Here is a 230,686-nt window from a genome sequence, read left to right as displayed (position 1 = left end):
AAGCGGGCTGGCTTCTACACCGGCGGTCCAGACTACGGTTGAAGACGGGATGTGCTCGCCATTTTTCAGGGTAACGCCGTCAGCATCAATGGCTTCGATTTCACTGTTCAGACGCCATTCCACACCCAGCGATTTGCTCGCCTCTTCAATGGTATTGCGCAGCGCTTCGCTGTAGCGACCACCGATAACCGCACTGCGTTCAACTACGATAACTTTAGTCTCTGTATCTTCTCCGAAACGCGCACGAAGACGGGCAGGGAGTTCGGTTGCCAGTTCAATACCGGTAAACCCGCCGCCACACACGACAACGGTGTTACGTGCCGCTGTTGACGGGCGAGCCACCAGGGAATCGAGGTGTTTTTCGAACACCTGGGCAGATTCTAACTGGTCGATATCAAATGCATAGTCGGCAAGCCCGGCAATGGCTGGGCGGCGGGTCTGGCTGCCCGTGGCCAGTACCAGTTTATCGTAGGCGGCAGACGATGTAGTGCCGTTCGCATCACGGTAAAAGACCGTTTTTTCTTTAGCATCAATGCGTTCTGCGCTGCCGGCGATAAACGCAATACCCAGTTCTGCAAACAAATCGTTCAGCGGTGCAACCAGCGTGGACACCTTCTCTTCATAAAAGCGCGGGCGAACGCGCAGCTCAGGGACGGGTGCCAGCACGGTGATCTTCAGGTCATGACCTTTTGCCAGGTCGGCCAGGCGCGCTGCACTTACCGCTGCCCACATACCGGAAAAACCACTGCCCACAATTAAAATTTGCTTCTTCATATTCGATCCTTTTGATCGTCAGGCTGTATGTCTGACATAACTGCAACTATACTTGTCGTAGTTAACTGCGACAACTTTTTTCTGAGTTAAAATTAAAAGTTGCCTGAAATCAGTTTGTTAAAGCAAAAAGGTAGGGAGAGGTGTTTTTCCTTCGAGGAACATCGCTATAATGACCAGGATTATTGACTTCGGAGTTAACCATGGCTTTTTACAGTTCCGGTGTGGAATATGGCATTCACAGCCTGATGTGTATGGTGGATGCGAAAGGCAACGAACGTGAGATGAGCGTCAGAGAGATGGCGGCCTTACAGGGCGTGCCATACGATTATCTGGGCAAAATTTTCACCCGGTTGTCCCGCGCGGGTCTGGTGATCAGTACCGAAGGCAAGGGCGGCGGATTCAAACTGGCTCGCCCGGCGGAGCTGATCACGGTGCTGGATGTGGCTCACGCCATCGACGGTGAAAAGAACATGTTTGAGTGCCGGGAAGTGCGCCAGCGTCTTGCTGTTTTCGACGAAACCCCGCCCGCCTGGGTGTGCGATGGGCCATGTGGTGTCCGTTCAGTGATGGACAGTGCGCAGCAGAGAATGGAAGAGGAACTTTCGCGCCACACGATCCTCGATCTGACCCGCAAGATGTTCCGTAAAGCGCCGGATACGTTTCAGATTGAAGTGCAGGAGTGGATTGCTGACAGGCGCAGTACGAACTGACGCCTTCACGCCAGCCCTCTCCCCAACGAGGAGAGGGAAGGATAGAGATTACGAACGTAAATCAATCACCATACGGCCACGGATTTGACCCTGTTCCATCTCTTTGAAGATAGCGTTGATATCTTCCAGCGGACGCATTGTTACTTTCGGAACAACTTTACCTTCGGCGGCAAACTGGAACGCCTCCAGCAGATCCTGACGCGTACCGACAAGTGACCCCACAACCTGAATACCGTCCAGCACCAGACGTGGAATGTCCAGGCTCATGGCTTCCGGCGGCAGGCCGACGGCGACCACGCGGCCACCTGCGCGAACCGCATCCACCGCGGAGTTAAACGCCGCTTTTGCTACTGCGGTAACTACTGCGGCATGTGCGCCACCGGTTTTAGCCTGGATAACCTTTGCGGCATCTTCGCTTCGGGAGTTCACGGTCAAATCAGCACCCATACTGGCCGCTAATTTCAGCTGTTCGTCATTAACGTCAATGGCAATAACTTTGGCATTGAACACGTTTTTGGCGTATTGCAGTGCAAGATTACCCAGTCCGCCGAGACCGTAAATCGCAATCCACTGGCCTGGTTTGATATAAGAGATTTTCACCGCTTTATAAGTGGTAACCCCGGCACAGGTAATACTGCTGGCGGCGGCAGAGTCGAGACCATCCGGGACTTTTACCGCGTAATCGGCGGTCACGATGCACTCCTGCGCCATGCCGCCGTCTACGGAATAACCGGCGTTTTTAACATCACGGCACAGGGTTTCATTACCGGTATTACAGTATTCACAATGTCCGCAGCCTTCGAAGAACCACGCCACGCTTGTCCGATCGCCAACCTTAAGTGAGGTGACGCCCGGCCCAATCTCTTTCACGATGCCAATCCCTTCATGGCCCAGGATAACCCCGGTCTTATCCCCGAAGTCACCGTTCTTAACATGCAGATCGGTGTGGCAAACGCCACAGCATTCCATCGTTAACAGCGCTTCGCCATGTTGCAGCGGACGCAGGGTTTTTTCAGCGATATTCACCTGATGATCGTGGGTGACAACAGCAGCCTTCATATGTTTCTCCTTATTCATTATGAGATTCTGCATAGCAGGTACAGCGTATATGAGAATACGTCTTACTCCTTAAGGATTAGAGTTTTGTCGTTGTTATGCAAGGCCGCAGCAACATAATGTCATCATTTTATTCAGTTTTTGTTCATTAATGCGGCGAAATGGCATCAACCCCCTCAATATAGGGGGCGGTAAAAAACTGACAAAAAACTGTCATGGCTCTGACATGATCCAAACGTAACGTGTTGTCTTCCTAATAACCGAAGAGTTAAAAGACAATGCATCTGGTGAAAAAACTTATCGCAATCAGCGTTTTCCTGTCCGCTTCCGTTCAGGCACAAAACATCCTCGAATTCCCTCAGCCGGAGAACAACCCGGAAGAGTTCTATGCCGTTACGGAAATCCCGGCAGGCGGCATTATCAAATATGAAACCGACGCCAAAACAGGTTTTATCGTTGCTGATCGTTTCCAGTCCATGCCTGTGGCTTATCCGGCTAACTATGGTTCCCTGACACAATCTCTGGCTGGTGACGGTGATCCGCTGGACGTGATTTTCTATACCCGTGCGCCAATGGCACCGGGTACGCTCATCAAACTGCGTGCGATTGGCGTGCTGAAGATGGTGGATGGCGGTGAGAAGGACGATAAAATCGTGGCTGTTCCTGCGAGTAAAATCGACCCAACTTACGACGATATCAAAGAACTGAAAGACCTGCCGAAAATTGAAGTGCAGCGTCTGGAGTCATTCTTCCGCGTCTACAAACAGCTGCCGGAAGGGCGCAAAAAAGTTGAGCTGAGCGGCTTTAACGATGCGGCGACCGCGAAGCAGGAAATTAAACAGGCATGGGATGCCTGGAAAGAGAAAAAACCACAGTAATACTCTGGCCCGGCGGGGTTAACCGCCGGGCGCAGATTTACAGCTGTGCTTCCAGCTCCTCTATTTCTTTACGCCATTGTGCCTGCAACTGCGGCTTTTGATGCTTCGGCTTGCGCGCTAAGTCCTCTGCAAGCAGTGTCTCCAGCGCCACCAGTCTTTCCAGCACATCGTCATACGGCGACGGTGTTTTGTCTCGTGGTAGCGCGGTATCGACCGATTGCGTCAGCCCCGAACTTTCACGCAGACGCTCGAACACGGCGTCGGCATCGTGCCATTCGCTGAGCTTACCGTCTTCAATCAGCCAGAAACGATTGCAGCTCTGAGCGATCAGCTGTCGGTCGTGGCTAACCAGCAGTACACCGCCCTCAAACTGTTGCAGGGTATCGGCTAGCGCCTCTTTGCCTTCCATGTCCAGGTGGTTGGTTGGTTCATCCAGCATCAGAAGGCTGTAACGTGCGAGCGTCAGCCCGACAAACAGCAGGCGAGAGCGCTCGCCGCCGCTGAGGGTGCTGACCAACTGCCCATGACGCGCCCACGGGAAGCCAGCACTAATCAGCGCCATTTTGCGATCCTGCGGGTTAGGCGCAAAGGGTTCCAGCGCGTCCAGCAGAGGGGCATCGTCCGGTAACTGGTGTAGCGTCTGGTCGTAATAACCCGGCGCAACACGTGGGTGGAGTTTCAGCGTGTCCGTTGATTGCTCAGCACTACATTGCTGCCAGATAAGCTTCATCAGGGACGACTTACCACAGCCGTTACGCCCGATAATGGCAACCCGATCATCACTTTTCAGCCGCGCGATGTCCACCGTGAACAAAGCAGGTAAACCCGGCGCCGGAGGCACGTCGAGATTATCCATCTCCAGCAAACGATCGGCCCGTAGCGCATCGCCCCGCAGGGTTAACGTCCACTGGCTGCCGGCAGTGACTTCCGTCTGGCTCTCTTTGAGCCGTTCGACCTGTTTTTCCATCTGCTTGGCTTTGCGGGCGAGATCTTCGTTGTCATAAACCTTGCCCCAGGTCGCCAGCCGTTTCGCACTGGCTGCGACGCGATCGATCTCTTTTTGCTCAGCCTTGTGGCGCAGGGCATCGCTTTCATCCTTCGCGACCAGCGCTTTGCGTGCCGCAGTACAGGGGAGCGCAAAGTAGTGCAGCGTTTTGTCGCGCAGGATCCAACTGCCGTTGGTGACGGCATCCAGTAATTGCCTGTCATGTGATACCAGCACAAAGCTACCGGTCCAGTTTTGTAAAAACTGCTCCAGCCAGAGCATTGTCGGCAGATCAAGGTGGTTACTGGGTTCATCCAGCAGCAGTAGGTCCGGCTCGCTGATCAACGCCCGCGCCAGCAACAGGCGGGTATGTTGCCCGCCGCTGAGGGTGGCAGATTGCAGGGCGGTGTCCTGCGGCGAAAATCCCATGCTGGCCAGCAGCGTTTCCGCTTTCCAGCGCAGGCTGTCACGTTCAGCCGCGGGCAACTGCGCCAGTACGGCATCGAGCATGGTTAGCGGGAAAATTGCTTCCGGCAGATGTTGTTCTACACGTGCCATCATGCAGTGCCCGGCCAGTGCGACCGTGCCCGCCGCGGGGGAGTCTGTGCCGTCCAGTACCTTCAGCAGCGTACTTTTACCGCAGCCGTTATCGCCCAGCAGGCCAATGCGGTCGCCTTTTTTCAGCGTAAAGGAGAGTGAGTCGAAGAGCGTGCCAAACGCCGTATCAACACGTAAAGATTGTGCAGTGAGTAAAGTGCTCATTTGTTGCTTACCCAAGAGTTACAGGCATGTTTATGCCTCGTCAAACATCGCTGACGATAACTCAGTAAGCCCGAGAGAAGGGATTTCAGGGATTGGTGTCTTCGCTCAAGCCGAAGTTATCGCAGCACGATATCGATAACGCTTGAGCTGGTACGATTACCAAATGTATGTGAAAAATGGAAAATTTCACAGTACAGCATAATTGGCCTCCTTATATATTCAGTGGGTTAATGGTTGTTGGAAGTATAATCGAATGCTGCACTATTGCACATTAAGTTTTTTGTCATTATGCCGATACCATTCCATATGAAAACAAAAGGAGATTGAGTGAATGGCATATTTTTACGCCTATCATAGTGCATCGAATACCACCGATTTTGATTACACAAAGGGGTATGGTGTTAGTGCGGAAAGTGAGAAAAAGCTGACTCATGTGAATACAGGCGACTTTGTCTTTGTCATCCAGAATGTGCATAAATCCGTGGGTTACCAGCTATGCGGTCTTTACCGTATTGAAAGCATCGATTTTGAGCAGGATCACGTCTATCCCCATCGTGTGCAGTTGAGCGATGTTTCTGAACTGAATGATTTTATTACCCTTAACCGTCACGAACTGAGCAAAGTGCTGCCTCCTGCGGGTAAAGAAGGTCACTGGGATCGTTTTATGAACCACTTTGCACAGACAGGGCGGACATTTCAGAAGCCTCTGGATGCGTCGGTTATTGCCATCCTTAAGGAACAACTTAACCTGCAAGGTGTGGACAATGAAGATATTCCAGGTAGCGATGAAATAGACTTTTACGACAAAGTCAGCCGGGCATTAAAACTTAAATCTGCGGAAAGAAAAAAACGCCTGAAAAATGCATCTGTTCACCCAACGAAAAAACAGGTTTCCGTCTGGCGTTACGATCGTAATCCCGATGTGGTGGCCGAAGTACTTCTCAGGGCTAAAAATAATTGCGAATGTTGTCATACGCTGGCGCCATTTCAGCGCACGAAGGATGGGGGTTATTATTTAGAAGTTCATCACATTATTCCGCTATCAGAAAATGGGGAAGACAGCGTAGAGAATGCCATTGCCCTTTGCCCGAACTGTCATCGGCAGGAGCATTACGGTGAACAGCGGATAGATAAAAATTGGCGACCCGTCAAAAAATAAGTGGGCCAGCGGCCCACTTACCGTTTTAAATCGAGGTACGGCGATAACTCCGGTATTCCGGCATCCAGAAGTTATCGTCGATGGCTTGTTGCAGCGCATCGGCAGAGGTTTTGATTGCCACGCCTTGCTGCTGCGCCATTTTTCCCACCGCAAAGGCGATAGCGCGGGACACCTTGTGAATGTCTTTCAGCTCTGGCAACACCAGGCCTTCCCCGTTATTGACCAGTGGCGAGTGCTTCGCCAGGGTTTCACTGGCAGACATCAGCATTTCGTCGGTAATGCGCGATGCACCGGAAGCAATAACCCCCAGACCAATTCCCGGGAAGATATAGGAGTTGTTGCACTGGGCGATTGGGTAGGTTTTATCCTTCCACACGACCGGATCAAACGGGCTGCCGGTGGCAACCAGCGCATTGCCTTCGGTCCAGGCGATGATGTCCTGCGGGGTTGCTTCCACACGCGAGGTCGGGTTAGACAGTGGCATCACGATAGGGCGCTCGCAGTGTTTGTGCATCTCACGAATAATCTCTTCGGTGAAGAGACCGGTTTGCCCGGAAACGCCGATCAGAATATCCGGCTTCACGTTGCGCACCACATCCAGCAGGGACAACACTTCGTTATCGGTATCCCAGTTTTTCAGGTTATCGCGTTTTTGTACCAGCTTAGTCTGGAACGGCAGCAGATTTGGCATCGCGTCGGTCAGCAGGCCAAAACGGTCAACCATAAAGACACGGGAGCGCGCCAGCTCTTCGCTTAAGCCTTCACGCTGGGTTTGGGCGATGATCTGTTCGGCAATACCGCAACCCGCAGAGCCTGCACCCAGGAAGACGATTTTCTGATAACTCAGCTGGCTACCTGCCGCACGGCTGGCGGCGATCAGCGTGCCAACGGTCACTGCCGCAGTACCCTGAATATCGTCATTGAAAGAGCAGATCTCATCGCGATAGCGATTCAGCAGCGGCATGGCGTTTTTCTGCGCAAAATCTTCAAATTGCAGCAGCACATCTGGCCAGCGGTGCTTCACGGCCTGGATGAAGTCATCGACAAACTGATAGTACTCGTCGTCAGTGATACGCGGATGACGCCAGCCCATATACAGCGGGTCGTTCAGCAACTGCTGATTGTTGGTCCCCACATCCAGCACCACCGGAAGGGTATACGCCGGGCTGATACCACCACACGCGGTGTACAACGACAGCTTACCGATAGGAATGCCCATCCCGCCGATGCCCTGGTCACCCAGGCCCAGAATACGTTCGCCATCGGTCACCACGATCACTTTGATGTTGTGGTTTGGCACGTTTTGCAGAATGTCATCCATGTTGTGACGGTTCTGATAAGAGATAAATACGCCGCGGGAACGACGGTAGATCTCAGAGAAACGTTCACACGCCGCACCCACCGTTGGGGTGTAGATAACCGGCATCATCTCTTCGAGATGGTTTTGCACCAGACGATAGAACAGGGTTTCGTTAGTATCCTGGATGTTACGCAGATAGATGTGCTTATCGATTTCGGTTTTGAAGCCCTGATACTGGATCCAGGCACGTTCCGCTTGTTCCTCGATAGTTTCAACCACTTCTGGTAACAGGCCGAGCAAGTTGAAGCTGCTGCGCTCTTCCATGCTGAAGGCGCTGCCTTTGTTAAGCAGGGGGAATTCAAGCAGAACGGGTCCGGCATAGGGGATATATAGGGAACGATGTTTTTTCAGTTTGTTGTCCATGTCACTCACTCTTTTTTGAAGATCCGTCCCTGACACTGCGGTTGTCATCTTTCTGGCCTGTGCTGCGGGTTTCGGTCGGGCAGTATTATAGAGGAGCTGAATGTTAATTACCGCAACCGAGAAACAAAAACACCATCGGTTTTGCCGATGGTGTTGTGCGTCATAAGCGGGAACTTACTTCTCAGCGTGGCGTTTTCTGCCCGTTGCATGAGCGATAACCGTTTCATGGTTATCTTCGATTACCACTTTTTTGTGGTTAGAAATCTTGTAGTTCAGTCCCAGAATATGGCGTGCCTTACGGTTCGATTTCATGCGTACTCCTCAATCCTGTTGATAGTTTTAAGGACAACTCCGCGTATGCGGAAGAAATGTAACCCCTTAGGTTGCCAATCCAGCTTAGCAGATTTTCACATTACCACTTCATTTCGCCAGTATTCACTTTGGCGCTCAGTTCCAGGGAACTGGCTTCGGCCAGGTTTGGCCACTGGGTTTTCATGGCATTAATCACGCCTGCGGAATCTTTATGTTGCGCCAGTGCGTCTTCAAACTGCGCCAGATACTGACGGGTAAAGGTAATGGCCTCGCTTCCGGCTGGCGGTGTGCCAAGATAATGCCCGGGGATCACGCGCTCAGGTTTATGTGCTGCCATGCTGTCCAGCGTCTGTTGCCACTGCTGGCGGCTCTCTTTGCTCTGGGTATCGGCGGTCCAGACGTGAATTCCCCATGAAACCCCGGTGCCGCCCAGGATGGTTTTTGCTGACGGGATCCACACATATGTGGCATAGCTGTCGGGCTGCTCAATATCGATTTTTTCACCATCAACCATAAAGGTTGTCGAGGCGATAACCTGCGGGACCACCAGCGTGGTTGGCGCGCCGTCTTTCATCTGCGGGCCCCAGAAGGCGAGCTTGGCATCTTTGGTGGCCTTAATGTGATCAACCACTTTTTGCGTTGCCACGACCTTCGCGTCAGGGAAGGCTTTCACCAGCGGTTGCAGGCCAAAATAGAAATCCGGGTCGCCGGAGGTGATTACAATCTTATTGAGCGTCTTGCCACTGCGACGAATTTTTTCGACCAGCTGCTCGCCGTCTTTCACGCTGAACTGGGCATCAAACAGCACCGCTTCAGTTGGCCCGGACACCAGCGTGGACGACACGGCAAAAATGCCTTTTTCCTGCGGGTTGTAGCTATCAATGGTTAATGGTGCGGCGAAAACAGCCGGAGTAAAAAGGGTGCACAGTACTGCAAGGCGGGTGAGCTTCATCATCATGTCTCTGTTATTCAGGAAAGTCTCTATTGTATGGATTTCTGCATTTGCCAGAATTCCTGAAACAAGACATGCTTAGTTTCATAAATCGAGCAGATGGAGCACAACATGGATCGCGTTATTGCCGCCCAGGTCTATAACCGGATATGCGAACTAGGAAGCCTGAGCGCCGCCTCGCGCTCGCTTGGGATCTCACGCCCGATGGTCAGCCGTTATCTGGAACAGATGGAAAAGTGGGCCGGAACACGGCTGGTAAACCGTTCCACGCGCAGACTGACGCTGACGGCGGCGGGGGAAAAAGTGCTGCTGAAAACGCGCTCACTCTCGCAAATTTCCCAGGAAATAGAAGATCAGTCCGCCAAAGACTTGCCTTCAGGCACCTTGCGGGTGGCCTGCGCGCATTTTACCGCAATGCATATGATTGCCCCTGTGTTGCCTGAACTGTTATCACGCTACCCACAGCTGCGTGTCGAGCTGGATGTGAATAACCACCCTGTGAGCCTGGTCGGTGAGCGTATTGATGTGGCGATTCGTATTACCGATAACCCGGAGCCCGGGATGATTGCCCGGCGTCTGGGGGAGTGTCGCTCGGTACTTTGCGCTTCGCCGCAGTATCTGGCCGCGCGGGGCACACCGCAGTGTCTGGAAGACCTGGCGCAGCATAACTGCCTGCATTACAGCTTCTTTGCCGGGCAGTCCTGGCATTTTGTCACCGGTGAAGGTGAACAGGTGAGCGTGGCGGTCAGCGGGAATCTCAGCGCCAGTATCTCGTCGTTTTTGATGGAGTCGGCGATTCAGAATGGTGGGATCGCCATGCTTCCGGAACGAGAAGCCCAGGTCGCGCTGGCTGCGGGGCGGTTAGTGCCAGTGCTCACGTCATTCACGCCAAAGTCGCTCGCTATTTACGGTATTTATCAGTCACGTGAGTATCAGCCTGCGGCATTGCGGGTGTTCCTTGATGAACTTGCGCGTAACCTGCGTTAATTCATGAGCTACGCTCATTAGCCTATGCCACTTTTATCCATAGTCAGCGCGCCGGGGGTGCAGTAGCGTTGTACGGCTCCTTCTGCGCATTACCATGAAATGAGGTAACGAGATGAAAGTACTAGGTTATGCAGCAAAAACACCAACCGCGCCACTGGCTCCCTTCACCTTTGACCGCCGCGAGCCGCGTCCTGACGATGTTGTTATCGAGATCCTGTACTGCGGCGTTTGTCACTCCGATTTACATCAGGCCCGTAATGACTGGGGATTCAGCGAATATCCTATCGTTCCGGGCCATGAAGTGATTGGTCGGGTTGTCTCAGCAGGTGACAGCGTCACAAAATTTAAGGCGGGCGATCTGGCCGGTATTGGTTGCATGGTCGATTCCTGCCGTGAATGTAATCCGTGTCAACAGGGGCTTGAGCAGTATTGCGAAGAGGGCAATGTTCAAACCTATAACGGCCACGACCGCCACGATCATCAGCCCACCTACGGCGGTTATTCTCAGACGATTATCGCCAGTGAAGCCTTTGTACTGCACATTCCGCAAGGTATCGATCTGAAAGGCGCGGCACCGTTACTCTGTGCCGGGATCACCACCTGGTCGCCGCTGCGCCACTGGAATATTGGTAAGGGCAGTAAAGTCGCCGTTGTTGGTTTGGGCGGGCTGGGGCATATGGCCATTAAGCTGGCGCATGGTCTGGGCGCAGAGGTTACGCTCTTTACCCGTTCACCCGGGAAAGAAGCGGATGCTCGCCGACTTGGGGCTGATCATATCGTCTACTCAACGGATGCCGATCAGATGCAGTCGGTGGCGAATCAGTTCGACCTGATTATCGATACCGTGCCGTACGTTCACGATATTAATCCTTATATGTCGACCTTAACGCTCGATGGCACCCTGGTGTTTGTCGGCTTCCTTGGCGATAACCCGCCGGTAAGCACCTTGCCGCTGATCCTGGGGCGCAAGTCAGTGGCGGGTTCGTGCATTGGCGGTATTGCCGAAACCCAGGAGATGCTCGATTTCTGCGGAGAACACGGAATTACCGCCGATGTGGAAGTGATCAAAATGGATGAGATCAACGATGCTTTCGAAAGAATGCTGAAGAGTGATGTGAAGTACCGTTTTGTCATCGACATGAGCAGCTTAAGCGCCAACGCGAAGTGAGAATAATCCGTGTTCGGCATTGAGAAAAATGCGTTGTCTATACTTAACCCTTTGTAAGGCAATAGGAGAGCAACAATGACGATTCACAAACACGGTTCGGCACACTGGTCTGGCGATATTAAACGCGGAAAAGGGACGGTTTCTACAGAGAGTGGCGTTCTTAACCAACAACCTTATGGTTTCAACACCCGTTTCGAAGGCGCAAAGGGTACCAACCCGGAAGAGCTGATAGGTGCAGCGCACGCGGCCTGTTTTTCTATGGCGCTGTCGTTGATGCTGGGCGAAGCAGGCTACACCGCAGATTCCATCGATACCACCGCGGATGTGTCGCTGGATAAAACAGACAGTGGTTTTGCAATAAGCAAAATTGCGCTGCAAAGTCAGGTCACGGTGCCAGGCATTGATCCGCAGCAGTTCGACGGCATTATCCAGAAAGCCAAAGCGGGTTGCCCGGTGTCACAGGTACTGAAAGCAGACATCTCGCTGGATTATAAGCTTAACTAAGCCAGAGCCGGGGCCGCCCCGGCTATCCCTTTAACCCCGCCGGAAATACCTCACCAAGCCAGCTAATAAATACGCGTAAACGATGCGTCAGGTGTCTGTTTTGCGGATAGACCACATGAAATGGATAGGCTGCCGGGCGCCATGCCTGAAGGATCTCAACCATCGAGCCGTCTTTCAGGTGCGTTTTAACGGAATAAGCAAAGGTCTGGATGATGCCCAATCCGGCGACTGACGCCGCGAGGTGGGCGTTGCTTTCATTCACTCCCAGATAGTGTGGGGCGCTGATTTCCCGCGTTTCGCCGTTTTCGCGAAATCGGAACGGGAAGGGTCTGCCGGTTGCGGGGGATAAATAACTGATCAGCCTGTGGCCATTACGCAGCTCTTCTGGATATGCCGGGATACCGTATTTTTTCAGATAATCCGGTGTGGTACAGGTGACCATCTCAGCATCACCAATATGACGTGCGATAAGGCTGGAGTCATTGAGCGGGCCGCCACGGATCACGCAGTCCACATTGCCGCTAATCAAATCGACAGGGCGATCCGCCACGCCCAGATCAATGCGGATATCCGGGTAGCGCTGCATAAAATCGGGCAGCAGGGGGATCAGAACATCCCGGGCAGTTGAGCCTCCGACGTCAATACGCAAATGTCCCTTAGGTGTGCTGCGGGTTACGCGAAACGAGGTATCAATATCTTCGATATCAATCAGCACACGCAGGGCTTTTTCGTAATATTCCTCGCCTTCAGGTGTGCTCACCACCCGGCGCGTAGTGCGGTGCAGCAAACGCACTTCAAGATGGGTTTCAAGCGACTTCACCAGCTTGCTCAGGGTTGCAATGGGCATGTTCAGTGAATCTGCCGCCTGGGTAAAGCTCCCGGTTTCCACCACGCGGGTAAACGCGCGCATCGCCATTAACTGATCCACTCTGCAATCCCCCTGATTATTTCTGTGTGTGAATAGTCATTTTCATTTTTGCTGGTTTTTCACTAATCACGCAAGCGCTAAAGTGATTTCAACGCAAGCGAAAGCCCCTTCAACCGTTTTTGCTGGCATCTACTCCACATAACAGAAGGTGAATCACATGAATCAGAATCTCTCAGGTAAAATTGCACTGGTCACTGGCGGTAGCACAGGTATTGGTCTTGCCACCGCGCAGGAACTGGCCGCGCAGGGCGCAAAAGTCTATATCACCGGCCGCCGTCAGGCAGAGCTGGATGCGGCGACCGCTGAAATTGGTGCCGCAGCAGTGGGTATCCGTGCCGACGTTTCAAAATTGTCTGACCTCGACCAGGTGTATGCGCAGATTGCCAAAGAGGCTGGCCGCCTTGATATCCTGTTCGCCAATGCTGGTGGCGGTGACATGCTGCCGTTAGGTGCCATCACGGAAGAGCAGTTCGACAGAATATTTGGCACGAACGTGCGTGGCGTGCTGTTTACCGTGCAAAAAGCGCTGCCGCTGCTTTCAACCGGCTCGTCCATCATTCTGACAGGCTCTACGGTGTCGATTAAAGGTACGGCGAACTTCAGCGTCTACAGCGCCAGTAAAGCGGCCGTGCGTAACTTTGCCCGCTCGTGGGCGCTGGATCTGCAAGGCCGAGGGATCCGCGTCAATGTGGTGAGCCCTGGCCCAATCAAAACGCCTGGCCTTGGTGATTTAGTCCCGGAAGAACACCGCCAGGGATTGTATGATGCACTGGCCGCGCAGGTGCCACTGGGTCGCTTAGGCGCGCCTGGGGAAGTGGGTAAAGCGGTGGCGTTTTTGGCCTCTGATGCTGCAAGCTTTATCAATGCCACCGAGCTGTTTGTCGACGGTGGCATGGCCCAGATTTAAGGCTGATAAAGCACCGTTAAATCGCCGCCCATGCGGCGATTTTTTTGTGGGCGGCTGGCATCGCGCAGTGAAGTGGTGACACTGTCACATTTCACTAAGGTGCAGTAAGGCACAAGCCAGTCCGTATTGCGGTTATCATGCTGCAAAACCCAGTTTGCCAGGCGTTGCAGGGCGTATTGGTTTTCCGGGAAAAGGTCAACACCGTTAGCCTTCGCAAAGCTTGCGATCATAACCAGCGGTTGCAGGGCGTAATTGTGGTACGCCGCCGCCCGCTCGCGGCGTTTACGTTCGTTGGGCAAGGTGCCATCCGCTTCAATCTGCCTGGCGGCAATGCGGTACTCTTTTACCGACCAGTTAAATAAATCCTGTCTGTTTAACGCCACCGATGCAGCCATCACCGACCATGCGGCCCAGTAGCTGTGGTTATTGGTTTTGGTCAGCGGCAGCCCGTCCCAGTCCTGTACAACCTTGTCGGCCAGCAAGGCTAACCAGCGTTCAATATCTGCATTCTCTTTTAAGGGAGAACCGGGCATAAATTTCAGTTCAACCCAGCCTGTGGCCAGAGTTGCCAGCGCCCATTTACGCATCGACCGCCCGGTATGGTTGGTGTGGGCAGAGGTCAGGGCGTTGGCGTCAGCCCACTGTGTAAAGCCGCTCAGGATACAGTCCCGCGTTTTCGTATCACCGGTGTATTTATAGCGCCAGATCATCTGTGAAATGCCGCGTTCAAAATCGGTTATCGGTTTGGTTTCGTCACGAAAGGCTTTTTCAGCGTCAGGATTGAGCGTTGCACGGGCGCTGTCAGAACCTTCGTATTTGCTGCGAAACACCAGATCTGCGGTATAAGGCGCAGGCAGCGTGACACAACTTCCGTGCCCGGTGTGGAGTAACGGTTTGGCAAAACCCGGCGGCGGCACAAGCTGTGCCGCACAGGCATAAACGGGTAAACAGGCAAGGAAAAGAAGAATTCGCATCAGGTGACTTTACGCCAGCAGCGTACCGCGCGTCCATCAGCAGCGGGTTGCAGCGACTGCGGCGCCTGGCAACCCTCGGTCGCCAGTGGGCAGCGATCGCGAAAATAACATCCTGTGGGAAGATGCCGGTTACCTGGCAGATCCGTTTTTCGCAGTGCGAGACTGTCATCCAGCGGTTCGCCCGTTCTGGGGACGGAATCGAGCAACAGCTGGGTATACGGGTGGCGCGGCTGGCTCAGCACCTGCCGGGCAGGGCCTAACTCGACAATTTGCCCCAGATACATCACCGCTACCCGGCCGCTCATATGGCGCACGACTGATACGTTATGCGAAATCAACACATAGGTGAGATTGCGCTGCTGTTGCAGCTTGACCAGCAAATTCAGGATCTGCGCCTGGACGGAAATATCCAGCGCGCTGGTGGGTTCATCCAGCACGATGATATCGGGATCGGATGAGAGCGCACGGGCAATGGCGATGCGCTGGCGCTGCCCACCGGAAAAAGCGTGCGGCAGCCTGTCGAGATATTCCGCACGAATACCCACCTGTTGGGCCAGGTTTTCGGCAAGCTGGCGGCGTTCGCGCTCGCTGCTGCGTTTTTGTACCCACACGGGCTCGGTAATAATCCGCCAGACGGGCAGACGCGGGTCGAGAGACGAGAGCGGATCCTGAAACACCATCTGCATCCCGCCTGTGCTGTTTGTCCGGTGACAATCGCCGGTACTCGGTCTGAGCATCCCCATCAGCAGCTGTGCCAGGGTGCTTTTCCCGCAGCCGGACTCCCCGACAATGCCCAGCGTTTCGCCCCTGTGAATTTGCAGATCCATCCCGTTGAGGGCGTGAACCTGCTCCGTTACGCGGCCCAACCAGTTTTTTCGGGCCGGGAAATTCACATGTACATGGGCCAGTTCGAGCAAAATGTCAGACATGGCGTTCCTCCAGTTGCGGATACCAGCACGCCGCCAGCTGGCCCTGCGCGCCATTTGGCGTTAAACGTGGCGTGTCGGTGCATTTTGCCCCTGCGGCAAAACATCGTTCACGGAAAGCACAGCCCTGGGGTAAACGGGTCAGATTCGGCACCGTGCCGGGAATGGCAGGCAGCATGTCGCGCGGCTCACCATTTTCCGGCGCACACTGCAACAGACCAATGGAATACGGATGAACCGGGTGGTGGATAATCGTCTGGGTGGTTCCGCTCTCAATGACGCTGCCGGCGTACATCACATACAGACGATCGCAGAGCTGCGATACCACCGCCATATCATGGCTGATAAACAGCACCGACGTGCCGCTGGCGCGGGCTTTGTGTTTAAGCAACCGCAGCACCTGCAATTGCACGGTGACATCCAGCGCGGTGGTGGGTTCATCGGCAATGATCAGCTCCGGCTCGCAGGAAAAGGCAAGGGCGATCATCACCCGCTGGCGCATCCCACCGGAAAGCTCAAACGGGTAACGATCCATCACTTCGCCCGCATCCGGGATTTGCATCTCTTCCAGCAACGAAATGGCTTTCTTCTGCGCGTCTCGTCGCGAAAGGGGCTGGTGCTGGCGGATAACCTCCACCATCTGCTTGCCAATGCGCCGTGTGGGGTTGAGCGCCGTCATCGGCTCCTGGAATATCATCGCCACTTTTGCCCCGCGCCACTGGCGAAGCTGCTTTTCTGAGGCATTCAGCACATCTTCACCAAGCAGTTTCACCTGCCCGTGATGAACGTGATAGCTCCCCTCCGGCAACAGTCGCATGGCCAGCATCGCCGTCACCGATTTCCCGGAACCGGACTCGCCCACCACGCCGACAATTTCGCCGCGTTTGATCTCAAGCGACACATGGTTTAACGCGTGGACTTCACCGCGAAACACCGGGAAGCTGAGGTGTAAATCATCAATGGATAAAACCGATTCGCTCATCACTGTTTCCCTCCTGATTTCGGGTCAAGCAGATCGCGGATACCGTCGCCAAACAGGTTGAAGCCCACGGCGGTGATCAGAATGGCCGCTCCGGGAAACGCGCAGTACCACCACTGGTCGAGGACGTAGTTACGGCCTACAGCCACCATCGCCCCCCATTCCGCCGTGGGTTGCTGAGCACCTAAACCAATGAACCCCAGCGTGGCCGCCATCAGGATCGCGCTGCCGATATCCAGCGAGGCCTGGACTATCAGCGGCGGCAGGGCATTTCGTAGGATATGCCAGCTGATCAGGTGCCAGCGTGATGCACCAAACGTCCGCGCCGCCTGCACATAAGTAAACTGGCGTACCACCAGCGTCTGCCCGCGCGCCAGACGCACGTAAAACGGAATACGCACAATCGCAATCGCCAGCATGGCATTAAACAGGCTGGGGCCAAGTGCCGCCGCCAGCGCCATGGTCAGAACAAGGGAAGGGATCGACAGCATGATATCCATCACCCGCATGATGATGGCGTCTCCTCGTCCACCGAGCACCCCGGATAAACAGCCCAGCAGCGAACCAATCCCGCCGGCAATTAGCACCACGGCAAGCCCGGCAGTGATTGACTGCTGGCTACCCACCAGCACGCGACTGAACAGGTCGCGGCCCACTTCGTCGGTGCCAAACCAGTGCTGCGCCGAGGGCGCCTGTAACCGTGCGGTCAGATCCAGGGCATTTGGATCGTGAGGCACAATCCATGGCGAGGTCAGCATTAACGCCAGCATCAGGAACATAATCATGCCGCCAATCATCGTCAGCGGGCTTTTACGCAGTAACCAGAACATTTTTGCCCAGTCGATGCGCGGTTTGTTGCTTTTAACGGGGACGGGCGTTTCCTGGGTCAACATCATTCGGCACCTCCGCGCCCGATGCGGGGATCAATCCACAGGTAGAGCAGATCGACCACCAGATTCACGAAAACGTAAGCCAGCGACACCACGACGGCAAAGCCCATCACGGCGGGGAAATCGAGCGCCTGGATAGAGGTCACTACCCATGCGCCCATCCCAGGCCAGGCAAAGACGGTTTCAGTTAACACTGCGCCGTAGAGCAGGTCGCCAAGAGCCAGACCAAGCACGGTAATGGACGGGATCATCGCGTTGGGTAAGGCGTAACGTAAAACGATGTACCAGCCCGGCAAGCCGCTGGCGCGGGCGGTACGAATGTAATCCTCGCTCAGCTGTTCCAGCATCGCGGAGCGCACCTGGCGCGCCACTATGCCCAGATGCACGAATGCCAGGGTCAGCGAGGGTAAAATCAGGTGTTGCAGGGCGTTAAAAAATACCTCGCCGTTGCCTTCGAGCAGTGCGTCCAGCAGATAAAACCCGGTAACGTGTGTGGGCGGGTCGAGCCAGTCGTCCAGCCTGCCGCCACCAGGCAGAATTTGCAGATGCCCGTAAAACAGCACGATCACCCCAAGCCCGAGCCAGAATGCCGGGGTGGAGATCCCGGTCATCGCCATCAGGCGCACCAGATGGTCGAGCCAGCGGTTACGGTAAACCGCCGATAAAATCCCCAGCGGCACACCGATAACCAGCGCCAGCAGCAGGGAGCAGAACGCCAGCTCAAGGGTGGCCGGGAAGAAGGCTTTTAAATCTTCCGCGACCGGGCGACCGGTGCGGATAGAGGTGCCTAAATCACCGTGAACAAGGGCATCCACATAGCGGCCGAACTGAATATAGAGCGGTTGATCCAGCCCCAACTGCTGGCGAATGCCCTGCACAATTTCGTCGCTGGCGCGATCACCGGCCAGCAGGCGAGCCGGATCGCCGGGGATCAGGTGCGAAATGATAAAAGTGATAATACAGACACCCGCCACTACCAGGAGTAATCCCCAGCAGCGCTGGCGCACAATGCTCCAGAACGTCATACGCGTCTCCCCGGCCCGGACCGTTACTTGCTCATGGTGTCGATGTTGAATACCTGCTCAAGCATCGGGTTAAAGGTGAAGCCTTTCACCTCTTTGTTCATCGCCAGCTGGTAGTTTTTCTGGAACAGGTACACATATGCGGCCTCGTCGATCACAATCTTCTGCGCCTGCTGGTAATCTTTGGTGCGTTCTGCCTGGTCGGTGGTTTTCAGTGCCGCCTGCAACAAGGTATCGACCTCTTTGTTCTCATAGAACGAGCGGTTACCTGGCAGCCCTTTTTTGTCCGACTCAAACCAGTAGTTCATGAACATGTACGGATCGGCGAAGTCGGGGCTCCAGTTACCGATAGCAATGTCATAATCACCTTTTCCGACGCGGTCACGCATGGTGGCGTTAGCCAGTTTTTCCAGTTTGACGTTGATCCCGAGCTTACCGAGGCTTGCCTGAGTGGACAGGGCGATAGGCTCCCAGTTCGGATCGTTATCGGAATAGAGGAAGGTCAGGCTGGTGGGTTTGTCTTTAACCTTCTCCAGCGCGTCTTTGGCTTTGGCCTCATCAAAGCTATACTGCATGGCGGTTGCGTCAAAGCCCCACATGCCGTCCGGGATTGGGCCGCGCATCTGCTTACCATTCCCGCTGAGAATGCCTTTCACCATGCCCTGATAATCCGTCGCCCAGGAGACCGCACGGCGCAGATCCACCTGGTTCAGCGGCGCTTTGCTGTTATTGAGATACAGATAGGTCACGCGCAGTGAAGGGTATTCCGCCACCGCCACTTTGCCTTCCTGCTTCAGGGCGGAAAGCTGATCTACCGGCAGGGAATCGGCAATATCCAGATCGCCGCGAGAGAGTTGCAGGCGACGCGATGCGCTCTCACCGATAATCTTCACCGAGACGCGCTTATAGTGCGGCTTATTTCCCGGCCAGTGGGGGTTCGGCACCAGCACCAGCTGCTGACCTTTCTGCCAGCTTTTCAGCATAAACGGCCCGGAACCTGCGGTGTTTTGTGCCAGGAAGCCGCGCGCGTCATCGGCGGCGTTGGCTTTCAGTACGGCAGGGTTAATGATCGAGGCCCCGTCGTTCGCCAGGGTATACAGGAATGGCGCAAACGGCTGGCTTAAGGTGAATTTCACGGTGTGTTCATCCACCACATCCACTTTTAAGTCTTTCGGGAAGGCTTCAGACGGCCCCTGGCTTAACTTCAGCAGACGCTCAAAGGAGAGTTTGACCGCCTCGGCGGTGACTGGTGTACCGTCTGAAAATTTTGCGTTGTCCGTCAGGGTGAAGGTCCACTCTTTCTGGTCGTCGGAGGCTTTCCAGCCAGTTGACAGATCGCCTTCAACCTCGGTGGTTCCGGGTTTGTATTTCACCAGACGCTGATACGATGGATAGGTCACGGTCCAGTCGTTGTTATCAATAGTGACCGCAGGATCAAGCGTTTGTGGATCGGCAGCTTTACCGATCACCAGCATATCTTTTGGCACCGCCGCCAGCACTGCGGGGGCGCTCATTGCCAGCGTGGCGGCAATCAAAGTCGTCAGAATCGTTGTTTTCATGGCAAAGCTCCAGATTTAAAGGGATGTGTGCGTCAACGGAAAACAGTCAAAACGATCGTCAAGAAGCGGGTAGCTGGCGGCGTTCGGTAGCTCGAAGTGCCACCATTCGCTGCTGATCCCCACAAAGCCGCCGCCAAACATAATGGCGTTGAGCAGCAGGCGGTTACGCTGTGCCTGCGGCGGCACAGAAGGGTGATAGGGGTGCGAGCGGTCGTGCATTTCGTCAAACCCGGCCCCCATATCCAGTATGTTGTCGTGCTCGTCCATGAGGGTGACGTCGATAGCGGTGCCGCGGCTATGGTTAGAGCCAATGGCCACGTCGACCACGTATTCCGGGTTCGGGCAGGCATCCCAGAGTTGCGCCTGCGCCTGCTGTGGCCGGTAGGCGTCGTACACCACCAGTTTCAGCCCGGCCAGCGTGGCGATGCTGATGGCCTTTGCCAGCGCGGTGGTGGCATCGGGATGCAGCAGGCACAAGGCTTCCCGATAGATAGGGTGGCCGGTAATGTTGTCGGCCGTCGCGTATTTGAGATCGATATGCAGCGTGGGGAAGGTTTTCGCCACATCAACCAGTTGACACTCTTCGGGCATAGCTCCGCTCCTTTAGCGTTCGAATTGACCAAACTCTTGTTGTAATTGTCGGTTTACTGCCAGACGTTCCGGGAGCGCCTCACCCAGCGCTTCCACCACGCCCGACAGCAGCAGGTTGAACAGACAGCTCACCGGCGCCAGCGAATCCCAGAAATGACCGGTATCGGTTTTCACCTGGAGCAGGTCGACAGGGTAATCCCGCGCCCACGGGCACCAGATGTCGGTGATAAGCGCCATGGGAATGTTCTTTTCGCTCGCCACGCGGCAATACTGACGCGCGATGGCCGAGTAGGCGCGGGTATCGGTCAGCACGATATAGGGATGCGTAAACCCGGAATTCAGCGACTCAACCCAGCTGCCGGATAACCCTTCCGAATAGCTGACGCGCGGGCGCAGATATTCCAGATGGCTGAAGAAGGCGTTAGCTATCCCGCGTGTAGACTGGATCCCCAGCACGAATACCGCATCGGCATGGGTTAAACGGTGAACGACCTGTTTAAAGGTTTCACTTTGCGCCAGCTGATAAACCTGGGTAATGGCGTCCACTTCAAGCGATAACGAATGTTGAACCCGGTCAGAAAGCGGGCGCTGCTGTTGCCAGGAGTCGAGACGGTCATTCATTCCCCATGGCTGATAAGGATCGCGCAGACTTTTTTTGGCGTCTTCCAGATTGCGATAGCCGAGCTTACGCAAGAAGCGGCCCACGGTGATCCCGCTGGTCCCTGTGGCAAGGGCAACGCTTTCCGCTGTTTCGAACGGGATTTGCGCGCCATGCGCCAGCATCCAGCTCGCCACGCGTTTTTCACTCGGCGTGAGCTGGCTGAAGGTCGCTTCAATGCGGCTCATCATCTCTGGTTTTGTTGTCATGCCGCCTCGCTGTTAACAGGCTGTCAAACGCCGGGTTGTTGTTACCTGATTAACAATGCACGGCGCGTGCCATGTCCGCATGTCGCGGTTTTCCGCCTGCGCTGCAAAGGTAATGCAATATTTGTTTAACTAATGATCCACATTTGTGCAGCGTAGTTCACTTTTGGTGCAGTGAGCGGATAGCCGGGTATGATTTTGGTGAATACGTCAGTGCCTTCACATTTTTGTTAAGATAAAAGGTATCGTGAACAGGAAAGGGATATCGGCATGGCTAACCTGCCGTGGCGCATCAGTATGCGTCTGATGGTACTTGCAAAGAAAATTGCGCTTGTGATCGGCGTGGTGCTGATTGTACTGCTCGCGATCCGCATTTATGCCTCGCAAAAAGGGCCGGCACTGCATGTATGGCATACCTGGACCGCAGATGAGATGTCGGTCGCAGAGATTGACCGCGCCAGCTTTGCGCAATACCTCACCCGGGAAAACGCCATTTTTAGTGACCTGCGCAGTCAGGTGACGGACAAAACCGAGGTGAGCGAACGTACGCCGCTTAACCGTTTTTATCGTCACAGCCTGGTGTGGCCCGATCAGTTTTCGCCTGACGCTAACCGTTCGTTTGTTCTGATGCCCGCCGGGAAGCCGCGCGGGGCGGTAGTGCTGCTGCATGGGCTGACGGATTCGCCGTATAGCGTCCGGCATCTTGCGGTTGATTATCAGCAGCGGGGATTTGTGGCGGTTGCCCCACGCCTGCCCGGGCACGGAACGGCACCGGGCTCACTCACCGATGTCGACTGGGAAACCTGGCTTGCCGTGACACGGCTTGCGGTGAGAGAAGCGACACGTCTGGCGGGTGATAACGTGCCGCTGCATCTGGTGGGCTATTCCAACGGCGGGGCGCTGGCCATGAAATATGCGCTCGATAGCCTGGATTCCCCGCAGCTTCGCAAACCGCAGCAACTGGTATTACTTTCCCCGATGATTGGCGTCACAGCGTTTGCGCGTTTTGCCGGGTTTGCCGGTTTACCCGCGATGCTCCCGGCATTTGCAAAAGCAGCATGGCTGAATATCGCCCCGGAGTATAACCCCTATAAATACAATTCGTTCCCGGTTAACGCCGCACGTCAGTCCTGGTTACTGACCCAGGCGCTGCAACAACAGCTCAGCCGCGATGCAAGAGAAAACAGGCTAGCCGCGTTACCGCCCGTTATGGCATTTCAGTCAGTGATGGATTCAACGGTAAGTACCCGGGCTGTGGTCACCGAGTTGTTCGACCAGCTCCCAGAAAACGGCAGCGAGCTGGTGATGTTTGATATCAATCAGGCCGCTATTTTCCGCCCGCTGTTCAGGGCATCGTCATGGACGGCTGTCTCTGAGCTGCTGCCCGCTGCCGTTAGGCGTTACAGTGTCACCGTTATTACCAACGCCAACGCCCATACGTTCGACACCATCGCCAGAACCACGCCTGCCGGGAGTATTGAGACACAGGTTATCCCCTTGAACACGCCGTATCCGCAGGATGTGTATTCGCTGTCGCATATCGCGGTGCCATTCCCGCCCGATGACTCGCTGTATGGCAGCCGTCCGAAGGTGAAAAATCAGTATGGTGTCAGTCTGGGAACCGTTTCGCTGTGGGGTGAGACATCAGTACTGAGCGTTGGTAAAGATACGCTGATGCGTGTCACATCGAATCCTTTTTATGACTATATGCAGGAGCGGATCGACAGGCGTATTGGTGGGGGAGAGACAAAGTAACCCGGACTTAGTAGGTGACGAAATAAGCAACAATTTAATTAATTTAACTTATGTTTAACCAGGAAAATCTTAAAACAATTTATAGAAGCAATATAATTAGTCGGCATTGAGAAAGTATGCTAAACAAGAGGTTACAGACGTAAAAATTACATCGGGAACAGTTTCTGTGCTTACTACACTCATTTATCGAAGCCAGTTAAATTCATCCTGTAAATCTATTCAGCTTAGCGCTCTGGTCAAGAAAGCCAGACATCGCAATGCGTTGCTGAACATCACCGGGATTTTGCTGTTCAACGGACATGACATTCTGCAAATTCTGGAAGGCGCTGAAGAGAACGTCGTTAAGCTGTTTCATCGGATCCGTGACGATAAACGACACAATGATGTGGTTGAGCTGATGCGGGACTACGGCCCGCGCAGACGCTTCGAAAATGTCGGTATGTTGCTTTTTGACCTGCGTATTGAATCCCCCAGTGCCGTGCTGGAATCGGTCCTGCATTACAGCAAACTGGAAAGTTATCTGGCATCTGATGATCGGGTGTTTAAATTTATCCAGTCGTTTATTACCCGGAAAAAAACCTCGCATTCAGGCGCTGCGTTAACTGCCGATAAATGGACGCTGGCAAAAGAAAAAACCCGTTTTAGCGAAAGTGTAGGCGTGCCGATAGCGAATCAGTTTTGCCAGTTTGCGTTGCAACCCATTGTCGAACCCGGCGAAGGTAAAATCTCCTCACTTGAAGCCCTGATCCGCAGCAATGACGGCGGTAGCCCCGAGCATTTCTTCAGGGCTCTCGATCAGGATAAAGTCTATGAAGTGGACCTTCAGACCAAGGCGTATGCGTTCGCGCTGGCCGAAAAAATTGGCATTGGTGGCCATAAAATCGCGGTTAACCTTCTGCCTATGTCGCTGGTGAATGTCCCTGGTGCGGTGGAGTTTTTGGTGGATCAAATCAAGCTTCACGGACTCCAGCCCGAGCAGGTGGTTATCGAGGTCACGGAAAATGAGATGATCTCCGGCTTTAATCAGTTTAACAGTGCCATTAAACAGCTGCGTGCCGAAGGTATTGGCCTGGCAATTGATGATTTTGGCTCCGGCTATGCCGGGCTTTCTCTGTTGACCCGGTTCCAGCCGGACAAGATCAAGATTGACCGGGAGATCGTCAGCAATATTCATTTAAGCGGGCCGAAACAGGCGATTGTAAAATCGATTGTCAGTTGCTGTACCGACATGGAAATTTCGCTGGTGGCGGAAGGGATTGAGAAGATAGAAGAGTGGTGCTGGCTTGAGTCAGCCGGTATCCGTCGTTTCCAGGGATTCTTGTTTGCGCGACCACAGCTTAATGGTGTCGGCGATATTCACTGGCCGCGGGTTGCCTGCTAATTTCTTAGCTAACAAACAGATTAATTTCGGTCACTAAAATAAATGCTTTTTCCGCACGAAATTATCACTAAATAATTGATATTAAACAGAGTGGCGATGTGGTGACTTTAGTTAATAATGCAATAATTTTAATTAAATAATGTTATGAAAAAGCCGATAACCATAGGTAATCTCTATCCCTAAGGTATCTGTCCATGTCGTTGAAAAAATCGTCCCTCATAATCCTGTTCTCCTTGCTGTTTTTCTTTGTTGCCAGCACGTTCACCAGCGTCGGGCTCATCATTAAAAGTAATAACTCGCTGGATGATGTGAACAAAGAAATCCAGGTCGTGTTATCCATTATTGACCCCATCAACCATAGCCGTACGTTGCGCGTAAGGGTTATGGAGTACGTGAAAATGGTGGAAGCAGGGGATTCAGCCGATCAGGCTGAGAAGCTGTCCTCTGTTAAAGCGGCGCTGGAAAAAGCCGATAGCGCCTTTGCCGCCTTTATGGCTGCACCGCGTCTGCAAGATGAAGCCCCGCTGGTCAGCGCGTATCAGGATGCCTGGCAAAACTATCGTAATCAGGGGCTGGAGCCGCTGATTAACGCCGCACAAGCGCATGATGTGCCGAAATTCAATGCACTCATCACTGCGGTTTCTCAGCTCGACCGTAAATACGAAATTGTGCTCGATCAGGTGCTGTCGGTTCACCAGAAATACGCCAAAAACCTGAACGAAGATGCGCGCAGCAATTTTGTTTCGGGTCTATGGCTTATCGCCACGTTTGCTATTCTGTTTGTGGCGGTAATTATTGCGGTCAGCCTGCTGATGAAACGCGTTATTTTTGCCCCAGTAAACCTGGCCCGCGAGCACTGTAGCCAGATTGCCGCCGGGGAGCTGACTCAGCCTGTGCCGGTGAAAGCCAACTCCAGCAATGAGATCGACAACCTGATGGGCTCGATGGAGCAGATGCGTCTCGCGCTGCTTGATACCATCTCTCAGGTTCGCGATGCCAGCCATACGGTAACCCATGCCGCGCAGGAAATTGCCTCCGGGAATATCGACCTGGCTTCACGTACCGAACAGCAAGCTTCCGCCCTGACCCAGACCGCTGCCAGCATGGAAGAGCTGAGCGCGACCGTGGCCAATAACACTGAAAACGTCAATCAGGCAGGCAAGCTGGTGCAGGACGCGGTGAAAAACGCCCATACCGGCGAAGCCGTCACGCGTGAAGTTATCGAAACGATGAACACCATCGCGGCCAATTCAAAACGTATTGAAGATATTACCAGCGTCATTAACAGCATCGCTTTCCAGACCAACATCCTGGCGCTGAATGCGGCGGTTGAAGCGGCGCGCGCCGGAACGCAGGGGCGTGGATTTGCGGTTGTCGCCAGTGAAGTCCGTACGCTTGCCCAGAAGAGCGCGGTTGCCGCGAAGGATATCGAAAGCTTGATTGCCCAGTCAGTTGCCAGCGTCAAAAATGGCGCAGAGCTGGTGAACCGCTCAGGTGAAGTGATCGACTCGATTATCACGTCGGTGAATAAAGTGAATACGCTGATGGAGCAGATCTCCGTGGCTTCTGAAGAGCAGAGCCGGGGTATTGGCCAGGTGGGCCAGGCCGTGACCGAGATGGATGGCGTCACGCAGCAAAACGCCGCGCTGGTACAGGAATCCGCCGCCGCGGCGGCGTCTCTGGAAGAACAAGCGCAACATCTGTCACACAGCATTTCAAGCTTTAGCCTGCCTGCGCGGGCGTAACTCTCCTGTCGGGGGGAGCAATCCCCCTGAACACACCCTCAGATATTTTTTCCATTTTTTTAGCAATATTCTTCTCGCTGATTCGTCTACCTCATCACAAGCCATAATCAGTTACTGTAATGAGGTAAAAACAATGAGAGATTTTGATATGCACACAAGAGGCCACGGGCGCGGTTTTGGTCGTCATCGTATGGGCAAAGCCCTGGTGATTGGCGCGGTGCTGTTTGTGGTGCTTGGCCTGCTGGTGATGTCCCTGTGGAACGCGCTTCTGCCAGCCATTCTGGGTGTTAAAACCATTGGATTCTGGCAGGCGCTGGGATTACTGGTTCTGTGCCGTATTCTGTTTGGTGGCCTTGGTTTTCGCCCGGGGATGTTTGGTGCGCATCGCCGGATGCACGAGCGCTGGATGAAAATGACGCCTGAGCAGCGTGAAGCCTTTATCCAGCAACGTCGCGACGGTTTTGGCCGCCACGGCCACTGCGGCTGGCGCGGGCATCGTGAAGACAAACGAGATGACAGCGCGGCAAAAGCGCCGGAAGCCGAGTGAGTGAGATGAAAACCGGGATGGCAGGCGAATCAATGCTGGTGTCGGCGCTCAATGCCTGTCGTGCCCGATTGAAAGCCTTTATTCGCGGGCGAAGTACCGTACGTGATGATGCCGACGATATTGTGCAGGAAGTGACTTACCAGCTGATGAACGTTGAACAGCCGGTCGAGAACGTCGCCGCATGGATGTTTCGTGCGGCGCGCAATGAAATGACCGACAGGGCGCGCAAGAAACGGGAATTACCACTTTCCGGCTATTTCACGGCCGATGACGACGGGGATTTCGCCGAAGATGAGATTGCAGAAACGCTCTTTGGCGTGCCGAATACACCGGAAGAGGAGTACCTAAAAATGCTGCTGTGGGAAGAACTTGGGCAGGCATTGTCTGAACTGCCGCCGCTTCAGCGAGAAGTATTCGAAAAAACGGAGCTTCAGGGCTATAGCATGAAAGCGCTAGCGGAGGAGTCGGGGGTCAGCGTACAGACGCTTTTATCCCGCAAACATAAAGCCATGCAGTATCTGCGTACCCGGCTGCGGGATATTTATGATGCCCTGACTGGGGAGTGAATGCGTCAGAGAAAATGGATCGTTATTTCGTTATTTACGGCGTTCAGACGTTAAGGTTTCGTTAATTAATAGGCGCAATACTGACAAGGTTAATCCCTGACAGAATGGCTGAATGATGAACGAACAATTACGCAATGCACTTCCGCACCAGGACACGCCTTTTTTCCGGGTGCTACATATTATTGTGGCCATATTGGTTTTGTTCCAGATAGTGAATTCAAACCTAACCGAAAGCGAGGCGCTGAGCGGTTTTTCACTGACCGGTATCGTCACATGGTTCCATGTTATATCCGGTCTGGCGCTGATTGTTCTTGGTATCATTATGCTGGGCTGGATGCTGAAGCAGCGAGGGTTTCGTTACTATTTCGCCTGGCTGGCCCTTGATTTTAAAGGAGTAATTGAAGACGTTAAGGTGCTTTTTTTATTCCGTCTTCCTGAAGCTCATGCTGGCGGGATTGCGGCCTTAATTCAGGGGCTTGGCGTGCTGGCACTGCTGGGCGTTGCCCTATGTGGTGGACTCTGGTTTGCACTTAATTCCTTTTACGGGCCGTCATCAGCGCTGGCAGAAAGCGTGCTGCATTTTCATAAATTCCTGACGGTATTTATTGAGACTTATTTCTGGGCGCACGGTGCGATGGGGCTGATTCATATATTTCTCACTGTTCGCAGCCAAAGGAAAAATTCTGTTACCGGGTAAAGCGTCTATGTTGATTATACTTATTCAATCATTTTCAACTATCCGCAGTGCACTTTGCCTGAATACAGGAAACCAGAAATATGCATCCTGAACGACACAGTATCGAAAGCGTTGGATGGCTAAGGGCTGCTGTTCTGGGGGCCAATGACGGCATTGTGTCGACGGCGAGTCTGGTTCTGGGCGTCGCGTCGGCAAATACGGCCCCCTCCGGGGTTTTACTGGCCGGGGTAGCAGGCCTGGTTGCAGGCGCGATGTCGATGGCCACCGGGGAATATGTTTCAGTGTCATCGCAGTCAGACACAGAGGACGCAGCACTCGCGCAGGAAAGAAGGGAGCTGGAAACTGATTATCACGGAGAAGTGCAGGAGCTGACCGCACTGTATATACAACGTGGTCTGGAGCCAGGGCTCGCCCGCCAGGTTGCGGAGCAGCTCATGGTAAAAGATGCGCTGGATGCTCATGCCCGGGAAGAGCTCGGGCTGACCGGGACAAATGCCGCCCAACCGCTTCAGGCCGCGCTCTTTTCAGCACTGAGTTTTTCCGCCGGTGCGGTGCTGCCGGTAATTGTGGCATGGCTTGCTCCGGCAAAGCTGGTTTATTTGTCTATTATTCTTTCCACCCTTTTTTCACTGGCAGCACTTGGCTATATTTCTTCGATTGTCAGTAAAGCGTCTCCCGTCAAACCCATCATCCGTATTACCTTCTGGAGCGCCATGGCAATGGCGGTATCGATAGGCATTGGTCATTTCGCCGGGCAGGCGCTGCTATAAAATTTCTTTCAATTTCAACCTCACACTTCCATTATGGTGGGTTGATTCCGTCGCACTTTTACGGAACAGTACGCGCTGGATAACCCTAAGCTAAAGGGGTCTACGGCGGCCCCCGATAAAGCCGGAGATGAGAATGAAGAAATTACTGTTACTTTCAGTGCTGGCGATTTCCGGGCTGGCACACGCAACAGATGCCGTTCCTGACGTGGTGAAGAACTTCAGTGAGCAGCAAGGTATTAAAATCATTAATAAAATAGATGCACCTGGCGGGGCACCCGGCTGGCTGGGGCAATATCAGGACATGGGCGTCACGCTTTTTTTAACGCCGGACGGTAAGCATGTGATCTCTGGTTATCTTTATGATGATAAAGGAAAAAATCTGAGTGAAGAATACTTCCAGAAGGAAATCTACATTCCGCTGGGCAAAGAGATGTGGAAAACGCTCAACGCGGCGCATCCGCTGAAAGAGGGCGCCGATACCGCCCCGCGTAAGGTGTTCGTCTTTGCCGATCCGTTCTGTCCGTATTGCAAGGCGTTCTGGTCCGAGGCTCAGCCCTGGGTGAAAGCGGGCAAGGTCCAGCTGAATACACTGCTGGTGGCGTTTCTCAATCCGAACAGTGGGCGTAATGCCTCCGCCATTCTCAATGCGGAAGATCCTGTCAGCGCCTGGCGGGACTATGAGCTTTCCGGAGGTAAAACGCTGCCGAAAACACAAGGCGATACCTCGCACGCGACCTTTAATATCCTGCAACAGCATCAGAAGCTTATGGACTCGCTGGGGGCCAATGCCACGCCAGCCATTTATTATCTGAATGCAAAAAATGAGCTTCAGCAAGTGGTCGGGATGCCAGACGAAAAACAACTGCTGGAGATGTTTGGGCCGAAACCCCAGTAACCCAACTGCCGGTCTTGTTTTTTAGATATTTGGTGAGTGCAGGTAAACAGGCAGAAACCCCCGGTTTCTGCCTGATGGATTAACTTCCCCAGCGGGTTCTGAGGTAGCTGACCGCGTCCTGGGTCTGAGGCTGGTTGAGATAATCCTCCCTGAAGAGGATCGTACCGCTGACGTTAGGCAAAGACTCGTTCAAATCGAGCTGTTTTTTCAGCTCCGGTACACCGCCATTCACCGTCCAGTCCGGCTCATTTCTGGATGGTTCGCCCACTTTATAGAATGCGATACCGATGTACAGACGCGTATGGGTAGGTTTGACGACCTCAGCCCACCATTTCGTCAGCACATCATAGCGTGCCGCGCTGCGGGAGAACGGCCAGTAAATCTGTGGCGCGATGTAATCCAGCAAACCTTGCTGCACCCAAAGACGGGTGTCAGCGTAAGACTCATCATAAGCGGCGGCCCCACGGGTGTCTGAACCCGCCGGATCGAACGAACGGTTACGCCACACCCCGGCAGGGCTAACGCCAAACGCGACATCAGGTTTCTGCTGTTTGATGGCTTTAGACACCTGCGCAATCAACTGCTGCGTATTGTGTCTGCGCCAGTCTGCTTTGGAAGCAAAACCCTGGCCATATTGCCGGAAGGTCTGGCTGTCATTCAGCGCGGAACCCGGTGTTTCGGTGTAGAAATAGTCATCGAATTGCACGCCGTCTATCGCGTAGTTTGCGACAACTTCAGCCACCACCGCAGTTATCCAGTCGCGCACCGCCGGGATGCCCGGGTCGAGCACAAAGCGATCGCCGGCCGTCCGGATCCAGTCAGGATGCAGCACAAACACGCTCGCGGGGCTTTGTGATGACGTTCTGTTGAGTGCAGCGATGGTAGACGGTTTGGTGTTGGTTGAAACCCGGTACGGGTTAAACCAGGCGTGGACTTTCATTCCGCGTTTATGCGCTTCATCAAGCATAAATTGCAGCGGATCGTAACCGGGGTATTCGCCAATATTACCGGTCATCATATCGGACCAGGGGAGGATTTTAGATGCCCAAAGCGCAGTGCTGTCAGGTTTAACCTGGAAAAACACCGTGTTGATACCGAGGCTTTTCAGCTTATCCAGCTTGTCTTTGAGCGCCTGCTTTTGCATATCAATGCGTCGGTCTGCGCTGCTGACATTTACCGATGCCACCGGCGGCCAGTCCAGACGTGAAACGGTGGCCAGCCAGATGCCGCGCATCGGCTCGTTTGCCTGCTGACCCGGTTTACTCACCGGAGGAAGGGGAGTCACGAGCGATTTTGGTGGTTTTGAGGAGCAACTAACAAGTAAAAGTGCGCAGCCAATAAGCGCACCAATCCGTTTTACGTGTAGCGACATTTACGTTTTAGCTCTTAGTAATCCGACTATTTGCCCAAGGGTTAAAGGCGAGAACATCCGGTTCTTCGGTGGCATCATCACTGAGAGAATCGAGATACAGGGCTTCAACTTCTGCGCGCGCCCAGGGCGTTCTGCGCAGAAATTTTAAACTCGATTTGACACTTGGATCGTTTTTAAAACAGTTGATGTTGATGATTTTGCTCAACTCATTCCAGCCGTAGCGGGCAACCAGTGCATTGACTTGCATTTCTAGCGTTACGCCATGCAAAGGGTCTTTAGAGGTGTGTGCAGTCATGTTGTCTCATATATACGGGTAGGGATGAACGATAAAAGGTTACAAGAAAGCTGGGAAAGCGGCAATGAAATGGCGTATTAAATATAAGCGCTCTCAGCGATGAGAAAGTTTTTGTTGGTCACTCATGGTTGTGAATCACCAGAACCGCATCTTATGGAGTAAGAATGAAAATCGGAGCTGTTCAGATAGCAAAAACGGTAGGGTATGGCTCAGGAGTTGTACAGTACGGTTGGTAATATTTCATTTAACATAATATACATTATGCGCACTGGCATGAGGTCAGGAAGAATCCAGTGTTTATCCGACCTGATATCAGTCATCGTCATTTACCGTGGTTTAGATTACAAGGCCCTGATTGCTTCATGCTTTTGTGTTATCGAAACCTGAACAAAAAAGAAAATACTCAAAGGTATTGTCCTTTCACGCTTATCAGCTTGCCGAGGTATCTCTATGTTCAATCCTCAGGAAGATAATATTGCTGTATTCATGACAACCTTACGGGTACGCAAACCGTTTGATTTTGGCAACCATCTTGATCCCTACATTGTGGTGATTGCGACGGATAAAAAAGACAACGCAATCCGGATGAATGCCAGCCATTTCGCTTTCCCCGGTGCCAAAGTCTACCAACAGATAATTACTCCTGATAACGCCTTGCTGCTTTACGGCCCTGAAAACCCAGGGGAATTTCTCGCTATGAGCATCATGCTACTGGACTCCGATGCGGATATTCAGGATGCCGGAAAGCAGCTTGAAGAAGTCATCAACACCAGTGCAACTGCCGCCAACGTCGTAGCCCGACTCACCGCTAACCCAACCGCCATGGTGGCGACTGCGCTGGCGGAAGAAGTCCTTCGAGGCATTGCTAACATTATGCAGCAAAATAAAGACGACCCAATTATGTTTGTGCATGACAGTTGGCTACAAGGTCTGACACCGCCATACGGGATTAATCAGTATAAATTACATGCCAGTGACAGTGCCGAAATCAGCCTGCGCGTTTCCCCGATCATGAAGCAATCTCAGCAAAATGTGGTGACTATTGCGCATATTGAGGTGGATAAATGAACGAAATAACATTAGTTAGCGGTGTACACATCCCTCGACAGCATTCCTCAGGCCTGAAGATAGGCGCAAACCTGCCTGTATTTTCAGGCAGGTTGCTGGTTCAGCCCCCTGCACTTTTACTGAGCCGGCTGTGCAGCCTGAGCACGTTTTTGGATATCGAGGTCGCGACCTTTTGCGAAAAGTCCGTGGGTAAAGACTTCATCACTGCATCCAGTGCCTGCGGCACATGGTTGATAAATTCCTGCATAATCTCGGTCATCTGGTTTTCAGGAAACCTGACGGCCCTGGCTGTTGCCATAAAGTGTCTCGGATAGATCTTGTCGATATCGTTTTTACGGCCTTTTGAGGCATTCAGGCTCATGGCCAGTTTCAGATCGCTGATGTGGATCCCGGCACCGCCCAGCACAGGAAACGCTGAAATGATGTCGTAGAACGGGGTCAGTCGATAGCTTCCGCCAGGCTGGATGAATATTGAGAAGTTCTTGGCATGTCCATCGGTTGCGCCTGTTATCCACTGAAATAGCTGGAATTTCATGAAATTATAACGATCGGTAAGCGCTTCGCTGGAACCCAGTAAAAATGCCATGATATGTGGAATACCGGGGCCGCCATCAGACTCATACTTCACGGACGAAGGAAGCCCAAAAGTCTGGCACATATCTTCCTGCGGTAAGCGCAATAAAACAGATCGGCTTGCGTTCCATCGGCGGTCAAAACGCTCGACGGCAAGTGCCCGCACCCTGCCCGCTCTGATGATTTCCGCATTCGGCACGTCAATTCCCAGCGCTCTGGCCAGCTGCAAACAGAAGTATTCATTATCCACACTATCGCTCAAATCCAGCGTGGCATTGGGCTGTTTTATCTCGCCAATCGGCAGCTTGATGATATGGGTGGTGGGTGTGATACCTTTCGGAATACACCAGTCGTCACCGGCTTTAAGGAGTGCCGTTTTTTCCTGAGCGCCAGCAACGGAAATGCGGAAATCATTTTCCTCATTGATCATCCCCAGCGGAATGTCTGACTGATAAGCCGTGAGCACCTTCTCGAGCTTCTCTTCGCTCAGTGTCTCCCACGTCATTTCCGGTGTCGTGCTGTTTTCATTAGCGGGTAATAACGTCACCGCGCCGACGCTGTCACGCCCTACCTCTGCCAGTAAATCAAAGGGTTGCCTGGAACGTGCATGGTAGCGCTTAACAATACGATCCCTGACCGCCGGGCTATCCGGCAGCAAGTTGTCGAAGAAATTGAACACCGCATCGGAGGTAATTTCGCCATATTGTAGCGGAAGCGATAACGACAATGGCCGGGCATACCGGTTCAGTAGCCATTCATTGGCGTATTTAAACGTATGTGCCCCGTTGGTCAGTTTTGTCAGTTCGCCGACCCGTTCGTTATTCATCCACGTCACTAATTTTGGCATTACCAGTCCAGGCCCTGTTGGATGTTATTGTCTGACCCCGACGCCGCATCGTCTTTTTCATACAACGCCATAGTCATTCCAAGGGATTGCAAGATCCTGAAGAACGTTGTCAGCGTGGTGTTATCCGGGTTGTTTTCAAAATTCGAGATGGTGGCCTGCTTAATGCCGATTCTTTTGGCCAGGTCGCTTTGCGTCCAGTTATTTTTCTGACGCACCAGTCTCATGGTATTCGCCAGCTGGACAGGACTATAAATCATTGGTGGTTTCATCTGTTCACGCCCGTGGTTTATCCCCTTGAAGGGATATTGCCAGTATTATCCCTTGCAAGGGATATTGTCAATATTTTATCCCCTTCAAGGGATAGCACGGTTTTTATCCCTTATCGGGGATAAAACAACCCGCTCTTCTCACTTTGCCGTTTGATACAATCAAAGAGGTCGTGGTTATCGTTCATAAGTGTCGTTAACATCCTGCGTGGTGTCTGTGGCCGTTACCTGCACATCATGTAAAACCAGGCCATTCACTCCGGATATTTTGCCGAACTCACTGGCGTCTATCACAACGGATGCCAGCGTTAACGCCGAGACTGGACGGTCGGGATAGCCCTCAATAAAGAAGGCGCGGGAAAACACGCTACTTTCTGAGCGGCGCGCAGAGATATTCTCCAGTGTCAGATTGCTGACGTGAGTCAGGCCAGCCTCCCCCTGAACATCGTCCGCCAGTTTGCGCCAGTGGTCGGGTTTATCCGTAAGATCCCCTCGCTCGCCATAACTGTATTGTGCAAACCAGTTCAGCTGGATCATCACCGGGAAACGCACATCCACGAGTTGCAAATGGCGAACCTTGATATCGCGAATAAAGCCGCCGCGGTTACGGGCAGACTTAATGCGAAACCCCACGCCCGTGCCATTAAAGCGATTATGTTCAATCAACACCCGTTCAATCCCGCCAGAGGTTTCACTGCCAAGGGTAATACCGGAACCACTGTTCAGCGTACAGTCACGAATGACAATATCCCGTGCGCTGCGGGCTTTTGACGCCGCCTCCTGTCCCCGGCCCGCTTTGATACAAATATTGTCGTCATTACAGGAGACGACACAGCGCTCCACCCGTACCTTTTCGCAGGAATCGATATCAATACCGTCGGTGCTTGGACCTGCAGAATTACTAATCTGAACGCTGTCGAGCGTAATATGCCGTGAATAGCAGAGATGCACATTCCAGAAGCCCGACTCGCGGCTGGTGAAGTCACGCAGCGCGATGCGCTCGCTTTCATACACCAGAATATTGCGCGGTCGCTGGCAGTCATAATCCACCACCCAGCGCAGGCCTCTGGCGCTGTAATCGCCCAACATGCCACTGCGCTCGTCATCTCCCCAGAAGCGTTGCCACCAGACAAGCCCCTGCCCGTCGATGGTGCCGCCGCCGGTGATACTGACATCATGGCAATCAAAAATATTGATAATCGCCGCCGGCCAGCGCATATCAATGCCCGCCACTCTGGTATCAATCAGCGGATAGTCATCCAGACTCTGACTACCAAGAAGCTGGGCGCCAGCCTCCAGGCGTAGGGTCATCCCACTTTTCAGGAAAAGGGATCCGGTAAGGAAACGGCCTGCCGGGATCACCAGAGTATCATTATGGCCCGTCTCGGCAATTGCCCGCTGAATGGCGGCCGTTGATACCTGTCGCCCGCTGGGATCTGCCCCAAAATCACACACATTACGTTCCGTCATGTTCTTTCCTGATTCGGATAAAAATCATGAGTATACGTAGCCGCCACAGGCATAACCTTTTTGTCACCGACACCCCACGGTGAAAGCTGGCAAAAATACGGAAATGATTTCAAAGAAAGGAACGGTGAACACGAGGCCCGGTCAGAAAGCGAGTTCAGGCACCAGAGCATCTTTACTGTGCATACACGCCTTCCATGCTCGCCCCGGGTCGCCGTTATCTAAAATTGTGGATGTTCTGTATTCAACAACGCGTACCCGCTGGGTGGTGAATTCCTCATCCGGCGGAAGAGCATATTTCACTGTCGTCCAGCGACTGTGGGTTGATTTCCCCTTAGCCACCAGGTCGATCGTTTTCTCTTTGACCTCTTCCGAACACTGATGCGCAGCCGTATCAACCCGCTGGTATTTCTTTTCCTGGGGGGAGAGATACCCCTGAGACGAGCAACTCACCACGGCAAAACAAGCCAGGGTTGCTACACACATCTTCTGAAACATGGTCTGTTCCTTAAGCGTAAAATCTGCTCACCGTTTTTGGCAGTTTCCACCTAAGCGTAGTCACGCTATCCTGAATTTTCATGTCCATAGCGGAGCATATTATGCCAACACTGCATCTTCTTTGCGGGAAAATCGCCAGTGGAAAATCCACGCTGGCCGCGAGCCTGAGCGAAACGCCTGGTACGGTGGTGATAAGTGAGGACACCTGGCTTGCGGCGCTTTATGCCGACCAGATGACAAGCGTGGCAGACTATGTCCGTTGCGCGGGGAAATTACGCCTGGCACTCACTCCGCATCTTGTGGCGTTACTGAAGGCGGAAGTCTCAGTGGTGCTCGATTTCCCGGCAAACACGGTGGCTAACCGCCAGTGGATGATGACGGTTATCCGTGAATCCGGGGCTCCACATCAGCTGCATTTTCTGGATGTGGCAGACGATATCTGTAAAGCGCGGCTGCGCGCCAGAAATGCCTCTGGCGAGCATGATTTTGCGGCCACCGATGAGCAATTCGACCTGATCACCCGTTACTTTGTCGCCCCGGAAGAACAGGAAGGATTCAACATCATTCGTTATCAGGATTAGCCGTCGTAATCACGGAAACGCCCTTTTCCCTGACTGCCTTCATCCAGGCCTTATCGGTGTCGCTTTCCACCACGACGGTGTTGATAAGCGACAGGTCGCCAATCACAAAAGACGATGCGGTATTAATTTTCTCGGGCGAAGCCAGAACGATGGTTTCTGCCGCTCTGCCGGAAAATGCACGTTTGATGCACGCTTCTTCATAATCGCCCGTCGTCAGGCCAGCTTCCGGGTGAATACCGGTGACGCCCATAAAGAACAGATCGGCATGAATGTTACCAATGCCCTCAATGGCTGCGGCACCCACGGTAACAATCGAGTGCTTATACAGGCGCCCGCCAATCAGAATAACCTCAATACATGGATGATCGACCAGACCCAGCGCAATTCCCGGGCTATGTGTCACCACGGTAATGCGCAGATCCTGCGGTAAAAAAGTCAGCAGTTCCGCGGTGGTTGTTCCGCCATCCACAATCACCACTTGCCCCGACGAAATCAACTGTGCCCCTTTTCGGGCGACACTCTTTTTAGAGTCAATTTTCAGTGTCTTACGTTCAGCAAACGGCGCAATCGCGGTGGAAGATGGCAATGCACCACCGTGAACACGTTGCAGGCGCCCTTCTGCGGCCAGCTCGCGCAGGTCGCGGCGGATGGTATCTTCGGATACATCAAAATGGAGGCTCAGTTCCCTTGAGAGAACCTGTCCCTCCGCACCGAGTTTTTCAAGGATCAATTGCTTTCGCTGGCTGGTTAGCATCGTCTTTTTCCTGATGTTGCACGTTTTATCTTGAAAATGCGCGTTTATGCTGATTATGATAACAGCTCAACGCGAGGAGATACAATCGTGCAGACCAAACATGCAGAAATACGCATTATCGAAACAAAAACGTTGTCCGATAACTGGTACATCCTGAAAAAATACACATTTGACCTGCAACGCCACGACGGTGAATGGCAAAGACAGCAGCGCGAAGTCTATGACCGGGGAAATGGCGCCACGATCCTGCTCTACAACCGCGATAAAAAAACGGTGATCCTGACCCGCCAGTTCCGCTTCCCGGTGTTTATCAACGGACATAATGGCTATCTGATTGAATCTGCGGCAGGGCTTCTGGACAACATGGATCCTGAAAGCAGAATCAAAGCCGAAGCAGAGGAAGAGACCGGCTTTCGTGTATCCAGCGTGCAGAAGATTTTCGAGGCGTACATGAGCCCGGGCTCAGTTACTGAAAAACTCTATTTCTATCTTGCTGAGTATCAGCCCCGCGACCGGGCAAGTGCTGGTGGCGGTATAAAGGCAGAAGGTGAAGATATCGAAGTGCTGGAGCTGACGCTTGAAGAGGCGTTACACGGAATCGAAACCGGGCTTATCGTCGATGGTAAAACCATTATGCTGCTCTACCACATTGCCCTGAAAGGCATTTTATAACATCGCGATCGACAGATACCTGCCGCCGCGCAGGTATCTGCCTATGCTATTCTTGCTGAAGAATAAAACAGGAGATGCACAAATGGCCGACTGGAACCCTTCGCTTTATCTGCAATACGGAGCAGAACGCACACGCCCCGCCGCTGAGCTGCTCGCCAGAGTCCCCCTTGACGATGTCACGGCAATCGTTGATCTCGGTTGCGGGCCGGGCAATAGCACGGCGCTGTTAAAACAACGCTGGCCCACGGCCGACATTACCGGCGTGGATAATTCGCCAGCAATGCTGGAAGAAGCACGTAATGCGCTGCCAGAGTGTCATTTTGTTGAATCCGATATCCGCCAATACAAACCCGGTCATCCACTTAACCTGATTTACGCCAATGCCTCTTTGCAGTGGATCCCTGACCATTACACACTGTTACCGCATCTTGTTTCGCTACTGCGTTTAAACGGTGTCCTGGCGATTCAGATGCCTGACAACTGGCTTGAGCCGACGCACGTCTCGATGCGCGAAGTGGCGTACGAACAAGGTTACCCTGACCGTGGCCGTGAACCCTTACCGGGTGTACATGCGTATTACGATATTTTGAGCGATGCCGGGTGTGAGGTGGATATCTGGCGTACAACCTACTTTCACAAAATGAGTTCGCACCAGGCGATTATTGACTGGGTGAGCGCCACCGGGTTGCGTCCGTGGTTGCAGGAGTTAAACGAGAGTGAGCAGAAGAATTTCCTGAAGCGTTACCATCAGCTGCTGGAAGAGCAGTATCCGCTCCAGGAGAACGGGCAGATACTGCTGGCTTTTCCGCGACTGTTTATTGTCGCTAAACGTGTGCCCTGAGGCGTTTATCAGAACTGATAAACGACGCCTACAGCAACAACATCGTCGGTGTTGATCCCGGCTTCACGGGTAAATTTATCTTCATCGACGAGGTTAACCATATAATCAACAAATACATTAATGTTTTTGTTGAAGTTATACGTTGCACCGAAATCAACATATTTGATCAGATCTTCGTCACCATAAGTATTTCCTGTGGCTGCTTTGCCCAGGTTTTTACCTTTCAGGACGTCATACGCCACAAATGGTTGCAGACCGAAATCAAATTGATAACCCGCGTAAAATTCCATGATTTGCGATTTATTCGCATAACCATAGGCGCTATCGCTGGAATGCGAACCAAAGCGTGATGCGTTATATGCCTGGGTAAACATAGCGGCCAGATAGATATTATTGGCATCATATTTAATTGCACCGGAATAAGCTTCCGCGCGTTTACCCTGCCCCATAATACCGCTGGTGTTATTTTGCTCGTTAGAGCGGTCAGCACTCATCATGGAACCGGCAATGCTGAAACCAGCGCCGATATCATAAGTAATAGATGCGCCAAAACCATCACCATTCTGACGTAACACGTCGCGCACGCCAGGTTCGCCGCCACCGTCATTTTTACCCTGATATTGCAGAGCAAAATCCAGACCATCTACGGCACCGAAGAAATCGGTATTACGGTAGGTCAGCAGGCCGTTGGCACGGCTAAACATGAACTGGTCTGAGCCATAGGTCATGCCATCGAACTCAGGCTGCATGTCGGTATAACCAAGAGAATCGTACAGCACGCCCTTGTTACGGCCGTAATCGATGGAGCCGTAATCTTTCACCTTCAGGCCAGCAAACGCGTAACGAGTACGTGGGTTGTTGCTTTCTGATTCTGCACCGTTAGCATTAATATGCATCTGCCACTGGCCATAGCCGGTGATTTGATCGTTAACCTGGGTTTCACCACGGAAACCAAGACGCATGTAGGTCTGGTCGCCATTCCAGTCGCTGCTGTCATTATCGGAGAAATAATGTTCGGCAGAAACTAAACCATACAGATCCAGTTTATTACCGTCTTTATTATAAATTTCGGCTGCGTGTGCGGTTGTCGCGAGCAGCGCTGCGCCAATCAGCACGCTCAGTTGATTAATTTTCATTTTATATACCCTGTCATATGCCACTTATTATATTTGTTGCAACGCCAAAAGCAGTTGCAGGGCAATATAGTTACCATCGTTGTAAATCTATGTAAAACGATTAAATCATTAGCGCACAAATCGCCAAGAATGAATAAAATAAAACCAATATTTAAAAAGCACATATTGTTAAGGCGTGTCGCTTTAAAAAAAGATATTAAGACGACACGCCATCACTTTATGTTCTGGCTTCTTTCAGCAGTTGCTGAATCACCTGTTCTTGCTTGTCATAATTTCCTTCGCCAAATGAGGTATAACGGAGCTGGCCTTTGGCATCGAAATAGTAATGTGCCGGCCAGTACTGGTTCCCAAATGCGTTCCAGATCTGGTAGTTGTTGTCCGCCACAACGCGGTACGGGAGCTGCCATTTATTCACCGCATCTTTCACCGAGGAGAGCGGTTTCTCCCAGGGATATTCCGGCGTGTGTACCCCAATAACCACCAGGCCCTGAGACTGGTATTTGTTCGCCCAGTCACGGACATATGGCAGCGTATGCTGGCAATTGATGCAATCCCACGTCCAGAAATCGATCAGTACCACCTTCCCTTTTAAGGATTCAGGGGTGACCGGGGCGCCATTTATCCAGCCAGTGCCGCCATTCAACGAAGGCAGGTCGCTACGCGGTGTCTCCTGCACTACAGGCTGTAATTTCGGTTGCGCGGTTGCAGGTTTAGTCAGGTTCAGCAGCGAATTTTCCAGGCTGTCGGCAAGGCCATTCGCCCCTTTTAATGTCGTAGTAAGCCCTGTGGCATTGAACACAACTGTCGCCAGCATCACAACGCCCGCCCCCTGGCGTAACCGTGCCATCAGCGCCGATTTTGCTCTCAGTGGCGCCATCAGCGTGCGACCTCCGGCTGCCAGCAGAGACAGCATCAGAGCGCACCCACCGCCGTACGCAATCAGCAGCGCGCCGGTCGTAATGGACGAATGTCCGGCGATATTAATGCTGAATATCGCGCCCAGAATCGGCCCGGCGCAGGGCGACCAAAGCAGGCCAACCGCAAGCCCGGCCAGAAATGCAGACAACATTCCGCGTGTCCGCGTGCTGCGGTTATTCAGGGCATTCCCTGCGCTGACCGCGGGCCCGGCAATACGCTGGGCGAACTGCGGGAAGATTAACGCCAAAGCCGCAATCGCCAGAACCAACAGCGCGACCCAGCGCCCAACCAGGGTGGCGTTCACAATCCACTCGCTGGCTACCGTCACCAGCATGGCAACCAGAGTGAACATCACGATCATACCGGTAAATAGCGCAAGAAGATGGCGACGTTGTCCCTGAAACCCGGCAAACAGCAGCGGGATCACGGGAAGCGTACATGGGCTGAGCAGGCTTATCATGCCGCCCAGAAAAGCGATAATCAGAAACATAATGACCTCACAGGATAGATTATCTGCGACGTTGCAGTGAGGACATTTCAGCGTGTTGATGTGTTCGGACGATGTGCAAAACAACGCGTTTTGTGAGGCTCTGTATCCCGCTCCCTGTTTGATACAAAGCCGTACAATTAACTGCGGGGTAAAGTGATAACAACGTCCAGCCCGCCTTCCGTGCAGTTGTTCAGTTGCAGTGCGCCATTAAGCTGGGCGGTTAGCTGCGCGGCAATAGCCAGCCCTAATCCGGTGCCGCCGGTATCGCGATTGCGCGACGTTTCGACCCGGTAAAAGGGCTGCAATACGGCTTCCAGCTCGGCTTCAGGAATACCGGGCCCGTTATCACTGATATGAATGACAATATGTTCAGGTTCACGGTCATTAAGGGTAATAACTGCACGATCGCCAAACTTAAGCGCATTATCCAGCAAGTTAGTCATCACACGACGCAAGGCCTGCGGTCGTGTCGTCAGCGGCAGGCGTGTGTCTGTTGCCTGGAACTGCACGTTTTTACCGATATCCTGGTAGTCGCACACGATGCTGTTAATCCAGGCGTTCAGCTCCAGTTTTAACGAGGTTTCTTCCAGAGGTTCTGATGACCGGGCATAGGCAATACCTTCCCGTACCAGGCGCGACATATTATCTAAATCATTTAATAATTTATCACGCAGTTCAGGTTGGTCCGCCATTTCAACGCGCAGCTTCATTCGGGTGATTGGCGTCTGGAGGTCGTGTGAAATCGAGGCCAGAATTTGCGTGCGCTCGCGCAGATAAGCCTGAATACGGGATTGCATGGCATTAAAGGCGTGCGCCGCCCGGTGAACTTCAACCGGCCCCTGCTCCGTCATCGGGGTGTTGGCCGAAGGATCGAGCGTATCAACCGCCCGGGTGAACAGCGAAAATGGCCGCACCACCTGGCGTACCGCAATCCATGAGCACAATGCAACAAGCAGCAGTTGCAGAACCAGCACCACCGGCAGCCAGCTGGCAACCGGTGGCATTCGCGGGATCAGGTCGATCGTGAGCGGTGCGCCGTCGTGCAGTTGCAGATGAGCCTGAATATGCGAAACCGGCCCGGGAACGGCCGTGAAGCGCAGCGGGTATTGGGCAGCAAGCGTATCCGTTAATGTGCGGATCGCATCCTGAGAGCGTTTATCCTGCGGGGCTGCACCTGCCTCTCCCTCACCCAGGATATAACGATAATTGCCGCGTTCGAGCCGGGGCAGCCAGGCCGCGCGTTCGTTCGCCGGCAGCCGGTCGAGGATCGCCACGCTGGTCGCCACATCGTATTCCAGGTTGCCGAGCATCACGGTGCGGGCACTGCGCATTCGCTCATACATAACCAGCGTCAGACTGAGCGAGTTGGCCAGCAAAAGCCCCGCCAGGACAATGATCAACAGACGCGCAAGTAACGAACGCGGCCAGAGTCTCATTCATTGGCCTCTTTGATGGTGACCGGCATCGTAAAGACGTAACCTTCGCTGCGTACGGTTTTGATGTAGGCCGGAGTCCGGGCGTCTTCGTTAAGACGCTGTCGCACACGGCTGACCAGAAGATCGATTGAGCGTTCAAACAGCTCGGCATCGCGTCCCTGGGTCAGATTCAACAGTTGATCCCGCGTCAGCACGCGCTGGGGGTGGTCAAGGAACACGCGTAATAGCCGGTATTCCGCCCCGCTTAGCGCCACTATCATGCCTTCGTTATCAATCAAATGGCGGGCAACGGTGTCCAGTTGCCATTCACCGAACGCCACTAACCGTCCGGCCTCCGTGACCTGTAGATTGGGCGGCATGGTCCGGAAACGGCGCAAAATGGCTTTGATCCGCGCCAGCAACTCTCGGGCAACGAAGGGCTTCACCACATAGTCGTCCGCCCCCATTTCCAGCCCGAGGATGCGGTCGGTATCTTCGTTGCGCGCGGTCAGCATTAGAATTGGCAGATCTTTATGCTTACTGCTGCGCAACTGGCGGCAAAGCGTGAGCCCGTCATCGCCGGGCATCATCACATCCAGTACCAACAAATCGACATGCTGTTTATCCAGAATCACACGCATCTCTTTGCCGTTGGCGGCACCAGACGCGTGATAACCAGACTTCACAAGATAATCGACGATTAACTCACGAATATCCCTGTCGTCATCGACGACAAGGATATGATCAATATGCTCCACCGAACGCTCCTGAATGAAGGGTAACGTATTGAAAATAGCACATTTCAGAGCTTGTCCGCGTCGACAACCGCTTTCACGAAATCTTGCGGATCTTCCTGCGGAGGATTGTGACCAACGGTTGCCCCAAAGGTACGGTGTTCATATTTGCCGGTAAATTTACTGGCGTACGCTTCAGGTGCCGGATGTGGCGCGCCGTTGTTACCGCCTTCAATGGTGATGGTCGGTACACTGATGGTCGGTAATGTCGCCAGTTTTTGTTCGTAGCTGTCGTATTTGTGTTCGCCTTTTTCCAGACCCAAGCGCCAGCGGTAGTTACTGAGGGTGACGGCAACGTGGTCAGGGTTGTCCAGTGATTTGGCGCTGGCATTAAATGTGGCATCGCTAAATTTCCAGTCAGGTGAAGCCTGAGACCAGATTAAACGGGCGAAGTCGTGGGTGTTTTTGGCATAACCCTGCGCACCGCGCTCGGTTGCAAAGTAAAACTGATACCACCATTGCAGCTCGGCTTTCGGTGGCAGCGGCTGTTTGCCGACGGCCTGGCTGCCAATCAGATAACCACTAACGGAAACCAGCGATTTCACGCGTTCGGGCCACAGTGCGGCCACGATATCTGCGGTGCGAGCACCCCAGTCGTAACCAGCGAAAACAGCCTGTTTGATATTCAGCGCGTCCATCAGATTCACAATGTCTTTTGCCAGGGCGGAAGGTTGGCCGTTACGCGGCGTTTTGTCTGACAGAAAACGTGTTGTGCCATAACCACGCAACGAAGGCACAATGACCCGATAACCTTTCGCCGCCAGCGCCGGCGCAACATCGGCATAACTGTGAAGGTCGTAAGGCCAGCCGTGCAACAGGATAACGGGCTGGCCATCTTTCGGGCCGATATCCACATAACCCACGTTCAGATCGCCTGCGTTAATCTGATGAACCTGGTTAAACGCGGCGGTGTAATCTTTGCCGGTGACTTCGGCCTGGCAGGACATCACGGTGCCAAGTGAAACGGTCAATGCTAATGCTGAGGAAGTGAATTGAGTAAACATGTTGGTATCTCCGTTTGAGTAAGTTTGACGGGGATATCACAACAAATTTATGTATAGCGGATGTGTGCAGAAGCGGCTTTTTTGCAAGCCTGTGTATGTATCTCAACATCAGATACAGTGTGATACAAACACAGGCTAATTCTATGGTACGTTACAGTGAAATACGGTAGCGAACATAGTCATCGGCTTCGCCGAAACGGTCATACAGTTTCCGCGCTGGGTTGTTCTGGCGTGTTACCCAGTAGAGTTTTGACCATCCTTCGCGCTTACCCTCTTCCATCAGCGCATCGATCAGCGCCTGGCCGGTTCCGGCGCCACGCAGCGCGGCATCCACAAACAGATCTTCGAGATAGCAAATGGGTGCCGTCGACCATGTGCCTTCGTGCAGGACACACATTGCAAACCCAATCACGCGCCCTTCGCTTTCAGCCACCCGGCAAAACATCGATGAGTGCGGGTTCAGTGCCCGTTCCCAGGTGGATGCGGTGACCGACTCATCCAGTACACAGTCATAAAAATGCGTGTAACCGTCCCAGAGCGGACGCCACTGCGGATAATCTTCTGCACGTAAAGCTCTTACTGTTACTGCCATGTTTTCCTCACTTTACAAATCCATAGCCATTTCAAAACAGCGTAACTCCGCACCGGCCATGCGGGAAAGATGACGACTTTCCCTGAGCGTGACGAAGCCATGCTTTTGGTAAAAGGTGTGCGCGTTTGGCGTTGACGAGAGGCTTATACGTGCCATTCCGCGCGCTCTGGCCTCTGAGATCAGGGCATGGATAATCTGTGTTGCCAGCCCTTTTCCTGATGCCGCAGGCAAGGTGAATATCGCCTCGACGCTCTGGGTTTCCAGGTCCAGATATCCCGTGGCCACAATTTGCCCGTTGTCATCCTCAACCACATAAAACGGGTTAGCCACCACCATGTGTCGGTACTGTTCTGGCATCACTTCCGGCGTCCAGCGTGCGATCACGTCCGCATCGTAACTTGATTTACAGCCAAAACGGATCGCCTGATTGCGAATGTTCCAGAGTATTTCAGCCTCTTTCGGCTCTGCCTGTCTTAACGTCATTGCGCCCCCTGCAAAGAGTAGTAGTGAATGAAACACAGCACGCCATGATGGAATGTGGTAAAGATGAAAATACCAGAAGGCAAACAAAAGCATAACGCTTAAAAAAGGAGATCAACGGATGACGACACCCACGTTAAAGACGGAACGTTTACTGCTGAAACCGCTGACGGCGGAAGATGCGCCGCAAATCCAGTGGCTCTATCCGCGCTGGGAAATTGTGCGTTATATGGTGGCCACGGTCCCCTGGCCTTACCCGGATGACGGCGCGGAAAATTACGTAAACAATGTTGCCTTGCCGGATGTGGAGAAAGGCGTGGCCTGGTTCTGGACGCTTCGCCGCCAGGAAGCCCCTGGCGAGCTGATAGGGCTTATCTGCCTGTATGACGTCGAAGATAACAACCGTGGCTTTTGGCTGGCTCCAGAGTGGCAAGGTCAGGGTTATATGCGTGAAGCCAGCATTGCCGCAACGGATTTCTGGTTTAACACCCTGAATAAACCGGTGCTGCGGGCGCCGAAAGCGGCGGAAAACAGCCGCTCTCAGCGAATTTCTGCCAGTAGCGGCATGAGACTTATCAGAACAGAAAAGAAAGAGTACGTCAGCGGCCTGCTGGACTCTGAGCTGTGGGAGATCACCCGCGACGAGTGGAATGCCCGTCACGTCAGCTGATAGTGCTTATCCGGCAGCAGTCTTTCTGGTATCGCCTCTTCATCGTTCATCTGTAACAGATCACGTTCCATCGCGTTACAGATGGCGTCTAACGGCAAATCGTTGTCTTCGGTGCCAAACGGATCTTCCAGCTCTTCTGCCAGCGTATCCAGCGAGATAAAAGTGTATGAAATCAGCGCGGATACGAACGGAGTCATATAGTGCAGGTCCACAACCAGCGCGAACGGCAGCATAATGCAGAACAGGTACACCGTGCGGTGCAAAATAAGCGTATAGGCAAACGGCACCGGTGTGGTGGCGATACGCTCGCAGCCGGAAAGCACAACCGACATGTCGTTGAGACGGTTATTCAGGCTGTGGAACAGAATGTCGGAAAGCTGCCCTTCCCGGCGCCTTACGGCAAGCCATTCCCCCATCAACAGCAGAATGCGGTTCGCCGGAGAACTGGAATCCATGACCCGACGCAGATTGTCAGCGGACATATAACCTGCGAGCTGCTCTGCCTGCGGTTGACGTCGCAGGGTCATCCTTAAACAATGCGCAAAGGCAATTTGCAGGCGGACAAATTCCCCCAGATGCGGATCGTCCGGCAAGGTGTTTTTTACCTCGCGAAACAGCGAGCGTGCCGCTATCATCAGTTGCCCCCAAAGCAGGCGAGCCTCTACATAGCGTGAATAACAGGCATTATTTTTGAAACCCAGAAATATGGCGATGGCCACACCCAGGATACTGAATGGCGCAACGGTGAATTTGATGCCAAGCGAGGTATACCACGGCAGCATCAGGATCACGGCGATGGAAAGCAGGAAGTTAAGAAACAACCGGGTGTAGATTTTAGGCAGTACAGAGCCATGCCAGACAAAAATAAGACGCAGCCAGTGCTGTTGAGGACGAACAATCATAGTCAGCTTCAGAAAGGTAAAGAGCGCGGCTATTAAACGTGATCCCCTTCACGGTTGCAAGCATGTTAATAGAACATTGCTTTTCCTGTACTGATTAGCCCAGGCCGCACGGTGCTGAAGTTTGTTTTTTAAAAAGGCAGTAAATAGTATGTTGTAACTAATAATTTATTCAAATAAAGGGGAAAGCCCAAACGTGCTGTTCCCCCCTCGTGTCTGTCCGCTCAGAATAAGCGCATTTCAGGCCTTAGCAGAGCGGTTTGACCGCGTCACGCATCCCCTGATGCAGAATGGCATCCAGATCCAGCGTAACTTGTTCTACCAATCCGCTAACCTGAGTGAGATCTTGCTCCCAGTGTTCGCTGACGCTGAGTACAGATTTCACCAGTTCACTGGTGCTGATCTGTTTGTCGTGATGCTGAATCCACAGTTGTTGATAGCGTTCCAGCCAGTGAGCATCGTCCTGAACCGGGTAGCTTTCTCCCTGACGTTCAGCGCGGTAAAACGCAATCAGTGCCGCCAGAGCAAACGTCAGACGCGCAGGCAATTTACCGGTGACTTTCTGCCCTGCCAGCAGCTGCGGAAGAATACGGGTACGGAATTTCGTCATGCCGTTCAGCGCGATAGACAGCAGCTGGTGCTTGATGTATGGGTTACGGAAACGCCCGGTTACCGCGCTGGCGAAGGATTCCAGCTCATCACGCGGCAGATCCAGCACCGGAATGATCTCTTCGTAAATGGCTTTTTCAACAAACGCACACACTTCAGCGTCGTTCATTGCTTCACCCACCGTATCCAGACCGGCCTGGAATGCAACCGGAACCAGCGCCGTGTGAGCACCGTTCAGGATAGCGACCTTACGCTCTTTGTACGGTTTGATGTCGTCAACAATCAGTACGTTAAGCGGCAGTTTGTCCAGACGCAGTTCGCTGGCAAGTGATTTAGGACCCTGAATAACAAACAGATAGAAGTGCTCAGCAGTATCAAGGAAACCATCGTGATAACCCAGTTGCGCTTCCAGTGCGGCCACTTCATCACGCGGATAGCCGGTAACAATACGGTCAACCAGCGTGGAGCAGAAGCTGTTTGCATCATTCAACCATTGGGTAAATGCCGCCGGTAACGCCCACTCTTGCGCATAGCGCAGTACCAGTTCACGCAAAGCTTCACCGTTGTAATCAATCAATTCACACGGAATGATGATCCAGCCTTTATCCGCCGCACCGTTAAAGTGGCTGAAACGTTCGAACAGCAAACGCGTCAGCTTCGCCGGATAGCTCACGGCCGGAGCATCGTCGAACTTGTCGTCCGCATGGTAGCTGATGCCTGCTTCCGTGGTGTTAGAGAACACAAAACGCATGTCCGGGTTATGTGCCAGCTTCAGAAACTCATCGTACTGGTCGTAAACGCTGATTTCGCGGTTAACAGAGCGGATAAGACGCGCATCGCTAACGGCTTCGCCCTGCTCGTTCAGGCCACGAATAATGGTGGTGTACAGGCCATCCTGAGTGCTCAGTGACGGCGGAAAATCGCTCTTGATTGGGCGGACAATGACCACGCCAGAGTTAAGATCGGTATGTTCGTTAAGCAGGTCGATTTGCCAGTCTACGAAGGCGCGCAGGAAGTTGCCTTCACCAAACTGAATGATACGTTCTGGGTAGAGAGCACCGGGGAAATCACGACGGTTGAGTGTGTTCACAATGGGGTCCTTTTTTGATTAGTCATACAGCCTGATAAGATTGGTGTAATAACTTATCAAAACTTTTCGACCATGACCCCTGTTTTGATCAATTCATGAAGCAATTGTGAAAAATAATCACAAGAATTTATAGAACACCGAAGTCGCCGTCATCGCGCCGTCAGGCATTAAGGCATAGCGTGGGATTTCACCCACTTTTTGCCAGCCTGCACGCTGGTAAAACGTCTCTGCGCCGCTACCTGTAGAGGTATCCAGTACCAGTACCGATACGCCATGCTTTCTGGCCTCGGCTTCCAGGGCCTCCATCAGGGCCATCGCTGCGCCCTTACGCCGCGCTTTCTCATGCACCAGTAGTTTTGCGACATCCGCACGGTGAGGCTGGTTTTCAGGTTGATCGGTTATCAGCTGTACCGTACCAATCAGTTCACCCTGCTCATCGGCACAGGCCAGCACGGTGCGCTCCCGGCGGCCAACGCTTTCCGCGACCCCAAGCCAGAATGCGCACGCTTTTTCGTGGGTAAATGGCAGCATAAAGCTGACGGAGGCACCGCCGTTAACGCAGTTTTCGAGAATGTCGGCCAGCGCATCAATATGCGCGAGCACGTCATCCCGGGAGAGAGTGTGGAGAGTCAGTGAGGTTGTCATTGTATATCCTTGTGTTGAGTCCCCTCACTTTGCAATTAACAATAATTTAACGCAATGCGCGCAAGCATAGGCTTTTGTTATGTTAGCGGGAATACCCCCGCTGACGCTTCATGGTGAACATCTTGTCGTCGGCATCTTTCAGCCACTGCTGCAGATCGTTGCGGTTATGATCAAATTCGCTAACGCCCCAGGAGAACTTCAGCTGCCAGGGATGCAACTTGCGGTCGTTATACAAGGCAACCTGCTCGGTAAGATACTGCATGGCAATCCACGCCCCCTGCTCATCCGTATCGGCGAACAGCACGGCGAACTCATCGCCGCCAAAACGCACCAGCAGATCAGCTTCGCGGAACGACGCCCGTAAGAGTTCAGCCATCGCGGTCAACGCTTTATCACCCTCTTCATGCCCAAACCGATCGTTAATCTGTTTGAACTGATCCAGATCTATCCATCCCAGCGTCACCGGCTCTGCACGGCGGCGGGCAACAGAAAGCGCAAAATTAGCGAACTGATTAAACCCTCGCCGGTTATATAACCCGGTCAGTTCATCGGTTGTTGCCGCACTGATGGCCGCAAATTCATCCTCCACCAGCGCACTGAGATCGCTCAATACGGAAAGATCGGTATCTGAAAATTCGCGCGGCGTGTAATCGATAAGACATAGCGATCCCACACTGGCGCCATCGCGAAGACGCAGTGGCATCCCGGCATAAAACCGGATACCCGGCTGCCCGGTTACCAGAGGATTATCGGCAAAGCGCTCATCCTGATGGGTATCAGCCACCACCAGCGCTGCAGAGTGCAGAATGGTGTGACCACAAAATGAGATATTGCGGGGATAGGTGCAGTTGGCAGTGCCATCGATAGATCTGGCCACCAGCTCGTGTTCGGCCACCACGTTGACCATCACCAGCGGGACCTGGAAGAAACGCTTTGCCAGCCGGGTTAACCGGTCAAAGGCTTCTGAGCCATCAATATCAAGAAGCCCTGACTCTCGCAGAGAGTTCAGACGTTCCGTTTCATTTGCAGGGAATTCAGGTGCTTTCATACTGTCTCCTGACGCTTAGTTCTCTTAAAAGCGTAGCCTAAACAGAGACATTTTCAGTGTGCGAATATTCTGTTCTTGCCTTCACGCTTGGCCTGATAAAGCGCGCTATCTGCGGCCTGTAGCCAGTCGGTAACGCTTCTCATGTCGCGCGTGGCACACGCTATACCAATACTGAGCGTGCAATGCACGGCCTCTTGCGCCACATCTTTCATTATCGCGGCGGCTTCCATAATGCGTGTTGCCACAATATGGGCCTCATCGATGGTGGTATCGGGTAGCAGGATAACAAACTCGTCGCCCCCCAGTCGCGCCGGGGTGTCGGCGGGTCGTGTCGCCAGATGCAATATTTGTGAAACGGTCGCCAGCATGGCATCTCCCACCTTGTGGCCAAACCGGTCGTTCACTTCCTTAAAATTGTCGATGTCGATAAACATCAGTGCCGATTCACGGCACGCCTGCTGAAGCTTCTTCAGCTCATTATCAATACGTTTTTCGAGCAAACGTCGGTTAGCGATATCCAGCAGCGGATCCATCATCGCGATGCGCTCAAGCTCGCGGCTTTTAATCCGTAGACGCAGCGCGATACTGTCGGTGAGCACGCTCAGGGCGATAAGGTAAATGGCAATCAGGGGCAAGGTCGCGAACATAGTTCGCTGGGAGACAAACATATCGACCGCCATTCCCTGGGTCAGCCAGCTCACAAGAAACACGCCCAGCATCGCAGCGGCGGCTCTCTTCATCAGGGTAAAACCGCCCGCAGAAAGCCGGTCGGCAAGCAAAATGGTGGCAATCACCACCGAGGGCAGCGGATTGACCGCCATCATGGCAATCCAGAAGCCCCCCGCGCCGGCATCAAACACCAGATTTTGATGCTCTGTCTCCAGAGGCACCAGTGATTTTCGTGAACGAAACCAGGCAAGCGTCGGCCAGATAAAGGCATTCACCCCCAGCAGAATCATTAGCCAGACTGAACGTTGATGTTCGATCAAGACGCAGAGGATCGGAATAAAACAGAGCAATGTCCCGAGAATACGCATCAGGTACATACGTTTGACAAACCGACTTCCTGGTAAGCGAGGATTGTTACTGAGTTTGTCAGTTCCGTTCATGCCACGATTTTTCCGATATATTTCTTGCGGTATCTTATTGAGCTTAAAAATGCGTAGCAAGCAATTTATCAGCGAATCGTTAACATCAATGTCGCATTCTACCTAATGTGGTTACGCTTACACCGGTTATGTTCCACTCTCAGGTTCCGCCACGATCAAATCGTCTGACAAACGTGCACTGGTACGATTTCGCCCTGCTTTTTTCGAACGATACAGATAATCGTCCGCCTCGGCCATCAGCCGGGTAAAGACCTCTGTCAGCTGCCAGGATTCCGACTTACCGCTCCCCAGACCGATGCTCACGGTAATAAACAGCGTTTGTTGCCGCCAGATAAACGGATGGTTTGCTATCGAAACTCTAATACGTTCCGCCAGTTCAATGCCTTTACGGGCGTCGCCGGAATTCACCACAACCGCGAACTCTTCGCCGCCCATGCGTGCCACCATTCCTTCTTCACCCACCACCTTTTGCACTTTCTGGGCAAAGGTCGCCAGTACCCGGTCCCCGCACTCATGACCGTAGTTATCGTTAATGCTCTTGAAGTAGTCGATATCCAGCAGCATCACCGTCAGGTAACGAGGATGGCGATGGGCCTCTTCACGCTTAAGTGCTTCATACAGGCCCGAACGGGAATAGACATGGGTCAGAAAATCGAAATCGGCACGTAGCGAAACTTGTTTAATCAGCGAGTTAATAGCCGCCACGCTGACGGAAACCATCACCGGGCAGATAGCCATGGTCGCAATACCAAGACGAGCAGAAAACATCAGTGGCGTGGAAAGCGGCGTTGCAACGGCAATATTGATAATCGAGTTTGCCACCAGGATCACTTCGACGGCGCCCGTCAGGAAGGTCAGCAGACAGGTCGCGGGTAGTGAATAGCGCACGGCACACCAGATAAGCGCAGGCAGCGGAAAAGCCAGGCTACCGGCGCCACCAATGACAACCGATGCCACAACCGAAATAATCAACGCCAGAACCGGTAAGCATTTTTCCGGTGCAGGCAAGGACGGAATTAATCGCTGCGGCATTTTCACCGTCAGCATACAAGGCACAATCAGCACCCCGGTTGAGAACTGCTCGCTAAACCAGTCCGCAAACAGTGGCCAGAAGGTTTTACTGTCAATCCCGACCGAACCAAACGCCCCCAGCAATGCGCAGAACACGGCCGCAATCAGGCAGTAATTAAACAATCGCAGCGCATTAATCGGGTCTGGTCTGCCCTTCAGCAGCCGCTTGTCACGCATGACCAGCAAGGCCACGATCACAATAAAGACCATATTCGACAGGTTGATCACTACCGACGCGATCCCCCAACTGGTGGTGACCGCGTCGTACATCAGCATGGCGACATACGACACCGCGTAATAATGCAGACGATTAAGATACGCATAACGGGCAAATACCCCCGCCATCACGCCATTCAGCGGCCAGAAGAGAGATAACGCTTCCACCAGGCGTAGCTCTGCCCCCACAAAATAAAACAATGTGGTGAGTACGAATATCCCCACCGTATTTCGCAGAGGGCTATCTGGACGAAAAAGCTTGAACGACGCGATTGCAGAAGACATTAAATATCAATCCATATAATTGCTTATCGCAATTATTTGTGGTCATCAGCATGAATGGGAATAACCTAACATCCATCTATAGCACATATAGAACCGGATAATAACTCGTCAATTTTGGGGGTTCATCTGCAATACCAGCCAGTGATGTATTACGCCGACAATATATTGTTGTTGCTGTGCATCAAGCACTACGCCCTGCGGGATATGGTGCCATTTTTCCAGGCACCCCCGACAACAGGTTGCGGTAGCATGTTGCGCGATAAATACCGGATGGCCGCGCATGGGCGTTTGTTTTCCGTCATTCGCCGGATAAGCAGGCGCCAGTCTTTTAGCGACGAAGTCCGCGGCATGCTGGTCAATGGTGTCAGCACCTTTATCCCAACAGTATTGCCGCTCTTTAGGCCCCAGGCGAAAACGCGAACGAAATGTGGAACGCGCCAGTCGGGTAAATAACGGATTAAGTGTCGACATCAATACACGGAACGCCCCAGTCGCTGCGTGAGTTGCTCCAGTACCGCCACGCCCGCCAGCGAGTTACCCGTTTCATCCAGTTCCGGGCTCCAGACGGCAATCGCCATCTCATGCGGCACAATCGCCACTACGCCACCGCCCACGCCGGATTTTGCCGGCAGGCCAACGCGCCAGGCGAATTCCCCCGCGTTTTGATACATACCGCTGGTCGCCATCAAGGCATTAATCTGACGCGCCTGCATTGGTGAAACCACTTCCTGAGACAGATGCGATGCGTATCCCTGATGCGCCAGGAACAAAAACGTCTGGGCCAGTTCGACACAGCTCATTTTCAACGCACAATAATGAAAGTAATTTTGCAGAACCGTTGCAACATCATTATGGAAATTGCCGAAGGATTTCATCAGCCAGGCAATGGCGGCGTTGCGGGCAGAGTGCTCAAACTCAGAGCGGGCCACAACGGGATCGTAGGTAATATCCTGTACACCACAGAGCAAACGGACAATTTCGAGCATTCGCTGACGCGGCGCGCTCAGGCGACTTTGCAGCATATCGCACACCACCAGCGCCCCGGCATTAATAAAGGGGTTACGCGGTTTGCCGTGTTCAATTTCCAGCTGAAGCAGCGAGTTAAAGGGCTGTCCGGACGGATCCTTACCCACGCGCTGCCAGATCTCATCTTCGTCGTACTGGCGCATTGCCGCCACCAGACTCAGCACTTTCGAAATCGACTGAATAGAAAAGCGTTCTGTGGCATCTCCTGCCTGATAGCGCTGTCCATCCACCGTACAAATGGCGATGCCGAGTTTATTGCCGCTGACCGATGCCAGCGCCGGAATATAGTCGGCAACCTTTCCCTGTCCCAGCAATGGACGAACCTGCGCCAGAATCTCTTCCAGCATCTCATTATGGATGACCGCAGCCACACTTTGCTCCTTGCCCTTAGGCTAAAACGGGCTGCGAGTATAACAGAGGCTTATCTATCGCGTCAGGCGGGAAGACGAAAACGCGATACCGCCTGGAGTAAAACGTCGGACTCCTGATGCAAACGTTCGGAAGCCTGTGACGCGCCAGACACCAGCACATCCGTCTGACGTGATACCTGGTTTAGCGCCTGAAGCTGACGGGTCATCAGATGAATACTCTCCCCCTGGCTCATGGTGGCCACCGAGATATCATTCAGCAAACTGCTTAAATTCCCCACCAGACCGGTCACCTGTTGCAGATTATCCTCAAGACGGGTCACCGCTTTAGATCCGTCTTCTATCCCCTGCAAGGAGTGGTTAATCAGCTCCTGAATCGTTTGGGTTGAATGGCTGCTTTTACGCGCCAGTAATCCTACTTCTCTGGCCACCACCGCAAAGCCCCGCCCCTGATTACCCGCATGAGCCGCCTCAATGGCCGCATTCAGCGCCAGAATGTTGGTCTGAAACGCCACGTTGTCGATCATAGAGACGATCCCGCGCATTTCTGACGATCGCTCAACGATCGCCTGCATTGAGGCATTAACCGTGGACATCATCTGATCGCCACCGGCTGCCGCTTCCCGCGCTTCATCAGCCCGTGAACTGGCAAGCTTTGCATAACCGGTATTGCCCTCGACATGGGTTTCTAGCGAGGCAATATGCGCCGTCACCTCTTCCAGCTCTTTTGCCTGGCGCGCCGACTGCTGATACAGCTTCTGATTACCCTGCGCAAGCGAACCAATATTCTCAACCATTGAGGTGGTTGCCTCACTCACCTGGGTAACCAGTTGCTGTAATCCCTGCTGCATGGTGAAAATGCTGTCGCTCAGTTGCCCTATTTCACGGTTAAAGTGTGTCACATCCGGCGAACTGGCAGACAAATCCCCCGCCGCAAGCTGATTAATATGGCTAATCAGACGACGCAGCGGGGTAATGACCCACTTGGCCATACCAAACCAGACCACAATAACAATCGCCAGCAGCACCAGCGGGGCAAACAGGAACAACGTTTGTAACCCGGACAGGCGCTCCATTAAGGATTGTCGCCCCTCTGTGGCCTGCTTTTCGCTTATCTGCTGGAAGCGGGCATAGTTATCGTTGAAATCGGTCTGAAAAGCCTGTGCGGGTACCGCGAAAAAGGCATCGATGGAATTGGTTTTGATAAGCCCTTCGGCCTGCTCTTTGATGGCGCCATAGAAAAGCTGGTAGCTGTTCACCAGCGCTTCATCTTTCGGCGGGCTCAGCGCCAGCCATGCTTTCCACGCCTGCTGCGATGCATCGAGCGCCTTTTGCGCTTCATCCATCAGGCTGTGCCAGCTGCCGTCAGAGCCCGTCTCTTTATCCTGCATAAAGTACACACCCGAGCGGTTCAGTAAATCGCTGGCGGCCAGCAATGACACGCGCGCCTGATCCAGCTTTCCCTGTTGCTGGTAGGCCAGCTGATTATGCTGTTCGTTGCGTTGTGCTTCGCGAAGAGAGGCGGTAAGCAAGAATGAAGAGGAAAGTTGCAGTGCGGAGAAAAGCCCAATAATACAAAAGATGCCGGCCAGCAATCCAAACTGACGTGGAATGATGCGCTGCGCAATACGGCGAAAAATTTGCGTTAGGTTCATGATTTTCTTCTGTAACAATACCTTAGACGCGAAGGAGTCTACGAAACGAAAATGACAGAACCATTGCAGAAAAATGACAGAGAGCAGGAATTGCCGGGCAGCGATAATGCCTGCCCGGCTTGATAAGGTATTGATTAAATTAGACGCGATCCTTCCACACTGTCTGCACATTACAAAACTCGTGCAAACCGAAGTGAGAAAGCTCACGCCCAAAACCGCTTTTCTTCACGCCTCCAAAGGCCACGCGGGCATCGCTGGCGCTATAGCCATTGATAAACACGCCGCCGCACTCCAGTTCCCGGGAGAATGTCTCAGCCAGAGTATCGCTTGCGGTAAATACCGTCGCCGACAAACCAAAATCGCTGTCATTGGCGAGCGCCAGGGCATGAGCAGGATCTTTCGCGACCGTAATGGCGGCCACCGGGCCAAACAGCTCCTGACGAAACGCAGTCATTTCAGGGGTGACATTGCCCAGCACGGTCGGGGCGTAATAGTTACCCTCACCCGCGATTTTCTCACCGCCCAGCAGAAGGGTTGCGCCTTCGGCAAGGGACGCCAGAACCTGCTGATGCAGCTCATCACGCAGATCGTAACGCGCCATCGGGCCGACATAGTTTTCTTCTTGATCCGGTGCGCCCATCTTCAGCGCAGCCGTGGCTGCAACAAAACGTTGGGTAAAGGCATCGACAATGCCCTCTTCCACGATAAAGCGCTTCGCCGCCGCGCACACCTGCCCGGTATTTTGATACCGCCCGGCCACTGCCGCTTTCACTGCCAGATCCATATCCGCGTCGTTCAGGACGATAAAGGGATCCGATCCCCCCAGCTCCAGCACGCATTTTTTCAGTGCCGCCCCTGCCTGCGCACCAATCGCCGCCCCGGCACGCACGCTGCCGGTCACGGTGACGGCAGCAATACGACGATCGTTAATCGCCTGGCTTACTCCCTCATTGGTCGCATTAACCCAGCCAAACACACCCTGCGGGAAGCGGGCATCGGCAAAAATTTCGCCAATAAGCGAAGCCGAGCCGAGCACGTTCGGCGCGTGTTTTAGCAGATAGCTGTTACCGGCAAGCAGAATGGGTACTGCGCCACGCAGAACCTGCCAGAGCGGGAAGTTCCACGGCATCACGGCCAGGATCGGCCCCAGCGGACGATACTCAATGACCGCGTTGTGGTTTTCGACCTGAGTGGCTTCCGCTTTCAGCATTGCCGGGCCATGTTCGGCATACCAGTCACAAAGGTTGGCGGATTTGGTCACTTCACCGCGAGCCTGAGCAATGGGCTTACCCATCTCGCGGGACATCATTTGCGCCATCTCTTCGGCGCGCTGGCGAAGTGCGGCACCTAAGTCACGCAGTTTTTGCGCACGGTGAGCGACCGTTTCGTTGCGCCATTGACGGAAACCCGCATCGGCCAGCGTAATCGCCTGATCGACGTCGTCTTGCGATGCCCAGGGATAAGTCGCCAGGGTTTCGCCGGTGGCCGGGTTTACAGACAGCGCATGTGTGGCAGGTGAATGTGTCATGATTATCTCCATGCAATAACAGTTGATTCATTGTGGCCCACTCTGCTATTTCTTAAAAATGAATAATACTAACCACCTTATTCACGAATCGAGAATGGCATGGACTTAACTCAGCTTGAAATGTTTAACGCCGTTGCGCAGACCGGCAGCATTACCCAGGCCGCGCAAAAGGTGCATCGCGTACCGTCTAACCTCACCACCCGTATCCGTCAGCTTGAAGCGGATCTGGGCGTTGAGCTGTTTATTCGTGAGAACCAGCGCCTGCGGCTTTCGCCCGCCGGGCACAACTTCCTGCGCTACAGCAAGCAGATCCTGGCGCTGGTTGACGAAGCACGCATGGTCGTGGCGGGCGATGAGCCCCAGGGATTATTTGCGCTCGGCGCACTGGAAAGCACCGCCGCCGTGCGAATCCCGGAAAGTCTGGCTCAGTTTAACCAGCGCTACCCGCGTATTCAGTTTGCCCTCTCGACCGGGCCATCCGGGACCATGATTGACGGTGTTCTGGAGGGTACACTGAGTGCCGCCTTTGTCGACGGGCCGTTATCGCACCCGGAGCTGGGAGGAATGCCGGTCTACCGGGAAGAGATGATGCTGGTTGCTGCGGCGGGACATCCTGAGGTTTCGCGGGCCACAGAGGTGAGCGGCCGTGATGTGTATGCGTTTCGCGCCAACTGCTCTTACAGGCGACATCTGGAAAGCTGGTTCCATGCCGACCGGGCAATGCCCGGGCGTATTCATGAGATGGAGTCCTATCACGGGATGCTGGCCTGCGTTATTGCTGGCGCAGGTATTGCGCTGATGCCCCGTTCAATGCTGGAAAGTATGCCGGGGTATCATCAGGTTGAGGCGTGGCCATTGGCAGAAAACTGGCGCTGGCTCACCACCTGGCTGGTGTGGCGACGCGGTGCAATGACCCGCCAACTGGAGGCGTTTATAGTGCTGCTAAACGAACGTCAACCACCAGCGCCTTCTCCATAAACAGGCTCAGGGGATCTGCAGTATACGGGGCAAACGGCAGGCGCATTTCGTAGCCACAGCGCTCATAAAGCCGCACCGCCGCATGTTGTTTGATCCCCGTTTCCAGCCGCACGGTATGGCAGTGGCGGCTCAACGCTTCATCTTCCAGCGCGGCTAACAGCGTTTCCCCCAGATGTTGCCCGCGATGGGTTGGATCAATGTACACCCGCTTCATTTCGCCGGTACCGTCACCGTTCAGCACCACCGCGCCGCAACCCACGGCCGTCAGCTGCTGGTCGCGAATGACCATCAGGATCAGGTTCTCTTCTGTCAGCTCCGATAAATCAAGCAGATGGTTACTTTCCGCCGGATAGAGTTCGCTCTGATAACGATCAAGCGCCGCAATCAGATTGATGATGTCAGGATGGTGTGACGATTCAGAGGTAATAGAGTACATAGCAAGATCCTTATCATTTTATTTCATCTTTATTTCAAAATAGCGCAGCCACTTAAGGGTGCTTCATAGGATTAACTTATGCGTCTCTTCACCTGTTGCACGCCACCCCGTCCGGCAGTAATTTTGTGTACAGAAGCCGTTTAATCACAGTGGAAAACGAATGAACACCAAAGCCCGTAAAGTGATGATTATTGGTGCAGGAAACGTGGGTGCCTCTGCCGCCTACGCCCTGCTCAACCAGAACATTTGTGAAGAGCTGATACTTGTAGACTTAAACCGCGAGCGGGCCCAGGGCCATGCACAGGATCTCAGCGATGCTGCTGCCTATATGCCGGGGATGATGACTATCTCAACCCGTGAAGCCAGCGAGTGTGCCGATGTCGATATCGCGGTGATCACCGTTTCGGGTGGTGCGCTGAAACCAGGGCAAACTCGTCTTGATGAACTGAACAGTACCGCGCGTATTGTGAAAAGCATTGTCCCGCAGATGATGGAAAACGGCTTTAAGGGCATTTTCCTGATTGCCACCAACCCGTGTGACATCATTACCTGGCAGGTGTGGAAGCTGTCTGGCCTGCCGCGCAAGCAGGTGATCGGTACCGGCGTGTGGCTTGATACCACTCGTCTTCGCCGCACGCTGGCGCAGGAGCTGGATATTGGCGCGCAAAGTATTGATGCCTTTATTCTGGGCGAGCATGGGGATACCCAGTTCCCGGTCTGGTCGCACTCGTCGGTTTACGGTTCCCCCATTGCCGGGGTCTACCAGCGCCATACCGGGAAAGTACTCGATAAAGAGCAACTGGCGGAGAAAGTCCGCAAGCTGGGGTTTGAGATTTACAACCGCAAGGGCTGCACGGAATACGGGATCGCCGGGACCATCGCCGAGATTTGCCGCAACATTTTTACCGGCAGCCACCGCGCGCTGGCGATTTCCTGCATTCTGGACGGTGAGTACGGCGTAGATGGCGTGGCGATTGGTGTGCCTGCGGTACTGGCGCAGGGTGGCGTGCAGCAGATTATTGAATTGCAGCTGGCGGAAGAAGAACAGACCAAATTCCGCCACTCTGTTGAGGTGATTAAAAACAATATCGCCCGTCTTCCATAGCGGGCATTACGGCGCGAGGGTCAGCCGGGTATCGAGCTGGCCCAGTTGTTGCTGAATATCGTCATCAAGCCGGTTATCCGTCACGATATCCGTCAGGGTATTGAGATGGGCAACGTTAAACAACGACCAGGCACCGTACTTCGAGCTGTCTGCCAGCAACACGCGGCGTCGTGCGTTGGCAATCAGATCGCGTTTCAGCGCGGCTTTCTCTTCCGTTGGCGAGGTAATTCCCCGGGTAATGTCCCAGCCGTTACAGCTGACAAACGCCACATCAGGCCAGACGTTCTGCAACAGACGACGCCCGTGTTCGCCAATACAGGACTGACTGGAATCATCAATACGCCCGCCGATAATCGTCACTTCAATCTGCTTAAACTCGGACAGAAACAGCGCAATGTGCAGATCGCTGGTAATCACGCGCAGCGGCAGATGTGTTAACTGACGAGCGAGTTCAATCATAGTGGTTCCTGCATCCAGCACAATGGCATCGCCCGCTTTGACAAAACCCGCAGCCGCACTGGCGATGGCGTGTTTCTCGGCGAGACTTCTCTGCATTTTCTCGTGCGTGGTTGGCTGCGAGGGGATAAACCGGTTTAGCGTGACGCCGCCGTGAGTGCGGCTGATAACACCCTCCTGATCGAGCTTAATCAGATCGCGGCGAATGGTCGCCGGGGAGGCATCCGTCACCGCCACCAGTTGATCGACCGTCACCAGATTGTGCCCTTTCAGGTAATCCATTATCTGCTCTAACCGGTTATATCCCTTCATATTATTCCCGTGTGATTTGCATAGCTAACTGGATAGATACCGTCATGCTTTCGGACTTCGCTTTGCCAGTCCAGGCAATGTCGAACGCCGTCCCGTGGTCAGCAGAGGTTCGGATAAACGGTAATCCGGCGGTGATATTCACCCCGTCATAAAAACCGAGTAATTTTAATGGAATATGCCCCTGATCGTGATACATCGCAACGACCATATCGTACATTCCTTCGTGACACTGCATAAATACCGTATCCGGCGGGCACGGTCCGCTGACGTTCAGCCCCTGCGCCTTCATGGCTTCTACCGCCGGGCCGACTATCTTGATTTCTTCATCGCCAAATAACCCGTTTTCGCCCGCATGTGGATTAACCCCGGCAACGGCGATACGTGGGTTTGAAAACCCGACGCGTTTCAGGAAGGTATCGGCAATACCAATCACGGTTTTTACCCGATCCTGATTGAGGGTATCAAGGAATTTACGCAGGGCAATGTGCGTGGTGATATGAATGACCTTCAGTTTGTCGGTATACAGCACCATGGCGTAATCTTTGCTGTCAGTCAGATGCGCCAGCAATTCGGTGTGCCCCGGATAGTGGTGCCCCGCCAGATGCAGCGCCTCTTTGTTCAGCGGTGCCGTGGCGATGGCTTTTACGTCCCCGGCCATCGCAAGCTCCGTGGCACGACGCACGCAGCGATAAGCCAGATCGCCAGCCTGAGCCTGAACAACGCCAGGCTTTAGCGCATCCGGCTCTGCCAGTGGTTCATCCAGTACGTTAATGACCTTCGGTGCAAATTGCGCGTCACTGACCTTTTCGATAATACGAATGTCGGCCTGAGTCGTGATCCCTTTTTCCAGTACCCGTTGCAGCGTGCGGGCACAGCCCACCACCACCACCGGCGAGCCTGACAGCTCACCCTCCGTCAGGGATTTGATAATGATTTCCGGGCCAATGCCAGCCGGGTCACCCATGGTTACAGCAATAATATTAGTCACTCAGTCTCTCCTCGATAAAATGCAAAACCTCACGCAGCGTCTCTTCCTTTCCGAAGCCCCCTGCTTTGGTCATTACCGGCCGGAGCCAGGCACAACCCAGAAATTTGCCGTACGGCACGCACTGCGCAACGCGCCCTGTGATTTCAAACCCTTTAGCCCCAAGTGCCCTGGCGACCGCTATGGCCACATCGCCACCAGAGACATACAACGCATCAGGTGCGCATGCCGCGAGTGCCTGGCGTGTCAGTTCGCCCAGAAACGCGCAGATCGTTTCGCCAAGCTGGGCGCGGGTTAACTGTTGCTGCTGGCACAGCGTTTCAACCTGATGCCGTGCCGTCTCTGTCGCACAGGTATGGACAATGCAGTGATTACCCGCCTCCAGCGCCAGAGAGATCCGCGCGAGATATCCCGCCGTCACCCCGGTCAAAACATCATTCACGTCGATGAAAACGGACGACACCCCCGGCTGGCTGGCCGCCAGCGCGATTTGTTGTTGAGCGACTTCACTCATCGAACCCACCACCGCCAGCAGCTGTTTGCGGCGCCTCGGGGCAAGATGACGCGCCAGGGCATCACATAACCCGGCAGAACCCACCAGCAGCGGCACTGGGTCGCAATGCTGTGCAGCGGCAATGATGCTATCCAGCTCGCCATCACTCTGTGCATCCACAATCAGCAGTTCAGTGCCTTGCGCCAGTACGCTGGTAAGCGTATCGACCGTCACCACGGTGGCGTGGCTTTCGCCGAAAAGGTCGCCAATATCTGCACGTGGCACCGGCGTTTTCGGGTCGCTGGCAAATTCAGTTTCATTTACCGGGATCCCCTTTACCAGACACTTCCCCTGCTGTGTGGTGCGCCCGGCCGCGGGATACGCAGGCGCGACAATCACCTGTCGTTTACCGCTAATTGCCAGCAGGGTTGTGGTTTCCGCCGCAACATTGCCGCGCAGCGTGGAATCAATCTTCTTCACCAGCCACTGCGCCCCTGCGATATCCGGAGCAAGATGGGTAATTTTTTCAGCCGCATCTGATGCCTTTAATGCCCGGGAATCGGTATTGATCACCAGAACATCGGTTGAGGCCGTAAAAGGAGTATCAAACGCCACGCTCACTTTCTTACCGCAGAGCGCCAGGCTGACGCCCGCATCGTTGGCACCGGTAAAGTCATCGGCGATGACCACGACTTCTCTGTACAGGTTGTTCTCTTTCATCCCCACTCCGGGCTTATTTTTCCTGTTAATGATTATATTCAATCATAATTGATTATATGTGAGCAAGATCAAGTTATTCAGTTTGCGAATAAATTATAAATTTAGCCACACGATGACTGTGATTGCCTGCCAATGAGCGAAATCAATCACAGACACAGCGACAGGAGAAAAATGTGGTAACCATCAACAGCACCATCATCAGCGGCGCGGGTGCAATTCCTGCTATCAGACCGCTGCTGGCAGGAAAACAACGACTTCTACTGGTAACTGACGGCAATATCGCGCGTCTCGACGCCGCAAAGCAGATCCAGGCGATCCTCGAAGAAAATAACCGCAGCGTCACCCTTATCGACAATGTTCCGCCCGAGCCTTCTCACCACGATGTCAGTCACGTGCTGAACACACTCGATACCAGCGGGTTTGATCTGGTGGTGGGCATTGGCGGCGGTAGCGTTCTGGATGTGGCAAAACTGCTTTCTGTGCTGTGTCATCCGCAGTCTCCTGGGCTTGATAGCTTGCTGGCAGGAACGAAACCTACCGAGCGCCTGACTTCTTTACTGATCCCGGCCACCGCCGGAACCGGCTCAGAAGCAACGCCGAATGCCATTCTGGCGATCCCCGAGCAGAACACCAAAGTCGGAATTATTTCGCCGGTACTGCTGCCAGACTACGTGGCCTTGCTGCCGGAACTGACCACCAGTATGCCGGCGCACATTGCTTCATCGACCGGGATTGATGCGCTGTGCCACCTGATTGAATGCTTTACGGCAACGGTCTCCAACCCGGTAAGTGACAATGCAGCCCTGACTGGCTTGCATAAACTGCTAAATAATATCGAAACCGCCTGTGCTGAGACGGGCAACCTGGTAGCGAAGCTGGAGATGCTGTGGGCGTCTTACTACGGCGGCGTTGCTATTGCCCATGCAGGGACACATCTGGTTCACGCGCTCTCTTATCCTCTCGGGGGCAAATATCACCTGCCACATGGGGTGGCGAATGCCATTTTGCTGGCACCGTGTATGCGTTTTGTCCGCCCTCACGCCGTGGAAAAGTTCGCTCAGGTCTGGGATCTGGTGCCGGGCGCGGATACCCGCCTTTCGGCAGAGGAAAAATCTCATGCTCTGGTGGACTACTTTGCGGCCTTGGTCCGCAGTCTCAACCTGCCAGACAACCTCGAAACGCTTGGCGTACCGCGAGATGACATCGCCTCATTGAGCGATGCCGCGCTTAACGTCAAGCGGCTGATGAATAACGCGCCTTGTCAGGTTAACCACGACGAGGTGCAGGCCATCTACCGGACTCTGTTTCCGCAAAATTGAAATCGAAGGAGTGAATAATGCGTAACAAAATCGAGGGTGTGCTGACGGCAATCGTCACCCCCTTTGACGCTGAAGGTGCCCTTAATCTGCCCGGTCTGGCGCGCCAGGTTACACGCCAGCTGGATGCCGGGAACGGCATTTTTTGCGGGGGAACAAACGGCGAGTTCTTTGTGCTGAACGAAGAGGAAAAAGTGTCCGTCACCCGTACCTGCGTGGAAACCGTAGCCGGGCGCGCGCCGGTGGTGGCGCACATCGGGGAGATCTCTACCCGAGAAACCCTGCGTCTGGGGAAACGGATTGCTGCACTGGGCGTGGATGCCGTGTCGGTCATTACCCCCTGGTTTGTACCGCTAAAACAGGCCGAACTTATCACCCACTACACGGCGATTGCCGATGCCCTGAGCGTGCCGGTATTTCTGTACAACATCCCCGCGCGAACTGGCAACACCATTGAACCCGACACCGCCCGGATGCTGGCGGAGCACCCAAACATTATCGGCATCAAGGATAGCGCGGGCAGCTACGAGAGCCTGAGCGGATTTCTGAATGCGGTACGCGATATCGACGGTTTCGATGTGCTGAACGGCCCGGACTCGCTGATTCATCAGGGGTTTGTAGACGGCTGTTCCACCTGTATTTCCGGGCTGGCAAACGTCGCCCCTGTGGCCATTAACGCCATCTGGTCACGCTTTAAGGCCGGTGATATCGACGGTTCGCGGCGGGCGCAGGAAAGTGTCACTCAGCTTCGCACCGATTTGTATAGCGTGGCCTTTTCACCCGCAGCGGTCAAAAAAGCGTTGCAGATCATGGGTGAAGACGTTGGAGAAAGCCGTTACGCCGTGGCATTTAACGAGCAACAGCTACAACAGATACGCCAAATTGTGACAGCGTCACTTAACTAACCGGCGTTTGGTTTCGTCAATAAGAATACCGGGTGCCGCTGGCGCCCAGGATTCACTCGCCCTGAAGAGAGGCAAAGATGAATAATTTTACCGCTCAAGATACCCTCATCATTGTTGGCATTGTCATTGCCTACATCCTGTTCACTACCTGGCTGACCTTCCGTCTGCGCAGTAAGAACTCCGGCGACTTTATGGAAGGCTCCCGTGCAATGCCTGCCTTTATCGTCGGGATTTTGCTGATGTCGGAATACATTGGCGCGAAGTCCACGATTGGCACGGCGCAGGCCGCATTCGAAGACGGCTTTGCTGCGTCCTGGTCAGTTATTGGCGCGGCCATTGGCTTCCCGCTGTTTGGCCTGTTGCTGGTCAAACGTATCTATAACACCGGGAAAATCACCATTTCCGGCGCCATTGCCGAGAAGTACGGCAATAGTACCAAAAACATCATCTCCATCATCATGATCTACGCTCTGCTGCTGGTTAACGTCGGGAACTACGTTAGCGGTGCGGCAGCGATTTCAACGGTGCTGAAGGTGAATCTGCCGGTTGCGGCCTTTATCACCGCCATTGTCAGTACCTTCTATTTCGCCTTTGGCGGGATGAAAGGTGTGGCGTGGGTAACCCTGCTACACAGCGGACTGAAATACTTTGGCATCCTGGTCATCATGGGCTTTGCGCTGTCCAAAACCGGCGGCTTTACGCCAATGATCGAACAAATGCCGCACTACTACTGGACCTGGGACGGTAATATCGGCGCGACAACTATCTTCGCGTGGCTTATCGGCACCATTGGCTCCATCTTCTGTACGCAGTTCGTCATTCAGGCGATTTCATCGACCAAAGATGTGAAATCTGCGAAACGTTCGACCTGGGTGGCGTTCTTCTTCTGCCTGCCGATTGCGCTGGCGATTGCGGTAATTGGCGTGGCGGCAAAATACCTGCACCCGGAAATTAACAGCCTGTACGCCATGCCTATCTTTTTGCAGGATATGAATCCGTGGCTGGCAGGGCTTGTGACAACGTCACTTGTAGCCTCTATTTTCGTCAGTGTGAGTACCGTTGCATTGGCTATCGCCTCACTGGTGGTGAAAGATTTTTACGTGCCTTACCGCAACCCGACCCCGGAACAGGAATTTAAGGCAACGCGCTGGCTGTCATTGCTGATTGGTTTCCTGCCACTGATATTTGTGCTGCTGGTGCCTGAAGTTCTCAAACTCTCATTCTTCACCCGCGCCATTCGACTGTCGATTTCAGTGGTCGCAGTCATTGCCTTCTACGCCCCGTTCTTCCGCAGCACCCGTGGCGCTAACGCTGGCCTGATTGGTGCCTGCGTGGTGACCTCGGTGTGGTATCTGCTGGGCGATCCGTTTGGTATCAACAACATGTACATCGCCCTGCTGACCCCTGCTGTCATTATGGTGATCGACCGCTTAATTCCGGGTAAAGCCAGCACCAAAGCGCCCACCCCTGTTGAAAATAATGGAGTCTGATATGTCTGTAACCGTAACCCGCGACGGTATTGTTCGCCCACAACTGCAGGATATTCGAGTGGAGACGGCCATGCTGCCTTCATCCTGCCCACAAAACCATGCGGCCAATTTGCTGCCACTGCCGGATGGCTCACTGATGTGCGTCTGGTTTGGCGGCACGCAGGAAGGGATCGCGGATATCTCCGTGTGGGGCTCGCGTCTTGCCCGGGGGAGCCAGCAGTGGAGCGAGGCGGTCAAACTGTCTGAGGACGCGACACGCTCTGAGCAAAACCCGTTGCTGTTCCTGGCCCCGGATAACGTGCTGTGGCTTTTATGGACGGCGCAGGTATCGGGTAATCAGGACACGGCCATTGTGCGCTATCGTCAGTCTCATGACCTGGGAAACAGCTGGGGCGAGATTGCCACCCTGCTCGACAAGCCGGGTACCTTTATTCGCCAGCCCATCACCGTGCTGAATAACGGCAACTGGCTGTTGCCGGTGTTCTACTGCCGCACTCAGCCGGGCGAGAAATGGGTGGGTAACGACGATATCAGTGCGGTAAAAATCTCTGAGGATCAGGGGAAAACCTGGCGTGATGTCGAGGTACCTGAAAGCCTGGGTTGCGTGCACATGAACATCACGCCACTCAAAAACGGCAACCTGGTTGCACTGTTCCGTAGTCGCTGGGCAGACAACATTTACTACAGCCAGTCAGTCGACCATGGCGAGAGCTGGTCTGTACCCGAGCCAACGGTGCTGCCAAACAACAATTCATCTGTTCAGGTGACAACCCTTGAAAGCGGCGAACTGGCGCTGGTATTTAACCACATGAGTGCTGCCGGTGCGCTGGAAAGACGTGCCTCTTTATACGATGAGATCGACGATGGCGACGGACGCAAAGAGCCAGTAGTGACCAGCGGACGGGCAGCCTTCTGGGGTGCGCCGCGTGCACCAATGACGGTGGCTATCTCGCCAGACGGCGGCAGAAGCTGGCCGTGGCAGCGCCATCTGGATGAAGGTGACGGCTACTGCATGACCAACAACTCGCTGGAAAAGCTGAACCGCGAATTCTCCTATCCGAGCATTAAACAGGGTCAGGATGGCGCATTGCATATTGCCTATACCTATTTTCGCCAGGCTATTAAATACGTGCGCGTAAAGCCAGAATGGGTCAAGGAGTCGGTATGATTATTGGACATCTGAACGCCCTGCCGCTGGCCGGGCTTCCGTCAGCGCTTTACACGATACTCTCTCGCCCTGACTGCGCATTGGATGCGCTCAGCGCACGCGATGACGGACGCTGGCAGCCTGAAGATTGCACCTGGTTTTGCCATATCGGCCCGGTGCAAACCCAACCGCAAGCACTTCGTCATACGGAATACCATCATCAGTGGGCAGATATCCAGATTGTGTTGTCGGGCGAGGAGATTATCCATGCTGGCACCGAATCCGTCGCCCGGCCGGACGATGAGGAGCGCAAACCGGATCTCTTTATTACGACAAAGGCCAGGCACAGCGTTGGCGTTCGTCTCGCTGCGGGATCGTTCGCCATTTTCTTACCCGGCGAACCGCATCAGGCGCTGTGTGCGGTAGATAACCCCATGACCATTCGCAAAGCGGTGTTTAAAGTTCCGCGTGCCTTGCTGGAGATGTGATATGCGCCATGCGATTGTCACCGGTGCCAGTTCAGGAATTGGTGAAGCCATGGTGTCCCGGCTTCTGGCGCAGGGCTGGCAGGTCACGGGGCTGAGCCGCAGACACATTTTGCGGGATCACCCGGCATTTGCCAGCCTGAGCGTCGACATCAGCGATACCGAAGCCCTGCTCGGCGCTTTACAGGATCTCCCCGTGCCTCAGGCGGTGATCCACGCCGCCGGCATGATGGCGGCCGCACCGCTGGGGAATCTTGACCGCGGGGTTAGCAACGTCCTGTGGAGTCTGCATGTTCAGGCGTGCGAAGTGCTCTTTAACCACTTCGCCCCCCGAATGTCACCAGGCGGTCGGTTTGTCGCCATCGGCAGCAGGACATCCCGCGGCGCGGCTGGCCGCTCGCAGTATGTCGCCACCAAAGCGGCGATGGTCGGAATGGTCAGAAGCTGGGCGGCTGAGCTTGCGCCACGTGGCATTACCGCAAATGTGGTAGCGCCCGGGGCGACGCAAACCCCGATGCTGAGCGCACCCGGGCGTGAAACATCGCCCCCAAAATGCCCGCCGATCGGGCGCTTGATCGCGCCAGAGGAAGTGGCTGCGTTAGTCAGTTTTTTGCTGAGCGAAGAAGCCGCCGCCATCACCGGGCAGGAAATGGTAATATGCGGCGGAGCATCACTCAGTTAACGCAGATAAATACGCCCTTTCAGATACAGCGTGGCTTGTCCGCCAATCAACACACGATCGCCCTGCAATTCGCAGCGCAAATCCCCACCCCGCCGGGATACCTGGCGGGCGTTTAACTGGGTTTTGCCCAGTTTCTCGCTCCAGTATGGAATTAACATGCTGTGCGCTGAACCGGTCACCGGATCTTCCGGCACCCCTTCTCCCGGGCAGAAAAAGCGGCTGACAAAATCGTACTGGTCACCCGGTGCGGTGATGCAGACCATTTTATCCAGCGGGATCATCGCCGGGATATCCGGCGTAATGGCTTCCACCTGCTGCTGGTTTTCCAGCACCACCATGTAATCACGCCCTACACGCACCTCTTTTGCACTGCTGATACCCAGCGCGCTGAAGAGTAACGCCGGTGGGTTGTCCACCACCTCCGTAGACCATGCCGGGAAGTTCAGTGTCAGCCAGTCACCGTGACGTTTTACCGTCAGGTTGCCAACAAAACGGGTGGAGAATTTGATTTCTGTATGCGGATAGTTGAGATATTCAAAAATGACATGGGAGGCCGCCAGCGTGGCGTGCCCACAGAGGTTAATCTCGTCCAGCGTGGTGAACCAGCGCAGTTCAAATCCGTCATCCGTGTGCACAAAGTACGCGGTTTCCGACTGGTTGTGTTGTTGCGCCATTTTGAGCAACGTTTCGTCCGGCAACCACGCTTCCAGCGGGCAAACGGCTGCTGCGTTGCCGCCAAAAGAGGTGTCGCTAAAGGCATCTACCAGATAAAAATCAATTTCCTGCATTGTCTCTTCCTCTGTTGTTATATGTTTTTAGCGCAAAAATACGGTGCCTTTCAGATAGAGCGACGCCTGGCCACCCATCAGTACGCGGTGCCCATTCAGTTCACAGCGAACATCACCGCCGCGGGCTGATATCTGGCGGGCGAACAGCGAGGATTTCCCCAGTTTCTCGCTCCAGTATGGGATAAGCATGGTGTGCGATGAACCGGTGACGGGATCTTCCCAGACGGCAACGCCCGGCGAGAAAAAGCGGCTGACAAAATCGTATTGCCCATTACCGCGTGCAGTAACAGCGACCTTATGTTCACCTGGCGTCATCGCTGAGATGTTCGGCGTGACCGCTTCCACCTGCTGTTGGTTTTCCAGCACAATAACCCAGGCCCGGCCTTTGCGCGCTTCAACATAGTGGCTTATCCCAAGAGCCGAAAGCAACTCTGGCGGCGGGGTTTGTGCCTGAGTTGGGCAGGCCGGGAAATCCAGCGTCATCCAGTCACCTTCGCGGCTGACGGTCAGGCGGCCAGATGCTGTATCGAAATGAATTCGTGAATCGGGGTAACCCAGTTCGTTAAACAATACATACGCACTGGCGAGCGTTGCATGACCGCAGAGATTGACCTCCGTTACGGTGGTGAACCAGCGAAGTTCGATACCGCCCTTGCTGCACACAAAAAACGCGGTTTCCGACTGGTTATGCTGCTGCGCCATCTTGAGTAACGTCTCATCCGGCAGCCACTCCTTTAACGGGCAGACTGCCGCCGGATTGCCCCCAAACGCAGTATCACTGAACGCATCAACCAGATAAAAATCAATCTCCTGCATTGTCATACCCCCTGTTATTATTGTGTTGTTCTTTATATTCAATGAAAACACCCGCCTTCGCTACCGCTGTCATAAGGTAAATTTTGAGATCTGAGTCACATAATGATTGAGTTTTAGCCATTTAACGCTTTAAGATCCCCGTCACATCCTCCAGGCAACGGTTCCAGACATCCCTATGACAACAAACACAGTTTCCCGCAAGGTCGCGTGGCTACGTGTGGTCACGCTTGCCATCGCAGCGTTTATCTTCAATACCACTGAATTTGTCCCTGTTGGGCTGTTGTCCGACATTGCGGAGAGTTTCCAGATGGAGACCGCTCAGGTTGGCATCATGCTGACTATTTACGCCTGGGTGGTGGGCATGATGTCGCTGCCGTTTATGCTGCTGACCAGCCAGATGGAGCGGCGCAAACTGCTGATTGGGTTGTTCGCCTTATTTATCGCCAGCCACGTGCTGTCGTTTATGGCCTGGAACTTTACCGTGCTGGTGATAAGCCGCATCGGGATTGCCTTTGCCCACGCGGTCTTCTGGTCAATCACCGCCTCGTTAGCCATCCGACTCGCCCCAGCCGGTAAGCGCGCCCAGGCGTTAAGCCTGATCGCAACCGGTACCGCGCTGGCCATGGTTTTAGGCTTGCCGATTGGTCGTGTGGTGGGGCAATACTTTGGCTGGCGTACCACCTTCTTCGCCATTGGCGTGGGCGCCCTGGTTACGCTGCTGTGCCTGATCAAACTGCTGCCAAAAATGCCAAGCGAACACTCTGGTTCACTGAAAAGTCTGCCGTTGCTATTCCGCCGCCCTGCGCTGATGAGTATCTATCTGCTCACCGTGGTGGTGGTGACGGCGCACTATACGGCCTACAGCTATATTGAGCCGTTTGTGCAGACCGTGGCCGGTTTTAGTGCAAACTTTGCCACCGTGTTACTGCTGATCCTGGGTGGCGCAGGCATCATCGGCAGCGTGCTGTTCGGGAAACTGGGTAATCAGCACGCATCGCTGCTGGTGAGCAGTGCCATTGGCCTGCTGCTGGCATGCCTGCTTCTGCTGATGCCTGCGGCAGACAGCGAAATGCATCTTGCCGTGCTGAGTGTTTTCTGGGGCGTGGCGATCATGATTATCGGCCTGGGAATGCAGGTTAAAGTTCTGGCGCTTGCCCCCGACGCCACCGACGTGGCCATGGCGCTGTTCTCCGGGATATTTAACATTGGGATCGGTGCAGGTGCGCTGGTGGGCAATCAGATAAGCCTGCACTTTTCGATGGCGTCGATTGGGTATATTGGCGCAATCCCGGCGCTGGCGGCGTTTATCTGGTCGGTGCTGATTTTCCGCAAATGGCCAGTGGCGATGGAAGAACAAGGTCAGCATGGGTGACGTTTGTTTGTGCCGGGTGGCGGCTTCGCGTTACCCGGCCTACAAAACCCGTAGGCCCGTGCAAGCAACGCGCCGCCGGGCAAAACATCAATGATAGGTTTTAATAATTTCCAGTACGCCGTTAATAATAAACTGCACGCCCATACAGACCAGTAAGAAGCCCATCAGACGAGAAATAGCTTCAATACCGCCCTTGCCCACCCAACGCATAATCGCGCCAGAGCTGCGCAAAGATCCCCATACAATAATTGCGATAAGCGCAAAAATAATGGGCGGTGCGACCGTGATAACCCACTCCGGGAACGTGCCGCCATCACGCACTGTTGAGGCAGAACTGATGATCATCGCTATCGTTCCTGGCCCTGCGGTGCTTGGCATCGCTAAGGGGACGAAGGCAATGTTGGCGGAAGGCTCCGTTTCCATCTCCTCGGATTTACTTTTTGCTTCCGGCGACTCATGCGCTTTTTGCGCCGGGAACAGCATCCGAAAACCGATAAACGCAACAATCAGCCCACCCGCAATACGCAGACCCGGAATCGAGATCCCGAAGGTGTTCATCACCAGTTGTCCGGCGTAATACGCCACCATCATGATCGCAAAAACGTACACAGAGGCCATCATCGACTGATGATTGCGCTCTGCGCTGTTCATATTCCCTGCCAGCCCTAAAAACAGCGCAACCGTCGTCAACGGGTTAGCCAGCGGCAGTAAAACCACCAGCCCAAGACTTATTGCTTTAATCAAATCCAACATCGTGCGTCGTCGTCCTTATCCATAATTCAACACCGCAATTATAGGGTGAAACAGGGCATTTCAGCCATTAGCACAACGTAAGGATTATTTACGCTGCTGAATCATAACTGTCCGTTATGTTTATGATTTGAAAGCCACAAAAAAAAGTTCATGAAACGTTTTAGCAATTCGTGGCATCGGCTGATTCATTCAGTTGACTTATACTTGCCTGAGCAATAATATCTGCCGTGACTAACTACTTGCCAGGGCAACCATTGTGAAAAGCACCAGTGATCTCTTTAACGAAATTATTCCGCTGGGTCGCCTTATCCATATGGTTAATCAGAAAAAAGATCGCCTGCTTAATGAATACCTGTCTCCGCTGGATATCACCGCAACACAGTTCAAAGTGCTGTGTTCCATTCGCTGCGAAGTGTGTATCACGCCGGTAGAGCTGAAAAAGGTGCTCTCTGTAGATCTCGGTGCCCTGACTCGAATGCTGGATCGACTCGTCTGCAAAGGATGGATAGAACGAAGCCCTAACCCGAATGACAAACGCGGCGTACTGGTGAAACTGACCAGCGACGGCGCGGCGATGTGTGAGCAATGTCATCAATTAGTAGGACAAACAACGCACCAGGAACTAACAAAAAACTTAACGGCGGATGAAGTGGCAACGCTTGAGCACTTGCTTAAGAAAATACTGCCGTAATACAGAAAGAGGTATGACGATGTCCAGACGCAATACTGACGCTATCACTATTCATAGCATTTTGGACTGGATCGAAGATAACCTGGAATCGCCGCTCTCCCTTGAGAAAGTGTCAGAGCGTTCAGGTTACTCAAAATGGCACCTGCAACGGATGTTTAAAAAAGAGACCGGTCATTCATTAGGACAATACATTCGCAGCCGTAAGCTGACGGAAATTGCCCAGAAGCTCAAAGAAAGCAATGAACCGATCCTTTATCTGGCGGAGCGGTATGGGTTTGAATCACAACAGACCTTAACGCGTACGTTTAAGAACTACTTCGACGTGCCGCCTCATAAGTACCGAATCACCAGTATGCCGGGTGAATCCCGATACCTGTATCCGCTGAAACATTGCAGTTGAATCACTGTAGCTAAACATCGCCTTTAAGACGTAACCGAGGAAATCATGAAATTCACCGTCTCCGCCGCCCTCGCCTTGCTGGTGCTTGTCTCCAGCCAGACCTTCGCGGAGCAAACCCCACAGGCAGCTCAGCAGAACAATCGCGATGCGATGATCATGCCCTCTGCCAATAATCAGACACCTTTCGATTTCAACCATATGGGTGCTGGTAGCGACAAATCCGACGAATTAGGCGTGCCCTATTACAACCAGCACGACCACTGATTCGTTTTGCCCCGCTGATGCGGGGCTTTTTTTTGTCTTAATTTCTCACCTGCGTCGCCCGACGCAAGCGCAAGCCAAACACGTTGATATACAGTCCGGCCATAATCAGCACCGCGCCAAGCAACTGCAACGCGCTGAGTTTCTCCCCCAACAATACCGCGGCGCTGGCAATACCAACGACCGGAACCAGCAAAGAAAGCGGCGCCACGCGCCAGGTTTCATAGCGGCCTAGTAATGATCCCCAGATACCGTAGCCAATGATGGTGGCCACAAAGGCCAGATAAACCAGCGATAAAATCGTGGTCAGGTCGATATTCACCAGGCTGTCCAGCATGACGGCCGGGCCATCAAAAATAGCTGATGCCACCATAAACGGAATGACAGGGATCATCGCACTCCAGACCACCAGCGACATCACCGGCGGGCGCGCCTCGTGCTGCATAATCAGCTTGTTGAAAATATTACCGCAGGCCCAGCTCAGCCCCGCCGCCAGGGTCAGCATAAAACCAAGCAACGCCACATGCTGCCCGTTCAGGCTGGCCTCAACCAGCACCAGTACACCAAATACGGCAAGGGTAATCCCCGCCAGCTGCTTGGCCTGCAACCGTTCGCCAAAGACAAAGGCGCCCAGAATAATGGTGAAGAAGGCCTGTGCCTGGAGTACCAGCGATGCCAGTCCGGCGGGCATCCCGAATTTGATGGCGCAAAACAGAAAGGCGAACTGACCAAAGCTGATGGTCAGGCCGTAACCCAGCAACAAGGTGAACGGGATTTTAGGACGGGCAACAAAGAAGATTGCCGGGAAGGCCACCAGCAGAAAGCGCAACCCCGCCAGCATTAATGGCGGCATGTTGTGCAAACCGACTTTGATTACGACGAAATTTAGCCCCCACACTACCACTACCAGCAACGCCAGTAGCCCGTCTTTACGCGTCATACCCTGCCCCTGATTATTAAATTTTTGTAAACAGATTCAAGGTAACGAAAAAATGCACGGAGGAAAAGATCATTAATTCTGGCAGTCAGTGGAAGCACTTACGGATAAATTAGGTGCTATACAAGCCCCTTATGGCGTGATAATCCTGATAAGACACAACAATAAATCATAAGCTAATGTCGGGCAGGAATATGAAACCATCTCTCAGGCGCTCAACCGCAGCGCTGTTGGCATCGTCATTGTTATTAACCATCGGTCGTGGGGCAACGCTGCCATTTATGACCATCTATCTGACGCGTATGTATAACATGAGCGTAGAGAATATCGGTTATGCACTGACCGTGGCGCTGACTATCGGCGTGGTGTTCAGCATGGGATTTGGCATCCTGGCGGATAAATTCGATAAGAAACGCTACATGTTGATCTCCATTACGGCCTTTATTGTGGGCTTTGTGGCGATCCCGCTGGTGGATAACGTCACCCTGGTGGTGCTGTTCTTTTCACTTATCAACTGCGCCTACTCGGTATTCTCAACGGTGCTGAAAGCCTGGTTTGCCGATGTGCTGACATCGAGCGAAAAGGCCCGTGTTTTCTCGCTGAACTACAGTTTTCTCAACATCGGCTGGACGGTCGGGCCGCCGATTGGTACCTGGCTTGTAATGTACAGCCTGCAACTGCCGTTCTGGCTGGCCGCCATTTGCGCCGCGCTGCCGCTGGTCTTTATTCAGTTTTACGTCCAGAAAAGCATTGCGTCTGACACGCCGCAGGAGACCACCCCGTGGCAACCCTCGATCCTGCTGAAAGACCGGGCGCTGATGTGGTATACGCTTTCCGGTCTACTCGCCTCCTACGTGGGCGGTTCATTCGCCACCTGTATCTCTCAGTACGTGCTGGCCGCTAATGCCGACAGCGATTTTGCGCAGAATGTGGTTGCAGTGGTGTTACCGGTGAATGCCGCCGTGGTAGTGACGCTGCAATATGCCATCGGGCGCAAGCTGTCCGCGGCGAACATTCGCCCCTTAATGGCGGTTGGCACGCTCTTTTTTGTACTCGGTCTCGGCGGGTTCATGTTCTCTGGCGAGAACCTTGTTTACTGGGGGATCGCCGCAGGGATCTTTACGCTGGGTGAGATTATTTATGCACCTGGTGAATACATGCTCATCGATAACATTGCCCCTCCGGGAATGAAAGCGAGCTATTTCTCTGCGCAGGCGCTGGGCTGGCTGGGTGCTGCGGCAAACCCGATGATCACCGGTATCATTCTGAGCCATCTGCCGCACTGGTCACTGTTTGCCATTATGATGGCGGCGATTGTGGTGGCCTGGCTGATGATCCTGCGCGGGATGAGCGTGAAAGCGTGGTGCGATACGCCAAAAGTCGCGTAACTTTGTAGGCCGGGTAAGGCGAAGCCGCCACCCGGCAATAAAACATCAGTGGTGCAACATCTCGTCTACCACCTGATCTTTGTACATCTCGTTAGGATAATAGGTTGGCCAGTTATCCATCTCTTTCAGCAGCGCCTCGTGAGAGGTGTTGCCCATAAAGATATGGAAATGAGAGGACGCTTTTGGCCCGATGATGTGGTCGCTGAACTGAACAAACTTCGGCGCACTGCTGCTGGCATCCTTACACTCAAACAGATAGCGAACACCTTTCTTACCTGAGGCGTATGTCAGGATTTTGTAGCCGCTGTAGTCGTAGTGACAGCTGCTGACCTCTCTGCCTTTGTGGAATTCCATGACGTTATTTTCAATGCCGATGCTGTCGACATCCGTGGCGTAGCCCGTGCGGTAATACGCTTTGACCTGGTCGAACGTTTTACTTTTATCCTTCGCGGCTTTCTGTTTGAAGACCGGATCCAACGAGCCGTCCAGCAGGAACGGATAGACAGACTGCCAGGTGCCGTCCCAGTCGGACAGTTTTCGGTCCTTCACATCTTTGTCAGCAAAAACGCCGTTCGCCGCCTTCTGTTCAGCTTCCGTCATCTGGTGACCATGTGAATGAGCAAAAAGCTGGCCGCTGACCAGCAGCGCCCCCAGAGTCATCGCAAATTTTCCAATATGTGCAGACAAAACAATACCCTCACTCCGTTTTATAAGAATGTGGATGTTATAATATAACATTTCAAATCGCAACCAGTCCGCGAACGCCTTCCTGCTCCATATTTTCGCCACGACCACGCTGAATGATGGTGCCGCGCGACATCAGCAAATAGCTGTCGGCCAGTTCAGCGGCAAAATCGTAAAATTGCTCAACCAGCAAAATAGCCATATCACCCCGGTCAGCCAGCTGGCGGATCACCTGGCCAATCTCTTTTATCACCGATGGCTGAATGCCTTCGGTTGGCTCATCCAGAATAAGCAGCTGCGGGCGGCTTGCCAGCGCACGGCCAATAGCCAGCTGCTGCTGTTGGCCACCGGAAAGATCGCCACCCCGGCGGTGTTTCATCTCTTTGAGCACCGGAAAGAGCTGCCAGATCTCCTCAGGGACGTTTTTCGCCTCGCGCGCAGAAAAGCGCGATAAGCCCAGAAGCAGGTTTTCTTCAACGGTTAAACGCGGGAAGATCTCCCGCCCCTGCGGTACATACGCCACGCCTGACTGCACGCGCTGATGGGGTTTGCTGTGCGTGATTTTCTTCCCCTGCCACAGCACCTCGCCCGTTTTGGCCGGAATCAGCCCCATCAGACATTTCAGCAACGTGGTTTTCCCCACGCCGTTGCGGCCTAAAAGGCAGGTGACTTCTCCCGTAATCGCTTCAAAGCTCACGCCGCGCAGAATATGGCTTCCGCCGTAATACTGATTCAGTTCGTTGACCTGTAACATCAATGCTCCTTAGCGTCCCAGATACACTTCAATCACCTGCTCGTTGGCCTGCACCTCGCGAAGCGAGCCTTCCGCCAGCACCCGTCCCTGGTGCAGCACCGTCACGTGATCGGCAATGGTTTCAACAAATCCCATATCGTGCTCAACCACCATCAGCGAATGTTTACCCGCCAGCGTCCTGAACAGCTCCGCTGTGTATTCGGTTTCGGCATCCGTCATCCCGGCGGCAGGCTCGTCGAGCAGCAATAAATGCGGGTCTTGCACCAACAACATGCCGATTTCCAGAAACTGTTTCTGCCCGTGGGAAAGCAGCCCGGCGCGCCTGTCACGCTCGCTGCTCAGACGTAACAGCACCAGCATCTCGTCGATACGGTCAGCCTGTTCACCGCTGAGCTTTGCCCGCAGGCTAGCCCACACGGATTTATCACACTTCATAGCCAGTTCCAGGTTTTCCCATACCGTCAGCGCTTCAAATACCGTGGGTTTCTGGAATTTTCTGCCAATGCCCTGACGGGCGATCGCCGCAGGATCCAACGCAGTGAGATCGATTGACTGGTCGTACACCGCCCGCCCGCTTTGCGGCCGGGTCTTGCCGGTGATGACGTCCATAAGGGTGGTTTTACCGGCGCCATTGGGGCCAATCACACAACGTAATTCGCCCACGCCGATGTTTAACGACAGGTTGGTCAGCGCCTGAAACCCGTCGAAATTGACGTTAATGGCCTCAAGTTGCAGCACCGGGTCGGTCTGGTCGCGGTAGCGATCGCCGGGCAACTGGCGGGTAAAGAGTCCTTCGGCTGGCTGCATTATTTCTCTCCCTTACGAAACAGGCCGTAGACACCGCGCGGTAAAAACAGGGTGACGGCGATAAAAATCAGCCCCAGAAACAGCTGCCAGTACTCCGGCATTGCCACAGTGAAGATGCTTTTTGCGCCGTTGACCAGCGCAGCGCCAACAACCGGGCCGACCAACGTGCCACGGCCCCCCAGCGCCACCCAGATAGCGGCTTCAATCGAGTTGGTGGGCGACATTTCGCCCGGGTTGATAATACCCACCTGCGGGACATACAACGCCCCCGCCAGGCCGCACAGCACGGCGGACAACGTCCACACCAGCAGCTTAAAACCACGTGGTTCGTAGCCGCAGAACGTCAGGCGGTTCTCTGCATCACGCACGGCGGTCAGAATGCGACCAAATTTGCTTTTCGCCAGCGCAAAACCGATACCCAGCGTCAGCAACAGCAGCACAACGGTGGCCAGGAACAGCGCAATCCGCGTGGACGTCGCGGTGACCGAAAAGCCGAGCAGCGTTGTAAACCCCGTAAAGCCGTTGTTGCCGCCAAAGCCGGTCTCATTACGAAAGAACAGCAACATGCCTGCGTAGGTCAGCGCCTGGGTCATGATCGAGAAATAGACCCCTTTAATCTTTGAGCGAAACGCAAACCAGCCGAACACCAGCGCCAGCAGACCGGGGATCATCACAATTAACACTAACGCCCAGGCAAAATGCTGGGTACCCCACCAGAACCAGGGCAGCTCGCTCCATGAGAGAAACGACATAAACGCGGGCAGCCCATCACCTGCCGCCTGGCGCATCAGGTACATCCCCATCGCATAACCGCCCAGCGCGAAGAAAATGCCATGCCCTAACGACAGCATCCCCGCGTAGCCCCATACCAGATCCAGTGCGACGGCCACAATGGCGTAACAGAGAATTTTGCCTATCAGGGTGAGCATCCAGGTTGATAACGCCAGTGGGTGCGTGGCGGGTAACAGCGCCAGAAAAGGCAACACCAGCAGCAGTGTCACCAGCAGGCTGCCGAGAATTTGCGTGGTACGCGGCGCTTTACGCGCCAGCGTTAAGGTAAGTGGCTGGCTCATCAGTCAATAACCCTCCCTTTGAGTGCAAACAGCCCCTGCGGACGCTTTTGAATGAACAGAATGATGGCCACCAGGATCAGGATTTTGCCAAGAACAGCGCCCATCTGCGGTTCAAGGATTTTATTGAAAATCCCAAGACCAAAGGCCGCCGCCACGCTCCCGGCCAACTGGCCGACACCGCCAAGTACCACCACCAGGAACGAGTCGATGATGTAACCCTGGCCCAGTTCAGGCCCCACATTGCCCAGCTGTGATAACGCCACACCGCCCAGACCGGCAATGCCCGACCCCAGCCCAAAGGCCAGCATATCGATGCGCCCGGTTGGCACGCCGCAACAAGCCGCCATGCTGCGGTTTTGCGTTACCGCACGCACGTTCAGCCCCAGACGGGTTTTATTCAGGGTAAGCCAGGTAAAGAACAGCACCAGCAGCACAAAACCGAGCACCACAATGCGGTTCCACGGCAGCGTCAGGTTGGCAAAAACCTGCACCCCGCCAGAGAGCCAGGCCGGGTTTGCCACTTCGAGGTTTTGCGCGCCAAACGTCATCCTCACCAGCTGGATAATCATCAGGCTGATCCCCCAGGTTGCCAGCAGGGTTTCCAGTGGGCGGCCATACAGATGGCGGATAACGGCGCGTTCGAGCACCATGCCAACGCTGGCAGTCAGCATAAAGGCCACCGGCAGCGCCACCACCGGATACAGCGCCAGCCACTGCGGGGTAAATTCTGCCATGGCCTGTTGCACCATCCAGGTGGCATACGCTCCCAGCATCAACATCTCGCCGTGCGCCATGTTGATAACGCCCAGTAATCCATAGGTGATGGCCAGCCCCAGCGCAGCCAGCAGCAGTACGGAACCCAGCGACAGCCCCATAAAGGCCTGGCCGAGTAGATCGCCCCACATCAGGCGGTGTTTAATGTGATTCAGGCTCTCTTCTGCGGCAGCACGCACTCTGACGTCCGGTTCCGTTTGCGCCTGAGCAAATGGCGTCAGTTTTGCCTGAACATCCGGATCGTCAGACTGCCCCAAAAGCGCCACTGCCTTGAGGCGCACGTCGGCCTGTGGGCTGGTCAGTTGCAGATTCGCCAGCGCCAGCAACAGCGCCTGGCGCGCAACATCATCCGTTTCACTGCTCGCCCGCTTTTGCAGGAAATCGAGCATATCGGGCTGTGCGTCACGCTGGAGTTGTCTTGCGGCATCACGCCTTTGCGTGACACTGTCACTCACAAGCTGATGCGTGGCCAGCGCCGTGGCCGCCAGAACCCGCAGGCGGTTAGTCAGACGTACTGCTTTTGGCTGCCCTTCAGCGACCGTTGCTTCTCCCAAAGGGACCATCGCACCGTTGCTGCGGGTAAACGCATGTTTTTGACTATCCAGATAGAGATTTTCTTTTTGTAGCGCCTGCAACAGCGGCAGCCGGGCCGTTTGCGGCGAGGCTGCCCACTGTTCCAGCATCGCAGCCTGCTGGCTGCGGTTGGCGGCAACAAAATCATCAGCATCCGATGCCTGCGCCATCCCTGGCAGCAGTCCGGTAAGCCATACAACAGCGACAATAACGCGCATGATATTCATGGCTTTTCTCCCTTTGACAATGACTTAGTTGCTGGCCGTTTTCATTGGCTGATCGGGTTTTTTGTCATTACCGGCAATGAACGGACTCCACGGCTGGGCGCGTACAGGCTGTTCCGTCTGCCAGACCACGTTAAACTGCCCGTTACCTTCAATTTCGCCAATCATGACCGGCTTATGCAGATGGTGGTTGGTGGCATCCATGGTCAGCGTAAAACCGGATGGTGCTTTGTAAGATTGCCCCGCCATCGCCGCACGGACTTTATCCACATCGGTGGTGCCGGCTTTTTCTACTGCCTGCGCCCACATGTGGATCCCCACGTAGGTGGCTTCCATCGGATCGTTGGTGACGACGGTATCGGCGTTAGGCAACTTGTGCGCTTTGGCGTAGGCTTTGTAATCCGCCACAAAGGCCTGGTTGGTTGGGTTATCAACGGACTCAAAATAGTTCCACGCCGCAAGGTTACCCACCAGCGGTTTGGTATCGATGCCGCGCAGTTCTTCTTCACCGACGGAGAACGCCACCACCGGCACATCGGTCGCTTTCAGGCCCTGGTTTGCCAGCTCTTTATAGAACGGAACGTTGGAATCGCCGTTAATGGTGGAAACCACAGCCGTTTTGCCGCCCGCAGAGAATTTCTTGATATTGGCGACGATGGTCTGGTAATCAGAGTGGCCGAACGGGGTGTATACCTCTTCGATATCTTTATCCTGAACCCCTTTCGAGTGCAGGAACGCGCGCAGGATTTTGTTGGTGGTGCGCGGATAAACATAATCGGTGCCTAGCAGGAAGAAGCGTTTGGCACTGCCGCCGTCTTCACTCATCAGATATTCCACCGCCGGGATAGCCTGCTGGTTTGGCGCCGCCCCGGTATAGAAGACGTTTGGCGACATCTCTTCGCCTTCATATTGCACCGGATAGAACAATAAACCGTTCAGCTCTTCAAAGACCGGCAATACGGATTTACGTGATACCGATGTCCAGCAGCCAAACACCACCGCCACCTTATCCTGACTCAACAGCTGACGGGCTTTTTCCGCGAACAGCGGCCAGTTAGACGCCGGGTCGACCACCACGGGCTCAAGCTTTTTACCCAGTACGCCACCTTTCGCGTTGATCTCATCGATCGTCATCAGGGCAACATCTTTCAGGGGCGTTTCAGAGATAGCCATCGTGCCGGACAACGAGTGCATGATCCCCACTTTGATGGTATCCGCAGCCTGTACACCAAAACTCATTCCCATAGCGACCACAGAGGCCGACAGTGCAAAAGCTTTTACAAAGGTACGACGGTGCATATTTTCACTCCTGAAAAGAAAGCTGTGCTAACGTCCGTTACCGCGTGGACGCAGAAAATAAACATGTGTCAGCTTAGGAGGAGCAAAAAGGATGCCAGAATGAAAAACGTGGATTTTCGGGGCCGGAATGACGGGCGGAGGGGAAAACGACTCAGAATGGTACAGCGCTGCACTTTAATAATGCAGCGCTGTGCCAGAAGTATTACCAGACTTCGCTGGCGATTTGCGTCACCAGGCGCACTTTGTCCCACTGTTGGGTTTCGCTCAGGGTGTTGCCCTCTTCAGTGGAGGCAAAACCGCACTGCGGGCTTAAGCAAATCTGCTCTTTCGCGACATATTTTGCCGCCTCTTCCAGACGCGCCTTCACGCCCTGCGGGTTTTCCAGCTCGCCATTTTTGGTGGTGATAAGCCCCAGTACCACCTGCTGTTTACCCGGACGGATAAAACGTAATGGCGCAAAGTCACCACTGCGGTCGTTATCATACTCCAGGAAGAAGGCATCGACGTTGACCGTACCAAACAGCACTTCAGCCACCGGCTCGTAACCGCCTTCAGAAATCCAGGTTGAACGGAAATTACCGCGACAAACATGCAGGCCGATGGTCAGGTCGTCTGGTTTTCCTTCCAGCGCTTTATTCAGCACGCGGGCATAGATACGCGCCAGATCGTCAGCATCATCCCCACGCTCGCGGATCTGACGACGCTGATCGTCAGAGCAGAGATACGCCCAGACGGTGTCATCCAGTTGCAGATAGCGACAACCTGCGGCATAGAACGCCTGGATCGCATCGCGCCAGGTGGTCGCCAGGTCGTCAAAATAGGCATCCAGATCCGGGTAGACCGTTGCGTCGATATCTTTGCGACCGCCACGGAAATGCAGCACGCTTGGGCTTGGAATGGTCATCTTCGGCTGCGCATTTCCGCTGATGCTCTTCAGGTAGCGGAAATCAGCCAGCATTGGATGGTCGCCAAAGCCCAGCTTGCCGGTGACACGCACGCCGTGGGCTTTGGTCTGAACCCCGTTGAACTGGATCCCCTGCTGAGAATCATAACGCTCAACGCCCTGCAACCCGTCGAAGAAATCGAAATGCCACCAGGCGCGACGAAACTCCCCGTCGGTGACCACATGCAGGCCGCAGGCACACTGCTGTTCGACAACATGGCGGATAGCCTCGTTCTCAACAGCGCGAAGCTGACCGGCATCAATCTCACCGCTGGCAAATTTCAGACGAGCCTGTTTGATGGCATCCGGGCGTAAAAAACTGCCTACTACATCGGCGCGGTACGGGGCGTGTTGTCGCTGCATGGAAATCTCCTGTTTCTGTCGGCAGATAATTGCCAACAGTGATAATTCATCTCTTGAACCTTTAGACTTCTGGATGTCTAAATGTCCAAAAAAGATGTCATACCCACCGCGTCACGACAAACGAGAAAATTTCACATGTGTTGAAAAAAATTCATCTTCAGCCAGGTACGGATGAAATTTGCCCGGAGAAGTCGAAGTTTTCATCCTGCCAGCCGGTGATCCCGCCGAGCATGATTTTTACCGGCAACCCCAGACGGGCGAGCTTCAGCGCAGCTCTGTCGGCACCGTTACAGTGCGGTCCGGCACAATAGACCACAAAGACCGTGTCTTCTGGCCACTGCGCCATGCGCTCCGCCGTGATCTGACTCCAGGGCAGATGAACGGCGCCCGGAACATGACGACAGGCAAACTGCTCGGGTTTACCCACCACGTGCAGCAAAACAAAATCCTGATCGTTATTGGTCATGGCGTAATGCACATCGGCGCAGTCGGTTTCCACGCTCAGGCGGCGCAGAAAATGGGCAACGGCCTCCTGTGGCTCGGCAGCCGGAAATTCCGTAACATAACTCATGAACCTTTCTCCTCTATGGCGTTTGTGTTAACACTACTCTATCCACAAATTCACCTACTGAATGCGTCCGCTCATGCCAGAAAACCGCAAAAAGATGACAACGTTAAGACAGCTTTCCCCGCCGCAGGTTGTCGTGCTGGCCTATGACGGGCTGTGTACTTTTGAGTTTGGCGTAGCGGTTGAAGTTTTCGGGCTTCCGCGCCCTGAAATGGGTGACGACTGGTATCGTTTTGCCGTGGCGGCGGTTGATGAGGGTGAGCTTCGGGCGACGGGCGGGATCCGCATTCTGGCCGACGGCGATCTCCGTTTGCTGGAACACGCCGACCTGATCGTGGTACCGGGCTGGCGAGGAATAGACTCACCGGTGCCGGAGGCCCTGTGCGACGCGCTGCGTCAGGCCAGCGCTCGGGGCTGCCAGGTGATGTCTATCTGCTCCGGGGTGTTCGTGCTGGCCGCCGCTGGATTACTCGACGGACGTCGCGCCACAACCCACTGGCGCTATATTGAGACGCTTAAAACGCGTTTTCCGGACATCGACGTGATTGAAGACGTGCTATATCAGGATGAGGGGGATATTCTGACCTCCGCCGGCAGCGCGGCGGGCATTGATTTATGCCTGCACGTGGTCCGCCGGGATTTCGGCATGGAAGCGGCGAATCGCGTTGCCCGCCGTCTTGTTATTCCACCTCATCGGGATGGCTCGCAGACACAGCAGTTAAGCCGCCCGGTGGCGCAACTGCGGGAAAGCCAGCGTTTTGGGCAGTTGTTTGATTTTCTTCATCAGCATCTGGCGCAGCCACACAGCGTCGATTCCCTCTCCCGGCGCGTGGGCATGAGCCAGCGCACCTTTCTGCGCCGCTTTAAGGACGCAACGGGCACAACACCCACGCGCTGGTTGCTGAACGAAAGACTGCTGCGGGCGAAAGATTATCTGGAAAACAGCCGCTTAAGCATCGACAGCATTGCCGAACAAACCGGGTTTGGACAAGCGGCTACGTTGCGCCACCATTTCCGCCAGCATTTCGCACTTTCACCGGCGCAGTATCGCAAACAGTTCGCCCTTTCATCTGAACGGCCCTGATGGCGGACAGGCAAAAAAAACCGCCATTGAATGGCGGTAAATGCTTGCATGGATAGATTTGTATTTAGGTATCAACATCCTCGCCATTCCATGACGGGTTGTGTACTGCGATCACCCTATCACGGGTCGTCTCAACAAATGCTAAACAACGCAATGAACCTGTTTAACGATCAGGACTGGGTGGCTTCCGCGTCTTTGGTATTGATTTGCAGATACTTCATCAACCCCTGATTTGCGCTCTGTTTTGCATCGTCGTTGATGGCTTCAAGATAAAAAGAGCGTGATACATCGTAAGGGGCCTGTTCAGCCGAATAGACCGCAAACTGGAAGCTTTTTCCGCGTTTTTGATTCAGGCAATCCAGCTCCCAGCGCTTATCGTCAATCTGGATGCTGGTGCAGGACACTTTGCCGTAGTCGCTAGTCAGATATGAACCCACTCGGGATTCGGCAGATTCCATAAAATCAGGTTTGTTATTATAGGCATAACTGACACACGCTGTTGCCGCTACAGCGATGACTGCAATAGCCACAGAGAGTAATTTTTTCATTTTGGAAGATCCCATTCCTAAGCCACAAAAAAGCCATTATATAAGATTTATCCTGAACTCACAGTTATCTTTATTTACCAAAAATGGCTGGTTTTTAGATTTATATTGTCACCAGGCCGCCATGCCAGATTCTGTCGACGCTGTTGTTCAATTAACCGCCTATATCCAGAATCATACCAGGTATATTTTTCGGATTATTTCCCGCCCTCTCTGGGAATTTTCCAAATATCCAGGCCGATTCCTAATCTCAGGACACATCCACATTTCCTCCATTTTTCAATGCTCAAATCTGCATCGTCAAACAAAAGAGAAAGGAAACTTTAAAATGAAAAAAATCGCCACACTTACTGCGGTCATCGCGCTGGGCCTGTCGTCTTACGCGTTTGCGGATAATAAGCCACCCGTGCCGTTTGAAAAGCAGCCGGCTGAGCACAATCAAAAACAACCTCCTCGTGACGGCAAGCAACCTCAGCATAAGAGTAAAGAATCGCAACACAATATGAATGGCGATAAGTCTCAGCATCGTGGCGATAAACCACAACACGACGGGAAACGCCCACAGCATAATGACGGCAAACACCCGCCAAAAGACGGTAAGAAACCATTAGTGCCGCAAGACCAGCGTAATTAATATACAGGGGCGTTATGCCCCTGTTTTATTTCCGGTTACCACAGAAACTGACAATCCCTTTGCGTGAATTTGAATAGTTGAATAATAACTCAATAAAACTATCTGCATCATAGCCGTGAAATGTAATTCAGCGGTGAAATAATGTTTAGAAAAGGGTTATCGGCAATCATGTTGATCTGCGCATTATTTTCGGGTCAGTTGATGGCAGGACACAAAGGGCACACCTTTTTATGGGTGAAGAATGTCGATCATCAGCTTCGTCATGAAGCCGACAGCGACGAATTACGCGCTATAGCAGAGGAATCTGCGGAGGGCTTGCGCGAACACCATCACTGGCAGAAATCGCGCAAACCCGAAACCCACTTCCGGTGATTAACTGCCTTTACGTTTTGGCAGGGTTTTCATCAGATCTTCAGGGCTGACAGAGGCCACAATACTGCCCGGCTGCGGCATTTTGAAGATGTGGTTTTTCATCTTACCGATGACGTGCATTTCGCACGGACGGCAGTCAAATTTCAGGGTCAATACCTCGTCCCCGTTCACCAACTGCATCGGGGTCGCTTTCCAGCTTTTAATATTGCCCTTCGCCTGTTTCGGACACAGGTTAAACGCAAAGCGCAGACAGTGCTTGGTGATCATCACCGGTACATCGCCCTTCTCTTCATGCGCTTCATACGCCGCGTCAATTAGCTGCACGCCATAGCGATGATAGAACTCGCGCGCCTTATGGTTGTAGACGTTTGCGAGGAAAGATAAATGCGAGTCAGGATAAACCGGCGCAGGCACAGAAACGGCTTTACGGCTGCCGCGCGGATAGTTAACCAGGCGCGCCTCATCGAGCATTTCTGCCGTTTCGCGACGGAACTGATTCAGCAAGCTATTTGGCACAAACAGCGCATCCGGCAGGTTAACGTCGATATTGCGCGCGTAATAAAGGGTTTGCCCCAGCTTCGCCACCCCATCCTTCAGGTTGTTCAGCGCTTTTTCCGCGTTGTTAGCCACCTCGAACTGACCATCAAGCGTATGGGTCACGCTAATGCCATCTTCGCTGGTCATGGTCAGAATCAGCTGTTCTTCCCAGCCGCCCAGCTCAATATCCACCGCAATCCGGCGCTCGCTGGACGTTTTCAGTAACGCCTGCTGCCAGTTGTGGTCAAGGTTACGGTTAAGTGCCGCATTGGGGCGTGCTTTATAGAGATCGGCTGGCATCTCATTTGGCCAGACGCGATAACGATTTTCACCGGTTTTTTCAACCGTGTTGGCGCGGAATCCTACCACTTCACGCTTGATCATCACGTTCAGGCCATCGCCGTTCGCCAGCGGCTCGGTCACTTCCACGTCCAGGTGATCTTTGGCCACTTTTAGCACTTCGCCTACGGGCAAGCCCACAAACTTCGGTGAATCGAACGCGCCAATGTCACCTTTACGCGCATTCACGAAGTAATCGGTACTACCACGGTGGAAGGTTTTATCGGTCGATGGGATAAAGAAGTGCTCGGTACGCCCGGCTGACGCGCGCGCCAGGTCACCGCGATCTTCAATAATGGCATCCAGCATTTGACGATAGTGCGCGGTGATGTTTTTCACGTAGCTCATGTCTTTGTAACGGCCTTCAATCTTGAAGGAGCGCACACCGGCGTCGATCAGCGCGCCGAGGTTGGCGGTCTGATCGTTATCTTTCATGGAAAGCAGGTGTTTTTCGAACGCGACGACACGGCCCTGATCGTCTTTCAGGGTGTACGGCAGACGGCACGCCTGAGAGCAATCGCCACGGTTGGCGCTGCGTCCGGTCTGGGCGTGAGAAATATTGCACTGCCCGGAATAGGCAACGCACAGTGCGCCGTGGATAAAGAACTCGATGGTGGCATCTGTGGCCTGGTGGATATCGCGGATCTGGTTCAGGTTCAGCTCACGCGCCAGCACTATCTGAGAGAAACCGACGTCGGATAGGAACTTCGCCTTTTCTACGGTGCGGATATCGCACTGGGTACTGGCGTGCAGTTCAATCGGCGGAATATCCAGCTCCAGTACGCCCATGTCCTGCACGATCAGCGCATCAACGCCGGTCTGATACAGGTCAGTGATCAGACGCTGCGCAGGCTCCAGCTCATCATCATGAAGAATGGTGTTCAGGGTCACGAACACTTTCGCCCCAAAGCGATGGGCGAACGGCACCAGCTCGGCAATATCGCTCAGGCTGTTGCTGGCGTTATGGCGGGCACCGAAGCCAGGGCCACCAATGTAGACGGCATCAGCACCATGAAGGATCGCTTCACGGGCAATGGCGGCATCGCGGGCCGGGCTTAAAAGTTCAAGATGATGGGATTGCAGGCGCATACTTCGTCGTTATCCGTTATGGTCAAAATGGCGGCTATTGTAGTCAGAAGTATGCGTCAGCGAAACAGTTTTGCGTACCTTCAGCGGGGATAATGAATCAGTGAATGAAAGTGCACCGTCAGAGCGCTGCTGTTACGGTACGCATGGGGTTTATCGCCCGCAAAACGCACGCCAGAATCAGCCTGAAACGTGCGCCATTCACCGTCGATATGCATATCAAGCTCGCCGCTTATCACCACCACATGTTCAATGACGCCCGCTTCGTGCGGCGTGGATTCACTCATCGCGCCGGGCGCAAGGGTTATTGAGAAATGATCGTATTTCAACACCTCGTCCCAGGGGAATAACGGTTTAACCACCATCGCCTGCTGCTGCGGATCAAACACCGCTTCCGGGTTGGCCTGAGGCGTGATGAAGGCGGAAAAAGGCACGTTAAGTCCGGTCGCTATTTTCCAGAGCGTCGAAACCGTGGGGCTGGATTCGTTGCGCTCGATTTGTCCGAGCATCGCTTTCGACACGCCCGTCTCTTCTGCAAGCTTTGACAGGCTCCACCCGCGTGTCTGGCGCAGGGTTTTCAGTGTGGATGCAAGATGTTGAGTTATGTCCATAAATCCTCCCGTTGGCGCAAAGTGTAACACTTGTACGCTATAGCGCACAGTGTTACATTGCTTCGGACGCTATAACGCACGATGGAGTTTTTATGCGCAGTTCAACGCCTCTCTTCCCCGCCATTCTGGCCGGTTTTGTTGCCGTGCTGGTGGGCTATGCCAGCTCGGCGGCCATTATCTGGCAGGCTGCTGCTGCCGCGGGGGCGAACGCCCAGCAGATTGCCGGGTGGATGACCGCGCTGGGTATTGGAATGGGTGTCAGCACTCTTGCACTCTCCTGGTGGTATAAAGCGCCAGTGCTCACCGCCTGGTCCACGCCGGGTGCCGCTCTGTTGGCCACCAGCCTGCACGACGTGACGCTGGCAGAAACGATCGGTATTTTTATTTTTGCCAACGCACTCATCCTGCTGTGCGGGCTGACCGGGCTGTTTGCCCGGCTGATGAAGCTTATTCCGCACTCCCTGGCGGCGGCTATGCTGGCCGGGGTACTGCTGCGCTTCGGCCTTCAGGCCTTCAGCCATCTCGACGGTCATTTTCTGCTGTGCGGCAGTATGCTGGCGGCGTGGTTAATTGCCAAAGCGTTTGCGCCGCGCTACGCCATTGTGGCCACCCTGTTGGTTGGCGGGGTCGTTGCCTGGGCTGGTGGTGACGTTGCCACGGATAAAATCACCCTTTCGGTGGTTATGCCGCAATTTATCGCCCCCACATTTACCTTTACCAGTCTGGTCAGCATCGGTTTGCCGTTTTTCCTGGTGACCATGGCCTCGCAGAATGCCCCCGGCTTTGCCACCATGAAAGCCTCCGGTTATCCGCTGGCGGTGTCGCCGCTCATCATCATCACCGGCGGGATTGCCTTGCTGTTTTCACCGTTCGGGGTCTATTCCATCTGTATCGCGGCAATCACCGCCGCCATTTGCCAGAGTCCTGATGCACACCCGGATGCCGGTAAACGCTGGATTGCCGCCGCTGCTGCGGGCATTTTCTATCTTCTGGCGGGCGTGTTTGGCGGCTCCATTACCGGGCTGATGGCCGCCCTGCCGCTGAGCTGGATCCAGACACTGGCCGGGCTGGCACTGCTGGGCACCATCAGTGGAAGTTTGTATCAGGCACTGAATAACGAAGCGGAGCGTGACGCGGCGATTGTCACTTTCCTGATGACCGCCAGCGGGGTAACGATTCTGGGAATTGGTTCTGCGTTCTGGGGGCTGGTTGCTGGCGGGATTTGCTACAGCGTGTTTCTACGCGCTCGCCGCACGTAACTGAGAGGGCGTCATGCCCATTACGCTGCGAAAGCGGTTGCTGAAATGACTGGCAGAGTTAAAGCCGCAGGCGAGCGCAATATCGGTCAGCGGCTGGTTGCTTTGCGTGACCAGTACCCTGGCTTTTTCCATCCGGCGCAGCATCACGTACTGATGCGGCGCTTGCTGCATTGACTGGCGGAACATACGGGCAAAGTGATACTCACTGAGCGCAGCCTGAGCGGCAAGCTCAGCCAGCGTCAGCGGTTGCGCGAGGTTTTCTTCAATAAAGGCCAGTACGTTTCGCAAAACAAACGGCGACAATCCCCCTGTCACCACCGGCAGTTTCCATTGCACGTTGGCGTAGTTTTGCAGCAAATGCGTTAGCAACATCGTCGATGCCGTGCTCAGGGTGAGCTGATTGGCTTTTTGCTGCCAGTCGCAGCCGAGTAAAAACTGGCGATACAGCGCGGTAATTTTCGGGTCGCTGCCAAAGATTTTTTCATCAAGCGTCAGGGATAACGGGCGCTTATCCCAGATTTTCTCGCCGATATCGCGCAAATGTTCATCGGTACAGTAAAGATGGACAAACGACAGGTCATCGCGGATATCCCAGGTGGATTCACTCTCTTTGGGCATCAGGCAGAAACGATCCGGGCCGCCACCATTCTTCCAGCCACCCGGCGTTTTTTGATAACTCTCATAGCCGTCAGCCACGTACAGGCTAAGGGTATGGTGATCGCTCTTAACGGTGATGGTGTCGTGCTTGTTGTACCACGCAGCCAGTTGAATACCGGAGTTGAGCGCAACGGTTTCCCGGAGCACCGCGTTCTGTTGGCGTAGCGTTTCAAAGGTTTCGTAAGCGTGGGACATAACCATTAACACGTCATTAATCAGAGTATCAGTCTAAGAATTGTTGCCCCCTGTTGCCAGTGCCCTGACGATAAAAAAGCGCAAGAATTTGCAAGTCCACCGCAAGCGGGTGAAAGCGTGTCAGGCTGACAACCGCCACACTGAGGTTTTCCGCGGTTTGAGAAGAGAGAAAACATGAACGCACTGTTGTACGGGCTGGTGGTGGTTATCTGGGGAACCACCTGGATTGCGATTTTTCTGCAACAAGGGCCTGTCGCGGCCCCCGTGTCCATTTTTTGGCGCTTTGCCGTTGCCTGCGCCATCATGATGATTGTCCTGGTCGCCCTTCGTCGTCTGCGCAAACTGTCATTGCGTGACCATTTATTCTGCATCATTCAGGGCTGCTGCGTGTTCTGCTTCAACTTCTGGTGCTTTTACACCGCGGCGGCGCACATCAACACCGGGCTTGAGTCTGTCATTTTCAGCATGGCCGTACTGTATAACGCCATCAACAGTTATATCTTCTTCGGCCAGCGTCCACCGGCACGCTTCTGGACGGCAGCGGCTCTGGGGTTAATCGGTATTATCACCCTCTTCTGGGACGACCTGCTGGCAAGTGGCTGGAGCGCCTCACTGCTGACGGGGATTGGCCTTTCCGCGCTGGGGACTTATGGGTTCTCACTGGGGAATATGATCAGTATACGTCACCAGCGAAACGGGCTGGAAACCATGACCACCAACGCCTGGGCGATGCTCTACGGGACGCTGGTGATGGGCTGTATAGCCCTTATCCGGGGAGACAGCTTTGTACCTGAGTGGACGGTAAGCTATATCGGCGCACTGCTTTATCTGGCGCTGTTTGGTTCGGTGATTGCGTTTGGTGCTTATTTTACGCTGGTGGGACGGATCGGCGCGGGAAAAGCGGCTTACAGCACGCTCCTGTTTCCGCTGGTTGCGTTGTCTATCTCAACCGTTTACGAAGGCTACGTGTGGCATATGAACGGGATTGTTGGGCTGTTGCTGATTCTGGGTGGGAATATGGTGATGTTTACCAAACCAGAAACCTGGTTCAGGCGTCTGCGTACGGCATAAAAAAACGGCCTGCATCATGCAGGCCGTCATCAGTACTATTTCATTGGTTTTTTCACATCAAACATGGTGGCATCGGTTGCCATGTCATCCACAACCTGTTTCAGGGTTGCGAAGCCCATCGGCGTATTTTCGTTTGCCAGCTCTTTACCTTCACCTTTACGAACGACTTTCATGACCGGTTTTCCGGTTTTCGCATCGATCAACTCACCTTCGAAGTACAGGTGGGTGTCCATAGTACGGTGTCCAGACGCCATCTGCGTACCTGCAACCACCAGCGCCACTGGCACCACTTCATAGAACTGCAAGCCTTCCTGTTTAGAGGTGACACCCGTAATGGCACCACGGAAAATCAGGCTACGTGGCCCTGGCGTAGCGACGATCGGTTTACGTTGACCAATCGCGGTTTTCATTTTGTTGTTGGTGTAGCTCAGCAGTTCATCCAGTGTTTTTTGACCAATTTGGGTCGTAGGTTTTGGCACCGGATAATAGGTAATTGGGTTCCAGACAATACTGTCATAGTTGGCTTCATTGTAAGACGGGTCAACCCAACGCAGGGTTGGTTTACCTGTCGCAGAGGTCGTCTGCTGCAAGCCAGAATAATCTTTTAAAAAGCCGGAGTATTGCTCAGGAGCGGCGACTTTTGAAGAACAGCCCGCCACCGCCAACAGACCAGTAAGCACTGCAACTTTAAAAAAAGTGTGAGTACGCATGATGGTATTCCATGTTATCTGCAAGTATGCATTTGAAGTTATAGCAAAAGTCAGAGGGAGTTGTTGTGGCAAAAAATGATGCAGAGAGCACAAATTGCGAAAAGACTGCCCGGACGCAATCCGGGCAGTGAAAATTACTCCTTAATATCCACTTGCCAGAACAGATGTTTGCCAAATGGATCGATTTCGTAGCCTGTGACTTCTTTGCGTACCGGCTCAAAAATGGTTGAGTGGGCAATCATGACGGCGGGCATTTGATCGTGCATCATCTGCTGCGCCTCTTTGTATAACGCCACGCGTTTATCGTGATCGGTTATCGATTTAGCTTCGGCAATAATTTTATCAAATGGCTTATAACACCATTTCGCCGAATTTGACCCGCCGTTGGCAGAAGTACAGGTAAACAGCGGGCCAAAGAAGTTATCCGGGTCGCCCGTCGCCGTTGTCCAGCCCATCAGCGCCGCCTGGTGTTCACCGCCCTTCACACGCTTGAGGTATTCGCCCCACTCGTAGGTGACGATTTTGGTTTGCACACCAATCTTCGCCCAATCGGCCTGAATCATCTCAGCCATGCGCTTAGCGTTCGGGTTATACGGCCGCTGAACCGGCATCGCCCACAAATCAATGCTGATACCGTTGGCAAATCCGGCCTCTTTGAGCAGGGCTTTGGCTTTTTCAGGAGAGTAGTCGTAATCCTTCAGCTCGCTGTCGGCACTCCAGACACCCGGCGGCAACAGATTCTTCGCCGCGGTTCCGGTACCGTGGAACACGGCATCGATAATTGCCGGTTTGTTGATGGCCATCGCCAGCGCCTGACGAACCTTCACGTTATCCAGCGGCGGCTTTTGAGTATTAAACGCCAGGAATCCGGTGTTAAGCCCCGCCTTGCTCATCAGGTTGATATCTTTGTTGGCCTTCATGCGCGGCAGATCGGCCGGGTTCGGGAACGGCATTACCTGGCACTCATTTTTCTCGATTTTGGCAAAACGCACCGAGGCATCCGGGGTAATGGTAAAGACCAGACGATCGAGTTTCGATTTACCCTGCCAGTAATCCGGGAAGGCGGTAAACAGAATGCGGGAATCCTTCTGATACTGCGCCAGTCGGAACGGGCCGGTGCCAATCGGCTCCATATCGACCTTCTCTGGCGTCCCGGCTTTGAGCATCGCATCGGCATATTCAGCCGACAGGATCGAGGCAAAATACCAGGCCAGGTCGGCCACAAACGGGGCTTCCGGGTGCGCCAGGGTAAAGCGCACCGTATGGTCATCCACCCTGTCGATGGCGGTGATCAGGCTGCCAAACTCCAGACTTTCGAAGTTGGAATAGCTGCCATTAGAGACATTGTGATAAGGGTGATTGACGTCTTTCTGGCGCATGAAAGAGAAAATGACGTCATCAGCGTTAAAGTCGCGCGTTGGCGTAAAGGATTTATTGCTCTGGAATTTGACCCCTTTGCGCAGATGGAAGGTATAGACCTTGCCGTCTTCACTCACATCCCAGCTTTCTGCCAGGCTCGGCACCAGCTCGGTAGTGCCGGGTTTAAAGTCTACCAGGCGGTTATAGACCGGTACGGCGCTGGCATCCACACTGGTGCCAGACGTATACAACTGAGGATTGAAGTTCTCCGGCGATCCTTCGGAGCAATACACCAGCGTTTTTGCACTAACGGCGGAACTGGCCGTCAGGGCTGCAAGCGCCAGCGTTAACATGGTGAGTTTGCTTTTCATCTTTTTTCCTGTCTTTTTAATTCGACGGCTAATTAATTCTTTTGCCATTTCATAAATAACATTAAAGTGACATTGCAAACACCTGATAATACAAAATAAGAAGGAATCACTATGGCTTCAGAGCTCTCCAGACAATTAACCCATCGTTTTTTCCGCTATCTCGCCATCACCAGCCAAAGCGATCCTAAAGTCAAAACACTGCCTTCCACACAGGGGCAGCACGACATGGCGCGTGAACTGGCAAAAGAGCTGGCACAGTTGGGTTTAGAGGATATCGTCATCGATGAGTTCGCGACCGTAACCGCCGTTAAAAAAGGCAATGTGGCAGGCGCACCGCGTATTGGTTTTATTACGCATATCGACACGGTCGACGTGGGGTTATCACCGGATATTCATCCACAAATATTAACGTTTACCGGAGAAGACCTCTGTCTGAATAAAGAGAAAGACGTCTGGCTACGCGTCAAAGAGCACCCGGAAATTCTGTCTTATCCTAATGAAGAGATTATTTTCAGCGATGGAACCAGCGTATTAGGCGCAGATAATAAATCTGCCGTAACCGTGGTGATGACAGTGCTGGAAAATCTGAAAGCGGAACATCAGCATGGCGATATCGTGGTGGCGTTTGTACCGGATGAAGAGATTGGCCTGAATGGCGCAAAGGCGCTGGATCTTAAGCGTTTCGACGTCGACTTTGCCTGGACCATCGACTGCTGTGAAATCGGGGAAATTGTTTACGAGAACTTCAACGCCGCGGCGGCAGAAATCCGCTTTACCGGCGTCACCGCACACCCGATGTCTGCCAAAGGCGTACTGGTAAATCCGTTACTGATGGCAACCGACTTCATCAGCCATTTTGACCGTCAGCAAACGCCGGAGTGCACCGAAGGCCGTGAAGGCTATATCTGGTTTAACGGTATTCAGGCCGGGCAAAACGAAGCCATTCTGAAGGCACACATTCGCGATTTTGATAAAGACAACTTCGCCGCGCGTAAGCAGCAGATTGCCGATGTGGTGGCAGTGATTGCCGCACAGCACCCCACCGCAAAAGTGGAATACCGCATTGAGGACACCTATAGCAATATCAGCAATGCGATTGGCGAAGACCGCCGCGCCATTGACCTGATGTTTGCCGCGATGGAATCGCTCGGGATTACGCCAAAACCGACGCCAATGCGCGGAGGCACAGACGGCGCGGCACTCTCTGCAAAAGGACTGCTCACCCCGAACTTCTTCACCGGCGCTCATAACTTCCACTCAAAGTTTGAGTTTTTACCGTTGTCGTCGTTCGAGGCGTCTTACAAAACAGCCCTGCAAATCTGTCTGCTGGCCGCTCGTTAAGCCGGTTTACGCGCCAGCATGGTGGCAAAACGCAGCTTGATGCGATTACCGTTGGCGTCGGTACGGTGCAGTTCGCCCACCTCTTCGTTGTATTTGAGCAACTCCCAGCCTTCATAGTAGTTGCTCAGTTCACCGCTTTTGAACGCGAACGGGAAACCAACGGTGCACGGATAATCGGCGGTATCCATCGCCGCAACGATCAGGTTATAGCCGCCCGGTTTAGTACAGCGCTGCATATTGGCGATAAGACCAGGGATGGTTTTCGCTTCCAGGAACATCAGCACCACGGTTGAGAGAATAAAATCGTACTCGCCGTCAAAACTCAGGCTGTTGAGGTCTTTGATCTCCGCCTGCAAATTGACAATCCCTTCCGCCGCTTTGATGCGTTCGATATTGTCGATGCTCATTGGATTTTTATCCCACGCCGTCACATCGTAGCCGTTGGCTGCAAGATAAAGGCTGTTACGCCCATTTCCGCAGCCCAGATCCAGGGTTTTACCCGGCTTGACGATATCTGCGCTATACAGCACCTCTGAGTGCGTGCGGGTCAGACCATATTTATCGGTGAAGTAGTTCTCATCAACAGTCATTGTTTTTCCTCAGGAAGCATAAGCAGTGCCTTATCAGTGCGCACCAGAAGTTTGCCCTGCATCAGCAAGATAAACGTACGAACCAACAGCATCGCAATGATGATGTTAGTGAAAATAAACAGCGGGACAGCAATCGCGTGGAAGAAGCCCGACGGGCTGCTCTGCCCCAGGTGTAATCCGGTGGTCGCCAGCGCCGAAACGCCGAAAGAGAAGCTCCAGAAAGAGGCATTAAACGGCTGCGACAAATACCACGGCATCAGGCGCAGCATAAACAGCAGCTGCAATAGCCCGTAGCCAAACAACATTTTGGCAAAGGTATCGGTCTCCCCGCCATTTACGCTAAACCAGGCGCTACAGGCCACCAGTGCCGGGGCAAGCTGAATACCGAGTGAAGTTCGCAGCGCGGAAGGTAACTCTCCGGCGCTGCGCAGACGTTGCAGGATAACCGGCTCCAGGCTGAGCCACGAAAAGACCCCCGCCCCCAGGAACACTAAACCGGCATCGGTAAACCCAAGCGCGCCACAGGCCATCGCGCTGATAAAATTGTTGGCCACCGTCGGCAGGTAAAGTCCTGGCGTGGTGGCCTCTTCAGGGTGTTTACCCCGCCATAAACCGGCGCTCTGCCAGGCTGAGTAGCTCAACTGCATCACCACGCCGACGCCGAACAGCACCAGCGATATGGGGCGAAACCAGGGAACAAAACCAATTGATACCAGCATGGTGGTTGCCGGAAACAGGCTGACAAAACTGCTCATCACCGGGTGGCGCATCTCCTTCAGCACGCTTTGCGGAAAGCGAATGGCGCGGGTAATAAATGCCAGCGTCAGCAAAAACCAGATACATACCGCCAGCCCGACAAGAATATCGCCCGGCCAGCGCGTCACTGGCCAGAGAGTGCTGGCATAGCGCCAGGCAAACCCCATACCAATCGTCCCCAGCACCATACCGAAGTAACCCGAGGGTAAGTTAAGGACCTGTTGAGTTCCGTTATTTTTACGCATTTATTTTAAATTATAAAATGTATTTTAAATGCCATTTTATGAGGTTTCCGCGGTAAGCGCCAGCATTTCGAAAAGCCTAAACTTTGCTACGTTTAGTTAAGACGCATATCAGGGATATTAGGATGAAAAAGTATCGGCTTGGCGACGAAATCCGCCTCTGGCACTGGCAAAACGGCGAGAGCAAAACCACAACCCCCTTGCGGCAGATAATCGCAACCACTGATTTTAGCGATATCGTCAGCGGGACAAAAGGCGGATGGGTCGAAGATGAGAGCGCGCTCGCCCACGAGGGCAACTGCTGGATCTACGACGAAAACAGCGTGGTCTTTGGCCGCGCCAGCGTGCTCGGCAATGCGCGGATAACCCAGCCCTGCGTGATAAGCCATAATGCCTGGATTGGCGGTGACTGCTGGGTGGATGGCGCGCAAATCAGTCATGGCGCCCGGATAAGTGACAACGTCACCGTTCAGCACTCTGATATTCGTGGCGAATGTCACATTTTTGGCAATGCCCGCGTCCTTCATCACAGCCAGATTATCGCGGCAAAAGGGTTAACTCCCGACAACGATCAGATTTTACAGATTTACGGTAACGCCACCGTGAGCCAGTCCCGGGTGGTTCATCAGGCGCAAATCTACGGAGACGCCCTGGTGAATTTTGCCTTCATCGAGCACCGCGCCGAAGTGTTCGAAAACGCCATTCTGGAAGGCAATGACCTGAATAACGTCTGGGTGTGCGATTGCGCAAAAGTGTACGGCAATGCTCGCCTGATTGCCGGAAAAGACGACGATGCCATCCCCACGCTGCGCTACAGTTCCCAGGTGGCGGAAAACGCCGTCATCGAAGGCAACTGCGTGATAAAACATCATGTGCTTATCGGCGGCCAGGCCTGGCTACGGGGCGGGCCGATCATGATTGACGATAAAGTGGTGATCCAGGGACGCGTCCGTATCAGCGGAGATGTGCTGATCGAGCATCGAATAGAGATAACCGATGATGCCGTGATCGAAGCCTTTGCCGGGGAAAACATCCACCTGCGCGGCGAAAAAGTGATCAACGGCAATCAGCGTATTACCCGTACACCTCTGCTGGGCGCGCTATAGCGGGAATAATCTGGCGTAGCTGTTTACATCGTCAAAGCGGCCGTTCAGGTATTCCGCCTCTCGCAGGCAGCCTTCAAGCGTAAAACCATTTCGCATCGCGACCTTATTGCTGCTGGCATTGTCTACCCGACACTTAAGCACAAAGCGGCGGACTTCACCCCGGCTGGTGTAATAGTGCATAAACGCCTGTAACGCCTGAGAAATAATCCCCTGCTTCTGGTGATGCTCATCCAGCCAGTAACCGATGTAACCCGTTTTATTGGCCGGCTCGATGGCATTAAACGACAGCACGCCCACCAGAATATCGTCCTGAAAAATAAGGAACATTTTGGCATAGCCGCGCGCGTGCAGCATCTGGTTGCTCTGTACGTTACGGCGGGTGTCATCCTCAGTCCCTGTGTGTTGCGCCCAGTCGAATGCGGTTTGCAGAAAGGCTTTATTTTTGATGACGAGGTTGTGCAACTCGGCGGTATAGCGCTCTTCAACGGCACGAAGCTCAATGTGTTGTGATACAGGGATGATTTCAGATGTCATAATGCCTCATGTTAACCCATGTTACTCTTTAAACAAGAATGCCTTCTCACGCTGCTGAGCTTTGTTATCCTGATGGCTTCTTGCTCAAGTGCATATAAACTTGCAGAGCAAATCTTAAAGTAATCATTACCGGTGAACGGCTCAGAGTGAGAGTAACTACGTTCATTATTTACCGAAGAACACCCCACGGAATGCAGGCAAGTTGAACTTGCAGGATCCAGTTTATCGCTTACTTCACTTCTTTTAAGCAGATTTAAAACATAGCCTTCAGGATTGGCATTCAGCCAGTTTTTATATTGCACTTCACTGTTATCAAGTTCTTCACTGTGAAAACGCAAAACAGATGCACTCTGCTCAGTAATATATTTCATCGCAGCCAGCAGATAGGAGGCTTTAAAAGTCACATCCTGGTAGTCTTTAGCCAACAAACTTTCACTTTCTTCAAACCGCTCAACAAATGCTGCAACTTCTTTGGGATCGATACGGCTGGTATTATCTTTCCCATTTCGAACAAACAGCTTTTGCTCTTCAGTATAAAGAGTGAAAGGAACTTTTCTTGAGCCAGTGAACAGCTCTACGGGTTGGGAAAAATACTCCAACATTAAATGGTAAAAATCTTTATAAGCCATGATTATGTCTCCCTCACCATATACTATTCGTGAAATGCGTGGCTATTTTGTTGCTCATCATAAACGACTTCAGGCTCATCTTCAGGGAAACAACGAAACGAATCCTGCCATTCGCCTTTCACCAACCCACCCAATTCAAGGTCAAAGGGCACACACCATAGCGATAAATCTTCGTCGAAACGGAACACCGGCAATGGCGTAGCAAAGTACTGATGACGCGGATAAATCAGCATCATATTGCCTTTCCCATGAAGGTACTTTTGCCCATAGGCGAACATCTGATACAGGTCCGGCTGGCTGATTTCATACTTCCTCAGACCATCATCAGCCCTGCTATCTAATAATTTCCATTTAGCATCCATAACCACCGTCTGCCCGCCGGTGATAAGAAAGTCAGGTTTCAGCATGAACCATCGCTGAGATGACTTTTCGCCAACTGGAACATGTTCTAACAGGCACTGGCTCTTAGTATGCTCAATAAGCTGGTAATCGTGATGCAACGCTCCAGTCAGACCGTATCCTACCCAGCCCTCATATAACTTCTCCATAGGAAACAACAAAGAAATTCCCTGATGCGAGCCATATTGAAAATCTGGATTCATCTGTTCAAGAATGAGCTGGCACCACGGTTTTATAGCGCGATAGCCAAAGAGATATTTACCGTCACTCCACTGCCTCATTGATTGCGTTGTACTGCCAGAGATCGGCACTATGCCATCCAGTTGGTGGCTAAGTGAATTTGCCTGCCTCCAGCTCTGCCCTTGTCTGGTCATTTTGAGAGTCCAGTCTAAAGCAGTCCGTAGCAGACGGTTTTCAATACGCTGAGGGGAGAACTCGGCATAGCGCACATGGAAATGAGTGCCTCTGCCCGGAGGCATTCTCATTTGCGCAGTGACATTCAATTGACCACGGATGAACGCACTATGTTCATCCTCAATGAGGTGATAATCGAAACGCAGTCCTTTGCGTACTAAATCAGCAAGATGCCGCAGGAACTCACTGATTATCCACTCATGCAGAGGTTGGTCACTGCGCTGTAATACCGCCTGGCTCGCCTCACGGGGTGTAATCCCAAAAGAGGCGCTGAGCATTCGGCGTAAAAGCTGACGCAAAGGGACTATCTCAGCTGGAACGTCAAGAGTGGTTTTTGGCAGAATTTCAATTGACTCGCCAGTCGGGGATTGCAGATAACCGACATAGCTTCCCAAACGCAAAAATCGCCTCCCTTCCCGGCTGAGAATTTGAGAGGTACCACTCCACTGTTGTTGCAATTGCTCAAGCCAGGAAAATGTTGCTTCAGAGACAATCCCCAAATCCATACTGGCTGGTTGAGTGTTATCACAGGTAAGCAGAGCATATTCCCGAACCTGAATCATCATGCGACAATCCCCTGATAAGCTTCTGCCGTCGTAAATGCATGTTCGTTGATACGAAAACGCCTGTCAGACAAACTATCTGCAATATCTTTCGGAAATAGCGCAGAAAATGACGGTAATTCTGCTGACTGTTGCAACAGGATAAAACGGTTTTCTTTGGCTTTCACTGAATCATTAAGCACCCAACCGATACGCTCATAATCATCAAAGAAATACTCTCTCAGCAATGGAATGATTTTATCCTGGAAGATACTGGCAAGACAGGCTTCGCGGTCGGCGTTACTTTCTAATTTCTTTAGTGGCATGAAGTAAGCGTGGCCAATCATGTGCTCACTATCCAGCAACGCTTCGATACGCTGATTAATTCGCGTTAACAACGTTTCGACATCAACGCCAAACGCAGTGACCCCAGCTAACAGTTCCGGTCGGGCAGGCATTTCGGTAAAGCTAAAGCGTCGTCTTAGCGCCAGGTCCATTTGTATCAGGGATTTATCCGCAGTATTCATCGTCCCAATGACATAAACATTCCCGGGCACCGAAAACAGTTGTTTAGAATACGGCAGGACTAAGGAGCGGGCATCTTCGGCTCCCAATCGCTTATCGGATTCCAGCAGAGTAATCAATTCACCAAAGATACGGGCAATATTCCCCCTGTTTATCTCATCGATAATGAGCACGTGCGGCAATGCTTGATTATCACTTGTTTCAACCGGGGCCAATAGCTGAGACAATTTCGCCCTATCAATTGAAGTATCCCTCAACTCATATAACGTCATCTGCGAAAGTGACTTTAAAAAAAGTTGCTCTTTCGGTAAGCTCGGTGAATAAGTTCGTAACCAGTTGACCTTACGCATTTGATGAAAGCCTACACGCTCATCATTTGGCAGATATTGATAATCCCCGGCGATCTCGGCAATGGCCCTGAACTTATGATTACCATCGGAAACAATAACCAGGTCACCATTACGCATGATGTTTTTAAACATATTGACCGCAGTCAACATGTATTCACTTCTCTCAACCAGGCCTTCATTCGATTCGTCTAAGCGTAATCGGACATCCGCTGGAGTCGTGCAGCCACTAAAATCAAGATTATCGCCCCAACCCAATAGAATATAATTGTTCGCAAGGCACTCATCGAAAATATAATCTTCACCGTCAAGAGTATTTCCAAGAGACATTTTCCAGATTCGTCTCCCATTCAAAGACAATGACTGGGTTGCACTACCACTTGTTTTAACTTCAGCATTCAGGCACAGCTGCTTAAAAATGCCATCCATGACGTCATAGCGAAGCGTACCCGAGCTTTCATCAGTCGTCGCACGAATACCCTCGATAAAGTCTTCATACGAGAAGCTCTGATGGAAAGTGGTAAACATGATGCGCTGCTTTTCTACCAGCATCTGATACCGCTGCTTTACCTTTTCCCGTAAGTCATTGCCATGATGTTCACGCGTAGCCTGTTGATACCACGCATTATCCGCAATTTTGACTGCCATTTCGGTCGTCGTGTAGGTTTTACCTGTGCCTGGTGGTCCGAAGAGAATCTGGTTTAAGGGATACATTAACGATTGATCCTTGTTTTCGTTGTCTCTTTTTAGTGCGGATTGGGGATTCGAAGAGGGCTGAGCTCCCAACAAAACCACCAGGGCCTGTAGCGCTTCGACTGATTCAACATCAGCCGCAAAACCATACTGGGACGTACCATTATCTTTCGGGTAACGGCGGTAGCTGGTGCTTTTAACTTTTTCCCAAAGACAGTGGATACCCTCAATGCGATCAATTTCCGCCTTTAAGGCAAGAGTGTCTGGTGCAAGTACCAATGGGCTCTTATTAACGACGCCGTCCCGACTGCGTTTGACATACAGATACTGTCCATTCCCGAGTGAATGCTCGGAAGCATAGCTTGGCTCGAATTTTCCATTCTCAAGCCGGTAACCCAATTCATTCAACGCATGGTATATCTCGAGCGAATTCAGCATTTCCTACACCACTCCTTGATGAAAAAGCAGTACAAATGCGAACATAGGCGAAATCATGATTTATGACTGTTAATCGCCCGGCAGCGTTACGCTTACCGGGCGCAGTTCAACTCGACTAGCGCATAACCCGGTCGTCAACGTAATTACGTTTATCCGGTGCTGGCGGGAAGTACTGGTAGAGCCAGGTTTCACTGATGGCATCGCCCTGGCAGCGCAGGAACATCCGCATATCCACTGGCTCCGTTGAGTCGGACGTCGGATACCAGTCAAACAGAATGCGATAGCCATCGAACGGCTCAACGTAGAGGATCTCAATCTGCTTCGCTTCACCATTTGAAAGCGTAATCACAGGTTCAATCCCCTTCGGCGCCGCGGCTTTCAGATCGCCACCGACAAAATCAATGGCAAAGCGACGCGCCCAGGTTTTCGGGTAGTTTTCACCCGGTGCCCAGCCTTCAGGGAACCCACCCATGCCGGTGCGGGTCGCGAAGACGTTGGCCAGCGGCGAGCGCACAGGCGGCTGCGCGCTCCAGTACAGGCGATATTTGAAGTCCAGTTCATCACCCGCTTCCACTGGTTTTTCGGGCTGCCAGAAGCAGACCACGTTATCCAGGGTTTCACCGGTTGTCGGGATCTCCATCAGGCCAACTGCGCCCTTACCCCAGTTGTTACGCGGCTCGACCCACAGACTTGGGCGTTTGTTATACCAGCCCATGATGTCCTGATAGTGCGAGAAATCGCGGTCAAGCTGGAGCAGACCGAACCCTTTCGGGTTTTTATCCATGTAGGCATTGAACTGCAATTTCTGCGGGTTGTTCAGAGGACGGCAGATCCATTCGCCATTGCCCCGCCACATCGCCAGACGGTCGGAGTCATGGATTTGCGGGTGAATGGTGTCACACATGCGACGTTCGTTATTCCCGCAGCTGAACATACTGGTCATCGGGGCGATGCCAAGCTGTTTGATGTCTTTACGCGCATAGAGGTGGTTTTCTACGTCCATGATCACCTGGCTTTTCTCGCAGTGGATCACAAACTTGTAGGCACCGGTAACGCTTGGGCTGTCCAGCAGCGTATAGACGGTAAAGGTGGTATCACCAGGCTTGACGGTTTCAAACCAGAACGAGGTGAAATCCGGGAACTCTTCCGGCGTATCCGTAAAGGTATCCACCGCCAGACCACGGGCAGAAAGACCGTACTGATAGGTGTCATCGACCGCGCGGAAATAACTCGCGCCGAGGAACGAAACGATATCGCGGCGTGCCAGCTCTGGCGCTTTAAACGCGCGGAAGCCCGCAAAGCCGAGATCGCTCTGCCCTTGCAGCTGTTTAGTGTCGACGTCCGTCTCGTTGTAGCTGAACAGCTCCGGACGGAAGTGGATCTCACGCGCCTGAGATGTCGACGGATCCAGCGAGAACATGCGCACACGGCGGCGGAAACCCATCCCCATATGGAAGAACTGAACGTCAAGCTGACGGCCTTCAATGTTGTTCCACAGCGACTGCTTTTCATCGTAGCGAATGGCGTTGTACGCCTGCGGGGTCATGGTCGCCAGCGTTTCCGGCAGCGGACGCGGTGCGCCACCCCACGGGGTTTTTGCCAGGTCATGTGCCATGGATTGCAGTACGGAGTAGTCAAAACGTCGGCTCTGACCGTCAGCAATATCAGAGTCAGCAGCGAATGCCGCCTTAGAAAACAGTGAAGCAAGGCCTGATGTGCCGCTCAGGGCGGCCATTGCCAGCGAACCTTTTAAAAAACGTCTGCGATTCATGCCTGGAAAAACGTCCTTATGGTCGTGTGAATGTGTTTCGCGCGCGGCGAAATGACGGCAAGAAAGAACGCACAGCCTAAACAAAAACGGTTAAGAATCCAATTGTTGCCGGGTGATTATATGAGCAAAGTGAGAAATATTTTCTGTCGACCAGAACAGCCTGAAAAAGGCGTAAAGAAAGGTAACGTCAATGGACACACAAGGCGGCAGGTCTGAGGAGCAAATAAGCGTGGCAGGAAGAAAAATGCCCCGGCTGGACATCGACAGTCGGGGCAAAGCGAGGCGGTTATTTTACGCTGACATCGATACCCGGGAAGTACTTATCAGCGAGTTTAGCGATCGTGCCATCAGCACGTACTTTATCAATTGCGGCATTAAGCTGCTTCTGGGTGGCCTCATCCCCCTTACGCAATCCAAAACCGATACCACTGCCCAGGATAGTGTCGTCAGACACCGGTTTGCCGATAAAGCCAAACCCTTTCCCCTGGGGCTTGCTCAGGAAACCTGCCTGCCCGGCCGCGGACATGACTAACGAGGCATCGATACGACCATTCAGCAAATCTCCCCACGCCATGTTCTGATCTTTATAAGACACCACGGTGACACCCTGCTTTTCCCAGTGCTCTTTGGCGTATGTTTCCTGGATAGATCCCTGCAATACTCCGATGGTTTTACCTTTCAGCCCTTCAGGCGTTGCTTCTACCGCCGCGCCCGCTTTCCCCACCAGCTGTGACGGAATGCGGTAAATCGGCTGCGTAAAATCAATGCTCTTGCGGCGTTGTTCGGTGATGTTCATGGCAGAGTTAATGGCATCAAACTTCTTCGCCACCAGGCCTGGGATCAACGCATCAAACGAGGTTTCAACCCAGGTACATTTCAGCGCTGCCGCTTTACAGATGGCATTGCCCAGCTCAACGTCAAAGCCTTCAAGCTCGCCTGAGGCATTGCGGCTTTCAAACGGTGGATACTCTGCTTCCAGCCCGTAACGCAGCTCTGTGGCGGCAAAAGAAGAGAACGAACACAGCAATCCCATGCCGACAACTAACGCGCGTAATTTCATGTAAAACTCCTTAGCGTGGTTTAACCCGACACAGGGCCTGGGCACCTGCCCGTAACGTTGCCTCATCTTTCGCAAAAGAGAGACGGATCAATTTATTATCTGTGCCATCCGCATAAAACGCCGACAGCGGGATGGTTGCAACACCGCACTCGGTAATCAACCGCTTCACCATGTCACTGTCGCTTTCATCACTAAAATGGCTGTAATCGGCCAGCAGGAAGAATGAACCGGCGCTTGGCAGCAAGCGGAACGGTGATTCTGCAAGCAGCGATTGCAGCAGATCGCGCTTGCGCTGATAAAACGCGGCCAGCGACAGCCAGGTTTGCGGATCGGTCATGTGTTCTGCAAACGCGTGCTGCATTGGGGTATCGGCAGAAAACATTAAAAATTGATGGACCTTGCAGATCTCTTCCATAAGCATCGCCGGTGCAACACAGTAACCGACGCGCCATCCGGTGACGTGATAGGTTTTTCCGAAGGATGAAATAATGACGCTACGCTCCGCCAGCTGCGGGTGTGTGGCCATCCCGTGATGCGGCTCGCCGTCAAAGACGACGTGTTCGTACACTTCGTCAGACAAAATAATGATATCGGTATTACGTGTGACCGCCGCCAGCTGTTGCAGGTCGTTTGCAGAGAAGACCTGCCCGCTCGGATTATGCGGGGTGTTAACGATGATCATCCGCGTTTTCGGGGTGATGGCAGCACGCACTTCATCCCAGTTCACGGCAAAATCAGGTACGGTCAGTTTGATGGCAACGGGGGTTGCGCCCTGCAAACGCACGATTGGCGCGTAGCTATCAAACGACGGCTCAAAGTAGATAACCTCGTCACCCGGATGCACCAGGCCACTTATCGCCGAATACAACCCTTCGCTGGCGCTGGCCGTGACCAGCACTTCGCTACCCGGATCATATTGCGTGCCGTAAAGCGTGGCGATTTTTTCGGCAATCCGCTCTTTCAGCGTCAGAAGGCCGGTCATCGCCGCATACTGGTTTTGCCCGGCTTCCATGGCGCGGGTGACACCGGCGACCAGTTTAGGGTCACAGGAAAAATTCGGTGCGCCCTGAGAAAGGTTGATGGCGTTATGTTGTGCGGATAGCTGGCCAATAACGGTAAAAATCGTGGTGCCAACATCAGGCAGTTTGGACCGGGTTTGCACCGGAGTTCTCAAAGTCATCATCTTTCCTTTCTCATAAAGATTGCATAACTATTCAAACAATAAGTCGGTTGTGGCGACAAACGAATTGTTGTCATAATAGCCATGAGAAAAATGCATACCTGAGGTGGTCTATGTCGCGCCGTTCCTTTCCGCTTAATGCCGTTGACGCATTTTTAAAAACGGCCCGCCATCTGAATCTTACCCATGCGGCAAAAGAGCTGTGCCTGACCCAGGGCGCGGTAAGCCGTAAAATTGCGGCGCTTGAAGCCTGGTTCGGCTTTCCACTTTTTGAGCGTCACGCCCGCGGGCTTAGGCTTTCACCCCAGGGCAGCGCCCTGCTTCCCGAACTGCAATCAGCCTTTGAGCACCTGCTGACCGTAGCTGAGCAGGCACGCGCGCAGCAAACCGTGGTGCGACTGAAAGCGCCAACCTGCGCGATGCGCTGGCTGATCCCGCGTTTGTTACAGGTTGAGCGCGAGCAGCCCGAACTGCAAATCGCGCTCACCACCACCACCGATCACAACGTCAATTTCAAAACCGAATCCTACGATGCCGCCATTGTCTTCGGCACGCACATGAGCGCAGGCGATCTGCTGTTTGAAGAGGCGCTAACGCCGGTTCTCAGCCCGTTACGCGCGGGAGCAGAGCTGGAGTCGTTAACCTTCCTGCACCCTACTCGCGACAAAACGGACTGGTCGCTGTGGCTGGCAAAACAGGCGCTGTCCCCTAAAGCCATGCTCAAAAATCAACACTTCGATACGATGGATCTGGCCATCACCGCGGCCATTCAGGGGCTTGGGATCGCCATCGCAGATGAAACGCTGGTGGAAGAGGATATCCGCGCGGGACGGCTGACGCGGCCTTTTGAGACGAGCATTAAAACCGGTGCGAGCTACCGACTGGTGTTACGCGAGTCACATAGCCAGGATAACGGACTCGCTGCGTTTCGCTCCTGCCTGCTCAGTCAAGACTGACGTGGTGCTTCATGACCCGTTTGAAGAGACTCATGCGGGCACGCATAAAGCGGTTTTCAAGCCTGAATCCTGCATGTTTATTCACTCCAATCCGTAATAACACATCCCGCCCTTTCCGGCAGGCAGGCCAGTGGGTCGGCCCCTGGAGCGTGTCCCGGCTGCTGCTGGCATGGTGCGCAAAATTCACCCAGTAGTCAGCCACCTGAGCAGAAAATTGCATATCGCGGGAATTGACATAGTGGCGGGATGGTTCAACCTGCCCCAGGGTATCGAACACGTAAGGCACTTCGTTACCATGCCAGGCACCGTTGATATAGGTGGCGTGTTCCGCTTCGGCAACATAGTCAAACCAGTACCGCCAGCACGGGGCCCCCACACGCTGCTGCGCCTGCATCACCACGAATCCCATGGTGGTAAATGCCATATCACGGCAAACCTGTCTGCCCAGCTCCTCGTCCCCTTTGACGCCCGGATACAGCAGTTTAATTAACCCGAGGCCAAACCGGCGTTCACGGCGCAGCTTCTGAATTTGTCCGGCGAGATCGATCCCAAACACCGCCATCACACTCGCTTCATCGCTGTTTGATCCAATCATCACCGGAACGGGATGCTGGCGGGCGGCAAAGAACACATCGAGCATTGCTTCCGGGAGAACGCAATCGCCGACGACAGGTGCCGGGGCGATATTCAGCGGTGAGGTCAGCGGCCAGAACGCCTCGGGGGGAATGGCACGCAACTGTTCCGCCGTCGCATTTTCAAAACCGAAATAGGCCGCCAGGGCTTCGCCTTTTTGCAGCGCCTGTGCGCGCGGCGTGTCCGGTAAGGTGTAGCCGCTCTGCACAATCGCTTTATGGAAAAGCCCGCCTGCCAGCGGAGAGGCCAGCAGTGACAGCACGCTACGCGCGCCGGCAGACTCACCAAACAGGGTTATCGAATTCGGATCTCCGCCAAAGGCCGCAATGTTGTCCCGCACCCAGTTCAGCGCGGCGATCTGGTCCAGCAGGGCAAAATTGTGCACCACCTGTTCCTCTTCCCCGGCAAGGGCCGGATGGGCGAAGAAGCCCAGATGACCAAGACGATAATTGAGGGTCACCACCACCACATCACGCCTGGCCAGTGCTTTACCGTTATAGGGCGGAAGCCCGCCCGCACCAATGGTAAAACCACCGCCGTGCAACCAGACCATCACCGGCAGCGGCGTGGTACGCGCAACCGGCGACCAGACATTAAGATAGAGACAATCTTCAGAGAACTGACCCGGATCGCCACCGCCCAGCTCCTGACAATACTCGCTGTTTTGCCAGCTTGATGCCGAAAACACCGTAGCAGAGCGCAACCCTTCCCAGGCGGCGGGGGGTTGCGGAGAACGCCAGCGCCATGCGCCTACAGGCGGAGCGGCGTAAGGAATACCGCTCCACACGTGTACATCATCATCGGTAAAACCAGCAAGTGCGCCCTGGCGCGTTTCAACCACAGGGGCGGAGGGATTTTGCATACCAACCTTCTTTTTCCGTCACATCCCCGCAGAGTAACGTTTTCAGAGCAAACCGCAACGGTGTTTACTGCGCGCTTCCGCCTCATGATACAGCGTAAATTCGTCATATACCGTACAGCCGAGCGCGGCTTCAAACGCATCGCGGCTGGCGTTACCGTGGCTGCGCGCCTGGGTTTCATTCCCCAGATTGGACTGGAATATTCCTGCCGCACTCACGGGCAGGAAATCTTCGTAGGTAATCGGCTGAGCGACCACCCATCCCCGTTCGATCAGCGGCTGCGGATCGTCACCCGGTCGGAACGCCTGGCGATGCGCTTCCCCCGCTGGGGTGAGACGGTAGCGGAAATAAGCCAGCTCCTGACGACGCAGGAACATTTCGCTATCCGGGAAGGCGCTGAAAACCTCTTGCAGGTGCAACTGGTGCGTCAGATTGTCTTTCCCGGTACCGGCCTGCCCCAGAAGACTGTCGTACAGCTCACGACCTTTCGGCGTCAGCGCCACACCACGCTGCTCGATTTCACCAAAGCGGGCAGTATGGGTTCCCAGATGTTCACCGGAAAAAAGCACCGGCTCTTCCAGCGCCTTGAAACTGGTCTGGCGCAGTAAAATCGGGATTTCACGGCGCGGTGGCCCTTCAATCAGGATTTTAGGTTCAATGCCATATTTCGGCATCAACTCCTGGGCGCGGTCAATATCCAGCGTACGAGGCGTAAGGTGGTTGATATGGCAACCCGGGAAACAGACCACATCGGCAATCAGCCGATGTTCATTGCTCAGCGCAAGATACGTTTCCTGATCAACCGTGGCATGGCGATGCCAGCGGAAGGTTTCAATCGCCTCTTTCACAAACTCGCGTGCTTGCGACTCTGTAAAACCCCCTTCTGACTCATGCAGTTCAATCAACGCCAGACAGCGTGGGGTAAAGATATTCCGGCTCGCCAGAATTTGCGCGGCACGTTCCCGCAGCGCGACGTTTTCAATCAGCTCCAGTCGCAGCAGAGAGGTAAAAATACGAAACGGATTTCGGGACAACGCCTCATCATCAATCGGCCGAAACGCCGTTGAATGGACGGGCACACCCGCCTGAGAAAGGTCGTAATAGCTGACCGGGAACATCCCCATAATCGCAAACATCCGGCGCAGCGTGGAGAGCTCAAGCGCTGTGCCAACGCGGATCGCACCGTGCCGTTCAACGTTCAGGCGCGCCAGTTCATCTGCGTTCGCCAGTTGTTCATGTAACAGGGGATTATTTTCCAGAACGGCCAGGTTAACGTCGGCAACCAGTTCAAGTAACGTGCCGTACTGCGGAACTTCCTGCTGGTACATCGCCGACATAGCCTGCGAAAAGTGTTCCCGAATATCATCAGCCGTGATGGTGTTCGCCATGATGTCATGCCTCCAGTGAATATTACCTGGAGTGTAGAGAAGCCCGTTCTGGTTGGCGGGAAGAATTTACAAATTGTGATCCAGGCAGATGAGTGGTTAAAGGCTGTACTTTCGGGTGTGAATTCAGGTTATTGCGTGCGGGAGTGAAAATCGGTCCGTTGAAAAACAGCTTGTAACTCAAATAGATCAAATGTTAAAAATATTTTGCTATCAGGTTATCAAAATTAAACAACTTAACTTGTCACCCGCATCGCTCTGTTTTTAACATCGCCTATGGAAAAAAATGGTCTGTTCAGTCAGCGCATACGCTTGCGCCATTTGCATACATTTGTGGCCGTCGCTCAACAGGGAACGCTGGGGCGAGCGGCTGAAACCCTTAACCTAAGTCAGCCCGCACTGTCGAAAACACTCAACGAGCTGGAACAACTTACCGGAACCCGGCTGTTCGACAGAGGACGCCTGGGCGCACAGCTCACGCTCGTGGGCGAGCAATTCCTGACCCACGCGGTGAAAGTTCTGGATGCCCTCAATACCGCAGGCCAGGCGTTAAACCGTAAAGACGATCACACCAGCGAAATTGTTCGCGTGGGCGCCCTGCCAACGGCGGCGCTGGGCATTCTGCCTGCCGTAATCGGCCAGTTTCACAAGCAGCAAAAGCACACCACGATTCAGGTTGCGACCATGAATAACACCATGCTGCTGGCAGGACTCAAATCTGGCGAACTGGATCTGGGGATCGGCCGGATGTCCGACCCGGAACTGATGACGGGCCTTAACTATGAACTGTTGTTCCTGGAATCGCTCAAGCTGGTGGTTCGGCCGAACCACCCGTTGTTGCAGGATACCGTCACCTTAAGCCGCGTGATGGAGTGGCCGGTGGTGGTGTCACCAAAAGGTACAGTTCCGCGTCAGAACGCCGAAGCGTTGTTACAGTTACAGGGCTGCACTCTGCCAACCGGCTGTATCGAAACACTTTCAGCCTCCCTTTCACGCCAGCTGACGGTCGATTTCGACTATGTGTGGTTTGTGCCTTCGGGTGCGGTGAAAGACGATTTACGCCACGGCACGCTCACGGCGCTGCCGGTCACATCGCCCGGAGCCGGAGAGCCAATTGGCATTTTGACCCGCGTTGACATCCCGCTTTCAACAGGCACACAGACGCTGCTCAGCGCCATCCGCAAGTCAATGCCTGCCTGATACTCCCTTAGCAACCTCTCCTTTCACCCGCCGCCACGGCGGGTTTGATCTATTCTCTAATCAAATAATGCGAAATCTTTCATTAACAATTGCGTAAAACAATTTAACAGTTTTATCATAGCCGCGAATTCACCAAATGGTTCGCAGACTATTTGTTACCTGTGAATTCCTGCGCTGAATGACCGATTCATTCGCGTAAAACCACCATAACCCTCGTCTTTATTTACCCATTTGGTACAGATGCCGCACAGCACAGACCTGAAAAGACGAGAGTATTTAAGGAGACAGAAATGGCATTTGGCAGCGCGCCGCGCGGGTTACCTCGTATCCTGCAGTGGCTCCTTGCCGGATTGATGGCACTCATCGGTCTGGCAGTCGGCGGCTTGGGCTTCAAGCTCGCCACAGTAGGCGGAAGTTGGTACTTCCTGATAATGGGCGTGGTAATGCTGATTGCCGCAGGCCTGATTTTCACCAACCGCAGCAGCGGTATTGTGCTTTACGCCATCGCGTTTATTGCGTCACTGTTCTGGGCCGTCAGCGATGCGGGCTGGGATTTCTGGCCGCTCTTCTCGCGCCTGTTTACCTTTGCGGTGCTGGCGTTCCTGTGCGCGATTGTCTGGCCTTTCCTGCGCGCCGCAAACAGCAATGCGCCCGTCAGAAAATGCGCGCCATTTGGCATCGCTGCGGTGCTTGCCGTTGCCATGCTGGCAAGCTTTGGCTGGATGTTTAAACCGCAGACGCTGGTTACCGCCAACGAGCCGGTTCCGGTTAAACCTGTCGCCCCTGGCGAGCAGCAAAAAAACTGGGAGCACTGGGGTAACACCACCCATGGTGACCGCTTTGCCGCACTGGATCAGATCAACAAACAGAACATCGGCGATCTGAAAGTCGCCTGGGTTGCCCATACGGGCGATATCCCGCAGAGCAACGGCTCCGGCGCTGAAGATCAGAATACCCCTCTCCAGGTTGGCGACACGCTATATGTCTGTACCCCGTACAGCAAAGTGCTGGCGCTGGATGTAGATTCCGGTAAAGAAAAATGGCGCTACGATTCCAAAGCCACCGCGCCAAACTGGCAACGTTGCCGTGGTCTCGGTTATTTTGAAGATCACGTCAATGTGACAACGTCACAGACAGAAGCACAGCCTGCGGCCTGCTCCCGTCGTCTGTTCCTGCCAACCACCGATGCGCGTCTGATTGCTATCAACGCCGACAACGGCAAAGTCTGTGAAGACTTTGGCGACCACGGTATTGTTGACCTGAGCGTGGGCATGGGTGATATCAAACCGGGTTACTACCAGCAAACCTCTACGCCACTTGTGGCGGGTAATGTGGTGGTGGTCGGTGGACGCGTGGCCGATAACTTCTCCACGGGCGAACCGCCGGGGGTTGTACGCGCTTATGACGTTCACACCGGTAAACTGGCATGGGCATGGGATCCGGGTAATCCGAACCTGACCGGCCTGCCGCCGGAAGGCCAGACCTACACGCGCGGTACGCCGAACGTCTGGTCTGCGATGTCTTACGACGCAAAACTGAACCTTATCTATCTGCCAACCGGTAACGCCACGCCAGATTTCTGGGCGGGTGAACGTACCCCGCTGGATGATAAATACAGCTCGTCTATCGTCGCCGTTGATGCAACCACCGGCCAGGTGCGCTGGCATTTCCAGACCACACACCACGACCTGTGGGACTTCGACCTGCCATCACAGCCGCTGTTGTATGACCTGCCAGACGGTAAAGGCGGCACCACGCCGGTGCTGGTTCAGACCAGTAAACAGGGCATGATCTTCATGCTCAACCGCGAAACGGGTAAACCTGTTGCGAAGGTTGAAGAGCGCCCGGTTCCTGCCGGCAATGTGGAAGGCGAACGTTACTCGCCGACTCAGCCGTACTCCGTAGGGATGCCGATGATCGGCAACCAGACGCTGACGGAATCCGACATGTGGGGTGCAACGCCTGTTGATTTGCTGCTGTGCCGTATCCAGTTTAAAGAGATGCGTCATCAGGGAGTCTTCACCCCGCCGGGTCTTGACCGTTCATTGCAGTTCCCTGGCTCGCTGGGTGGCATGAACTGGGGTAGCGTTTCCGTTGACCCGAACAACAGCCTGATGTTCGTGAATGATATGCGCCTGGGCCTGGCGAACTACATGGTTCCGCGTGCAAACGTGGCGAAAAACGCCAGCGGGATCGAGATGGGTATCGTTCCAATGGACGGTACACCGTTCGGCGCGATGCGTGAGCGTTTCCTGTCCCCGCTGGGTATTCCGTGCCAGAAACCGCCGTTTGGTACCATGTCTGCGGTGGATCTGAAAACCGGCAAGCTGGTGTGGCAGGTTCCGGTCGGCACCGTGGAAGACACTGGTCCTCTGGGGATCCGTATGCACATGCCGATCCCAATCGGGATGCCTACGCTGGGTGCATCGCTCTCTACACAGTCTGGCCTGCTGTTCTTTGCCGGTACTCAGGACTTCTACCTGCGCGCGTTTGACACCGCAACCGGGAAAGAGATCTGGAAAGACCGTCTGCCAGTTGGCAGCCAGTCTGGCCCGATGACCTACGTATCACCGAAAACCGGTAAGCAGTACGTCATCATTAACGCAGGTGGCGCACGTCAGTCACCGGATCGTGGTGATTACATCATCGCGTATGCGTTACCGGATAAGCAGTAAGCCAATAAAAAAGGGACCTGAGGGTCCCTTTTTTATTTCAGTGTTTTGTAGGTCGGGTAAGTGAAGCGCCACCCGACACCATCATCAACTCAGAACGTTTCCCAGTTATCACTCGATGTCACCGCTGCCGGGCGTAAAGGCGTTTGCGCAGGCACTGAGGCAAATTTTGCCGTGCGCCCTGACGTTGCACCGTTCAGACGAAACGCACCAACCGCTTCGGTCAGACGTGCGCCCTGTTCTTCCAGAGAAGCTGCCGCCGCAGAGGCTTCTTCCACCAGCGAGGCGTTCTGCTGGGTCACTTTATCCATCTCAGAGATAGCCTGGCTCACCTGTACAATGCCACGGCTTTGCTCATCGGACGCCGCTGCAATTTCCAGCATGATGTCGGTGACGCGCTTAACGGCTTCAACGATTTCATTCATGGTGTTACCTGCGGCAACCACTTCGCCAGAGCCCTGGTCAATCAGCGACACGGATTCGTTGATCAGGCTTTCAATCTCTTTCGCCGCGTTCGCACTGCGGCTTGCCAGCGTACGGACTTCACTCGCCACCACCGCAAAACCACGCCCCTGCTCACCGGCACGCGCGGCTTCTACTGCGGCGTTCAGCGCCAGGATATTGGTCTGGAAAGCGATGCTGTTAATCACTGCGGTGATTTCAGAGATTTTCTTCGAGCTGGTAGAAATATTACCCATGGTTTTCACCACGCCGGACACCATCTGGCCGCCACGGCTGGCTTTACCGGAGGCATCTTCCGCCAGTTTGCTGGCATGGTGGGCGTTATCGGCATTCTGCTTCACGGTGGCGGTCAGCTGTTCCATGCTGGCTGCCGTCTGCTCAATGGCGGCCGCCTGCTGCTCGGTGCGTGAAGAGAGATCGGTGTTACCGGCAGAGATCTCGCTGGTACCGCGATAGATCTCTTCCGCCCCCTGGCGAACCGTGCCCACGGTCGTCACCAGCGAGTGCTGCATGGTTTGCAGGTCACGCGTCAGGCGGCCAATTTCGCTGCGTCCAGTGGCGTCGTCCGGCATCGTCAGGTCGCCTTTGGCGATATTTTCAATGCGCTTAGCGGCACGCTGAAGCGGATTAATCACAGTACGACGCAGCACGATAAATGTCATCGCCGTCAGCACCAGCGCCAGTGCAAAAGCACCGACCATAAACATCAGCCCCAGTTGCGTGCGGGTGTGCGCCTGTGCCGTCAGCGCATTTGCACGGTCGGTACGGATTTTAATCGCCTTCATCAGCACGTCGTTATACCCGTCATCCAGCGGACGTGCGGTTTCGTTTTCGTGGTTGATAATTGCCTCAAACATGCCGTTTTTGGCATATTTCAGCATCGGCTGGAGGCCAGCGATGTAGGCGTCGTAACGCGCTTTCAGATCCGCGTCCAGGGCTTCATCTGCCGGCGTGCGAACCGCGCGATTCATATACGAAGCAAAACTTTCCTGGGATTGCTTAATCCGCGTTTCAGCTTCGTGGATGTTCTGCTTCATCGCATCCATTTCAGCGATACGGCTCGCCGCACCCGCGTGGATCATATTGATACGGGCAGTGCGTAAGTGGTTTGAACTGTTCGATAACCCCAGACGAACCTGGATTTCGGATGTGACATCCTGCTGATCGGTGTCAGCTTTTAACAGGAAGTAACCCGCCAGACCGGAGCTCAAGGCAAACAGAAGAATAATGCCACCGAGAATGGAGGAAAACAGCGGAACCAGCCTGATGTGATGCAAGAAGCTCAGCTTGTGCTGCGCCTGCATCGAAGTTGTGTTGTCCATGACCGTCGACTCTCTTATAGGTAAGATGCGTAAAAACACGCCTGTAAAATAGTCATCGGCACTGCGGGAAATTAGATTACGGCTAAAATCGCCAGCCAGGTCACAGTTTAGAGAAGATTATTAAAGAAATGCCAGCGGTAAAAACCGCTGGCAGAATAATTAGTTGTCGCCGAAATGGATGACGGTACGAATGGATTTACCTTCGTGCATCAGGTCAAACGCTTCGTTGATTTGCTCTAACGGCAGACGGTGGGTAATGAACGGATCAAGCTGAATTTTTCCGCTCATGGCATCTTCAACCATACCCGGCAGCTGGGTACGGCCCTTTACGCCACCAAACGCAGAACCACGCCATACGCGCCCCGTCACCAGCTGGAATGGACGCGTGCGGATCTCCTGACCTGCACCGGCCACACCAATGATGATGCTTTCGCCCCAGCCTTTATGACAGCATTCAAGCGCAGAACGCATCACGTTAACGTTACCGATACATTCGAAGCTGAAATCAACACCGCCGTCGGTCAGCTCAACAATCACGTCCTGAACCGGTTTTTCGTAATCTTTCGGGTTCACGAAATCGGTCGCGCCCATTTCACCGGCCAGTTTGAATTTTTCCGGGTTGGTATCCACCGCAATGATACGACCGGCTTTTGCCTGCACCGCACCCTGGATAACCGCCAGACCAATACCGCCCAGGCCAAACACCGCCACGGTGTCACCCTCATTCACTTTCGCCGTGTTGTGTACAGCACCGATACCGGTGGTCACACCGCAACCCAGCAGACACACTTTATCCAGCGGCGCTTGCGGGTTTACTTTGGCCAGAGAAATTTCGGCGCACACGGTGTATTCGCTGAAGGTACTGGTGCCCATGTAGTGATAAATTGGCTCGCCGTTGTAAGAGAAACGGGTTGTTCCATCTGGCATCAGCCCTTTACCCTGGGTGGCACGCACGGCCTGGCAGAGGTTGGTTTTGCCGGATTTACAGAACTTACACTCGCCACATTCTGCGGTGTACAGCGGAATCACATGATCGCCCGGTTTCAGGCTGGTAACCCCTTCGCCCACTTCAACCACAACCCCGCCGCCTTCGTGGCCGAGCACCGCCGGGAATACGCCTTCCGGGTCGTCGCCTGACAAGGTGAATGCATCCGTATGGCACACGCCGGTGTGGGTGATTTTGATTAAGACTTCGCCTTTCTTCGGCGGCGCAACGTCAATTTCGACGATTTTCAACGGCTGGCCTGGGCCAAATGCGACAGCAGCGCGAGATTTCATAATGTCTTTCCCTTGTTGTGAGGTCTGTGGGTTTATTTTAGATAAGAGCGCAGCAAATGGCCGACTTCTGCCATTCTGACTGCCCGCTGATCCGGGGTTGTCTCCCCCGTCACCAGCTCATCTTTGAGGTGAATTTCGACCATTTCCCCCATCAGACCATTTGCAGCACCGCGCACGGCGGCGATTTGTTGCAGTATGGCCAGACAGGGTTCGCCGGATTCCAGCGCGCGTTCAAGGGCATCAACCTGCCCACGGATGCGTCGGACGCGAGTGAGGATTCGTTTTTTATCTGCGGGTGAATGCGGCATACGCCCTCCTGATACTATAGGGGGGTATAGTAAATAGTTATTTGTTCTCTGTAAACCGCCAGTTTCTTATGGTTTTACAGGGTAACCACGGCAGGTGTTAGGCCACCAGCACCGATTTCGCCTTGTTATAACGCTGGCGGCGGTCGTCGATACCCTTTTGCCCTCCATTGATAAGTTGCGTAATTTTTACAACATCACCGGGGTATTTCAGGCACCCCTTCGACACGTAGAACCAGCCAGCCGACAGCGCGGCGTAGGTGTCGTTGAGCAATTGATCGGGGTCTGCGATGAGATTTAGCCCCAACGCCTTGCCGCACTTCGTATAGTTTTCGCGTCCGGTAATCTGCTTCAGACCACGTCCACGGAATAACCAGCCGTCACCGTCCTGGGTGTTACCCAGGTTCTCCAGCCCCCAGTCACCCCCGTAAACAATATTGGCGATAGCCCTCTGATCTGCCGGATGGTTTGGGTTACGGCCGAACTGGTTCGCCTGCTGCTGACTGATACGATGCGAACCAAACACCCCCACCAGGCGGTCAGAAGCGTAGTTCAGATTTTCGCTGAGCGTCTTAAAACCACCGGATTCTGTACCCATCTGGGCGATAAACATCGCCTGATCGATGGGTTTGACTATCCCGTACTGGCCCATGACGGCATCAAGATGTGTAAACCACCGGTCAGCCAGTGACGAGGACACCCCGGCGGCCTGCTGGAAGAGAGACTGATTCATAGAATTGACTCTGCTTTGAGAGGATTGCGATAACGGAAATGCACAAGCATTTTCCACCGCACAGCGAGCTTCTCTATCAGAATAGCGGGTAGGCCCGACACTGAAACCTCACCCACTTGTGCTATTTGTCGGCATGGGAGCAGATTCAACCCAGAATTCCCTTTTCCGCAAAATGCTGTAATATGCGACTTATTGCAATATTTTGCAGGATTAAGCCCAGATGCATAAAACCGCTCGTCAGAAATACTTGCTTGATATCATTAGTGAAAATGGTCAGGCCAGTATCAGCGACCTCGTTGAAAAATTGCAGGTTTCTGCGGACACCGTTCGCCGGGATCTTACAGACCTTGAGAATCAAGGGCTGGCGCAGAAGAACCACGGGGGCGCTATTGCGCTCGATCTCTCGGCGATGAACCGCCAGGGCAGAAATACGTTACTGCCCAAAACCAAGCAGCAGCTTGGTAAAAAGGTCGCAGAGAGCGTGCCCGCAGGCTCAACCCTGTTTCTTGATGCGGGAAGTACGGTAATGGCCGTCGCCACCTTTCTTCAGGGACCACTGAAAGTCATCACCACTTCGCTGGATATCGCCCAGCACTTCAGCGATCGCGCAGACATTGAACTCATTCTGCTCGGGGGCCAGTGGGATCAGAAACAGCGCCTGTTTGCCGGCAGCGCCACCCTTTCGATGCTGTCGCGCTATCGTGCGGATATCGCCATTCTTGGCGCCTGCGCCATCCATCCTCAGCTGGGTTTGAGCGCCAGCAAAGAAGCCGATGCCGACGTAAAACGGGCCATGCTGGCAGCCAGCCGTGAGCACTGGATCGTTGCCGATCACCTGAAACTCAACCACTGTGAGCCCTATCTGGTGTCCGGGTTAGCCGACATTCATCAATTGTTCTTAGATCGTCCCTGGGCTGAGCTTGGGGACAACAGCGCACTGCAAGTCACTATTGCAGATGCTTAATAACGTGGAGATGGTCATGAATAAAGTTGTCGCTCGAAACGGTAAGACAATCAACATTGCGCTGATCGGCTATGGGTTCGTGGGTAAAACCTTCCACGCGCCGCTGATCCAGTCCGTCGAGGGCCTGAAGCTGGCGGTTGTCTCTTCCCGCGACGAAGAAAAGGTCAAACGCGATATCCCGGATGCCATCGTGGTTGCCACGCCTGAAGAAGCTATTCAGCACCCGGATGTTGATCTGGTGGTGATCGCCTCTCCTAACGCCACTCACGCGCCGCTGGCAACGCTTGCCCTGAACAGTGGTAAGCATGTGGTGGTGGATAAACCCTTTACCCTCGATATGCAGGAAGCGCGCGATCTGATCGCACTGGCAGAGGAAAAACAGTTACTGCTGTCAGTCTTCCATAACCGCCGCTGGGACAGCGATTTCCTCGGTATTAAGCAGGTTATCGAGCAGGGTAAAATCGGCAAAGTTAAGCATTTTGAGTCTCATATCGACCGCTTCCGCCCGGAAGTTCGCGTGCGCTGGAGAGAACAAAACGTACCAGGCAGTGGCCTGTGGTTTGATATCGGGCCACACCTGATTGACCAGACGTTGCAGCTGTTTGGCCTGCCACAGTCCGTGCAGGGCAATATTGCCACCCTTCGCGCTGGTGCGGAAATTAATGACTGGGCACACGTGGTCTTAAATTACCCGGAACATAAAGTGGTTCTGCATTGCAGTATGCTGGTTGCCGGCGGCACGTCGCGCTTTACGGTTCACGGTGATAAAGCCAGCGTGGTTAAAGCCAGAATCGACCAGCAGGAAGCGCAGCTTCTGGCAGGCGTCATCCCTGGCAGCGATACCTGGGGTGAAGACAGCGACAGCATGGTGCTATTTGATGCCAGCGGCGAGCCACACGCGGTTAGCACGCCAAAGGGCGATCAGCGCCAGTATTACATTAACGTGCGTAATGCCCTGAACGGTGAAATCGAGAACCCGGTTCACCCGGTTGAAGCGCTGGCGGTGATGGCCGTACTGGAAGCTGCCGTGACCTCCTCTGAAACAGGCACCACTCAACCGCTGGCATTAACCGCTGGCGAGCGCGCTCACCTGCAAAAATAACCTATGCGGTAACCTGCTATGCTGGTCAGCTAAGCACGGTGGAGTGTTCCGTTCACCTTAATACCCGCAGAAAATAATTCGTTCAGAACACGTGAACGGGATAAAGGGGCCACCGCGGCCCCCTTATCAATCCCCGCGGCCCGCCAGGAAATCGGTGCTTCGCACTGCGCTCACCTCCCGACCCTCTGCCTGCGGTCGGCTCAACTCGACAGTCTGTCTCGATTCGCCTCTGGCCGCCATCCCTGGCGTCCAGCCCTTGTCATCCGGTCTCCGGTTCGCCGATTTCTGCGGGACTCAACGTCCGTGCCATTTTCAGACCGCACAGAAGGCTGAGTGAGCGTGAGTCCGGCTGAAAATCGCCGAAGCGTTTCCTGTAGGCCGGGGCGACGCGCAGGGATGCGCGGCGAGGGCGGATTTACAGGGACGTTGCCTCCGCCCGTCCCCGAAAAGCCGGAAGGAATAAGCTGAGGGCACCGCGAAGCGGCGATTTTCTTTGCCGGGAGACGGGATTGTTAAGGGGGCGCGATAGCCCCCTTAACACGTTCACCGCAGCGGATTATGCAGGTAGCAGGAAAGTCTGAGTGAACGGAACGATGCCACTAAAATAACAGAGCGGCTTAATATCACCTAACTGACTGACATTACTGCGGTTTTCCGCAGGTTACCCTCACCGCGGCAGCGGTTTACCGGCGGTTTCTTTCGCCCGCATCACCGTCAGGAAAGTGACTAACGCAGCGGCAATGACGTACCCGGCAGGAGAAAATGGATTGCCGGTGGTCTTCATCAGATACACCGAAAACCAGGGTGTGAACCCACCCAGCAGCGCCACCACAATATTTCCGGCCAACGCTATCCCACCAAAACGCACGCGGGTTGGAAAGAGCTCCGCCATTGCTGCACTGCTCGCACCATCAAACGCCGCAATAAAGACCCCAAGGATCAGCATTGCCATCATCGCAGACGCTATCTCCCCGCGCGCCATCAGCATCATGGCTGGCAGGGTAAAAACGATTAATCCACCACATCCCACCAGCATCAATGGTTTACGCCCCACACGGTCGGATAACCAGCCCATCAGCGGCACCAGAAGGACAATCGCAAATAACCCCAGTGTGGTTATCGCGTAGGCATCCCGCTGTGAATAGGCCATTGCACCCGAAAGATAGTGAGGAACAAAGGTTTGCAGCGTCCAGTGCCCTACCGCCTTGATGACCATAAAGCCGGTACAGAACAGCAGTGCGCTCCGTGAGTAGGCCACCACAGAATGAAGGGGTGCTGTGTCGGTTTTGCCGCTTTTCAGCGCTGCCAGAAATTCAGGAGAGTCCTGAAGGTAATTGCGCAGATACAGGCCAATGATCCCGAGCGGGCCGGCTACCAGAAATGGAATGCGCCAGCCCCAGTCATTCATTGCACTTTCACCCAGCACAGCCGTCAGGAGGAACACCAGCCCGGAGCCTGCGACAAACGCCAAAAACCCGAAGCTGTCTATCCAACTGGTGAAATAGCCGCGGCGATGAGCTGGCGCGTATTCGGCCAGAAATGTGGTCGCCCCCGCGCTTTCACCGCCAACGGCAAAGCCCTGCACCAGGCGGATGAGCACCAGTAAAATGGTGGCGCTTATCCCCAACTGCGACCAGGTGGGTAAAATCCCCATCGCGAAGGTTGAACCCGAGGTGAGCAAAATGACCATGGCCAGCACTTTCTGCCGGCCGATACGATCCCCGAGCGAGCCGAAAAACAGCCCGCCAAGCGGGCGCATAATGAACCCTGCGCCAAACACCGCAAATGATGAGAGCAACGCGACACCCGGGCTATCGGTATGAAAAAACTGCATCCCAATAATTCCCGCCAGCGTGCCGTACAGGCCAACATCAAACCATTCGACAAAATGGCCGATACCGGTCGCGAGGAGTACCTTGCGCGGTTTACCCACAACGGGTGTCACTGACGTTTCTTCGGCATCATGCGAAGCAGCGTATTGTCTTTCCAGAAATAGTGGTGCGCCAACGCCGCCAGGGCGTGAATAGCGATCAGGAAATACCCGAGGTTTGCCAGAATGGAGTGCCACTCTTTAAGCGAGTCTACCCGGTCAAAATTCGCTTCTGCCGCGTGCGGCATCACCAGCCCGAAGGCATACCAGTCGTTGCCACGGAAATACATCATGGTCAGGCCAATAACCGGCAGCGCCATAAACAGCAGATACACCGCCAGATGCCCCAGGTGGGATAACCCGATGATCATGGCCCTGGGTTTTGGCTGGATTGGCGGCGCCGGATGTTTAAGGCGCACCAGCAGACGCGCGCACATCAGTACCAGAATCGAGATCCCGCAGGAGACGTGGATCATGTTGATTGCTGGACGGGCGGTTCGCGGGAAAAAGCCCCTGAACTCCATGGCGCAATAGGCCACAATGACCAACATAAACACCAGCCAGTGAATGCCAATTTGCAGGCCCGTATATTTAGTGCGCATATGATTTCCTGAGATAAAACGAAATTACGGCCAACATAACCAGCTTTACTTAAAAATTCATTAACTTTTCTGTATGGTTTTTCAAATGCTTCGCGGCGCATGACATATCTTCAATTGCCTGCGCGGGTTTCATGGTCTAAGCCTGGATGAGTTCAAACTGTCGCTTCGACAGATTCACCAGGAGAAAACCATGAGTAAAATTGGTATTAACGGATTTGGTCGCATTGGACGTCTTGTATTGCGTCGCCTTCTCGAAACCCAGGACAGCAACACCGTGGTCGCCATTAATGACCTCACCTCCCCCAAAGTTCTGGCCTATCTGCTCAAACATGATTCTAACTACGGTGGTTTTCCGTGGAGCGTGGATTTCACGGAGGACTCGCTGATTGTCGACGGAAAATCCATTTCGGTGTATGCCGAAAAAGAGGCGCAGCATATTCCGTGGAAGGCTGCGGGCGTGGATCTCGTCGTGGAATGCACCGGTTTTTATACCTCAGAAGAGAAATCAAAAGCGCACCTGAATGCGGGCGCTAAAAAAGTGCTGATTTCTGCCCCTGCGGGCGAGATGAAAACCATTGTGTTCAACGTCAACGACGACACCATCACTGCCAGCGACACCATTATTTCCGTGGCATCCTGCACCACAAACTGCCTGGCGCCGATGGCGAAAGCCCTTCACGATGCGTTCGGCATTAAAGTGGGGACGATGACCACTATTCACGCCTACACCGGGACACAAGCGCTGGTCGATGGCCCGCGCGGTAAAGACCTTCGCGCCTCACGCGCGGCGGCGGAAAATATCATCCCGCATACCACGGGTGCCGCCAAAGCGATTGGGCTGGTAATCCCGGCCCTGAGCGGCAAGCTGAAAGGCCACGCCCAGCGCGTGCCGGTCAAAACTGGCTCTGTTACCGAACTGGTGTCCATTCTGGATAAAAAGGTCACGGTAGAAGAGATCCACCAGGCGCTGAAACAGGCCACGAAGGATAACGACTCGTTTGGCTACACCGATGAAGAGATCGTCTCATCCGATGTTATCGGTTCACATTTTGGTTCAGTGTTTGACGCGACCCAGACGGAAGTGACGGATGCAGGGGATGTGCAACTGGTGAAAACCGTTGCCTGGTATGACAACGAATATGGCTTTGTCACCCAGTTGGTACGCACGCTGGATAAATACGCCGCGTTGTAAAATAGAACCCCCTCTACGCTTAGAGGGGGTTTTCACTTAAGACTGCAAATAAACCACCTGAGTTTGCAGATACTCGTTCAGACCATGTTTTCCGTCGGCCCCACCAATCCCGGACTTACGCCAGCCCGCGTGGAAGCCCTGCATCGCTTCGAAGTTTTCGCGGTTGATATAGGTTTCGCCAAACTTCAGCCCTTTGATGGCCTTCATTGCCACGTTCAGATCCTGCGTATATATAGAAGACGTCAAACCGTAATCGCTGTCGTTGGCCATCTTCAGCGCCTCTTCCAGGGTGTCGAAGACCACTACGGGCAGCACCGGGCCGAAGGTTTCTTCGTGCATGATGGTCATCTCCTGACGGACATCCAGCAGCAGCGTTGGCGGATAGTAATAGCCTTTGCCCTCAACCGCTTTACCGCCGAGCACCACTTTTGCCCCTTCCTGCACCGCACGCGCCACCTTTTGCTCCACACGCTCAAGCGCGGCGGCATTAATCAGCGGCCCCATAGCAATATCATTGCGTTCGGCCGGGTTGCCAAACTGCACGGCGTTCATCGCCTCACCCAGACGGTTCACAAAGCGGTCGTAAATGCCCTTTTGCACATAAACACGCTCGGCGCAGTTACACACCTGCCCGGTGTTAATCACGCGCGAGTCCACAATCGCCTTCACCGCCAGCTCCAGGTTCGCATCGTCCATCACGATAGCCGGCGCTTTACCGCCCAGCTCCAGACCAACCTTAGTGATGTTTTTCGCGGCGGCGGCCATAATTTTCTCACCGGCACCGACGCTGCCCGTCATGCTCACCATCGCCACTTTCGGGTTGCCAGCCAGCTCCTGGCCCACGGTTTCGCCGCGCCCCAGCACGAGGTTAAACACCCCTTTCGGCAGACCGATTTCATCCACAATTTTGGCAAAGGCAATGGCGTTATTCGGGGTGAACTCGCTCGGTTTGATAACGATTGTGTTGCCGGTCAGCAGCGCTGGCGCGAGCTTGCGGGCAATAAGGAAGAACGGGAAGTTCCACGGCAGAATGCCGGTGGTCACGCCAAGCGCGCGTTTGAAGACCAGGATATTCTCGCCTGGTCTGTCGCTCTGGATGATTTCCCCTTCGTAGCGACGCGCCCACTCGGCCATGTAGTCGATATAGTCGGCAGTAAACGCCACCTCAACCTCAGCCAGTTGCTGAATTTTGCCGCCTTCGGCAACAATTAAGGCGCTAATTTCACTGGCACGCTCGCGAATACCTGCCGAAATTTTTCGCAGCCAGTTGGCTCGCTGAATCGCAGGCAGTGCTTCCCAGTCAGCCTGGGCGCGGTCGGCGGCATCGATAGCTTTACGCGCGTCTTCAGCGCGACCATCGGGAATACGGGAAATGACCTCTTCGGTTGCCGGGTTGATCACATCAATCCAGGCATCACCCTGCCAGGCAACAAACTGACCATCAATATACATCGGATGTTGTACGGGTACTGTCATGACCTGCTCCTGTAATTACACTGTTTTTGACAAGTAAATTTATTGTTAAAAACTACAATCACAGTGCAGCATTCCTACCCTATCGCGCTGTTTTTGTGAGATATCTCATAAAAGAATCGCGTCAGCAGATTTTTATAATTACAAATTGGCAACATAAATTGCCCGTTTGCGGAAAACCCCGCGCAAACGGGCAGCAGGCTAGATAAGCGAGCGGCTGGTCAGGGCATCGGTCAGAATGGTGTCGTGGCGTAAAATCTCCCATGCCCTGAGTACCGCATCAGGGAAATCAACGTGCGCGATAAAGCCGCGCCCCGCAGGGCCATACCCGCTGGCATCATCAAACAGCCGAGGCAGCTCTCCCAGCACCAACGACAAATAGCGTTCGACAGGCCACACGCCGTCGCCACCCCCGCAGAATACCAGCCCCTTATCGCTGTTTTGCAGCTGCGGGATAAATCCAGGGTGGCTAATCCACTGCGGTGATACCGGTTCGTCGCGGCAGACACGAGCGAAGGTCGCCATTGTGCGCCGTTGCATCGTCGGATCCTGAACCACCAGCACATGCTCCGCCTGAGGGAGCTGCAGCTTCATCATGTTCCAGCTAAAGCGGGCATTCTCGCCACAGTTGGTTGACTGATCGTCAACCCGGATATTCTCAGGCGGAACCTGCCAGAACTGGCGTGCCACATCAGCGAGGATGCTGGCTTCCGCCCTGCCCGTGGTGGCTATAGCGTGGTAGCGAGGGTGATGGGCAATTTCGGCATACAAAAACGACGTGGAATGGCCGATCCCACCGCTAATCAGCAACGGTACGTTTTGCGCTGCCGCAAACCGACAGGCAGCATCAATGGTCGGGATCACCGCATTACCCGCCAGCACCACAAAATCAATGCCTTGTGTAGCTATGCCCGCTTTTACATCATCCTGCGCCAGCCATTCACCCACGGTGTTGACGGCAGCCAGTGTGTCGACCGGCAGGCACGGAAAGATCGCCCGGTTCATTGTGTACTCCTTATGCGCTTTTCTGTTCAGGGTAGCGGTTTTTTCCTGACAAAACAGAGGAGCACTCTGAAAGCAGGGACAGCAAAACTCGCTCAATCTGTCATCTTTCTGAAATAACCAGAAACATCCAAAAATCGGCGGGTTGCACCTGCATTTTATGCTTTTAGTGACAATGTATACAAAAGATCATGCCACTCATATTGCTAATAAAAGCACCAGGCGCTGCTTATTTCGCCGTGATCTGACCAGTGCCAGACCCTCACTGCTTGCCAAATTCAACATCCAACTCTAAGTTGCTTAACAATTTCACAACCTTTTACTTCCTACAGGTTGCACCTGAAGCGCGCCAGGTGACACCTCTTTCATCATCTACGTGGCGGGGTTAGTAGTCATGACACAACATGAAAGTACGACGACAGTATTACGAAAGAACAAAAAAGTCTTAATCGCGAGCCTCACCGGCAGTGCCATTGAATGGTTTGACTATTTTCTCTACGGCACAGCAGCCGCGCTGGTGTTTAACAAGATCTTCTTCCCGATGGTCGACCCGGTCATTGGATTGATTCTTTCCTATCTCTCATTCTCATTAACCTTTTTCATCCGCCCTATTGGCGGAGTTATCTTCGCCCACATCGGGGACCGTATCGGGCGTAAAAAGACACTGGTGTTAACCCTGTCGCTGATGGGGGGTGCAACCGTGATGATTGGTCTGCTGCCGACCTACGAGATGATTGGCATGTGGGCGCCTGCCTTGCTGATCCTGATGCGTATTATTCAGGGGATGGGGATCGGCGGTGAATGGGGTGGCGCGCTGTTGCTGGCTTACGAATATGCACCGGAAAAACGCAAAGGTTTCTTCGGCAGTATTCCCCAGGCAGGCGTGACCATCGGAATGCTGATGGCGACCTTTATCGTGTCGCTGATGACGCTGTTCAGCGAGGAGGATTTCCTCTCCTGGGGCTGGCGTATTCCGTTCCTGTTAAGCTCCGTGCTAGTGCTGATTGGCCTGTGGATCCGTAAAGATATCGACGAAACGCCTGATTTTAAAAAGGTGAAAAAATCGGGCCAGGTTGCCAAAGCACCGCTGCGCGAGACGCTGAAACACCACTGGCGCGAAGTGCTGATCGCCGCAGGGCTGAAGGTTGTCGAGACGGCACCTTTCTATATCTTCTCCACCTTCGTGGTCAGCTACGCCACCACCACCCTGACCTTCCAGAAATCTCAGGCTCTGGAGGCAGTCACGCTGGGTGCACTGGTGGCGACCATCATGATCCCGCTAATGGGGCTGCTGTCTGACAAAATCGGTCGTCAGCGGATGTATGCGGTAAGCGTCTTTATCCTCGGCTTGTTTATCGTGCCGTGGTTTATGTTGCTCAATACCGGCACAACCTGGGGCATCGTGACTGCCACAGTTATCGCCTTTGGCGTGTTGTGGGCACCGGTGACCGCCGTGCTGGGCACCCTGTGTTCCGAAATTTTCAGCGCCAACGTCCGCTACACAGGTATAACGCTGGGTTATCAGTTAGGCGCTGCGCTGGCGGGTGGTACTGCCCCGCTGATCGCCACCGGTCTGCTGGCGAAATACGATGGTGACTGGGTACCCGTAGCCTGGTATCTGGCCGTCACCGTAGTGATTTCATTGATCGCCATCTTCTGTGCCAGCCGCGTGACACGTGGCCCGGCCATCCAGGCACAACCTAACGAGATGTGATCCTCAGGCGGCCCCTCTCGCGGGCCGCTCTTTTTCCTTACCCGCCCAATCAACAAACAATTAACATACGATAATCATATTCACTTGAATTATGATTTGCGTCAGCAGTAGAATCATTAGCCCACTAACTATTCAACATTTCCAAAGGTAAACGACGTTATGCGCCTGCCTCAACGCGATCCTTATGCTCCTCGCGAGTGGCAGCCACACGAGAAACCCGCCCTGCTGGGTTCACCCTCTACGCCACTCCACAGCACGCCCCGGCGTATTGCTTATGGCGTTGTCGGTTTACTGGTCTGTTTGACCGGGGCTCTGGGAAATGCGGTTGTCACCGCTAACTTGCAGAACTTACAAGGTACGTTTGCCGCATGGTCGACCGAAATCGCCTGGCTGCCGGCCGTGTACGTCATGACCAACGTTTCCATCAACCTGCTGCTGGTGAAATTTCGCCAACAGTACGGTCTGCGGGCGTTTACCGAAGGGTTTCTGGTGCTGTATGTGTTGGTCACCTTTTTCCACCTGTTTGTGAACGACCTCAGCTCTGCGCTGATGGTGCGCGCCGCGCACGGTATGGTGGCCGCGGCGCTCAGCTCTCTGGGGATTTACTACCAGATCCAGGCCTGGCCCGCGAAGCATCGCCTGAAAGCGCTGACCATCGGCATCACCGGCTCTTCACTCGCCATCCCGATTGCCCGCCTCTTCTCTACCGAGCTGCTACAGCTGGATGAGTGGCGCGGTCTCTATTTCTTCGAGCTTGGCCTGGCGCTGATATCCCTGGCCTGCGTGATGGCACTGAAACTCCCGCCAGGCGATCGCAAAAAGGTCTTTGAAAAGAAGGATTTTATTACCTTTATCCTGCTTGCTCCGGGGATGGCGTTGCTGTGTGCCGTGCTCTCTTTAGGCCGCCTCGACTGGTGGTTTGAAGCGCCGTGGATCGGTTGGTCGCTGGCGTTGTCGCTGGTGCTTATTGTGTCGGCTATCGTTTTCGAACATAACCGCAGCAACCCTTTGCTCAACACCCGCTGGCTCTCGAGCGGCAGTATTGTTCGCCTGGGACTGATCATGCTACTGATCCGCATTGTGCTGGCGGAACAGAACACTGGGGTGATCGGCTGGCTCCAGTATGTCGGTTTGCAAAACGAACAGATGACGCATCTGGCATGGTCCATTTTTGCCGGGATCGGATGTGGGATTGCTGCCAGTTGCCTGACAATCAAGCCCACTAAGCTTGCCTGGCCGATTATCACCTCGCTGGTGCTGATGATAGTCGCGTCTTTACTGGACAGCCAGTCTACTAACCTTACCCGCCCGGATCAGCTGATGCTGAGCCAGTTCCTTTTAGGCTTTAGCAGCGCATTTTTCCTGGCACCGGCGATGCTGGCAGGGATTGGCGGCGTAATTGCCGACCCGCGTAACCTGGTCAGTTTTTCCGTGCTGTTCGGCATGAGCCAGAACATCGGCGGCTTGTTAGGCTCCGCCATCCTGGGGACCTTCCAGACCTGGCGCGAGAAATATCACTCCAGCCTGCTTGCCGACCAGCTCACCACGCTTAACCCACTGGTCAACGACCGTATTCAGGCATACAGCCAGTTGTACCAAAACCAAATCGGCGACAGCGCCTTACTGGGCACACAAGCGATTACCCAGCTTCAGACGGTCACAACCCTTGAGGCAAACATTCTGGCGTACAACGACACCTACCTGCTCACGGCGAGCATTGCCGCCGCCACGCTGGTGTGGATTTTATGGCGCTTGTTGCGCCTGCGCATAACCGCCCGTATGGCATTGAAAAAAGCCACTGGTAACAAATAATTGAGATAAACAAATGATGTTTCTGGAGATGTTATGAGTCAGCAGGATGCCGCCAGCGGGCAGGCGAATACCCGCAAAAATGTGCGCATTGTTTCTGTTTTTACCGCGGCGGCCATCGGCATCGTCGGGGTTTTGGTTATCCTGTATGCCTGGCAGTTGCCGCCGTTTACGCGCAGCTCGCAGTTTACCGATAACGCCTACGTGCGCGGCCAGACAACCTTTATCAGCCCGCAGGTGAACGGCTATATCACCGAAGTGAAGGTACAGGACTTTGTGCAGGTCAAAAAAGGCGACCTGCTGTTGCAAATTGATGACCGCATTTATCGCCAGCGCGTGCATCAGGCGCAGGCACAGCTGGCGATGAAAATTGCCGCGCTGAATAACAACCTGCAACAGCGTAAAAGCGCCGAGGCGGTGATTGCGCGTAACGATGCGGCGCTGAAAAACGCCCGCGCCCAGAGCCTGAAGACCCAGGCAGATTTAAAGCGCGTGAAGGATTTAACGGCAGACGGCTCGCTCTCCATTCGTGAACGCGATGCCGCGCTGGCGAGCGCTGCACAAGGCAGTGCGGATATCGACCAGGCAAAAGCAACGCTTGAGATGTCGCGTCAGGATTTGCAGACGGTGATCGTCAATCGCGGATCGCTGGAAGCCGATGTCGAGAACGCCAAAGCCGCCCTTGAACTTGCACAAATCGACCTGCAAAACACTCGCATCGTCGCCCCGCGCGACGGGCAGCTTGGGCAAATCGCCGTGCGCCTGGGGGCCTATGTCACCGCAGGCACGCACCTCACCACGCTGGTTCCGCCGCAGCACTGGGTGATTGCCAACATCAAAGAGACGCAGCTGGCGAATCTTCGTGTCGGGCAATCGGTGAAATTCACCGTCGATGCCTTAAACGACAAGGCCTATCAGGGCCGGGTTGAGAGCATCTCTCCGGCTACGGGTGTCGAATTCAGCGCCATTACGCCGGATAACGCCACGGGTAACTTTGTGAAGATTGCCCAGCGTATTCCGGTGCGCATCGAAGTCCTCGGCAAACCTGAAGAGTCAGCGTTATTACGCCCAGGGATGTCCGTGCAGGTGACCATCGACACCCGGGAGGCGAAACAATGACGCTTCGCCCGATTGCAGGTTTGCTGCTGGCTTTACTGCTGGCAGGCTGCCAGTCCGTAGATGTCGCCCCGGCCAAATCGTCACTGCACATCCCTTCCCAATGGCGTGCTGAAGCTGGCCCCGCCAGCCCGGCGGAGCAGCTCTGGTGGCGCAATTTTCACGATAATCATCTGAACCGCTATGTCGATGAAGCGCTGAAGAATAACAGTGATGTATTAATTGCCCGCGAGCGCATTAACGAATATCAGGCACGCGTCTACGCAGCCGACGGCAGCCTGTTCCCGTCGCTGGATGCCGGTGTGACCGGTGCGCGGGCGCGTTCGCAGTCTGCCGCGACCGGGCTGCCCATCTATAGCACGCTGTATAAAGGTAGCCTCACTGCCAGTTATGATGTGGATCTCTGGGGAGTGAATCGCAGTACCGCCAGAGCAGTTGAAGCCTCTCTTGAGGCACAAAAAGCGGCGGCCGCCGCAGCCGACCTGACCGTGGCCTCGTCGGTGGCATCGGGTTATGTCACCCTGTTGTCTCTTGATGAACAGCTTCGCGTGACAGAAGACACGCTTAAATCCCGTGAACAGGCCTTTAAACTGGCAACCCGACAGTATCAGACAGGCTACAGCTCACGGCTGGAGCTGATGCAGTCGGATTCGGAGTTACGCTCGACGCGGGCGCAGGTCCCGCTTTTGCAGCACCAGATTGCGCAGCAGGAAAACGCCCTGAGTCTGTTGCTTGGCAGTAACCCTGGCAGCGTGGCGCGCAGCGAGAATTTTGAATCTCTTACGCCGCTGCACTTACCCTCACAACTGCCCTCAACATTACTCAACCGCCGTCCGGACATTGTTCAGGCCGAACGACAGCTTCTTGCTTCCGACGCCACGCTTGCCGCCTCGCGCGCCAGTCTGTTGCCGTCGATCAACCTGACCGCCAGCGGATCGGTACAGGATCGTACGTTATCCGGCCTGCTGGATAACCCGCTGCAACTCTGGAGCGTGGGCGGCAGTATTCTGGCCCCTATCCTTAACCGCCAGGCGCTGAATGCCCAGGTTGATATTTCCCAGTCGCAGCGCAACCAGGCGCTGTATAGCTATGAACAAACGGTACGTAACGCCTTTCGCGAGGTGAACGACAGTCTGGATGCGATTACGCACTATCAGGAACAGCTGACAGAGCTTCAGGCGCAGCAGGATGTGGCGCAGGAAACGTTACGGATCGCGCAAAACCGCTATAACAACGGCTATTCTTCCTATCTGGATGTGCTGGATGCTCAGCGAACGTTGTTCTCGGTACAAACGAGTGTGGTGCAGGTGAAAAATAACCTGCTGCTGGCGCAGATAGATTTGTATAAAGCGCTGGGCGGCGGATGGGTCAGTGCCTGAAAACCTGCCCGGTGGCGCTTTGCTTACCGGGCCAACCGACGATTACCCCTCAGGAGTCAGTCTATGCAACAACAGTGGTCTGCCGTAGATAATTTCATGATTTCTTGTCTTATACCTCAGGATGACGTGCTTCAGCAGATACTTGAAAATAATAAACGCGCCGGGCTACCGGAACATGATGTCGCTGCCAATCAGGGGCAGCTTCTGGCGCTGTTTGTCCGCATGACGCAGGCAAGGCGCGTTCTGGAAATCGGCACTCTGGGTGCATACAGTTCAATCTGGATGGCGCGCGCTCTGCCAGCTGACGGGCAGCTCATCACTCTGGAAGCAGACCCGACACATGTCGATGTCGCCCGACAGAATATTCATCTGGCAGGTCTGGACACGCGTATCACCTTGATTGAAGGCCCTGCGTTGACATCACTTGAAAAGCTGGGTGATGTTCTGCCGTTTGATCTGATCTTTATTGATGCCGACAAGCCAAATAACCCGGGTTATCTGGAGTGGGCGCTGCACTATTCCCGCCCGGGCACGTTGATTATCGGCGATAACGTGGTACGCGACGGCGAAGTGATTAACGGGCAAAGCGACGACGCGCGTGTACAGGGTGTGCGACGGTTTATTGAGATGATTGGGGATAACCCACGTTTAACCGCCACCGCATTGCAAACAGTGGGGGTTAAGGGGTGGGATGGGTTTACGCTGGCGATGGTGAATGGGTGAAGGTCTGTGCGGCCTGATACCCTCACCCCGGCCCTCTCCCACAGGGCTGAGGGATCCCCACAAAAAATACGAGCACGTACGGCTCCCTCTCCCTGTGGGAGAGGGTTGGGGTGAGGGGGAACATACAGCTCAGGTGGTCATTCCGTTCACTTTACGTTCCTTGCTACTCTGTCACCCCATAACACGTGAACGTGCCAGGGTGGCTCACCGCCACCACCCTGGCGACCCGGGCTCCCGGCAAGAAAATCGCCGCTTCGCGGTGACCCTCAGCTTATTCCTTCCGGCTTTCGGGTCGGGCGCGATGCAGCGTCCATGCAAGTCGCGCCCTCTCGGCGCATCCCTGCGCCTCGCCCCGGCCTACAGGAAACGCTTCGGCGATTTTCAGCCGGACCATGGCGCAGCGGTAAGCCTTTTATTTCAATGGCGTAATGTCATCGCTGAATAAAGACAAACATTACTGGGGAACCCTTAGTCCACAGGGAGAGAGTGAAACACTTTTTAACCTGAAATCTGCTCCATCGCCTGCAAAATACGCTTATCCGAGATCGGATACGGCGTACCCAGTTGCTGCGCGAAGAAGCTAACGCGTAATTCCTCAATCATCCAGCGGATCGCCTGAACGTCTTCATCGTCACGGCGGGCTGGCGGCAGTTTGTTGAGCCACTGCTGCCAGGCCTGCTGTACGCTTTCCACTTTCAGCATTTGCGCGCGGTCGCGATGCGGATCCACCGCCAGCTTCTCAAGGCGTTTTTCAATCGCCAGCAGATAGCGCAGCGTGTCTCCCAGACGCTTAAAGCCGTTGCCCGTAACAAAACCACGGTACACCAGCCCCGCCATCTGGGCTTTTACGTCCGACAACCCCAGTGCCATAGTCATATCCACGCGCCCTTTCAGACGTTTGTTGATATTGAACACGGCCGTCAGGATCTGCTCTACCTGTTTGGCAATCTCGACCACGGTGTCATTCAGCTCTGCGCGCACTTTCTCGTGCAGCTTCGCAAACGCCTCTTCCGTCCACACCGGGCCGCCCGCCTCGTCGATAAGCTTATCCACGCCGCAGGAGATGCAGTCGTCAATCAGATCCAGCACCTTACCGTACGGGTTAAAGTAGAGGCCCAGCTTGGCTTTGTTCGGCAGTTTTTCGTGCAGATACTTAATCGGCGACGGAATGTTCAACAGCAGCAGGCGGCGTAAACCGCGCCACATCATCTGCTGCTGCTCCAGCGGATTATCGAACAGCTTAATCGCGACACTGTCACGTTCATCCACCAGCGCAGGCCAGGCCTTCACCTTGTAGTTTCCGCGTTTCTGCTCGTAGCTTTCCGGCAGTTGACCGAAGCTCCAGATATGCAACCCGCTCTGCTCGATACCGTCATCGGCCACGGCAGACAGGGTTTCCTGCACCTTACCTTTGAGCGCATCTTTCAGCTCCGCCAGGGAACGCCCTTCCTGGAGTTTTCTGTTTTTATCGTCCACCACGCGGAAGCTGATTTTCAGGTGATCGGGCACCTGATCCCAGTTCCAGTCGTCGCGGTCGATGGTCGTGCCGGTCATACGTCGGAATTCACGTTCCAGCGATTCCAGCAGCGGCAGCTCCAGCGGCGTAACACGGCCTAAAAACGCTTCGGCATAGTTTGGCGCAGGGACGAAGTTACGACGCACCGGTTTTGGCAGCGATTTAATCAGGGCAATCACCAGCTCACGACGCAGGCCGGGGATCTGCCACTCAAAACCACTTTCATCCACCTGGTTTAACAGCGGCAGCGGGATATGCACGGTTACCCCGTCAGCGTCTGCACCTGGCTCAAACTGGTAGGTCAAACGCAGCTTCAGGTTGCCCTGATGCCAGAAGTTCGGGTAGTCCAGCTTGCTGACCGACTCCGCCCCTTCTTTGATCAACATGCTCTTTTCAAAGTTGAGCAGGTCTGGCGTCTCTTTACTGGCTTTCTTCCACCAGCTGTCGAAGTGGCACGCAGAAATCACGTCATGGCTGATGCGCTGGTCATAAAATTCGAACAACGCATCGTCATCCACCAGAATGTCGCGGCGGCGGGATTTGTGCTCAAGTTCTTCCACTTCAGCGCGCAGTTTCAGGTTTTCACGGAAGAACGCGTGGCGCGTCTGCCAGTCACCTTCAACCAGCGCATGACGAATAAACAGCTCGCGGCACAGCGCCGGGTCAATCTGGCTGTAGTTAACCTTACGCGCCGCCACGACCGGCAGGCCATAAACGGTCACTTTTTCGGTCGCCATGACCGCGCCCTGCGCGCGCTCCCAGTGCGGTTCACTGTAGGAGCGTTTCAGCAGGTGCTGGGCAACCGGCTCAACCCATTCAGGATCGATACGGGCGGCAATACGCCCCCACAGACGGCTGGTTTCCACCAGTTCGGCCACCATCGTCCACTTTGGCGGTTTTTTGAATAAACCAGAGCCAGGGAAGATGGAGAAACGGGCGTTCCGCGCACCGGTAAACTCCTGCTTATCGGCGTCTTTCATCCCGATATGGGACAGCAGGCCCGTCAGCAGTGAAATATGAATTTCGCGGTATTCGGCCGGCTCGCTGTTCACCGGGATACCCAGCTCTTTCACCACCTGGCGCAACTGGGTGTAGATATCCTGCCACTCACGTACGCGCAGATAGTTAAGGAAATCAACCCGGCACTGACGACGGAACTGATTAGACGACAGTGCTTTCTGTTGCTCGCCCAGATAGTTCCACAGGTTCACAAAAGCGAGGAAATCAGACTCTTTGTCGTGGAAACGGCGGTGTTTCTCATCGGATGCCTGCTGTTTATCCATCGGACGCTCGCGCGGATCCTGAATGGAGAGCGCCGAGGTAATGATCATCGCTTCACGCACACAGCCATGTTTTTGCGCTTCCAGCACCATACGTGCCAGGCGCGGGTCAACCGGCAACTGGCTGAGCTGACGCCCCTGCGGGGTCAGTTTATACGCCGATGCCTGTTCGTCAGTGGTGATGGCACCTAACTCTTCCAGCAGGCGCACGCCGTCCTGAATGTTACGTTTATCCGGTGCTTCCACAAACGGGAACGCGGCAATATCGCCCAACCCTAACGCGGTCATTTGCAGAATGACGGACGCCAGGTTGGTACGCAGGATCTCCGGATCGGTAAACTCCGGGCGCGAGAGGAAATCGTCTTCAGAGTAAAGACGAATACAGATCCCTTCCGATACGCGGCCGCAACGCCCTTTACGCTGATTCGCAGAGGCCTGGGAAACCGGTTCAATCGGCAGGCGCTGCACTTTCGTGCGGTAGCTGTAGCGACTGATACGCGCCGTACCCGGGTCGATAACGTATTTAATGCCTGGCACGGTCAGTGACGTTTCCGCCACGTTGGTTGCCAGCACGATGCGACGCCCGCTGTGCGCCTGGAATACGCGGTTTTGCTCGCTGTTCGACAGACGGGCATACAGCGGCAGGATCTCGGTGTGGCGCAGGTCACGCTTGCTTAGCGCGTCGGCGGTATCACGGATTTCGCGCTCGCCGCTCATAAAGATCAGGATATCACCCGCGCTTTCGTTCCCCAGCTCATCGACGGCATCGAAAATAGCCTGCAACTGGTCTCGCTCGGTATCATCCGCCTCTTCAACAATCGGGCGATAACGCACTTCCACCGGGAAAGTACGGCCAGAAACTTCGATAATCGGTGCATTGTTAAAATGCTTCGAGAAACGTTCCGGGTCGATGGTCGCGGAAGTAATGATGATTTTCAGATCCGGGCGGCGCGGCAGCAGCTCTTTCAGATAACCGAGCAGGAAGTCGATATTCAGGCTGCGTTCGTGCGCTTCATCGATGATGATGGTGTCGTATTGCATCAGCAGACGATCCTGCTGGATTTCCGCCAGCAGAATACCGTCCGTCATCAGCTTCACCATGGTGTTGTCGCTGACGTGATCGCTGAATCGCACCTTGTAACCGATGCAACCGCCCGGCTCCGTTTGCAGCTCTTCGGCAATACGGTTCGCCACGGTACGCGCCGCCAGACGACGCGGCTGCGTATGGCCAATCAGCCCTTTCACCCCACGCCCCAGCTCCATACAGATTTTAGGCAGCTGCGTGGTTTTCCCTGAACCCGTTTCCCCGGCGACGATCACGACCTGGTTGTCACGCACAGCGTTGAGGATGTCCTGTTTCTTCTGGCTGACAGGCAGGTTTTCCGGGTATGTGATCGCCGGACGCGCGGCTTCGCGCAGCACGACTTTCCCTGCTGCCTGTTCAATCTCTTGCGCCATCTCCTGGTAAATGGCCTGTTGTGCATCAGGATTTTTAACCTTCTTCACGCCATGCAGACGGCGGGCAAAACGCTGTTTGTCCCGCAGCATCAGGGAATCGAGCTGTTGCAGGAGCATCGGGAAGGATAATTTTTGTTGTTCTGTCATAGCGTTAACGGGCAGTGCTCTGCCTGGTAAAATCTCATTTTAATGATTGGTATAGATTACCACATCGCGGCTTTGGTCGCCTTATTCAAAAAAATCGAACATAGGATTCGATATATTGCGCTATCCCTGCGACAGGATTGTGAATAGAGTGTCAACAAGCAACGGGGCAACCCCCTTCAATCAAATGCACAACAGGAATCACCCATGAGCAAAGTATTAGTTTTGAAATCCAGTATTCTGGCAGGGTACTCTCAGTCTGGTCAGCTGTCCGACTATTTCGTTGAACAGTGGCGTGAACAGCATTCCGCTGACGAAATCACCGTGCGTGACCTGGCGGCGAACCCGATCCCTGTGCTGGACGGCGAACTGGTTGGCGCACTGCGTCCGAGCGATGCTCAGCTGACTCCACGTCAGCAGGAAGCGCTGGCGCTGTCTGATGAGCTGATTGCTGAACTGCAAGCTCACGACGTTATCGTGATCAACGCCCCAATGTACAACTTCAACATCCCAACCCAGCTGAAGAACTACTTCGACCTGGTGGCGCGTGCTGGCGTAACCTTCCGTTACACCGAAAAAGGCCCTGAAGGTCTGGTGAAAGGCAAACGTGCGGTTGTGCTGACCAGCCGTGGTGGTATCCATAAAGATACCGCAACTGACCTGGTGACCCCATACCTGAGCGTTTTCCTGGGCTTCATCGGTATCACCGACGTGAACTTCGTGTTCGCTGAAGGTATCGCTTACGGTCCAGAAGTGGCGACCAAAGCACAGTCTGACGCGAAAGCCGCCATCGACGGTTTCGTAGCAGCATAAGGTTTAGCCCTCTCACCGCCAGGTGGGAGGGTTTTTATTTTCCCCCGTATTTCGCTATCATCCGCTCCCACTCTAAAGCCGGGTAGCCTGATGTCTGTCATTGTCGATAATTTTATTGCCCCACCTTGTCTCGATGAGATAGAGATCCTCTGGCAGGACGAGCACATTGTACTTATCAATAAACCTTCCGGTTTGCTTAGTCTTTCAGGTAAAAATCCGCAGAACCTCGATTCCGTCCATTACCGGCTGGTTAAAATTTTCCCTGGCTGCACGCTGGTGCATCGCCTGGATTTCGGCACATCCGGATTAATGGTGATCGCCCGCAATAAAGCCATCAACGCGGCGCTTTGCCACCAGTTCAGCCAGCGTGCCGTCAGCAAGGTATATACCGCCCTGCTTTGCGGGCATATGGAAGATGATGAAGGGGTAATCGATGCGCCGATTGCCAAAGATCCGGCGCTGTTCCCACTGATGTCGATTTGCGCTGTCAACGGCAAACCGGCCCGCTCCCGATATCGGGTTATCGCGCGTTTTTATCAGGGTACGGAACTGCCGTTAACGCGGGTTGAGCTTATCCCGGAAACCGGGCGCACCCACCAGTTGCGCATCCACTGCCAGCAGACAGGACACCCTATTTTAGGCTGTGATTTGTACGGAGGACTTACATTGCCAGGCACTGAAAGTACCGCGAGGCTGATGCTACACGCCAGTGGACTGGATTTTGTTCATCCGGTCACAGGGGAATTGATAAAGGCGCGTAACGCCAGCCCGTTTTAGATAAGGCTTACCACATCAAATCGTCAGGGATTTTGAAATCTGCATACGGATCGTCTTCATCTTCCGCTTCCTGACTCAACGCGCTGTTCAGCACAATGCTGTCCGCATCACGCTGGGCAATTTTATCGGCGACAACCGCCGGGATAATCGCGTATTCACAGTCACCGTTGGCGTTGATCACCAGGCGCGCAATGGCGAGGCGGCCGTTAATCAGCTGCGTCTGGGTTTGCTTATCCACCTCAATCTTTTTGATCAGATTGCCGTCGGTGAAGTTAAAGGTGATATTGCCTCTTGAGACTGAAATTCGGTTCATTTCAATCAACTGCTTGACCTGAGCTTTAAACTCTTTCGCTAACACAGCCTGTTTCTGTTGCTCGCTCAGCTGCTTATCACGCTCGATCTGCGCTTTTTTGTTCTCTTCTACCGCTTCTCTCGCCTCGCGAGCCTGGACGCGTGATTTTTTTGCCGTGCGCTGGACTTTGGCCATTTTCTTGCTGGTCACTAAGCCTGCTTTCAGCATCTGCTCTTGTAAGGTGAGTTTTGTCATGTTCGTTTCTAAACCGGTTGGAGAATTTCGGGAGATTATACAGGGGATCGGTCAGCGAGTGCCACGTCGGAGGCGTTGATCGGAGGCGTAGATGGCCAAAAACCGGCCAGCAGAACTTGTTCAGGAGATCACAGCAAATGAAAAATCATCAGCAATGCACCATATATCACTGCAGTGCTTAGCAGACACATTAAATATGTCCCCAGAACCTTTTGGTTTTTTAAATAAGATTGCTGATCCAGCTTCTCTCTTATCGTTCCTTTTCCAGCTTTATGATTCATTCCGTTATTCATGGTTTGCTTCAACAATAGTTTAAGAGGAACACAAAACACACCAGACCCCACGCATTGCCACGCTCTGTTAAACAGCATGATAATATATTGTTGAATTGTTAAAAGTTAATTCTGGTGATATTTTTATACGTTTAAATAAGCCAGTCAAAAAAGACAATCCAAATAAATGACGCCTCCAGCAATCAATTAACCACACAAACAACAACACCTGTCGCGTAATTCCAGTGTAAAAAACTGGTGCGCTCACTCGTCAAAAATCTTAACCCCAGGTTATTACTTAAGCGGTGTGATTTTCACGCCTGACGATCTGCAAAAGAGGCGACGTGCGCAGGCTGTCATCACGCTTATTCTCCTTCTTTCCATTCTGGGATATATTATGAACCCCACTCTTTTTAGCAGGTAACATTGGCTATGGCTTTGATCCCCAAAAACTACGCGCGACTGGAAAGCGGCTATCGTGAAAAAGCGCTTAAAATCTACCCTTGGGTATGCGGGCGTTGTTCGCGGGAGTTTGTCTATTCAAACCTGCGCGAACTGACGGTGCACCACATCGATCACGACCATACCAACAATCCAGAAGACGGCAGTAACTGGGAGCTGTTGTGTCTGTTTTGCCACGACCACGAACACTCTAAGTACACCGAAGCTGACCAGTACGGCACCACCGTTGTGGCGGGTGAAGACGCGCAAAAAGATGTCGGCGAGGCAACCTATAATCCCTTCGCTGATTTAAAGGCGATGCTCAATAAGAAAAAATAATATCGCGTGTTGCGTTCGTCGGCCCATCCTGGGGGGAGAGGAAAATAGAACTCCCTGCCGGGCCGTTCCGGTAGCCACATCCCGTTGGTGCAGCCAGCTCAACGGGACGAGATCCCGCATTATCCCGCCTCAATACTGCTTTACCTTCATACTTTTTAAATAATTGAATAATCCCCTCAGCGAACGTTTAAAGGCGGCATGTTTTTTGTTTGTGCTATCTCGACATCCCTCAGACCATGGTCTAATGTGATGAATAGTAGAATTTTATTGTAGCTGTGGATGCTTCTCGTGCGTTTTTGGGTTGGTTGGAAAAAAAACATATCGATGTTTAATTAACGCCATTAAACGAGTAAAAAAAGACAGATAACAATATGAAAATTTATAACTCACGCTATAGTAAGTTAATAAAACTACTGGATTTTTTTACGGTCAACATTCTGGTTTTTACCTATTTAACGTATTTTTATACTGACCCCACTACGGCCAGCGCGCTGCTGGGCATCATCTTTTCATTGGTATTTATTCGTATTAATGAATATTTTCATCTTTACACCGGAGAACTGAAAGGTCGTTATTTTACTAAGTCACTGGCTCTCATTTTAAGCGTCTCCCTGAGCAGTATTGTCTCGTTTTTATTTTTCGCAATTGCCGAAAAACTTATCAATAAGCAACCCGTGGAGAATTTTATCCTGCTGGCCGAGAGTCTGGCAAAATGTTCGGTGTTTATATTTTTAATTGTATTCCTGGTCCGTGTAATCAGTTCTTATTATCTCTTTAACTCGCCGTTACGCGTTGCGATCCTTGGCATTACACCAGCGGGCCTGGCCATTAAAAACGCGCTACAAAAAGAGTATTCGCAGCGTGGCTTCACCATTACCTATTTTGAAGACCGCAACAACCAGCGCGAAAGCGCGCTTACCGGCATCGAACGTCACGGCACCCGCAGCGATCTGCTGGCTCTGGCGAAAGCAGGCGAAATCGACGAAATTTATATTGCGCTGCCCATGGTCGCCCGCCAGCGCATCAAGCAGTTTCTCAACGAATTCTCGGACACGACCGTGGATGTGTTTCTGGTGCCGGATCTGTTCTCATACAGCCCGCATATTTCCCAGCTACGCATGTTCGGTAACCTGCAAACCATCAGTATCTTCACCTCCCCGTTTGACGGCGAAGGGGCCATCATCAAGTACATCGAAGATATGATCCTTGGGTTCTTCTTTACCCTGATCAGCCTGCCGGTCATGATCCTGGTGGCTATTGGTATCAAAGTCACCTCCCCCGGCCCGATTCTGTTTAAACAGACCCGCTATGGCCTGAACGGTAAGCAAATCGAGGTGTGGAAATTCAGAACTATGCGGGTAATGGAGAATAGCACCATCGTGACGCAGGCAACCCGCAACGATCCGCGAATTACCCGGTTTGGTGCATTTTTGCGTAAAACCTCACTCGATGAGCTACCACAGTTTTTCAACGTCCTTCAGGGACGGATGTCGATTGTCGGCCCACGCCCGCACGCGGTGGCGCATAACGAGCAGTATCGCGTACTGGTCGAAAACTACATGATTCGCCATAAGGTAAAACCGGGGATAACAGGGCTGGCGCAAATCAACGGTTTCCGTGGCGAAACCGATACGCTGGATAAAATGGCAAAGCGCATTCAGTTCGACCTGGACTATATCCAGTCGTGGTCGCTGTTCCTCGATCTAAAAATCATAATTTTGACCTTCTTACGGGGCTTTGTGGGAAAAAATGCGTTCTAGGTTCGCTATCCTGGCCGGTCTTCTCTCTGTGCCTTACGCACATGCCGACCTCCAGGCAAAACCGCACACCGGTATCGCTGGCATCGATTTCGAGAGCCAGTTGGGCTATGACATTGGCTACGATGATAACGTGACCTGGCAGCACGACAGCCAGGATGCCATAGGCTCAAGCTACCAGAACATTAAACCTGTTGTGAAAGCGATGGGCGAACGCCAGGACGATCGGTACTTGCTGATGTACTCCGGTGATTATCGTTACTACGACAACGATAGCGCGGATAATCGCAACAACCATTATTTCATGTTCAACGGGAACTGGCGCTTTGGTGACATGCATGGACTGGCGCTTGACCTGGAAGAAACGCTGAGTCATGAAGAGCGCGGACGCGATACCACCGAAGGCTTTTTGCCCACTCAATTTAAAGAATTTGGCATCGATAAGCCTATCGGCACCCGCTTTTTCAACAGCGAGTTACGCTACAGCTACGGTGCGCCAGAGGGTCGCGGGAAGGCAGAACTTGCGCTACAGCATAAGCAACTGCGTTTTCGCGATATCAACAGCATCAAAGATGCCAGTGATGACTTCGGCTACTACATGCGCGATCAGGAGTGGCATGAAGACAGCCTGGTGGCCGACGTGTTCGACCAGAAAGCAAAAACGCTCCGCTACCGCTACAGCTTTATTACTAATCAGCGGCGTTACGAGCTCAATGAGCTGAAAGACAGCAATGAGTATTACCTGTTGTTCGGTATGAAAAACCGGCTGACGGGGAAAACGGAGATCAACGCTAACATTGCCTGGCTGTACAAAGAGTTTATCCATAACCCGAATTCGCAGGGTTTTAACGGCCTGAACTGGGATATTACCGCTGACTGGGCGCCGCTCGAGCAAGTTAACGTTAACCTGCACAGCTCGCAGCGAATTAAAGACCCAACCGATTCTGGCGGATATATTCTGGTATCGACGACAGGCATTGGCTACGAACATCACTGGGTGGTGGATCGTTTTTCAACCTTGATCGATTATTCCTATATTACTGAAGATTATAAGCACCAGAGTGATAAGCGAAAAGATACGTCAAACCTGGTGTCGCTGACCTTTAACTATGATTTTCGTCCATCCATTAACTTTAAGCTGAAGCTGCAATGGAACACCATGCACTCCAATAAAGACACGGATACTTTTTATATTGGCCCGGACTACACACATGCAGTTGACCGCACCCTGGGCTATGACGATTCGGCCATTATTTTTATGACGCAGGTACAAATATGACCTTTTTAAACAGGAATCTGGCGATGCTTCCGCTGCTGGCGCTGCTGCTGGCGGGATGCTCAACCCCGCAGCAGACCATCAAAACACAGCCGAATACCGTTTACCTGCTGGACCATGGCGATGAAGTCAATATTAACGTTTCCGGCGAGCAGGATATGTCCATGCGGGTAAAAATCGATAACAGCGGCAACATTAATTACCCGTTTATTGGCGTGATGCAACTTAAAGGCAAATCTCCTGAACAGGTCAGTAAAGAGATTGCTGATAAGCTGCGCGGTAACTACCTGAAAAATCCGATGGTCACCGTAAGCGTCGCCGAATACCGCAAAGTGTACCTGTTGGGTGAAGTGAAAAAACCGGATGGCTACGCCTGGGAGCCAGGCTTAACGGCGGAAAAAGCCATTGCGCTGGCGGGTGGTTTTACCGATCGCGCTGATCGAAAGGATATTCAAGTTAGACAGTCTGGCAGCGGGCAGCTGCTGAACAACGTCGCCGCAGACTCCGCCATCCAGGCTGGAGATACCATCATTATTGGCATGAGCTTCTTCTAATATGGCAATTTCACTGGTAGAAAACGGAAAAAAGAAAGAAGGCTTTATCGACTTCACGCCTTATTTCAACAAAATTAAGCACAAGCTTATCTGGTGCCTGGTGGTGGTGATCGTTGCCGCCGTGGCGGCATTTATGTTGACTCGCTTAATGTCCTCGAGCTATACGGCGACGGCGACCGTGCTGTTTAAAGCGCAGTCATCGGATATCACTACCCTGCCACGCCTGGATAATTACGACTCTACGCGCAACGATTACTACGAAACCAAATATGCATTAATGGGTTCGCGCGTGGTGCTCGATGCCGCGGTACGTAAATTAAAGCTGTATGAGGATCCCGAGTTTAACGAGGGCGATAAACAGGATGCAGCCGGGCGCATTGATAACGCGGTGCAGGCGCTACAAAAGAAACTGACTATTTCTGGCGTGCGATCCACCCAACTGGTTTCCGTTTCCGTGGAAGCCAAATCGGCGCAAAAAGCCGCGGATATCGCCAACGGCGTTGCCCAGGCCTTTATTGATTACAGTTTGCAGCAGAAAAAAAACGCCCTGCTTCAGGCGCAAAGCGCGAACGAAAAAATAAAGGACGATCTGAAAAGCCAAATGGATCAGCAAAAGGCAGCTATCGATACCTTCCTCAGGCAAAATGGGTTGCTGACTTTCCGCGGCGTGGATGGTTATGAAACCGAACGCATGGGGATCGCGATAAACCGCCTGGCCGATGCAACCCAGCGCCGCCTGAAAGCACAGACCGAGTGGGACAAAGTCCGCCAGCAGCAAGGCAAACCGATTGAGCAGATTATCTCTCTGCCCGAAATATCTGGTCATCCACAGATTCAGGATCTGCGCATTGCCATGATCCAGACGCGCCGTGAGCTTTCCGATGCGGCGGAACACTATGGGCCGCAGCATCCGAAGTATCTCCAGGCCCAGGCGCAAATGAAGGCGGTGAGCGCCCAGCTCGGTCAGGTGTTGGGTGAGCTGTCAAACGGCCTGCGCCAGCAGTATCAAATCGCGCTCGACGATGAGCAGCACTATCAGCAAATGCTCGACGAGGAAAAAGCAAACTTCCAGGCCCTCGGTGCCAGGCGTGATCAGTACAACACCATGACCACCGCGCTGAACAAAACCGAAGAGCTGTATAAGTCGCTGTACCAGCGCGCCAGTGAGCAAAAGCTGTCGGAGAATCTCTCGATGCCGGATGAGGTGATTTACGATGCTGCCGTTCCACCGGATCGCCCGTCAAAACCACAGCGCGGCCTGCTTATTGTGATGGTTACCCTGATGGCGCTGGCGCTGTACATCATGTACCTGATCGTCGGTACCGCGATGGACAAAACCGTGAATAGCCTCAGCGAACTGAAAGCGAAAGCCGCTCTCGACGCCAGCGGTGAATTCCCGCAGCTGCCGAATGTGGAAAGTGCGAAACAGATTTTCCATAACGTCCAGTATGCCGACATGATCCACAGCCTGCGCCTGGCGTTGCTTAATCGCCGGGATAAACCGGCGACCATTCTGGTGACCTCGGTCCAGCCCCGGTTCGGCAGCTCGCTTATCGCCGAACTGCTGGCCAGCTCCGCCAGTAAGGCACGTAAAACGCTGCTTATCGATCTCGATTATCTGGCCTCTAAAGGGTTATCCGCGAAGTATCCGCAGCAGAAACTGGGCTTCAGCCAGTTACTGAACGGCATCGCCACCGCAGAACAGGCGATCGTTAAACTGGATGACCAACTGGACTTCCTGGCGCGAGGCGAGCTGAACGACTCTTCCTTGCTGCTGCTGACGTCCGAACGTTTACCCGCCCTGCTGGCAACGCTGCACCAGACGTACGATACGCTGGTTATCGATACGCCGGCACTGAGCCTGGCGCAGGATAGCCTGCTGCTGGCGGCGCAGAGCGACATTAACCTGCTGGTGGTAAAAGCTGGTGAACAGGCGGCGCGTGTTCGTGAGGCGGTGCTTCGTCTTAAACGCGCTGGTGATGCACCGGTCACGCTCCTTCTCAACCAGGTGAAAGAAGAGAACCTGGAAACGCAGGAAGGGAAACGTCTGCTCGATCGTGAAATGCACGAACTTATTTCACCGAAATAGCGATTATGAATCTCATCAGGAGCATTTCATCCATCGCCAGTTCGTCAGTGCTTTCGCAGCTGATCGGCGCCTTTTCGGTCTGGCTTATCTCGCATCGTTACGGGATGGCGGAGGTCGGCCATTACGCGATGATCTACAGCAATGTGCTGATCGGCGCGCAGGTGTGTATGTTTGCCTCCCAGCTGCTAATCCCCCGTCAGGAGGATCACCAGTTAGGGCAAAACGTGGTGTTTTGTGTGTTACAGAGCCTGGTGATGGCTATCCCCTGGGCGGTGATCACCGGGCTTATCTTTAACCTGAATATTGCCTTTCTCTATTTGCTGACTTTCGGCTATGCGCTGGTACTGGTTGCCGAAAACCTGTCGCTGCGCGGCGGGAATTACCCGTTCCTGACCTTCCAGCGTATCGCCGTGTCGCTGGTTGTGGCTGTCGCCCTGCTGGTGATGCCCAACCCGATGCTGTTTTATCTGGCGTGGATGGCCGGCATTTTGTTGCTGATAAGCGGCTGTCTGATCCGCCTGTTTGACTTCCGCAGCCTGACGCTGAGCAACTTTTCACTGAGCGCTAACGCCCGCTTCTTGCGCGAACACTGGCAGCATATCAGCCGCGTTGGCAGCGCCGAGGTACTGGCGATGGCCAGCAACAACCTGCCGACCATGCTGATTAACATCTGGTTCTCGCCGCTGGTCGCCGGGTATTTCTCGGTGGTCAGCCGTTTCTGTTTATCGCCGGTGATGATCATTGGCAACGCGGTGCGCAACTCCATTTTCTCTAAATGGTCGATGGATTTTCGTCACAACACCTTTAACTACCCGGAATATAAAAAGGTGCGACTGATGCTGATGGGGGCATCGGTGGTGTGTATTCTCGGCATCTGGATTTTCTATCCGCTGGTGATGCGTCTGGGCTTTAGCCAGGAGTGGCTGAACTCGATCCCGACGTCGCGCTATATGCTGCCCTATCTGTTTGCTGCACTGGCGGTCAGCCCGTTGACGGTCATTGAGCTGATTTTCGGCTCCCGGCGCTACTTCCTGCGGATCCAGATTGAGCAGATGCTGATTATTGCCATCGCCTTTATCGCCCTGCCGAAATTCGGCGTGGGCTATCAAATCGCGCTGTTGACCTTCTCGGTACTGACCAGCGTGCGCTACCTGTTCATTCTCATCAAAATGAACCAGCGGGCAAAATCACTCTGGGTACAGGAGCAGAAAATATGCAGCTAAATACCGGCCGCTACCTTGAAGCCTATGCTCTGATAACTCTGGTTTTCTGCGGCACGGTCCAGTACTTCACCGGCGTGGCGGCGATCCTGTGGCTGCCCTTCTTTATGGTGCTGATCATGGCGGTATTGCTGCTGATGCAAAACCGTCCGCAGCCGTTGACGCTCACCGGGCGCGAAAAGGTGATACTGGCGCTATACCTGACGTTTATTTTCCTCGGACTTGTCTCTACGGTGCTGCAATCGGGCATCGTGACCACCATCGTCGGTTTTAAAAACGAGCTGGCGCTGTCGTTGCTGATGCTCTGTATGTTGCTTGGCATGGTTCGCGAATCGCAACTGCACAGGCTGACTCAGCTGTTCTACTGGATCTTCTACGTGCAGATCCCGGTCGCGATTTATCAGGTGATTTTTGTCGTTCCCCAGCGCGTGGCGCTTCGTGGTGAGGATGAGAAGTGGGATTCGGTAGTCGGCACGTTCGGCGGCGACCCGATGGGCGGTGGCAACACCGCGGCAATGGGGTCGTTCTGCCTGCTGATCATGCTACTGAAGCTATCGGAGTATAAGCACGGGATCTGCTCGTTAAAATCGCTGGTGATCCACATTGCGCTGGGCTTCTTCCTTTGCGTGGTCGGCGAAGTAAAATTCATTATCCTGCTGTCCCCCTTCCTGCTGGCGCTGCTGTGGATCCTGCCCGGCTATGTGCGTGGCGTCAGTGCCGTCAGCCTGCGCTCGCTGCTGATTATCGCCGTTGGGATGACGCTGTTAATTTTTATCGCCATTACCGTTCTGGCATCGAATTATTCGGCGGCCTTTGGCGGGGATCCTACCCGCAGCGCGCTTTCGGTGTTTATTGATTCACTGAGTTATATTTTTGATGCCAACTACATCATGCCGAGCGGCGAGCTGGGACGCTTCACCACCGTCTTCTTCTGGCTCCAGCATAACGATCTTTTCGGCCCGGGTGGGATGCTGTTCGGCTACGGTCTTAACGCCACGAACAGCGGCAGTACGGTTTCACCGGGGTATATCGGCGCCTGGTATCACCTGATCCTCGATTCCACAGCCTTAAGCATGTTGCTGTGGGAAGTGGGCATTATCGGCATCATTCTGTTTATCTGCATGATTGGCGCCGTGCTCGTGGCGATGCGGCCAAAAGAGACCTTTTCCCGTCAGGAGCTTAATCGTGAAGATCTCCAGTTGCTCAGCTCGGCACCGGCGTACTACGTCTTTGTCATCGGCTGCCTGCTCAGCCTGCCGTACAGCCAGATCCTGATGATTGTCCCCATGTTGCAGTTTTTATTATGGGTGGCCCTCGGGGCGCTTATCGTCATCCACCGCACTATCCGTCTGAACTCCGGTAACGAACATGAATAAAACACCCTCTATTACCGTCAGCATTAAGACCCTGAATGAAGCGCAGGGTATTGAGAAAACGATCGACAGCGTCCGCAAACAACTGCAACCCTATCCGCATCAAATCATTGTTGCCGACAGCCTCTCGACAGATAACACGAGGGATCTCGCGTTAGGTAAAGACGTGATGGTGGTGTGCCTGGATAACATCAGCGATCGCAGTTGCGGTATCGGCCACCAGCTCGGCTGGCTGTATAGTGAAGGCGATTACCTGCTGCTGCTGGATGGCGATATGGAGCTTGAACCGGGCTTTCTTGATACCGCTGTCGAATTTCTGGAAACCCATCCTGAGTACGCAGGAGTGGCCGGTAGCGTTGAGATGGATGATGCCTCTAACTACGAGTTCAAATCACGCAAGCAGCGCCTGCACCTGATTTACCCGCACGGCGATACTGACCATTTAGGCGGCGGCGGGCTGTATCGCCGTTCAGCCATCGAAAAAGTCGGCTACCTGACCAACCTGAACCTGCACGCCTACGAAGAGGCCGAGCTGGGCATCCGCCTGGGAGCCGCTGGCTACAAGCTGCACCGCCTGGATGTGCCTTACTTTAGCCACACGTCCTACACCATGCCGACATTCAAGATGCTGATTTACCGCTGGAAGAACCGTTTCCTGTGTGCGCCTGGTGAACTGCTGCGTGGCTGCTGGGGCAAAGCCCATTTCCCGGCTGCGCTACGCATTGTGCGTAATGAGCTGGTTTTCACCCTGTATCTGCTGATTTTGCTGGTCTGTCTGCTGACTTTTAACGCCAAGGTTATCGCCATTGCGCTGCTGCCACTGCTGGCGTTTATCGCTCTGAAAACAGCCAAAAACCGATCACTTCGCGACGGCGTGCAGAGCGTTATTAACTTATTTATGTTTTCAGCGGGGATGTTGCGCGGGATGGCTCGTGCAGTTCGTGACCCGATGCAACGCCCGGCGGTGACCGTGTTTAATCCAAAGCATATCGATACTGAAAATGAAAATTCTCTTCGTTAACAAGTTCTTCTTTATCAAAGGAGGTGCGGAAACCGTTTATTTCCAGGAGCGGGATGCCATGCTGCAATCCGGCTACCAGGTCGTCGACTTCAGCATGAAGCACGTGGAAAATAAACCGTCGCCGTGGGAAGAATTTTTCGTCCAGAATGTCGATTACCACGACAGTCACGGTCTGATGGGCCGTGTCAGGGCCGGGGTGGATTTTATCTATAATTCGCAGGCCTGTGCGAAGCTCAACACGTTGCTGCTGCGCGAGCGGCCAGATATTGTGCATTTTCATAATATCTATCATCAGATAACACCCGCCGTCATTGGCGTGGCGAAGCGCTTTGGCTGTAAAACGGTACTGACCGCGCACGATTACAAAATCGTCTGCCCCTCCTACACCATGCTGCGCGACGGCCGCGTTTGCGAAGAGTGCCTGACCGGATCAGTTATCAACGCATTCCGTCACCGCTGCCAGCAAGGCGATACCTTTAAAAGCCTGCTGCTGTCGCTGGAAGCCTACTGGCAGAAGTTCGCCAGAAATTACGCCATGCTCGATTGCATCATCGCGCCGAGCGAATTTATGCGCCAGACGCTGCTGCGTAAGCTCCCCCACACCCGCATCGACGTTATCGTTAACGGTATTGACGCCAGCACCACCGTGCCTGGCGACACGGCGGGCGACTATTTCCTCTATATCGGCCGCCTGAGCCGGGAAAAAGGCGTATCGACCCTTGCCCAGGCGCAGCAGAAAATGACCCAGAAAATGCCGCTGAAAATCGTCGGCGATGGCCCGCTCGGTAAAGATCTGCGCGCCCGCTTCAGTGGCCCGGAATTCCTCGGGTATATGAAACACGGCGAGGCGCTGAACAACCTGATTCGCGGGGCCCGTGCGGTTATTGTCCCTTCCGAATATTACGAAAACTGCTCAATGTCGGTACTGGAAGCCATGGCCTTTGGCCGCCCGGTGATCGGCGGCAACATTGGCGGTATTCCGGAACAGATCCGTGACAACGTTGATGGTTATCTGGTGGAGCCTGGCGACAGCGACGCGCTTGCTCAGCTGATGGACCAACTGGCAGCGGACCCACAACGGGCGCGTGACATGGGGATGAGTGCCCGCCAGCGTCTGGAAGAAAAATACGATCTTGCCCGTCATATGCAGGTACTACAGGCGCTTTATCAGCAACTTGTGGGAGTGACAACATGAAAACCAACGTGACGGTGCTGGGCACCCGCGGCATTCCCGATGTTCAGGGCGGTGTCGAAACCCACTGCCAGAATCTGTACCCGGAAATCTATCGTCTGGGCAACGCCGAGATCTGCGTGCTGGCCCGGTCGCCGTACGTGAACTATCGCCGCAGTGAATATAAAGGTGTTAAACTCAAGAGCTTATGGGCGCCGAAAAGCCGTAAGTTCGAGGCCATCGTGCACTCAACCCTGGCGGCGCTCAGCACCTTATTTGACGGCTCCCGCGTGGTTCATGTTCACGCCATCGGCCCCGGACTGGTGGTGCCGCTGTTGCGCCTGCTGGGGAAACGCGTTGTGTTTACTCATCACGGCCCGGATTATGACCGGCAGAAATGGGGTAAAGTCAGTAAAGGGATGCTGCGGCTGGGCGAAAAATGGGCGGTAACCTACGCCAATGAAGTGATCGTCATATCCGAGGTCATCAACAATCTGATTAAGCGCAAACATGGCCGACATAATGCCCACGTTATCTATAACGGTGTCCGCCAGACCGCGCTGCCATCCGCGGAAGAACAGGCGACGATCCTTCAAAGGCACGCCCTTAAGCCGGGTCAGTATATTGTTGCTGTGGCACGCTTTGTGGAAGAGAAAGGCTTGCACGACCTGATAGCCGCCTATGCTGCGGCGGGTTGTGCGACGCCACTGGTGCTGATTGGCGATGCCGACCACGCCGATGAGTACAGCGAACGGCTAAAGAAACAGGCCTTCAGCACGCCGAACATCTTTATGACCGGTTTTGTTAGCGGCCCGACGCTGCATACGTTGTTCTCACAGGCCGGGTTATTCGTCCTGCCCTCTTACCATGAAGGCTTGCCAATCGCCCTGCTGGAGGCCATGTCGTGGTCGTTGCCGGTCATTGTCAGCGATATTCCGGCCAACCTCGAAATCGGCCTGCCGCAATCGGACTATTTCCCGGTCGGTAATGTTCCGGCCCTGACGCAGAAGCTTCAGCAGTGGGTCGCAGGAGAGAAAGCGGATTACAGCCAGTTTCTGCCAAAGTACCGCTGGCCGGAAATTGCCGCTCAAACCGCTCAAGTGTATCAGCGCCTAACGTAAACGGGTAACACGTGTCAAAATCTACAGCAGAACTGGTCATCGAACGCTTCTATGCCTCACTTGATCAGGAGGTCGAAACCTCATTAACCCCGGAACAGAAGCGCGGAATTGAGCAGGCGCTGATCCATACCAATCTGGCGACGCGCCACCGGCTCGATTTTCGCCATAGCTTCCCTTTCCTCCACCGCCGCTATTTCGTGGTGTTTCTCTTTGGCCGGGATCTGCGCAAGGTATCGCGCGAAAGCACACTGGTTGGGCGCATCTTCACTACACTGATCATTACCTTCGCGGTGTTGTTCTGCCTGCTGTCGGTTATGCTGGCACTCTATATGCTGAAATCGGCACTGGGCATCGATGTCTTCACCAATTTCCACGTTGGGATCTGGACGTGGTTTATGGACCTTCATGACAAAATGACAAGGTGAAATAAAATGCCGATGTCGTCTCTGCGTAAAGCGCCTTTGTTTCGTGCACTGCTGCTGGCGGGTTTGCTGACGTCAGGCTCTGCGGGTGCTGTCACCACGGTGGTTTCACCTCTGGCCTTCGACGGCCTGTTGACCAATCCGGGTATGGGTGTTGCCAGTTTTCATGACGGCTATGGTCAAAAACCTACTCTTGCGCAGTACCCCGACACCGGCTTTGAATACGAGCGTTTTTACTGGAGTGAGCTAGAGCCACAGGAAGGGGTTTATAATTTCGCCCTCATCGACAACGCTTTCGCCGTTGCCGCCAGACACCAGCCGGCGATGAACGTTGGTCTGCGTTTTATGGCGCTTGATGAACCGCTAGCCGGGTCGAAAATCCCCGCCTGGCTGATTGCCAAAGGCATTAAAGGACAGTGGGTTGAGAACCATAAAACCTTCGTGCCGGATCTCAGCGACCCCACCTTCATCGCCTACGCACAGAAACTGATCGGCGCCATGGGTAAACGCTACGATGGAAACCCGGAGCTGGCATTTATTGATATCGGCATGGTCGGTTCGTGGGGTGAATGGCATAACTCTAATTTTCCTGACATGCCGAAATTGCTGGATAAATACACCCCCGCGCAGCTCAATCGTTATGTCGATATGCACTTTGATAGCTTCCCGAAAACCCCGAAAGTGATGCTCATTAGCGGCGGTGACTCGCTGGCATGGGCCAGCCGCCGGGGTGCTGGCTGGCGCGCGGACTGTTGGGGCGACTGGCGTAATTTCTCAGCCGAGTGGAGCCACATGCGCGATGACTACCCGCAGCGTCTGGCTGCCGCGCAGGCCGCCGAGCCGGACTTTAACGACAGTTGGAAACGAGCGCCGGTTAGCCTTGAGATTTGCGGCTATATGACCGAATGGCAAACCGTGCAGCACTATACCCGCGCAGAGGTCCAGGCGACCTTCGATTGGGCGTTGCAGCAGCACGCCAGTACGCTGAATATCAAATCGCGACCGATCCCCACGGAATACCGCGACATTGTTGATAAGGCCTTACTACGCATTGGCTATCGCTATCGGGTGAATAAGCTGACGTTTGATACCCCGCTTCAGATTGGGCAACCGCTGACGCTGACCGTTAACTGGCGTAATGACGGCGTTGCACCGGCGTATCTTGCTTATCCGGTGCAGTGGCGGGTGGTTAATGCCGCTGGCACAACCGTTCTGAAGCAGAAAACGCAGGATGATATTCGCCGCTGGTTGCCGGGCGATATTCAAAGCCGCGTGGTGCTGGCGCTGCCTGCCTCCCTGCCCGCTGGCAACTATTCGCTGCAAACGGCAATCACCGATACCCAGGGCGCACCGCGAGTCCAGCTTGCTAACAAAGGGAAAACCACCGACGGCTGGTATCAGATGGCCACTTTTGCGATCAGGTAAGTTTTTAGCAACATGCTCAGGATAAACGTTCGCAGTTTAACTGTTCCTGATAACCGTTGCGTATCTCGCCAGCGACATAAGGCTGAGGTTTACCAAACAGATATCCTTGTGCGAAATCGCAGCCCAGCGCCTGAAGACTCTCCAGCTGTTCCTGCGTTTCAACACCTTCGGCAATAGCCTTCATATTCAGTGATTTCGCCATACCTGTAATCAGTTTGATAATGTTAATGGCGTCTTCCTGAGTGGAAAGCGTATGGACAAAAGATTTATCTATCTTGATCTTATCAAAGGCAATTCGACTCAGTCGCGAAAGTGAAGAGTATCCCGTACCAAAATCATCGATGGAGATTTTCACCCCCAGAGATCTAAGCTTGCTAAGGGTATTCATCGGCGTCGTACTCTCCGTAAAGAGAGAGGACTCAGTGACTTCCAGTTCCAGGCGTTCATTCGGAAGCCCTGTGTCTTTCAGGATGGACAGCACCACGCTGGCAAAGGCTTTGCTGCTAAGCTGAACAGGCGAGACATTGACTGAAATTTTCGCCGGAACCGCCCAGGTCGCGGCTTCCCGACAGGCCATTTCGAGCACCGCTCTCCCCATCTCGTTGATCATGCCTGTTTTTTCAGCGACCGGAATAAAGCTATCCGGTGACAGAATCCCCTTCAGTGGATGTATCCAGCGAATAAGGGCTTCATAGCTGTAAATTTCCCGGCTGAATGAATCAACAATAGGCTGATAGTAAACCACGAACTCTTTGTTCACGATTGCCATGGCCATATCATGTTCGAGGGTTCTGCTTTCTTGCAGTTTGTCTAACATGCGCTGGCGGAAGACTTTTATCTTTCCTGAACCTTCATTTTTGGCTTCATAAAGCGCCAGATCGGCAAATTTATACAGGAAGTCAGATCGGCGCTCAGTGTCTGAAATAACAATACCCACACAGGTGGTGATATTAATAATAGTGTTATAAATCGTGTACGGCTGATTGATAAATTCGCAGATTTTTTGAGCGCGGGAAACCGCCTGGCTTTCTGTCAGGCCACTCGAAAGAAATGCAAACTCATCCCCACCTAAGCGGTAAAGCGTATCTGAAGCAAGGCTCATCGACTCCAGACGGTGGGAGATCTGGCGTAATAAAATATCACCAGCATCGTGCCCGTACGTATCGTTGACCTCTTTGAATCGATCTAAATCAAACAACATGACAACCACAGACTGATTATCTTTTTTCGCCACTTCGATGGTTTTAGTTAAATTTTCCCAGAAGAAATGGCGGTTATTCATCTCGGTGAGAGAGTCGTGGTAGACGTCATACTCCAGTTTTGTGTTCTGGATTTGCAGTTTTTCTTTCGATTTCTGCAACTCTTCGGCAAGGCTTTTAACCTGAAGATGCGCCTTCAGAATATTTCTGTTTTGGTAGAATATCAGCACGCCTAATATCGCACTGAGTATTATTAGCAGTACCGACGTCGCCGAATAAATATAGTACAGCGTTTGAATATTGTGGTTCGCATTATTAATCGAGTTAACATCTTTATCTAATGCACCAGATGAGAGGCGGCTTAGCGGCGAGTCAAGCTCATGCATGACTTTCAGGTACTCTTTGATGTCCGAACGGTTCATTTTCTCAAGATGAACATCCAGATATTCAAGCGTACTTTGCAGTTGTAAAGCCAGTTCACGATGCTCTTTATTGCTGTCTATATAATGCCCTAAATCGCCGCCTTTCATTAAATCACTCTGGCTGAGCATAATGTCGAGACGCAGGCGTACGTCATCGAGGTCCATCGTATCCACAAAAGTGTAAAGACCAAGCCATGACTCAAAACGGTAATATTCTGACACCAGCTGGGCAGCAGACCATGAGTCGGTGTAGCGACTCAGCGTCTGCAACTCTTGTTGCCTTTCATGCACAAGGAACGATATATACCCTGTAGATATAAAAAGGGAAAATATGATGCCAGCCAGTATTCTGTTCATGATTCTCCTCTGAACTCTTACTCAATACTCATACGGCTGACCTGCCATGCTGAACGTGAATAATAAATCTGATTATTCAGCTCAGGCAAACTGTCATAGGGATACACAATGAAGAACGGACCTTTATCACGGACACGCATATATTCCCCATTGATTTTGAAAGCAAGGATCACATTGTAATTCTTGAAATCACTGAGAGGGATAACGGTAGTATAGTCATTAAGCGCGGTGACTTTAACAACAGTCCCTTTCGCCCCGACATAATCCATGAGCTTTTGCATGGAAATACCCGTAAAAGTCGTGCGCCCATTATACCAGGGTGACGTAGTCTGGAAGCTGACCACGCCCAGTTTCTCGAGGGTAGCGATATCAAAAACGGCTTTGCCGTTTTCATTGGTATTTTCAATTTTACCGGACATGGTTAAAAGGACTTTACCGGTAGGTTTGGTAAGTTCACCAGCCCAGACCTGAGTGCCGACTACCAGGCTTAACAACATGACAATTAAACGCATTCTAACCTCACCTATCTACCGGATGTTAAAGGATTATAATTTAGATATCATGCCTTTAGTATATGCTGCCTGGCTAATCTTGTTGCAATAAGTTCAACAACATTTTAACCAAGTAGAATCAATGAGTTAGAACATGTCATTTTTTAAATATTAATTAATAAATGTCGGCACTCTTATTTGACGTACGATTAATCCTAGGGTTTCTGTACAAAAAACAAGCCACCAGTTTAGGTAGTACAATGATGGTCTACTAATTTGAAGGTTTATTAACTTGTGCAGCCTCCAGGGACGTTACGAGTCACTGCTGCCGTTTAATTAATAACTAACCCTGCATATCAAAGCCGGATTTCTGAAAATCCCGATAAACCTCCAGGTTGGTAAAGGCCGGGAACTGCGCTTTTTGTGCAGCCGATAGTACGGCCTCGCAATAGGCTTTATTGCCGTTGCTGGTTGATATGCTTAACGCCGTTCCATCTTTGGCAAACGCCAGATGCAGCCGGCATTTCTTCCCTTTCCAGCGTTGCGGATCATCAATTTTGGCATTAACTGCGGCTCTGATTGCCCGCGCCTGCGCGCCCCATTGATCATTGTCATCCCAGCGGCCAGAACCGCAACTACCCGTTGCCGTGGTCTTATGACATCCTGACGGGTGTAACGGCGCACACCCTGTTGCCATGCTGGCTACTACGGCCAGCATCACGATTGTTTTCACCCTTTTACCTGAACTAAGCCTTTTCATTCCCTTTCCCTTATTTCTGCGTAATCGCCGCGCTGAAGCAATCTTCATCTACCGTCAGGCTGGCGATTTAGTGACGTTTGGGTTATTCGCTATTTTCTCCCGTTATTGCGTTGAATGGATCTCGTCAGCCAGCAAGTGCAGCTGCGCTTTCAGCCAGTTCGTCGCGCCTCGCTTACCGCTGCGTTTATGTGAATAAATCTTCACTTCAAACGGGCGGATTGCGAACGGCAGCGGGAAAATCCGGATATCCGTTGCCGGAACCAGCTTCTCAGCGGCATATCGCGGGATTGCCATCAGCAGATCGCTCTGGGCTACGATAAACGGTGCGCTGAGCATAGACGGCGTTTTAATCGCAATTTGCCGTGTGTGCCCCATCTGCTCGAGCTGTAGATCCAGAACGCCCTGCTTTTCATTCCAGGGCGTCACCACCAGATGGCGGGCGGCGAGATAATCCTCCAGCGTCAGTTGTGTCCGGCGGGTATTACTGATGACGACATACTCATCTTCAAACCAGCTTATCTCATCCAGTTCCGGGTGGCGGATATCATCCGACGTGCTGAACCCAAGCGCCAGGTCCACTTCCCCCGCCAGTAGTTCCGTCAGTGCCGGGCTATGCGGCAAATAGCGTAACTCCAGGCGCAAACCTGGCGCCTCATGCTGCAACTTGTGCATCAGCGCCGGGAAAATACAAAACGCGGTGAAATCGGTAATCGCAATTTGTAATGACTCCGTGCTCGCAGAGGCTTCAAATTCCGGCTGTGGCGTCAGCTCGTGATTGAGGAATTTCAGTGTCGATGCAATCGCAGGCGCAAGCTGAGTGGCATACACACTGGGGCACATGCGATGGCCTTCCCGATAAAATAACGGATCGTTGAGGGTAATACGCAGACGCGACAGCGCATGGCTCAGCGCCGATGTGCTCATTGCCAGTTCATCCGCGGCCAGCCGCACAGAGCTGTGACGGTAAATCGCGTCAAAAACAGGGAGAAGGTTTAAATCAAGACGCCTCAAAGTTGGATGCATAATATTCATCATTTGTTGATTTCATTGCACTTAATTCTTCTGACAATAACCCTTATGCTTAACCCCATCAACATAAAGCAGAACAAACAGGAAAACTCATGAGCATCACAATTCGTCAGGCCCGCCCGGAAGATGCAATCGCAATCTACGATATGATTTATGAGCTGGCCGTGTACGAAAAGGCACCGCAAGAGGTTGTCACCACGCCAGACGAGATCCGGGAAACACTTTTCGCCGCAGGCAGTAAAACCGAAGCGCTGATCGCTGAGAGTGAAGGTAAAGCCGTGGGATATGCCGTGTTCTTCACCAGCTATTCAACATGGCTTGGTCGTAATGGTATCTATATGGAAGATTTGTATGTTTCCCCGGATTATCGCGGCCAGGGCGCGGGAATAGCGTTACTGAAAAACATCGCGCAATGTGCGGTACAGCGCCAGTGTGGCCGCCTGGAATGGAGTGTTCTGGACTGGAACCAGCCAGCCATTGATTTCTATCTGAGCATCGGCGCGCTGCCGCAATCTGAATGGGTTCGCTATCGCCTTGATGGCGAAGCACTACTCAAATTTGCCGGGTAAATACATCCCCCTCTGACTCGCAGCGGGCCTGCTACCAGAGCGTTCATGTACGGGCACACAAAAACGGTGCCCGGTACTCAACGCGGGGTGCTTTAATCAGACGCTTCAGCACGTAATGCCGCCTGCACCGCAGGTCGCGCATGGATCCTTGCCATGTAGGCTGATAGCACGGGCCAACCTTGCAGGTCGATGGCGAAGAATTTACACCAGCCCAGCACCGTGAAAAGGTAGGCATCAGCAACACTGAACACCGACCCCATCAAATAGTTTTTACCGTTGAGTTGATCCTCAAGAAAATTGAACCGCCGGAACAGCTTTTCGCGATAAATCGATTTGACCTCGTCGGGCAGCGCGGAATTGAATAACAGCGCCGAGCCCGCATGTATCTCACTGGTAATAAAGTTAAGCCATTCCTGGAGACGTACCCGATCCCAGGTGCCCGCTCGCGGAGCGAGCCCGCTTTCCGCCTTAAGATCTGCAAGATACTGCACAATCGCCGGACCTTCTGTGAGTATCTCTCCATCGTCAAGTTCAAGTGCTGCGACATAACCTTTAGGATTAATGGTCAGGAAATCGCGTCCGTCAGCGGTGCGCTTGCTCCGGTTGTCCACTTTAACCAGTTCAAACTCAAGCTCCAGTTCGCGCAACACAATGTGTGGTGAAAGTGAGCAGGTATCAGGGGCGTAATAGAGTCTCATGGTGTCTCCTTTGAATTGAATGTTTTTTAACGACGCTTAATACGTTTCTGAAACACTCTGCTTAATGAGAATCTTGCTGTAAAATTAATTGCTCATAATTTAACTATTAGCTGAGCTACTGATACTCATGATGAATCTTTTGCACTGGCGCTTACTGGTCGCAGTCGCGGATGCCAACAATATTTCGCGCGCCGCGGAGGAAATTGGCATGACGCAATCGGGTGCCAGCCAGGCTATTGCCCAACTGGAGGCTTCACTTGGGTTTTCTGTCTTTACTCGTGAGCGGCGGAATATTGGCGTCACCGCCCTCGGCGAGCAGGTTGTCGCACATGCAAGGAGCATGATATTGCAGCTGAATGCGATCCGTTTGCTGGCAGACGAGAGCCGGGAGCTAAACAGCGGACGCATCCGCCTGGCCAGTTTTCCCTCTGTAACCGCCACATTTTTGCCCAGATTATTGCGGGACTTTAAACGTCTCTATCCCGGTATTGAGGTGGTGATCCTGGAAGGCACGGACGAGGAAGTTGAAGAGTGGCTTGCGCAGGACACGGTTGAACTTGGGGTTGTCATGAACCCTGCGCCTGGGCGCGCAAAGGTTGTTTTAGGAAAAGATGCCTGGGTCGCGGTCATGCCAGCTCGCCATCAACTGACGGGTTTCGCAAGAACATCTGGCATAACGCTAGAAGAACTGGCAGACCAGCCCTTTATTCTTGCCACCGGAGGGTGTTTAGTGAATGGGCAAAGCCTGATGGAAAATGCAGGCTTAAAGTTGACTGACGTGCGCGTAAAAGTACGTGACTGGGTTAGTGCCTGCTTGCTTGCTGGCGAAGGTATGGGCGTCGCACTTGTCCCCGAATCAGCCCTGCCGGAGACGTTGCGCGGTCTGTGTGTCGTCCCTCTTGCCCCTGCCCTGTATCGTGAGTTTGGACTGGTTTGTTCGCCATCGGGGAATGAATCTGCTGCGACACAGGCGCTACTCAACGGTCTGGGTAAATGAGGTTTACGACCTGGCGTGGCTGAGCAGAGAATCAACGCGGGTTGCGTCGGTGACGTTGACGTTTAAAACCGCTGACCGTTTGCTGTTTACAGTTCAAGTGCAGCAAGAACGGCAGCTTCCATTTTCTCCGGCGTGGTGAACGGGGCAAAACGCTTAAGTGGTTTACCATCGCGCCCGATCAGGAACTTAGTGAAGTTCCACTTGATTCGCCCGCCCAGCACACCGGGTAATTCGTTTTTCAGATAGCGAAACACCGGATGGGCCGCGGTTCCGTTGACCTCGACTTTCTCGAACATCGGGAAGCTCACACCGTAGTTGATGTGGCAGGTCCGCGCAATGTCATCGGCATTGCCGGGCTCCTGTTTGCCGAACTGGTTACAGGGGAAACCCAGTACCACCAGCCCCTGGGCAGCGTATTTCTTGTAGAGCGTTTCAAGGCCGGCATATTGCGGCGTAAAGCCACACTGGCTGGCGGTATTCACGACCAGAACGACCTTGCCCTCGTAGTCGGCCATTGGAATCAGCTGGCCGCCCAGACTGGTGGCTGAAAATTGATGAAAGGTGGTCATATCGGGCTCCTCAAAGCAGAACCCGTTCGAAATCGACTTGGCAACTTAGCGTGTTGCTGTCAGAGCAGGTCTGAAATAGTGTTTGTTACATCTTTGCAAAGTCGAACGAAAAGAACAACAACCCCTCACCCTTTGGCCTGCTCTTTTGGGCTAACCACTATAAAGTGGGTTGTGCGTGTTTCCCACGCAACGAAAAAACTCAATTTTGCCGTTCACGGGGACTTCATTAATACCCTTATCTATTCTTCATACAAATATGAGGTGGCGCTCATTTTATGAATCTGGCGAGTCATATCCTGTGAATAATTCTCAGGAGGTAAAAATATGAAAAAGCTTCTGATATGTTGTTTGTTTGGCAACACAGCAAATTCTCTCGCCAAAAAGATACAGTTACTGGCAGAAAACAAGGGGCATCCTCTCATTGTGGGTGCGGTGGGTCTGGATAATTTTGCCAGCGTGGCGCCCGCTTTCGACGGATTTCTCATTGCCCCGCATATTCAGTATAAGGCCGCTGAGATTAAAGCAACCGTTGGAGACGCTCGTCCTATTGCTGTGATTGAAAGCATGGCCTATGCCTCACTCGATGCGGAAAAAGTTTTAGCGTTTGTGATGGCACAGATGCCAGAACTGGCGGCCAGACACCCAAGGCCGTAGGGAACATTGAAATTGCGTCATAACGTTATGATATAAAAATAAAAAGGGAGCAGTGTTTACTGTTCCCTTTCTTTTATTCGTCAATCGATTATTTCAGCGAGTTGACGGCCTGTAAAATGACGTTTGCCACGGCATCTGGCTGAGAGATATGGGGGGCATGACTGGCGTTCAGGGAAATTACCGTTGCATGGATTTTCTTCGCCATCGCCTTCTGCAAATCAGTATCGAGCATGTGATCCTGTTCGCTGACGATATACCAGGAAGGTTTGTTTTCCCAGGCTGCGACGTTAACTTTTTCGCCAAATACGGCACCGTTCGTTGGGCCCTGAGTGGCATACATCAGGTTTGCCTGTTCAGCAGTAACATCCTGCGCCAGGTGCCGGGCAACACCTTCGGAGGTGAGCTTCAGATACCCCGCCTCATCAGCATCTATATGACTGAAACCTGATGGCGTCGGATACTCTTTGGTTAAATCACTCACAGATTCCCCAGCAGACGGCGCAAATGCTGCGACATAGACCAGTGCCTTTACGTTCTCATTTTCTGCGCCCGCTTGCGTAATGACTGCCCCCCCATAGGAATGGCCGACCAGCACAACCGGACCTTTAACTCGTGCAAGCGCGCGGCGGGTTGTGGCGGTGTCTTCAGCAAAGGAAGTCAGTGGATTTTGCACAGCGATAACATTCAGCCCTTTTGCCTCAAGCAGAGGAATAACCTTTTTCCATGTTGAACCATCTGAAAATGCGCCATGGACAAGCACAACCGTTGGTTTCGGTGCTTTAACGTCAGCAGCAGATGCGAAAGCTGAACAGCTCATGGATGCAGCCATCAGTAAGGAAAGAGACAGATTTTTCATATCAGGTACGCCTTTGTTAGTGATCGGATGCCCACCGCTTGAGCGAGCTAAGTTAACAGGCAATGTACATTGAAAACGTAGTGCGATAAATTCATCAAAATAACCATAACTTGAAACATAGGGTTTCTAATGGATCGCTTAACCTGTATGCAGACATTCGTAAGAGTGGTCGAATCAGGCTCCATTTCTGCCGCAGCGGAAGAAATGAACCAGTCATCTCAGCTCACGGGCAAGCAGTTACGCTCGCTTGAGCAAAATCTCGGTATTAAGCTCATCAGCCGTACGACTCGGACCCAGAGCCTGACGGACAGCGGTCTTCTCTTTTATGAAAGAGCGAAAATTATTCTGGCTGAAATGGAAGAAGCGGAAACCCTGATTTCTGAAACCCGGGCGATCCCCCGTGGCAATCTGAGGATCAGTGCACCAATCACCTTTGGCAGCCAACTGCTTGCCTCGAAGCTGCCGGAATATCTCAAACAAAATCCCGAAGTTTCACTCGAATTATGTTTGTCGAACCGGACTGTCGATCTGGTTGAAGAGCGCTTTGATGCGGTTTTTCGTACGGGGGAACTGCCGGACAGCCAGCTGCTTGCAAGGGCTCTTACACCCTATCAAATGGTGATTTGCGCTGCGCCGGCCTATCTCGAAATGGCGGGAAGTCCCTCTGTGCCGCAGGACTTGATGCAGCACCAGTGCCTGATCTTTACCCACACATCTATGCGGACGGAATGGAAATTTGAAGGACCGGACGGACACATCTCGATCCCTGTAGCCGGCAGGTTTAAAACGGACAATAGCGAAGCCTTACTTGCGGCCGCCCTCGCTGGACTGGGAATAATTATGCAGCCGTATCCGTTGATGAGTGCGGACATTGCTGCCGGGCGACTTGTACGGATACTCCCGGAGTATGAAGTGCCTGGCAGGCCGGTCCATGTGCTTTATGCACAGGACAGGCGAATGACGCCGCGCTTGCGCAGTTTTATCGATTTCTGCATCACTCATTTTAGCCAGTAGAAACCCGGCTGGACGGCACAGCCTGAGCAGCTATTTTCTCACTTCGGACCACCGAGGATCTTCTCCAGCTCCTCGAGGTCTTCTTCAACAGCCGTTTTAAGACCGCGACGTTCAAGCCACTTTCTGCCCCAGATGCTCAGATCCAGAACCAGCTTGTTCAGCTCTCTACCCTCATCACTGAGTGAGTACTCAACTTTTGGCGGAACAACCGGATAAACCTCACGAATAATGAGACCATCCTCTTCCAGCTCTCGTAGCTGCTTTGTCAGTAATCGCTGATTGATGCTGGTTAAAAAGCGCTGGAGTTCGCTAAAACGAAGCGTCCCATCTTTAAACAAGTGATAGAGGATCACGCCCTTCCATTTCCCGCCCATGATATGCAGTGCAGCTTCCATTGAACATCCTGGAGCCGAATCGTAGTTGCGTAATTTTTTCATAAAAACATCATGGTTACCTTTTGGTAAGTATGTGTATTTTTTTAGCGTATAAACAAATTTTCATCGTATGGTACTTTTAGCGGGCTAAAGATCAACCACTTTCTGGAGTAGAAATGTCAGCTTTGCTTTTTGAACCTATCACGATCAATGGTGTTGAATTCCGCAACCGTATTGCCATGTCCCCGATGTGTATGCACTCGGCTTCCGATGATGGCTACGTTAATGATTTCCATGTTATCCACTACGGCGCGCGCGCCCTGGGTGGAGCCGGCCTGATTATGCTGGAAACCGCCGCTGTACTGCCAAACGGGCCAATCGGCCCAGGTGATATTGGGATCTGGGATGACAAACACGTTGAAGGTTTGTCCCGCGTAACAGCGGCTATTCATCGGTTTGGTGCGAAAGCCGGTGCACAGATAGGCCATGCGGGTCGCCAGCTGGGTATTGACCTGCCCTCCATTGCGCCGTCTGCAATCCCGTTTACACCAGAGTCCCGCGTGCCGCAGGCGATGAGCATTGAGCAGATCAAAGAAGTCGTGGAAGCATTCCGCCAGGGGGCACGTCGCGCACGTGAAGCGGGTTTCGACGTTATTGAAATCCACGGTGCACACGGCTATCTGCTGAATCAGTTCCTGTCCCCGCTGGCAAACAAGCGTACTGATGAGTACGGCGGCAGCCACAAAAACCGCTACCGTATTGTGCGTGAAGTCATCGATGTCGTGCGCAGCGAGTGGAAAGGTCCCTTGTTCCTGCGTATATCTTCAACAGATTATGTGGAAGGCGGAAACCGTCCGGAGGATTTTCTGATCTACGGCAAGTGGATGAAAGAACAGGGAATTGATCTGATTGACTGTTCCACCGGCGGTATTGCGATGGTACCGGTTAACACTTATCCTGGTTATCAGGTGCCGGCAGCCGAGCTGCTGCGCCGGGAACTGGACATTAAAACCGGGGCTGTGGGTCTGATTGAAACGGGTCGGCAGGCAGAAGAAATTCTACAGAATGGCCGCGCGGATATCGTGCTGGTTGGCCGCGACATGTTGAAAGACCCGTTCTGGGCGCGTACTGCGGCAGACAATTTACATGTTACCCTTCCGGTCCCGGCGCAATACACCCGCTATGGTTCAGGCTGGCAACGTTCGCAGCCGCGACTCCCCGCAGCAGAACTAAACAGTACGGTTGAACGAGCGACTCAGACCATTCTTTCCTAAAAACAGGAAGTTGTGCCCGCTACACATGAAAAAGCCCTCTTCTGGAGGGCTTAACCTTTCAGACGGTGACTGGCGTCATACCGTTAATCGAACATGCCGGTGGGGCATTCCTTTCCTTCCCATCTGACTATCGTGGCGCCTGGATCCAGATCTCTCACCGAAACCCTATCTCCGCCAGATTCAGAGCCTGTAACAACGATATCGTAATCATGATTTGGCTGAGGAATGAATCTTTCGGAGACTGAGCGATCTGTATTTTGGTAGTAGCCCGCTTGTGTCCAGTAATGAATGACCGTCACGAGCTGACCTGGTTTGACAGTAAATTCATTGATGAAACTGCCCTTGTTGTCAGATGACTCAGGCATGCCGATTTTTTTATTTCCTGTCACAGGAATACCGAGAATGGCAAGACCCGCTGTAATCCGGCGTTCTAACACTTTTTTATAACAGCCACTCGGCTGTTTTTCGTAAAATTGCAGAGCGGTATTTCCATCAGATGCAGCACGGATCCGGGCTGCATCTGAACCTTTATAGTCTTCCAGCGAAGGCCTAAACCCCGCTGTACATCCACTTAACAACGTTACCATTATTCCCGTAATGACCCATTTCCCGTACATTCACTTTTCCTTACGTTTTCGTCGCTCCTGTTTTTATCGACCTATACTGCCAAAATCTTTACGGGTATTAAGCACGTTATCAGGTTATTTCAGGTGTTCTTTCAGTTCATTGGCTGCCTGACCAGGTGCGATCCGCACGCTTGTGACCAAAAGCCTCACCTGCAGCGCGCGCTTACAGACCCAGATCAGACAAGCCCGGATGATCGTCAGGACGACGCCCCAGCGGCCAGAAGAACTTGCGCTCGCTTTCTTTGATAGGCATGTCATTGATACATGCGAAACGACGCTTCATCAGGCCGTCGGCCTCAAATTCCCAGTTTTCGTTACCGTAAGAGCGGAACCAGTTACCTGAGTCATCATGCCACTCGTATGCGTAACGGACGGCAATGCGGTTTCCGCCAAACGCCCACAGCTCTTTGATGAGGCGGTACTCAAGCTCTTTTTTCCACTTACGGGCGAGGAATCCTTTAGCTTCTTCACGATTATTCGCAAATTCAGCACGGTTACGCCATTTGGTATCCAGCGAGTAAGCCAGCGCGACTTTTGCCGCGTCGCGGGTATTCCAGCCATCTTCAGCCAGACGAACTTTTTCGATAGCGGTTTCCAGTGTGAATGGCGGAAGCGGCGGACGGACTTGTGCATTAGTCATGGTAAAACCTCAGTCATTTTCGGTTTACAGGTAATAGAAATTTTCGTTACTCAGGCCCCGGCAGAAGCCCGTTCCAGCAATACTTTTGCAACGTCCCGGGCGTCATCAGCTGCGTTCCGATCGCCCATCACATATGTCGTGGTGATCGCCCCCTCCACCAGCACCAGCAGTTGCCTGGCCAGAACATCGGGGCGTTCGATGTTTAACTGCCCGCAGAGTTCTCGCGCGTAATCCAGCAGTTTCTGCTTATGCATTTTCGCAATCTGGCGAACGGGATCGTCCGGATCTCCCACCTCCCCGGCTGTGTTGATAAAGGCACAGCCCCGAAAGCCGTCAGACTCAAACCAGCTTTTCAGAACCGTAAACATGTTCAGAATGCGCTCCTGAGGCGTTTCGCCTTTATCAGACTCGGTTCTGAACCACTGCATCCACCGTTCGTCACGCTCATTCAACGCGGCAGATGCCACGTCCTCTTTGTTCGCGAAATGGCGATAAATACTCTTCCTTGCGACGCCAGAGCTCTTCACCAGAAGGTCCATGCCCATGGCGTGGATACCGTTCTGGTAGATAAGCTGTTCAGCGGTGGCGAGGATTTTTTCTCGTGTATCACTTGGCTTCTTGTTCATGGCCCAAAGGTAGAACGATCGTTCTACATGGTCAAGCGCTTGTTTTGCAGGATGTTGATAACGGCGGGATGAAAATTAAAAAAAATATTTAAATCAATCTGTTGAAAGGGTGAGTTTTTTACTTCCTGGAATTAACTTTGCGGGAATTAAGCACGTTATCAGGTGATAATCTGTCTCCAGTCAACCTGCCTGACTGCCCCATAGACAATGCCCACTCCTGGCACAAAGCGGACCGCCTGGAGTGCCACAAGGTCTGCTGTGAGCGAAGAGCGGACATATGCTAAACGAGGGATTGCAGGATAATGATGAAGAACTCAGAAAGTATTCTAAAAAAATGAAACTCATGCAGGCTGCAGGAGTTTCATTCAAAGGATACGAAGGGGGCTATTTTTTTATGAGTCTGGCTATTACATAAACATTGTTTTTGTAGCGAGCCCCTGTAATTACATATTCTACACCTAATTTCTCAGCTTTTGCGCATATGATATTCTCTGCTTCATTAAGAGTTGATGCAGTTGCGGTAATGCTTTCTGCGAAAGCTGAAAAAGGTAAAAAAACAAGTGAAAAAATCAATGCAAGTTTTTTCATATATATCTCATTAACAAAATCAAATCATATGGCGCAAAATCGACTTGTTAAGCGTCTACAAATAAAACCTGCCCGGTAATAAAACCATCAACAGAACGCTCAAAAGCTTTCCCGACAAGTGCGCCCGGGACAGGCTGGAAACCTGGCATCATCTCACCATAAACATCCCAGGCTTCTTCAAGCACGGTCGGATTAACTACATTGATACGCACTCCGCGTGGTAATTCGTGAGCCACACACTTAACAAAGGTATCAATGGCGCCACTGGTTGTCGCATCAGCGATAGCCATAGGGATCGGCTTAACATTCAGGATCCCCGATATGAGTGTAAAAGAGCCTTTGTCATTAATATAATCGAGGCCAACTTTAACCAGATTAATTTGCCCCATCATTTTGCTTTGCACAGTAGTTTCCCACTGCTCTTCAGTCATTTCGGTAAAGTCTGCATATTCGCAAAAGCCAACAGTGTTAACAACAGCATCAAACTTTCCAACTTTTTCAAACAGTGCTTTAAGAGAGGAGGTGCTAGTAATATCTACCTTATGGTCACATCCTTCTCCAGAACGGCTGGCGGTGATGACCTCATGGTTTTTTAATCCACTGAGTGCAGCCTGACCCATTTTGCCTTGTGCACCGATTAAAATAACTTTTTTCATAATGTTCACTCTTCAGGGTTATTGGTAACGAGTGAAATCTTAGAATTCTGGTGATACAATGTATATAGGTTATCAATTGTATGAGATACAACTAAATGATAGATGGTTTAGATATCAAGCACATGCGAATGTTTATTCAGCTTGTACAGGAAAGAAATGTCTCTAAGGTTGCTTTTCAGACAGGTATGTCGCAACAGGCAGTAAGTGCCTATCTGAAGCGTTTACGAGGTTTTTTTCCTGCCGAAATTTTTTTACGGAAGAATGCAGGCTTAGAACCAACAGACTATGCAATCAATTTAGCCGACAAAATTGGTGAAATTCTTTATGCCATTGACAACATTTCAGGTGAAGTGGCTTTCGTCCCAGAAAGCTATAATAAAAAAATTAATATCATGGCTAACGAATATGCCCAGCTCACCATACTTCCATCCTGGTTTCAAATGTTACGACAGGAGTTTCCCAACCTTCATTTCGAGGTTCTGGATTTTAATCTAAAGCACCATGCTCAGTCGCTGGCGAGCGGAGATATTGATATGGTGATTGGATTTTCCGATTATATTGATGAAGGGTTAGTACGAAATAAGTTATTTAGTGACCATTATTGTTGCGTCATCCGTAAGTCCTCTGGTTTGAATGATCTTACTGAGCTTAAATCATTACCCGCTGTTAGATTTTCAACAGGACCGGGTAACATTGAAGATATTGTGAATAAGTTTTTTGAAGAAACTGGCGTCAGAGACAACGTTATCGCTACGTTGCCATGTTACACGACTCTACCCGTATTTATGGCTACAAATGATGTTGTCGCCTTCATTCCTTCCGCGATTGCCGAAGATCCAATGTTCAAAGTTATTCATTACGAAGACAAACCACAATTTTTCGAAATAGCTTGCGCCTGGCATAGAAAAAGTCAGGGAAGCCCGCTGAGACAATGGCTAACAGATAAACTGAAAGGTCACGTTAAAAAACTTTGGGGTTCTCAATAAATTTCATAAAAATTGATCCCTCTGGCGTTGTAAGTATCTGTACTTTTGCCGGCAAAAAAACTTAACCAATTGATTTATAAAAAGTCTACTAGTCCAATTAGGGCATGTCCGCTACTGGCACACAGCAGACATTTTTTATCTAAACGTAATTCTTCTTTAACTAGCCCAGTGCTTCCGGCATCAGGCCCGTCACCCGTTCAAATTCTCGCACATTATTCGTTACCAGGATGGCACCGGCGGCAATGGCGTGCCCGGCAATCACCGTGTCGTTCGGGCTCGTGGAGTCGAAGCACATTTCGGAACAGGTGATAGCCGGTATAACAATACGCTGATTACATCAGAATATGTAATTCATGCTTACCGAGACGCTACGCGGTTCCCCATAGACGGCAGAGTCATCGAGGTAGGAGTAGTATTCGCGGTCAAACAGGTTGCGGACGTTTGCCTGTACCGCCAGCTGCTTCGTTAGCTGATACTGCGCGAACAAATCGACGAGCGGATAGCTGCCCTGGTAGAGGCGCTGCGTCTCGCCGTCCGGACCGGTAACATCTTTGTACACCCGATTCTGCCAGTTTACGCCGCCGCCTACGGTCAGTTCTGAAAGCACCGGGACGCGATAGCGGCTGAACAGCTTCAGCTGTGTCTGCGGGGCGAAGCTGTTGAAGCGGCCATCTGAATCACGGGCAACGTAGCGGGTTGCGCTAAAGGTGAGCTGCAGGTTGTCGGTAACGGCACCGTTCACCTCAAATTCCGCCCCTTTGCTCACCGCGCCTTTGGTTGCGTGATAAGCCTGTTCGCTGGATCCATTAACGAATTCCCCGCTGATGGCCTCTCCCGCGTTCTCCTGTTCGATACGGAATACGGCAACGTTAGTGGTCAGGCGACCGTCCATCCAGTCGGCCTTCAGGCCGGTTTCATAGTTTTTGCCGGTGACGGGTGAGAGCCATGCGCCATTTTTCGTGCGTTTGGTTTGCGGGGCAAAAATTGAGGTATAGCTGGCGTAAGCGGAAAGGCTGTCGTTGATGTCATACACCAGGCCGCCGTAAGGTGTGGTGTTGTATTTACGCATATCGCCGCTGCTGCCGTCTGAGCTGTACTGGGTATAACGCGCGCCAACGATCAGCGACAACGGATCCGCCAACGACAGGCGTGCCGCGGTATACGCCGATTTTTGCCGCACGATATCATCCGCATTTTGATACCAGTCGCTCCACTCCGGTTCGGCCACGCTCCCGTCCCAGCTATTGTTGAAAATGCCAATCTGATCGCTGTCCATCGGCCCGTCTTTACTGAAGGTGGCATTGTGCTGACGGCTATAGCTGGTCCCGGCCATCAGCTGATGTTGACGTCCGAGCAGTTCAAAAGGCCCGCTGGCGTAGGTGTCAAAGGAGTCCAGGGTGCGCTTGCCGCGATCCTTACTTCCCCAGCCTGATGCACCTTCACCGGTGGTGGCGTCCGGATTGCCCATCACGTAGAGCAGGGTGTCGTTGAACGTTTGCTCGCCGTGGGTTCCATTGAAACGAACCGACCAGCCGTTATCCCAGCTGTGGGTGAGGTTAGCGAAAACTTTACGCGACTCAACGGCGTATCCCGTCCAGTCCGCCGAGGTATTGACGTTGCGATCATAATGGGTGCGGCTGCCGTTACTGTACAGACTGGGTAATCCGCCCCAGGTCGGATTGGCGGTGTTTGTTTGCTGATAATCCCAGCCCATCGAGGCCGTCGTATGTTCCGTTACATCGCCTTCAATTACACCATAGAGAAATTTCTTGCGCTTGCCATATCTGTCGAGCCAGCTGTCCTGATCCTGATAACCCGCCACTACGCGCCCGCGCAGGCTGCCGTCGGAATTGAGCGGCGCGGAGATGTCGCCCACATAGCGCTGTTTGTTCCAGCTTCCGTAGCTTGCGCTGACGTTGCCCCTGAAAGTTTTACTGTCGGCTCGTTTGCGCACCATGTTCACCGTTGCTCCCGGGTCGCCAGCGCCGGTCAACAGGCCGTTCGCGCCGCGCACAATCTCGATACGATCGTAAATGGCGGTATCTTCCTGCGCGTCGCCAAAGTTCCACGCGTCGCCCATCGATGTGGGGATCTCATCGTAGGCGAAATTGGTGATTTCAAAGCCGCGGGAAAAGTAGCTGGAACGCTCGCTATCAACCTGCTGCGACGAAACGCCGGTGGCATTGGTTAATACCTGGTCAATGGTTTGCAGGTCCTGGTCCTGCATACGCTGGCGCGTCACGACGCTTACTGACTGGGGGATATCGCGCGGGGTCAGCAGCATTTTGGTGCCTGAACGCGTTGTTTTTACCGCATAATCCTGTTGCGAGTCGGCGCTCCCGCTCCCGTCGCCGTAGACAACCATTTCTTGTTCATTTGTATTCTCATCCGCCTGTGCCGGGTGCATGACGGCGGACATCGCCAGCGCAAGCAGTGAAAGTGAGAAGGAGGTTGGAATTAACCCTGAGGGCGCTTTCGCGCAATTAGCCCTGTCGTTAAGAATCATCATGTTACCTGTCAGTTGTTGTTGTTTTTTGCAATTCATTTATATAAACAAGAATGCCAATGATAATTATTTGCTTTATTATGCACAGGCTCTTTTGTAAGTTAAATGTAATTAAATGTATATTTATAAAAAATCAGCGCGTTTCGCGTATGGCAGGAAGAAAAATGAACAAATTTCAATGGCTAAAAGGAATGACATGGGGCTTCAGCGTTCTTACTGCGGCGTTAGCCCTCAGCGCAACGGCTTCAGCATCTACCCCTGATTCGGCTGCGCTCAAGCAGCGCGAACTTGCTGATGGTCTGTATGAGATGGTTTACTCCCCTACGGAAAATGCGCTATACGTCGCGAGCGCGCAGGGGTTCAAAAACGTCAACGGCGGGGTGCTCTATAAACTGGATCCCACAACGCTTGCCACGCAAGGTGAAACCCATACCGACCTGAAAAATTTCGGCATGGCAGCGGACGATAATGGCAAGGTCTACTACACCACCAACACCCTCGATGGTGGGGTATCGAAAGTGGACGTGGAGAGCGGCAAGGTGCTGCAGCGCCTGATGTTTGAAGGCAAAGATAAGGATGGCGACCCGGTTGGCGCGCGTGAGATCCTCTTCCACAAGGGGCAACTGTTTATCGGCGGCGTTGCCGACCCTGGCTTTATCTCTGTGGTTGATGCCAGCACCATGACGCTGAAAGCCAGAATCGAGAATGCCGGAAAATGGGTGACGGGGATTATCTATTCGCCGTTGACCGATCGCATTTATGCCGCCAACGGCGGCGGCGAAATTCTGGTGATTAATCCGGTCACGCATAAAATTGAACAGCGCTGGACGCCGGGAGATAAGAAAGCGTACCTGTTCCTGAACATGGCAGAAGATCCCGCCACCGGGCGCCTGTTCGTGACCGATGATTCAAAAGCCAAAACCACGCTGATATTCGATGAGCGCAGCGGCAACGTCATCAAGCGTCTTGAAGGGGATGCCCTGGGGATTAAGTTTAACGCTAAGCGCAACGAAATTTACATCAGCCAGCGCGAGTCAAAGAAGGTGCTGCAGCTTGACGCCGGTAGTTATGCTGTGAAAAACAGCTGGACGTTCAACAGCCATCCCAACAGTCTCCTGGTCACACCGGACGGTAAAACTTTATACGTAACAGTGAAGCAGGACTTCAATGACGACAACACGACGAAAGGCCCAGATAGTGTGGTTCGTATTTCATTAAATTAAAAAAATATACAGCCATTCTGTGAGGGATGGCTGACTTATAAAAGTGGATGTTGAAGTCCGGCCAACGGATAAAACTGGGTTAAAACGCCAGATGTTCTAAAGTTGCTGAGTCTGTCATGTCCGCTTCTGGCACGGAGCGGACTTACCTAAAACAGTAGCTACAACAGATAACCCTACAAAGGTTACATTATGTTTTTTGGGGCAGAGGGAATGCAAATGAACAGCTATGTAATCTTCATCAAAGGCGATGAGTCCAAAGTAATAATAAAGAAGCAAGTGACGCGTGAGATTTCTAAGAATTTGAAAGCTAATGGTTTTACCCGATATCCTTATACAATAGATGCAGAAAACGAAAAAAACGCCCTGCAAATACTAAACAAACAAGGTCAGGAACACTTAAACACGCTTTCTGAATTCACAGGGAATATCTTTTTCTACTGTGCTGTTTTAGTGATTAGTTTGGTCGTGGCACTTATTTTATCTCGGTGAATGTTTTTAATAATTCATACTATAAGCATCCCTGCAAACTAGCTGTGATTATTAGAGTTCAAATCTGCCTCATCAGGTGGACTTATAGCATGGCTATGGATTTTTCCTGCCACCGGAAAAGCTATTTCATCAACTGAACAACCTTACCATACGATCCAACTCTTCTTCTTTTACCGCTTTTGAAAGATAATACCCTTGAAAATTTTTAATACCTAAAGCGACGAGTTTATCAAATTTTTCTTTGCTATCGACACCTTCCGCCACGCAGTCTCTTCCCGTTATATCGCTATAAAACTGCATCGCTTTAATAAGATTATAATCATTGTCATTGGCAACAAAGTTATCTACGATATCTCGGTCGAGTTTCAGCCCATCAAAATGAATTTGACGCACGGGAAACATAGTATAATGGCTTGAAAAGCAGTCATCCAAAAATAGTCGACAGCCAGTATTACGCAAGCGCTGCATCGTTTTGGGGATCGCGCTATCTTTCGTAACATCAATGGATTCAGCAAACTCAAACACCAGTTTTTCTGACCACAGCGATTTAGACAACATTTCAGTGGCTTTTTTTGCCATACCTGGCAGCGAATTACCGGAGGCAAGCTGCGGCGGAATATTCACCGAAAAATAGTACTTACCATTGTATTTATTAATACCTGATATAGCCGCATGGATAACCAACGCGGTGAGTTTAAGCCAGATTTCAACATTTGAGATATCGCCTAAAAAACTTGCTGGCTTCAGGATCTTTCCATTCTTATTCCAGCGCAAAAGAATTTCAAAGCCTACAACCTTTTTATAGCGATCGGTAATAACTTGATACGCCGGGAATATTTCTTTGTTAAGCAAGGCATTAAAAATCGCCATTTCATGGCTGGATAGCATATTTTTTTCATTTTTCCGGGTTATAACGTTTTCCATTCTGGAGGCTTTAAGATCGCTCAACCACAGATGAATATGATGTAGTTTTTTTAAGCCTTCCTTTCTATGGGTATAGATTGTTTTATCCGATAAGCCCGTTACTTCACACTGTTTTTTCACAGTCATGCCACGATAGCAATTGAGCAAAATATCCAACTCTCGCTTCGTTAACCCTTTCAAAATATTTTTAGAGGTGAGTCCAGAATATGTTTCACACAATGGACGAGAGCAATATTTTACCTCACGTGAGTTATCGTTAATACACGCCATAATGTCCGAAATATTGGCTACTCGGATCATGGATAATTTGAGTTTATTGTCCAGAAGGCTTCCAAGCGTACGCAGCAGCCAGCTGTCCGGTATTTCCCCGTAAAGCGTGACGCGTTTTAATACCGGCAGTTCATTGAGAACCAAAGCAAGCTTCTTGAGGCTCTCGAGGAGGTTAACAATGTCTCTCCCAAGAAAAACAGAAATCACACTACATTGATTTAAAATGATATTTTCAATATCATGGCGACTAACTTCCTCACCATCAAACTGGATATGAGACGCCTTTACGCCCTGCTCTTCAAGTAACAGGCTGTATCCCTGGAATGTGAAACCGCAGGCTGATATGACAAACTCTTGCTCATAACGAGCTGCACTTTTGCAAATACTATTATGGGCCATAACCTGCTCCCTGGTAAAAGAACACGATTTCTCTTGCAGAACAAAACCGTCGATTTACGAATGCTACAACGCTAAAGTTAACCCGTTATAATAAATAATTTTACAGCACTCCAAAAAGTTTATAAACAGTAATTAACGTTATGAGACAGAACATCTTTGCGTTAATCAAGCCCAGCACCTATACGCTGCATAAATATAATAATCCTTTCAAATAACGACGGTAAATATTTCATTATCGATGTATAATAATGGGCCGAACAGAAGACGGATTACGTCACTTCATCAGTTCGTTAAAAATAAGAGAGAAACGCCATGGATAATCACATCACATCCAGGGCTTTGCTACATCGAAGGGATGTTATTAAGAGCAACCCACGATTTAGCGAAGCAATAATAGAGCACTACACCATTAATGACACCATCTACAAAAAACAACCTTTGTTCTATAAAACAATGCTACAGGAATCCCGTTTCAATATTATCCTCTCAATGTGTTGTTTTATATTCGGCAATCAAGCCGAATCGGTTTCAGAGATAAAGGAGTTATGCTCGCGATACAAAATTGCCAGTCCCAACAGTGTTATCGCAATCATCACATTACTTCGAACGACGGGACGCATTAAGACCTGGCGATGTACAGAAGATAGACGAAAAACAATTATCGAACCAACGCAAAAAGGATTAGATGAACTTAAACGCTATATGTCTGGCGCGTTTTCGCCCGTGAATATTTTATACCCAGCATTTAATATAAACGTTAACATGTTAGATAATGATTTATTGAGGAATAATTTCTTCCGCCGTGCAGCAGAATATCTTTTTCGCGGTGTAACATTCAAAAAGATTTTACCTGAGGTCGGGTTATTTATTGATAAAGATGGAGGCCGTATGATTATGTTGTATCTTTACCTACAAGCTATTAAAAACAAAACAGCACACGGCGCCACAATTGATTATTCATCGAGCACACTTGCAAAAGAGTTTTTTGTCTCACGTATTCATGTCAATCGGATAATCAAGTCGGCACAAGAGATGGGTTATCTGAAAGCTCGGGGTGATGGTCGTATGTCGATCTACCCGGCATTTATTGAGCTTGTTGAAAATTATTCCGGGTTATATTTTGCTTATGTGACTCATTACATCAACTTTGTTCCCAAAGAAAAACGTCCAGTCACTAGCATGATACCCACTGTATAACAACAATGGCGTTCGGTTAACTGAACGCCATTTTTTTATCTTTCCCTCAATGCCTCTTTCGCTTTATTCAACGGTTTCAGCAGGTAATCAATAATGGTTTTGCTTCCCGTTTTGATATCAACGGTGGCTATCATGCCCGGGAACACCGGGAATTCCTTGCCCTGCCTATTGGTCAGATGGTTGCTGTCGGTGCGAATGTAAACGCGATAGTAGTAAACATCCCTTTTCACCTCATCCTGAAGGGTATCCGGTGAAATCATCGTCACTTCCCCTTCCAGCCCGCCGTAGATGGAGTAGTCATAGGCCGTAATTTTGACCATCGCTTTTTGCCCGGGATGGATAAAGGCCACATCGCGAGGCGAAATTTTCGCTTCAATCACCATCTGGTCATCAAGCGGTACCAGACTCATCAGTTTGCCGTTGGGAGGAATGACCCCGCCCACCGTGGTGACATCAATATCTTTGACTATCCCGCGGACCGGCGCGTTAAAGGTCAGGCGGGTCAGAGAATCTTCACGCCCTTTCATAACCGAGCGCTGTGCTTCCATTTCTGCGTTCGCTTTCGCCAGTTCTTCACGGGCGCGAACGTAGTACTGGTTTTTCATCTCGGTGATTTTGCTCTCTAGCTCATTTTTTTGGCGTTCAAGGCGTAAAACTTCGACCTTACTGGCCGCTCCCTGCGTCACCAGCGGACGCGTTAATGCCAGTTCACGCTGCACAAGATCCGCTCCCTGGCGTAAACCCGCCAGCCCTTTTTCAAGACTTTCTCGACGTGACTGAAAAAGCGCAGTTTCCTGTTTGACCAGCTCAACGTCGTCATCCAGTTCTGCCGGGAATTTGAGTTCCGTGTCGTTCACCTCAGCATTCAGACGCGCGGCCGTCGCCATTGCAGCATTTAATCGAGACTCACTCTCCAGCACGCTGGACTCGGTTTTCGTCCGGTCCAGTTGGGCAAGCTGTTGACCACGCTCCACGATATCGCCTTCGCGCACCATCAGACTGTGGATAATCCCCCCTTCCAGGGACTGGATCACCTGCTCGTGCGAGGACGGGATCACCTTCCCGCTGCCGGTGGTCACTTCATCGAGATCGAACAGGCTCGCCCAGGTGATAAAGACCACCAGCAGAGCAAACAGGGACCATGCCACCAGCGTGGAGCGCGGCAGGCGCGGCTCTTTGAGACGGCTGTTAAAGCGGGAGAAATCATTCATGCCACGCTCTCCTTTTTCATGGTGACGGTACGCTGCGGTGCTTTCTGCGGCGCCATGCCGTGCTGGCTCAGGATGGCGTCACGCGGTCCATCCATCACCACTTTGCCGTTTTCCAGGACAATGATGCGGTCAACCAGGTCCAGAATCGGCAGACGATGCGTCGCTACCACCAGCGTCCGGCGCTTGCCGAGCCACTGGTGAAGATGCTGGATAAATTGCTTCTCGCTAACCTCATCCAGCCAGGCAGTGGGTTCATCCAGCAGCAGAATGTTTGGTGACGTGATCAACGCGCGCGCCAGCAATAACGCCTGACGCTGCCCGCCGGATAACCCTACACCACCTTCGTTGATGATGTAGTTCAGCCCCATTTTCTGCTTACGCACAAACTCCAGTGCGCCGCTGTTGACCAGCGCCTGATGAATTTCCTCGTCTGTCGCCAACGGGTTGCCCATCAGGATGTTGTCGCGTACGGAGCCAAAGAACAGCCGCGCCTGCTGGCTGAGCAACTGCATATCGCGACGTACGTCCGCCGGGTCCAGATGATTCAGCGCGATATCGTCCAGCAAAATGCTGCCCTGCTGCGGCTCCTGCATTCCCGCCAGCAGGTGCAGTAAGGTGCTTTTTCCCGAACCATTTCGCCCGAGCACCGCCACGCGCTCCCCGGCTCGAATGTGCAGTTTGCTGATGTTCAGCACGGTGAGTTTCTCTTCTTCATCGTAATAAAACCCGACGTCGTCGAGCTGATAATCACCGCGCAGGTGGGCTTTGTGCACCTTTTTGCCGTGCTGTGGGTCGTCAATCGGGCGCTGCATCAGATCGTCCAGCCCCTTGCGGGCCACCTTTGCCGACTGCCAGCGGGAGAGCACGCCGGAAATCTGCGAAAGAGGCGCGATGGTGCGGGACGCCAGAATGGAGGTCCCCACCAGCGCACCGGTGGTCATGTCGCCGCTGATGACCAGATAACAGCCCACCAGCAGTACCACCGCGTAGACGATGGACTGCACTTCCTGAGTCCAGGTCAGCAGTAACCCCGTCAACCAGCGCTGCTTCATGCCGACGCTGGCGGCAACATCATTGGTGTTATTCCACTGGTTCTGAAAACGCTGTTCGGCACGCATCAGCTTGATGTCTTCAAGGCCCTGCACCGCTTCCACCAGCGTGGCGTTACGAATCGCCGATTCACGCATCCCTTCACTGGAGAGTTTTCCCAGCGGGCGCTGCACCAGCAGGCCAGGAATAAGCAGGAGCGGCACGGCCAGCAGTACCACCAACACCAGCGGGCCACCAATCATCCACAAAATAAAGACGAACAGCAGGAAGAACGGCAGATCGGATATGGCGGCAATAGTGGTGGAGGTGATCAGCTCCCGCACCGACTCCAGCTCGCGGATCTGAGCGATAAACGACCCGGTCGATTTCGACCGTGCACCGTTTTTAATCCTCAGGGCATGGGCAAATACGCGTTCGGAAATACGCAGGTCGGCACGTTTACCCACCACGTCCGAAATATGCACCCGCATCATGCGCATGATGAATTCAAAAACGATGGCAATCATCACGCCGCCAAACAGCACCCATAGCGTAGCCTCCGACTGCGAGGGCACCACCCTGTCATACACCTGCATGGAAAAAACCATGCCGGAGAGCGCCAGCACATTGGCGACCAGCGCCACCAGCATAATGTCGCTATAGCGACGCCAGTCCTTCAGCGCCAGCTGCCAGAACCAGTTTTTCTCATAGGGTTTAATGTAATCATCCACGCGCGCATCCGGCGTGGACTCCAGCGGACGCAATACCATCAGCCCTTTTAACCGCGAACCAAGTTCTTCACGCGTCAGCGTCGTTTCCAGGCCTCCGTCGCCGCTAAACTGCAGGCTGACGTACCCTTCGTTGTCCATACGGTTGATGACCGCGATTTGCCCGCCGCTGAACTCCGCCAGCAGCGGCAAACGCCACGGATCGAGCGATACAGCTTCAGCCGTCGCCATACGCATCCCCAGCCCAAGCTGGCGCGCCATCTCCTCCAGCACCAGTTGTCGGGGAGACTGACTTTCATGGTTAATCGTGACCCGAACATGCTCCGCCGAAAAATCCAGCCGATAGTGCTTCGCGATAATGAGCATGCCCTGCAACCAGGGTTCGTACTGTGGATGTGTCTTCATAATGCTACGTCCTGTTCAGGGCGATGATTTCGCACTGAAATGATATCTTTGCGCAATGATTAGAAATCGAACATTCTCTAAACGAGCCCGCAAAGTAATCTTGTGAAATATAGGGTTATGGCTATGCATGTAAAGAAACGCAAAAAGCCGCGAGGATCGCTCCTCGCGGCGTTGTTTTACGCAATTAACAGCTGATGATTCGCCAGCAGCGTTGCCAGGTCCGTCTGCACACCGTTCAGCGTCACCAGCGTGGTTGGGGAGAACTGACCGCCGGTGCCGTCCAGATCAACCTGGATCTCGGTGTTGCTGCCGTTCTGCACCACACGGATGTAATCGGCGATGTTGCCTGCGCTGCTGTCCAGTGTTGCGACGCCGTTCACGTAGCTCGCAGAGCCGGTGCCGGTATAGCCGCTGTCGGAAAGCAGGTCGCGCAGATCGATACGGTCCGTATCCGCGGTCCCTTCCCAGGTGCCGACGGTAAAACCGTTCACCACATCGCTGCCGTTGCCGCCCGTCGCGTCAGATGCGTTGATCAGCTTATAGAGCAACGTATCGTGACCGCCGCTGCCGATGTTGAAGGTGTCGTTCCCGCCCCGACCTTCGAACTGGTTATCACCGCTGTTGCCGGTAATCACGTCGTCGTAGTCAGAGCCGTTAATCCCTTCAATATTCAGCAAGCGTGTGGTACCAAACCCGGTGTTCTGCGCCGTGGAGAGGCGCAAATCAACGGTTATGCCGGAGGTGGCATTGCGGTAATCCACTACGTCCATACCGCCGGTATTGCTCCAGGTGTCGTAGTCGGAATGGGTATTCCAGCCGCCGGAGCCGTTATAGGTATAGGTACCATCCTCTGCGATAAAGGTGTCGTTATACCCGGTACCGGTAATGGTTCCGCTGTGACCACCGGTGGCCGCTTCGGCGGTGAGGACATAGCCCTCTTTGCCGTTGCCCGCGTCCAGACCGGTCCAGGTGACGTTATCCGACACCCCGTTGGTGATCTTCACGATCTCCGCCGAGTAGGTTTCGCTCGGGTCCAGCCCGTAGAAACTCACCAGCGCAGAAGTATCGTTCGACCCGATACCAGACTGGGCGTTGATGATCTGCGAGGCCACCAGCACGCCCGCGGCGTTATACAGATTGACCGTGTTGCCGTAGTAGGCATTGATGCCTTCGCTATCGACGATATGCAGATGCATCGCGGTGCCGTCGTCAATGGTTTTGCTGTTTTGCACCAGCACCACCTTGCCGTTTTGCTGAGACACCAGCAGATCCTGCGCACCGTCCCAGTTGTAGTCCACCGCGGCCACGCCGGTGACGTTCGCCAGACCGGACGCCAGCTGGCTTGAGGTCCAGGTTGAGCCATAGCCGTTGTTGGTAAACAGCGTCGCCGTCTGGGAGCTGCCGTAGGTGCTGAGCTTGATGATGTCCATCTGCCCGTCACCGTTCCAGTCTACCGCCACCGACAGATAGCCCGCCGAGGCGTTAGAGGCTTCCACCGCGCTCTTGGTGGTGGAAAGCTGCCCGGTACCGTCGTTGTAGTAAATCACCCCGCCGTTGTTGTTGTAGCTACTGCCGAGGTACAGATCCATGTAGCCATCGCCGTTGAAGTCCGCCCACGTCATAGAGGCCGCCGTGGTGGTATTCGAGGCGTTGGCCACAAACACGTTGGTCAGGTTCTGGCCAATAGAGAGCGTACCGTTACCGTTGTTGTTAATAACGGTGAGCGAGTACGCCCCGCTGCGGTTGGTATGCTGCACAATGTCTACGGTGCCGTCGTTGTTCAGGTCAACGCCGGAGATTTCACGCCCGGAATCGAACTGACCATAGAAGCCGCCCTCGCCGCCGGTGCCATCCGGTGACAGGACACCGTTGGTGTTCACTAGGTAGGTCAGGGAATCCATACCGGCATCGCCGTACGCCAGATCAAGATAACCATCGCCGGTTTTATCGTAGGCAATCACGCCGCCGTACCAGATGGTGGTCCCCATCGCCAGTTGGCTGGCAGTGTAGTTGCTGCCATCGTAGGTCCACATCACCTGAGTAGAGCCCGAGTAGGTGTTCTCAGTTGCGAAAATATCCTGGGTGCCGTTACGGTCAAAGTCAGCGGCAGTCTGGCTCACCACGTAGTAGCTACGTGTGTTAGTTAACGTATTCCCGGCATAGGTTGAATCATCGCTGCTGGAATAAGACTGTCCGTTAGCAATGATATTCCACAGACCGCTGCTGTTCATGCCGAGGGTCATGGTTGAGTTGTTGCTATTCCCCGCCGTGGTGGCCCAGTCGGTATTCACCGAGGTGGTGTCGATCACCAGACTGCCGGTTGCCGTGCCGGTGGTGTTACCGTTACCCGCGCTGCTCTTCACCTGCGCGGTTACGTCATAACTCGCCACGCTCAGGGTATCGCTGTCCGGGATCTGCAGATACCAGGTATTGTGATCAGGGTCGACGACCACCGCGCCGCCGGTCTGCGACGTATAGGTTTTCCCGTTCACAATCACCACCAGATATTCCCCGTTCACCAGGTCCGCAGACACCGTGCCGTTGATAATTGGCGTGGTATCCGAGGTGGTCTGGGCGGTAATCGTCGCCGTGGTGGTCGGGATGCTGGTATCGACGTTCAGCACAAAGCCATCCGATTCCGTGTAGTTACCGGCTTTGTCGGTAACGCGCAGAATGTAGGTGTGATTCCCGTCAAGCAGGCCGTTGTCCTGATAGGACCAGCTTGCGCTGCCGTTCATTGTGACCTGACCCAGCAAGAGCCCATCCCGGTAAAGCTGTACGATTTCGCCGTCTTCCGGAGCGCGGTTAAGCGTACCGTTGATCAGCGGCGAGGTATCGTCCGTCGCGACTGACGCGCCGTACGTGCCCGTACGTTCACCTTCCCCGTCGGTATAGCTGACCACCGTTCCCACCGTGTCAGGCGGTGTGGTATCGACCGTCACCACCTGCGATGAGGTCGAACCTACGTTGCCTGCCTGGTCGATGATCCGCACCTGGTAGGTGTAATCCCCGTCCGCCAGATCACGGGTATCGGTGTAGCTCCAGCGCTGGTTGGTGACGGTAGTGTCAATCCAGGTATTGCCGCCGTCGAGGCTGATTTGCACGCGCTCGTCGCTGGCCAGCGCGCTGCCCAACGAGCCGTTGATCGTCAGCGTGGTGTCCATGGTGATGAAATCACTCCCGGACTGCCCGGTGTCTTCGCTGATGCTGTCAATGGTGATACCGTACTGCGGCGCCTGGGTATCCACCGTCACGTCCTGCGTGGTGGTGGCCCCGACGTTGCCCGCCTGATCGACAACCCGCACCTGGTAACTGTAGCTGCCGTCGGTCAGGGTACGGGCGTCGCTATAGCGCCACTGGGTACCGCTTACCGTCGCGTAAACCCAGGTGGTACCGCCATCCATGCTCACCTGCACATACTCGCCCGCGCCGAGCTCAGCCCCAAGCGTCCCGTTCAGGGTGTACGAGGTTGAACTGGTCAGGAAGTCGTTGTTATCGAAGCCGGTATCGACGGTAATGTTATCCACGGTCACCGTAATCGCGGCATCCGGCGCGACCGTATCGACCGTCACCTGCTGATGGGCGCTTGACCCCACATTGCCCGCCGTATCCACCACGCGAACGTAGTAGTCATAGGTTTGGTTACCCAGCGTACGGCCATCTACGTAGTACCAGCTGTTGCCGGTGACGATCACGTTCTGCCAGGTGACTCCGCCGTCGATGCTGATCTGGGCATATTCGCCGTCGGCCAGCGTTGCACCGAGCGAGCCGTGCAGCGTCAGGGAGGTATCATTGGTGATAAAGTCGCTGCTGCTCAGGCCGGTATCGTCGCTGATGCTGTCGATAGCGATCGTTTTGCTGGCGTCCGGCACAACGGTATCAATGGTGACTACCTGGCTGGTGGTAGCGCTGATATTCCCCGCGTCGTCAATCACCCGCAGCTGATAGTTGTAGTCACCGTCGGCCAGCGTACGGCCATCGACATACGTCCAGCTCAGGCCGCTGACGCTCACGTCGGTCCAGGTTGCACCGCCGTCCAGACTGATCTGGGCGTGGTCGCCGCTGCCCAGGGCCGCGCCGAGCGTCCCTTTCAGGCTGATCTGATTGTCACTGGTAATGAAGTCACTGTCGGACAGTCCGGTATCCTGCGAAATGGAATCCACGGTAATGGTCGTCGCCGCAGGTTTCGTCAGATCAATCACCACGTCCTGGCTGTCCGTTGCCCCGACGTTACCCGCGTTATCGATAACGCGCACACAGTACTGGTACGTACCGTCCATCAGGGTACGGCCATCGGTGTAACGCCATGTGGTGCCGGTCACGGTCAGGTCAATCCAGGTCGTCCCGCCGTCGAGGCTGATCTGCGCTTTCTCGTTATTGCCGAGCTGCGCGGTCAGGGAACCGTTCACCACCACCTGGCTGTCGTTGGTAATGAAGTCACTCGCGCTGAGGCCGGTATCGTTTTGCAGGGAGTCAATGCTGATGCCCATTGATGGAGCGGTCAGATCGACGGTGACGGTGTGATCGTCGCTGGCGCTGTTACCGATGGTATTGCTCACCAGGGCGTTAATCACATAGGAACCGCCGTCTGCCAGCGCGGTGACGTCTGCGCTGCCGACGGTGTAGCTCCAGCTGCCGTCGCTCTGCACGGTCGCCGTGTAGGTTTTGCCATTCAGCGTAATGGTCACCGTCTGGCCCGCTGGCGCGTCGGTGGTGCCGCTGACAACCAGCGGCGTGCCGTGTTCAGCCGCGCTGACGATGTCATCTTCGGCGAAGGTATTAATGGCGATCGTCGGGACATCACCGTTCAGCGTCACGTCGTGCGTTGCGCTGCCCTGATTACCCGCCTTATCGTTCACCGTTGCGGTGATGGTGTAATCCCCGTCGGTCAGGCCAAGGAAATCACGCCCCGGCACGAAGACGGACCATGTACCGTCTGCGGCCACGGTCGCCTGATAGCTATGACCGTTGAAGGCCACGGTGACCGTCTGCCCTTGCTCTGCGGTAGTCGTGCCGCTGATGGTCTGGCCCGCCAGTTGCTCGGCGTTGTTGACGATATCGTCATCGGCCACGGTGCTGATGGTGACGGTTGGCGCAAGGGTATCGACCGTTAAGGTATGTGTCGCCTGACCATTGTTACCGGCTTTATCGTTGACCGAGGCGGTAACCGTCAGCGCGCCTTCGTTCAGCGCAGCCAGGTCTGCCGCCGGAACCTCCAGCGTCCAGGTACCGTCATTCGCAACGGTCGTGGTGTAGGTTTTGCTACCCAGCGTGACGGTCACCGTTTGGCCCGCTTCCGCGCTGGAAGAGCCGTGCACGGTCAACGGCTGCTGGGCTTCCGCCGCATTCAGCACGTCGTCGCCCGACAGCGTATTCACGCTGATCACCGGCGCGGTGGTGTCCACGCTGATGTTGTGCGTCGCCGACGCGCTGTTCCCGGCGCTGTCCTGCGCCGAAACAGAAACCTGATAGCTCGCGCCATCGGCCAGAGCGCCCACGTCGGCGGCCGGTACGGTGGTCGTCCAGGTGCCGTCGCTTTGAATGGTGGCCGTATAGCTTTTACCGTTCAGGGTGATAGTGACCTGCGTACCGCTGGCGAACTGCGCACTTGAGCCGTTGATGACCAGCGAAGCGCCCGCTTCTGCCGCATTGATCACGTCATCGCCACTGAGGGTGTTGACGGTCAGCGCCACGGAGGCCGTGTTCACCACGACATCGTGGGTCTGAGTGCTACTGTTGCCCGCGCTGTCGGTGAGGGTCGCGCTGATGGTCACGGTGCCGTCGGTCAGGGCAGAAATGTCGCTGGCAGGAACGCCCACGCTCCAGTTGCCGCTGGCATCCACGGTGGTGGTGTACTGGTTCGAACCTATGGTGACGATCAGCTTATCGCCGACGCTGGCGCCGGTTGCGGTGCCGCTGACGATCTGCGCCTGCCCATGCTCCACGCTGTTGATGACGTCATCGCCGGCCACGACGTTAAAGCTGATGGTCGGCGGCGTGGTATCAAGCGTAATCGCTTTCCCAGCGCTGCCCGGGTTACCCGCGGCGTCACTCACGCTAACCTGTACGGTGTAGCCGTTATCCGCCAGAGCGGACAGATCGGCGGCTGGCACGTTAACGCTCCAGACGCCGCCCTGCTGAACCAGTGCGGTGTAACTGTTCCCGCCAAGCGTTACGGTCACCGTCTGACCGACTTCAGCCGTAGTGGTGCCAGAAATGGCCACGCCCGCAGCTGCTTCGCTGCTGTTGATCACGTTGTCGCCGGCTACCGTGTCAATCGTCACGGTTGGCGCCGTGGCATCCACACTGTACTCCCGGCCCGCAGACGCGCTGTTGCCGTTCACATTGGTCACGCTCACCTGCACGCTGGCGTCGCCGTCTTTCAGACCCGCAAGATCCGAGGAAGGCACGGTCGCCGTCCAGTTGCCGTCGGCATCGACTTTCGCGGTGTAAGACTTGCCGCCAAAGGTAATGGTCACGGTCTGGTTTTCTTCCACATTGGACGTGCTGCCGGAAAGCACCAGATCCGCGCCTTTCTCCGCCGCGTTAATCACGTCGTCGGTGGCGATGGCATCGATGCTGATGGCAACGGTCGCCAGATCGACGGTGACATCGTGATTGATGGAGACCTGGTTACCCGCAGTGCTCTGGCCAGCCACGGTGACGGTCACCGTGCCTGCGGCCAGGGCGCCTACGTCTGCCGCCGGGATCGCTGCGCTCCAGGAGCCGTCTGCCAGTACCGACGCGGCATAGGTTTTACCATTGACGGTCACGGTGAGCGTAGTGCCTGCCGCCAGCCCGTCGCTTGAGCCAGTGACAATCAGGTTCTGACCATGCTCAATGCTGTTGATCACATCATCGCCCGCCACGGTATCCACGCGCAGCCCCGGGAGGTTAGCGTCGATAGTGACATCGCGCTCGCCCGTACCCGTGTTGCCATGGCCATTAGTGACGGTTGCTGACACGGTCAAATCGCCGTTGCCCAGCGCCGTCAGGACTGACTCCGGCACGTTGACGGACCAGGTCAGATCGCTCTGCACCGTTGCGGTGTAGGTGTTGCCGCCAATAGATACGGTGACTGTATTGCCCGCTTCCGCGTTCGCTACTGTGCCGCTGATGGCCTGGCCTGCGGCCACTTCGGCCGCGTTGATGACGTTATCGCCCGCCACGGTGTTGATGGTGACGCTCGGCAGCGCGGTGTCGACCAGCAGGTTCGCGGTGTTGCTCACGCTGTTACCCACGCCGTTGGTGGCCGTCGCGCTCAGGGTATAGTTGGCTTCGCCGAGGCCTGCCAGATCTGCCGCCGGAACCGTCAGGCTCCAGCTGCCGTCTGCCGCGGTTGTCGCTGTGTACTGCTTGCCGTTCAGAGTCACGGTGACGACGGTGCCTTCCGCCAGGTTGGCGCTGATGCCGCTAACGCTCAGATCCTGGCCTTTCTCCACCGCGTTCAGCACGTTGTCATCGCTGATGGCGTTGAAACTGACCGACGGAAGACCGGTGTCCACGGTCACGTTATGCGTGCCGCTGCCGGTGTTGCCCGCCGCATCGGTGACTGACACAGTAACGGTCACGGTGCCGTCGCTGAGGCCGGAAATCACGCTCGCCGGTACGCCCACGCTCCAGTTGCCCGCTGCGTCCAGCACGGTGGTGTAGGTCTGGCCGCCGATAGTGACGGTGACTTTGTCTCCCGCCGCCGCGCCGGTCGCGGAGCCGCTGACAATCTGCGCCTGAGAATGCTCGGCCACGTTAATGACGTCATCGCCCGCCACGGTGTTGATGGTCACCGCAGGAACGGTCACGTCAACCGTCAGGTTGTGATCAACAGACGCCGGGTTACCCGCTTTGTCGCTCACGCTTGCAGTCACGGTAACGCTGCCGTCGCCGAGTGCTGCCAAATCTGCGGCCGGAACGTCCAGCGTCCAGTCGCCGTTGGCGCCTACGGTTGTGGTGTATTCCTTACCGTTCAGCGACACGGTCACCGTCTGTCCCACTTCCGCGGTGCTGGTGCCGGACACCGTCAGGTCAGCCTGCGCTTCCGCGGCGTTCAGGATATCGTCAGAAGCAATCGTGTTGATGGTCACGGACGGCGCGGTGGCATCCACGCTGTACTCGCGGCCCGCAGAGGCGCTGTTGCCGTTCACGTTGGTGACGCTCACCAGCACGCTGGCGTCGCCATCCTTCAGGCCAGCCAGATCCGCAGACGGCACGGTATAAGTCCAGTTACCGTTGTCATCTACGGTGGTGGTATAGATTTTACCGTTCAGGCTCAGGGTCACGGTCTGCCCGGCTTCCACGTTGGTGGTCGCGCCGGACAACACCAGATCCGCCCCTTTCTCCGCCGCGTTAATCACATCGTCGGTGGCGATGGCATCAATGCTGATGGCAACGGTCGCCAGATCCACCGTGACATCGTGGCTGATGGTGATCGGGTTACCTGCCGCGCTGTCGCCGGTGACGCTGATTTTCATGGTGCCTTCCGGCCACGCGCTCACGTCCGCTGACGGAACGGCCGCGCTCCAGGTGCCGTCTGCCAGTACCGTTGCCGCGTAGTCTTTACCATTGATGGTAACCGTCAGCGCCGTGCCCGTTGTCAGCCCGTCGCTGGAGCCTGAAACGATCAGGTTCTGCGCGTGCTCGATGCTGTTGACCACGTCGTCGCCCGCCACGGTATTCACGCGCAGGCCCGGCAGGTTGGCATCGATAGCGATCTCGCGCTCACCGGTACCGGTGTTACCGTGGCCGTTGGTGACGCTTGCGGTCACGCTCAGACTGCCGTTGCCGAGTGCGGTCAGTACGTCAGATGGGACGTTTACGGTCCAGGTGAGATCGCTCTGCACGGTTGCGGTGTAGCTGTTACCGCCGATAGACACCGTCACGGTGTTGCCCGCTTCAGCATTCGCCACGGTACCGCTCAGGGTCTGCCCCGCCGCCACTTCCGCCGCGTTAATAACGTTATCGCCCGCCACGGTGTTGATGGTGACGGTCGGCAGTGCGGTGTCGACCAGCAGGTTCGCCGTGTTGCTCACGCTGTTACCCACGCCGTTGGTGGCCGTTGCGCTCAGGGTGTAGCTGGCTTCGCCGAGGCCTGTCAGATCTGCCGCCGGAACCGTCAGGCTCCAGCTTCCGTCCGCCGCCGTTGTGGCCGTATAGTTTTTACCGTTCAGGATCACAGTCACCACCGTGCCTTCCGCAAGGTTGGCGCTGGTGCCACTGACGTTCAGATCCTGACCTTTCTCCACTGCGTTCAGCACGTTATCGCCGCTGATGGCGTTAAAGCCCACGGACGGCAGACCAGTGTCCACGGTCACGTTATGCGTGCCGCTGCCAGTGTTGCCCGCCGCATCGGTCACGCTGACGCTGACCGTCACGGTGCCGTCGCTGAGCCCGGAAATCACGCTCGCCGGTACGCCCACGGACCAGTTACCCGCCGCGTCCAGTACGGTGGTGTAAGACTGGCCGCCAACGGTGACGGTAACTTTATCGCCCGCTGCCGCGCCGGTGGCGGAGCCGCTGATAATCTGGGCCTGAGCGTGTTCAGCCACGTTGATCACGTCATCACCTGCAATGGTGTTGATGCTCACAACCGGTACGGTGACGTCCACCGTCAGGTTGTGATCAACAGACGCCGGGTTACCCGCTTTGTCGCTGACGCTCGCGGTCACGGTGACGCTGCCGTCAGTTAATCCTGCCAGATCCGCCGCCGGGACGTTCAGCGTCCAGATGCCGTTTGCAGCAACCGTTGCGGTATAGTCTTTACCGTTCAGACTCACGGTCACCGTCTGGCCCGCTTCGGCGGTGCTGGTGCCGGACACCGTCAGGTCAGCCTGCGCTTCCGTGGCGTTCAGGATGTCGTCAGAAGCAATGGTGTTGATGGTTACGGACGGCGCGGTGCCATCCACGCTGTACTCGCGGCCCGCAGAGGCGCTGTTACCGTTGGTGTTGGTGACGCTCACCTGCACGCTGGCGTCGCCGTCCTTCAGGCTCGTCAGGTCAGCAGATGGGACGGTCGCTGTCCATTTTCCGTCTGCATCCACGGTCGCGGTGTAGCTCTTACCGCCAAAGGTGATGTTGACGGTATGATTCTCTTCCACATTGGTGGTGGTACCCGAAAGCACCAAATCCACGCCCTTCTCGGCGGCGTTAATCACATCATCAGAGGCAATGGCATCAATGCTAATGGCAACGGTCGCCAGATCCACCGTCACGTTGTGATCGATAGAGACCGGGTTCCCGGCGCTGCTCTGGCCTGCAACGGTGACGGTAACTGTACCTGCCGCCAGGGCACTTACGTCCGCAGAAGGGATAGCGGCACTCCATGTACCATCAGCCAGTACGGTTGCCGGATAGGTTTTGCCGTTGACGGTGACGGTCAGCGCGGTACCTGCGTTCAGGCCATCGCTAGAGCCGGTGATGATCAGGTTTTGCGTATGCTCGATGCTGTTAATGACATCATCGCCCGCCACGGTGTCCACGCGCAGTCCAGGCAGGTTGGCGTCGATAGTGATGTCGCGCTCGCCCGTTCCGGAATTGCCCACGTCGTTGGTGACGCTGGCTAACACAGTCAAATCACCGTTACCCAGCGCGGTCAGAACGTCGGACGGGACGTTAATCGACCAGGTCAGATCGCTCTGCACCGTTGCGGTGTAGCTGTTACCGCCAATCGTAACGGTCACGGTATTACCTGCTTGCGCATTTACCACCGTACCGCTGATGGTTTGGCCTGCGCCCAGTTCAGCGGCATTGATCACATCGTCGCCCGCGACGGTGTTGATGGTTACGCCCGGCAATACGGACTCTACATTCACGGTATGTGACGCACTGGTGCTGTTGCCAATGCTATCCGTTGCGGACGCCGTGACGGTGTAAAGCGCTTCGCCCAGTTGACCGACCTGATCCGCCGGAACGGTGGTTGTCCACTGTCCGTTGGTATCGACGGTGGCGCTGTAGGCTTTACCGTTAAGCATCACGGTCACGACTGCGCCCGCAGCCAGACCAGAAGCAGTACCGGAAATGGTCAGATCCTGCGTTTTCTCGGTGTTGTTGATCACATTGTCACCGGACACGGTGTCGATGGTCAGCACCGGAGCGGTCAGGTTGACTTCAACCTCGTGCGTCGTACTGTTGCTGTTTCCTGCTTTGTCGGTCAGTGCTGCGGTGATGGTGTAATCCCCGGCAGTCAGTGCATTGACATCCGCCGCAGGCACACCCACGCTCCAGTTGCCAGAGGCATCCAGGGTGGCGGTGTAAGATTTGTTATTGATGGTGACGGTCACCACATCGCCCGCCGCCGCACCGGTCACGGAGCCGGTGACGATCAGCGCCTGCGCGTGCTCAGCGCTGTTGATCACGTCGTCGTCGGAAACGGTGTTAATGGTCAGTTGCGGCACCGTGGTATCAACCAACACATCGCGATCCGCCGAGGCCGGGTTGCCCGCTTTATCGGATACGGCTGCGCTGATAGTGTAGTTACCGTCGGCAATCGTACCCAGATCTGCAGACGGTACGGTCACGCTCCAGCCACCGCCAGACTGCACGGTAGTGGTGTAGTCCACGCCGTTCAGCGTCACGGTCACGGTCTGTCCGGTTTCGGCATTCGTCACGCCGTTGATGACCAGATCCTGCTGCGCTTCGGCGGCGTTGATGATGTTGTTATCGCTGACAATCTCGATAGACACCGTCGGCGCGGTGGCGTCCACGCTGTATTCGCGGCCTGCCGACGCGCTGTTACCGTTCACGTTTGTCACGCTGACCTGCACGCTGGCATCGCCATCTTTCAGCCCGGCCAGATCCGCAGACGGCACGGTCGCCGTCCAGTTGCCATCGGCATCCACGGTCGCGGTGTAGGACTTACCGCCGAAGGTGATGGTGACGGTCTGGCTCTCTTCCACGTTGGTCGTGGAGCCCGAAAGCACCAGGTCCGCACCCTTTTCCACGGCGTTAATGACGTCGTCGGTGGCAATGGCGTCAATGCTGATCGCCACCGTCGCCAGATCGACTTTCACATCATGGCTGATGGAAACCGGGTTACCTGCCGTGCTCTCGCCTTCGACGGATACCGAGATCGTGCCTGCGTTCAGCGCGCTCACGTCTGCCGCCGGAATGGCTGCACTCCATGTCCCGTCCGCCAGCACCGTTGCCGCGTAGGTTTTGCCGTTGATGGTCACGGTTAACACCGCGCCGGTTGCCAGACCCTCGCTGGTCCCGGTAATGATCAGGTTCTGGCTATGTTCGATGCTGTTGATGACATCATCGCCCGCCACGGTATCCACGCGCAGGCCCGGCAGGTTGGCATCAATCGTAATGTCGCGCTCGCCGACGCCAGTATTACCGTGGCCGTTGGTGACGCTGGCTGTCACGGTCAGTTCGCCGTTACCGATGGCGGTTAAGACATCAGACGCTACATTGACCGACCAGCTCAGATCGTCCTGAACCGTCGCCGTATAAGTGTTGCCACCGATATTAATCGTGACAGTGTCACCACTCGCGGCGCCGTTCACTTTACCGCTGAGAGTTTGTCCGGAAGCTACTTCCGCCGCATTAATCACATCATCAGTGGCGACAGGGTTAATGGTCACCAAAGGCAGTGCGCTATCAACCAGTACGTTGTGGCTGGTGCTCGCGCTGTTGCCTGCGGTGTCGGTCACACTTGCCGTCACCGTGTAGCTGGCTTCACCCAGCACCGAGATGTTTGTCGCGGGAACGGTGACGCTCCAGTTACCGCTGGCATCGGTGGTGGCAGTGTAGTTGATGCCGTTCAGCGTCACGGTGATGGCGGTCCCGTCCGGCTGGTTGCTGGTGCCGGAGAGGATGACATCCTCACCTTTTTCAGTGGCGTTGATCACGTCATCGTCCGCAAGGGTATTGATAGCAATCACCGGCGCGGTCAGAGAGACGTCAAACTCATGCGTCGCGGTGCTGCTGTTACCCGCTTTATCGGTGAGGGTCGCCGTGATGATCTGCTCACCATTGACCAGCGCACCCACGTCTGCCGCCGGAACGCCCACGCTCCAGCGGCCGGAGCTGTCCAGCATTGCGGTGTAGTCTTTGCCGTTCAGGGTCACGGTGATGACATCACCTGCCTGAGCGCCGCTCACGTTACCCGAGACGATCAGCGCCTGGCCGTGCTCGGCAATATTGACGATGTCATCACTCGCCACGATGTTAAAGCTGATCTGAGGCACAGTGGTGTCAACCAGCACGGACGCCCCCGCGCTGGCCGGGTTACCCGCTTTATCGGATACCGTCGCCGTGACCGTCGCGTTGCCGTCGGTGATCCCCGCCAGATCCGCGGCCGGTACGTCCAGCGTCCAGCTGCCGTTCGCCAGCACCTGCGTCGTGTACTCATGGCCGTTAAAGGTCACAGTGACCGTCTGACCGGCTTCGGCAGTGGACGTGCCGCTCAGGGTCAGATCCTGCGCCGCCTCGGCTGCATTCAGCATATTGTCGGTGCTGATGGTGTTAATGGTCACCGCTGGTGCGGTGGTATCCACGCTGTATTCCTGCGCTGTCGAGGCCGAGTTGCCGTTCACGTTGGTCACGCTGACCTGCACGCTGGCGTCGCCCTCTTTCAGTCCGGCCAGATCCGCAGAAGGCACAGTCGCCGTCCAGTTGCCGTCGGCATCGACCGTGGTGGTATAGGTTTTACCCGCGAAGGTAATGGTGACGGTCTGACCCGCTTCAACGTTAGAGGAACTGCCGGAGAGCACCAGATCCTGGCCTTTTTCTGCCGCATTGAGCACGTTGTCATCGGTCACACTGTTGATGCTAATCGCCACCGTGGCGAGATCGACATCCACGACGGTGCCAATGTTCACCGGGTTGCCGGAGGCATCGTGCGCGCTGGCGCTGATGGTGATTGAGCCGTCTGCCCACTGGGACACGTCCGCCGCAGGAACCGCAGCCTGCCAGGAGCCGTCCGCCAGGATCGTAGCTGAATAAGCTTTGCCGTTAATGGTCACGGTGACGATGCTGCCCGCCGCCAGATCGGTGCTGGTACCGGACACAATCAGGTTCTGCGCGTGTTCAATGACGTTAATCACGTTGTCACCGGCCACGGTATCGATACGCAGGCCTGGCAGCTGAGCGTCAATGACGAAGTCCAGGGAAGAAGAGCCGGTATTGCCGTGCGCGTTGGTAACGCTGGCCGAGACGATCAGGTCGCCGTTACCGAGCGCGGTTAACTGGCTTTCGGTTAACGGCAGGCTCCAGGTGAGATCGTCCTGTACGGTGACGGTATAGGTCTGCCCGCCGAGGGTAATCGTGACGGTATCGCCCGCGGCCGCGTTACTTACTTTACCGGTCAGGGTTTGCCCTGCTGCCACTTCTGCCGCGTTGACGATGTTGTCGCCTGCGAGCGTATTGATGGTGACCACCGGCAGCGAACTGTCCACCAGCACATCGTGCGTGGCAGAGGCGCTGTTGCCCACATTGTCGGTGACACTCGCCGTCACGGTATAACTCGCTTCGCCCAGCGCGCTAACCGCAGACGCAGGCACGGTGACACTCCAGCCACCGCTGGCATCGGTGGTGGCGATGTAGTTAATACCGTTCAGGGTCACGGTGATGGTGGTCCCTTCCGGCTGGTTGCTGGTCCCGGAAAGCAGCAGTTCTTCGCCTTTTTCAGTGGCGTTGATCACGTCATCCGCCGCCAGAGTATTAATACCGATTTCCGGGGTCATGGTGTTCACCACCACGTCCAGCGTGTTGCTGCCAGTATTACCGGACTGGTCGGTCACAGAGACGTTAATGGTCAAGGTACCGTCAGCCAGCCCCTGTATAACAGACGCAGGCAATCCGAGGCTCCAGTTACCCGCAGCATCCACCACCGTGGTGTAATCCACACTATTGATGGTGATGGTGACCAAATCACCTGCAGCCGCCCCGGTGACGGAGCCACTCAGGATCTGCGCCTGAGAATGGGCGATTTGGTTGACGGTGTTGGTGTCGGTGACAAAGTCGTTGATGGTCACCTGCGGTACGGTGGCATCCACCAGCCCCACGCGATCCGCGCTGCTGCTATTGCCCGCCACGTCACTGACCGTTGCTGTCACGGTGACGGTGCCATCAGCCAGCGCACCTACGTCGGCGGCCGGTACGTTCAAGGTCCAGGTTCCGTCCGTCTGGACGGTGGTCTGGTAAGATTTACCGTTCAGCGTCACGGTGACGGTCTGTCCCGCCTGGGCATTACTGCTGCCGCTGACGACCAGATCCTGCTGCGCTTCCGCCGCATTGATGATGTTGTCGGACGTCAGGTTGTCCAGCGTGATAGTCGGTGGCAGCGTATCGACAGTGACAATGCGCGAAGCTTCTGCGCTATTGCCGTTGACATTGGTGACGCTCACGCTCACCTGCGCACGTCCGTCAATCAGCGTTTCCATGGCGCTGGCCGGAACGGTCAGGCTCCAGGAACCATCCTGCTGCACCTGTGCGGTAAAGGTTTGCTCGGCAAATTTAATCACCACGGTCTGACCGGCTTCCACACCCTGCGTCTGACCCGACAGCGTAACATCCGCGCCTTTTTCGGCCGCGTTCAGCATGTCATCGCTGCTAATGGTATCAATGGTGACCGCTACGGCGTTCAGATCCAGTTCGATAGGGTGTTGCGCAGAAACGGTATTGCCCCACGCGTCCTGCGCGCTGACGTTCACCGTAATAGACCCTGCCGTCCAGGCCTGAAGATCAGATGCAGGAACACCAATTTGCCAGTTGCCGCTGGCATTTATCACGGCGGCATAGTCAACGTTGTTGATGGTGACAGTAATCTGCGTGCCTTCCGCCAGATGGGTACTGGAGCCGGTCACGGTCAGATCCTGCTGCTGTTCGATGGCGTTGATCACGTCATCGCCAGAAATCGTGTTAACGCGCAATCCAGGCAGCTCGGCATTGATATTGATGTCACGCTCGCCGGTACCGGTATTTCCGTGCGCATTGGTGACCGAGGCGCTGAAGGTCAGATCGCCGTCGCCAAACGACTGAAGATCAGCGGATGGGATTTTCACGCTCCAGGTCAGATCGCTTCCGACTGTCGCGGTGTAGCTTTTGCCCCCCACGGAGACCGAGACGGTATCGCCCGCCACCGCGCCGGTGACGCGTCCGCTGAGAGTTTGATCAACCGCCGCTTCCGCGTTATTGACCAGATTATCGCCCGCAAAGGTGTTGATGATGACCTGCGGCAGCACGGTATCGACCAGCAGACTGGCCTCGGCCGAGCCGCTGTTGCCTGCGCTGTCCGTGCCGCTCACGCTGACGGTGTAAAGCGTGTTCGCCAGATTCAGTACGTCGGAAACCGGCACCTGAACGGACCAGATACCGTTTTCGACCGTGGCCTGATAATTAACGTTGTTCAGCGTCACGGTGATGGCGCTGCCGTTTGGCAGATTGCTGGTCCCGCTCAGGCTCAGCGGCTGCATTGCCTCCTGCGCATTCAGGACGTTATCCTGGCTGATGGCGTCAATCGTGAATTCCGGTGGATTGCCGCTGAGCGTAATGCCATGGGTGGCGCTGCCGGTATTACCCGCCGCATCAGTCACGGAGACGGAAATACTGTGGCTGCCTTCACCCAGTGTGCTCAACACGGACGCAGGTACGCCCACGCTCCAGCTGCCGTCCGCCTGCACCACGCCGGTGAAGGTCTGGCCGCCAAGGGTAACCGTGACCACATCGCCCGCCGCCGCCCCGCTCGCCTTGCCGGAAATAATCTGAGCCTGCCCCTGCTCGTCGGTGTTGAGGACATTGTCGTCGGCTACGGTGTTGATCGTCACCACCGGGGCGACGGTATCAACGGTAAATTCAGCGCTGGTTGATGCGCCGTTCCCCGCTTTATCACTGACGTTCACGGTTAACGTGTGATTCCCATTCGCCAGGGCCTGCACCTCGCTGGCGGGCAGCGTGACGGACCAGGTCCCATCGTTGCCAACCGTGGCGGTGTGGTTTTTACCGTTCAGCGTCACGGTGACAATCTGGCCCGCTTCTGCGTCGGTTTTACCGGTCAGCGTGAGCGCTTGATTGTGTTCAGCGGCGTTGATGATGTTGTCCTGAGCGATCGTATCGATGGACAGCGTTGGCGCAACGGTGTCGACGCCAATGGTCTGGCTGCCGCTCACAGTATTTCCCGCCGCATCTTTACCGCTGACGTTGACCGTCCAGGTGCCATCGGCCAGCGCCTGCGCATCGGCGGCAGGCACCTTCACGCTCCACGCGCCATTTTCGCCCACCTCTGCGGTATAGGTTTTGCCGTTCAGCGAGACGGTCAGTTCCGTTCCCTGCGCCAGGTTTTTGCTGGTGCCGGAAAGCGTAAAGCCCGCAGATTGTTCGCTGGCGTTAATCACGTTGTCGACAGCCGTGGTGGCGAGCGTCACGGTGGCATCGGCCGTTGAGACGGTCACGGTGATGCTGCCTGCAGACGTGGTTTTACTGCCGTCGATTTGCACGACAGACCAGGTATGTTCCCCATCCGTCTGGGTCGGGAGTTTTACGGTCCAGGTGCCGTCCGTACCCACCATAGTGCTGGCAATAGTGCTGCCGCTGCTGTCTTTAACCTGAATAGTCGCACCGGGTTGTCCGGTACCGCTAAAGGTTGGGGTGTTATCATCCGTGACCTCTTTTGCACTCAGCACCCCCTGCTTATCACCCGCTTTATCCGTCAGTAAAAATGTCGGCGTAGCGCTTTCTACTTCTTTCGTATTATCAATAACTTTCGTTTTGGTTTCACCATCACCACCGTTAGCCAGCAGGGCACCGATCGCGCCGCCTCCTAACGCTGCACCAGCAATCCAACCCCACGGCGCATCGCTTAAAACACTTCCCTGCTCCAGGAAAGGTTCAATGCTGCTAATGGGTGTGGCCTGCGCGGATAATTCGGTAACAGCAACGCCTGACGCTTCCCCGGTATCGGCAAAAGAAATATGAGTGAGTTCCTGATTATCGTTAAATACCAGTTCTGACTGGTTATGGGTTTCAGGATCTTCAACAAAATAGTTATTGCAGCGAATAACGCTGCCATCTTTCATATAAATGAGGAGATCTTTACCCTGGCGGACATAACGCACCACGTCCTGCGCAGAACCCTGGATTTCAATCACGCTCGGTGACGAAATAGAGACCGACAGATTTCCCTCGCCAGTTAATTTCGTTTTCTCCGCCGTTTTGCGAATGATCACATCAACAACTTTTACGTTACTCATATTCTTCTCCTTGCAGGTGTACGGATTCCTGTGGATATGTCCACCAGATGGATGTAGCTATCCCTGGGAAAAATCACCCATTATTTTCAGACTTATTTCGCACCGGCAGGTGCGTGTTTTTTTAACTTAAATCAGGTAATTTAGCGGCAACGTTTTTCTCGACTCCGATAATCGGCATTAAATTATCAACCGCGGAAGCATAATTAATCGCCGAACTCCAGGCGTCATATTCAGCCATTATTTTCGCTGAGGTGGCAGCCCAGACATCCTGTTCAACGCTGAGCAAATCGTTAATGCTGCGTTTGCTCAGCGTATATTCATTTTTGTAGACATCGCGGGCACGTAATGCGCTTTCCAGTTGAAGCCGTCCAGCGTCCATTCTCCCGCGAGCGCCAGTCCAGTCAGCCTGCGCAACAGAGGCCTTTTGCAATACGTCGAATCGCGCCTGGTCAACCTGAGAGGATGCCATCGCCCGTGCGCCTTCTGCCTGGCGCACGCGTGCCGATACCGCGCCGCCCTGATACAGCGGTGCGTCAATATTGAGTTGAACTTGGTCATCCCAGTATGAGCGATTGTCTGACTCATAACGGGTACGCCCCCCTTTCAGGCTTAAGGTCGGCCAGTGCTGAGATTTCGCCGTTTCCACGCCATACTGTGCTGAACGTTCCATGTTCTGCGCGGCCATCACCACAGGGATGACGGAGTAATCAATGCGATTAAGTGAATCCGGCTCAACGGCCAACGACTCGGGCACGGGAGCGTAGTTTTCAGCCTGCATACCCGTTAATACCCCAAGCCGAGCGCGAGCACTGTTCAGGGCAGCGTTGTATTGCTCTACCGTTGCCTGCATCCCGGCGATACGCGTCTGGGTCTGAAGTTCATCAGACGTGGAACTCACTCCGGCATCCGCACGCAGCTTTGCCAGCTGCGCGACGTTTTTGAGCGCCTGCACATTCTCTTTCGCGGCCTGCAATAGATCGCTGTAGCGCTTAACCTCTACATAGCTGAGGGCCGTTTTTTCTGCGACGTCAGAGAGCGTGCTCATTAACTGATAGCGGTAACTGTCGCGTTGAGCAGAAGACTGGCTGATGCTGTTATTGGTTTTACCAAAATCATAAATCAGCTGCGTCAGGCTCAAACCCCATGCGGCCGAATTGCGCAGCGAGCCGCTGGAATCCGTGGTTTGGCTGTGCCCAGTACTGCCGTTTAATGATATTTGCGGCATCCAGCCGCTGCGCGCTTCATCTATTTGCGCCTGGCCAATGCCCAACTGTGCAGCCTGAGAGCTCACGGAGGGATCGCGATCGATTGCAAAAAGAATACTTTCTTTTAAGGTGGTTCCGGCAATCGGCGCAATACCCGCCAGGCTGCTATTGGCACAAGCCGTGTTCACCGCCAATGTAATAAAGGCTACAGCGACTGATATTCTCAATAACATGTAATTTTGCAATATAGTCATTTTACCCCCCCTGACTCTGAGCGCTGACGAACAACCACCCCCAAATAGGTAGTGATAAATAGACAAATATTTGTCTCTCCATTTTGGCTAAATTTAAGATGAAATTGCCCCACCCCATTTCAAGTGAGAATGAGAGTCGACCAGATAGCAATTTAAATTAGGAATTTACTTATTTTTTTAACTCGTTAGCAGCATAACAAAATGATTAAAATGTCACTACACCCACAATGTTAATAAGGTGTTGCAAATAAGAAAATTTATAAGGTTTCTGTACAATAGGGGAAAAATAGACTTTCAAATGAAACAAATAAAGCTATTGTTATTTAAGTAAAATTCATAAAACAGGAGCTGTACATTTTTGGGTTAATTTCATCGCGCGTCATACACAAAGATTTTCAAATAAGCGTCAATTTAGGTAACTTGCAACATAATAATTTTATTTTTCACTGGACAAAATTCAAATAGCGTAATTATGCTCCACTCTAAAAATGAAAAGCAGACGGTTATTCTTATATAAATCCAAAATCCGGTTAGTTAAACCAAGAAAACATACACAAAAATCAATAACACTGCATTCATACCTTAAAACAGATTATTAACTCCACATTGATAACGCTAACAAACTATGCTCGCATAATGGTTACCCTGATCGCTGTGGAACATCACGCCCACGGACTTACCGTGAGTTTTTCATGGTGAGTCTGCTGTCCGGTGAAAGCGACATTGCCCAACCCACTGGTTTTCTTGCGAACGACTCGTTCATCCTCCTACATCAAACACCCTCTGCATTTAAGATAATACCAAAAACAGTAATGATAATTATTTGCATTCTTGTGGTATGTTGAATGCGCTTATAACAAGACATATTTCTCATGGCGGAAGGTAAGACGCAGTACGTGGGGAATAACCTGTGGCTGCATTGAGATGCAGCATCAATACAGTTTATGGAGATAAGATGAGAAGAATTTCAGTCCGAACAATGCTGTTGGCCTCCACTATTGCGATATCAACCGCCACAACGGCATACGCCGATAGCCAATGGGTAGCCGCCAGCACGACCTTTCCGGGAAGTATCCGTGCCGGATCACGGGAAGTTCCTGTTAAACCCGGAGATAAAACGGTTATAACCATTAAGAGCCTGCAAGCGGGGGCGACCGTCACCATGCTGAATGGTACTGAAGTCCTGACACCGAAACCACTGACCGCCGACGAGAAGGGAAACCTCACTATTCCGTTAAACGTTCCGGCTGATGCTGCTACAGGCCTTCATCCACTCACTGTGATCACGCAGAATCCCGCGAGCGTTTCGCAGGTTATGCTGAAATTATCCCAGGTTGTTCCCCCGAAAAACACCGAAGCTTTCAGGCTGCAAACCGTTCCCGTCGGTGAGCGGGCTTATCAGTCGGCAATTTCGGTCGACGGGAAGCTGTTCGTGACCTCTGCTCGCGGCCCAAAGGATGGTAGCCGCCTGATGAGACTGAACGCCGCAACGCTGGCTGTCGAAGCAGAGGCTACGCTGCCTAAAGACAAAAAGGGTGAGCAGATTGGTGTCTTCGGCGTCGGTGTTGATAATGTCCATCATCATGTCTGGACGACGAACACGCTTGCCGAGACGGTGACCGTCTATGACGCCAGGACCCTTTCCGTTGTGAAAGTCTTTCCCGAGGGATCTGTCGCACATCCACGCGATGTGATTGTTGATGAAGCCCACAATCGGGCCTATGTCAGCGCAGCATTGACCGGTTTTATCGAGGTATATGACACAAAAACGCTGGAACACATCGGTCAACTGGAGTTCGTGGTAGAGCGTGGCAAAAGCCTGTTTAACAATACCGATCTTGCCCTCGACAGTGCTGGTGGGAAACTCTATGGCGTCAGCCGCGATACGCCATGGGTAGGTTGGATTGATCTTAAAACGGGCAAGAGCACGACGGTGAAAGTACCTGAGGCGCAAGGCGCAACCGACATCGCTCGCGATCCGAAGACCGGCCGTCTGTACGTCGTTTCCCAGGAGACGAACAATGTCGTGGTTCTTGATGCGCAAGGCAAGGTCATCGCTGATACTTACATTGGTGCCGGGGGCGTATCTGTCGTCTGGGATCCTGTGACGTCGCAGGTTTTCGCCGCCACCCGTGCGGGCGGGACCGTAGCTGTTCTGGACAAGGACGGTAAACTGGTCGCTAATATCCCGATGGATGAAACGCCAAACCACCTGACCGCCGCGCCTGATGGTGCCGTTTATCTGGTGTCCATGTATGGTACTGCCGGGGATAAAGCTCAAACAGGTTCAGTGACGAAAATCACGCCTAAAAAATAGCGACATAAGCCCGCTACGTTATTCGCGGGCAGACCGGCTGACATTATGATTACCCCCTGCCACCTATGTGGTGGGGGTATGTACCCGAATTATCTGACCGAGTTACGGTTGAAGTACAGTATACACAAGCGCAGCCATGCCCCAGAAGGCATGAAATCAAATTAGTCCTGCCCTTCTTCCTTACCGTAGTAAAGCTGACCGATTTTGATAAGAGAACGGCCCTGGGATTTGCGGTGCAGGTTGCTGTCACGCAGTGAATAAACGCAACCGCAGTACTCCTGCTGATAGAACTGCTCGCGTTTGCTGATTTCAATCATGCGGGACGAACCGCCCTGCTTGCGCCAGTTATAATCCCAGTACACCATGCCCGGATAATGCGCGGCGGCTCGCTGTCCGCACTCGTTGATTTGCTGCATATTCTTCCAGCGCGAAATGCCCAGCGAACTGCTGATCACGCTGAAACCATTTTCAGCGGCGTACAGCGCAGTCCGCTCAAAACGCATGTCAAAACACATGGTGCAGCGGATGCCACGCTCGGGTTCCCATTCCATGCCTTTGGCGCGCTCAAACCAGTTGTCCGTGTCGTAATCTGCGTCGATAAACGGTACGCCGTGTTGTTCAGCAAAGCGAATATTCTCATCCTTACGAATCAAATACTCTTTCTGAGGATGAATGTTCGGGTTGTAGAAAAAGATGGTGTATTCGATTCCCGAGGCCTGGATCGCCTCCATCACTTCACCTGAACATGGAGCACAGCAAGAGTGCAGCAGCAGTTTGTCTGCCCCGTCAGGGAGTTCCAGTTTAGGGCGTTTGAAATCAGCAGCGGTCATAAATATATTCGTTTGAGTAATGAGACTTGCAAGGAGTGTAGCATCAGAGCAGAGCTATCAGGAATAGCGGTACAAACCGAGCAATGTCTGTTCCTGGCACGAAGCCAGCTGCCGGATTGGATAGCGTTGCATCGGCCCATTGAACTCACAGCACAAAGCAGACCTCAAAATAACAAACTAACGCCCTCACCCCGCCGACTTCGGACGTAAATTCTCATCAAACTCCAGCCGTTTGCGGCCTGGCTCTTCCTCACGCAGCGGCTCGACCTGGTGCATGGTCAGCTTACAGCGTTCAACCAGAACCTGATATTCCCGTGTTCCCTGCATTTTCCACTCAATTTCCTGAGCACTAAGTTCACGTATCGCTTTCGCCGGGCTGCCAATAATCAAATGGTTTGCTGGCATCTCTGCCTTCGCTTTCACAAACGCCGCGGCACCCACGATACTGTTTTCGCCGATCACGGCCCCGTCCATCACCACCGCGTTCATGCCCACCAGCGCGTTACGCCGGATGACGCAGCCATGCAAAATGGCGCTGTGGCCGATATGCCCGTCCTCTTCCACCACGGTGTCTTGTTCCGGGAAGCCGTGCATCACGCAGTTATCCTGGATATTGGCCCCATCTTTCACCACGATACGGCCAAAGTCCCCGCGCAGGCTGGCATTTGGGCCAACGTAAACCCCTTTGCCCAGGATCACATCGCCAATCAGCACGGCGGTCGGATGAACATAACTCTCTTCAGGCACCACCGGCGTCAGGCCGTCAATTTGATAAACAGGCATCCCCACTCCTTATGCGATATTCAGGCCACCAAAGCGTTGATAATAGAGCGTGCCAGGCACAGGCAATTCGCCTACCGAGGTTTCACCTTTCTCGCTGACAAACGCCAACGCCCCCGGCGCTACGCGCTGGTAGATATTAATGCACAACTGTCTTGCGCTTTGCCCTGCCCAGTGCGCCGGGAGCAACTCCTCGGGCAGCAGCGGATCTTTAAGCACCACACGACGATAAAAGTGAATCAGTAACAGCTGGATCTGGAAGCAACGTTCCGGCGTCAGCTCTTCCGGCGCGGCCTCTTTTAGCAGCGGTAGCAACGGGCGGAATGAGTCGATAAACGCCTCGTACATCGTATTCTGTTCTGTTAGCTGCCAGCACTCCTCCACGCGCGAGCGCAGAGCCGCCCGGGAAAGCGCCAGCGGTGAATGCGCTTCAAAAAAGATAACGTTTTCCGCCACACCCGCGTCATGCAGCAACGACTGCACATCGGCCAGATGCTGTGAGGGAGACGCCATCAGGCTCGGGGCCAGCGTGCCAAACCCTTGCCAAATCAGCTGTTTTTTCACATCAGCAAGGGTGGTTTTGTCCAGCCCTTCAGACAATAACAACAGCCATTTACCGTCCCAGGCGGGCAACTCGGCACGGTAGATTTTATTTTCCGCGCGACGGGTCAGCCTTAACCCTTTATCGCTCAGGCGGTAAAAACTGCGACGCCCGATGCGGGACACATCCAGCCAGCCCTCTTTGTTGAGGCGAAACAGCGCGGTACGCACAAAACGTTCGCCAAAGCCCATCCCTTCGAGCAGCGCGGCAAGGCTTCCAAGCCAAATCTCGCCACCGCGATGGGAAAGCGCATCACCATAAAGGGAAGAAATAAGCGAAGTACCACTGATGGGAACCGAGCTAACAGCGTGCTGGATAAAGGCGTCGAGTTTATTCATGTGATTCATTCTGTTGTGATTTTTTTCCTGGATGAATCATAGCACAGTTTTAAAGCACCCCTCTCTCCCCAGGAAAGAGGGGTTACGGTTAGCCGTTGGCCGCCACTTTACGCAGGTCGAACACGCGACAGGCTTTGCCTTCGGAGCGCGGAATACTGCCGCAGTTCACGATAGTCACGTCGGTTGAGATCCCCACCATCGACTTAATGCGGTGGCGCAGGTTATGGCACACCTGACAGCGCTGTTCGTGGGTCAACGTCAGGCTACTCTCTTTAAGCTCGACCTTCACAGAAAGCGAATCAAGATGACCACGACGATTCACCTCCAGCTGGTAGTGCGGAGACAGGTGCTCAAACTTGACGATCTCCTCTTCCAGCTGCGATGGGAAGACGTTTACGCCACGAATAATCAGCATATCGTCGCTGCGACCGCTGATCCGGTCCATACGCCGCATAGTGCGTGCCGTACCGGGCAGCAGGCGGGTCAGGTCTCGGGTGCGATAACGGATCACCGGCAATGCTTCTTTGGTGAGCGTGGTGAACAGCAGTTCGCCCAGCTCGCCATCTTCCAGCGGCGTGCCATCGTTCGGATTAACAATTTCAGGGTAGAAATGATCTTCCCAGATTGTCGGGCCATCGGCGGTTTCAATGCATTCCATCGCCACGCCCGGGCCCATCACCTCTGACAGACCGTAAATATCCAGCGCGGTAATGCCCAGACGTTTTTCGATTTCGCGGCGCATGGCCTGTGTCCACGGCTCGGCACCAAACACGCCCACGCGCAGGGAACACTGGCTGGCATCGCCACCCATCTGGCGCTCCAGCTCTTCAATCAGATTAAGACAGTAAGACGGCGTCACCATGATCATGTCCGGCTGGAAATCACGGATAAGCTGCGCCTGTTTTTCAGTCTGCCCGCCGGACATCGGGATCACCGTGGCCCCTAAACGTTCTGCGCCATAGTGTGCGCCCAGCCCGCCGGTAAACAGCCCGTAACCGTAGGCCACGTGGATTTTATCTTTCGCGCTGCCACCAGCAGCACGCAGGGAGCGGGCGACAATGTTGGCCCAGGTATCAATGTCATTCTGGGTGTAACCCACCACCGTCGGTTTGCCGGTCGTGCCGGAGGAGGCGTGGATACGCACCACCTGCTCCATCGGTACGGCAAAGGTATCGAACGGGTAGTTATCGCGAAGATCCTGTTTCGTGGTGCACGGGAATTTACGGATATCCGCCAGCTCTTTGAAATCGTCAGGGTGAACGCCCGCCGCATCAAACTTGCGTTTGTACATTGGCACGTTGTGATAAGCGTGGTTCAGCGTCCATTTCATGCGCTCAGTCTGCAACGCCTGTAACTCATCAATGGACGCGGTTTCGATCGGATCAAGCTTTGTATTAATTGTCATTGTAGGATACTCACATTGTTACACTTCATCCTTCGAGCTGCCTCTGCGTTGGCTGCGTCTGTGCCCCCAGTCACTTACTTAAGTAAGCTCCTGGGGTACTCAGACTTGCCGCCTTGATGCAACTCGAATGATTTTGTGTAGATTCGCTCAAACACGCTCAAGGATCATGGCAATGCCTTGACCCACACCGATGCACATCGTACAAAGCGCATAGCGCCCGTTGCGTCGGTGCAATTCGTTGCTCGCTGCCAGCGCCAGTCTGGCACCACTCATTCCGAGCGGGTGGCCTAACGCAATCGCCCCCCCGTTCGGGTTAACATGCGCGGCATCATCTGGTAAGCCCAGCTGACGCAACACACCCAGCGCCTGCGAAGCAAAAGCTTCGTTAAGCTCAATGACATCCATATCGTTAATACTTAGCCCCGCACGCTCCAGCACTTTACGGGTCGCCGGAACCGGCCCTAACCCCATCAGGCGCGGTTCAACGCCTGCCGTTGCCATTGCCACAATACGCGTGCGTGGCACTAAACCTTGTGCCAGCGCCATTTGCTCGCTGGCGATAATCAACGCTGCTGCGCCGTCGTTCACGCCAGAAGCGTTCCCCGCCGTGACCACACCGTTCTTACGAAACGGCGTTTTCAGTGCGGCCAGCTGCTCCAGGGTTGTCTCGCGAGGATGCTCATCAACGCTGATCTCCGTTACCGTCCCTTTTTTGCCCGCCACCAGCACCGGCACAATTTCCTGAGCCAGAATGCCGTTCTGTTGAGCCTGCGCCGTGCGCTGCTGGCTACGCAGCGCGAAGGCATCCTGGTCGGCACGGCTAATATTTAACAATTCAGCTACATTCTCCGCCGTTTCCGGCATACTGTCAGTTCCGAATTGCTGATGCATGAGCGGATTCACAAATCGCCAGCCGATGGTGGTATCAAACATCTCCGCCTGACGCTGAAATGCTGATGTCGCTTTGCCCATCACAAAGGGCGCGCGGGACATTGACTCCACGCCGCCGGCAATCAGCAGATCGCCGTCGCCTGCTTTAATCGCGCGTGCTGCAAAGCCAATGGCATCCATCCCAGAGCCGCACAGGCGGTTAATCGTGGTGCCAGACACCGATTGCGGCAGCCCGGCCAGCAGCGCGGACATACGCGCCACGTTGCGGTTGTCTTCCCCGGCCTGATTCGCGCAGCCAAAAATCACATCGTCTATGCGTTCTGCGTCCAGCTGCGGGTAGCGCGCCAGCAATGCACGCAGCGGCACCGCACCTAAATCATCGGCACGGACACCCGACAACACACCGCCATAACGCCCCACCGGGGTACGAACACCGTCACAAATAAATGCATCACGCATCAGGCTTCTCCTGTCACACTGCCGCCAATGCGGTGAGATTTCCCGCGAAAGAGAGCGACCGTTTTTTGTTGTTGGTTTTGGATTTCAATGTCGTACACGCCAGTCAGTTTGCCCTGATGCTTAACCCGCGCGATGGCGGTTAGCTTGTCCCCGGCAAATCCCGGACGCAGAAAGTCGATGGAGCAGCCCGACGCCACCGCCGCCAGCCCCTGACTGTTGCAGGCGTAGGCGAATGCAGTATCTGCCAGCGAGAACAGCTGGCCGCCGTGGCAGGTTTTATGGCCGTTAAGCATCTGCGGGGTGATGGTCATCGTCACCACCGCGTACCCTTCGTCCATTTCGATAATGTCGATACCCAGCGCCTGCGCGCAGGCATCCTGTTCATACATCGTACGGGCGTTGTGCCAGGCGTTATGACTCATAGCTACTCTCCAGAAGCGCACGCTGGCGCAGCAGTGAACAGGGGCGATAGCGTTCCTCGCCATAGTGGCGTTGCAGGTTTTCCAGCAGCGCTAACAGACGTTGCCAGCCCAGACGTTCGCCCCAGGCAATCGGCCCACAGGGGTAATTCACGCCAAGGCGCATCGCGGTATCTATGTCTTTCTCGCTGGCGACCCCTTTTTGCAGGGCGTCCAGCGCTTCGTTGGCAATCATCGCCACCGTGCGCCAGATGAGCAGTCCAGGGTAATCGGCAATCTGCACCACCCGTTTTCCCTGCTGCTGCAGCCAGAAAATGGCTTTTTGCGTCGCCGAATGCGGGTTACTGGCGGCCGCCGCGATCACCGCCACGTCGCCTTCCATCCGGTCGACCACCACCACCGGGCTGTTTAAGCGTAGCGCCAGTGCCTGGGCGGTCTCCCCCTGGGTTTCAATCAGCAACAGTTCATCAATTTCTGTGACACCGTCACTTCTTCGCTGCGTGTTCATCGGGCTATAACTGTCGCTGACGGCATCGAGCCACTTCACTTGGGGTTTATCGCCATTCCAGTCGTACACGCCCTTCCCGCTTTTTTTTCCCAGACGCCCGGCCAGCACCAGCTCTTGCTGGACCAGCGAAGGCAGGAAACGACGCTCCTGCCAGAAGGCGTTGAACACTGAACAGGTCACGGCAAAATTGACGTCCTGACCAATCATGTCGGTCAGCTCCAGCGGCCCCATCGGGAATCCGCCGCCTTCGCGTAACGCGGCATCGATGACTTCGGGCGCGGCGACCTGTTCTTCCAGTGCACGCCAGGCTTCTGAATAGAACGGACGCGCCACACGGTTAACGATAAAGCCCGGTGTAGACTGGCAGCGCACAGGCTGTTTGCCCCAGTTTGTTGCCAGCTCACACAGTTCGTCCGCCACTTCCGGAGATGTCGCCAGCCCGCTGACCACTTCGACCAGCTTCATCACCGGGGCCGGGTTGAAAAAATGCAGCCCGGCCACGCGTTCAGGATGACGAATATCTGCCGCAATCGCGGTAACGGAAATGGACGAGGTATTACTGGTCAGCAGCGTCTGCGGCTGGCAAATCTCCGCCAGTTGAGCAAACAGCGCCTTTTTCACTTCCAGGCGTTCGGATGCGGCCTCAATCACCAGATCCGCCGCAGCAAGCGCGTTAATGTCGGTTACCGGAATGAGCCGCGCGAGGATTTGATCGCTGGTATCCGCAGACAGTTTTCCGCGTGTCACACGGGAGGCCAGGCGCTGACGGATTCCGTCAATGGCGCGCGAAATGGCAGTAGAGGCGATGTCGTAAATCAGGACCTGATGGCCGTGGCTGGCCGCCACTTCGGCGATCCCGGCGCCCATCGTGCCGCTGCCAATCACGGCAACAGTGCGAATATTCATCACCATCTTATTTCCCCGTGAAGTTCGGCGTACGTTTTGCCAGGAAAGCACTCACGCCTTCGCGGTAGTCGTCGCTGCGTCCTGCCAGACGCTGGTAATCACGCTCCAGGTCGAGCTGCGCATCCAGCGTATTGGTTTCAGCGGCGTTGATGGCCTGCTTGATAAGCCCCAGGCCAAAGGTCGGCTGGGAAGCAAAGTGCAGCGCCATCTGTTGGGCGGTGCTGGAGAGTTGCTCGTCATCCACCACCTGCCAGATCATCCCCCACGTCTGCGCCTGCTCGGCACTCAGTTTGTCGCCGAGCAGCGCCAGCCCCATGGCACGGGCGCGTCCTGCAACGCGTGGCAGCAGCCAGGTACCGCCGCAGTCCGGCACTAAGCCAAGCTTACTGAAGGCCATGACGAAATTCGCAGAACGCGCGGCAATCACCATATCGCAGCCCAGCGCCAGGGTTGCACCTGCGCCCGCCGCCACGCCGTTTACCGCGGCGATAACCGGTTTTGGCAGTTTCGCCAGGCGGCGTACCAGCGGGTTGTAGAAGGTTTCCACGGACATCCCCAGATCCGGCGCCGGGCCGTTCGGGTCAACGTTGCGGTCATTAAGATCCTGCCCGGCACAAAACCCGCGCCCCGCTCCGGTTATCAGCAAACAGCGGATGGCGTCATCACGCTCGGCCTGTTTCAGGCATTCGGAAAGCTGCTGATGCATGACATCGTTAAAGCTGTTTAAACGCTCCGGACGATTGAGCGTAATGGTCATTACGCCTTGCTCTACTTGACTCAGAATAAATTCCACAATTAGCGTCCTTTAAAGTCGGGGGTGCGTTTTTGTAAGAAAGCCTCGATACCTTCACGGCGATCGTCAGTGGCTGAAAGTAACGTAAACAGCTGTCGCTCTTGCGCCAGCCCGGCCTGTAGCGGCACTTCCTGAGACTGGCGCAGCGCCTGTTTCGCAGCCTGTAGCGCCAGCGGCGAGTGGCGAGCCATCAGCGCCGCCTGCTTCAGGGCATATTCGAGCGTCAGCGGTGCAGGGAAGATATCGCTCACCAGCCCGGCGTGTTGCGCCTGCTGCGCGGTAATGCTTTCACCGGTCAGCACCATTTTGCTGGCCAGCGATTTCCCCACGCTGCGAATAAGACGCTGCGTACCGCCAGCACCCGGCATAATGCCGAGGGTGATTTCCGGCAGCCCGAAACGGGCGTTATCACCGGCGATCACCACATCACACAGCAGCGCAAGTTCACAGCCCGCGCCCAGTGCAAAGCCGTTAACGGCGGCGATCAGCGGTTTAGGAAAAGCGTTGATTCGTGCCCACAGCTGGGGGCGAATGTCATTCAGCGTGGCGGGCAGATCTTTTTCTGCCATTTCGTTGAGATCGGCGCCTGCGGCAAAGCAGCGCTCATTGCCGTAAATCACGCAGGCTGAGATACCGCTATCTACTGCCGCAGCTTCCAGTTCAGTGGCCAACTGGGTCAACAGCGCATTGTTCAGGGCATTGCGCGCGGCCGGGCGGTTGAGCGTGAGCTGCAACACACGGCCATGACGGGTGACAATCAGTTCGCTCATGCCATCCCCTTCGCATCAAAGTCGACAATGACGTCAGCGGTTAACGGCAGCGCCTGGCAGCTCAGCACATATCCGGCAGCCAGTTCGTCCGGCTCAAGGCTGTAGTTGGTTGCCATATCCACTTTGCCGCGCACCACTTTGCATTTGCAGGTGGCGCATACGCCGCCTTTGCAGGCGTACGGCAGGTCAGCGCCCTGACGCAGGGCAGCATCCAGAATGCTTTCGTCGTCGGCGGTCAGGGTGATTTCACGGTCACGGCCATCCTGACGCACGGTGACTTTTTGTCCCTGCGCCTGCACGCTGACGGTACGTTTCACGCCAGAGCCCGGAGTATTAAAGCGTTCAAGATGGATGGTTTTTTCCGGCATCCCCAGCGCTTTTAACGTTGCTTCCGCATCGTCCATCATCGCCGACGGGCCGCAGATAAAAGCTTCGTCATACTGGCGGAAATTGATCAGAGTCTTTGCCAGCGCCTGAAGTTTTTCGCCATCAATACGCCCGTGCAGCAAATCGCTGTCGAGGGTTTCCTGGCTGAAGATGCACACCAGTTGCAGGCGCTGCGGGTACTTGTCTTTCAGGTCAGCCAGCGCCTGGCGGAACATCATGCTCTGGCTGCTGCGGTTACCGTAAATCAAGGTGAAATGGCTGTTTGGCTCGGTGGTCAGGGTAGCGGACAGGATCGCCAGCATCGGGGTGATCCCGGAGCCCGCGGCGATAGCCAGATAGTGGCCTTCACGTTCGGCCTGCGGCTGATAGCCAAAGTGTCCCTGCGGAACCATGACCTCCAGCGCCATGCCCTGCTTGATCTCATCCCGGGCGTAGCGTGAAAAACGCCCGCCTTCGATGGCTTTCACGGCCACGCTGATTTCGCCAGGCGTCACGCTACGACAGATAGAGTAGCAGCGGCGCAGTTCATCGCCGCCCAGCGTGGCTTTAAGGGTCAGGTGTTGCCCCGGACGAAAGCGATAAGCCTCCTGCAATGCCTGTGGGACCGCAAAGGTAATGGTCACCGCATCGCGGGTTTCGGGTTCTACTTTTGCCACAGTTAAGGAGTGAAACGTTGTCATGGCAACCTCAAATACATTTGAAATAGTCGAAAGGTTCACGGCAGCTATTGCAGCGATAAAGCGCCTTGCAGGCCGTCGAACCAAATTCACTGATAAGCGAGGTGTCGGTGCTGGCACAGCGCGGGCAACTGACTTCCGCCGGTGCATGGGCGTGGCAGCTGTGGCCGACTGGCGGGCTGATGCCATATTCGCGAAGACGCTCGCGGGCATCGGCGGTCATCCAGTCGGTGGTCCAGGCAGGCTCAAGCTGCAACACGATATGCACAGGGGTAAAACCGTGCGCCGTCATCGTTTCGCGAATAGCACCCAGCAGGTGTTCCGTTGCCGGGCAGCCCGAATAGGTTGGCGTAAAGCCAATCACCCAGCCTTCGCCCTGTGCGGTAACGTTGCGAACCATCCCTAAGTCGGTGATGGTCAGAACCGGTACTTCCGGGTCCGGGATCTGGCTTAACAGCGACCAGATTTGCGGGATTTCCGCAGGTGCAATCTCGACGAAACGTTGCATAACCGCTCTCCTTACCACTGCTGGCCCGGGTAAACGCGCTGCAGATATTGCATCTCTGCCAGCATCGGCCCCAGGTGTTCGGTGTGCAGCCCTTTCTTGCCGCCGGTGCGATACGCCACTTCTTCTGGCACATGCAGTTCGGCTTCGTGTAATCCGGCAAACACTTCACTTTCCCAGCCCTGACGCAGTTCGCGCGGGTCGACGGCGATACCTTCTTCAATCAGCGCCAGCTCAACGTCATCGGCTTCAAACAGCTCTGCCGTAAAGCGCCACAGGTTGTCTACCGCCTGCTGCATCCGCTGCGCGGACACTTCCGTGCCAGCTCCCAGACGCGCCACCCAGCCACGGCTAAAGCGCAGGTGATAACGCGCTTCTTTAATCGCTTTCGCGGCAATGGCGGCCAGTTGGCGATCGCGGCTCTGGGTTAAGCGGCTGAACAGTTCTACGTGCCAGGCATCCATAAAGTACTGGCGGGCAATGGTGTCGGCGAAGTTGCCGTTCGGCTGTTCCACCAGCAGCAGGTTGTGGAACTGGCGTTCATCGCGGCCAAAGGCCAGCGTGTCTTCATCGCCCTGGCCTTCAAGCTCTGCGGCGTACGTCAGGAAATTGCGCGCCTGCCCAAGCACATCAAGGCCGATGTTGGCCAGCGCCAGGTCAATTTCCAGCTCTGGCGCATGGCCGCACCAGGCGCCAAGACGTTGTGAAAGCACCAGGCCGTTGTCGCCCAGACGCAGGGCGTATGCAGTTGTTGTTTTCATCCCTGACCTCACATGTGCTCGATGCCATCAGGGATGGTGTAAAACGTCGGGTGGCGGTAGACCTTGCTTTCCGCCGGATCGAAGAACTCACCGCTCTCTTCCGGCTGTGAAGCCACGATCTCACTCGCTTTCACCACCCAGATAGAACAGCCTTCGCTGCGACGGGTGTAAGCATCACGTGCATTTTCCAGCGCCATGCGATCGTCGGCAGCGTGAAGGCTACCTACATGTCGGTGAGACAACCCTTGTTTGGATCGCACAAATACTTCGTATAACGGCCAGTAGACATTGCTCATTGTTGTTTCCTCTTATGCGACCTGACGGGCGCGCTGTTTTTCTGCGTGCACCAGTGCGGCTTCGCGCACCCACGCCCCGTCTTCCCAGGCTTTTCGCTTTGCGGCCAGGCGTTCGTGGTTACACACGCCGCGCCCGTTAATCACGTCTTCAAATTCGTGCCAGTCAATTTCACCGAAGCGGTAATGACCGCTCTCTTCGTCGAAACGCAGGTCAGCATCCGGTACGGTCATGCCAAGCATTTCCACCTGCGGTACGGTGTTATCAACAAAACGCTGACGCAGCTCGTCATTACCAAAGCGTTTGATTTTCCAGGCCAGGCTGCGGGCGCTGTTTGGCGAGTTGTCATCGTTTGGCCCGAACATCATTAATGCCGGCCACCAGAAACGGTTGATGGCGTCCTGCAACATCTGACGCTGGGATTCGCTGCCCTGTGCCAGCGCCATGCAGGCTTCAAAGCCCTGACGCTGGTGGAAGCTCTCTTCTTTACAGATTTTCACCATCGCACGGGCATAAGGGCCATAAGAGGTACGGCACAGAGCCACCTGGTTCACGATCGCGGCACCGTCCACCAGCCAGCCGATTACGCCGATATCGGCCCAGCTCAGCGTCGGGTAGTTAAAGATGGAGGAGTATTTCATCTGACCGTCGAGCATCTTCTGGTAGATGTCTTCCCGCGCGCAGCCCAGCGTTTCTGCCGCACTGTAGAGATACAAACCGTGTCCGGCTTCGTCCTGCACTTTCGCCAGCAGAATCGCTTTGCGTCTCAGCGTCGGGGCGCGGGTGATCCAGTTCCCCTCAGGAAGCATCCCGACAATTTCGGAGTGCGCATGTTGCCCAATCTGGCGGATCAGCGTCTTGCGGTAGGCATCGGGCATCCAGTCCTGTGGCTCGATGGCCGTCTCCTGCGCTATGCGCTGCTCAAAGCGTTGTTCTTGTGTCACATCATCACCCTTATGATTCGTTAACTGGTTTCGTTAAGTGAAATGGTGAATCACTTCGTTTCTTAAAAGTTACACAAAGGTTAAATATAACCCCAAGAAATGTTTGTGTAATTTGTGACATCGCTCGCAAGGCTTTTCAAACCTGGTGGGAGCACACAGAAGAATGGACGGGCGTTTCGTCAGGCCAGATCACAATGTTAACAATTCATTAAAACATCGCTTGATTTTTATGATTCACGATCAAAGTATTTATAGTGAAATCACGTAACACTTGGAGATAAGAAATGCAGCAGTTAGCCAGCTTCTTGTCCGGCGCCTGGCAGTCTGGCCGGGGCCGTGAGCGCCATATTCATCATGCCATTAGCGGCGAAGCACTGTGGGAAGTGACCAGCGAGGGTCTGGATATGGCGGCGGCTCGCCGCTATGCCATTGAGCACGGCGGTGAATCACTTCGCGCCATGACCTTTATTGAACGCGCTGCCATGCTGAAAGCGGTGGCAAAACACCTGCTGAGCCAGAAAGCCGCGTTCTATGCGCTGTCGGCACAAACCGGGGCAACCAAAGCCGATAGCTGGGTCGATATCGAAGGCGGTATCGGCACCCTCTTCACCTACGCAAGCCTTGGCAGCCGCGAACTGCCGGACGACACACTTTGGCCGGAAGACGAACTGATCCCGCTGTCAAAAGAAGGCGGGTTTGCCGCACGCCACGTCTTAACGTCCAAATCCGGTGTGGCGGTACACATTAACGCCTTTAACTTCCCCTGCTGGGGAATGCTGGAAAAACTGGCGCCGACCTGGCTTGCCGGGATGCCCGCCATTATCAAACCCGCCACCGCCACCGCGCAGGTAACGCAGGCGATGGTGAAATCTATCATCGACAGCGGCCTGATACCCGATGGGGCAATCAGCCTGATTTGCGGCGGTGCCGGAGATCTGCTGAGCCAGCTCGACAGCCAGGATGTGGTGACCTTTACCGGCTCCGCCAGTACCGGCCAGAGCCTGCGCGTGCACCCGAATATTGTCGCCAACTCCATTCCATTCACCATGGAAGCAGACTCACTGAACTGCTGCGTGCTGGGCGACGATGTAACGCCGGAACAGCCCGAGTTTGCGCTGTTTATCCGCGAAGTGGTGCGTGAAATGACCGCCAAAGCCGGGCAGAAATGTACCGCCATTCGCCGCATCATTGTGCCGCAAAGCCAGGTCGATGCCGTGAGCCAGGCGCTGATTACCCGCCTGGAAAACGTGGTGGTGGGCGACCCGGCACAGGAAGGCGTGAAAATGGGCGCGCTGGTCAACCACGAACAGCGCGCAGATGTGCAGGAAAAGGTGGATCTGCTGATTGCCGCAGGCTGCCAGGTGCGTCTGGGGGGTAAAGCGGATATGCAGGCGGCAGGCGCGTTCTTCCCGCCAACCCTGCTGTTCTGCCCACAGCCGGATGAAAGCCCGGCGGTGCATTCCACCGAGGCCTTTGGCCCGGTTGCCACACTGATGCCATACCGCACCGCCGACCACGCCATGCAGCTTGCCCGCGCCGGTGGCGGTAGCCTGGCCGGGACGCTGGTGACGGCAGATATAGCGATCGCCCGCCAGTTTATTGCCGGCGCGGCGCGCGCTCACGGGCGCATTCAGATCCTCAACGAAGAGTCTGCCAAAGAGTCTACCGGGCACGGTTCTCCGCTGCCGCAGCTGGTTCACGGCGGCCCGGGACGCGCGGGCGGCGGTGAAGAGCTGGGCGGCTTGCGGGCGGTAAAACATTACCTACAACGCACGGCCATTCAGGGCAGCCCCTCGATGCTGGCGGCTATTGGTAAACAGTGGGTTCGCGGTGCGCAGGTACAGGAAGACCGGGTACATCCGTTCCGCAAATACTTCGAGGAGTTACAGCCTGGCGATAGCTTGCTGACACCGCGCCGTACCCTGACGGAAGCCGATATTGTCAACTTTGCCTGCCTGAGCGGCGATCATTTCTACGCTCACATGGACAAGATTGGTGCGGCGGAGTCTATTTTCGGCGAACGCGTGGTCCACGGTTATTTCCTGATTTCCGCCGCTGCGGGTCTGTTTGTGGATGCGGGCGTGGGGCCGGTGATTGCCAACTACGGCATGGAAAACCTGCGCTTTATCGAGCCGGTCAAGCCGGGCGATACCATTCAGGTTCGCCTGACCTGCAAACGCAAAACGCTGAAAAAACAACGTGCCGCCGATGAAAAACCGACAGGCGTGGTGGAATGGGCGGTTGAGATCTTCAATCAGCATCAGCAAGCCGTTGCCCTTTATTCCATTTTGACGCTGGTCGCGCGCCAGCAAGGCGATTTTGCAGAGTAAGACGTTACGCACTTTGACCGGGGATGTGATTTACCCCCGGTCTTTTTTTAACCTGGCAAGACTGACAAATAACCTGGCAGATGCAGGCAAACGCTTTTCACCCAGCCCTGCCAGGATAACGCTGGCACAACACAAAAAACACAACAAAACAAAATGAGGTCAACGATGGGAAGCAACTCTTCTTTTTCTGCCCGTAAAACGGCACTGGCCATGGCAGTTGCTCTGATTTGCGCCTGGCAAACCCCTGTTTTCGCCCACGGCAGTGAGGCGCACATGGTTCCGATGGACAAAACGCTTCAGGAGTTTGGCGCGGATGTGCAGTGGGACGATTATGCGCAGATGTTCACCATCGCCAAAGACGGTGCATTTGTGAAGGTCAAACCAGGTGCGAAAACGGCTATCGTCAACGGCAAAATCCTGAAATTGCAGGTGCCAGTGGTGATGAAGGGCAAAAAAGCCTTTATCTCTGATACCTTCATCAACGATGTTTTCCAGTCCGGCCTCGACCAGACCTTCCAGGTAGAGAAACGCCCTCACCCGTTGAATGCGTTATCTGCCGATGAAATTAAGCAAGCCGTAGAGATTGTTAAATCCTCTGCGGATTTTAAACCCAATACCCGCTTCACCCAGATTGCGCTGGCCGAGCCGGAAAAAGCCAAAGTCTGGGACTTTGTACTGAATGGCACGGCAGTGGATTCCCCTCGCCAGGCGCAAGTCACTATGCTTGACGGTAAACACGTCATTGAAAGCCTGGTTGATCTGAAAGACAAAAAAGTGCTGAGCTGGGAGCCTATCAAAGATGCGCACGGTATGGTGCTGCTTGATGACTTCACCGCCGTACAGCAGATTATCAATGACAGCCCGGAATACGTTGAGGCGCTGAAAAAGCACGGCGTAACCGATCCGAAGAAAGTGATCACCACCCCGCTGACCGTCGGCTACTTTGACGGCAAAGACGGTTTAAAACAGGAAGACCGCCTGCTGAAAGTGGTGAGCTACCTCGATACCGGTGACGGTAACTACTGGGCGCACCCGATTGAAAACCTGGTGGCCGTTGTCGACCTGGAACAGAAGAAAATCCAGAAAATCGAAGAAGGTGCCGTGGTGCCGGTGCCAATGGCGCCGCGCCCGTATGATGGCCGCGACCGTGTAGAGACGCCGAAAAAACCACTCGAGATTATTGAGCCAGAAGGCAAGAACTACACCATTACCGGTGACATGGTGCACTGGCAGAACTGGGATTTCCATCTGAGTCTGGATTCCCGCGTGGGGCCAGTTATCTCAACCGTGACCTACAACGATAACGGCAAAAAACGCCAGATCATGTACGAAGGTTCTCTGGGTGGGATGATTGTGCCTTACGGCGACCCGGACGTGGGCTGGTACTTCAAAGCGTATCTGGATTCCGGTGACTACGGTATGGGCACCCTGACCTCCCCGCTGGTGCGCGGCAAAGACGTTCCGTCTAACGCCGTATTGCTGAATGAAACCATCCCGGACTACACCGGTGCACCGATGGAAATCCCTCGCGCTATCGCCATTTTCGAGCGTTACGCGGGCCCTGAGTACAAGCATCAGGAGATGGGTCAGCCGAACGTCAGCACCGAACGCCGTGAGCTGGTCGTGCGCTGGGTCAGTACCGTGGGTAACTACGACTATATCTTTGACTGGGTGTTCCACGAAAACGGCACCATCGGTATTGATGCCGGTGCAACCGGGATTGAAGCGGTGAAAGGCGTGCTGGCGAAAACCATGCATGATGCCACCGCCAAAGACGACACCAAATACGGCACGCTGATCGACCATAACATCGTCGGCACCACCCACCAGCATATCTATAACTTCCGTCTGGATATGGATGTGGATGGCACCAACAACAGTCTGGTGGCAATGGATCCTGAAGTGAAGCCAAACACAGCAGGTGGCCCACGTACCAGTACCATGCAGATTAACCAGTACAATATTGATACCGAACAGCAGGCCGCGCAGAAGTTTGACCCGGGCACCATCCGTCTGCTGAGCAATACCAGCAAAGAGAACCGCATGGGTAACCCGGTGTCGTACCAGATTATCCCGTATGCAGGCGGTACTCACCCGGTTGCCACCGGGGCGAAATTTGCACCGGATGAGTGGATTTACCATCGTCTGAGCTTTATGGATAAACAGCTGTGGGTCACGCGCTATCATCCAAACGAGATGTACCCGGAAGGGAAATTCCCGAACCGTTCAACCCACGATACTGGTCTGGGTCAGTACAGCAAGGATAACGAGTCGCTTAACAATGAGGATGATGTGGTCTGGATGACGACGGGGACAACCCATGTTGCCCGTGCCGAAGAGTGGCCAATCATGCCAACGGAATGGGTTCACACCCTGCTGAAACCGTGGAACTTCTTTGACGAGACGCCAACCCTCGGCAAGAAAAAAGACGATAAGTAACCTCAGACAAGCCGGGCACCATGCCTAATGCTTGTCTGTTAAGCGCGGTGGAAGGTTCCGTTCACCTTAATACCCGCAGAAAATAATTCGTTCAGAACACGTGAACGGGATAAGGGAGCCACCGCGGCTCCCTTATCAATCCCCGCGGCCCGCAACGAAATCGGTGCTTCGCACTGCGCTCACCTCCCGACCCTCTGCCTGCGGTCGGCTCAACTCGACAGCCTGTCTCGATTCGCCTCTGGCCGCCATCCCTGGCGTCCAGCCCTTGTCATCCGGTCTCCGGTTCGCCGATTTCTGCGGGACTCAACGTCCGTGCCATTTTCAGACCGCACAGAAGGCTGAGTGAGCGTGAGTCCGGCTGAAAATCGCCGAAGCGTTTCCTGTAGGCCGGGGCGACGCGCAGGGATGCGCGGCGAGGGCGGATTTACAGGGACGTTGCCTCCGCCCGTCCCCGAAAAGCCGGAAGGAATAAGCTGAGGGCACCGCGAAGCGGCGATTTTCTTTGCCGGGAGACGGGATTGTTAAGGGGGCGCGATAGCCCCCTTAACACGTTCACCGCAGCGGATTATACAGGTAGCATGAAAGTCTGAGTGAACGGAACGATGCCACTAAAATAACAGAGTGGCTTAATATCGCTTAACTGACTGACATTAGGGCACCAAACCCGGCTTTTTTGTTTCTTTTCCATTCAGTCAGTTGCCGAACGCATTCCCCCGATTATAGTTATTCTTGTCTTCTTTTTTTTATCTCTTGCTACACGGTCAAACCGGGTACTATTCCGCAATATTTAGATAACCTTGAATTCAGACTTAGCATTGTGACACCGTAACGTATAAACGAGCGGTACTGCCCGCCCGCTATTTTCACTTTCTCCCTTTGGATGGGGACACTGGCCGCTATGGAAAAAAGACAAAACACAACGCCCGATCTTGCCACCTGGCCTACCCGTAAATCGATGGTGCGTCACGGCCTGGCAATGAACCTGCCGTGGCTGGCATTTGTGAACGTGAGCTTCGCGCTCATGCTCCTGCTGCGCAACGTATTGTTTGGTGATGTCGACACTCTGCTCCGAACGACGCAACATCTGGCGCTGATGGTGGACACCTCAATGCTGGGGATCATCATTATTTCGGCGGCCCTGCTGATCATGACCTGGCGACATATCGCCGGGATCAGCATCGTGTTGTTTATTTGCAGCTTGCTGTGGGCGCTCTGCGGGTATCTGTTAATCGCCATCGTACAGCTTCCTCACGCGTGGCCCATCTTCGTTGTGCTGCTTTTAGCCGGCATGACGGCGCTCTATTTTTACCCTTCAGGGCTGTTGGCTTTTGTCATACCGCTGTGGCTTAGCCTGCCCGTTTCGAGTATCGCCCTGAACCAGGGCGTTAATCTGCGCTTTGCTGTCATCTGGCTTGTGTTTACCCTTATCCTGATCTGCGGGCGCTATATCCTGTTGAGCTGGTTCGAAGAGGCCTGGCGGCGTAACCAGCAGAACCAGCGTTTAATTCTGCGGCTCGATGCGCTGGCGCATCTGGATGCCTTAACCCAGACGGCAAACCGGCGGGCGATGGAAACCGTGCTGGAGAACGCGGTTGATCAGAACAAAGCCTTCTCACTGATTATGCTCGATGTCGATTATTTCAAGCTTTATAACGACACTTATGGTCACCAGGCCGGTGATGACTGCCTGACGCGCGTGGCGCAGGTGTTGAAAAAATCGGTGCGTACGCCGCACGATGTTGTGTCTCGTTATGGTGGCGAGGAGTTTGTGGTGATCCTGTTCGACTGCCCTGAAAACATGGCAGAACAGGTTGCAGTACGCGTTCAGGACGGGCTACGTGCGGCGGCAATCCCGCACAGTGCTTCGAAAGTGAGCGGCGTGGTTACCGTCAGCATGGGCATTGCGTCCATGGTGGAGGGTCTGGCCGGGACGGAGATTATCGCCCGCGCCGACGCGGCGCTGTACCGGGCGAAAGAGGCCGGGCGGGACCGGTGGGCCCATTAAAAAATGCCGGGTGGCGGCTACGCCTTACCCGGCCTGCAAAACCTAAAAAAGTTTATTAATACCGCACACATACCGACTTCGTCTCACACCAGCCATCCAGCCAGTCTGGGCCGAAATCGCGCCCGGTGCCCGACTGCTTCATGCCGCCAAACGGCAGGTTAGCGTCGATAAGCGTATGGCTGTTCACCCACACGGTGCCTGCCTGGAGTCGGTCGGTGTACTCCAGCGCTTTACTCATATTCTGAGTCCAGACGCTTGCCGTCAGCCCGTATTCCGTATCGTTCGCCAGCTGTAATGCCTCTTCACCATCAGCCACGCGGACCAGGTTAACCACCGGGCCAAACACCTCTTCACGCGTCAGGCGCAGGCCCGCATCCGGGTTCACCACAAGCGTTGGCGATACATAATAGCCTTGCCCATCCGGGCCACGGTTACCGGTGATAAGCTCCGCATTGCGCGACTTCGCTTCATCCAGGAATGTCTGAACTTTGTCGCAGTGAGCACGTGACACCAGCGGGTTAATAAACGCCTGTTGCGACATACCCGGGCCCACGCTCAGGGATTTAACCGCCTGCTCAAAACCGCTCACCAGGGTGTCGAACAGCGGTGCTTCAATGTAAATACGCGAGCTTGCCGCGCACACCTGCCCCTGGTTGAGGAAGCTGCCGGTCATCAGCCCTTCAATCACCCAGACCGGGTCGGCATCTTTCAGGACGATGGCAGGGTTTTTACCGCCCAGCTCCAGGGTCACGCCCGTCAGCGTATCTGCGGCGGTGCGGGCAATCTGTTTGCCCGTCGCCGTGGAGCCGGTAAAGCTGACTTTGGCAATATGCGGGTGAGAGGTTAACGCCGCGCCACACACGGCTCCGCTGCCGGTCACCACGTTAAACACGCCATCAGGAATGCCCGCTTCGCTTGCCAGCTCCGCCACACGCAGCATGGTCAGCGGCGTAGTTTCGGATGGTTTAATCACAATCGAGCACCCCGCCGCCAGCGCTGGCATCACTTTCCACATGCCAATCATCAGCGGGAAGTTCCACGGCACAATCCCGGCAACCACGCCCACCGGCTCTTTACGCGTCCAGGCCTGATAGCGCGCGCCCTGCGGCAGCGGAATAGAAAGGTCGAGCGTTTTACCCGCAATTTTCGTGGTCAGCCCGGCGGTGTAACGCATCCAGTTCAGGGTACATCCCACTTCAAAGGCGCGGGAAATGTTGATGGATTTGCCCTGCTCCAGGGTTTCAAGCTGCGCCAGCTCTTCGCTGTGCTGTTCGACCAGATCGGCAAAACGCAGCAGGATACGCTCGCGTTCGGCGGGCAGTTTTCCTGCCCAGCTGCGGGCCACAAAGGCACGCCAGCCGGACATCACCGCGCGATCGACATCCGCTACGCTGGCATCGGCGGTTGAGGCAATGACTTCACCGGTTGCCGGGTTAAACACGTTCAGGCGTTTTTCACTGTCGGACGCAGCCTGACGGCCTTCAATCCACAGTCCATGATGTCTATCTAAAAACTGCTGTACGCCTGGCAGGACTGCGACCTGTGATTCAGACATAGGGTACTCCTTCGTTATTATTCGCAGGGTGTCATTGCAGTCTAAGAGGCGTTTTGCAATCCCGCTTTTGTCTCTGTGACATTCGCTTTGCCACCTGTGACAGGCTCCGCAAAACATGATAATTCCCGCTTATACCACTGTTCCCGGTGAGTGTTCTTTCCTATAGTCAGCCTCATGGCTCTGACAAAATGCAACACAAATGCAACAATGCGAAAACATTGAAAGTGCAGCGAGATAAACGATGGCGTGTGCAAGCGAGCAGGAAAAGTATCAGCAATGGCTGGCGCAAATTAACCAGGTGTGTGGGCGCTTTGACGCTCGCCCGTTAGAGGGTGAGTTTATCGGCGAGCTGGAAACCAGCTATGCCCGTAGCCTGAAATTAAGCACTGTTACCGCCGGTGGTGTGAACCTGTTTCGTACCCGTCAGGAGATTAAAAACGGCAACGATGCCTGGTTTTATACCGTGTTTCAGCTTGAAGGCAGTGCTGAACTGGAACAGGACGATCGCCGCTCCATTCTTAAAACGGGTGATATCACCCTGATTGATGCTTCACGCCCCTGCTCGATTTACTGGCAGGAAAAATCCCGCCAGATTTCGCTGCTCGTTCCTCGTCAGATTATTGAGCAACAGTGCCGTTTCCAGGAGGTTAGCTGTGCGCTTACCCTGTCGCGCAGCCTGCCAACGGTGCAGCTGAGCCATCGCCTGTTGCAGGAGAGCATGGGCAACGCCGACCTGAGCGATTTAGAAAGTGAGGCGGCGCTGGAAGCCATGGTTTGCCTGCTGCGCCCGGCCTTTCAGCAGCGCGAATCGGTCCAGCCACGCAAAGAGCGTCAGTTCCAGAACGTATTGTCCCTGATTGACGACCATATTCAGTCTGAAGCTTTACGCCCGGAATGGATCGCCACGGAAAGTGGGATGTCGGTGCGTAGTCTTTATCGCATGTTTGCCGATAAGGGACTGGTGGTGGCGCAGTATATTAAAAACCGCCGTCTTGACCTGTGCGCGCAGGTGTTGCGTGCCGCCAGCGATGATGAAAAGCTGGCGGGGATTGGCTATAGCTGGGGATTTGCTGACCATAGCCACTTTTCAACGGCGTTTAAGCAGCGTTTTGGCGTGTCGCCTGGCGAGTATCGTAAGCGTTGCCGCTAACTACTTTTTCAGCCATTTACCGTTAATGCCCTTCACGTATTCACCCGGCTGCGCCCGGGCAACCAGCTTTTGACCGGCCATTTTCGCCACTTCATCTACCGGCAGGTTGTTGCTGTCGGCAAGTTTCTGATAGCTTTCGGTCCGCGCGGCATTGATTTGATTCACCAGCGCCAGAGTTTCTGCATCCTGACGCAGTGGAGCGATATAGCCGCTCAGCGTTTCACCCACGCGCCCCTGCGCCCGCGCCTCGTTCAGGGTGAGTGTTGCAGCCTGCACGTTCATGCCCAGCGCCAGTAAAATAAGAGCTAATGTTCGTTTCATGGCGTCCTCAGAACAGATCGCTGCGCGATTTCAGCAAGGTTTCGACGTCTTTATCGACCTTGATATGGATCTCATGCTCAATTTTCACGTTCATATTGATGGTAATTGGCTCTTTTGGCGCCGCAACTTCAATACGCGGCGTACAGCCTGTCAGCAACGCGACAACGGCCACGGTGAGTACACCTGCCATCTTTTTCATTGTTGTTCCTCACTTTCCTTGCCTGTCGAACTGCGGCTGGTATTCGGTAATGCCGCGTGTTGCTCAAACCATGTTTGCAGATTGTCCCCAAAACGCAGACTGCGCCAGAGGGTAAAGACGTTCTCGTCATGGGTGTAATTAAGGTGAACGGTACTGCTTTTCCCGTCCACACGGCTGGTTCCACTGATCGTGGCCTGCATGGTTAATTCACCCAGATTATCTAAATTGATTCTCGTCCACGAGCGCGAAATTTCCATATAACGGAGCCAGTTAATTGCCGCCCCCGCAACCATATTATCGTTCACAATGGCATCGGCCGTATCTTTGTCGATACGCAGCGTCATCGGGCCGGGGTTGGTTAACCAGCCGTCCTTGATTATCCATTTTTCGTTGTCCAGCCAGAAAGGCAACGCCCCGCTTACCGGGCCGGACATCGCAAACTGCTTCGGGTTTACCGCGCTGATAAGTTCGCTGGAGGAAATATTATTCACCCGCAGCAATGCCGGATCGTGCTGCGGCATTCGCAGTTGTTGCATGGTGATTTTGCCACCAAGTGCGTCGACGCTGACGTTGGTTAACAGCAGTGGATTGTCTTCGCTCCACGGGTAGTCACCCTGCAAATCCGCCGTGATATTACGCGCAGTGATCAGGTTAACCACTTCACCAATTCTTAACGTGACCGGCCCGCGAGTGCCAAGTGACCAGGTGCCTTCGCTAAAGCGGAACGGCAGCACAAAATCGACGCCGTTGATCTGGTTGTCCGGCATCCAGGCGCTGCCGGATTTCAGTACTCCATGCCCGCCGGCTTCAAAGCCTTGTCCCGCTGCGGCAGAGAACGCCACCTGCGCATAGAGATTGCCGTCCCGCAGCGTCATTTTCCAGTCTGGCGGAAGAAGCGGCTGGAACACAGTGAGGGACTGTTTCGGCCACCAGGCCTGGCCGCGCAGGCGTTCGCCATCCCAGCGGCCATTCACCTGGACGGGGCCAATTGCCCCTGCATGAAGCGATCCTTTGTACTGGAAAATCGTCGGGTCGTTGCCCTCCACGCTAAAGGTCAACACCGATGGCGGAAGCACGCTGCCGCCGGAAAACGTGGTTTGTCCGGCATTCAGCGACAGCGCGCCGCTGAACTGAGGGTTAGCCGGATCGCGTAACCAGCGCACCGGTTTATCCAGCACCAGACGCGGCGTGGTGACCAGCATCGTGCCGTACTGAAGTTTGTCGAACCCCGTCGACAAATCGGTAAGCTCGATAACGTTATCGCGCCATTCCCCTTTACCGGCCACATCCCAGCGTGCGTTCATGGGCGTGAAGTTCCCTTTCCCCCAGTAGCGCCAGCGCCACAGGCCGTTATCCGGTAAGAAGTCATTGGCCTGGCCATCCAGATGCAGCTCAAAATCTCCCATTTCATTTTCATGGGCGCGCAAAATGGCCTGTAAACGGCCGTCTACGCCCTTCTGGGTGAGTTTAACACCGGCTAAAGGCCACCGAATTTCATCAATATTCAGGGAGTTAATCACTCGCCCACGTGAGCGCAGTAACGCCCCGGGGTCGAACGCCAGCTGTGGGTCGTTCAGGCTTCCGGTCAGTTTTGCCGGCAGCATGGCGTAGAGGATCAGATCGTTTTGTTTGGCTTCACCGCTCAGATGCAGCGGCATATCGCTGTTTTCCATACTGAGCTTACCCGGCCCGATGATCAGCACGGCGTTACCTTTGCCCGCATCGCCCTTCGTCAGCACGTTAAGGCGGCCTGAGAGGGTGGCTTTCTCCAGCCCCTGCTGCCAGTTATCGATATTCAGACCAATGCGCCCGCTCAGCGGCATCCCGGAGAGGAGCCAGTTCCAGCGACCATCGCTGATGGACAGCTGCTGCGACGTAATTGTCCACGGCAGGTCGAGGAGCGGGTCGGGGTTATCGCGCGACATCACAACCAGCTGCCCCTGGTTTTGTTCCCAGTCCAGGTCTGCGTCCACCAGCGAGGAAAGCTGCGGCACATTAAAGGTTGCTACCGCATGGCCTTTCACCGGCACGCCGTCTGGCACCAGGGGTAAGGTGAATTCACCCACCAGCGACACAGGCTGCGGGTAATCCGGAAGATGGGCCTCAAACTGGCTGATGGTCAGCGTTTGCCCGCGCAGTTTGCCCTGCACGTTGACCTGCTCGCCCTTATAGCTCAGCTCCTGTATGGCTGGCGTTAATGAGGCCTTGAGCTCTCCCTGCCATTGCTGCCAGGGAGAGAGCGTCAGCCGGTGGACGCTAATCCAGGTGTTGGGAAGCAGCGCCTGCCACTGTGCCAGCGTTTTGGGCGCAGCCGTTGACGGCGCGGTTTGCGGTAATTTGCTCAGACAGGCGGTATTGAGATCCAGCGCGCCGATATCCAGCTTCCAGCGGCTCGGATGTGACAGTGTCGCGTTTTCGACTCTGGCAATCTCACAGTCTTCAACCAGATAGCGGAGATCCGGAATAACGATCGAGTGACGAGTCAGACGGGGGCTGGTTTCAAAGGCGATACGTGTACCCACAGGTAGCCAGACTCCGGCAAGCGTGGGCACCCACTGGGCGAGCGTCATCAGCAGCGTCAGCGGCAAAAGTATCATCAGCAGTAGAAGCGCGAGCGCGGCTTTGTATTTACCCTTCATGGGCAGTTAATATCCTGATTTATCGAAAAAAATAAGCCGACAGTGCCGATCATTGTCGCATGTTTCGCCAGTCAGTTGAAGAGAACGCCACTCTTTAGGATAGATGCACCTTCGTGCTTAGGTAAAATTATTAATACATAACAAATCGACAATATGCCTGTTATTCAATTTGTTAGTTTATGCCTGGTGTTGGTTCCCGTGTGAAAAGTGGCTTGTGGGGGGGGGTAAACCCTGCTTAGGGTATTGTTTGATCATTGCCGGTGATAATCCCTGTACAAAATATCAACGAAAGAAAACCCTGTCGTTTGAATCCCCTGGGGTTATTGCCCACAGATGCTCTAGAATTATCCATAGAACTTATTGAATTCAATAATATTTTATAAATTGTAAGATTATTTTAATCATGCTAACGTGAATGCAAAATCACTGGAGAAAGTCTTATGAAACTCGCGGTATATAGCACAAAGCAGTACGACAAAAAGTATCTGCAACATGTTAACGAGGCTTACGGATTCGAACTTGAATTTTTCGACTTTCTGCTGACTGAAAAAACGGCCAAAACAGCTAACGGTTGTGAAGGCGTCTGTATCTTTGTGAATGACGACGGTAGCCGCCCGGTTCTGGAAGAGCTGAAAAGGCATGGCGTGAAGTATATCGCCCTGCGCTGCGCGGGCTTTAACAACGTGGACCTTGATGCCGCGAAAGAGTTGGGTCTGAAGGTCGTTCGCGTTCCGGCTTACTCACCTGAAGCCGTTGCTGAACACGCTATCGGGATGATGATGTCGCTAAACCGACGCATTCACCGCGCTTATCAGCGTACCCGTGATGCCAACTTCTCTCTGGAAGGCCTGACCGGTTTCACCATGTACGGCAAAACCGCTGGTGTGATTGGTACTGGTAAAATCGGCGTTGCTGCTCTGCGCATTCTGAAAGGCTTTGGGATGCGTCTGCTGGCATTTGATCCGTACCCAAGTGCAGCCGCGCTGGAGTTGGGCGTGGAATATGTCGATCTGCCAACGCTCTTTTCCCAGTCTGACGTGATTTCCCTGCACTGTCCGCTGACGCCGGAAAACTATCACCTGCTTAACCAGACAGCGTTTGACCAGATGAAAGACGGCGTGATGATCATCAACACCAGCCGTGGTGGTCTGATTGACTCGCAGGCGGCTATCGAAGCGTTGAAAACCCAGAAGATTGGCGCGCTGGGCATGGACGTGTACGAGAACGAACGCGATCTGTTCTTTGAAGACAAGTCTAACGACGTTATCCAGGATGACGTGTTCCGTCGTCTGTCCGCCTGTCATAACGTGTTGTTCACCGGGCACCAGGCCTTCCTGACTGCCGAGGCACTGATCAGCATTTCAGAAACCACGCTGGGTAATTTGCAGCAGCTGGAAAAGGGTGAAGTCTGTCCGAACGAACTGGCTTAAGTTTGCGATGCCAGTTGGCGACAGCGTGAAACAAACAAACGGCAACCTATGGGTTGTAATGCCAGTCAGTTAAGCGGTATGAAGCCACTCTGTTATTTTAGTGGCATCGTTCCGTTCACTCAGACTTTCCTGCTACCTGCATAATCCGCTGCGGTGAACGTGTTAAGGGGGCTATCGCGCCCCCTTAACAATCCCGTCTCCCGGCTAAGAAAATCGCCGCTTCGCGGTGCCCTCA

At 53.9% G+C, this 230,686-nt stretch carries 200 protein-coding genes and 1 pseudogene (1 of these 201 cut by a window edge); 80 read left to right on the top strand and 121 right to left on the bottom strand.

The features are described from left to right. On the bottom strand, nt 1–774 hold the 5' portion of the coding sequence (locus F3J30_RS01005; RefSeq protein ID WP_166715347.1) for an NAD(P)/FAD-dependent oxidoreductase. It extends 429 nt beyond the left edge of the window; the window shows 774 of its 1,203 coding nt (coding positions 1–774); its start codon is at nt 772–774; its stop codon lies beyond the left edge, outside the window. Between the two features lie 200 nt (nt 775–974). Between F3J30_RS01005 and F3J30_RS01000 the strand changes: the two genes are divergently transcribed. Then, complete coding sequence (locus F3J30_RS01000; protein ID WP_166715346.1) at nt 975–1,484, top strand: Rrf2 family transcriptional regulator; 510 nt, start codon at nt 975–977, stop codon at nt 1,482–1,484. Nucleotides 1,485–1,532: 48 nt separating this feature from the next. Here F3J30_RS01000 and adhP read toward each other — a convergent pair whose 3' ends face one another. Beyond that, on the bottom strand, nt 1,533–2,543 hold the full coding sequence (adhP, locus tag F3J30_RS00995; RefSeq protein WP_166715345.1) for an alcohol dehydrogenase AdhP: 1,011 nt from the start codon (nt 2,541–2,543) through the stop codon (nt 1,533–1,535). Nucleotides 2,544–2,818: 275 nt separating this feature from the next. On the opposite strand from adhP, the gene F3J30_RS00990 reads away from it, so the two are divergent. Next, complete coding sequence (locus tag F3J30_RS00990; RefSeq protein WP_166715344.1) at nt 2,819–3,418, top strand: inorganic diphosphatase; 600 nt, start codon at nt 2,819–2,821, stop codon at nt 3,416–3,418. Between the two features lie 37 nt (nt 3,419–3,455). Here F3J30_RS00990 and F3J30_RS00985 read toward each other — a convergent pair whose 3' ends face one another. Next, nucleotides 3,456–5,165, bottom strand: coding sequence for an ABC-F family ATP-binding cassette domain-containing protein (locus tag F3J30_RS00985; RefSeq protein WP_166715343.1), 1,710 nt, complete (start codon nt 5,163–5,165; stop codon nt 3,456–3,458). A gap of 331 nt (nt 5,166–5,496) precedes the next feature. On the opposite strand from F3J30_RS00985, the gene F3J30_RS22540 reads away from it, so the two are divergent. Beyond that, nucleotides 5,497–6,324, top strand: a complete 828-nt coding sequence (locus F3J30_RS22540; protein WP_247650477.1) for an HNH endonuclease — start codon at nt 5,497–5,499, stop codon at nt 6,322–6,324. 25 nt (nt 6,325–6,349) lie between these two features. Here the strand turns inward: F3J30_RS22540 and F3J30_RS00975 are convergent, their stop codons facing one another. The 3 genes from F3J30_RS00975 to F3J30_RS00965 all read right to left on the bottom strand — a co-directional run bounded on the left by F3J30_RS00975 (nt 6,350) and on the right by F3J30_RS00965 (nt 9,311). Beyond that, nucleotides 6,350–8,047 carry an NAD-dependent malic enzyme gene (locus F3J30_RS00975; RefSeq protein WP_166715342.1) on the bottom strand — a complete coding sequence of 566 codons (1,698 nt, stop codon included), beginning with the start codon at nt 8,045–8,047 and terminating at the stop codon, nt 6,350–6,352. 174 nt (nt 8,048–8,221) lie between these two features. Next, nucleotides 8,222–8,359, bottom strand: coding sequence for a stationary-phase-induced ribosome-associated protein (sra, locus tag F3J30_RS00970; protein ID WP_014070340.1), 138 nt, complete (start codon nt 8,357–8,359; stop codon nt 8,222–8,224). Nucleotides 8,360–8,459: 100 nt separating this feature from the next. After that, nucleotides 8,460–9,311, bottom strand: a complete 852-nt coding sequence (locus tag F3J30_RS00965; protein WP_166716679.1) for a Vmh family MBL fold metallo-hydrolase — start codon at nt 9,309–9,311, stop codon at nt 8,460–8,462. Between the two features lie 111 nt (nt 9,312–9,422). On the opposite strand from F3J30_RS00965, the gene F3J30_RS00960 reads away from it, so the two are divergent. The 3 genes from F3J30_RS00960 to F3J30_RS00950 all read left to right on the top strand — a co-directional run bounded on the left by F3J30_RS00960 (nt 9,423) and on the right by F3J30_RS00950 (nt 11,970). Continuing rightward, a complete protein-coding gene (locus F3J30_RS00960; RefSeq protein WP_166715341.1) occupies nt 9,423–10,298 on the top strand; it encodes a LysR family transcriptional regulator in 876 nt (291 codons plus the stop codon). 112 nt (nt 10,299–10,410) lie between these two features. Continuing rightward, nucleotides 10,411–11,466 (top strand): NAD(P)-dependent alcohol dehydrogenase, encoded by a 1,056-nt coding sequence (locus F3J30_RS00955; protein WP_166715340.1) that lies wholly within the window; start codon nt 10,411–10,413, stop codon nt 11,464–11,466. Nucleotides 11,467–11,541: 75 nt separating this feature from the next. Next, nucleotides 11,542–11,970 carry an OsmC family protein gene (locus F3J30_RS00950; protein WP_166715339.1) on the top strand — a complete coding sequence of 143 codons (429 nt, stop codon included), beginning with the start codon at nt 11,542–11,544 and terminating at the stop codon, nt 11,968–11,970. A gap of 22 nt (nt 11,971–11,992) precedes the next feature. Here the strand turns inward: F3J30_RS00950 and F3J30_RS00945 are convergent, their stop codons facing one another. Next, a complete protein-coding gene (locus F3J30_RS00945) occupies nt 11,993–12,898 on the bottom strand; it encodes a LysR family transcriptional regulator (protein WP_166715338.1) in 906 nt (301 codons plus the stop codon). Between the two features lie 157 nt (nt 12,899–13,055). On the opposite strand from F3J30_RS00945, the gene F3J30_RS00940 reads away from it, so the two are divergent. Then, nucleotides 13,056–13,805, top strand: a complete 750-nt coding sequence (locus F3J30_RS00940) for an SDR family oxidoreductase (protein WP_166715337.1) — start codon at nt 13,056–13,058, stop codon at nt 13,803–13,805. Here the strand turns inward: F3J30_RS00940 and F3J30_RS00935 are convergent. From F3J30_RS00935 to F3J30_RS00900, 8 genes are read right to left on the bottom strand one after another with little or no spacing between them, the layout of a single operon-like run. After that, nucleotides 13,802–14,779 (bottom strand): mannuronate-specific alginate lyase, encoded by a 978-nt coding sequence (locus F3J30_RS00935; protein WP_166715336.1) that lies wholly within the window; start codon nt 14,777–14,779, stop codon nt 13,802–13,804. The two genes, F3J30_RS00940 and F3J30_RS00935, sit on opposite strands and share 4 nt — an antisense overlap. Beyond that, nucleotides 14,779–15,708, bottom strand: coding sequence for an ABC transporter ATP-binding protein (locus F3J30_RS00930; protein WP_166715335.1), 930 nt, complete (start codon nt 15,706–15,708; stop codon nt 14,779–14,781). The genes F3J30_RS00935 and F3J30_RS00930 overlap by 1 nt, the downstream gene beginning before the upstream one ends. Continuing rightward, complete coding sequence (locus tag F3J30_RS00925; RefSeq protein ID WP_166715334.1) at nt 15,701–16,687, bottom strand: ABC transporter ATP-binding protein; 987 nt, start codon at nt 16,685–16,687, stop codon at nt 15,701–15,703. Before F3J30_RS00925 ends, F3J30_RS00930 begins: the two co-directional genes overlap by 8 nt. After that, the gene (gene ddpC / locus F3J30_RS00920) at nt 16,687–17,580 is read right to left on the bottom strand and encodes a D,D-dipeptide ABC transporter permease (protein WP_166715333.1); all 894 of its coding nucleotides are present in this window, start codon (nt 17,578–17,580) and stop codon (nt 16,687–16,689) included. The genes F3J30_RS00925 and ddpC overlap by 1 nt, the downstream gene beginning before the upstream one ends. Continuing rightward, nucleotides 17,577–18,599, bottom strand: a complete 1,023-nt coding sequence (locus tag F3J30_RS00915; RefSeq protein WP_166715332.1) for an ABC transporter permease — start codon at nt 18,597–18,599, stop codon at nt 17,577–17,579. The genes ddpC and F3J30_RS00915 overlap by 4 nt, the downstream gene beginning before the upstream one ends. 23 nt (nt 18,600–18,622) lie before the next feature. Next, nucleotides 18,623–20,155: an ABC transporter substrate-binding protein gene (locus F3J30_RS00910; protein ID WP_166715331.1), complete on the bottom strand. Its 1,533-nt coding sequence runs from the start codon at nt 20,153–20,155 to the stop codon at nt 18,623–18,625. 15 nt (nt 20,156–20,170) lie between these two features. Continuing rightward, nucleotides 20,171–20,746, bottom strand: coding sequence for a D-alanyl-D-alanine dipeptidase (ddpX, locus tag F3J30_RS00905; RefSeq protein ID WP_166715330.1), 576 nt, complete (start codon nt 20,744–20,746; stop codon nt 20,171–20,173). 12 nt (nt 20,747–20,758) lie between these two features. Next, the gene (locus F3J30_RS00900) at nt 20,759–21,613 is read right to left on the bottom strand and encodes a MurR/RpiR family transcriptional regulator (RefSeq protein ID WP_166715329.1); all 855 of its coding nucleotides are present in this window, start codon (nt 21,611–21,613) and stop codon (nt 20,759–20,761) included. 267 nt (nt 21,614–21,880) lie between these two features. Here F3J30_RS00900 and F3J30_RS00895 point away from each other — a divergent pair, with 267 nt between their 5' ends. The 8 genes from F3J30_RS00895 (at nt 21,881) to dsbG (ending at nt 29,966) form a co-directional block, all read left to right on the top strand. Continuing rightward, a complete protein-coding gene (locus F3J30_RS00895) occupies nt 21,881–23,365 on the top strand; it encodes an alpha/beta hydrolase (protein ID WP_166715328.1) in 1,485 nt (494 codons plus the stop codon). Nucleotides 23,366–23,531: 166 nt separating this feature from the next. Beyond that, entirely contained in the window at nt 23,532–24,746 is a 1,215-nt protein-coding gene (locus F3J30_RS00890) for a diguanylate phosphodiesterase (RefSeq protein WP_166715327.1), read from the top strand. Between the two features lie 194 nt (nt 24,747–24,940). Further along, nucleotides 24,941–26,491: a methyl-accepting chemotaxis protein gene (locus F3J30_RS00885; RefSeq protein WP_166715326.1), complete on the top strand. Its 1,551-nt coding sequence runs from the start codon at nt 24,941–24,943 to the stop codon at nt 26,489–26,491. A 133-nt stretch (nt 26,492–26,624) separates the two neighbouring features. Further along, nucleotides 26,625–27,038 carry a hypothetical protein gene (locus F3J30_RS00880; RefSeq protein ID WP_166715325.1) on the top strand — a complete coding sequence of 138 codons (414 nt, stop codon included), beginning with the start codon at nt 26,625–26,627 and terminating at the stop codon, nt 27,036–27,038. A gap of 5 nt (nt 27,039–27,043) precedes the next feature. Beyond that, a complete protein-coding gene (locus F3J30_RS00875) occupies nt 27,044–27,604 on the top strand; it encodes an RNA polymerase sigma factor (RefSeq protein ID WP_166716678.1) in 561 nt (186 codons plus the stop codon). Between the two features lie 115 nt (nt 27,605–27,719). Beyond that, on the top strand, nt 27,720–28,301 hold the full coding sequence (locus F3J30_RS00870) for a cytochrome b/b6 domain-containing protein (RefSeq protein WP_166716677.1): 582 nt from the start codon (nt 27,720–27,722) through the stop codon (nt 28,299–28,301). Nucleotides 28,302–28,381: 80 nt separating this feature from the next. Next, nucleotides 28,382–29,071 carry a VIT family protein gene (locus F3J30_RS00865; RefSeq protein ID WP_166715324.1) on the top strand — a complete coding sequence of 230 codons (690 nt, stop codon included), beginning with the start codon at nt 28,382–28,384 and terminating at the stop codon, nt 29,069–29,071. A 133-nt stretch (nt 29,072–29,204) separates the two neighbouring features. Beyond that, a complete protein-coding gene (gene dsbG / locus F3J30_RS00860; RefSeq protein WP_166715323.1) occupies nt 29,205–29,966 on the top strand; it encodes a thiol:disulfide interchange protein DsbG in 762 nt (253 codons plus the stop codon). 79 nt (nt 29,967–30,045) lie between these two features. Here dsbG and F3J30_RS00855 read toward each other — a convergent pair whose 3' ends face one another. After that, the gene (locus F3J30_RS00855; RefSeq protein ID WP_166715322.1) at nt 30,046–31,338 is read right to left on the bottom strand and encodes a glycoside hydrolase family 10 protein; all 1,293 of its coding nucleotides are present in this window, start codon (nt 31,336–31,338) and stop codon (nt 30,046–30,048) included. Between the two features lie 7 nt (nt 31,339–31,345). Beyond that, nucleotides 31,346–31,633: a VF530 family protein gene (locus F3J30_RS00850; RefSeq protein WP_166715321.1), complete on the bottom strand. Its 288-nt coding sequence runs from the start codon at nt 31,631–31,633 to the stop codon at nt 31,346–31,348. Nucleotides 31,634–32,083: 450 nt separating this feature from the next. Here F3J30_RS00850 and F3J30_RS00845 point away from each other — a divergent pair, with 450 nt between their 5' ends. Beyond that, nucleotides 32,084–32,701: a hypothetical protein gene (locus tag F3J30_RS00845; protein ID WP_166715320.1), complete on the top strand. Its 618-nt coding sequence runs from the start codon at nt 32,084–32,086 to the stop codon at nt 32,699–32,701. A gap of 100 nt (nt 32,702–32,801) precedes the next feature. On the opposite strand, the gene F3J30_RS00840 is transcribed toward F3J30_RS00845, so the two are convergent. From F3J30_RS00840 to F3J30_RS00825, 4 genes are all read right to left on the bottom strand, one after another. Next, nucleotides 32,802–34,121: a type II toxin-antitoxin system HipA family toxin gene (locus F3J30_RS00840; protein WP_166715319.1), complete on the bottom strand. Its 1,320-nt coding sequence runs from the start codon at nt 34,119–34,121 to the stop codon at nt 32,802–32,804. Further along, nucleotides 34,121–34,390 carry a type II toxin-antitoxin system antitoxin HipB gene (gene hipB / locus F3J30_RS00835; RefSeq protein ID WP_014070314.1) on the bottom strand — a complete coding sequence of 90 codons (270 nt, stop codon included), beginning with the start codon at nt 34,388–34,390 and terminating at the stop codon, nt 34,121–34,123. The genes F3J30_RS00840 and hipB overlap by 1 nt, the downstream gene beginning before the upstream one ends. Nucleotides 34,391–34,564: 174 nt before the next feature. Beyond that, on the bottom strand, nt 34,565–35,857 hold the full coding sequence (locus tag F3J30_RS00830) for a glycosyl hydrolase family 28 protein (RefSeq protein ID WP_166715318.1): 1,293 nt from the start codon (nt 35,855–35,857) through the stop codon (nt 34,565–34,567). Nucleotides 35,858–35,998: 141 nt separating this feature from the next. Further along, nucleotides 35,999–36,352 carry a hypothetical protein gene (locus tag F3J30_RS00825; RefSeq protein WP_166715317.1) on the bottom strand — a complete coding sequence of 118 codons (354 nt, stop codon included), beginning with the start codon at nt 36,350–36,352 and terminating at the stop codon, nt 35,999–36,001. Nucleotides 36,353–36,453: 101 nt separating this feature from the next. On the opposite strand from F3J30_RS00825, the gene F3J30_RS00820 reads away from it, so the two are divergent. Beyond that, entirely contained in the window at nt 36,454–36,933 is a 480-nt protein-coding gene (locus tag F3J30_RS00820) for an ATP-binding protein (protein WP_166715316.1), read from the top strand. On the opposite strand, the gene F3J30_RS00815 is transcribed toward F3J30_RS00820, so the two are convergent. Further along, entirely contained in the window at nt 36,914–37,687 is a 774-nt protein-coding gene (locus F3J30_RS00815) for a DeoR/GlpR family DNA-binding transcription regulator (RefSeq protein ID WP_166715315.1), read from the bottom strand. The genes F3J30_RS00820 and F3J30_RS00815 overlap by 20 nt on opposite strands. Before the next feature lie 87 nt (nt 37,688–37,774). Between F3J30_RS00815 and F3J30_RS00810 the strand changes: the two genes are divergently transcribed. Both F3J30_RS00810 and tam read left to right on the top strand, forming a co-directional pair. Further along, nucleotides 37,775–38,359 (top strand): GDP-mannose pyrophosphatase, encoded by a 585-nt coding sequence (locus F3J30_RS00810; protein ID WP_166715314.1) that lies wholly within the window; start codon nt 37,775–37,777, stop codon nt 38,357–38,359. 82 nt (nt 38,360–38,441) lie between these two features. Further along, complete coding sequence (gene tam, locus F3J30_RS00805; RefSeq protein WP_166715313.1) at nt 38,442–39,200, top strand: trans-aconitate 2-methyltransferase; 759 nt, start codon at nt 38,442–38,444, stop codon at nt 39,198–39,200. Between the two features lie 8 nt (nt 39,201–39,208). Here tam and ompC read toward each other — a convergent pair whose 3' ends face one another. From ompC to F3J30_RS00770, 7 genes are all read right to left on the bottom strand, one after another. After that, nucleotides 39,209–40,336 carry a porin OmpC gene (ompC, locus tag F3J30_RS00800; protein WP_014070307.1) on the bottom strand — a complete coding sequence of 376 codons (1,128 nt, stop codon included), beginning with the start codon at nt 40,334–40,336 and terminating at the stop codon, nt 39,209–39,211. Nucleotides 40,337–40,553: 217 nt separating this feature from the next. After that, nucleotides 40,554–41,744: a cytochrome c biogenesis protein/redoxin gene (locus F3J30_RS00795; protein ID WP_166715312.1), complete on the bottom strand. Its 1,191-nt coding sequence runs from the start codon at nt 41,742–41,744 to the stop codon at nt 40,554–40,556. Between the two features lie 137 nt (nt 41,745–41,881). Next, on the bottom strand, nt 41,882–43,180 hold the full coding sequence (locus F3J30_RS00790; RefSeq protein ID WP_166715311.1) for a HAMP domain-containing sensor histidine kinase: 1,299 nt from the start codon (nt 43,178–43,180) through the stop codon (nt 41,882–41,884). Further along, complete coding sequence (locus tag F3J30_RS00785) at nt 43,177–43,917, bottom strand: response regulator (protein WP_166715310.1); 741 nt, start codon at nt 43,915–43,917, stop codon at nt 43,177–43,179. Before F3J30_RS00785 ends, F3J30_RS00790 begins: the two co-directional genes overlap by 4 nt. A gap of 44 nt (nt 43,918–43,961) precedes the next feature. After that, nucleotides 43,962–44,957 carry an alpha/beta hydrolase gene (locus tag F3J30_RS00780; RefSeq protein ID WP_166715309.1) on the bottom strand — a complete coding sequence of 332 codons (996 nt, stop codon included), beginning with the start codon at nt 44,955–44,957 and terminating at the stop codon, nt 43,962–43,964. Between the two features lie 151 nt (nt 44,958–45,108). Next, on the bottom strand, nt 45,109–45,549 hold the full coding sequence (locus F3J30_RS00775) for a GNAT family N-acetyltransferase (protein WP_014070302.1): 441 nt from the start codon (nt 45,547–45,549) through the stop codon (nt 45,109–45,111). A 12-nt stretch (nt 45,550–45,561) separates the two neighbouring features. After that, entirely contained in the window at nt 45,562–46,032 is a 471-nt protein-coding gene (locus F3J30_RS00770) for a GNAT family N-acetyltransferase (protein WP_166715308.1), read from the bottom strand. Between the two features lie 118 nt (nt 46,033–46,150). Between F3J30_RS00770 and F3J30_RS00765 the strand changes: the two genes are divergently transcribed. After that, the gene (locus F3J30_RS00765; protein WP_166715307.1) at nt 46,151–46,699 is read left to right on the top strand and encodes a GNAT family N-acetyltransferase; all 549 of its coding nucleotides are present in this window, start codon (nt 46,151–46,153) and stop codon (nt 46,697–46,699) included. Here F3J30_RS00765 and F3J30_RS00760 read toward each other — a convergent pair. The 10 genes from F3J30_RS00760 to sad all read right to left on the bottom strand — a co-directional run bounded on the left by F3J30_RS00760 (nt 46,687) and on the right by sad (nt 58,248). After that, nucleotides 46,687–47,601: a bestrophin family protein gene (locus F3J30_RS00760; RefSeq protein WP_014070299.1), complete on the bottom strand. Its 915-nt coding sequence runs from the start codon at nt 47,599–47,601 to the stop codon at nt 46,687–46,689. The two genes, F3J30_RS00765 and F3J30_RS00760, sit on opposite strands and share 13 nt — an antisense overlap. A 244-nt stretch (nt 47,602–47,845) precedes the next feature. Beyond that, nucleotides 47,846–49,297 carry a tagaturonate reductase gene (locus F3J30_RS00755; protein WP_166715306.1) on the bottom strand — a complete coding sequence of 484 codons (1,452 nt, stop codon included), beginning with the start codon at nt 49,295–49,297 and terminating at the stop codon, nt 47,846–47,848. A gap of 117 nt (nt 49,298–49,414) precedes the next feature. Next, a complete protein-coding gene (locus F3J30_RS00750) occupies nt 49,415–49,942 on the bottom strand; it encodes a GNAT family N-acetyltransferase (protein ID WP_166715305.1) in 528 nt (175 codons plus the stop codon). Between the two features lie 82 nt (nt 49,943–50,024). Continuing rightward, a complete protein-coding gene (locus tag F3J30_RS00745) occupies nt 50,025–50,990 on the bottom strand; it encodes a sensor domain-containing diguanylate cyclase (RefSeq protein ID WP_166715304.1) in 966 nt (321 codons plus the stop codon). A 53-nt stretch (nt 50,991–51,043) separates the two neighbouring features. Then, entirely contained in the window at nt 51,044–52,036 is a 993-nt protein-coding gene (locus F3J30_RS00740; RefSeq protein ID WP_166716676.1) for a sensor domain-containing diguanylate cyclase, read from the bottom strand. A 189-nt stretch (nt 52,037–52,225) separates the two neighbouring features. Continuing rightward, a complete protein-coding gene (locus F3J30_RS00735; protein ID WP_166715303.1) occupies nt 52,226–53,671 on the bottom strand; it encodes a GGDEF domain-containing protein in 1,446 nt (481 codons plus the stop codon). 108 nt (nt 53,672–53,779) lie between these two features. Next, entirely contained in the window at nt 53,780–54,142 is a 363-nt protein-coding gene (locus F3J30_RS00730) for a DUF4186 domain-containing protein (RefSeq protein ID WP_166715302.1), read from the bottom strand. Next, entirely contained in the window at nt 54,142–55,068 is a 927-nt protein-coding gene (gene glsB, locus F3J30_RS00725; protein WP_166715301.1) for a glutaminase B, read from the bottom strand. The genes F3J30_RS00730 and glsB overlap by 1 nt, the downstream gene beginning before the upstream one ends. A gap of 62 nt (nt 55,069–55,130) precedes the next feature. Next, on the bottom strand, nt 55,131–56,720 hold the full coding sequence (locus F3J30_RS00720; protein ID WP_166715300.1) for a methyl-accepting chemotaxis protein: 1,590 nt from the start codon (nt 56,718–56,720) through the stop codon (nt 55,131–55,133). A 139-nt stretch (nt 56,721–56,859) separates the two neighbouring features. Beyond that, nucleotides 56,860–58,248 carry a succinate-semialdehyde dehydrogenase gene (gene sad / locus F3J30_RS00715; protein WP_166715299.1) on the bottom strand — a complete coding sequence of 463 codons (1,389 nt, stop codon included), beginning with the start codon at nt 58,246–58,248 and terminating at the stop codon, nt 56,860–56,862. A 99-nt stretch (nt 58,249–58,347) separates the two neighbouring features. On the opposite strand from sad, the gene F3J30_RS00710 reads away from it, so the two are divergent. Next, a complete protein-coding gene (locus tag F3J30_RS00710; RefSeq protein WP_166715298.1) occupies nt 58,348–59,226 on the top strand; it encodes a LysR family transcriptional regulator in 879 nt (292 codons plus the stop codon). On the opposite strand, the gene F3J30_RS00705 is transcribed toward F3J30_RS00710, so the two are convergent. Beyond that, a complete protein-coding gene (locus F3J30_RS00705; RefSeq protein WP_166715297.1) occupies nt 59,180–59,662 on the bottom strand; it encodes a GNAT family N-acetyltransferase in 483 nt (160 codons plus the stop codon). The genes F3J30_RS00710 and F3J30_RS00705 overlap by 47 nt on opposite strands. A 160-nt stretch (nt 59,663–59,822) precedes the next feature. Between F3J30_RS00705 and F3J30_RS00700 the strand changes: the two genes are divergently transcribed. Next, nucleotides 59,823–60,767 carry an L-lactate dehydrogenase gene (locus tag F3J30_RS00700; protein ID WP_166715296.1) on the top strand — a complete coding sequence of 315 codons (945 nt, stop codon included), beginning with the start codon at nt 59,823–59,825 and terminating at the stop codon, nt 60,765–60,767. A 6-nt stretch (nt 60,768–60,773) separates the two neighbouring features. On the opposite strand, the gene F3J30_RS00695 is transcribed toward F3J30_RS00700, so the two are convergent. The 3 genes from F3J30_RS00695 to F3J30_RS00685 are packed head-to-tail and all read right to left on the bottom strand — an operon-like array spanning nt 60,774 to nt 63,733. Next, nucleotides 60,774–61,535, bottom strand: a complete 762-nt coding sequence (locus tag F3J30_RS00695) for a DeoR/GlpR family DNA-binding transcription regulator (RefSeq protein ID WP_014070286.1) — start codon at nt 61,533–61,535, stop codon at nt 60,774–60,776. Nucleotide 61,536: 1 nt separating this feature from the next. Next, complete coding sequence (locus tag F3J30_RS00690; RefSeq protein WP_014070285.1) at nt 61,537–62,523, bottom strand: D-threonate 4-phosphate dehydrogenase; 987 nt, start codon at nt 62,521–62,523, stop codon at nt 61,537–61,539. Beyond that, complete coding sequence (locus F3J30_RS00685; protein WP_166715295.1) at nt 62,516–63,733, bottom strand: four-carbon acid sugar kinase family protein; 1,218 nt, start codon at nt 63,731–63,733, stop codon at nt 62,516–62,518. The genes F3J30_RS00690 and F3J30_RS00685 overlap by 8 nt, the downstream gene beginning before the upstream one ends. 173 nt (nt 63,734–63,906) lie before the next feature. On the opposite strand from F3J30_RS00685, the gene F3J30_RS00680 reads away from it, so the two are divergent. The 6 genes from F3J30_RS00680 to F3J30_RS00655 all read left to right on the top strand — a co-directional run bounded on the left by F3J30_RS00680 (nt 63,907) and on the right by F3J30_RS00655 (nt 69,758). Then, a complete protein-coding gene (locus F3J30_RS00680; RefSeq protein WP_166715294.1) occupies nt 63,907–65,052 on the top strand; it encodes an iron-containing alcohol dehydrogenase in 1,146 nt (381 codons plus the stop codon). Between the two features lie 17 nt (nt 65,053–65,069). Continuing rightward, entirely contained in the window at nt 65,070–65,954 is an 885-nt protein-coding gene (locus tag F3J30_RS00675; protein ID WP_166715293.1) for a dihydrodipicolinate synthase family protein, read from the top strand. 77 nt (nt 65,955–66,031) lie between these two features. Further along, nucleotides 66,032–67,444, top strand: coding sequence for a sodium:solute symporter family protein (locus F3J30_RS00670; protein WP_166715292.1), 1,413 nt, complete (start codon nt 66,032–66,034; stop codon nt 67,442–67,444). 1 nt (nt 67,445) lies between these two features. After that, nucleotides 67,446–68,612: an exo-alpha-sialidase gene (locus F3J30_RS00665; RefSeq protein WP_166715291.1), complete on the top strand. Its 1,167-nt coding sequence runs from the start codon at nt 67,446–67,448 to the stop codon at nt 68,610–68,612. After that, nucleotides 68,609–69,079, top strand: coding sequence for a YhcH/YjgK/YiaL family protein (locus tag F3J30_RS00660; RefSeq protein ID WP_166715290.1), 471 nt, complete (start codon nt 68,609–68,611; stop codon nt 69,077–69,079). The genes F3J30_RS00665 and F3J30_RS00660 overlap by 4 nt, the downstream gene beginning before the upstream one ends. A 1-nt stretch (nt 69,080) precedes the next feature. Next, a complete protein-coding gene (locus tag F3J30_RS00655) occupies nt 69,081–69,758 on the top strand; it encodes an SDR family oxidoreductase (protein WP_166715289.1) in 678 nt (225 codons plus the stop codon). On the opposite strand, the gene F3J30_RS00650 is transcribed toward F3J30_RS00655, so the two are convergent. Together F3J30_RS00650 and F3J30_RS00645 are read right to left on the bottom strand one after the other, a co-directional pair. After that, nucleotides 69,755–70,546 (bottom strand): PhzF family phenazine biosynthesis protein, encoded by a 792-nt coding sequence (locus F3J30_RS00650; protein ID WP_166715288.1) that lies wholly within the window; start codon nt 70,544–70,546, stop codon nt 69,755–69,757. The two genes, F3J30_RS00655 and F3J30_RS00650, sit on opposite strands and share 4 nt — an antisense overlap. A 27-nt stretch (nt 70,547–70,573) precedes the next feature. Next, nucleotides 70,574–71,362: a PhzF family phenazine biosynthesis protein gene (locus F3J30_RS00645; protein ID WP_166715287.1), complete on the bottom strand. Its 789-nt coding sequence runs from the start codon at nt 71,360–71,362 to the stop codon at nt 70,574–70,576. Between the two features lie 175 nt (nt 71,363–71,537). On the opposite strand from F3J30_RS00645, the gene F3J30_RS00640 reads away from it, so the two are divergent. Continuing rightward, entirely contained in the window at nt 71,538–72,734 is a 1,197-nt protein-coding gene (locus tag F3J30_RS00640) for a sugar transporter (protein WP_166715286.1), read from the top strand. 87 nt (nt 72,735–72,821) lie between these two features. Here F3J30_RS00640 and F3J30_RS00635 read toward each other — a convergent pair whose 3' ends face one another. After that, on the bottom strand, nt 72,822–73,487 hold the full coding sequence (locus tag F3J30_RS00635; RefSeq protein ID WP_014070274.1) for a MarC family NAAT transporter: 666 nt from the start codon (nt 73,485–73,487) through the stop codon (nt 72,822–72,824). A gap of 256 nt (nt 73,488–73,743) precedes the next feature. Between F3J30_RS00635 and marR the strand changes: the two genes are divergently transcribed. From marR to marB, 3 genes are read left to right on the top strand one after another with little or no spacing between them, the layout of a single operon-like run. Beyond that, entirely contained in the window at nt 73,744–74,178 is a 435-nt protein-coding gene (gene marR / locus F3J30_RS00630) for a multiple antibiotic resistance transcriptional regulator MarR (RefSeq protein WP_014070273.1), read from the top strand. A gap of 19 nt (nt 74,179–74,197) precedes the next feature. Beyond that, nucleotides 74,198–74,578: an MDR efflux pump AcrAB transcriptional activator MarA gene (gene marA, locus F3J30_RS00625; protein WP_001303241.1), complete on the top strand. Its 381-nt coding sequence runs from the start codon at nt 74,198–74,200 to the stop codon at nt 74,576–74,578. A gap of 45 nt (nt 74,579–74,623) precedes the next feature. Then, nucleotides 74,624–74,842 (top strand): multiple antibiotic resistance protein MarB, encoded by a 219-nt coding sequence (marB, locus tag F3J30_RS00620; RefSeq protein WP_014070272.1) that lies wholly within the window; start codon nt 74,624–74,626, stop codon nt 74,840–74,842. Nucleotides 74,843–74,879: 37 nt separating this feature from the next. Here the strand turns inward: marB and eamA are convergent, their stop codons facing one another. Then, nucleotides 74,880–75,779, bottom strand: coding sequence for an O-acetylserine/cysteine exporter (gene eamA, locus F3J30_RS00615; protein WP_166715285.1), 900 nt, complete (start codon nt 75,777–75,779; stop codon nt 74,880–74,882). Nucleotides 75,780–75,970: 191 nt separating this feature from the next. Here eamA and ydeE point away from each other — a divergent pair, with 191 nt between their 5' ends. Then, nucleotides 75,971–77,164 (top strand): efflux MFS transporter YdeE, encoded by a 1,194-nt coding sequence (gene ydeE / locus F3J30_RS00610; RefSeq protein WP_166715284.1) that lies wholly within the window; start codon nt 75,971–75,973, stop codon nt 77,162–77,164. A 45-nt stretch (nt 77,165–77,209) separates the two neighbouring features. Here the strand turns inward: ydeE and zinT are convergent, their stop codons facing one another. From zinT to F3J30_RS00570, 8 genes are all read right to left on the bottom strand, one after another. Beyond that, a complete protein-coding gene (gene zinT, locus F3J30_RS00605) occupies nt 77,210–77,851 on the bottom strand; it encodes a metal-binding protein ZinT (RefSeq protein WP_014070269.1) in 642 nt (213 codons plus the stop codon). 52 nt (nt 77,852–77,903) lie between these two features. Then, nucleotides 77,904–78,602 carry an urea ABC transporter ATP-binding subunit UrtE gene (gene urtE / locus F3J30_RS00600; RefSeq protein ID WP_166715283.1) on the bottom strand — a complete coding sequence of 233 codons (699 nt, stop codon included), beginning with the start codon at nt 78,600–78,602 and terminating at the stop codon, nt 77,904–77,906. 9 nt (nt 78,603–78,611) lie between these two features. After that, the gene (urtD, locus tag F3J30_RS00595; RefSeq protein WP_166715282.1) at nt 78,612–79,409 is read right to left on the bottom strand and encodes an urea ABC transporter ATP-binding protein UrtD; all 798 of its coding nucleotides are present in this window, start codon (nt 79,407–79,409) and stop codon (nt 78,612–78,614) included. Beyond that, complete coding sequence (gene urtC / locus F3J30_RS00590) at nt 79,409–80,482, bottom strand: urea ABC transporter permease subunit UrtC (protein WP_166715281.1); 1,074 nt, start codon at nt 80,480–80,482, stop codon at nt 79,409–79,411. Before urtC ends, urtD begins: the two co-directional genes overlap by 1 nt. Continuing rightward, entirely contained in the window at nt 80,482–82,056 is a 1,575-nt protein-coding gene (urtB, locus tag F3J30_RS00585) for an urea ABC transporter permease subunit UrtB (protein ID WP_166715280.1), read from the bottom strand. The genes urtC and urtB overlap by 1 nt, the downstream gene beginning before the upstream one ends. 24 nt (nt 82,057–82,080) lie before the next feature. Continuing rightward, nucleotides 82,081–83,352 carry an urea ABC transporter substrate-binding protein gene (urtA, locus tag F3J30_RS00580; protein ID WP_014070264.1) on the bottom strand — a complete coding sequence of 424 codons (1,272 nt, stop codon included), beginning with the start codon at nt 83,350–83,352 and terminating at the stop codon, nt 82,081–82,083. Between the two features lie 202 nt (nt 83,353–83,554). Beyond that, nucleotides 83,555–84,658: a cobalamin-independent methionine synthase II family protein gene (locus F3J30_RS00575; protein WP_166715279.1), complete on the bottom strand. Its 1,104-nt coding sequence runs from the start codon at nt 84,656–84,658 to the stop codon at nt 83,555–83,557. Nucleotides 84,659–84,815: 157 nt separating this feature from the next. Then, nucleotides 84,816–85,229, bottom strand: a complete 414-nt coding sequence (locus F3J30_RS00570) for a rhodanese-like domain-containing protein (RefSeq protein WP_166715278.1) — start codon at nt 85,227–85,229, stop codon at nt 84,816–84,818. Between the two features lie 73 nt (nt 85,230–85,302). Between F3J30_RS00570 and ftrA the strand changes: the two genes are divergently transcribed. Continuing rightward, entirely contained in the window at nt 85,303–86,310 is a 1,008-nt protein-coding gene (ftrA, locus tag F3J30_RS00565) for a transcriptional regulator FtrA (RefSeq protein ID WP_166715277.1), read from the top strand. 170 nt (nt 86,311–86,480) lie between these two features. Here ftrA and F3J30_RS00560 read toward each other — a convergent pair whose 3' ends face one another. Then, nucleotides 86,481–86,858, bottom strand: coding sequence for a hypothetical protein (locus F3J30_RS00560; RefSeq protein WP_166715276.1), 378 nt, complete (start codon nt 86,856–86,858; stop codon nt 86,481–86,483). Nucleotide 86,859: 1 nt separating this feature from the next. Here F3J30_RS00560 and F3J30_RS22535 point away from each other — a divergent pair, with 1 nt between their 5' ends. Both F3J30_RS22535 and F3J30_RS00550 read left to right on the top strand, forming a co-directional pair. Next, nucleotides 86,860–87,489 carry a hypothetical protein gene (locus F3J30_RS22535; protein ID WP_247650476.1) on the top strand — a complete coding sequence of 210 codons (630 nt, stop codon included), beginning with the start codon at nt 86,860–86,862 and terminating at the stop codon, nt 87,487–87,489. A gap of 141 nt (nt 87,490–87,630) precedes the next feature. Next, a complete protein-coding gene (locus tag F3J30_RS00550; RefSeq protein WP_014070258.1) occupies nt 87,631–87,861 on the top strand; it encodes a DUF2554 family protein in 231 nt (76 codons plus the stop codon). Here F3J30_RS00550 and F3J30_RS00545 read toward each other — a convergent pair whose 3' ends face one another. Both F3J30_RS00545 and F3J30_RS00540 read right to left on the bottom strand, forming a co-directional pair. Then, entirely contained in the window at nt 87,862–89,826 is a 1,965-nt protein-coding gene (locus tag F3J30_RS00545; protein ID WP_166715275.1) for a U32 family peptidase, read from the bottom strand. Nucleotides 89,827–89,906: 80 nt separating this feature from the next. Next, on the bottom strand, nt 89,907–90,434 hold the full coding sequence (locus F3J30_RS00540) for an XRE family transcriptional regulator (RefSeq protein ID WP_014070256.1): 528 nt from the start codon (nt 90,432–90,434) through the stop codon (nt 89,907–89,909). Between the two features lie 71 nt (nt 90,435–90,505). Here F3J30_RS00540 and F3J30_RS00535 point away from each other — a divergent pair, with 71 nt between their 5' ends. Beyond that, a complete protein-coding gene (locus tag F3J30_RS00535) occupies nt 90,506–91,693 on the top strand; it encodes a benzoate/H(+) symporter BenE family transporter (RefSeq protein ID WP_348771113.1) in 1,188 nt (395 codons plus the stop codon). Here the strand turns inward: F3J30_RS00535 and F3J30_RS00530 are convergent. After that, nucleotides 91,673–92,545: a helix-turn-helix transcriptional regulator gene (locus F3J30_RS00530; RefSeq protein ID WP_166716674.1), complete on the bottom strand. Its 873-nt coding sequence runs from the start codon at nt 92,543–92,545 to the stop codon at nt 91,673–91,675. The two genes, F3J30_RS00535 and F3J30_RS00530, sit on opposite strands and share 21 nt — an antisense overlap. A 174-nt stretch (nt 92,546–92,719) precedes the next feature. On the opposite strand from F3J30_RS00530, the gene F3J30_RS00525 reads away from it, so the two are divergent. After that, the gene (locus F3J30_RS00525; RefSeq protein WP_166715273.1) at nt 92,720–93,616 is read left to right on the top strand and encodes an EamA family transporter; all 897 of its coding nucleotides are present in this window, start codon (nt 92,720–92,722) and stop codon (nt 93,614–93,616) included. 35 nt (nt 93,617–93,651) lie between these two features. On the opposite strand, the gene F3J30_RS00520 is transcribed toward F3J30_RS00525, so the two are convergent. Both F3J30_RS00520 and F3J30_RS00515 read right to left on the bottom strand, forming a co-directional pair. Then, complete coding sequence (locus F3J30_RS00520; protein WP_014070252.1) at nt 93,652–94,326, bottom strand: DUF3313 domain-containing protein; 675 nt, start codon at nt 94,324–94,326, stop codon at nt 93,652–93,654. A 134-nt stretch (nt 94,327–94,460) separates the two neighbouring features. Next, entirely contained in the window at nt 94,461–96,056 is a 1,596-nt protein-coding gene (locus F3J30_RS00515; RefSeq protein WP_166715272.1) for an ABC transporter substrate-binding protein, read from the bottom strand. 111 nt (nt 96,057–96,167) lie between these two features. On the opposite strand from F3J30_RS00515, the gene pepT reads away from it, so the two are divergent. After that, the gene (gene pepT, locus F3J30_RS00510; protein WP_166715271.1) at nt 96,168–97,397 is read left to right on the top strand and encodes a peptidase T; all 1,230 of its coding nucleotides are present in this window, start codon (nt 96,168–96,170) and stop codon (nt 97,395–97,397) included. Here the strand turns inward: pepT and tehB are convergent. Continuing rightward, a complete protein-coding gene (gene tehB, locus F3J30_RS00505) occupies nt 97,394–97,987 on the bottom strand; it encodes a tellurite resistance methyltransferase TehB (protein WP_014070249.1) in 594 nt (197 codons plus the stop codon). The two genes, pepT and tehB, sit on opposite strands and share 4 nt — an antisense overlap. After that, nucleotides 97,984–98,988: a dicarboxylate transporter/tellurite-resistance protein TehA gene (gene tehA, locus F3J30_RS00500; protein WP_166715270.1), complete on the bottom strand. Its 1,005-nt coding sequence runs from the start codon at nt 98,986–98,988 to the stop codon at nt 97,984–97,986. The genes tehB and tehA overlap by 4 nt, the downstream gene beginning before the upstream one ends. Nucleotides 98,989–99,110: 122 nt before the next feature. On the opposite strand from tehA, the gene ydcK reads away from it, so the two are divergent. Further along, complete coding sequence (gene ydcK / locus F3J30_RS00495; protein WP_166715269.1) at nt 99,111–100,091, top strand: YdcK family protein; 981 nt, start codon at nt 99,111–99,113, stop codon at nt 100,089–100,091. On the opposite strand, the gene rimL is transcribed toward ydcK, so the two are convergent. The 7 genes from rimL to F3J30_RS00460 form a co-directional block, all read right to left on the bottom strand. Then, nucleotides 100,086–100,625: a 50S ribosomal protein L7/L12-serine acetyltransferase gene (rimL, locus tag F3J30_RS00490; protein ID WP_166715268.1), complete on the bottom strand. Its 540-nt coding sequence runs from the start codon at nt 100,623–100,625 to the stop codon at nt 100,086–100,088. The two genes, ydcK and rimL, sit on opposite strands and share 6 nt — an antisense overlap. Before the next feature lie 11 nt (nt 100,626–100,636). Next, entirely contained in the window at nt 100,637–101,254 is a 618-nt protein-coding gene (locus F3J30_RS00485; protein ID WP_166715267.1) for a hypothetical protein, read from the bottom strand. A gap of 23 nt (nt 101,255–101,277) precedes the next feature. Beyond that, the gene (locus tag F3J30_RS00480; protein WP_166715266.1) at nt 101,278–102,633 is read right to left on the bottom strand and encodes an McrC family protein; all 1,356 of its coding nucleotides are present in this window, start codon (nt 102,631–102,633) and stop codon (nt 101,278–101,280) included. After that, a complete protein-coding gene (locus tag F3J30_RS00475; RefSeq protein WP_166715265.1) occupies nt 102,630–104,612 on the bottom strand; it encodes an AAA family ATPase in 1,983 nt (660 codons plus the stop codon). Before F3J30_RS00475 ends, F3J30_RS00480 begins: the two co-directional genes overlap by 4 nt. 115 nt (nt 104,613–104,727) lie before the next feature. Beyond that, on the bottom strand, nt 104,728–106,383 hold the full coding sequence (locus tag F3J30_RS00470) for a glucan biosynthesis protein (protein WP_041162062.1): 1,656 nt from the start codon (nt 106,381–106,383) through the stop codon (nt 104,728–104,730). 286 nt (nt 106,384–106,669) lie between these two features. Beyond that, nucleotides 106,670–107,443 (bottom strand): ABC transporter substrate-binding protein, encoded by a 774-nt coding sequence (locus tag F3J30_RS00465; protein WP_166715264.1) that lies wholly within the window; start codon nt 107,441–107,443, stop codon nt 106,670–106,672. Between the two features lie 10 nt (nt 107,444–107,453). Next, complete coding sequence (locus F3J30_RS00460; RefSeq protein WP_166716673.1) at nt 107,454–108,623, bottom strand: pyridoxal phosphate-dependent aminotransferase; 1,170 nt, start codon at nt 108,621–108,623, stop codon at nt 107,454–107,456. 113 nt (nt 108,624–108,736) lie between these two features. Here F3J30_RS00460 and F3J30_RS00455 point away from each other — a divergent pair, with 113 nt between their 5' ends. Continuing rightward, entirely contained in the window at nt 108,737–109,579 is an 843-nt protein-coding gene (locus tag F3J30_RS00455) for a LysR family transcriptional regulator (RefSeq protein WP_166715263.1), read from the top strand. Here the strand turns inward: F3J30_RS00455 and F3J30_RS00450 are convergent. After that, the gene (locus F3J30_RS00450) at nt 109,566–111,074 is read right to left on the bottom strand and encodes a carboxylesterase/lipase family protein (RefSeq protein WP_166715262.1); all 1,509 of its coding nucleotides are present in this window, start codon (nt 111,072–111,074) and stop codon (nt 109,566–109,568) included. The two genes, F3J30_RS00455 and F3J30_RS00450, sit on opposite strands and share 14 nt — an antisense overlap. Nucleotides 111,075–111,116: 42 nt before the next feature. Next, nucleotides 111,117–112,460 (bottom strand): VOC family protein, encoded by a 1,344-nt coding sequence (locus F3J30_RS00445; RefSeq protein WP_166715261.1) that lies wholly within the window; start codon nt 112,458–112,460, stop codon nt 111,117–111,119. Between the two features lie 273 nt (nt 112,461–112,733). Between F3J30_RS00445 and F3J30_RS00440 the strand changes: the two genes are divergently transcribed. Together F3J30_RS00440 and F3J30_RS00435 are read left to right on the top strand one after the other, a co-directional pair. Beyond that, on the top strand, nt 112,734–113,657 hold the full coding sequence (locus tag F3J30_RS00440; protein WP_014070236.1) for a LysR substrate-binding domain-containing protein: 924 nt from the start codon (nt 112,734–112,736) through the stop codon (nt 113,655–113,657). Between the two features lie 290 nt (nt 113,658–113,947). Then, entirely contained in the window at nt 113,948–116,332 is a 2,385-nt protein-coding gene (locus tag F3J30_RS00435; protein ID WP_166715260.1) for a glucose/quinate/shikimate family membrane-bound PQQ-dependent dehydrogenase, read from the top strand. A gap of 89 nt (nt 116,333–116,421) precedes the next feature. Here F3J30_RS00435 and F3J30_RS00430 read toward each other — a convergent pair whose 3' ends face one another. The 4 genes from F3J30_RS00430 to F3J30_RS00415 form a co-directional block, all read right to left on the bottom strand. Then, on the bottom strand, nt 116,422–118,113 hold the full coding sequence (locus F3J30_RS00430) for a methyl-accepting chemotaxis protein (protein WP_166715259.1): 1,692 nt from the start codon (nt 118,111–118,113) through the stop codon (nt 116,422–116,424). A gap of 159 nt (nt 118,114–118,272) precedes the next feature. Beyond that, nucleotides 118,273–119,391, bottom strand: a complete 1,119-nt coding sequence (locus F3J30_RS00425; RefSeq protein ID WP_166715258.1) for an S-(hydroxymethyl)glutathione dehydrogenase/class III alcohol dehydrogenase — start codon at nt 119,389–119,391, stop codon at nt 118,273–118,275. 32 nt (nt 119,392–119,423) lie between these two features. Then, on the bottom strand, nt 119,424–119,699 hold the full coding sequence (locus tag F3J30_RS00420; RefSeq protein ID WP_006175178.1) for a metal/formaldehyde-sensitive transcriptional repressor: 276 nt from the start codon (nt 119,697–119,699) through the stop codon (nt 119,424–119,426). A gap of 97 nt (nt 119,700–119,796) precedes the next feature. After that, on the bottom strand, nt 119,797–120,429 hold the full coding sequence (locus F3J30_RS00415) for a glycoside hydrolase family 19 protein (protein WP_166715257.1): 633 nt from the start codon (nt 120,427–120,429) through the stop codon (nt 119,797–119,799). Nucleotides 120,430–120,649: 220 nt separating this feature from the next. Here F3J30_RS00415 and F3J30_RS00410 point away from each other — a divergent pair, with 220 nt between their 5' ends. Together F3J30_RS00410 and F3J30_RS00405 are read left to right on the top strand one after the other, a co-directional pair. Next, nucleotides 120,650–121,393, top strand: coding sequence for a DeoR/GlpR family DNA-binding transcription regulator (locus F3J30_RS00410; RefSeq protein ID WP_166715256.1), 744 nt, complete (start codon nt 120,650–120,652; stop codon nt 121,391–121,393). A gap of 16 nt (nt 121,394–121,409) precedes the next feature. After that, nucleotides 121,410–122,495, top strand: a complete 1,086-nt coding sequence (locus tag F3J30_RS00405) for an oxidoreductase (RefSeq protein WP_166715255.1) — start codon at nt 121,410–121,412, stop codon at nt 122,493–122,495. A 667-nt stretch (nt 122,496–123,162) separates the two neighbouring features. On the opposite strand, the gene F3J30_RS00400 is transcribed toward F3J30_RS00405, so the two are convergent. Next, on the bottom strand, nt 123,163–124,440 hold the full coding sequence (locus tag F3J30_RS00400; protein ID WP_166715254.1) for an MFS transporter: 1,278 nt from the start codon (nt 124,438–124,440) through the stop codon (nt 123,163–123,165). Then, the gene (gene cybB, locus F3J30_RS00395) at nt 124,437–124,967 is read right to left on the bottom strand and encodes a cytochrome b561 (protein ID WP_166715253.1); all 531 of its coding nucleotides are present in this window, start codon (nt 124,965–124,967) and stop codon (nt 124,437–124,439) included. Before cybB ends, F3J30_RS00400 begins: the two co-directional genes overlap by 4 nt. 190 nt (nt 124,968–125,157) lie before the next feature. Here cybB and gap point away from each other — a divergent pair, with 190 nt between their 5' ends. Further along, on the top strand, nt 125,158–126,159 hold the full coding sequence (gene gap, locus F3J30_RS00390; protein WP_014070228.1) for a type I glyceraldehyde-3-phosphate dehydrogenase: 1,002 nt from the start codon (nt 125,158–125,160) through the stop codon (nt 126,157–126,159). A 36-nt stretch (nt 126,160–126,195) separates the two neighbouring features. Here the strand turns inward: gap and aldA are convergent, their stop codons facing one another. Both aldA and F3J30_RS00380 read right to left on the bottom strand, forming a co-directional pair. Next, nucleotides 126,196–127,635: an aldehyde dehydrogenase gene (gene aldA, locus F3J30_RS00385; RefSeq protein ID WP_166715252.1), complete on the bottom strand. Its 1,440-nt coding sequence runs from the start codon at nt 127,633–127,635 to the stop codon at nt 126,196–126,198. Nucleotides 127,636–127,833: 198 nt separating this feature from the next. Then, nucleotides 127,834–128,637 carry a YdcF family protein gene (locus tag F3J30_RS00380; RefSeq protein ID WP_166715251.1) on the bottom strand — a complete coding sequence of 268 codons (804 nt, stop codon included), beginning with the start codon at nt 128,635–128,637 and terminating at the stop codon, nt 127,834–127,836. A gap of 391 nt (nt 128,638–129,028) precedes the next feature. Between F3J30_RS00380 and F3J30_RS00375 the strand changes: the two genes are divergently transcribed. From F3J30_RS00375 to F3J30_RS00355, 5 genes are all read left to right on the top strand, one after another. Continuing rightward, nucleotides 129,029–130,348, top strand: a complete 1,320-nt coding sequence (locus F3J30_RS00375; RefSeq protein ID WP_166715250.1) for an MFS transporter — start codon at nt 129,029–129,031, stop codon at nt 130,346–130,348. A gap of 165 nt (nt 130,349–130,513) precedes the next feature. After that, nucleotides 130,514–132,160, top strand: a complete 1,647-nt coding sequence (locus F3J30_RS00370; protein ID WP_211053111.1) for an MFS transporter — start codon at nt 130,514–130,516, stop codon at nt 132,158–132,160. A 33-nt stretch (nt 132,161–132,193) separates the two neighbouring features. Beyond that, nucleotides 132,194–133,276 (top strand): HlyD family secretion protein, encoded by a 1,083-nt coding sequence (locus F3J30_RS00365; protein ID WP_166715248.1) that lies wholly within the window; start codon nt 132,194–132,196, stop codon nt 133,274–133,276. After that, complete coding sequence (locus F3J30_RS00360; RefSeq protein ID WP_166715247.1) at nt 133,273–134,652, top strand: efflux transporter outer membrane subunit; 1,380 nt, start codon at nt 133,273–133,275, stop codon at nt 134,650–134,652. Before F3J30_RS00365 ends, F3J30_RS00360 begins: the two co-directional genes overlap by 4 nt. A gap of 63 nt (nt 134,653–134,715) precedes the next feature. Then, nucleotides 134,716–135,375 (top strand): O-methyltransferase, encoded by a 660-nt coding sequence (locus F3J30_RS00355; RefSeq protein WP_166715246.1) that lies wholly within the window; start codon nt 134,716–134,718, stop codon nt 135,373–135,375. A gap of 498 nt (nt 135,376–135,873) precedes the next feature. Here F3J30_RS00355 and hrpA read toward each other — a convergent pair whose 3' ends face one another. Beyond that, nucleotides 135,874–139,776, bottom strand: coding sequence for an ATP-dependent RNA helicase HrpA (hrpA, locus tag F3J30_RS00350; RefSeq protein ID WP_166715245.1), 3,903 nt, complete (start codon nt 139,774–139,776; stop codon nt 135,874–135,876). A gap of 204 nt (nt 139,777–139,980) precedes the next feature. On the opposite strand from hrpA, the gene azoR reads away from it, so the two are divergent. Together azoR and F3J30_RS00340 are read left to right on the top strand one after the other, a co-directional pair. Next, nucleotides 139,981–140,586, top strand: coding sequence for an FMN-dependent NADH-azoreductase (gene azoR / locus F3J30_RS00345; RefSeq protein ID WP_014070219.1), 606 nt, complete (start codon nt 139,981–139,983; stop codon nt 140,584–140,586). A 90-nt stretch (nt 140,587–140,676) separates the two neighbouring features. After that, complete coding sequence (locus tag F3J30_RS00340; protein WP_166715244.1) at nt 140,677–141,363, top strand: RluA family pseudouridine synthase; 687 nt, start codon at nt 140,677–140,679, stop codon at nt 141,361–141,363. A 7-nt stretch (nt 141,364–141,370) separates the two neighbouring features. Here the strand turns inward: F3J30_RS00340 and F3J30_RS00335 are convergent, their stop codons facing one another. Next, entirely contained in the window at nt 141,371–141,910 is a 540-nt protein-coding gene (locus F3J30_RS00335) for a DUF2058 domain-containing protein (RefSeq protein ID WP_166715243.1), read from the bottom strand. Nucleotides 141,911–142,614: 704 nt separating this feature from the next. Between F3J30_RS00335 and yajD the strand changes: the two genes are divergently transcribed. The 12 genes from yajD (at nt 142,615) to F3J30_RS00275 (ending at nt 156,391) form a co-directional block, all read left to right on the top strand. Beyond that, nucleotides 142,615–142,962: an HNH nuclease YajD gene (gene yajD, locus F3J30_RS00330; RefSeq protein WP_014070216.1), complete on the top strand. Its 348-nt coding sequence runs from the start codon at nt 142,615–142,617 to the stop codon at nt 142,960–142,962. Nucleotides 142,963–143,333: 371 nt separating this feature from the next. Next, complete coding sequence (locus tag F3J30_RS00325) at nt 143,334–144,722, top strand: undecaprenyl-phosphate glucose phosphotransferase (protein ID WP_014070215.1); 1,389 nt, start codon at nt 143,334–143,336, stop codon at nt 144,720–144,722. Beyond that, entirely contained in the window at nt 144,712–145,998 is a 1,287-nt protein-coding gene (locus F3J30_RS00320; RefSeq protein ID WP_166715242.1) for an outer membrane beta-barrel protein, read from the top strand. The genes F3J30_RS00325 and F3J30_RS00320 overlap by 11 nt, the downstream gene beginning before the upstream one ends. Further along, nucleotides 145,995–146,549, top strand: a complete 555-nt coding sequence (locus tag F3J30_RS00315) for a polysaccharide biosynthesis/export family protein (RefSeq protein WP_041162061.1) — start codon at nt 145,995–145,997, stop codon at nt 146,547–146,549. Before F3J30_RS00320 ends, F3J30_RS00315 begins: the two co-directional genes overlap by 4 nt. Nucleotide 146,550: 1 nt before the next feature. After that, entirely contained in the window at nt 146,551–148,638 is a 2,088-nt protein-coding gene (locus F3J30_RS00310) for a Wzz/FepE/Etk N-terminal domain-containing protein (protein WP_166715241.1), read from the top strand. 5 nt (nt 148,639–148,643) lie between these two features. Beyond that, nucleotides 148,644–149,861 (top strand): capsular biosynthesis protein, encoded by a 1,218-nt coding sequence (locus tag F3J30_RS00305; RefSeq protein ID WP_166715240.1) that lies wholly within the window; start codon nt 148,644–148,646, stop codon nt 149,859–149,861. Beyond that, nucleotides 149,852–151,234, top strand: a complete 1,383-nt coding sequence (locus tag F3J30_RS00300) for a capsular biosynthesis protein (protein WP_166715239.1) — start codon at nt 149,852–149,854, stop codon at nt 151,232–151,234. The genes F3J30_RS00305 and F3J30_RS00300 overlap by 10 nt, the downstream gene beginning before the upstream one ends. Beyond that, complete coding sequence (locus F3J30_RS00295; RefSeq protein ID WP_166715238.1) at nt 151,227–152,252, top strand: glycosyltransferase; 1,026 nt, start codon at nt 151,227–151,229, stop codon at nt 152,250–152,252. Before F3J30_RS00300 ends, F3J30_RS00295 begins: the two co-directional genes overlap by 8 nt. After that, nucleotides 152,233–153,447 (top strand): glycosyltransferase family 4 protein, encoded by a 1,215-nt coding sequence (locus F3J30_RS00290; RefSeq protein WP_166715237.1) that lies wholly within the window; start codon nt 152,233–152,235, stop codon nt 153,445–153,447. The genes F3J30_RS00295 and F3J30_RS00290 overlap by 20 nt, the downstream gene beginning before the upstream one ends. Beyond that, entirely contained in the window at nt 153,444–154,544 is a 1,101-nt protein-coding gene (locus F3J30_RS00285; RefSeq protein WP_166715236.1) for a glycosyltransferase family 4 protein, read from the top strand. Before F3J30_RS00290 ends, F3J30_RS00285 begins: the two co-directional genes overlap by 4 nt. Nucleotides 154,545–154,555: 11 nt before the next feature. Beyond that, on the top strand, nt 154,556–154,969 hold the full coding sequence (locus F3J30_RS00280; protein ID WP_166715235.1) for a hypothetical protein: 414 nt from the start codon (nt 154,556–154,558) through the stop codon (nt 154,967–154,969). A 6-nt stretch (nt 154,970–154,975) separates the two neighbouring features. Beyond that, entirely contained in the window at nt 154,976–156,391 is a 1,416-nt protein-coding gene (locus F3J30_RS00275; RefSeq protein WP_166715234.1) for a DUF4832 domain-containing protein, read from the top strand. Nucleotides 156,392–156,407: 16 nt separating this feature from the next. Here F3J30_RS00275 and F3J30_RS00270 read toward each other — a convergent pair whose 3' ends face one another. The 4 genes from F3J30_RS00270 to F3J30_RS00255 form a co-directional block, all read right to left on the bottom strand. Further along, nucleotides 156,408–158,369 (bottom strand): EAL domain-containing protein, encoded by a 1,962-nt coding sequence (locus tag F3J30_RS00270; RefSeq protein ID WP_166715233.1) that lies wholly within the window; start codon nt 158,367–158,369, stop codon nt 156,408–156,410. 17 nt (nt 158,370–158,386) lie between these two features. Continuing rightward, on the bottom strand, nt 158,387–158,881 hold the full coding sequence (locus tag F3J30_RS00265) for a molybdopterin-dependent oxidoreductase (protein ID WP_014070200.1): 495 nt from the start codon (nt 158,879–158,881) through the stop codon (nt 158,387–158,389). A 322-nt stretch (nt 158,882–159,203) separates the two neighbouring features. Further along, nucleotides 159,204–159,578, bottom strand: coding sequence for a cell envelope integrity TolA C-terminal domain-containing protein (locus tag F3J30_RS00260; protein ID WP_166716672.1), 375 nt, complete (start codon nt 159,576–159,578; stop codon nt 159,204–159,206). Nucleotides 159,579–159,722: 144 nt separating this feature from the next. Further along, nucleotides 159,723–160,655: a LysR family transcriptional regulator gene (locus F3J30_RS00255; RefSeq protein ID WP_166715232.1), complete on the bottom strand. Its 933-nt coding sequence runs from the start codon at nt 160,653–160,655 to the stop codon at nt 159,723–159,725. An 86-nt stretch (nt 160,656–160,741) separates the two neighbouring features. Between F3J30_RS00255 and F3J30_RS00250 the strand changes: the two genes are divergently transcribed. Next, on the top strand, nt 160,742–161,218 hold the full coding sequence (locus tag F3J30_RS00250; protein WP_166715231.1) for a GNAT family N-acetyltransferase: 477 nt from the start codon (nt 160,742–160,744) through the stop codon (nt 161,216–161,218). 92 nt (nt 161,219–161,310) lie between these two features. Here the strand turns inward: F3J30_RS00250 and gstA are convergent, their stop codons facing one another. Beyond that, nucleotides 161,311–161,916 carry a glutathione transferase GstA gene (gene gstA / locus F3J30_RS00245; protein ID WP_166715230.1) on the bottom strand — a complete coding sequence of 202 codons (606 nt, stop codon included), beginning with the start codon at nt 161,914–161,916 and terminating at the stop codon, nt 161,311–161,313. 127 nt (nt 161,917–162,043) lie between these two features. Between gstA and F3J30_RS00240 the strand changes: the two genes are divergently transcribed. Further along, entirely contained in the window at nt 162,044–162,913 is an 870-nt protein-coding gene (locus F3J30_RS00240) for a LysR family transcriptional regulator (RefSeq protein WP_166715229.1), read from the top strand. Nucleotides 162,914–162,999: 86 nt separating this feature from the next. Here F3J30_RS00240 and F3J30_RS00235 read toward each other — a convergent pair whose 3' ends face one another. After that, nucleotides 163,000–163,482, bottom strand: a complete 483-nt coding sequence (locus tag F3J30_RS00235) for a glutathione peroxidase (RefSeq protein WP_166715228.1) — start codon at nt 163,480–163,482, stop codon at nt 163,000–163,002. Nucleotides 163,483–163,806: 324 nt separating this feature from the next. On the opposite strand from F3J30_RS00235, the gene F3J30_RS00230 reads away from it, so the two are divergent. After that, a complete protein-coding gene (locus F3J30_RS00230; protein WP_166715227.1) occupies nt 163,807–164,136 on the top strand; it encodes a PTS cellobiose transporter subunit IIB in 330 nt (109 codons plus the stop codon). An 88-nt stretch (nt 164,137–164,224) separates the two neighbouring features. On the opposite strand, the gene F3J30_RS00225 is transcribed toward F3J30_RS00230, so the two are convergent. Further along, nucleotides 164,225–164,992, bottom strand: a complete 768-nt coding sequence (locus tag F3J30_RS00225; protein WP_166715226.1) for an alpha/beta hydrolase — start codon at nt 164,990–164,992, stop codon at nt 164,225–164,227. A gap of 129 nt (nt 164,993–165,121) precedes the next feature. On the opposite strand from F3J30_RS00225, the gene F3J30_RS00220 reads away from it, so the two are divergent. After that, complete coding sequence (locus F3J30_RS00220; protein ID WP_166715225.1) at nt 165,122–166,006, top strand: LysR family transcriptional regulator; 885 nt, start codon at nt 165,122–165,124, stop codon at nt 166,004–166,006. A 38-nt stretch (nt 166,007–166,044) separates the two neighbouring features. On the opposite strand, the gene F3J30_RS00215 is transcribed toward F3J30_RS00220, so the two are convergent. After that, nucleotides 166,045–166,443, bottom strand: coding sequence for a helix-turn-helix domain-containing protein (locus F3J30_RS00215; RefSeq protein ID WP_166715224.1), 399 nt, complete (start codon nt 166,441–166,443; stop codon nt 166,045–166,047). A 113-nt stretch (nt 166,444–166,556) separates the two neighbouring features. Here F3J30_RS00215 and namA point away from each other — a divergent pair, with 113 nt between their 5' ends. Beyond that, a complete protein-coding gene (gene namA / locus F3J30_RS00210; RefSeq protein WP_166715223.1) occupies nt 166,557–167,654 on the top strand; it encodes an NADPH dehydrogenase NamA in 1,098 nt (365 codons plus the stop codon). A gap of 83 nt (nt 167,655–167,737) precedes the next feature. Here the strand turns inward: namA and F3J30_RS00205 are convergent, their stop codons facing one another. The 5 genes from F3J30_RS00205 to F3J30_RS00185 all read right to left on the bottom strand — a co-directional run bounded on the left by F3J30_RS00205 (nt 167,738) and on the right by F3J30_RS00185 (nt 170,790). Then, nucleotides 167,738–168,271 (bottom strand): hypothetical protein, encoded by a 534-nt coding sequence (locus tag F3J30_RS00205; protein WP_166715222.1) that lies wholly within the window; start codon nt 168,269–168,271, stop codon nt 167,738–167,740. A gap of 172 nt (nt 168,272–168,443) precedes the next feature. Further along, nucleotides 168,444–168,920 carry a DUF1348 family protein gene (locus F3J30_RS00200; RefSeq protein WP_166715221.1) on the bottom strand — a complete coding sequence of 159 codons (477 nt, stop codon included), beginning with the start codon at nt 168,918–168,920 and terminating at the stop codon, nt 168,444–168,446. A 50-nt stretch (nt 168,921–168,970) separates the two neighbouring features. Next, complete coding sequence (locus F3J30_RS00195) at nt 168,971–169,546, bottom strand: TetR family transcriptional regulator (protein WP_166715220.1); 576 nt, start codon at nt 169,544–169,546, stop codon at nt 168,971–168,973. Between the two features lie 384 nt (nt 169,547–169,930). After that, nucleotides 169,931–170,134, bottom strand: coding sequence for a DUF1471 domain-containing protein (locus tag F3J30_RS00190; RefSeq protein ID WP_166715219.1), 204 nt, complete (start codon nt 170,132–170,134; stop codon nt 169,931–169,933). 47 nt (nt 170,135–170,181) lie between these two features. Beyond that, nucleotides 170,182–170,790, bottom strand: a complete 609-nt coding sequence (locus F3J30_RS00185; RefSeq protein ID WP_166715218.1) for a short chain dehydrogenase — start codon at nt 170,788–170,790, stop codon at nt 170,182–170,184. Between the two features lie 95 nt (nt 170,791–170,885). Between F3J30_RS00185 and F3J30_RS00180 the strand changes: the two genes are divergently transcribed. Beyond that, a complete protein-coding gene (locus F3J30_RS00180) occupies nt 170,886–171,776 on the top strand; it encodes a LysR family transcriptional regulator (RefSeq protein WP_166715217.1) in 891 nt (296 codons plus the stop codon). 160 nt (nt 171,777–171,936) lie between these two features. Here F3J30_RS00180 and F3J30_RS22685 read toward each other — a convergent pair whose 3' ends face one another. Next, entirely contained in the window at nt 171,937–172,071 is a 135-nt protein-coding gene (locus tag F3J30_RS22685) for a hypothetical protein (protein ID WP_282097504.1), read from the bottom strand. Between the two features lie 42 nt (nt 172,072–172,113). Further along, nucleotides 172,114–174,282, bottom strand: coding sequence for a ferric-rhodotorulic acid/ferric-coprogen receptor FhuE (gene fhuE / locus F3J30_RS00170; protein ID WP_166716671.1), 2,169 nt, complete (start codon nt 174,280–174,282; stop codon nt 172,114–172,116). Nucleotides 174,283–174,446: 164 nt separating this feature from the next. Between fhuE and F3J30_RS00165 the strand changes: the two genes are divergently transcribed. Further along, the gene (locus F3J30_RS00165) at nt 174,447–175,505 is read left to right on the top strand and encodes a hypothetical protein (RefSeq protein WP_166715216.1); all 1,059 of its coding nucleotides are present in this window, start codon (nt 174,447–174,449) and stop codon (nt 175,503–175,505) included. Nucleotides 175,506–175,721: 216 nt separating this feature from the next. Then, nucleotides 175,722–175,994 carry a hypothetical protein gene (locus tag F3J30_RS00160; RefSeq protein WP_166715215.1) on the top strand — a complete coding sequence of 91 codons (273 nt, stop codon included), beginning with the start codon at nt 175,722–175,724 and terminating at the stop codon, nt 175,992–175,994. Between the two features lie 129 nt (nt 175,995–176,123). Here F3J30_RS00160 and F3J30_RS00155 read toward each other — a convergent pair whose 3' ends face one another. Continuing rightward, nucleotides 176,124–177,587: an EAL domain-containing protein gene (locus tag F3J30_RS00155; protein ID WP_166715214.1), complete on the bottom strand. Its 1,464-nt coding sequence runs from the start codon at nt 177,585–177,587 to the stop codon at nt 176,124–176,126. A gap of 312 nt (nt 177,588–177,899) precedes the next feature. Here F3J30_RS00155 and F3J30_RS00150 point away from each other — a divergent pair, with 312 nt between their 5' ends. Next, entirely contained in the window at nt 177,900–178,784 is an 885-nt protein-coding gene (locus tag F3J30_RS00150; protein WP_166715213.1) for a MarR family transcriptional regulator, read from the top strand. Nucleotides 178,785–178,819: 35 nt separating this feature from the next. On the opposite strand, the gene F3J30_RS00145 is transcribed toward F3J30_RS00150, so the two are convergent. The 5 genes and pseudogenes from F3J30_RS00145 to F3J30_RS00125 all read right to left on the bottom strand — a co-directional run. Next, nucleotides 178,820–179,995: an HlyD family type I secretion periplasmic adaptor subunit gene (locus F3J30_RS00145; RefSeq protein ID WP_166715212.1), complete on the bottom strand. Its 1,176-nt coding sequence runs from the start codon at nt 179,993–179,995 to the stop codon at nt 178,820–178,822. Next, complete coding sequence (locus F3J30_RS00140; protein ID WP_166715211.1) at nt 179,992–182,157, bottom strand: type I secretion system permease/ATPase; 2,166 nt, start codon at nt 182,155–182,157, stop codon at nt 179,992–179,994. The genes F3J30_RS00145 and F3J30_RS00140 overlap by 4 nt, the downstream gene beginning before the upstream one ends. 176 nt (nt 182,158–182,333) lie before the next feature. Next, complete coding sequence (locus F3J30_RS00135; protein ID WP_166715210.1) at nt 182,334–200,339, bottom strand: Ig-like domain-containing protein; 18,006 nt, start codon at nt 200,337–200,339, stop codon at nt 182,334–182,336. A 121-nt stretch (nt 200,340–200,460) separates the two neighbouring features. Beyond that, nucleotides 200,461–201,798: a TolC family outer membrane protein gene (locus tag F3J30_RS00130; protein WP_166715209.1), complete on the bottom strand. Its 1,338-nt coding sequence runs from the start codon at nt 201,796–201,798 to the stop codon at nt 200,461–200,463. A gap of 627 nt (nt 201,799–202,425) precedes the next feature. Next, a pseudogene (locus F3J30_RS00125) lies at nt 202,426–202,561 on the bottom strand (IS3 family transposase); the annotation flags it as partial. Nucleotides 202,562–202,753: 192 nt separating this feature from the next. Here F3J30_RS00125 and F3J30_RS00120 point away from each other — a divergent pair. Beyond that, a complete protein-coding gene (locus tag F3J30_RS00120) occupies nt 202,754–204,115 on the top strand; it encodes a hypothetical protein (protein WP_166715208.1) in 1,362 nt (453 codons plus the stop codon). Between the two features lie 161 nt (nt 204,116–204,276). Here the strand turns inward: F3J30_RS00120 and F3J30_RS00115 are convergent, their stop codons facing one another. From F3J30_RS00115 to paaA, 14 genes are all read right to left on the bottom strand, one after another. Further along, nucleotides 204,277–204,945, bottom strand: coding sequence for an epoxyqueuosine reductase QueH (locus F3J30_RS00115; protein WP_166715207.1), 669 nt, complete (start codon nt 204,943–204,945; stop codon nt 204,277–204,279). A 186-nt stretch (nt 204,946–205,131) separates the two neighbouring features. Beyond that, nucleotides 205,132–205,728 (bottom strand): phenylacetic acid degradation protein PaaY, encoded by a 597-nt coding sequence (paaY, locus tag F3J30_RS00110; protein ID WP_014070180.1) that lies wholly within the window; start codon nt 205,726–205,728, stop codon nt 205,132–205,134. A gap of 9 nt (nt 205,729–205,737) precedes the next feature. After that, on the bottom strand, nt 205,738–206,673 hold the full coding sequence (gene paaX / locus F3J30_RS00105) for a phenylacetic acid degradation operon negative regulatory protein PaaX (RefSeq protein WP_014070179.1): 936 nt from the start codon (nt 206,671–206,673) through the stop codon (nt 205,738–205,740). 79 nt (nt 206,674–206,752) lie between these two features. Continuing rightward, entirely contained in the window at nt 206,753–208,069 is a 1,317-nt protein-coding gene (gene paaK, locus F3J30_RS00100) for a phenylacetate--CoA ligase PaaK (RefSeq protein ID WP_166715206.1), read from the bottom strand. A 147-nt stretch (nt 208,070–208,216) separates the two neighbouring features. Then, on the bottom strand, nt 208,217–209,419 hold the full coding sequence (gene pcaF, locus F3J30_RS00095; RefSeq protein ID WP_166715205.1) for a 3-oxoadipyl-CoA thiolase: 1,203 nt from the start codon (nt 209,417–209,419) through the stop codon (nt 208,217–208,219). Continuing rightward, nucleotides 209,419–209,841: a hydroxyphenylacetyl-CoA thioesterase PaaI gene (gene paaI / locus F3J30_RS00090; RefSeq protein ID WP_014070176.1), complete on the bottom strand. Its 423-nt coding sequence runs from the start codon at nt 209,839–209,841 to the stop codon at nt 209,419–209,421. Before paaI ends, pcaF begins: the two co-directional genes overlap by 1 nt. Further along, the gene (paaH, locus tag F3J30_RS00085) at nt 209,831–211,258 is read right to left on the bottom strand and encodes a 3-hydroxyacyl-CoA dehydrogenase PaaH (protein ID WP_166715204.1); all 1,428 of its coding nucleotides are present in this window, start codon (nt 211,256–211,258) and stop codon (nt 209,831–209,833) included. Before paaH ends, paaI begins: the two co-directional genes overlap by 11 nt. A gap of 1 nt (nt 211,259) precedes the next feature. Continuing rightward, the gene (gene paaG, locus F3J30_RS00080) at nt 211,260–212,048 is read right to left on the bottom strand and encodes a 2-(1,2-epoxy-1,2-dihydrophenyl)acetyl-CoA isomerase PaaG (RefSeq protein ID WP_166716670.1); all 789 of its coding nucleotides are present in this window, start codon (nt 212,046–212,048) and stop codon (nt 211,260–211,262) included. Further along, on the bottom strand, nt 212,048–212,815 hold the full coding sequence (gene paaF, locus F3J30_RS00075) for a 2,3-dehydroadipyl-CoA hydratase PaaF (RefSeq protein WP_166715203.1): 768 nt from the start codon (nt 212,813–212,815) through the stop codon (nt 212,048–212,050). The genes paaG and paaF overlap by 1 nt, the downstream gene beginning before the upstream one ends. Further along, a complete protein-coding gene (gene paaE, locus F3J30_RS00070; protein WP_166715202.1) occupies nt 212,812–213,882 on the bottom strand; it encodes a 1,2-phenylacetyl-CoA epoxidase subunit PaaE in 1,071 nt (356 codons plus the stop codon). The genes paaF and paaE overlap by 4 nt, the downstream gene beginning before the upstream one ends. 7 nt (nt 213,883–213,889) lie before the next feature. Then, complete coding sequence (gene paaD, locus F3J30_RS00065; protein ID WP_166715201.1) at nt 213,890–214,387, bottom strand: 1,2-phenylacetyl-CoA epoxidase subunit PaaD; 498 nt, start codon at nt 214,385–214,387, stop codon at nt 213,890–213,892. A gap of 11 nt (nt 214,388–214,398) precedes the next feature. Continuing rightward, entirely contained in the window at nt 214,399–215,145 is a 747-nt protein-coding gene (paaC, locus tag F3J30_RS00060) for a 1,2-phenylacetyl-CoA epoxidase subunit PaaC (RefSeq protein ID WP_166715200.1), read from the bottom strand. 8 nt (nt 215,146–215,153) lie between these two features. Beyond that, the gene (gene paaB, locus F3J30_RS00055; protein ID WP_003857353.1) at nt 215,154–215,441 is read right to left on the bottom strand and encodes a 1,2-phenylacetyl-CoA epoxidase subunit PaaB; all 288 of its coding nucleotides are present in this window, start codon (nt 215,439–215,441) and stop codon (nt 215,154–215,156) included. A gap of 12 nt (nt 215,442–215,453) precedes the next feature. Beyond that, nucleotides 215,454–216,383, bottom strand: a complete 930-nt coding sequence (paaA, locus tag F3J30_RS00050) for a 1,2-phenylacetyl-CoA epoxidase subunit PaaA (RefSeq protein WP_166715199.1) — start codon at nt 216,381–216,383, stop codon at nt 215,454–215,456. A gap of 284 nt (nt 216,384–216,667) precedes the next feature. Between paaA and paaZ the strand changes: the two genes are divergently transcribed. The 3 genes from paaZ (at nt 216,668) to F3J30_RS00035 (ending at nt 223,157) form a co-directional block, all read left to right on the top strand. Further along, nucleotides 216,668–218,713: a phenylacetic acid degradation bifunctional protein PaaZ gene (gene paaZ, locus F3J30_RS00045; RefSeq protein WP_166715198.1), complete on the top strand. Its 2,046-nt coding sequence runs from the start codon at nt 216,668–216,670 to the stop codon at nt 218,711–218,713. Between the two features lie 165 nt (nt 218,714–218,878). Then, the gene (tynA, locus tag F3J30_RS00040; protein ID WP_166715197.1) at nt 218,879–221,152 is read left to right on the top strand and encodes a primary-amine oxidase; all 2,274 of its coding nucleotides are present in this window, start codon (nt 218,879–218,881) and stop codon (nt 221,150–221,152) included. 898 nt (nt 221,153–222,050) lie between these two features. Then, the gene (locus tag F3J30_RS00035) at nt 222,051–223,157 is read left to right on the top strand and encodes a GGDEF domain-containing protein (RefSeq protein WP_166715196.1); all 1,107 of its coding nucleotides are present in this window, start codon (nt 222,051–222,053) and stop codon (nt 223,155–223,157) included. A gap of 55 nt (nt 223,158–223,212) precedes the next feature. Here F3J30_RS00035 and F3J30_RS00030 read toward each other — a convergent pair whose 3' ends face one another. After that, nucleotides 223,213–224,712 (bottom strand): aldehyde dehydrogenase family protein, encoded by a 1,500-nt coding sequence (locus F3J30_RS00030; RefSeq protein WP_166715195.1) that lies wholly within the window; start codon nt 224,710–224,712, stop codon nt 223,213–223,215. A gap of 241 nt (nt 224,713–224,953) precedes the next feature. On the opposite strand from F3J30_RS00030, the gene feaR reads away from it, so the two are divergent. Further along, nucleotides 224,954–225,862, top strand: coding sequence for a transcriptional regulator FeaR (feaR, locus tag F3J30_RS00025; RefSeq protein WP_166715194.1), 909 nt, complete (start codon nt 224,954–224,956; stop codon nt 225,860–225,862). On the opposite strand, the gene F3J30_RS00020 is transcribed toward feaR, so the two are convergent. The 3 genes from F3J30_RS00020 to F3J30_RS00010 are packed head-to-tail and all read right to left on the bottom strand — an operon-like array spanning nt 225,863 to nt 229,021. Continuing rightward, a complete protein-coding gene (locus tag F3J30_RS00020) occupies nt 225,863–226,183 on the bottom strand; it encodes a YdbL family protein (protein WP_014070163.1) in 321 nt (106 codons plus the stop codon). It lies immediately after the preceding gene. 7 nt (nt 226,184–226,190) lie between these two features. Beyond that, on the bottom strand, nt 226,191–226,382 hold the full coding sequence (locus F3J30_RS00015) for a YnbE family lipoprotein (protein ID WP_014070162.1): 192 nt from the start codon (nt 226,380–226,382) through the stop codon (nt 226,191–226,193). Then, nucleotides 226,379–229,021 carry a YdbH family protein gene (locus F3J30_RS00010; RefSeq protein ID WP_166715193.1) on the bottom strand — a complete coding sequence of 881 codons (2,643 nt, stop codon included), beginning with the start codon at nt 229,019–229,021 and terminating at the stop codon, nt 226,379–226,381. Before F3J30_RS00010 ends, F3J30_RS00015 begins: the two co-directional genes overlap by 4 nt. A gap of 440 nt (nt 229,022–229,461) precedes the next feature. On the opposite strand from F3J30_RS00010, the gene F3J30_RS00005 reads away from it, so the two are divergent. After that, on the top strand, nt 229,462–230,451 hold the full coding sequence (locus F3J30_RS00005) for a 2-hydroxyacid dehydrogenase (RefSeq protein ID WP_166715192.1): 990 nt from the start codon (nt 229,462–229,464) through the stop codon (nt 230,449–230,451). Nucleotides 230,452–230,686: the final 235 nt, after the last annotated feature.

Source organism: Enterobacter sp. Tr-810 (genome assembly GCF_011752765.1).
Classification (GTDB): Bacteria; Pseudomonadota; Gammaproteobacteria; order Enterobacterales; family Enterobacteriaceae; genus Enterobacter; species Enterobacter soli.
This window is presented reverse-complemented; position numbering and strand designations above follow the sequence as displayed.

Bases quoted from the DNA above. Each gene is read 5' to 3' on its own strand.
- F3J30_RS00305 (WP_166715240.1), top strand. From the start codon at position 148,644: ATGAATCTCATCAGGAGCATTTCATCCATCGCCAGTTCGTCAGTGCTT.
- F3J30_RS00570 (WP_166715278.1), bottom strand. From the start codon at position 85,229: ATGAGTTATGTTACGGAATTTCCGGCTGCCGAGCCACAGGAGGCCGTT.
- F3J30_RS00450 (WP_166715262.1), bottom strand. From the start codon at position 111,074: ATGCAAAATCCCTCCGCCCCTGTGGTTGAAACGCGCCAGGGCGCACTT.
- pcaF (WP_166715205.1), bottom strand. From the start codon at position 209,419: ATGCGTGATGCATTTATTTGTGACGGTGTTCGTACCCCGGTGGGGCGT.
- F3J30_RS00435 (WP_166715260.1), top strand. From the start codon at position 113,948: ATGGCATTTGGCAGCGCGCCGCGCGGGTTACCTCGTATCCTGCAGTGG.
- urtB (WP_166715280.1), bottom strand. From the start codon at position 82,056: ATGAATATCATGCGCGTTATTGTCGCTGTTGTATGGCTTACCGGACTG.
- F3J30_RS00865 (WP_166715324.1), top strand. From the start codon at position 28,382: ATGCATCCTGAACGACACAGTATCGAAAGCGTTGGATGGCTAAGGGCT.
- hipB (WP_014070314.1), bottom strand. From the start codon at position 34,390: ATGAAACCACCAATGATTTATAGTCCTGTCCAGCTGGCGAATACCATG.
- F3J30_RS00915 (WP_166715332.1), bottom strand. From the start codon at position 18,599: ATGACGTTCTGGAGCATTGTGCGCCAGCGCTGCTGGGGATTACTCCTG.
- F3J30_RS00460 (WP_166716673.1), bottom strand. From the start codon at position 108,623: ATGACTTTGAGAACTCCGGTGCAAACCCGGTCCAAACTGCCTGATGTT.
- marB (WP_014070272.1), top strand. From the start codon at position 74,624: ATGAAATTCACCGTCTCCGCCGCCCTCGCCTTGCTGGTGCTTGTCTCC.
- tam (WP_166715313.1), top strand. From the start codon at position 38,442: ATGGCCGACTGGAACCCTTCGCTTTATCTGCAATACGGAGCAGAACGC.
- F3J30_RS00750 (WP_166715305.1), bottom strand. From the start codon at position 49,942: ATGACAACCTCACTGACTCTCCACACTCTCTCCCGGGATGACGTGCTC.
- ydcK (WP_166715269.1), top strand. From the start codon at position 99,111: ATGAAAAAGTATCGGCTTGGCGACGAAATCCGCCTCTGGCACTGGCAA.
- F3J30_RS00135 (WP_166715210.1), bottom strand. From the start codon at position 200,339: ATGAGTAACGTAAAAGTTGTTGATGTGATCATTCGCAAAACGGCGGAG.
- F3J30_RS00115 (WP_166715207.1), bottom strand. From the start codon at position 204,945: ATGACCGCTGCTGATTTCAAACGCCCTAAACTGGAACTCCCTGACGGG.
- F3J30_RS00315 (WP_041162061.1), top strand. From the start codon at position 145,995: ATGACCTTTTTAAACAGGAATCTGGCGATGCTTCCGCTGCTGGCGCTG.
- F3J30_RS00730 (WP_166715302.1), bottom strand. From the start codon at position 54,142: ATGTCGACACTTAATCCGTTATTTACCCGACTGGCGCGTTCCACATTT.
- F3J30_RS00820 (WP_166715316.1), top strand. From the start codon at position 36,454: ATGCCAACACTGCATCTTCTTTGCGGGAAAATCGCCAGTGGAAAATCC.
- F3J30_RS00130 (WP_166715209.1), bottom strand. From the start codon at position 201,798: ATGACTATATTGCAAAATTACATGTTATTGAGAATATCAGTCGCTGTA.
- F3J30_RS00930 (WP_166715335.1), bottom strand. From the start codon at position 15,708: ATGTCTGACATTTTGCTCGAACTGGCCCATGTACATGTGAATTTCCCG.
- F3J30_RS00900 (WP_166715329.1), bottom strand. From the start codon at position 21,613: ATGACAACAAAACCAGAGATGATGAGCCGCATTGAAGCGACCTTCAGC.
- F3J30_RS00735 (WP_166715303.1), bottom strand. From the start codon at position 53,671: ATGTCTTCTGCAATCGCGTCGTTCAAGCTTTTTCGTCCAGATAGCCCT.
- feaR (WP_166715194.1), top strand. From the start codon at position 224,954: ATGGCGTGTGCAAGCGAGCAGGAAAAGTATCAGCAATGGCTGGCGCAA.
- F3J30_RS22685 (WP_282097504.1), bottom strand. From the start codon at position 172,071: ATGTGCTTCGACTCCACGAGCCCGAACGACACGGTGATTGCCGGGCAC.
- F3J30_RS00265 (WP_014070200.1), bottom strand. From the start codon at position 158,881: ATGCGTTTAATTGTCATGTTGTTAAGCCTGGTAGTCGGCACTCAGGTC.
- F3J30_RS00940 (WP_166715337.1), top strand. From the start codon at position 13,056: ATGAATCAGAATCTCTCAGGTAAAATTGCACTGGTCACTGGCGGTAGC.
- F3J30_RS00325 (WP_014070215.1), top strand. From the start codon at position 143,334: ATGAAAATTTATAACTCACGCTATAGTAAGTTAATAAAACTACTGGAT.
- F3J30_RS00885 (WP_166715326.1), top strand. From the start codon at position 24,941: ATGTCGTTGAAAAAATCGTCCCTCATAATCCTGTTCTCCTTGCTGTTT.
- F3J30_RS00455 (WP_166715263.1), top strand. From the start codon at position 108,737: ATGTCGCGCCGTTCCTTTCCGCTTAATGCCGTTGACGCATTTTTAAAA.
- F3J30_RS00270 (WP_166715233.1), bottom strand. From the start codon at position 158,369: ATGAACAGAATACTGGCTGGCATCATATTTTCCCTTTTTATATCTACA.
- F3J30_RS00005 (WP_166715192.1), top strand. From the start codon at position 229,462: ATGAAACTCGCGGTATATAGCACAAAGCAGTACGACAAAAAGTATCTG.
- F3J30_RS00965 (WP_166716679.1), bottom strand. From the start codon at position 9,311: ATGAAGCTCACCCGCCTTGCAGTACTGTGCACCCTTTTTACTCCGGCT.
- F3J30_RS00205 (WP_166715222.1), bottom strand. From the start codon at position 168,271: ATGTACGGGAAATGGGTCATTACGGGAATAATGGTAACGTTGTTAAGT.
- F3J30_RS00480 (WP_166715266.1), bottom strand. From the start codon at position 102,633: ATGATGATTCAGGTTCGGGAATATGCTCTGCTTACCTGTGATAACACT.
- F3J30_RS00015 (WP_014070162.1), bottom strand. From the start codon at position 226,382: ATGAAAAAGATGGCAGGTGTACTCACCGTGGCCGTTGTCGCGTTGCTG.
- urtE (WP_166715283.1), bottom strand. From the start codon at position 78,602: ATGTTACAGGTCAACGAACTGAATCAGTATTACGGCGGAAGCCATATT.
- F3J30_RS00955 (WP_166715340.1), top strand. From the start codon at position 10,411: ATGAAAGTACTAGGTTATGCAGCAAAAACACCAACCGCGCCACTGGCT.
- F3J30_RS00515 (WP_166715272.1), bottom strand. From the start codon at position 96,056: ATGAAAAGCAAACTCACCATGTTAACGCTGGCGCTTGCAGCCCTGACG.
- F3J30_RS00650 (WP_166715288.1), bottom strand. From the start codon at position 70,546: ATGCAGGAAATTGATTTTTATCTGGTAGATGCCTTTAGCGACACCTCT.
- F3J30_RS00140 (WP_166715211.1), bottom strand. From the start codon at position 182,157: ATGAAGACACATCCACAGTACGAACCCTGGTTGCAGGGCATGCTCATT.
- F3J30_RS00545 (WP_166715275.1), bottom strand. From the start codon at position 89,826: ATGCGCCTGCAATCCCATCATCTTGAACTTTTAAGCCCGGCCCGCGAT.
- F3J30_RS00145 (WP_166715212.1), bottom strand. From the start codon at position 179,995: ATGAATGATTTCTCCCGCTTTAACAGCCGTCTCAAAGAGCCGCGCCTG.
- tynA (WP_166715197.1), top strand. From the start codon at position 218,879: ATGGGAAGCAACTCTTCTTTTTCTGCCCGTAAAACGGCACTGGCCATG.
- F3J30_RS00765 (WP_166715307.1), top strand. From the start codon at position 46,151: ATGACGACACCCACGTTAAAGACGGAACGTTTACTGCTGAAACCGCTG.
- F3J30_RS00705 (WP_166715297.1), bottom strand. From the start codon at position 59,662: ATGTACTCTATTACCTCTGAATCGTCACACCATCCTGACATCATCAAT.
- F3J30_RS00425 (WP_166715258.1), bottom strand. From the start codon at position 119,391: ATGAAATCTCGCGCTGCTGTCGCATTTGGCCCAGGCCAGCCGTTGAAA.
- F3J30_RS00155 (WP_166715214.1), bottom strand. From the start codon at position 177,587: ATGGCCCATAATAGTATTTGCAAAAGTGCAGCTCGTTATGAGCAAGAG.
- F3J30_RS00340 (WP_166715244.1), top strand. From the start codon at position 140,677: ATGTCTGTCATTGTCGATAATTTTATTGCCCCACCTTGTCTCGATGAG.
- F3J30_RS00475 (WP_166715265.1), bottom strand. From the start codon at position 104,612: ATGCTGAATTCGCTCGAGATATACCATGCGTTGAATGAATTGGGTTAC.
- azoR (WP_014070219.1), top strand. From the start codon at position 139,981: ATGAGCAAAGTATTAGTTTTGAAATCCAGTATTCTGGCAGGGTACTCT.
- ftrA (WP_166715277.1), top strand. From the start codon at position 85,303: ATGCCAGAAAACCGCAAAAAGATGACAACGTTAAGACAGCTTTCCCCG.
- paaI (WP_014070176.1), bottom strand. From the start codon at position 209,841: ATGAGTCATAACGCCTGGCACAACGCCCGTACGATGTATGAACAGGAT.
- F3J30_RS00355 (WP_166715246.1), top strand. From the start codon at position 134,716: ATGCAACAACAGTGGTCTGCCGTAGATAATTTCATGATTTCTTGTCTT.
- F3J30_RS00850 (WP_166715321.1), bottom strand. From the start codon at position 31,633: ATGACTGCACACACCTCTAAAGACCCTTTGCATGGCGTAACGCTAGAA.
- gap (WP_014070228.1), top strand. From the start codon at position 125,158: ATGAGTAAAATTGGTATTAACGGATTTGGTCGCATTGGACGTCTTGTA.
- F3J30_RS00020 (WP_014070163.1), bottom strand. From the start codon at position 226,183: ATGAAACGAACATTAGCTCTTATTTTACTGGCGCTGGGCATGAACGTG.
- dsbG (WP_166715323.1), top strand. From the start codon at position 29,205: ATGAAGAAATTACTGTTACTTTCAGTGCTGGCGATTTCCGGGCTGGCA.
- F3J30_RS00665 (WP_166715291.1), top strand. From the start codon at position 67,446: ATGTCTGTAACCGTAACCCGCGACGGTATTGTTCGCCCACAACTGCAG.
- pepT (WP_166715271.1), top strand. From the start codon at position 96,168: ATGGCTTCAGAGCTCTCCAGACAATTAACCCATCGTTTTTTCCGCTAT.
- F3J30_RS00635 (WP_014070274.1), bottom strand. From the start codon at position 73,487: ATGTTGGATTTGATTAAAGCAATAAGTCTTGGGCTGGTGGTTTTACTG.
- urtA (WP_014070264.1), bottom strand. From the start codon at position 83,352: ATGCACCGTCGTACCTTTGTAAAAGCTTTTGCACTGTCGGCCTCTGTG.
- F3J30_RS00195 (WP_166715220.1), bottom strand. From the start codon at position 169,546: ATGAACAAGAAGCCAAGTGATACACGAGAAAAAATCCTCGCCACCGCT.
- F3J30_RS00465 (WP_166715264.1), bottom strand. From the start codon at position 107,443: ATGAAATTACGCGCGTTAGTTGTCGGCATGGGATTGCTGTGTTCGTTC.
- tehB (WP_014070249.1), bottom strand. From the start codon at position 97,987: ATGACTGTTGATGAGAACTACTTCACCGATAAATATGGTCTGACCCGC.
- F3J30_RS00415 (WP_166715257.1), bottom strand. From the start codon at position 120,429: ATGAATCAGTCTCTCTTCCAGCAGGCCGCCGGGGTGTCCTCGTCACTG.
- F3J30_RS00880 (WP_166715325.1), top strand. From the start codon at position 26,625: ATGAGAGATTTTGATATGCACACAAGAGGCCACGGGCGCGGTTTTGGT.
- urtD (WP_166715282.1), bottom strand. From the start codon at position 79,409: ATGCAGCCAGCCGAAGGACTCTTTACCCGCCAGTTGCCCGGCGATCGC.
- F3J30_RS00180 (WP_166715217.1), top strand. From the start codon at position 170,886: ATGATAGATGGTTTAGATATCAAGCACATGCGAATGTTTATTCAGCTT.
- fhuE (WP_166716671.1), bottom strand. From the start codon at position 174,282: ATGATTCTTAACGACAGGGCTAATTGCGCGAAAGCGCCCTCAGGGTTA.
- F3J30_RS00825 (WP_166715317.1), bottom strand. From the start codon at position 36,352: ATGTTTCAGAAGATGTGTGTAGCAACCCTGGCTTGTTTTGCCGTGGTG.
- F3J30_RS00200 (WP_166715221.1), bottom strand. From the start codon at position 168,920: ATGACTAATGCACAAGTCCGTCCGCCGCTTCCGCCATTCACACTGGAA.
- F3J30_RS00120 (WP_166715208.1), top strand. From the start codon at position 202,754: ATGAGAAGAATTTCAGTCCGAACAATGCTGTTGGCCTCCACTATTGCG.
- F3J30_RS00405 (WP_166715255.1), top strand. From the start codon at position 121,410: ATGAATAAAGTTGTCGCTCGAAACGGTAAGACAATCAACATTGCGCTG.
- F3J30_RS00165 (WP_166715216.1), top strand. From the start codon at position 174,447: ATGAACAAATTTCAATGGCTAAAAGGAATGACATGGGGCTTCAGCGTT.
- F3J30_RS00710 (WP_166715298.1), top strand. From the start codon at position 58,348: ATGGACTTAACTCAGCTTGAAATGTTTAACGCCGTTGCGCAGACCGGC.
- F3J30_RS00550 (WP_014070258.1), top strand. From the start codon at position 87,631: ATGTTTAGAAAAGGGTTATCGGCAATCATGTTGATCTGCGCATTATTT.
- F3J30_RS00935 (WP_166715336.1), bottom strand. From the start codon at position 14,779: ATGCGAATTCTTCTTTTCCTTGCCTGTTTACCCGTTTATGCCTGTGCG.
- F3J30_RS00875 (WP_166716678.1), top strand. From the start codon at position 27,044: ATGAAAACCGGGATGGCAGGCGAATCAATGCTGGTGTCGGCGCTCAAT.
- namA (WP_166715223.1), top strand. From the start codon at position 166,557: ATGTCAGCTTTGCTTTTTGAACCTATCACGATCAATGGTGTTGAATTC.
- F3J30_RS00790 (WP_166715311.1), bottom strand. From the start codon at position 43,180: ATGAGACTCTGGCCGCGTTCGTTACTTGCGCGTCTGTTGATCATTGTC.
- sra (WP_014070340.1), bottom strand. From the start codon at position 8,359: ATGAAATCGAACCGTAAGGCACGCCATATTCTGGGACTGAACTACAAG.
- F3J30_RS00260 (WP_166716672.1), bottom strand. From the start codon at position 159,578: ATGCTGGCCGTAGTAGCCAGCATGGCAACAGGGTGTGCGCCGTTACAC.
- F3J30_RS00230 (WP_166715227.1), top strand. From the start codon at position 163,807: ATGAAAAAGCTTCTGATATGTTGTTTGTTTGGCAACACAGCAAATTCT.
- ompC (WP_014070307.1), bottom strand. From the start codon at position 40,336: ATGAAAATTAATCAACTGAGCGTGCTGATTGGCGCAGCGCTGCTCGCG.
- F3J30_RS00220 (WP_166715225.1), top strand. From the start codon at position 165,122: ATGGATCGCTTAACCTGTATGCAGACATTCGTAAGAGTGGTCGAATCA.
- F3J30_RS00250 (WP_166715231.1), top strand. From the start codon at position 160,742: ATGAGCATCACAATTCGTCAGGCCCGCCCGGAAGATGCAATCGCAATC.
- F3J30_RS00830 (WP_166715318.1), bottom strand. From the start codon at position 35,857: ATGACGGAACGTAATGTGTGTGATTTTGGGGCAGATCCCAGCGGGCGA.
- F3J30_RS00975 (WP_166715342.1), bottom strand. From the start codon at position 8,047: ATGGACAACAAACTGAAAAAACATCGTTCCCTATATATCCCCTATGCC.
- F3J30_RS00815 (WP_166715315.1), bottom strand. From the start codon at position 37,687: ATGCTAACCAGCCAGCGAAAGCAATTGATCCTTGAAAAACTCGGTGCG.
- paaE (WP_166715202.1), bottom strand. From the start codon at position 213,882: ATGACAACGTTTCACTCCTTAACTGTGGCAAAAGTAGAACCCGAAACC.
- F3J30_RS00530 (WP_166716674.1), bottom strand. From the start codon at position 92,545: ATGTCCCACGCTTACGAAACCTTTGAAACGCTACGCCAACAGAACGCG.
- F3J30_RS00525 (WP_166715273.1), top strand. From the start codon at position 92,720: ATGAACGCACTGTTGTACGGGCTGGTGGTGGTTATCTGGGGAACCACC.
- F3J30_RS00275 (WP_166715234.1), top strand. From the start codon at position 154,976: ATGCCGATGTCGTCTCTGCGTAAAGCGCCTTTGTTTCGTGCACTGCTG.
- paaD (WP_166715201.1), bottom strand. From the start codon at position 214,387: ATGCAACGTTTCGTCGAGATTGCACCTGCGGAAATCCCGCAAATCTGG.
- paaZ (WP_166715198.1), top strand. From the start codon at position 216,668: ATGCAGCAGTTAGCCAGCTTCTTGTCCGGCGCCTGGCAGTCTGGCCGG.
- tehA (WP_166715270.1), bottom strand. From the start codon at position 98,988: ATGCGTAAAAATAACGGAACTCAACAGGTCCTTAACTTACCCTCGGGT.
- F3J30_RS00360 (WP_166715247.1), top strand. From the start codon at position 133,273: ATGACGCTTCGCCCGATTGCAGGTTTGCTGCTGGCTTTACTGCTGGCA.
- F3J30_RS00745 (WP_166715304.1), bottom strand. From the start codon at position 50,990: ATGAAAGCACCTGAATTCCCTGCAAATGAAACGGAACGTCTGAACTCT.
- F3J30_RS00240 (WP_166715229.1), top strand. From the start codon at position 162,044: ATGATGAATCTTTTGCACTGGCGCTTACTGGTCGCAGTCGCGGATGCC.
- F3J30_RS00235 (WP_166715228.1), bottom strand. From the start codon at position 163,482: ATGACCACCTTTCATCAATTTTCAGCCACCAGTCTGGGCGGCCAGCTG.
- F3J30_RS00910 (WP_166715331.1), bottom strand. From the start codon at position 20,155: ATGAAAACAACGATTCTGACGACTTTGATTGCCGCCACGCTGGCAATG.
- F3J30_RS00870 (WP_166716677.1), top strand. From the start codon at position 27,720: ATGAACGAACAATTACGCAATGCACTTCCGCACCAGGACACGCCTTTT.
- gstA (WP_166715230.1), bottom strand. From the start codon at position 161,916: ATGAGACTCTATTACGCCCCTGATACCTGCTCACTTTCACCACACATT.
- F3J30_RS00685 (WP_166715295.1), bottom strand. From the start codon at position 63,733: ATGAAAGAGAACAACCTGTACAGAGAAGTCGTGGTCATCGCCGATGAC.
- F3J30_RS00320 (WP_166715242.1), top strand. From the start codon at position 144,712: ATGCGTTCTAGGTTCGCTATCCTGGCCGGTCTTCTCTCTGTGCCTTAC.
- F3J30_RS00780 (WP_166715309.1), bottom strand. From the start codon at position 44,957: ATGTTTACTCAATTCACTTCCTCAGCATTAGCATTGACCGTTTCACTT.
- F3J30_RS00640 (WP_166715286.1), top strand. From the start codon at position 71,538: ATGACAACAAACACAGTTTCCCGCAAGGTCGCGTGGCTACGTGTGGTC.
- marA (WP_001303241.1), top strand. From the start codon at position 74,198: ATGTCCAGACGCAATACTGACGCTATCACTATTCATAGCATTTTGGAC.
- yajD (WP_014070216.1), top strand. From the start codon at position 142,615: ATGGCTTTGATCCCCAAAAACTACGCGCGACTGGAAAGCGGCTATCGT.
- F3J30_RS00410 (WP_166715256.1), top strand. From the start codon at position 120,650: ATGCATAAAACCGCTCGTCAGAAATACTTGCTTGATATCATTAGTGAA.
- F3J30_RS00470 (WP_041162062.1), bottom strand. From the start codon at position 106,383: ATGAATCGCAGACGTTTTTTAAAAGGTTCGCTGGCAATGGCCGCCCTG.
- F3J30_RS00225 (WP_166715226.1), bottom strand. From the start codon at position 164,992: ATGAAAAATCTGTCTCTTTCCTTACTGATGGCTGCATCCATGAGCTGT.
- F3J30_RS00365 (WP_166715248.1), top strand. From the start codon at position 132,194: ATGAGTCAGCAGGATGCCGCCAGCGGGCAGGCGAATACCCGCAAAAAT.
- paaK (WP_166715206.1), bottom strand. From the start codon at position 208,069: ATGACAATTAATACAAAGCTTGATCCGATCGAAACCGCGTCCATTGAT.
- F3J30_RS00795 (WP_166715312.1), bottom strand. From the start codon at position 41,744: ATGTTTCTGATTATCGCTTTTCTGGGCGGCATGATAAGCCTGCTCAGC.
- paaF (WP_166715203.1), bottom strand. From the start codon at position 212,815: ATGAGCGAACTGATTGTCACCCGTCATGGCCGTGTGTTGCAGCTCACG.
- F3J30_RS00560 (WP_166715276.1), bottom strand. From the start codon at position 86,858: ATGAAAAAATTACTCTCTGTGGCTATTGCAGTCATCGCTGTAGCGGCA.
- F3J30_RS00430 (WP_166715259.1), bottom strand. From the start codon at position 118,113: ATGGACAACACAACTTCGATGCAGGCGCAGCACAAGCTGAGCTTCTTG.
- paaY (WP_014070180.1), bottom strand. From the start codon at position 205,728: ATGCCTGTTTATCAAATTGACGGCCTGACGCCGGTGGTGCCTGAAGAG.
- paaH (WP_166715204.1), bottom strand. From the start codon at position 211,258: ATGGTGATGAATATTCGCACTGTTGCCGTGATTGGCAGCGGCACGATG.
- F3J30_RS00700 (WP_166715296.1), top strand. From the start codon at position 59,823: ATGAACACCAAAGCCCGTAAAGTGATGATTATTGGTGCAGGAAACGTG.
- F3J30_RS00295 (WP_166715238.1), top strand. From the start codon at position 151,227: ATGAATAAAACACCCTCTATTACCGTCAGCATTAAGACCCTGAATGAA.
- sad (WP_166715299.1), bottom strand. From the start codon at position 58,248: ATGACACATTCACCTGCCACACATGCGCTGTCTGTAAACCCGGCCACC.
- F3J30_RS00375 (WP_166715250.1), top strand. From the start codon at position 129,029: ATGACACAACATGAAAGTACGACGACAGTATTACGAAAGAACAAAAAA.
- F3J30_RS00285 (WP_166715236.1), top strand. From the start codon at position 153,444: ATGAAAACCAACGTGACGGTGCTGGGCACCCGCGGCATTCCCGATGTT.
- F3J30_RS00645 (WP_166715287.1), bottom strand. From the start codon at position 71,362: ATGCAGGAGATTGATTTTTATCTGGTTGATGCGTTCAGTGATACTGCG.
- paaB (WP_003857353.1), bottom strand. From the start codon at position 215,441: ATGAGCAATGTCTACTGGCCGTTATACGAAGTATTTGTGCGATCCAAA.
- F3J30_RS00440 (WP_014070236.1), top strand. From the start codon at position 112,734: ATGGAAAAAAATGGTCTGTTCAGTCAGCGCATACGCTTGCGCCATTTG.
- F3J30_RS00035 (WP_166715196.1), top strand. From the start codon at position 222,051: ATGGAAAAAAGACAAAACACAACGCCCGATCTTGCCACCTGGCCTACC.
- rimL (WP_166715268.1), bottom strand. From the start codon at position 100,625: ATGACATCTGAAATCATCCCTGTATCACAACACATTGAGCTTCGTGCC.
- paaX (WP_014070179.1), bottom strand. From the start codon at position 206,673: ATGAATCACATGAATAAACTCGACGCCTTTATCCAGCACGCTGTTAGC.
- hrpA (WP_166715245.1), bottom strand. From the start codon at position 139,776: ATGACAGAACAACAAAAATTATCCTTCCCGATGCTCCTGCAACAGCTC.
- F3J30_RS00420 (WP_006175178.1), bottom strand. From the start codon at position 119,699: ATGCCGCATTCACCCGCAGATAAAAAACGAATCCTCACTCGCGTCCGA.
- F3J30_RS00185 (WP_166715218.1), bottom strand. From the start codon at position 170,790: ATGAAAAAAGTTATTTTAATCGGTGCACAAGGCAAAATGGGTCAGGCT.
- F3J30_RS00740 (WP_166716676.1), bottom strand. From the start codon at position 52,036: ATGTACCTGATGCGTATTCTCGGGACATTGCTCTGTTTTATTCCGATC.
- F3J30_RS00310 (WP_166715241.1), top strand. From the start codon at position 146,551: ATGGCAATTTCACTGGTAGAAAACGGAAAAAAGAAAGAAGGCTTTATC.
- F3J30_RS00985 (WP_166715343.1), bottom strand. From the start codon at position 5,165: ATGAGCACTTTACTCACTGCACAATCTTTACGTGTTGATACGGCGTTT.
- F3J30_RS00990 (WP_166715344.1), top strand. From the start codon at position 2,819: ATGCATCTGGTGAAAAAACTTATCGCAATCAGCGTTTTCCTGTCCGCT.
- F3J30_RS00335 (WP_166715243.1), bottom strand. From the start codon at position 141,910: ATGACAAAACTCACCTTACAAGAGCAGATGCTGAAAGCAGGCTTAGTG.
- aldA (WP_166715252.1), bottom strand. From the start codon at position 127,635: ATGACAGTACCCGTACAACATCCGATGTATATTGATGGTCAGTTTGTT.
- F3J30_RS00150 (WP_166715213.1), top strand. From the start codon at position 177,900: ATGGATAATCACATCACATCCAGGGCTTTGCTACATCGAAGGGATGTT.
- F3J30_RS01000 (WP_166715346.1), top strand. From the start codon at position 975: ATGGCTTTTTACAGTTCCGGTGTGGAATATGGCATTCACAGCCTGATG.
- F3J30_RS00950 (WP_166715339.1), top strand. From the start codon at position 11,542: ATGACGATTCACAAACACGGTTCGGCACACTGGTCTGGCGATATTAAA.
- F3J30_RS00960 (WP_166715341.1), top strand. From the start codon at position 9,423: ATGGATCGCGTTATTGCCGCCCAGGTCTATAACCGGATATGCGAACTA.
- F3J30_RS00720 (WP_166715300.1), bottom strand. From the start codon at position 56,720: ATGAACCTAACGCAAATTTTTCGCCGTATTGCGCAGCGCATCATTCCA.
- ddpX (WP_166715330.1), bottom strand. From the start codon at position 20,746: ATGCCCGAAGAGTGTCAACTGGTTGATGTGGCGAAAACCTTCCCCACG.
- F3J30_RS00160 (WP_166715215.1), top strand. From the start codon at position 175,722: ATGAACAGCTATGTAATCTTCATCAAAGGCGATGAGTCCAAAGTAATA.
- F3J30_RS00485 (WP_166715267.1), bottom strand. From the start codon at position 101,254: ATGGCTTATAAAGATTTTTACCATTTAATGTTGGAGTATTTTTCCCAA.
- F3J30_RS00540 (WP_014070256.1), bottom strand. From the start codon at position 90,434: ATGGACATAACTCAACATCTTGCATCCACACTGAAAACCCTGCGCCAG.
- F3J30_RS00660 (WP_166715290.1), top strand. From the start codon at position 68,609: ATGATTATTGGACATCTGAACGCCCTGCCGCTGGCCGGGCTTCCGTCA.
- F3J30_RS00925 (WP_166715334.1), bottom strand. From the start codon at position 16,687: ATGAGCGAATCGGTTTTATCCATTGATGATTTACACCTCAGCTTCCCG.
- ddpC (WP_166715333.1), bottom strand. From the start codon at position 17,580: ATGATGTTGACCCAGGAAACGCCCGTCCCCGTTAAAAGCAACAAACCG.
- F3J30_RS00575 (WP_166715279.1), bottom strand. From the start codon at position 84,658: ATGCAGCGACAACACGCCCCGTACCGCGCCGATGTAGTAGGCAGTTTT.
- F3J30_RS00845 (WP_166715320.1), top strand. From the start codon at position 32,084: ATGTTCAATCCTCAGGAAGATAATATTGCTGTATTCATGACAACCTTA.
- eamA (WP_166715285.1), bottom strand. From the start codon at position 75,779: ATGACGCGTAAAGACGGGCTACTGGCGTTGCTGGTAGTGGTAGTGTGG.
- F3J30_RS00445 (WP_166715261.1), bottom strand. From the start codon at position 112,460: ATGGCGAACACCATCACGGCTGATGATATTCGGGAACACTTTTCGCAG.
- F3J30_RS00840 (WP_166715319.1), bottom strand. From the start codon at position 34,121: ATGCCAAAATTAGTGACGTGGATGAATAACGAACGGGTCGGCGAACTG.
- F3J30_RS00290 (WP_166715237.1), top strand. From the start codon at position 152,233: ATGAAAATTCTCTTCGTTAACAAGTTCTTCTTTATCAAAGGAGGTGCG.
- F3J30_RS00760 (WP_014070299.1), bottom strand. From the start codon at position 47,601: ATGATTGTTCGTCCTCAACAGCACTGGCTGCGTCTTATTTTTGTCTGG.
- F3J30_RS00010 (WP_166715193.1), bottom strand. From the start codon at position 229,021: ATGAAGGGTAAATACAAAGCCGCGCTCGCGCTTCTACTGCTGATGATA.
- ydeE (WP_166715284.1), top strand. From the start codon at position 75,971: ATGAAACCATCTCTCAGGCGCTCAACCGCAGCGCTGTTGGCATCGTCA.
- F3J30_RS00380 (WP_166715251.1), bottom strand. From the start codon at position 128,637: ATGAACCGGGCGATCTTTCCGTGCCTGCCGGTCGACACACTGGCTGCC.
- F3J30_RS00775 (WP_014070302.1), bottom strand. From the start codon at position 45,549: ATGGCAGTAACAGTAAGAGCTTTACGTGCAGAAGATTATCCGCAGTGG.
- paaC (WP_166715200.1), bottom strand. From the start codon at position 215,145: ATGAAAACAACAACTGCATACGCCCTGCGTCTGGGCGACAACGGCCTG.
- F3J30_RS00670 (WP_166715292.1), top strand. From the start codon at position 66,032: ATGAATAATTTTACCGCTCAAGATACCCTCATCATTGTTGGCATTGTC.
- F3J30_RS00695 (WP_014070286.1), bottom strand. From the start codon at position 61,535: ATGAAGGGATATAACCGGTTAGAGCAGATAATGGATTACCTGAAAGGG.
- F3J30_RS00895 (WP_166715328.1), top strand. From the start codon at position 21,881: ATGGCTAACCTGCCGTGGCGCATCAGTATGCGTCTGATGGTACTTGCA.
- F3J30_RS00215 (WP_166715224.1), bottom strand. From the start codon at position 166,443: ATGAAAAAATTACGCAACTACGATTCGGCTCCAGGATGTTCAATGGAA.
- F3J30_RS22540 (WP_247650477.1), top strand. From the start codon at position 5,497: ATGGCATATTTTTACGCCTATCATAGTGCATCGAATACCACCGATTTT.
- cybB (WP_166715253.1), bottom strand. From the start codon at position 124,967: ATGCGCACTAAATATACGGGCCTGCAAATTGGCATTCACTGGCTGGTG.
- F3J30_RS00300 (WP_166715239.1), top strand. From the start codon at position 149,852: ATGCAGCTAAATACCGGCCGCTACCTTGAAGCCTATGCTCTGATAACT.
- urtC (WP_166715281.1), bottom strand. From the start codon at position 80,482: ATGAGCCAGCCACTTACCTTAACGCTGGCGCGTAAAGCGCCGCGTACC.
- F3J30_RS00770 (WP_166715308.1), bottom strand. From the start codon at position 46,032: ATGACGTTAAGACAGGCAGAGCCGAAAGAGGCTGAAATACTCTGGAAC.
- F3J30_RS00255 (WP_166715232.1), bottom strand. From the start codon at position 160,655: ATGATGAATATTATGCATCCAACTTTGAGGCGTCTTGATTTAAACCTT.
- F3J30_RS00030 (WP_166715195.1), bottom strand. From the start codon at position 224,712: ATGTCTGAATCACAGGTCGCAGTCCTGCCAGGCGTACAGCAGTTTTTA.
- F3J30_RS00855 (WP_166715322.1), bottom strand. From the start codon at position 31,338: ATGTCGCTACACGTAAAACGGATTGGTGCGCTTATTGGCTGCGCACTT.
- F3J30_RS00675 (WP_166715293.1), top strand. From the start codon at position 65,070: ATGCGTAACAAAATCGAGGGTGTGCTGACGGCAATCGTCACCCCCTTT.
- F3J30_RS00655 (WP_166715289.1), top strand. From the start codon at position 69,081: ATGCGCCATGCGATTGTCACCGGTGCCAGTTCAGGAATTGGTGAAGCC.
- F3J30_RS00520 (WP_014070252.1), bottom strand. From the start codon at position 94,326: ATGCGTACTCACACTTTTTTTAAAGTTGCAGTGCTTACTGGTCTGTTG.
- adhP (WP_166715345.1), bottom strand. From the start codon at position 2,543: ATGAAGGCTGCTGTTGTCACCCACGATCATCAGGTGAATATCGCTGAA.
- F3J30_RS00190 (WP_166715219.1), bottom strand. From the start codon at position 170,134: ATGAAAAAACTTGCATTGATTTTTTCACTTGTTTTTTTACCTTTTTCA.